The 229,289-nt window shown below is 72.3% G+C and carries 208 protein-coding genes, 1 tRNA gene, 1 pseudogene and 2 riboswitches; of the genes and pseudogenes, 129 read left to right on the forward strand and 81 right to left on the reverse strand.

Going from position 1 to position 229,289, the window contains the following annotated elements:
- The 3 genes from AB0A94_RS14080 to AB0A94_RS14090 form a co-directional block, all read left to right on the forward strand.
- A partial coding sequence (locus AB0A94_RS14080) for a cbb3-type cytochrome c oxidase subunit I (protein WP_361743740.1) occupies positions 1-582 on the forward strand: 582 nt, incomplete at its 5' end.
- Positions 579-977, forward strand: a complete 399-nt coding sequence (locus tag AB0A94_RS14085; protein WP_361743743.1) for a cytochrome c oxidase subunit 4 — start codon at positions 579-581, stop codon at positions 975-977. The genes AB0A94_RS14080 and AB0A94_RS14085, both read left to right, overlap by 4 nt.
- A gap of 116 nt (positions 978-1,093) precedes the next feature.
- Positions 1,094-2,380, forward strand: a complete 1,287-nt coding sequence (locus AB0A94_RS14090; protein WP_361743746.1) for an Ig-like domain-containing protein — start codon at positions 1,094-1,096, stop codon at positions 2,378-2,380.
- Positions 2,381-2,484: 104 nt separating this feature from the next.
- On the opposite strand, the gene AB0A94_RS14095 is transcribed toward AB0A94_RS14090, so the two are convergent.
- Positions 2,485-2,886 carry a hypothetical protein gene (locus AB0A94_RS14095; protein ID WP_361743749.1) on the reverse strand — a complete coding sequence of 134 codons (402 nt, stop codon included), beginning with the start codon at positions 2,884-2,886 and terminating at the stop codon, positions 2,485-2,487.
- Between the two features lie 226 nt (positions 2,887-3,112).
- Between AB0A94_RS14095 and AB0A94_RS14100 the strand changes: the two genes are divergently transcribed.
- From AB0A94_RS14100 to AB0A94_RS14125, 6 genes are all read left to right on the forward strand, one after another.
- Positions 3,113-3,724, forward strand: a complete 612-nt coding sequence (locus AB0A94_RS14100) for a heme-copper oxidase subunit III (protein ID WP_361743751.1) — start codon at positions 3,113-3,115, stop codon at positions 3,722-3,724.
- An 82-nt stretch (positions 3,725-3,806) separates the two neighbouring features.
- Positions 3,807-4,619, forward strand: coding sequence for a c-type cytochrome (locus tag AB0A94_RS14105; RefSeq protein WP_361743754.1), 813 nt, complete (start codon positions 3,807-3,809; stop codon positions 4,617-4,619).
- Entirely contained in the window at positions 4,616-5,674 is a 1,059-nt protein-coding gene (locus AB0A94_RS14110) for a Rieske 2Fe-2S domain-containing protein (RefSeq protein ID WP_361743757.1), read from the forward strand. The genes AB0A94_RS14105 and AB0A94_RS14110 overlap by 4 nt, the downstream gene beginning before the upstream one ends.
- Positions 5,671-7,308, forward strand: a complete 1,638-nt coding sequence (locus AB0A94_RS14115) for a cytochrome bc complex cytochrome b subunit (protein ID WP_361743760.1) — start codon at positions 5,671-5,673, stop codon at positions 7,306-7,308. The genes AB0A94_RS14110 and AB0A94_RS14115 overlap by 4 nt, the downstream gene beginning before the upstream one ends.
- A gap of 154 nt (positions 7,309-7,462) precedes the next feature.
- The gene (trpD, locus tag AB0A94_RS14120) at positions 7,463-8,527 is read left to right on the forward strand and encodes an anthranilate phosphoribosyltransferase (RefSeq protein WP_361743763.1); all 1,065 of its coding nucleotides are present in this window, start codon (positions 7,463-7,465) and stop codon (positions 8,525-8,527) included.
- Positions 8,528-8,603: 76 nt separating this feature from the next.
- Positions 8,604-8,720, forward strand: a riboswitch (SAM riboswitch).
- 161 nt (positions 8,721-8,881) lie between these two features.
- Entirely contained in the window at positions 8,882-10,261 is a 1,380-nt protein-coding gene (locus AB0A94_RS14125; protein WP_361743766.1) for an aminotransferase class V-fold PLP-dependent enzyme, read from the forward strand.
- Between the two features lie 72 nt (positions 10,262-10,333).
- On the opposite strand, the gene AB0A94_RS14130 is transcribed toward AB0A94_RS14125, so the two are convergent.
- From AB0A94_RS14130 to AB0A94_RS14160, 7 genes are all read right to left on the reverse strand, one after another.
- Positions 10,334-11,494, reverse strand: a complete 1,161-nt coding sequence (locus AB0A94_RS14130; protein WP_361743769.1) for a glycerate kinase — start codon at positions 11,492-11,494, stop codon at positions 10,334-10,336.
- Between the two features lie 12 nt (positions 11,495-11,506).
- Entirely contained in the window at positions 11,507-12,922 is a 1,416-nt protein-coding gene (locus AB0A94_RS14135) for an SLC13 family permease (protein ID WP_361743772.1), read from the reverse strand.
- A 90-nt stretch (positions 12,923-13,012) separates the two neighbouring features.
- Complete coding sequence (locus AB0A94_RS14140) at positions 13,013-13,675, reverse strand: response regulator transcription factor (RefSeq protein ID WP_361743775.1); 663 nt, start codon at positions 13,673-13,675, stop codon at positions 13,013-13,015.
- Positions 13,672-15,171, reverse strand: a complete 1,500-nt coding sequence (locus AB0A94_RS14145) for an ATP-binding protein (RefSeq protein ID WP_361743778.1) — start codon at positions 15,169-15,171, stop codon at positions 13,672-13,674. Before AB0A94_RS14145 ends, AB0A94_RS14140 begins: the two co-directional genes overlap by 4 nt.
- A complete protein-coding gene (locus AB0A94_RS14150) occupies positions 15,098-15,412 on the reverse strand; it encodes a small secreted hydrophilic protein (protein WP_217136670.1) in 315 nt (104 codons plus the stop codon). Before AB0A94_RS14150 ends, AB0A94_RS14145 begins: the two co-directional genes overlap by 74 nt.
- A gap of 258 nt (positions 15,413-15,670) precedes the next feature.
- Positions 15,671-15,952 (reverse strand): Lrp/AsnC ligand binding domain-containing protein, encoded by a 282-nt coding sequence (locus tag AB0A94_RS14155; protein ID WP_030820493.1) that lies wholly within the window; start codon positions 15,950-15,952, stop codon positions 15,671-15,673.
- A complete protein-coding gene (locus tag AB0A94_RS14160; RefSeq protein ID WP_361743781.1) occupies positions 15,949-16,683 on the reverse strand; it encodes a rhomboid family intramembrane serine protease in 735 nt (244 codons plus the stop codon). The genes AB0A94_RS14155 and AB0A94_RS14160 overlap by 4 nt, the downstream gene beginning before the upstream one ends.
- A gap of 156 nt (positions 16,684-16,839) precedes the next feature.
- Here AB0A94_RS14160 and AB0A94_RS14165 point away from each other — a divergent pair, with 156 nt between their 5' ends.
- From AB0A94_RS14165 to AB0A94_RS14185, 5 genes are all read left to right on the forward strand, one after another.
- Complete coding sequence (locus AB0A94_RS14165) at positions 16,840-17,079, forward strand: hypothetical protein (RefSeq protein ID WP_004932140.1); 240 nt, start codon at positions 16,840-16,842, stop codon at positions 17,077-17,079.
- Between the two features lie 65 nt (positions 17,080-17,144).
- Positions 17,145-18,488: an NYN domain-containing protein gene (locus AB0A94_RS14170; protein WP_361743784.1), complete on the forward strand. Its 1,344-nt coding sequence runs from the start codon at positions 17,145-17,147 to the stop codon at positions 18,486-18,488.
- Between the two features lie 279 nt (positions 18,489-18,767).
- Positions 18,768-19,808, forward strand: coding sequence for an NlpC/P60 family protein (locus AB0A94_RS14175; RefSeq protein ID WP_361743787.1), 1,041 nt, complete (start codon positions 18,768-18,770; stop codon positions 19,806-19,808).
- A gap of 177 nt (positions 19,809-19,985) precedes the next feature.
- Positions 19,986-20,999 (forward strand): NlpC/P60 family protein, encoded by a 1,014-nt coding sequence (locus AB0A94_RS14180; protein WP_361743790.1) that lies wholly within the window; start codon positions 19,986-19,988, stop codon positions 20,997-20,999.
- Between the two features lie 33 nt (positions 21,000-21,032).
- Complete coding sequence (locus tag AB0A94_RS14185; RefSeq protein WP_361743792.1) at positions 21,033-22,223, forward strand: hypothetical protein; 1,191 nt, start codon at positions 21,033-21,035, stop codon at positions 22,221-22,223.
- 237 nt (positions 22,224-22,460) lie between these two features.
- On the opposite strand, the gene AB0A94_RS14190 is transcribed toward AB0A94_RS14185, so the two are convergent.
- Entirely contained in the window at positions 22,461-23,696 is a 1,236-nt protein-coding gene (locus tag AB0A94_RS14190; RefSeq protein ID WP_361743794.1) for a glycosyltransferase family 87 protein, read from the reverse strand.
- A 121-nt stretch (positions 23,697-23,817) separates the two neighbouring features.
- Here AB0A94_RS14190 and AB0A94_RS14195 point away from each other — a divergent pair, with 121 nt between their 5' ends.
- Positions 23,818-24,960, forward strand: a complete 1,143-nt coding sequence (locus AB0A94_RS14195) for a glycosyltransferase family 4 protein (protein ID WP_361743796.1) — start codon at positions 23,818-23,820, stop codon at positions 24,958-24,960.
- A gap of 136 nt (positions 24,961-25,096) precedes the next feature.
- Here AB0A94_RS14195 and AB0A94_RS14200 read toward each other — a convergent pair whose 3' ends face one another.
- A complete protein-coding gene (locus tag AB0A94_RS14200) occupies positions 25,097-26,893 on the reverse strand; it encodes an AMP-dependent synthetase/ligase (RefSeq protein ID WP_361743799.1) in 1,797 nt (598 codons plus the stop codon).
- A 296-nt stretch (positions 26,894-27,189) separates the two neighbouring features.
- On the opposite strand from AB0A94_RS14200, the gene AB0A94_RS14205 reads away from it, so the two are divergent.
- From AB0A94_RS14205 to AB0A94_RS14230, 6 genes are all read left to right on the forward strand, one after another.
- A complete protein-coding gene (locus AB0A94_RS14205) occupies positions 27,190-27,987 on the forward strand; it encodes a metallophosphoesterase (RefSeq protein ID WP_361743802.1) in 798 nt (265 codons plus the stop codon).
- A 140-nt stretch (positions 27,988-28,127) separates the two neighbouring features.
- On the forward strand, positions 28,128-28,571 hold the full coding sequence (locus AB0A94_RS14210; RefSeq protein WP_361743805.1) for an SRPBCC family protein: 444 nt from the start codon (positions 28,128-28,130) through the stop codon (positions 28,569-28,571).
- Positions 28,572-28,742: 171 nt separating this feature from the next.
- On the forward strand, positions 28,743-29,897 hold the full coding sequence (locus AB0A94_RS14215) for an ArsA-related P-loop ATPase (RefSeq protein WP_361743808.1): 1,155 nt from the start codon (positions 28,743-28,745) through the stop codon (positions 29,895-29,897).
- Positions 29,898-29,954: 57 nt separating this feature from the next.
- A complete protein-coding gene (locus AB0A94_RS14220; protein WP_361743811.1) occupies positions 29,955-30,485 on the forward strand; it encodes a DUF5304 domain-containing protein in 531 nt (176 codons plus the stop codon).
- A 126-nt stretch (positions 30,486-30,611) separates the two neighbouring features.
- The gene (locus AB0A94_RS14225) at positions 30,612-31,565 is read left to right on the forward strand and encodes an ROK family glucokinase (protein ID WP_361743814.1); all 954 of its coding nucleotides are present in this window, start codon (positions 30,612-30,614) and stop codon (positions 31,563-31,565) included.
- Positions 31,566-31,754: 189 nt separating this feature from the next.
- Entirely contained in the window at positions 31,755-32,510 is a 756-nt protein-coding gene (locus AB0A94_RS14230) for an endonuclease/exonuclease/phosphatase family protein (protein WP_361743817.1), read from the forward strand.
- A 6-nt stretch (positions 32,511-32,516) separates the two neighbouring features.
- Here the strand turns inward: AB0A94_RS14230 and AB0A94_RS14235 are convergent, their stop codons facing one another.
- Together AB0A94_RS14235 and AB0A94_RS14240 are read right to left on the reverse strand one after the other, a co-directional pair.
- Positions 32,517-33,140 carry a hypothetical protein gene (locus AB0A94_RS14235; RefSeq protein WP_361743820.1) on the reverse strand — a complete coding sequence of 208 codons (624 nt, stop codon included), beginning with the start codon at positions 33,138-33,140 and terminating at the stop codon, positions 32,517-32,519.
- Complete coding sequence (locus AB0A94_RS14240) at positions 33,133-33,930, reverse strand: alpha/beta fold hydrolase (RefSeq protein ID WP_361743822.1); 798 nt, start codon at positions 33,928-33,930, stop codon at positions 33,133-33,135. The genes AB0A94_RS14235 and AB0A94_RS14240 overlap by 8 nt, the downstream gene beginning before the upstream one ends.
- Positions 33,931-34,119: 189 nt before the next feature.
- Here AB0A94_RS14240 and AB0A94_RS14245 point away from each other — a divergent pair, with 189 nt between their 5' ends.
- The 4 genes from AB0A94_RS14245 (at position 34,120) to AB0A94_RS14260 (ending at position 38,009) form a co-directional block, all read left to right on the forward strand.
- Entirely contained in the window at positions 34,120-34,923 is an 804-nt protein-coding gene (locus AB0A94_RS14245; RefSeq protein ID WP_361744268.1) for a lysophospholipid acyltransferase family protein, read from the forward strand.
- A gap of 34 nt (positions 34,924-34,957) precedes the next feature.
- Complete coding sequence (locus AB0A94_RS14250; RefSeq protein ID WP_361743825.1) at positions 34,958-36,196, forward strand: DUF5931 domain-containing protein; 1,239 nt, start codon at positions 34,958-34,960, stop codon at positions 36,194-36,196.
- Positions 36,193-36,912, forward strand: coding sequence for a response regulator transcription factor (locus tag AB0A94_RS14255; RefSeq protein WP_361743828.1), 720 nt, complete (start codon positions 36,193-36,195; stop codon positions 36,910-36,912). Before AB0A94_RS14250 ends, AB0A94_RS14255 begins: the two co-directional genes overlap by 4 nt.
- 101 nt (positions 36,913-37,013) lie before the next feature.
- Entirely contained in the window at positions 37,014-38,009 is a 996-nt protein-coding gene (locus AB0A94_RS14260; protein WP_361744271.1) for a 2-hydroxyacid dehydrogenase, read from the forward strand.
- Here AB0A94_RS14260 and AB0A94_RS14265 read toward each other — a convergent pair.
- On the reverse strand, positions 37,961-39,922 hold the full coding sequence (locus tag AB0A94_RS14265) for an anthranilate synthase family protein (protein ID WP_361743831.1): 1,962 nt from the start codon (positions 39,920-39,922) through the stop codon (positions 37,961-37,963). The two genes, AB0A94_RS14260 and AB0A94_RS14265, sit on opposite strands and share 49 nt — an antisense overlap.
- A gap of 104 nt (positions 39,923-40,026) precedes the next feature.
- Positions 40,027-40,083: a trp operon leader peptide gene (locus tag AB0A94_RS14270; RefSeq protein WP_107062014.1), complete on the reverse strand. Its 57-nt coding sequence runs from the start codon at positions 40,081-40,083 to the stop codon at positions 40,027-40,029.
- Between the two features lie 96 nt (positions 40,084-40,179).
- Here AB0A94_RS14270 and AB0A94_RS14275 point away from each other — a divergent pair, with 96 nt between their 5' ends.
- Together AB0A94_RS14275 and AB0A94_RS14280 are read left to right on the forward strand one after the other, a co-directional pair.
- Positions 40,180-41,532, forward strand: a complete 1,353-nt coding sequence (locus AB0A94_RS14275) for a class II 3-deoxy-7-phosphoheptulonate synthase (RefSeq protein WP_361743834.1) — start codon at positions 40,180-40,182, stop codon at positions 41,530-41,532.
- A 144-nt stretch (positions 41,533-41,676) separates the two neighbouring features.
- Entirely contained in the window at positions 41,677-41,913 is a 237-nt protein-coding gene (locus AB0A94_RS14280) for a (2Fe-2S)-binding protein (RefSeq protein WP_361743837.1), read from the forward strand.
- A 20-nt stretch (positions 41,914-41,933) separates the two neighbouring features.
- Here AB0A94_RS14280 and bfr read toward each other — a convergent pair whose 3' ends face one another.
- Positions 41,934-42,452 (reverse strand): bacterioferritin, encoded by a 519-nt coding sequence (gene bfr, locus AB0A94_RS14285; protein WP_361743840.1) that lies wholly within the window; start codon positions 42,450-42,452, stop codon positions 41,934-41,936.
- Between the two features lie 183 nt (positions 42,453-42,635).
- On the opposite strand from bfr, the gene AB0A94_RS14290 reads away from it, so the two are divergent.
- Complete coding sequence (locus AB0A94_RS14290; RefSeq protein WP_361743843.1) at positions 42,636-43,283, forward strand: sulfite oxidase-like oxidoreductase; 648 nt, start codon at positions 42,636-42,638, stop codon at positions 43,281-43,283.
- Positions 43,284-43,297: 14 nt separating this feature from the next.
- Here AB0A94_RS14290 and AB0A94_RS14295 read toward each other — a convergent pair whose 3' ends face one another.
- The 5 genes from AB0A94_RS14295 to thiO form a co-directional block, all read right to left on the reverse strand.
- Positions 43,298-44,176, reverse strand: coding sequence for a deoxyribonuclease IV (locus tag AB0A94_RS14295; protein ID WP_361743846.1), 879 nt, complete (start codon positions 44,174-44,176; stop codon positions 43,298-43,300).
- 34 nt (positions 44,177-44,210) lie between these two features.
- On the reverse strand, positions 44,211-46,136 hold the full coding sequence (gene pknB / locus AB0A94_RS14300) for a Stk1 family PASTA domain-containing Ser/Thr kinase (RefSeq protein ID WP_361743849.1): 1,926 nt from the start codon (positions 46,134-46,136) through the stop codon (positions 44,211-44,213).
- A 223-nt stretch (positions 46,137-46,359) separates the two neighbouring features.
- Positions 46,360-47,154: a thiazole synthase gene (locus AB0A94_RS14305; protein ID WP_361743852.1), complete on the reverse strand. Its 795-nt coding sequence runs from the start codon at positions 47,152-47,154 to the stop codon at positions 46,360-46,362.
- A 2-nt stretch (positions 47,155-47,156) separates the two neighbouring features.
- Positions 47,157-47,357, reverse strand: a complete 201-nt coding sequence (thiS, locus tag AB0A94_RS14310) for a sulfur carrier protein ThiS (protein WP_361743854.1) — start codon at positions 47,355-47,357, stop codon at positions 47,157-47,159.
- Entirely contained in the window at positions 47,354-48,520 is a 1,167-nt protein-coding gene (gene thiO / locus AB0A94_RS14315) for a glycine oxidase ThiO (RefSeq protein WP_361743857.1), read from the reverse strand. Before thiO ends, thiS begins: the two co-directional genes overlap by 4 nt.
- A riboswitch (TPP riboswitch) is annotated at positions 48,518-48,629 on the reverse strand. (Overlaps the previous gene by 3 nt.)
- Positions 48,630-48,671: 42 nt before the next feature.
- Here thiO and AB0A94_RS14320 point away from each other — a divergent pair.
- From AB0A94_RS14320 to AB0A94_RS14345, 6 genes are all read left to right on the forward strand, one after another.
- A complete protein-coding gene (locus AB0A94_RS14320) occupies positions 48,672-49,010 on the forward strand; it encodes a hypothetical protein (protein ID WP_361743860.1) in 339 nt (112 codons plus the stop codon).
- Positions 49,011-49,042: 32 nt separating this feature from the next.
- Positions 49,043-50,284, forward strand: coding sequence for an FAD-dependent oxidoreductase (locus AB0A94_RS14325; protein WP_361743863.1), 1,242 nt, complete (start codon positions 49,043-49,045; stop codon positions 50,282-50,284).
- Positions 50,285-50,360: 76 nt separating this feature from the next.
- Positions 50,361-50,726, forward strand: a complete 366-nt coding sequence (locus AB0A94_RS14330) for an Rv2175c family DNA-binding protein (protein ID WP_217136597.1) — start codon at positions 50,361-50,363, stop codon at positions 50,724-50,726.
- Positions 50,727-51,035: 309 nt separating this feature from the next.
- Positions 51,036-51,701 carry a thiamine phosphate synthase gene (gene thiE / locus AB0A94_RS14335; protein WP_361743866.1) on the forward strand — a complete coding sequence of 222 codons (666 nt, stop codon included), beginning with the start codon at positions 51,036-51,038 and terminating at the stop codon, positions 51,699-51,701.
- Between the two features lie 107 nt (positions 51,702-51,808).
- Positions 51,809-52,732, forward strand: coding sequence for a methylenetetrahydrofolate reductase [NAD(P)H] (gene metF / locus AB0A94_RS14340; protein WP_361743869.1), 924 nt, complete (start codon positions 51,809-51,811; stop codon positions 52,730-52,732).
- A gap of 56 nt (positions 52,733-52,788) precedes the next feature.
- Complete coding sequence (locus tag AB0A94_RS14345; RefSeq protein WP_361743872.1) at positions 52,789-53,733, forward strand: hypothetical protein; 945 nt, start codon at positions 52,789-52,791, stop codon at positions 53,731-53,733.
- Positions 53,734-53,739: 6 nt separating this feature from the next.
- Here AB0A94_RS14345 and AB0A94_RS14350 read toward each other — a convergent pair whose 3' ends face one another.
- Together AB0A94_RS14350 and AB0A94_RS14355 are read right to left on the reverse strand one after the other, a co-directional pair.
- On the reverse strand, positions 53,740-55,236 hold the full coding sequence (locus AB0A94_RS14350; protein ID WP_361743875.1) for an NAD(P)/FAD-dependent oxidoreductase: 1,497 nt from the start codon (positions 55,234-55,236) through the stop codon (positions 53,740-53,742).
- 406 nt (positions 55,237-55,642) lie between these two features.
- Positions 55,643-56,272: a TetR/AcrR family transcriptional regulator gene (locus AB0A94_RS14355; RefSeq protein WP_361743878.1), complete on the reverse strand. Its 630-nt coding sequence runs from the start codon at positions 56,270-56,272 to the stop codon at positions 55,643-55,645.
- A gap of 544 nt (positions 56,273-56,816) precedes the next feature.
- On the opposite strand from AB0A94_RS14355, the gene AB0A94_RS14360 reads away from it, so the two are divergent.
- From AB0A94_RS14360 to AB0A94_RS14370, 3 genes are all read left to right on the forward strand, one after another.
- The gene (locus AB0A94_RS14360) at positions 56,817-57,335 is read left to right on the forward strand and encodes an SAV_6107 family HEPN domain-containing protein (RefSeq protein ID WP_361743881.1); all 519 of its coding nucleotides are present in this window, start codon (positions 56,817-56,819) and stop codon (positions 57,333-57,335) included.
- A gap of 222 nt (positions 57,336-57,557) precedes the next feature.
- Positions 57,558-58,328: a methyltransferase gene (locus tag AB0A94_RS14365; RefSeq protein ID WP_361743883.1), complete on the forward strand. Its 771-nt coding sequence runs from the start codon at positions 57,558-57,560 to the stop codon at positions 58,326-58,328.
- A gap of 288 nt (positions 58,329-58,616) precedes the next feature.
- Complete coding sequence (locus tag AB0A94_RS14370; RefSeq protein WP_361743885.1) at positions 58,617-59,018, forward strand: DUF3040 domain-containing protein; 402 nt, start codon at positions 58,617-58,619, stop codon at positions 59,016-59,018.
- 228 nt (positions 59,019-59,246) lie between these two features.
- Here the strand turns inward: AB0A94_RS14370 and AB0A94_RS14375 are convergent, their stop codons facing one another.
- The 4 genes from AB0A94_RS14375 to AB0A94_RS14390 all read right to left on the reverse strand — a co-directional run bounded on the left by AB0A94_RS14375 (position 59,247) and on the right by AB0A94_RS14390 (position 64,858).
- On the reverse strand, positions 59,247-61,637 hold the full coding sequence (locus AB0A94_RS14375) for a DUF3488 and transglutaminase-like domain-containing protein (RefSeq protein WP_361743888.1): 2,391 nt from the start codon (positions 61,635-61,637) through the stop codon (positions 59,247-59,249).
- Positions 61,634-62,995: a DUF58 domain-containing protein gene (locus tag AB0A94_RS14380; RefSeq protein WP_361743891.1), complete on the reverse strand. Its 1,362-nt coding sequence runs from the start codon at positions 62,993-62,995 to the stop codon at positions 61,634-61,636. The genes AB0A94_RS14375 and AB0A94_RS14380 overlap by 4 nt, the downstream gene beginning before the upstream one ends.
- Entirely contained in the window at positions 62,995-64,047 is a 1,053-nt protein-coding gene (locus tag AB0A94_RS14385) for a MoxR family ATPase (RefSeq protein WP_361743894.1), read from the reverse strand. Before AB0A94_RS14385 ends, AB0A94_RS14380 begins: the two co-directional genes overlap by 1 nt.
- Positions 64,048-64,309: 262 nt before the next feature.
- Complete coding sequence (locus AB0A94_RS14390) at positions 64,310-64,858, reverse strand: carbonic anhydrase (protein ID WP_361743897.1); 549 nt, start codon at positions 64,856-64,858, stop codon at positions 64,310-64,312.
- A 417-nt stretch (positions 64,859-65,275) separates the two neighbouring features.
- Here AB0A94_RS14390 and rsmH point away from each other — a divergent pair, with 417 nt between their 5' ends.
- From rsmH to AB0A94_RS14470, 16 genes are all read left to right on the forward strand, one after another.
- A complete protein-coding gene (gene rsmH, locus AB0A94_RS14395; RefSeq protein WP_361743900.1) occupies positions 65,276-66,232 on the forward strand; it encodes a 16S rRNA (cytosine(1402)-N(4))-methyltransferase RsmH in 957 nt (318 codons plus the stop codon).
- 74 nt (positions 66,233-66,306) lie between these two features.
- A complete protein-coding gene (locus AB0A94_RS14400; RefSeq protein ID WP_361743903.1) occupies positions 66,307-66,777 on the forward strand; it encodes a septum formation initiator family protein in 471 nt (156 codons plus the stop codon).
- A gap of 5 nt (positions 66,778-66,782) precedes the next feature.
- Entirely contained in the window at positions 66,783-68,741 is a 1,959-nt protein-coding gene (locus tag AB0A94_RS14405) for a penicillin-binding protein 2 (RefSeq protein ID WP_361743906.1), read from the forward strand.
- A 225-nt stretch (positions 68,742-68,966) separates the two neighbouring features.
- Complete coding sequence (locus AB0A94_RS14410; protein WP_361743909.1) at positions 68,967-70,487, forward strand: UDP-N-acetylmuramoyl-L-alanyl-D-glutamate--2,6-diaminopimelate ligase; 1,521 nt, start codon at positions 68,967-68,969, stop codon at positions 70,485-70,487.
- A gap of 4 nt (positions 70,488-70,491) precedes the next feature.
- Complete coding sequence (murF, locus tag AB0A94_RS14415; RefSeq protein ID WP_361743912.1) at positions 70,492-71,907, forward strand: UDP-N-acetylmuramoyl-tripeptide--D-alanyl-D-alanine ligase; 1,416 nt, start codon at positions 70,492-70,494, stop codon at positions 71,905-71,907.
- Positions 71,904-72,977: a phospho-N-acetylmuramoyl-pentapeptide-transferase gene (gene mraY / locus AB0A94_RS14420; RefSeq protein ID WP_030820598.1), complete on the forward strand. Its 1,074-nt coding sequence runs from the start codon at positions 71,904-71,906 to the stop codon at positions 72,975-72,977. Before murF ends, mraY begins: the two co-directional genes overlap by 4 nt.
- A complete protein-coding gene (murD, locus tag AB0A94_RS14425; RefSeq protein ID WP_361743916.1) occupies positions 72,959-74,377 on the forward strand; it encodes a UDP-N-acetylmuramoyl-L-alanine--D-glutamate ligase in 1,419 nt (472 codons plus the stop codon). Before mraY ends, murD begins: the two co-directional genes overlap by 19 nt.
- Before the next feature lie 73 nt (positions 74,378-74,450).
- Positions 74,451-75,803 (forward strand): putative lipid II flippase FtsW, encoded by a 1,353-nt coding sequence (gene ftsW, locus AB0A94_RS14430; RefSeq protein WP_361743919.1) that lies wholly within the window; start codon positions 74,451-74,453, stop codon positions 75,801-75,803.
- A 6-nt stretch (positions 75,804-75,809) separates the two neighbouring features.
- Positions 75,810-76,904, forward strand: coding sequence for an undecaprenyldiphospho-muramoylpentapeptide beta-N-acetylglucosaminyltransferase (gene murG / locus AB0A94_RS14435; protein WP_217136558.1), 1,095 nt, complete (start codon positions 75,810-75,812; stop codon positions 76,902-76,904).
- Between the two features lie 25 nt (positions 76,905-76,929).
- Positions 76,930-77,727, forward strand: coding sequence for an FtsQ-type POTRA domain-containing protein (locus AB0A94_RS14440; RefSeq protein WP_361743922.1), 798 nt, complete (start codon positions 76,930-76,932; stop codon positions 77,725-77,727).
- A 288-nt stretch (positions 77,728-78,015) separates the two neighbouring features.
- The gene (ftsZ, locus tag AB0A94_RS14445; protein ID WP_361743925.1) at positions 78,016-79,209 is read left to right on the forward strand and encodes a cell division protein FtsZ; all 1,194 of its coding nucleotides are present in this window, start codon (positions 78,016-78,018) and stop codon (positions 79,207-79,209) included.
- Complete coding sequence (gene pgeF / locus AB0A94_RS14450) at positions 79,206-79,934, forward strand: peptidoglycan editing factor PgeF (protein WP_361743928.1); 729 nt, start codon at positions 79,206-79,208, stop codon at positions 79,932-79,934. Before ftsZ ends, pgeF begins: the two co-directional genes overlap by 4 nt.
- 7 nt (positions 79,935-79,941) lie before the next feature.
- Positions 79,942-80,661: a YggS family pyridoxal phosphate-dependent enzyme gene (locus AB0A94_RS14455; protein ID WP_361743931.1), complete on the forward strand. Its 720-nt coding sequence runs from the start codon at positions 79,942-79,944 to the stop codon at positions 80,659-80,661.
- Between the two features lie 129 nt (positions 80,662-80,790).
- Positions 80,791-81,432, forward strand: coding sequence for a cell division protein SepF (sepF, locus tag AB0A94_RS14460; protein ID WP_361743934.1), 642 nt, complete (start codon positions 80,791-80,793; stop codon positions 81,430-81,432).
- A gap of 49 nt (positions 81,433-81,481) precedes the next feature.
- Positions 81,482-81,772, forward strand: coding sequence for a YggT family protein (locus tag AB0A94_RS14465; protein WP_217136548.1), 291 nt, complete (start codon positions 81,482-81,484; stop codon positions 81,770-81,772).
- A gap of 52 nt (positions 81,773-81,824) precedes the next feature.
- Positions 81,825-83,045: a DivIVA domain-containing protein gene (locus AB0A94_RS14470; RefSeq protein WP_361743937.1), complete on the forward strand. Its 1,221-nt coding sequence runs from the start codon at positions 81,825-81,827 to the stop codon at positions 83,043-83,045.
- A gap of 244 nt (positions 83,046-83,289) precedes the next feature.
- Here AB0A94_RS14470 and ileS read toward each other — a convergent pair whose 3' ends face one another.
- Together ileS and AB0A94_RS14480 are read right to left on the reverse strand one after the other, a co-directional pair.
- The gene (gene ileS / locus AB0A94_RS14475; protein ID WP_361743940.1) at positions 83,290-86,433 is read right to left on the reverse strand and encodes an isoleucine--tRNA ligase; all 3,144 of its coding nucleotides are present in this window, start codon (positions 86,431-86,433) and stop codon (positions 83,290-83,292) included.
- Positions 86,434-87,177: 744 nt separating this feature from the next.
- Complete coding sequence (locus AB0A94_RS14480; RefSeq protein WP_361743942.1) at positions 87,178-87,810, reverse strand: hypothetical protein; 633 nt, start codon at positions 87,808-87,810, stop codon at positions 87,178-87,180.
- On the opposite strand from AB0A94_RS14480, the gene AB0A94_RS14485 reads away from it, so the two are divergent.
- From AB0A94_RS14485 to AB0A94_RS14510, 6 genes are all read left to right on the forward strand, one after another.
- Positions 87,779-88,255, forward strand: coding sequence for a TraR/DksA C4-type zinc finger protein (locus tag AB0A94_RS14485; RefSeq protein ID WP_361743945.1), 477 nt, complete (start codon positions 87,779-87,781; stop codon positions 88,253-88,255). The two genes, AB0A94_RS14480 and AB0A94_RS14485, sit on opposite strands and share 32 nt — an antisense overlap.
- A gap of 66 nt (positions 88,256-88,321) precedes the next feature.
- A complete protein-coding gene (gene lspA, locus AB0A94_RS14490) occupies positions 88,322-88,924 on the forward strand; it encodes a signal peptidase II (RefSeq protein ID WP_361743948.1) in 603 nt (200 codons plus the stop codon).
- Positions 88,925-88,967: 43 nt separating this feature from the next.
- Complete coding sequence (locus AB0A94_RS14495) at positions 88,968-89,912, forward strand: RluA family pseudouridine synthase (RefSeq protein ID WP_361743951.1); 945 nt, start codon at positions 88,968-88,970, stop codon at positions 89,910-89,912.
- Positions 89,909-90,376, forward strand: a complete 468-nt coding sequence (locus tag AB0A94_RS14500) for a GNAT family N-acetyltransferase (RefSeq protein ID WP_361743954.1) — start codon at positions 89,909-89,911, stop codon at positions 90,374-90,376. The genes AB0A94_RS14495 and AB0A94_RS14500 overlap by 4 nt, the downstream gene beginning before the upstream one ends.
- An 87-nt stretch (positions 90,377-90,463) precedes the next feature.
- On the forward strand, positions 90,464-92,050 hold the full coding sequence (locus AB0A94_RS14505; RefSeq protein WP_361743957.1) for a Na+/H+ antiporter: 1,587 nt from the start codon (positions 90,464-90,466) through the stop codon (positions 92,048-92,050).
- A gap of 109 nt (positions 92,051-92,159) precedes the next feature.
- Positions 92,160-92,900: an SDR family oxidoreductase gene (locus AB0A94_RS14510; RefSeq protein WP_361743960.1), complete on the forward strand. Its 741-nt coding sequence runs from the start codon at positions 92,160-92,162 to the stop codon at positions 92,898-92,900.
- Positions 92,901-92,907: 7 nt separating this feature from the next.
- Here the strand turns inward: AB0A94_RS14510 and AB0A94_RS14515 are convergent, their stop codons facing one another.
- On the reverse strand, positions 92,908-94,023 hold the full coding sequence (locus tag AB0A94_RS14515; protein ID WP_361743963.1) for a mechanosensitive ion channel domain-containing protein: 1,116 nt from the start codon (positions 94,021-94,023) through the stop codon (positions 92,908-92,910).
- A 107-nt stretch (positions 94,024-94,130) separates the two neighbouring features.
- Here AB0A94_RS14515 and AB0A94_RS14520 point away from each other — a divergent pair, with 107 nt between their 5' ends.
- Entirely contained in the window at positions 94,131-94,703 is a 573-nt protein-coding gene (locus tag AB0A94_RS14520; protein ID WP_361743966.1) for a dienelactone hydrolase family protein, read from the forward strand.
- 303 nt (positions 94,704-95,006) lie between these two features.
- Here AB0A94_RS14520 and AB0A94_RS14525 read toward each other — a convergent pair whose 3' ends face one another.
- The 5 genes from AB0A94_RS14525 to AB0A94_RS14545 form a co-directional block, all read right to left on the reverse strand.
- On the reverse strand, positions 95,007-95,576 hold the full coding sequence (locus AB0A94_RS14525; RefSeq protein WP_361743969.1) for a hypothetical protein: 570 nt from the start codon (positions 95,574-95,576) through the stop codon (positions 95,007-95,009).
- Between the two features lie 268 nt (positions 95,577-95,844).
- Complete coding sequence (locus AB0A94_RS14530) at positions 95,845-97,530, reverse strand: alkaline phosphatase D family protein (protein ID WP_361743972.1); 1,686 nt, start codon at positions 97,528-97,530, stop codon at positions 95,845-95,847.
- A 90-nt stretch (positions 97,531-97,620) separates the two neighbouring features.
- On the reverse strand, positions 97,621-98,433 hold the full coding sequence (locus AB0A94_RS14535; protein ID WP_361743975.1) for a DsbA family protein: 813 nt from the start codon (positions 98,431-98,433) through the stop codon (positions 97,621-97,623).
- A 93-nt stretch (positions 98,434-98,526) separates the two neighbouring features.
- Positions 98,527-99,228 carry a hypothetical protein gene (locus tag AB0A94_RS14540; RefSeq protein ID WP_361743977.1) on the reverse strand — a complete coding sequence of 234 codons (702 nt, stop codon included), beginning with the start codon at positions 99,226-99,228 and terminating at the stop codon, positions 98,527-98,529.
- A 68-nt stretch (positions 99,229-99,296) separates the two neighbouring features.
- Positions 99,297-100,622, reverse strand: coding sequence for a DUF2252 domain-containing protein (locus AB0A94_RS14545; RefSeq protein ID WP_361743980.1), 1,326 nt, complete (start codon positions 100,620-100,622; stop codon positions 99,297-99,299).
- A gap of 205 nt (positions 100,623-100,827) precedes the next feature.
- Between AB0A94_RS14545 and dnaE the strand changes: the two genes are divergently transcribed.
- Positions 100,828-104,367: a DNA polymerase III subunit alpha gene (gene dnaE, locus AB0A94_RS14550; protein WP_361743982.1), complete on the forward strand. Its 3,540-nt coding sequence runs from the start codon at positions 100,828-100,830 to the stop codon at positions 104,365-104,367.
- Positions 104,368-104,458: 91 nt separating this feature from the next.
- On the opposite strand, the gene AB0A94_RS14555 is transcribed toward dnaE, so the two are convergent.
- Complete coding sequence (locus AB0A94_RS14555) at positions 104,459-104,626, reverse strand: hypothetical protein (RefSeq protein WP_217136517.1); 168 nt, start codon at positions 104,624-104,626, stop codon at positions 104,459-104,461.
- A 220-nt stretch (positions 104,627-104,846) separates the two neighbouring features.
- Here AB0A94_RS14555 and AB0A94_RS14560 point away from each other — a divergent pair, with 220 nt between their 5' ends.
- From AB0A94_RS14560 to AB0A94_RS14575, 4 genes are all read left to right on the forward strand, one after another.
- Positions 104,847-106,055 (forward strand): NYN domain-containing protein, encoded by a 1,209-nt coding sequence (locus AB0A94_RS14560; protein ID WP_361743985.1) that lies wholly within the window; start codon positions 104,847-104,849, stop codon positions 106,053-106,055.
- A 342-nt stretch (positions 106,056-106,397) separates the two neighbouring features.
- Entirely contained in the window at positions 106,398-107,372 is a 975-nt protein-coding gene (locus AB0A94_RS14565) for an ABC transporter ATP-binding protein (RefSeq protein ID WP_361744274.1), read from the forward strand.
- 80 nt (positions 107,373-107,452) lie between these two features.
- Entirely contained in the window at positions 107,453-108,274 is an 822-nt protein-coding gene (locus tag AB0A94_RS14570; RefSeq protein ID WP_361743988.1) for an ABC transporter permease, read from the forward strand.
- A 34-nt stretch (positions 108,275-108,308) separates the two neighbouring features.
- Positions 108,309-109,013 (forward strand): AAA family ATPase, encoded by a 705-nt coding sequence (locus tag AB0A94_RS14575; protein WP_361743989.1) that lies wholly within the window; start codon positions 108,309-108,311, stop codon positions 109,011-109,013.
- Positions 109,014-109,171: 158 nt separating this feature from the next.
- On the opposite strand, the gene ybaK is transcribed toward AB0A94_RS14575, so the two are convergent.
- The 4 genes from ybaK to AB0A94_RS14595 form a co-directional block, all read right to left on the reverse strand.
- Positions 109,172-109,675, reverse strand: coding sequence for a Cys-tRNA(Pro) deacylase (ybaK, locus tag AB0A94_RS14580; RefSeq protein WP_361743992.1), 504 nt, complete (start codon positions 109,673-109,675; stop codon positions 109,172-109,174).
- Between the two features lie 29 nt (positions 109,676-109,704).
- A complete protein-coding gene (locus tag AB0A94_RS14585; RefSeq protein ID WP_361743995.1) occupies positions 109,705-110,445 on the reverse strand; it encodes an LON peptidase substrate-binding domain-containing protein in 741 nt (246 codons plus the stop codon).
- An 11-nt stretch (positions 110,446-110,456) separates the two neighbouring features.
- Complete coding sequence (locus AB0A94_RS14590) at positions 110,457-111,533, reverse strand: hypothetical protein (RefSeq protein ID WP_361743998.1); 1,077 nt, start codon at positions 111,531-111,533, stop codon at positions 110,457-110,459.
- A gap of 190 nt (positions 111,534-111,723) precedes the next feature.
- Positions 111,724-113,301, reverse strand: coding sequence for an oxidoreductase (locus AB0A94_RS14595; RefSeq protein ID WP_361744001.1), 1,578 nt, complete (start codon positions 113,299-113,301; stop codon positions 111,724-111,726).
- Between the two features lie 193 nt (positions 113,302-113,494).
- Between AB0A94_RS14595 and hisD the strand changes: the two genes are divergently transcribed.
- From hisD to hisF, 8 genes are read left to right on the forward strand one after another with little or no spacing between them, the layout of a single operon-like run.
- Positions 113,495-114,820 carry a histidinol dehydrogenase gene (hisD, locus tag AB0A94_RS14600; RefSeq protein WP_361744004.1) on the forward strand — a complete coding sequence of 442 codons (1,326 nt, stop codon included), beginning with the start codon at positions 113,495-113,497 and terminating at the stop codon, positions 114,818-114,820.
- Positions 114,817-115,926: a histidinol-phosphate transaminase gene (locus tag AB0A94_RS14605; protein WP_361744007.1), complete on the forward strand. Its 1,110-nt coding sequence runs from the start codon at positions 114,817-114,819 to the stop codon at positions 115,924-115,926. The genes hisD and AB0A94_RS14605 overlap by 4 nt, the downstream gene beginning before the upstream one ends.
- The gene (hisB, locus tag AB0A94_RS14610) at positions 115,923-116,516 is read left to right on the forward strand and encodes an imidazoleglycerol-phosphate dehydratase HisB (protein ID WP_019525453.1); all 594 of its coding nucleotides are present in this window, start codon (positions 115,923-115,925) and stop codon (positions 116,514-116,516) included. The genes AB0A94_RS14605 and hisB overlap by 4 nt, the downstream gene beginning before the upstream one ends.
- 2 nt (positions 116,517-116,518) lie before the next feature.
- Positions 116,519-116,677 (forward strand): hypothetical protein, encoded by a 159-nt coding sequence (locus AB0A94_RS14615; RefSeq protein WP_030858893.1) that lies wholly within the window; start codon positions 116,519-116,521, stop codon positions 116,675-116,677.
- 4 nt (positions 116,678-116,681) lie between these two features.
- Positions 116,682-117,323 (forward strand): imidazole glycerol phosphate synthase subunit HisH, encoded by a 642-nt coding sequence (hisH, locus tag AB0A94_RS14620; RefSeq protein WP_361744010.1) that lies wholly within the window; start codon positions 116,682-116,684, stop codon positions 117,321-117,323.
- A gap of 4 nt (positions 117,324-117,327) precedes the next feature.
- Positions 117,328-118,050 (forward strand): bifunctional 1-(5-phosphoribosyl)-5-((5-phosphoribosylamino)methylideneamino)imidazole-4-carboxamide isomerase/phosphoribosylanthranilate isomerase PriA, encoded by a 723-nt coding sequence (priA, locus tag AB0A94_RS14625; RefSeq protein WP_344555890.1) that lies wholly within the window; start codon positions 117,328-117,330, stop codon positions 118,048-118,050.
- Positions 118,051-118,066: 16 nt separating this feature from the next.
- The gene (locus AB0A94_RS14630; protein WP_073936538.1) at positions 118,067-118,471 is read left to right on the forward strand and encodes a Rid family hydrolase; all 405 of its coding nucleotides are present in this window, start codon (positions 118,067-118,069) and stop codon (positions 118,469-118,471) included.
- The gene (gene hisF / locus AB0A94_RS14635; RefSeq protein ID WP_361744015.1) at positions 118,468-119,223 is read left to right on the forward strand and encodes an imidazole glycerol phosphate synthase subunit HisF; all 756 of its coding nucleotides are present in this window, start codon (positions 118,468-118,470) and stop codon (positions 119,221-119,223) included. Before AB0A94_RS14630 ends, hisF begins: the two co-directional genes overlap by 4 nt.
- A 3-nt stretch (positions 119,224-119,226) precedes the next feature.
- Here the strand turns inward: hisF and AB0A94_RS14640 are convergent, their stop codons facing one another.
- The gene (locus AB0A94_RS14640; RefSeq protein ID WP_361744018.1) at positions 119,227-119,625 is read right to left on the reverse strand and encodes a VOC family protein; all 399 of its coding nucleotides are present in this window, start codon (positions 119,623-119,625) and stop codon (positions 119,227-119,229) included.
- A gap of 23 nt (positions 119,626-119,648) precedes the next feature.
- Complete coding sequence (locus tag AB0A94_RS14645; RefSeq protein WP_361744021.1) at positions 119,649-120,284, reverse strand: TIGR03085 family metal-binding protein; 636 nt, start codon at positions 120,282-120,284, stop codon at positions 119,649-119,651.
- 172 nt (positions 120,285-120,456) lie between these two features.
- Between AB0A94_RS14645 and hisI the strand changes: the two genes are divergently transcribed.
- The 10 genes from hisI (at position 120,457) to lgt (ending at position 129,194) form a co-directional block, all read left to right on the forward strand.
- Positions 120,457-120,840 carry a phosphoribosyl-AMP cyclohydrolase gene (gene hisI, locus AB0A94_RS14650; RefSeq protein WP_361744024.1) on the forward strand — a complete coding sequence of 128 codons (384 nt, stop codon included), beginning with the start codon at positions 120,457-120,459 and terminating at the stop codon, positions 120,838-120,840.
- Between the two features lie 11 nt (positions 120,841-120,851).
- Entirely contained in the window at positions 120,852-122,345 is a 1,494-nt protein-coding gene (locus tag AB0A94_RS14655; protein ID WP_361744027.1) for an anthranilate synthase component I, read from the forward strand.
- Between the two features lie 52 nt (positions 122,346-122,397).
- Positions 122,398-123,039, forward strand: a complete 642-nt coding sequence (locus AB0A94_RS14660) for a TIGR02234 family membrane protein (protein WP_361744030.1) — start codon at positions 122,398-122,400, stop codon at positions 123,037-123,039.
- A 104-nt stretch (positions 123,040-123,143) separates the two neighbouring features.
- Positions 123,144-123,395 (forward strand): HGxxPAAW family protein, encoded by a 252-nt coding sequence (locus tag AB0A94_RS14665; RefSeq protein ID WP_217136480.1) that lies wholly within the window; start codon positions 123,144-123,146, stop codon positions 123,393-123,395.
- Between the two features lie 75 nt (positions 123,396-123,470).
- Entirely contained in the window at positions 123,471-123,908 is a 438-nt protein-coding gene (locus AB0A94_RS14670; RefSeq protein WP_361744033.1) for a DUF2752 domain-containing protein, read from the forward strand.
- Between the two features lie 120 nt (positions 123,909-124,028).
- Positions 124,029-124,838: an indole-3-glycerol phosphate synthase TrpC gene (gene trpC, locus AB0A94_RS14675; protein WP_361744036.1), complete on the forward strand. Its 810-nt coding sequence runs from the start codon at positions 124,029-124,031 to the stop codon at positions 124,836-124,838.
- 332 nt (positions 124,839-125,170) lie between these two features.
- Positions 125,171-126,454, forward strand: a complete 1,284-nt coding sequence (gene trpB, locus AB0A94_RS14680) for a tryptophan synthase subunit beta (protein ID WP_361744039.1) — start codon at positions 125,171-125,173, stop codon at positions 126,452-126,454.
- Positions 126,451-127,266, forward strand: a complete 816-nt coding sequence (gene trpA / locus AB0A94_RS14685; RefSeq protein ID WP_361744042.1) for a tryptophan synthase subunit alpha — start codon at positions 126,451-126,453, stop codon at positions 127,264-127,266. The genes trpB and trpA overlap by 4 nt, the downstream gene beginning before the upstream one ends.
- A 98-nt stretch (positions 127,267-127,364) precedes the next feature.
- Entirely contained in the window at positions 127,365-128,144 is a 780-nt protein-coding gene (locus AB0A94_RS14690; protein ID WP_361744045.1) for a thioredoxin domain-containing protein, read from the forward strand.
- Between the two features lie 93 nt (positions 128,145-128,237).
- Entirely contained in the window at positions 128,238-129,194 is a 957-nt protein-coding gene (gene lgt, locus AB0A94_RS14695; RefSeq protein WP_361744048.1) for a prolipoprotein diacylglyceryl transferase, read from the forward strand.
- Positions 129,195-129,420: 226 nt separating this feature from the next.
- On the opposite strand, the gene AB0A94_RS14700 is transcribed toward lgt, so the two are convergent.
- Genes AB0A94_RS14700 through AB0A94_RS14725 form a run of 6 tightly spaced genes read right to left on the reverse strand, consistent with a single transcriptional unit; the run spans position 129,421 to position 136,425 of the window.
- Positions 129,421-130,251 carry a CoA ester lyase gene (locus AB0A94_RS14700; protein ID WP_361744050.1) on the reverse strand — a complete coding sequence of 277 codons (831 nt, stop codon included), beginning with the start codon at positions 130,249-130,251 and terminating at the stop codon, positions 129,421-129,423.
- Positions 130,248-131,453 (reverse strand): CoA transferase, encoded by a 1,206-nt coding sequence (locus AB0A94_RS14705; RefSeq protein ID WP_361744053.1) that lies wholly within the window; start codon positions 131,451-131,453, stop codon positions 130,248-130,250. Before AB0A94_RS14705 ends, AB0A94_RS14700 begins: the two co-directional genes overlap by 4 nt.
- Positions 131,450-132,937, reverse strand: a complete 1,488-nt coding sequence (locus AB0A94_RS14710) for an ADP-ribosylglycohydrolase family protein (RefSeq protein WP_361744056.1) — start codon at positions 132,935-132,937, stop codon at positions 131,450-131,452. Before AB0A94_RS14710 ends, AB0A94_RS14705 begins: the two co-directional genes overlap by 4 nt.
- A complete protein-coding gene (locus AB0A94_RS14715; protein ID WP_361744059.1) occupies positions 132,925-134,112 on the reverse strand; it encodes an ADP-ribosylglycohydrolase family protein in 1,188 nt (395 codons plus the stop codon). The genes AB0A94_RS14710 and AB0A94_RS14715 overlap by 13 nt, the downstream gene beginning before the upstream one ends.
- Positions 134,113-134,119: 7 nt before the next feature.
- Positions 134,120-135,382 carry an ADP-ribosylglycohydrolase family protein gene (locus AB0A94_RS14720; RefSeq protein WP_361744062.1) on the reverse strand — a complete coding sequence of 421 codons (1,263 nt, stop codon included), beginning with the start codon at positions 135,380-135,382 and terminating at the stop codon, positions 134,120-134,122.
- A complete protein-coding gene (locus tag AB0A94_RS14725; RefSeq protein ID WP_361744065.1) occupies positions 135,379-136,425 on the reverse strand; it encodes an ADP-ribosylglycohydrolase family protein in 1,047 nt (348 codons plus the stop codon). Before AB0A94_RS14725 ends, AB0A94_RS14720 begins: the two co-directional genes overlap by 4 nt.
- A gap of 259 nt (positions 136,426-136,684) precedes the next feature.
- On the opposite strand from AB0A94_RS14725, the gene AB0A94_RS14730 reads away from it, so the two are divergent.
- The 3 genes from AB0A94_RS14730 (at position 136,685) to AB0A94_RS14740 (ending at position 143,845) form a co-directional block, all read left to right on the forward strand.
- Positions 136,685-137,416 (forward strand): VIT1/CCC1 transporter family protein, encoded by a 732-nt coding sequence (locus tag AB0A94_RS14730; protein ID WP_361744068.1) that lies wholly within the window; start codon positions 136,685-136,687, stop codon positions 137,414-137,416.
- Between the two features lie 371 nt (positions 137,417-137,787).
- On the forward strand, positions 137,788-142,389 hold the full coding sequence (gene gltB, locus AB0A94_RS14735; protein ID WP_361744071.1) for a glutamate synthase large subunit: 4,602 nt from the start codon (positions 137,788-137,790) through the stop codon (positions 142,387-142,389).
- The gene (locus tag AB0A94_RS14740) at positions 142,382-143,845 is read left to right on the forward strand and encodes a glutamate synthase subunit beta (RefSeq protein ID WP_361744074.1); all 1,464 of its coding nucleotides are present in this window, start codon (positions 142,382-142,384) and stop codon (positions 143,843-143,845) included. Before gltB ends, AB0A94_RS14740 begins: the two co-directional genes overlap by 8 nt.
- A gap of 129 nt (positions 143,846-143,974) precedes the next feature.
- Here AB0A94_RS14740 and AB0A94_RS14745 read toward each other — a convergent pair whose 3' ends face one another.
- Both AB0A94_RS14745 and AB0A94_RS14750 read right to left on the reverse strand, forming a co-directional pair.
- Entirely contained in the window at positions 143,975-144,880 is a 906-nt protein-coding gene (locus AB0A94_RS14745) for a chitosanase (RefSeq protein ID WP_361744077.1), read from the reverse strand.
- Positions 144,877-145,803, reverse strand: a complete 927-nt coding sequence (locus tag AB0A94_RS14750; RefSeq protein ID WP_361744079.1) for a rhomboid family intramembrane serine protease — start codon at positions 145,801-145,803, stop codon at positions 144,877-144,879. Before AB0A94_RS14750 ends, AB0A94_RS14745 begins: the two co-directional genes overlap by 4 nt.
- A 144-nt stretch (positions 145,804-145,947) precedes the next feature.
- On the opposite strand from AB0A94_RS14750, the gene AB0A94_RS14755 reads away from it, so the two are divergent.
- Positions 145,948-146,667, forward strand: coding sequence for a VWA domain-containing protein (locus AB0A94_RS14755; RefSeq protein WP_361744082.1), 720 nt, complete (start codon positions 145,948-145,950; stop codon positions 146,665-146,667).
- A 94-nt stretch (positions 146,668-146,761) separates the two neighbouring features.
- Here AB0A94_RS14755 and AB0A94_RS14760 read toward each other — a convergent pair whose 3' ends face one another.
- The gene (locus tag AB0A94_RS14760) at positions 146,762-147,658 is read right to left on the reverse strand and encodes a hypothetical protein (protein ID WP_361744085.1); all 897 of its coding nucleotides are present in this window, start codon (positions 147,656-147,658) and stop codon (positions 146,762-146,764) included.
- A 75-nt stretch (positions 147,659-147,733) separates the two neighbouring features.
- Here AB0A94_RS14760 and AB0A94_RS14765 point away from each other — a divergent pair, with 75 nt between their 5' ends.
- From AB0A94_RS14765 to pepN, 3 genes are all read left to right on the forward strand, one after another.
- Positions 147,734-148,111 (forward strand): chorismate mutase, encoded by a 378-nt coding sequence (locus AB0A94_RS14765; RefSeq protein WP_361744088.1) that lies wholly within the window; start codon positions 147,734-147,736, stop codon positions 148,109-148,111.
- A 109-nt stretch (positions 148,112-148,220) separates the two neighbouring features.
- The gene (locus tag AB0A94_RS14770) at positions 148,221-148,781 is read left to right on the forward strand and encodes a response regulator (RefSeq protein ID WP_361744091.1); all 561 of its coding nucleotides are present in this window, start codon (positions 148,221-148,223) and stop codon (positions 148,779-148,781) included.
- A gap of 48 nt (positions 148,782-148,829) precedes the next feature.
- Positions 148,830-151,334 (forward strand): aminopeptidase N, encoded by a 2,505-nt coding sequence (pepN, locus tag AB0A94_RS14775; protein ID WP_361744094.1) that lies wholly within the window; start codon positions 148,830-148,832, stop codon positions 151,332-151,334.
- 56 nt (positions 151,335-151,390) lie between these two features.
- Here the strand turns inward: pepN and AB0A94_RS14780 are convergent, their stop codons facing one another.
- Positions 151,391-152,002 carry a TetR/AcrR family transcriptional regulator C-terminal domain-containing protein gene (locus AB0A94_RS14780; protein WP_361744097.1) on the reverse strand — a complete coding sequence of 204 codons (612 nt, stop codon included), beginning with the start codon at positions 152,000-152,002 and terminating at the stop codon, positions 151,391-151,393.
- A gap of 57 nt (positions 152,003-152,059) precedes the next feature.
- Here AB0A94_RS14780 and AB0A94_RS14785 point away from each other — a divergent pair, with 57 nt between their 5' ends.
- Together AB0A94_RS14785 and AB0A94_RS14790 are read left to right on the forward strand one after the other, a co-directional pair.
- On the forward strand, positions 152,060-153,583 hold the full coding sequence (locus tag AB0A94_RS14785; RefSeq protein ID WP_361744099.1) for an FAD-dependent monooxygenase: 1,524 nt from the start codon (positions 152,060-152,062) through the stop codon (positions 153,581-153,583).
- 220 nt (positions 153,584-153,803) lie between these two features.
- The gene (locus AB0A94_RS14790) at positions 153,804-155,207 is read left to right on the forward strand and encodes a SidA/IucD/PvdA family monooxygenase (RefSeq protein ID WP_361744102.1); all 1,404 of its coding nucleotides are present in this window, start codon (positions 153,804-153,806) and stop codon (positions 155,205-155,207) included.
- Between the two features lie 23 nt (positions 155,208-155,230).
- On the opposite strand, the gene AB0A94_RS14795 is transcribed toward AB0A94_RS14790, so the two are convergent.
- A complete protein-coding gene (locus AB0A94_RS14795) occupies positions 155,231-157,045 on the reverse strand; it encodes a 5'-nucleotidase C-terminal domain-containing protein (protein WP_361744105.1) in 1,815 nt (604 codons plus the stop codon).
- A 153-nt stretch (positions 157,046-157,198) separates the two neighbouring features.
- On the opposite strand from AB0A94_RS14795, the gene AB0A94_RS14800 reads away from it, so the two are divergent.
- Both AB0A94_RS14800 and pyk read left to right on the forward strand, forming a co-directional pair.
- A complete protein-coding gene (locus AB0A94_RS14800) occupies positions 157,199-157,870 on the forward strand; it encodes an SIMPL domain-containing protein (RefSeq protein WP_361744108.1) in 672 nt (223 codons plus the stop codon).
- 133 nt (positions 157,871-158,003) lie between these two features.
- Entirely contained in the window at positions 158,004-159,440 is a 1,437-nt protein-coding gene (gene pyk, locus AB0A94_RS14805) for a pyruvate kinase (RefSeq protein WP_361744111.1), read from the forward strand.
- Between the two features lie 100 nt (positions 159,441-159,540).
- On the opposite strand, the gene AB0A94_RS14810 is transcribed toward pyk, so the two are convergent.
- A tRNA-Leu gene (locus AB0A94_RS14810) sits at positions 159,541-159,613 on the reverse strand.
- Positions 159,614-159,718: 105 nt separating this feature from the next.
- Here AB0A94_RS14810 and AB0A94_RS14815 point away from each other — a divergent pair.
- Positions 159,719-160,375, forward strand: coding sequence for a response regulator (locus AB0A94_RS14815; protein WP_361744114.1), 657 nt, complete (start codon positions 159,719-159,721; stop codon positions 160,373-160,375).
- A gap of 66 nt (positions 160,376-160,441) precedes the next feature.
- On the opposite strand, the gene AB0A94_RS14820 is transcribed toward AB0A94_RS14815, so the two are convergent.
- The 7 genes from AB0A94_RS14820 to AB0A94_RS14850 all read right to left on the reverse strand — a co-directional run bounded on the left by AB0A94_RS14820 (position 160,442) and on the right by AB0A94_RS14850 (position 170,056).
- Entirely contained in the window at positions 160,442-161,158 is a 717-nt protein-coding gene (locus AB0A94_RS14820; protein ID WP_361744117.1) for an ABC transporter ATP-binding protein, read from the reverse strand.
- Positions 161,155-162,015, reverse strand: coding sequence for an ABC transporter ATP-binding protein (locus tag AB0A94_RS14825; RefSeq protein WP_361744120.1), 861 nt, complete (start codon positions 162,013-162,015; stop codon positions 161,155-161,157). Before AB0A94_RS14825 ends, AB0A94_RS14820 begins: the two co-directional genes overlap by 4 nt.
- Before the next feature lie 5 nt (positions 162,016-162,020).
- Positions 162,021-163,844, reverse strand: a complete 1,824-nt coding sequence (locus tag AB0A94_RS14830) for a branched-chain amino acid ABC transporter permease (RefSeq protein WP_361744123.1) — start codon at positions 163,842-163,844, stop codon at positions 162,021-162,023.
- Between the two features lie 5 nt (positions 163,845-163,849).
- Positions 163,850-164,779: a branched-chain amino acid ABC transporter permease gene (locus tag AB0A94_RS14835; RefSeq protein ID WP_361744126.1), complete on the reverse strand. Its 930-nt coding sequence runs from the start codon at positions 164,777-164,779 to the stop codon at positions 163,850-163,852.
- Positions 164,780-164,896: 117 nt separating this feature from the next.
- Entirely contained in the window at positions 164,897-166,132 is a 1,236-nt protein-coding gene (locus AB0A94_RS14840) for a branched-chain amino acid ABC transporter substrate-binding protein (protein WP_361744129.1), read from the reverse strand.
- A gap of 1,109 nt (positions 166,133-167,241) precedes the next feature.
- Positions 167,242-167,724 (reverse strand): hotdog fold thioesterase, encoded by a 483-nt coding sequence (locus AB0A94_RS14845; protein ID WP_217136417.1) that lies wholly within the window; start codon positions 167,722-167,724, stop codon positions 167,242-167,244.
- 52 nt (positions 167,725-167,776) lie between these two features.
- The gene (locus tag AB0A94_RS14850) at positions 167,777-170,056 is read right to left on the reverse strand and encodes an FdhF/YdeP family oxidoreductase (protein WP_361744133.1); all 2,280 of its coding nucleotides are present in this window, start codon (positions 170,054-170,056) and stop codon (positions 167,777-167,779) included.
- 367 nt (positions 170,057-170,423) lie between these two features.
- On the opposite strand from AB0A94_RS14850, the gene polA reads away from it, so the two are divergent.
- Complete coding sequence (gene polA / locus AB0A94_RS14855) at positions 170,424-173,150, forward strand: DNA polymerase I (RefSeq protein ID WP_361744136.1); 2,727 nt, start codon at positions 170,424-170,426, stop codon at positions 173,148-173,150.
- Positions 173,151-173,511: 361 nt separating this feature from the next.
- On the forward strand, positions 173,512-173,931 hold the full coding sequence (locus AB0A94_RS14860) for a hypothetical protein (RefSeq protein ID WP_361744140.1): 420 nt from the start codon (positions 173,512-173,514) through the stop codon (positions 173,929-173,931).
- Here the strand turns inward: AB0A94_RS14860 and AB0A94_RS14865 are convergent.
- The gene (locus AB0A94_RS14865; protein ID WP_361744142.1) at positions 173,855-174,709 is read right to left on the reverse strand and encodes a DUF4184 family protein; all 855 of its coding nucleotides are present in this window, start codon (positions 174,707-174,709) and stop codon (positions 173,855-173,857) included. The genes AB0A94_RS14860 and AB0A94_RS14865 overlap by 77 nt on opposite strands.
- A gap of 287 nt (positions 174,710-174,996) precedes the next feature.
- Here AB0A94_RS14865 and AB0A94_RS14870 point away from each other — a divergent pair, with 287 nt between their 5' ends.
- A complete protein-coding gene (locus AB0A94_RS14870; protein ID WP_361744145.1) occupies positions 174,997-176,742 on the forward strand; it encodes a lytic murein transglycosylase in 1,746 nt (581 codons plus the stop codon).
- 16 nt (positions 176,743-176,758) lie between these two features.
- Here AB0A94_RS14870 and hrpB read toward each other — a convergent pair whose 3' ends face one another.
- Together hrpB and AB0A94_RS14880 are read right to left on the reverse strand one after the other, a co-directional pair.
- Positions 176,759-179,359, reverse strand: a complete 2,601-nt coding sequence (hrpB, locus tag AB0A94_RS14875) for an ATP-dependent helicase HrpB (protein ID WP_361744148.1) — start codon at positions 179,357-179,359, stop codon at positions 176,759-176,761.
- 4 nt (positions 179,360-179,363) lie between these two features.
- Positions 179,364-180,239, reverse strand: coding sequence for a class I SAM-dependent methyltransferase (locus AB0A94_RS14880; protein ID WP_361744150.1), 876 nt, complete (start codon positions 180,237-180,239; stop codon positions 179,364-179,366).
- Positions 180,240-180,542: 303 nt separating this feature from the next.
- Between AB0A94_RS14880 and rpsA the strand changes: the two genes are divergently transcribed.
- From rpsA to AB0A94_RS14900, 4 genes are all read left to right on the forward strand, one after another.
- Complete coding sequence (rpsA, locus tag AB0A94_RS14885; RefSeq protein WP_217136406.1) at positions 180,543-182,036, forward strand: 30S ribosomal protein S1; 1,494 nt, start codon at positions 180,543-180,545, stop codon at positions 182,034-182,036.
- A gap of 258 nt (positions 182,037-182,294) precedes the next feature.
- Positions 182,295-183,233 (forward strand): PAC2 family protein, encoded by a 939-nt coding sequence (locus tag AB0A94_RS14890; protein ID WP_361744153.1) that lies wholly within the window; start codon positions 182,295-182,297, stop codon positions 183,231-183,233.
- Between the two features lie 18 nt (positions 183,234-183,251).
- Complete coding sequence (coaE, locus tag AB0A94_RS14895; RefSeq protein WP_361744156.1) at positions 183,252-183,863, forward strand: dephospho-CoA kinase; 612 nt, start codon at positions 183,252-183,254, stop codon at positions 183,861-183,863.
- Between the two features lie 81 nt (positions 183,864-183,944).
- Positions 183,945-184,325, forward strand: coding sequence for a tetratricopeptide repeat protein (locus tag AB0A94_RS14900; protein ID WP_217136400.1), 381 nt, complete (start codon positions 183,945-183,947; stop codon positions 184,323-184,325).
- A gap of 9 nt (positions 184,326-184,334) precedes the next feature.
- On the opposite strand, the gene AB0A94_RS14905 is transcribed toward AB0A94_RS14900, so the two are convergent.
- Complete coding sequence (locus AB0A94_RS14905) at positions 184,335-184,598, reverse strand: DUF6343 family protein (RefSeq protein WP_217136842.1); 264 nt, start codon at positions 184,596-184,598, stop codon at positions 184,335-184,337.
- 146 nt (positions 184,599-184,744) lie between these two features.
- Between AB0A94_RS14905 and AB0A94_RS14910 the strand changes: the two genes are divergently transcribed.
- Positions 184,745-185,431 carry a class I SAM-dependent methyltransferase gene (locus AB0A94_RS14910; protein WP_361744161.1) on the forward strand — a complete coding sequence of 229 codons (687 nt, stop codon included), beginning with the start codon at positions 184,745-184,747 and terminating at the stop codon, positions 185,429-185,431.
- 15 nt (positions 185,432-185,446) lie between these two features.
- Here AB0A94_RS14910 and AB0A94_RS14915 read toward each other — a convergent pair whose 3' ends face one another.
- Entirely contained in the window at positions 185,447-186,046 is a 600-nt protein-coding gene (locus AB0A94_RS14915; RefSeq protein WP_361744164.1) for an RNA-binding S4 domain-containing protein, read from the reverse strand.
- A 74-nt stretch (positions 186,047-186,120) separates the two neighbouring features.
- Here AB0A94_RS14915 and AB0A94_RS14920 point away from each other — a divergent pair, with 74 nt between their 5' ends.
- From AB0A94_RS14920 to AB0A94_RS14940, 5 genes are all read left to right on the forward strand, one after another.
- Positions 186,121-186,837 carry a uracil-DNA glycosylase gene (locus AB0A94_RS14920; protein WP_361744167.1) on the forward strand — a complete coding sequence of 239 codons (717 nt, stop codon included), beginning with the start codon at positions 186,121-186,123 and terminating at the stop codon, positions 186,835-186,837.
- Positions 186,838-186,873: 36 nt separating this feature from the next.
- Positions 186,874-187,833 carry a prolyl aminopeptidase gene (gene pip / locus AB0A94_RS14925; protein WP_361744170.1) on the forward strand — a complete coding sequence of 320 codons (960 nt, stop codon included), beginning with the start codon at positions 186,874-186,876 and terminating at the stop codon, positions 187,831-187,833.
- Positions 187,834-188,007: 174 nt separating this feature from the next.
- Positions 188,008-188,841, forward strand: a complete 834-nt coding sequence (locus AB0A94_RS14930) for an MIP family channel protein (RefSeq protein WP_361744277.1) — start codon at positions 188,008-188,010, stop codon at positions 188,839-188,841.
- A 293-nt stretch (positions 188,842-189,134) separates the two neighbouring features.
- Positions 189,135-189,971 carry an alpha/beta hydrolase gene (locus AB0A94_RS14935; RefSeq protein ID WP_361744173.1) on the forward strand — a complete coding sequence of 279 codons (837 nt, stop codon included), beginning with the start codon at positions 189,135-189,137 and terminating at the stop codon, positions 189,969-189,971.
- Between the two features lie 22 nt (positions 189,972-189,993).
- Complete coding sequence (locus AB0A94_RS14940; RefSeq protein WP_361744280.1) at positions 189,994-190,527, forward strand: WHG domain-containing protein; 534 nt, start codon at positions 189,994-189,996, stop codon at positions 190,525-190,527.
- A 186-nt stretch (positions 190,528-190,713) separates the two neighbouring features.
- On the opposite strand, the gene AB0A94_RS14945 is transcribed toward AB0A94_RS14940, so the two are convergent.
- A complete protein-coding gene (locus tag AB0A94_RS14945) occupies positions 190,714-191,244 on the reverse strand; it encodes an ATP-binding protein (RefSeq protein ID WP_361744176.1) in 531 nt (176 codons plus the stop codon).
- A gap of 189 nt (positions 191,245-191,433) precedes the next feature.
- Between AB0A94_RS14945 and AB0A94_RS14950 the strand changes: the two genes are divergently transcribed.
- Both AB0A94_RS14950 and AB0A94_RS14955 read left to right on the forward strand, forming a co-directional pair.
- A complete protein-coding gene (locus AB0A94_RS14950) occupies positions 191,434-192,273 on the forward strand; it encodes a helix-turn-helix transcriptional regulator (protein WP_361744179.1) in 840 nt (279 codons plus the stop codon).
- On the forward strand, positions 192,270-192,482 hold the full coding sequence (locus AB0A94_RS14955; RefSeq protein WP_361744182.1) for a DUF397 domain-containing protein: 213 nt from the start codon (positions 192,270-192,272) through the stop codon (positions 192,480-192,482). The genes AB0A94_RS14950 and AB0A94_RS14955 overlap by 4 nt, the downstream gene beginning before the upstream one ends.
- A gap of 100 nt (positions 192,483-192,582) precedes the next feature.
- Here AB0A94_RS14955 and AB0A94_RS14960 read toward each other — a convergent pair whose 3' ends face one another.
- Entirely contained in the window at positions 192,583-192,999 is a 417-nt protein-coding gene (locus AB0A94_RS14960; protein ID WP_361744185.1) for a RidA family protein, read from the reverse strand.
- 86 nt (positions 193,000-193,085) lie between these two features.
- Here AB0A94_RS14960 and AB0A94_RS14965 point away from each other — a divergent pair.
- Positions 193,086-193,172 (forward strand): annotated as a pseudogene (locus AB0A94_RS14965) (nucleotidyltransferase domain-containing protein); the annotation flags it as partial.
- A gap of 47 nt (positions 193,173-193,219) precedes the next feature.
- Here the strand turns inward: AB0A94_RS14965 and AB0A94_RS14970 are convergent.
- Together AB0A94_RS14970 and AB0A94_RS14975 are read right to left on the reverse strand one after the other, a co-directional pair.
- Positions 193,220-193,681 carry a GNAT family N-acetyltransferase gene (locus AB0A94_RS14970; RefSeq protein WP_361744188.1) on the reverse strand — a complete coding sequence of 154 codons (462 nt, stop codon included), beginning with the start codon at positions 193,679-193,681 and terminating at the stop codon, positions 193,220-193,222.
- Between the two features lie 122 nt (positions 193,682-193,803).
- Positions 193,804-196,002 (reverse strand): endonuclease, encoded by a 2,199-nt coding sequence (locus AB0A94_RS14975; RefSeq protein WP_361744191.1) that lies wholly within the window; start codon positions 196,000-196,002, stop codon positions 193,804-193,806.
- A 263-nt stretch (positions 196,003-196,265) separates the two neighbouring features.
- Between AB0A94_RS14975 and AB0A94_RS14980 the strand changes: the two genes are divergently transcribed.
- Positions 196,266-196,997, forward strand: a complete 732-nt coding sequence (locus tag AB0A94_RS14980) for a BTAD domain-containing putative transcriptional regulator (protein WP_361744194.1) — start codon at positions 196,266-196,268, stop codon at positions 196,995-196,997.
- Between the two features lie 34 nt (positions 196,998-197,031).
- Here AB0A94_RS14980 and AB0A94_RS14985 read toward each other — a convergent pair whose 3' ends face one another.
- Positions 197,032-197,994, reverse strand: coding sequence for an expansin EXLX1 family cellulose-binding protein (locus tag AB0A94_RS14985; RefSeq protein WP_361744196.1), 963 nt, complete (start codon positions 197,992-197,994; stop codon positions 197,032-197,034).
- A 606-nt stretch (positions 197,995-198,600) separates the two neighbouring features.
- Between AB0A94_RS14985 and AB0A94_RS14990 the strand changes: the two genes are divergently transcribed.
- From AB0A94_RS14990 to AB0A94_RS15005, 4 genes are all read left to right on the forward strand, one after another.
- Positions 198,601-199,152, forward strand: coding sequence for a hypothetical protein (locus AB0A94_RS14990; protein WP_361744199.1), 552 nt, complete (start codon positions 198,601-198,603; stop codon positions 199,150-199,152).
- 110 nt (positions 199,153-199,262) lie between these two features.
- Positions 199,263-201,119, forward strand: coding sequence for an FUSC family protein (locus tag AB0A94_RS14995; RefSeq protein WP_361744202.1), 1,857 nt, complete (start codon positions 199,263-199,265; stop codon positions 201,117-201,119).
- A gap of 4 nt (positions 201,120-201,123) precedes the next feature.
- Entirely contained in the window at positions 201,124-202,488 is a 1,365-nt protein-coding gene (locus tag AB0A94_RS15000; protein WP_361744205.1) for an amidohydrolase, read from the forward strand.
- A gap of 220 nt (positions 202,489-202,708) precedes the next feature.
- The gene (locus AB0A94_RS15005; protein WP_361744207.1) at positions 202,709-202,894 is read left to right on the forward strand and encodes a hypothetical protein; all 186 of its coding nucleotides are present in this window, start codon (positions 202,709-202,711) and stop codon (positions 202,892-202,894) included.
- A 30-nt stretch (positions 202,895-202,924) separates the two neighbouring features.
- Here the strand turns inward: AB0A94_RS15005 and AB0A94_RS15010 are convergent, their stop codons facing one another.
- Positions 202,925-203,380: a hypothetical protein gene (locus AB0A94_RS15010; RefSeq protein ID WP_361744209.1), complete on the reverse strand. Its 456-nt coding sequence runs from the start codon at positions 203,378-203,380 to the stop codon at positions 202,925-202,927.
- Positions 203,377-204,069, reverse strand: coding sequence for an ATP-binding protein (locus AB0A94_RS15015; RefSeq protein WP_361744212.1), 693 nt, complete (start codon positions 204,067-204,069; stop codon positions 203,377-203,379). The genes AB0A94_RS15010 and AB0A94_RS15015 overlap by 4 nt, the downstream gene beginning before the upstream one ends.
- A 235-nt stretch (positions 204,070-204,304) precedes the next feature.
- Here AB0A94_RS15015 and AB0A94_RS15020 point away from each other — a divergent pair, with 235 nt between their 5' ends.
- The 3 genes from AB0A94_RS15020 to AB0A94_RS15030 all read left to right on the forward strand — a co-directional run bounded on the left by AB0A94_RS15020 (position 204,305) and on the right by AB0A94_RS15030 (position 206,354).
- Positions 204,305-205,165, forward strand: a complete 861-nt coding sequence (locus AB0A94_RS15020) for a helix-turn-helix transcriptional regulator (RefSeq protein WP_361744215.1) — start codon at positions 204,305-204,307, stop codon at positions 205,163-205,165.
- A gap of 9 nt (positions 205,166-205,174) precedes the next feature.
- Entirely contained in the window at positions 205,175-205,459 is a 285-nt protein-coding gene (locus AB0A94_RS15025; RefSeq protein WP_361744283.1) for a DUF397 domain-containing protein, read from the forward strand.
- A 91-nt stretch (positions 205,460-205,550) separates the two neighbouring features.
- The gene (locus tag AB0A94_RS15030; protein WP_361744218.1) at positions 205,551-206,354 is read left to right on the forward strand and encodes an SAM-dependent methyltransferase; all 804 of its coding nucleotides are present in this window, start codon (positions 205,551-205,553) and stop codon (positions 206,352-206,354) included.
- Between the two features lie 329 nt (positions 206,355-206,683).
- Here the strand turns inward: AB0A94_RS15030 and AB0A94_RS15035 are convergent, their stop codons facing one another.
- Positions 206,684-208,174: a glutamate synthase subunit beta gene (locus tag AB0A94_RS15035; protein WP_361744221.1), complete on the reverse strand. Its 1,491-nt coding sequence runs from the start codon at positions 208,172-208,174 to the stop codon at positions 206,684-206,686.
- 134 nt (positions 208,175-208,308) lie between these two features.
- Positions 208,309-208,788 carry an anthrone oxygenase family protein gene (locus AB0A94_RS15040; protein ID WP_217136348.1) on the reverse strand — a complete coding sequence of 160 codons (480 nt, stop codon included), beginning with the start codon at positions 208,786-208,788 and terminating at the stop codon, positions 208,309-208,311.
- A 257-nt stretch (positions 208,789-209,045) separates the two neighbouring features.
- Between AB0A94_RS15040 and AB0A94_RS15045 the strand changes: the two genes are divergently transcribed.
- Positions 209,046-209,678, forward strand: coding sequence for a uridine kinase (locus tag AB0A94_RS15045; RefSeq protein WP_361744224.1), 633 nt, complete (start codon positions 209,046-209,048; stop codon positions 209,676-209,678).
- Positions 209,679-209,757: 79 nt separating this feature from the next.
- Here AB0A94_RS15045 and AB0A94_RS15050 read toward each other — a convergent pair whose 3' ends face one another.
- From AB0A94_RS15050 to AB0A94_RS15060, 3 genes are all read right to left on the reverse strand, one after another.
- Positions 209,758-210,885: a magnesium and cobalt transport protein CorA gene (locus AB0A94_RS15050; RefSeq protein ID WP_361744227.1), complete on the reverse strand. Its 1,128-nt coding sequence runs from the start codon at positions 210,883-210,885 to the stop codon at positions 209,758-209,760.
- Between the two features lie 163 nt (positions 210,886-211,048).
- A complete protein-coding gene (locus AB0A94_RS15055; RefSeq protein ID WP_361744230.1) occupies positions 211,049-211,966 on the reverse strand; it encodes a PfkB family carbohydrate kinase in 918 nt (305 codons plus the stop codon).
- The gene (locus AB0A94_RS15060) at positions 211,963-212,874 is read right to left on the reverse strand and encodes a pseudouridine-5'-phosphate glycosidase (protein ID WP_361744233.1); all 912 of its coding nucleotides are present in this window, start codon (positions 212,872-212,874) and stop codon (positions 211,963-211,965) included. Before AB0A94_RS15060 ends, AB0A94_RS15055 begins: the two co-directional genes overlap by 4 nt.
- Positions 212,875-212,975: 101 nt before the next feature.
- Between AB0A94_RS15060 and AB0A94_RS15065 the strand changes: the two genes are divergently transcribed.
- Positions 212,976-213,404 (forward strand): VOC family protein, encoded by a 429-nt coding sequence (locus AB0A94_RS15065; RefSeq protein ID WP_217136339.1) that lies wholly within the window; start codon positions 212,976-212,978, stop codon positions 213,402-213,404.
- A gap of 126 nt (positions 213,405-213,530) precedes the next feature.
- Here AB0A94_RS15065 and AB0A94_RS15070 read toward each other — a convergent pair whose 3' ends face one another.
- Both AB0A94_RS15070 and AB0A94_RS15075 read right to left on the reverse strand, forming a co-directional pair.
- A complete protein-coding gene (locus AB0A94_RS15070; RefSeq protein ID WP_361744236.1) occupies positions 213,531-214,085 on the reverse strand; it encodes a methylated-DNA--[protein]-cysteine S-methyltransferase in 555 nt (184 codons plus the stop codon).
- A 55-nt stretch (positions 214,086-214,140) separates the two neighbouring features.
- Complete coding sequence (locus AB0A94_RS15075; protein WP_361744239.1) at positions 214,141-215,013, reverse strand: glycerophosphodiester phosphodiesterase family protein; 873 nt, start codon at positions 215,011-215,013, stop codon at positions 214,141-214,143.
- A 278-nt stretch (positions 215,014-215,291) separates the two neighbouring features.
- Here AB0A94_RS15075 and AB0A94_RS15080 point away from each other — a divergent pair, with 278 nt between their 5' ends.
- From AB0A94_RS15080 to aroQ, 7 genes are all read left to right on the forward strand, one after another.
- Positions 215,292-216,155: an MHYT domain-containing protein gene (locus AB0A94_RS15080; protein WP_361744242.1), complete on the forward strand. Its 864-nt coding sequence runs from the start codon at positions 215,292-215,294 to the stop codon at positions 216,153-216,155.
- 41 nt (positions 216,156-216,196) lie between these two features.
- Positions 216,197-218,338, forward strand: coding sequence for an excinuclease ABC subunit UvrB (gene uvrB / locus AB0A94_RS15085; protein WP_361744244.1), 2,142 nt, complete (start codon positions 216,197-216,199; stop codon positions 218,336-218,338).
- A gap of 135 nt (positions 218,339-218,473) precedes the next feature.
- The gene (locus AB0A94_RS15090; protein ID WP_217136334.1) at positions 218,474-219,052 is read left to right on the forward strand and encodes a TerD family protein; all 579 of its coding nucleotides are present in this window, start codon (positions 218,474-218,476) and stop codon (positions 219,050-219,052) included.
- A 70-nt stretch (positions 219,053-219,122) separates the two neighbouring features.
- A complete protein-coding gene (locus AB0A94_RS15095) occupies positions 219,123-221,120 on the forward strand; it encodes a TerD family protein (protein ID WP_361744247.1) in 1,998 nt (665 codons plus the stop codon).
- 287 nt (positions 221,121-221,407) lie between these two features.
- Positions 221,408-222,409 (forward strand): TerC/Alx family metal homeostasis membrane protein, encoded by a 1,002-nt coding sequence (locus AB0A94_RS15100; RefSeq protein ID WP_361744250.1) that lies wholly within the window; start codon positions 221,408-221,410, stop codon positions 222,407-222,409.
- A gap of 284 nt (positions 222,410-222,693) precedes the next feature.
- Positions 222,694-223,797 carry an ionic transporter y4hA gene (locus AB0A94_RS15105; protein WP_361744253.1) on the forward strand — a complete coding sequence of 368 codons (1,104 nt, stop codon included), beginning with the start codon at positions 222,694-222,696 and terminating at the stop codon, positions 223,795-223,797.
- Positions 223,798-224,042: 245 nt separating this feature from the next.
- Complete coding sequence (gene aroQ, locus AB0A94_RS15110; protein ID WP_361744256.1) at positions 224,043-224,516, forward strand: type II 3-dehydroquinate dehydratase; 474 nt, start codon at positions 224,043-224,045, stop codon at positions 224,514-224,516.
- Between the two features lie 42 nt (positions 224,517-224,558).
- Here the strand turns inward: aroQ and AB0A94_RS15115 are convergent, their stop codons facing one another.
- Both AB0A94_RS15115 and AB0A94_RS15120 read right to left on the reverse strand, forming a co-directional pair.
- The gene (locus AB0A94_RS15115; protein ID WP_361744259.1) at positions 224,559-225,215 is read right to left on the reverse strand and encodes an MBL fold metallo-hydrolase; all 657 of its coding nucleotides are present in this window, start codon (positions 225,213-225,215) and stop codon (positions 224,559-224,561) included.
- A 39-nt stretch (positions 225,216-225,254) separates the two neighbouring features.
- Entirely contained in the window at positions 225,255-225,944 is a 690-nt protein-coding gene (locus AB0A94_RS15120; RefSeq protein WP_361744262.1) for a maleylpyruvate isomerase family mycothiol-dependent enzyme, read from the reverse strand.
- 223 nt (positions 225,945-226,167) lie between these two features.
- On the opposite strand from AB0A94_RS15120, the gene uvrA reads away from it, so the two are divergent.
- Positions 226,168-229,197, forward strand: a complete 3,030-nt coding sequence (uvrA, locus tag AB0A94_RS15125; RefSeq protein WP_361744265.1) for an excinuclease ABC subunit UvrA — start codon at positions 226,168-226,170, stop codon at positions 229,195-229,197.
- Positions 229,198-229,289: the final 92 nt, after the last annotated feature.

Genomic DNA, 229,289 nt, shown 5'->3' on the forward strand with positions numbered 1-229,289 from the left:
CCGCCGCTGGACTTCCACGTCTCGGACAGCTACTTCGTGGTGGCGCACTTCCACTACGTCGTCTTCGGCACGGTCGTCTTCGCGATGTTCGCCGGGTTCCACTTCTGGTGGCCGAAGTTCACCGGCAAGCTGCTCGACGAGCGCCTCGGCAAGATCACCTTCTGGACGCTGTTCGTCGGCTTCCACGGCACCTTCCTGGTCCAGCACTGGCTGGGCGTCGAGGGCATGCCGCGCCGGTACGCGGACTACCTGGCCGCCGACGGCTTCACCGCGCTGAACACGATCTCCACGATCGCCTCGTTCCTGCTGGGCATGTCGATGCTGCCGTTCTTCTACAACATCTGGAAGACGGCCAAGTACGGCAAGCCGGTCGGCGTCGACGACCCGTGGGGCTACGGCCGCTCGCTGGAGTGGGCGACCTCCTGCCCGCCGCCGCGGCACAACTTCCTCACCCTGCCGAGGATCCGCAGCGAATCCCCCGCGTTCGACCTGCACCACCCGGAGATCGCCGCACTCGACGAGCTCGAGAACGCCGGTCACGGCGAGAAGGCCCTCTCCGGCAGCAAGGAGGCCGGCAAGTGAAGATCCAGGGCAAGATGTTCATCTGGCTGAGCGTCTTCTTCCTCATCATGGCCGGTGTCTACGGCGTGTGGTCGAAGGAGCCGGTCGGCACCACCGCCCTCTTCCTGGCCTTCGGCCTGAGCATCATGATCGGCTTCTACCTGGGCTTCACGGCCCGGCGGGTCGACGTGGGCGCGCAGGACAACAAGGAGGCGGACGTCGCCGACGACGCCGGCGAGGTCGGGTTCTTCAGCCCGCACAGCTGGCAGCCGCTCTCCCTCGCCGTGGGTGGCGCGCTGGCCTTCATGAGCGTCGCGATCGGCTGGTGGCTGATGTACTTCTCGGCACCGCTGCTCCTGATCGGCATCTGGGGCTGGGTCTTCGAGTACTACCGCGGTGAGAACCGCACCCAGTGACCACGGCGCCGAGGGGCCCGGACACTCCATCAGGAGGGTCCGGGCCCCTCGGCTTTGCCTCACCCGTTCGGGTCTTCCAGTGAGCCGAGGGCGGTGCGGGTTCCTAGCGTGAGGCCATGAGACGCACAGAGCCCCCTCGTGGCGCGGGCGCCGGGCGGAGCCGCGTCGCCGGCCGCACGCTGCTGGTGACCGCCCTCGTCGCGGGCGTCGCGGGCGTCGCGGGCTGTTCCGCCGACGGCGACCCGCTGTCCGCCGAGCCCTACGACGCGGCGGGCCGGATCTCCTTCAGCGGATCCGTGGAGACGGGCGGGAAGGCCGACCCCGACAAGCCCCTGGAGGTCGTCGCCGAGGACCCCGGCGGGCGCATCACGGACGTCACCGTCGTGGACGCCTCGGGACGCCGTGTGGCGGGCGAGCTGGCCGCCGACGGCAGCCGCTGGCACAGCACCTCCCCGCTGGCCGCGGGCGCCCGGTACACGGTCCGGGTGAGCACCGAGGACGAGGACGGGGCGCCCGGCCGCAAGGTCCTCGCCTTCACCACCGCCAAGCCCCCCACCGCCAAGCGCCTGGCCGTCGCCTTCGGCCCCGGGGCGGGCACGTACGGCGTCGGCCAGCCCCTCACCGCCGAGCTGAACGCACCCGTCAAGGACCGGGCCCAGCGGGCCGTCGTGGAGCGCGGCCTGAGGGTCGAGTCCACCCCCGCCGTGTCCGGCGCCTGGCACTGGGTGGACGACAAGAAGCTGCACTACCGCCCCCAGGACTACTGGCCCGCCCACGCCACCGTCAGCGTGCGCAGCACCCTGGAGGGCATCAGGATCAACGACCGGCTGCGGGGCGGCAGGTCCGATCCCTTGACGATCCGCACCGGTGACCGGGTGATAGCCGTCACCGACGCCGCCGCGCACCGGCTGACGGTCTACAAGAACGACGAGGAGATCAGGCAGATCCCCGTCACCACCGGCAAGCCCGGCTTCGAGACCCGCAACGGCGTCAAGGTCGTGCTCGCCAAGGAACGCCTCGTACGTATGCGCAGCACCACCGTCGGCATCGCCGAGGGTTCGGCGGAGTCGTACGACCTGGACGTCCACTTCGCCACCCGGGTGACCTGGAGCGGCGAGTACGTGCACGCCGCACCCTGGTCCGTCGGCTCCCAGGGTTACGACAACGTCAGCCACGGCTGCGTCGGCATGAGCACCGGCGACGCGGAGTGGTTCTTCGACACCGTCCGTGAGGGCGACGTCGTCAAGGTCGAGAACTCGGCCGGGGACACGATGGAACCCTTCGGCAACGGCTACGGCGACTGGAACCTGGACTGGACCACCTGGCAGGCGGGCAGCGCCCTGACCCCCGGCGAGGCCCCGAACACCCAGGAAACGGCACGCCTGCGACCGACGGCCGTGTAGCGCCCCGAAAGGGCCGGTGGGGCCGTGTCGACCGGCGGCTCCGCCGCGTGGGCGCGAACAGCCCCACCGGCCCGGGGCCGCCCGACCACGGACGGGTCCGTCCCTCAGACGCTCTGCAAGTACTTCTGCCGCAGCAGCGAAGCCAGCGCCGAGGCGAACTCCACCGGCTCCACCGGCAAGGTGACCGCGGACTCGGCGCGGCTCCACGTCGCCAGCCACGCGTCCTGCGGCCGCCCGATCAGCAGCAGCACCGGCGGGCAGTCGAACACCTCGTCCTTGAGCTGCCGGCACATCCCCATGCCCCCCATCGGCACGGCCTCACCGTCCAGCACGCACACGTCGATGCCGCCCCGGTCGAGCTCCGCCAGCACGGCCGCCGGGGTCGCGCACTCCACGAACTCCACGACGGGCACGTCCGGCGCCGGCCGCCGCCCGGTGGCGAGCCGCACCTGCTCCCGGGTGTTGGCGTCGTCGCTGTAGACCAGCACCGTGGCGGTCGCCTGCATTGTTCCTCCACGCGTAAGAGAGAGGGCACGGCTCTGTCGGGAACTTCGGGTACCGATGGCGCGGATGCTACCCCTTCGGACCGCTTGTCAACACTGGTTCGGACACGCCTTCGAGACGGCTCCGCCACGGGCCCGGGTGGGCCATCCGGGCAGTCCAGGAGGGCCGAACACACCGAACGGCACCCCCGGGAGTGAGGGCGGGATAAGCGACCGACATAATGTCGGCGTGGCGACAGCAACGACAGTAGATACCGGGCACGCGCACCCGTCGGTCAACCGACCGAACCTCACCAGCGTCGGAACCATCATCTGGCTGAGTTCCGAGCTGATGTTCTTCGCGGCCCTCTTCGCGATGTACTTCACCCTGCGATCGGTGACCGGACCCGACTTCTGGTCGGAGAAGGCCGACCACCTGAACTTCCCGTTCTCGGCGGTGAACACCACGATCCTGGTGCTTTCCTCCCTCACCTGCCAGCTCGGCGTCTTCGCCGCCGAGCGCGGTGACGTGAAGAAGCTCCGGATGTGGTTCATCGTCACCTTCATCATGGGCGCGATCTTCATCGGCGGTCAGGTCCTCGAGTACACCGAGCTGGTCAAGCACTACGGCCTGTCTCTCTCCTCCGACGCGTACGGCTCGGCCTTCTACCTGACCACCGGCTTCCACGGCCTGCACGTGACGGGCGGTCTCATCGCCTTCCTGCTGGTCCTGGGCCGGACCTACGCGGCCAAGAGGTTCACCCACGAGCAGGCGACCGCGGCCATCGTCGTGTCCTACTACTGGCACTTCGTCGATGTCGTCTGGATCGGCCTCTTCGCCACGATCTACATGATCAAGTAGCCGGGCCCACATCCGCGCGCGCTCCTCGAGGGCGCACCAACCAGAAGCATCGACGCAGAAGATCCTGACACCGGGGTAATCCGTGAAAAAGCTCTCCGCACGACGACGCCATCCGCTGGCGGCGCTCGTCGTCCTCCTCCTCGCGCTGGCATGCACCGGGGGGCTCTACGCCGTGTTCGCACCCGCGGACAAGGCGCAGGCCGACGAAACCGCCCAGTCCCTCACCATCGAGGAGGGCAAGAAGCTCTACGCGGTCGGCTGTGCCAGCTGCCACGGCACCGGCGGTCAGGGCACCACCGACGGCCCGACCCTGGTGGGCGTGGGCGCCGCGGCCGTGGACTTCCAGGTGAGCACCGGCCGTATGCCGGCCGCCACCTCGCAGGCCGCACAGATCCCGGACAAGCCGGCCGTCTACACCCAGGCCGAGATCGACCAGCTGGCGGCGTACATCGCCTCCCTGGGCGCCGGCCCGGCCATCCCCACCGCCGAGCAGTACGGCCCCGAGGGCGCCGACATCGCCAAGGGCGGCGAACTGTTCCGCAACAACTGCGCGCAGTGCCACAACTTCACCGGCAAGGGCGGTGCGCTCACGCACGGCAAGTACGCCCCCAGCCTGGAGGACGTCGCTCCCAAGCACATCTACGAGGCCATGCTCACCGGCCCGCAGAACATGCCCTCCTTCCCGGACAGCACGCTGACGGAGCAGAACAAGAAGGACATCATCGCGTACCTGGGCGAGGTCAACAGCGACGACTCCGAGAGCCCGGGCGGCATGGAGCTGGGCGGGCTGGGCCCGGTCAGCGAGGGCCTGTTCGGCTGGATCTTCGGTCTCGGCGGACTGATCGTCGTCGCTGTGTGGGTCGCCGCTCGGACCGCAAAGGCCAAGAAGTCATGAGTAGCCAAGACATCCCCGAAGAGAACCTGCCCGCAGCGCAGGACACCACCCACGGCGCGGTGAAGGTCGCGGACGAGAAGAACCCGTTCGCCGACCCGGGCCTGCCGCCCCACGAGCACCGGATCCAGGACATCGACGAGCGGGCCGCCAAGCGGTCCGAGCGCACGGTCGCCCTGCTGTTCACGCTGTCGATGCTGGCCACCGTCGGCTTCATCGCCTCGTTCGTGGCGATCCCGGTCGAGAAGATCGTCTACATCTTCCCGCTGGGCCACATCAGTGCTCTGAACCTCGCGCTCGGCGTGACGCTCGGCATCTCGCTGTTCGCCATCGGCGCGGGCGCGGTCCACTGGGCCCGCACCCTGATGTCCGACGAGGAGCTGACCGACGACCGGCACCCGATCGAGGCCTCGCCGGAGGTCAAGGCGAAGGTCATGGACGACTTCCGCCAGGGCGCCAAGGAGTCGGTGCTCGGCCGGCGCAAGCTGATCCGCAACACGATGTTCGGCGCCCTCGCCCTGTTCCCGCTCTCCGGCGTCGTGCTGCTGCGCGAGCTCGGCCCGCTGCCCGAGGGCAAGCTGCGCCACACCCTGTGGGGCAAGGGCAAGCTGCTCGTCAACATGAACACGAACGAGCCGCTGCGGCCGTCCGACCTCATCGTGGGCTCGCTGACCTTCGCCAAGCCCGAGGGCCTGGAGGAGCACGACCACGGCTTCCAGAACGAGATCGCCAAGGCCGCCCTGATGCTGGTCCGCATCCAGCCGGACGACATCAAGGACAAGCGGTCCCTCGAGTGGTCGCACGAGGGCATCCTCGCGTACTCGAAGATCTGCACCCACGTCGGTTGCCCGATCTCCCTGTACGAGCAGCAGACGCACCACGCGCTGTGCCCCTGCCACCAGTCCACCTTCGACCTTTCCGACGGAGCCAAGGTCATCTTCGGCCCCGCAGGTCACCCGCTGCCGCAGCTGCGCATCGGCGTGAATGACGAGGGCTACCTCGAAGCGCTCGGCGACTTCGACGAGCCCGTCGGTCCTGCCTTCTGGGAGCGCGGATGAGTACCACGACGACCCCCGAGTCCCGCTCGCGCGGGAAGGCGCCGGCCGGCGAGCGCGTCGCCGACTGGGCCGACGGCCGGCTGGGGATCTACTCCCTGGCCAAGGCCAACATGCGCAAGATCTTCCCGGACCACTGGTCCTTCATGCTGGGCGAGATCTGCCTCTACAGCTTCCTCATCATCATCCTCACGGGTGTGTACCTGACGCTGTTCTTCCACCCGTCGATGAACGAGGTGGAGTACCACGGCTCCTACGTCCCGCTGCAGGGACAGCTGATGAGCGAGGCCTACAAGTCGACGCTGGACATCAGCTTCGACGTCCGTGGCGGTCTGCTGATCCGGCAGATCCACCACTGGGCCGCGGTCATCTTCCTGGCCGGCATGTTCGTGCACATGATGCGCGTCTTCTTCACCGGCGCGTTCCGCAAGCCGCGTGAGATCAACTGGCTGTTCGGCTTCCTGCTGTTCGTCCTCGGCATGTTCACCGGTTTCACCGGTTACTCGCTGCCGGACGACCTGCTCTCCGGAACCGGTGTCCGCTTCACCCAGGGCGCGATCCTGTCCGTGCCGATCGTCGGCACGTACATCTCGATGTTCCTGTTCGGCGGGGAGTTCCCCGGCACCGACTTCGTCGCGCGGTTCTACTCGATCCACATCCTGCTGCTGCCGGGCATCATGCTCGGCCTGGTGGTCGCCCACCTGATCCTGGTCTTCTACCACAAGCACACGCAGTTCGCGGGTGCCGGACGGACCAACAAGAACGTCGTGGGCATGCCGCTGCTGCCGGTCTACATGGCCAAGGCGGGAGGCTTCTTCTTCCTGGTCTTCGGCTTCACCGCGCTGATCGCCGGCATCGCGTCCATCAACCCGATCTGGGCCCTGGGCCCGTACCGTCCGGACATGGTCTCCACGGGCGCCCAGCCCGACTGGTACATGGGCTTCGCCGAGGGCCTGGTCCGCGCGATGCCCGGCTGGGAGATCAACTTCTGGGGCCACACCCTGGTCCTGGGCGTCTTCATCCCGCTGGTGATCTTCGGCCTCTTCCTGGCGATCATCGCGCTCTACCCGTTCATCGAGTCCTGGATCACCGGGGACAAGCGCGAGCACCACATCCTGGACCGGCCGCGCAACGCCCCGACCCGTACGGCCTTCGGCGTCGCCTGGGTCACGGCGTACATGATCATGCTGATCGGCGGTGGCAACGACATCTTCGCCACCCACTTCCACCTCTCGATCAACGCGGTCACCTGGTTCGTCCGCATCGGCTTCTTCGTGGGACCGGTCATCGCGTTCGTCGTCACCAAGCGGATCTGCCTCGGCCTGCAGCGCCGGGACAAGGACAAGGTGCTGCACGGCCGCGAGTCGGGCATCATCAAGCGCCTGCCGCACGGTGAGTTCATCGAGGTGCACGAGCCGCTCAGCCAGGAGCAGATGTACACCCTCACCGCGCACGAGCAGTACAAGCCGCACGAGATCGGCCCCGAGGTCGACGAGAACGGTGTCCGGCGCAAGGTGAAGGCGACCGAGAAGCTGCGCGCCAAGCTGAGCAAGGGCTACTACGGCGAGGACGCCCAGATCCCGAAGCCGACCGTCGAGGAGTACAAGGAGATCACGAGCGGCCACGGCCACCACTGATCGCCTCCGGCACCTCACCCCAGTCGCCACACGACGGCGAAGGGCCCCCGTCCGTTCTGCGGACGGGGGCCCTTCGCCGTCCACGGACCTCGATAGGGTGGAGCCCGGGGCCCCTCTGGTCCCCGCGATCCTTCTACGACCATCAGGAGCGGCCATGAGCGCTGTGACCCCCGCTGGAGGCGACACCGCGGCGGGCCGCTCCTGGCCCGCCCTGCTGAACGGACTGCTGGACGGACGGAACCTGTCCGCCGACGACACCGCCTGGGCGATGGACCTGATCATGCGCGGCGAGGCGACCGACGCGCAGATCGCCGGCTTCGCGGTGTCCCTGCGGGCCAAGGGCGAGACCGTCGAGGAGATCACCGGCTGCGTGCGGGCGCTGTACGACCACGCCAACGTGATCGAGGTGCCGGGCGAGACCGTCGACATCGTCGGCACCGGCGGGGACGGCGCCAAGACGGTGAACATCTCCACGATGTCCTCGATCGTCGTGGCCGGCACCGGCGCGAAGGTCGTCAAGCACGGCAACCGGGCCGCCTCCTCCGCGTCCGGCGCCTCCGACGTCCTGGAGAAGCTCGGCGTCAACCTGGAGCTGACCCCGCGACGGGTCGCCGAGGTCGCCGAGGAGGCCGGGATCACCTTCTGCTTCGCGGTGAAGTTCCACCCGGCGCTGCGCCACGTGGCCGCCGCGCGCGGCCAGCTCGGCATCCGCACGGTGTTCAACTTCCTCGGCCCGCTGGCCAATCCGGCGCGGGTCAAGGCGCAGGCGGTCGGCGTCGCCGACCTCCGGATGGCGCCCATCATGGCCGGGGTCCTCGCCGAGCGCGGCAACTCCACGCTGGTGTTCCGCGGCGACGACGGACTCGACGAGCTGACCACCACCGCCACCTCCAGGGTGTGGGTGGTCCGCGACGGCAAGGTCGACGAGGAGACCTTCGACCCGCGCGACGTGGGCATCGACCTGGTGCCCGTGGAGGCCCTCCGCGGCGCCGACGCCTCCTACAACGCCGAGGTCGCCCGCCGGCTCCTCGACGGCGAACCGGGCCCCGTGCGGGACGCGGTGCTGCTGAACTCGGCGGCGGCGCTGGTGGCCCTGGAGCCGGGCGGCGGCACCCTGACGGAGCAGATCCGCGCCGGTATGGCGAAGGCGGCCGAGGCGATCGACTCGGGGGCCGCCAAGCGGGTCCTGGAGCGCTGGGTGGCCGTCAGCAACGCGTAGCCGCCGGGCGGTGGGACGTCCCGCGATCCGGACACGGGTTGCGGGACGTCGATCACTTCACGTACTTTCCTGTCCAGGTCATGAGTGACAGCCATCAGGCCCCGGCCGGCTGTCCGGCAACCCTCCGTCCGTGGCGGGGTGCCCCGGGTGAAGACCAGGCCGTGAGCAGCAAGGCCCACGGCAAGCGCGGACCCCTCGCACACCAGGGGTCCTGGTCGTCGAGGAGTCTTCCGTGAGCAAGCGAATGCGCTAGGGCTGCCGAGCCCCGCCTCCGCACGTCCCCTTTCCTTTCCTCCGCGCTCGAGCGACGCACGCTCGCGCGGGGATTCCGCCTGCCTCACCGGGAGTTGTGTCATGTCCGTCCCCACCGCCGCCGACCCGTCCGTCCGCGCCCCCCTGCCCGTCCTCGGCCGGGACGTCACCGTCCCCCTCGTCACCGGCGGCGAGGTCACCTACGCCGCCCTCGACTACGCCGCCAGCGCCCCCGCCCTCCAGCGGGTGTGGGACGACGTGGCCGCGTACGCGCCGTACTACGGCAGCGTCCACCGGGGCGCCGGATACCTCTCCCAGCTCTCCACCGACCTGTTCGAGAACGCCCGCCGGACCGTCGCCGGGTTCCTCGGCTGCCGTACCGGGGACCAGGTGGTGTTCACCCGCTCCACCACCGACTCCCTCAACCTGCTCGCCACCGCGCTCCCCGACGGCTGCGAGGTCTTCGTCTTCGAGACCGAGCACCACGCCTCCCTGCTGCCCTGGCGCGGTGCGCGCGTCACCTGCCTGGACGCTCCGCGCAGCCCGCGGCAGGCGGTCGAGACCCTGGAGCGGGCCCTCGCCGACCGTGACCCCCACGGCCCCGCCCTGGTCTGCGTCACCGGCGCCTCCAACGTCACCGGCGAGCTGTGGCCCGTACGGGAACTGGCCGCCGCCGCGCACGCGCACGGTGCCCGGATCGTCCTGGACGCCGCCCAGCTCGCCCCGCACCACCCGGTGAGCGTCCGTGACCTGGACGTCGACTGGGTCGCCTTCTCCGGGCACAAGCTGTACGCCCCCTTCGGCTCCGGCGTGCTGGCCGGCCGCGCCGACTGGCTCCGGGAGGCCGAGCCGTACCTCGCGGGCGGCGGCGCCAGCCGCAAGGTCACCCGGCGCGCGGACGGGGGAGTGGACGTGGAGTGGCACGACGGCGCCGCCCGGCACGAGGCCGGGTCGCCCAACGTCATCGGCGCGTACGCCATCGCCTCCGCCTGCACGGCGCTCACCGAGGCCGGGTTCGACGCGCTGGTCGCCCGCGAGGAGGAGCTGATCGGCGCGGTGCGCGAAGGACTCGCGGACGTGCCCGAGGTGCGCTTCCTGTCCCTGTTCGGGGACGACGCCCCGCGCGTCGGTGTGCTCTCCTTCGTCGTCGAGGGCTGGAACAGCTCCCACTTCGCCGCCGCGCTCTCCGCCGAGTACGGCATCGGCGTACGGGACGGGCTGTTCTGCGCGCACCCGCTGGTGCGCACGCTGCTCGGCGGCGACGCGGGGGACCAGGGCGAGTGCGGCGCCCCCGAGGCGGAGCCCGGGGAGAAGGCGCTCAACGCGATCCGGGTGAGCTTCGGCGCGGGTACGCCGGACGAGCACGTGGAGCGGTTCGTGCGGGCGGTGCGGGAGCTGGTGCGGGACGGCGCTCGCTGGAACTACCGGACGGTGGACGGCCGCTGCGTCCCGGACACCTCCGCCCGAGGGGCTGAAAGCTAGCCCCTCCGGCGTTTGAGGAGCGGGGTCCGGGGCGGAGCCCCAGGTTCGGGAAGGGGCGGCGGGGGCGAGAAACTAATGGGCGGGCACCGGCAGCCGCGTGCCCAGCACGATCATGCGCAGCGCGCGCTCCGTCGCGTCGGTGAGCAGCTCCGCGCCCCGGACCAGCGCCTCCGCCAGGGCCATCGGCGCGGGCAGGATGCCGTGGCAGGCGTCCACGCCCGGCACCTCCCCCGCCCCCTCCCCGAGCGTCCCCGCCAGCGCCAGCACCGGCCTCCCGGACAGCTTGGCGCGGCGCGCCACCTCCGCCGGGACCTTGCCGCGCGGCGTCTGGTGGTCCAGGGCGCCCTCCGCGGTGACGACCAGATCGGCGCGGGCCAGCCGGGCGTCCAGGTCGAGGTGGTCCAGCAGGACCTGGAAGCGGGGCAGGAGGGACCCGCCCAGGGCGGCGAGCCCGGCGCCCAGTCCGCCGGAGGCGCCCGTACCGCGGCCGAGGCGCAGATCGGCGCCGGTGACGGCGAGATCGCGGGTCAGCACCCGCGCCCAGTTCTCCAGCGCCGCCGACAGCTCCTCGACCTGCTCCGGGGTCGCCCCCTTCTGCGGGCCGAACACCCGGGCCACGCCCCGCTCCCCGCACAGCACGTTGAAGGGGTTGCAGGCGACGAGGAGTTCCACGTCGGCGAGGCGGGGATCGAGGCCGGCCGGGTCGATGCGGGCCAGGCGCGTCAACTCGCTCCCGCCGGGCTCCAGTTCAAGTCCGTCTGCGTCCAGCAGCCGGGCGCCGAGCGCCTGGAGCGCGCCCGCGCCGCCGTCGGAGGTGCCCGAGTCGCCGCAGCCCACCAGGATCCGCCGCACGCCCTGGTCGAGGGCGGCGCGGATCAGTTCCCCGACGCCGTACGTGGTGGTGGCGCCCGGGTCGCGCCGGGTGCGGGGGACGAGGGAGAGGCCGGCGACCGCCGCCATCTCCACCACCGCCGTGTCCCCGGAGCCGAGCAGCGCGAAGTGGGTGCCGACCGGTTCGCCGACCGGGCCGGTGGCGGCCAGCGCGACCAGCCGGCCGCCGGTCGCCGAGGCCAGCGCCGAGGCGGTGCCCTCACCGCCGTCCACCAGCGGGATCCGGTCGATCTCGGCGTCCGGCAGCACCCGGCGGACGCCCGCCGCGATGGCGTCGGCGGCGGCCTGGGCGGACAGCGACTCCTTGAAGCCGCTGGGGGCTACGACGACACGGTTCAGCATGAGGGGAACTCCTTAACGGGTCACGGGGACGCCGAGCAGCGGCCACACCGCGACGGCGAACAGCAGGACCAGGGCGGCGGTGAGCGGGGCCAGCACGGCGGACAGCCGCAGCAGGTCGCGCGGGGTGTAGGTGGGGGTGCCGGGGATGTCCGCGAAGAGCGTGACCGGTTTCGCGGAGGCCGGGAGCGTGTGGCAGAAGCCCGCGGCGGCGGTGGAGGCGAGCGCCGCGGCGACCGGGTTCACCCCGGCGCCGACGGCGGCCGCGACCACCAGCGGGACCAGCACGGAGGAACGGGCGGAGCGGGACTGGAGTATCAGATGGGCGGCCGTGCTGACCGCGACGACGACCGCCAGGAACATCACCGGGGTGATCCCCGACGGCATCCCGCCGACCAGCCACTTCGCCGCGCCCGACTCGGCGAGCGCCACGCCCATCGCCATCGTCGCCGCCATGAACAGCAGCAGCGACCAGGGCACCGTCTTCAGCGCGTCCTTCAGCCGTACGGTGCCCAGCGCCGGCGAGGCGGCGACGACCGCGCCGATCAGCGCGACCACCGCGGGGGACACCCGGTGCAGCGGCTCGCTGCACCACAGGGCGACGACCGTGGCCAGCAGCAGGGCGCAGCGCTTCTCGGCCTGGGTCCAGGGGCCGGTGACCGGGCGGTCGCTGTGCCGCTGGATCTCCTCGGCGGTGATGTGCACGCCGCCCCTGCGGTCCGCGCGCCGGGTGGTGGTCAACAGGACCGCCTCGGCGGCGAGGTGGGAGGAGGCCACGGCCAGCGGCAGCCCGAGCAGCAGCCACTCGGTGAAACCGACCCGTTCCCCGGCGGCCTCCCACAGCACCGACACGGTGATCAGATGCGCTCCCGCACCGATCAGGGTCGCCACCGCCGACAGGAGGATCACGGTCGGGAACAGCAGCGCCAGCATCACGACCAGCCGTTTCCGGTCGGCGAGCGCCTTGGCCAGGGCGAGGAACACCGGCAGGGCGAGCGCCGCCCGGCCGGACGTGGCCGGCACCGCGAACGCCGTGACGACCAGCGCGGCCGTCGTCAGGTGCGTCAACTGCCGCACCGTGCGCGCCCCGCCGACCAGGAAGGCCGCCGCCCGCCCCGCGAGCCCCGTCCGGGCGACCGCCGCCGCCAGCACGAACGCGCAGATCAGCAGCCACACCGTCGAGTCGCCCAGGGTGCCGAACAGGGTGTCGCTGCTGATCACCCCGGTCACCGTCAGCGCGAGTCCGGCGCCCAGCGCGATGTACGTGTCGTCGATCGGCGTACCGACCCACGCGCAGGTCGCCAGCGCGAACACGGCGAGGGTGAGGCGCGCGTCCCCGCCGAGGCCGGGGAAGTTGCCGGGGACCGCGAGCAGCGCGCACAGCGACAGCGCCACGCACAGGGCCGCGGTCAAGCGGGGGTTCAAGGTCACGTCATCGACGATTCACCCCGGCGGTGAGCCGTCGATGAGCCGGAGATGAAGGGAACTTCACCCGGCGGGTCCGCCCCGCCGCGGGGGCCGTCACGCGGGGAGCCGGTAGCCCATCCCGCGGACCGTCTCCACCTTCTCCGCGCCGAGCTTCTTGCGCAGCGCCCGCACGTAGACGTCCACGATGTTGGAGCCCGGGTCGAAGTCGTAGCCCCACACGTGGGAGAGGATCTGCTCGCGGGAGAGTACCTGCCCGGGGTGTCTCAGGAACAGTTCGAGGAGCACGAATTCACGGGCCGTCAGGTCGACGGTGCGGTCCCCGGCGCGGGCGCGGCGGGTGCGCAGGTCGAGGCTCAGCGAGCCCGCCTTCAGCACCGTCACCTCCGGCGCCCGGGCCGCCGTGCGCAGCCGCAGCCGTACCCGGGCGAGCAGTTCCTCGAAGCGGAACGGCTTGGTCATCCAGTCGTCGGCGCCGCCCTCAAGACCGGCCACCGTGTCCCGCACCGAGTCCCGCGCGGTCAGCACGATCACCGGGGTCGTCACCCGGGACTCGCGCATCTCGCGCAGCACGGTGAAGCCGTCCCGGCCGGGCAGCCCGATGTCGAGGACGACCAGGTCGAAACCGCCGGTCAGGGCATACTCGTAGCCGGCCTCGCCGTCGGGGACGACGGTGGTGGTGAAGCCGTTGGCGCGCAGGCCCTTCTCCACGAAGGAGGCGATGCGCTCCTCGTCCTCGACGATCAGGATCCGGTTCAATTCGGTGCCTCTTCCAGGGTGAGTACGAAGGTGGCGCCGCCGCCCTCGGTGTCGTCCAGGCGGACCCGGCCGCCGTGGCCCTCGGCGATCGCCTTGACGATCGACAGGCCGAGCCCGGCGCCCGAACCGCGCGCCCCGCGCCGGGAGGTGCCGCGCCGGAAGCGTTCGAAGATCAGCTCCCGGTCCTGCGGTCGGACCCCGGGGCCCGAGTCGGCGACGTACAGCTCGATCCGGGAGCCCTCCGCGCGGGAGCCGATGCGGATGGTCTGGCCGGTGGTGGTGTGCTGCACCGCGTTCTGCGCCAGCTGCACCATCGCCTGGGTGATCCGCTGCGGGTCCAGCTCGGCCTCCCGGTCGGCCGTGCCGGTGAGCTGCCAGTCGCGTTCGCCGAGGGTGCGGGCCTTGACGTAGACGTCGGCGGTGAGTTCGGCGAGCTGGACCGGCTCGGGGCGGACGAAGTCGGGGCGTTCGGCCTTGGCGAGCAGCAGCAGGTCCTCCACGATGCGGCTCATCCGGTCGAGTTCGTCGGTGACGAGGCGGACGGTCTCCTCCCGTTCGGCCGGGTCGTCGCCCATCAGCTCCAGATGACCGCGCACGATGGTGATCGGGGTGCGCAGTTCGTGGCCGGCGTCGTCGACGAACTGGCGCTGGGCGGCGAAGGCCCGCTCCAGCCGGTCGAGCATCGCGTTGAACGTCTCGGCGAGGGCCGCGATGTCGTCGTGGCCGCGCACCGCGATACGGCGGGTGAGGTCCTGCTCGGTGAGCTGCGCGGCGGCGGTGCGCACCAGCCGCACGGGCTGCAGGATCCGCCCGGCGACCGCCCAGCCGATGCCGGTGGTCAGCAGCAGGGCGACCCCGGAGATGGCGAGCAGCACCCGGAACACCTCGTTCACCCGCGCCACTTCGCGCTCGGGGTGGAAGGCGACGACGAACGCCGCCTCCGGGGCGCCGCCGCCGTGCCGGGCCACGGCCACCTTGGCCCAGCGGATCTCGCCCTCGGGCCGGTGCAGCACACCGGAGGCGTCGGGCGAGTCGAAGATGCGGCGCCGGGCGTCGTCGTCCTCGTGCAGGGGCAGGGCGACGGGCAGTTCGCGCGGCTGGGTGAGCTTCGCCGGGCCGCCGCTGCCGCGGGCCACCAGGCCGATCAGCTCCTCGTCCGGGTCGGCGTACTGCCGTTCCAGGAAGACCCGCAGCAGCCGGTCCGGGTCGGTGAAGGACCGGCCCGTCTCCGGATCGAAGCCGCGCTCCTCGAAGTTGGCGAACTCACCGGTCTCCTGGGCGAGCAGCCCGCTGATCCGGTGGTCCACGTCCCGCAGCAGGAAGGAGCGGGTGGTCATGGCGACCGAGGCGAGCGCGACCGCCATGACGAACAGCAGCCACAGCAGGATGCGGACCCGGGCGGAGATCCGCCGGCGGACCCGGTCAGCCGTCGTCGCCCGGTCCGTCGTCCCCGCCGGGGGCGTCGTCCGGGGAGTCCTGGCCTCCGTCGTCGTCATCGTCATCATCCGCTGGGCTGTCGGTCACGGGGGGCCGGGAGACGACCTCGTCGCTCGGTGTCGGTTCGGGCCGCGCGGACGGGGCCGTGGGCGCCGGAGTGGGCGAGCCGCTGTCCAGTTCGACCCGGGGCGGCACCTTGGGCGGTTCGGGGCTGTCGGCGAGGGCGTAACTGGTCGCGGCGACGCCCAGTGGGATCAGTACGACGGCGGCGAGGGCCGCCATCCGGCGAGTGAAGACCATGCCCCGATGCTGCGCACCGCACCGGAGCCTCTGGATGAGCGCCGGATGAAGAACTCTTCATCCGTCCGCTGAACGCCGGCTCCTCCGGCGTTGTGCCGGCCCCTCCGGCGGATGTCAGCCCTTCCGGCGTTTGAGGAGCGGGGTCCGGGGCGGAGCCCCGGGGTCGGGACGGGAAGGGGCGGCGGGGGCGAAAAAGCGGCTGAGGCGCCCCGGACCGGCACCGGCCGGAGGGCGAGCGCCCCGTCCCCCGGCGGACCGCTAGCTGTCCAGCCCGATGGCGAACGCCGCCTCCAGGTCGTGCTGCGAGTACGTACGGAACGCCACGTGCGTGTCGGTGCCCTCCACCCCCGGGATCTTGCTGATCCGGCCGGGAATGACCTCCGCCAGGTCCTCGTGCTCACGCACCCGCACCATGGCGATCAGGTCGTACGTGCCGGTGACGGAGAAGACCTCGCTGACGCTGTCCAGCGCGGCGATCCGTTCCGCGATCTCGGGGATCCGGTCCACGCTGGTCTTGATGAGGACGATCGCGGTGATCACGGCTGGTTCTCTCCCTCGGGGGCCGGAGCAGGGGTGGCCTTCACTGTAGTCGCCCCGCCGAAGCGCACCCACGCGTAGCCGAAGCCCAGCCCGAACCCGATCAGGTGCGCCAGGTACGCCACCCCCGGCCCCTCGCCCGCCCGCCCCGCCGCCGCCCACTGCAGCGCCGCCCAGAACGGCAGCACCACCCACGCCGGCAGGCGTACCGGCAGGAAGAACAGGAACGGCAGGAGACTGGTCACCCGGGCCCGGGGGAACAGGAAGAGGAACGCGCCGAGCACCGCCGAGATCGCCCCGGAGGCACCGACCAGGGACCGCTCGGAGCCCGCGTCGGTGGCGGCGTACCCCAGCAGCGCGAGGGAGCCGCAGCCGACGTAGCAGAGGGTGAACCGCACCCGGCCCATCCGTGCCTCGGTCATCGCTCCGAAGACCTGGAGGAACAGCATGTTGCCGAGCAGATGCACCCAGCTGCCGTGCACGAACAGCGCCGTGGCGGGGGTCAGGAAGGCCGCGGGGGATCCTTCGAACAGGTCTGCGGGAATGACGCCCCAGTGCCGGAAATAGGCTCTTTGCGCGTCGAGCAGCTCCTCCCCGGAGCCGTGGGCCGGATTCAGGCCCGACGCCGGCCCGATCAGGAAGAGCAGGCAGCACAGCGCGATGAGGGTGTGGGTCACCGGCGCGGAGGCGCCCCGGATCGCCCCGGCGGCCGCCGCGCTCCAGTCACGGATCATGAACACAGAGCATGACGTAACCGGACGCAACCGCACAGACCGCCTCGCCGCCGTGGACGGGCGGGCGGCGGGGACCCGCCAGGCCGTAGGGTTACGAGCCACACGCACCGGCGAGCCGGTGCGTCACGGACACTGGAAGGAAGGCGAACAGCCACGATGACGGTTCCTCTGCCGACCGCCTCGACGCGGTGGCGCTGCACCCTCTGCGGCAACCTCACCCGCTTCGACGTGACCCGCTCGTCGAAGGTCGTCGAGTACGTCCACCTCGATCTGGCCGGAGAGCCCAGGGTCGAGGAGCGCGAGGTGCTCGGTGAGACCATCGAGTCGGTGCGGTGCCGCTGGTGCAACGCCGTGGACCAGGTGGAACTCGTGGACAGGCCGGGTGCCGGCTCCTGAGCGGGAGCGGGCCCCGCTGACGTGACCCCGCGCGGGGTCGCAGAACAGACATAGGGGTGTGACGGATGGTGGAGACCACGGGCGGGGGGCCGCAGGACGGCGCCGCCGAGGTGCTCGACCGTCCGCTGCCCGACGGAGTGCGCCGCCGCGTCGTCCAGATCGTCGCCGACGGCTTCGGCGGACTCACGGTCGCCGAGCTGCCCGCCCAGCTGCGGCAGTACGCGCGCTTCGCCCCGAACCGCCGCGCCAAGTTCGCCGGCAACGCCATGGCCGCGGCACTGGAGACCGATCCGCTGTTCCGGCAGCGCATCGGGGAGAAACTCAGAGAGGCCCAGCCGGAACTGACCGGCGCCCTCGACTCCGGCTCCCCGCCCCCGGCCGCGGACCCGCTCGACGTGGCGGCCACGGCCTATGTGCTCCGCCCGGCCGGCTGGGTCAAGCTGGTCACCGCCGCCGGCGAGGAGGCCCAGCGCGCCGACGCCGAGCGCGCCGACGACGAGACCCGGGCCGAGCTGGAGCGGCTGCGCGCCGAACTCGCCCGGGCCCGGGAGCACACCAAGTCCGAGACCGAGCGGCTGCGCACCGAGCTGGAGTCGGCGAAGAAGGAAGCCGAGTCGCTGCACCGCAAGCTGCGCTCCGCCCTCAGCGACGTCAAGCGCGGCGAGGCCGCCGTGCGCAAGCTGCGGGGCGAGATGGAGGCCGTGCGCGCCGAGGGCCACGCCCAGGTGTCGGCCGCCGAGAGCGAGAGCCGGCGCCTCAAGGCCCGGCTGGGGGAGACCGAGGCCGCCCTCGAGGCCGCCCGCCGGGCCGCCCGGGAGGGCCGCAGCGTGGAGGACATGCGGGTCCGGCTGCTCCTCGACACCGTCCTCGACGCCGCCCAGGGGCTCCGCCGGGAGCTGGCGCTGCCCCCGGTGTCCGTCCGGCCCGCCGAGACCGTGGACGCCGTCGAGCCCGGCCGCATGACCCCGAAGGACATCGCCGCCCGCGCGCTGTCCGAGCACGACCCGGCCGTCCTCGACCAGCTGCTGGCGCTGCCGCAGGCGCATCTGGTCGTCGACGGCTACAACGTCACCAAGACCGGCTATCCCCAGATGCCCCTGGAGAAGCAGCGGCTGCGCCTGCTGGGCCAGCTCGCCCAGCTCGCCGCCCAGACCGGCGCCGAGGTGACCTGCGTCTTCGACGGCGCCGAACTGGCCGCGCCGGTGCTGCTCGCGCCGCCGCGCGGGGTGCGGGTGCTGTTCTCCAAGCCGGGCGTCACCGCCGACGAGCTGATCCGCCAGCTGGTGCGCGCCGAGCCGCCGGGGCGGCCCGTCATCGTCGCCTCCACCGACCGCGAGGTCGCCGACGGGGTGGCCCGCGCGGGCGCCCGCCCGGTCGCCTCGGCGGTGCTCCTGAAGCGGCTCGCCTAGCACCTCCGAAGCGGCTCGTGCGGCACCTCGCCCAAAAGGCTTACCTCACACCTCATTCACATCCGTCCCTCGTGCAACGTACGGGATCTATGCCCGAATTGACGGAACCGTCACGCAACGTAGCGTCAAGGGTGCGTCACTGCAGGTGAGTTCGGGTCGAATAAACCCGCTGTAACGGAGATTTTGCGTCCAGGGATTTGAACTGATCACAAGAGAATCACTAGGGTCTCCCTTCGAACCCTCGCTCGCGCGATCACTCTCGAGAAGGAGCTCGTCTCCGTGGCGTCCCACCGTCGTCCCAAGCAGCCGAGCCGCGCACGCGTCACCGTGCTCACCACCGCTGCCGCAGCTGCCGTCGTCATGAGCTCGCAGGCCGCCAACGCCGCCCCGAGCGAGAAGCCGAGCAAGGACGAGGTCAAGGCCAAGGTCGACAAGCTCTACGAGCAGGCGGAGCAGGCCACCGAGAAGTACAACGGCGCCAAGGAGAAGCAGGAGAAGCTCCAGAAGGAGATCTCCACCATCCAGGACAACGTCGCCAAGGGCCAGCAGGAGCTCAACGAGCTGCGCGACGGCCTCGGTTCGATGGCCAGCGCCCAGTACCGCAGCGGCGGCATCGACCCCTCCGTCCAGCTCTTCCTCTCCGCCGACCCGGACGACTACCTCGACAAGGCGTCCACGCTCGACCAGTTGAGCACCCAGCAGGTCGACGCGCTGAAGGAGATCCAGGAGAAGCAGCGCGAGCTCGCCCAGCAGCGCTCCGAGGCGTCCGAGAAGCTCAAGGACCTCTCCGCCACCCGCACCGAACTGGGCAACAAGAAGAAGGAAGTCCAGAGCAAGCTCGCCTCCGCGCAGAAGCTGCTCAACACCCTCACCGCCGCGGAGAAGCAGGAGCTCGCCCAGGAGGAGAGCCGCGCCACCCGCGCCAGCGAGCGCGAGGCGCTCGACGTCAAGGTCCCGGCCGGTTCCGGCCGCGCCGCCGCCGCCTTCGCCGCCGCCCAGAGCAAGCTCGGCACCCCCTACGTCTACGGCGCCACCGGCCCGTCCTCCTTCGACTGCTCCGGCCTGACCTCCTGGGCCTACGCGCAGGCCGGCGTCCACATCTCGCGCACCTCCGAGGCCCAGACCAACGACGGCACCAGGATCTACTCGGTGAGCCAGCTCAAGGTCGGCGACCTCGTCTTCTTCTTCAACGACCTGCACCACGTGGGTCTCTACGCGGGCAACGGACAGATCATCCACGCCCCGCGCACCGGCACCGTCGTGCGCTACGAGTCGATGAACACCATCGGCGGCCCGTTCATGTTCGGCGTCCGCGTCTAGCCGCCGCCGTTCGGGGGATTCCCGGTCGCGCCGTTCGGCTCCACGCCCCGCCTCTGACGCAGGTCACAGGCGGGGCGTCACCGTGTGTGGCGCCCTGGGCCGTTGGTCCGCCCGTGGTCCTGAGGGCTACTGTCTGCCGCGTTTCCCTGTCCGCCAGCGGAAGGAGCGCGGCTTCCCGTGGGGTCCCATCGCCGTATCGCACCCTCGTCCGGATCCGACCGGGGCACCGTCGTCGCCCTCGGTCTGCTGTCCGCGGCGGCCACCGCCCTCGCCGCCGTACCGGCCGCGGCCACGCCGCACGACGTCACCCGGGCCGAGGTGGACCGCCTGTACCGGGAGGCCGAGAAGGCGACCGAGGCGTACAACGAGGCCGACGAGCGCGCCGACGGACTGCGCCGGCGGATCGCCGACGCCCAGGACGGGCTCGCCCGGCAGCAGGCACGCGTCAACACCATGCGGGAGTCGCTGGGTTCGCTCGCCGGCGCCCAGTACCGCTCCGGCGGCCTCGACCCCACTCTCGCCCTGCTGCTCTCCGACGATCCGGAGGACTACCTCGAGAGGGCCTCCGTACTGGACCGGATCACCGTCCACCAGGCCGGTGAGCTGAGGAGGCTGAGGGACGCCCTGCGCTCCCTCGCCCAGGACCGCGCGGAGGCGGCCGGAAAGCTCGGCGCGCTGGAGAAGAGCCGCAGGGCCGTCGCCGCGCACAAGCGGACCGTCGAGCGCAAGCTCGCCGAGGCCCGCCGGCTGCTCGACTCCCTCCCGGCCGGCGAACGCGCCGCCTGGGACCGCGCCACCCGCTCCGCACGCACGGACCTGCTCGGCCCCGGCGAGGCGCCCGCCTCGCGCCGCGCGGCGGCCGCCGTCGCGGCGGCCCGCTCCGCCCTCGGCAGGCCCTACGTCTGGGGCGCCAACGGCCCGTCCTCCTTCGACTGCTCCGGACTGACCCAGTGGTCGTACGCCCAGGCGGGGGTCGCGCTGCCGCGCACCTCGCAGGCCCAGCGGTACGCCGGCCGGCAGGTCCCGCTGTCCGAGGCGCGCCCCGGTGACCTGGTCGTCTACCGCTCCGACGCCTCCCACGTCGGGATGTACATGGGCAACGGCCAGGTGATCCACGCGCCCCATCCCGGCGCCCCGGTGCGCTACGACCCGGTCGGCATGATGCCGGTCTCGTCGGTCACCAGGGTCTGACCGCACCGGCCCGGCACCCGTACCCTCGGGAAGGTGGCTGGTCGAAGGCGGGTGTCGGGTGCGTCGGTGACGGCGCTGTGTCTGCTGCTCGTCTCCCTGGTGGGATGCGGCGGGGGACCGGCCGTCGACACCGTCCGCGCGGAGGTGCAGTCCCTCCTCGACCGCCGCGCGGAGGCCGTCCTCGACCACGACGCCGCCGCGTACGCCCGTACCGGCACCCGCGCCGGGTTCGACAACCTGCGCGCGGTACCGCTCGCCGACTGGTCCTACCGCGTCACCGCACTCGACCACACCGGTGACACCGCCACCGCCGCCGCCAGCCTGAGCTACCGCGTCGAGGGCCACGACCGGTCCCCGGTCACCACCGCCCGCTTTCTGAGCCTGAGCCGGGACCGCGACGGCCACTGGTCCGTCGACTCCGACCGGCCCGCGACGAAGTCCGGCCAGCAGCTGTGGGACCAGGGCCCCGTGCGCGCCGTCCGGGGCGAGCGGAGCCTGGTCCTCGGCGTCGGGCAGCCCGACGGGAAGCTGCGGGACTACGCCGGACTGGCCGACCGCGCGGTGCCCGCGGTGTCCGACGCGTGGCGCCCGGAGTGGAGCCGGCGCGTGGTCGTCCTGGTTCCGGAGACCCTGGAGGGCATGGCGGGCCTGCTGGGCTCGCCCGCCTCCTCCTACCGGGGCATCGCGGCGGTCACCACCGGCGCCACCGGCGCGGACGGGCGGGCGCCGGCGGACCGGGTCATCGTCAACCCGGACGCCTTCGGACTGCTCGGCGACTCGGGCCGGCAGGTCGTCCTCACCCACGAGACCACCCACGTCGCCACCCGCGCCCACACCTCCGCCGCGACCCCGCTGTGGCTGTCCGAGGGGTTCGCCGACTGGGTCGGCTACCGCGGCGGCGACCGCGCCCCCGCGGAGGTCGCACCGGAACTCGCCCACGCGGTGGGCCGGGGCGAGGTGCCCACGGGGCTGCCGGACGACGAGGACTTCGGCTTCTCCGGCGACGCGGACCGCCTCGCCCGTGCCTACGAGAGCGGCTGGCTGGCCTGCCGCCTCATCGCCGACCACTGGGGCGAGGAACGCCTCGGCGAGTTCTACCGCGCCGTGGGCGCACACGAACACCGTGAGGGCGCGGTGGAGGACGCGATGCGACGGATCCTCGACACCACCCGCGAGGACTTCACCGCGCAGTGGCAGGAGTACGTGAGGAACGCACTGGGCTGAACAGCCGTCCCGAAACCGCGGGCAGTCGCCTGCCTCCGCCTCCGCTCCCGCGGGCAGTCACCCGCCGCCTCCGCGGGCAGTGGTGCCTCCCCCAGTGCCTCGAAGGCCTGGGAGGTGCCCCCAGGGCTGCACGGGTGGGCGGTGGGGGACCTCCCGCTCGAGCGCGGCCGGGAGTGGGGGAGGCACCCCGCAAGCGTCGGGCCGCGCGAACACCCCCGCCCCGCACCCACGCGGAGATCAGGACGAGACCGGCGCCTCGGCGGCCCGGGCCGGCCCGGGCACCCTGGGAACAGACCGCCGACGGGGAACCGTCGCACACCACAGCACCCGCGCCGCCACGACCGCCGCCCCCACCAGCAGCCCGTTGCGCACCACCAGCAGCGCGATGCCCAGCGCGTCACTGGCCACCACATGCCCGAACCACACCGGAAACTCCAGCACCGTCACCAGCGAAGCACCCAGCACTAGCCCGACCGGCACCCCCATCCGGCTCTCCCGGAAGCACAGGCACACCGCCCCGAGCCCGACCAGCCACACCATGTACTGCGGACTGATCACCCGACTCGTCGTCGTGAACAGGAGCACCGCCACGAACGCCGCGTCCGCCACGGTGCACGCCTCGAACCGGACGGCCCTCACCCGCCACAGCACCAGCCAGCCCAGCGCGGCCCCGCTCAGGAACAGCGCACCCGTGCTCACCCAGCTCACGTACGGGCCGAGGAACTCCACCGAGCCGTAGTTGAGCAGCACCTCACCCTCCCACCCGTGATGCCGGGCCACATGGAAGACGAGCGCCCCCAGCGACTCCACCTCCGTCCCCCGGTCCCGCTGAAAACCGAGGAACGCGAACGCCCCCGGCATCAGTACGGCGAACAGCGCGGCCACCCCGGCACCGGTCACCGCGGCCCACACCCACGCACCGCGCCGCCGCACCGCGAGGAGCAGCAGCGCCGGCCACACCTTCACCAGCGCCCCGAAACCGGCGAGCGCCCCCGCCGCCCGGGGGTGCCGGCCGGCCGCCAGCAGCGCGGCCACGGCGACCGCGGTCACCATCACGTCGTAGCGCGCGTACACCGTCGGCCCCAGCAGCGGCACGCCGACCACCCACACCCAGGCCCCGCGCGGCGACCGGCCGGAACGGCGGCCGGCGTACCGCAGCAGGGCCAGCGTGACGAGGTCGGCGAGACACGCCAGGACGAAGAAGGCGGTGGCGTACTCCAGGAACGGCAGCAGGCCGGGGGAGAGGATCGCCAGGGCCGCGGCGGGCGGGTACTGCCAGGTCACGTCGTCCAGCGGGAACGTTCCGGTGCGCAGGACGTCGTACCAGCCCCGGTAGATGACCGACACGTCGCTGGTGACGTCAGGGCCGGGGAAGACGATCACCTTCAGGACGCACAGCAGCAGGGCGGCCCGCGTCAGTGCCCACAGGAGGAGCAGCCAGGCGAGGGACCCCCGTGCGGCCGTCGTCTTCATCTGCTCCCTGCCCGTCCGGTGCGCGGTCGTGAGGGGCCATGATGTCCCGGACACCTGTGCACGTGCCACAGAGTGCCGCCGTGGCGGGCGGCGCACCCTCCGTTCGGTAGGGTCTGCGGCGATGCACAAGACCCTGATCGTGACCAATGACTTCCCGCCCCGCCCCGGCGGCATCCAGGCGTTCCTGCACAACATGGCGCTGCGGCTCGACCCGGAGCGGCTCGTCGTCTACGCCTCCACCTGGAAGCGCTCCCGGGAGGGCGTCGAGGCCACCGCCGCCTTCGACGCCGAGCAGCCCTTCACCGTCGTGCGCGACCGTACGACCATGCTGCTGCCGACCCCGGCGGCCACCCGGCGGGCCGTCGGGCTGCTGCGCGAGCACGGGTGCACCTCGGTGTGGTTCGGGGCGGCGGCACCGCTCGGCCTGATGGCACCGGCGCTGCGCCGGGCGGGCGCCGAGCGGATCGTGGCCACCACCCACGGCCACGAGGCCGGCTGGGCCCAGCTGCCCGCCGCGCGGCAGCTCCTGCGCCGCATCGGGGACTCCACGGACACGATCACCTACCTCGGCGAGTACACCCGCTCCCGGATAGCCTCGGCGCTCACCCCCGGGGCCGCCTCCCGGATGGTGCAGCTGCCGCCCGGGGTCGACGAGAAGACCTTCCACCCCGGCTCGGGCGGTGACGAGGTGCGGGCGCGGCTCGGGCTGACCGACCGGCCGGTGGTCGTGTGCGTCTCCCGGCTGGTGCCGCGCAAGGGGCAGGACACGCTGATCCGGGCGATGCCCGCGATCCTGGCCGCCGAACCGGACGCCGTCCTGCTGATCGTCGGCGGCGGCCCCTACGAGAAGGACCTGCGCCGGCTCGCGGCCGACACCGGCGTGGCCGCCTCCGTCCGCTTCACCGGCTCCGTCCCCTGGTCCGAGCTGCCCGCCCACTACGGTGCCGGGGACGTCTTCGCGATGCCCTGCCGCACCCGGCGCGGGGGCCTGGACGTCGAAGGGCTCGGCATCGTCTACCTGGAGGCGTCCGCGACCGGCCTCCCGGTCGTCGCCGGCGACTCCGGCGGCGCCCCCGACGCGGTCCTCGACGGCGAGACGGGCTGGGTCGTGCGGGGCGACTCGGCCGAGCAGACCGCGGACCGCGTCATCACCCTCCTGGGCGACGAGGAACTGCGCCGCAGGATGGGCGAGCGAGGCAGGGAATGGGTCGAACAGAAGTGGCGCTGGGACCTGTTGGCGGAGGAACTGAAGAAGCTGCTCTGAAGAACACCGGCGGGGCAGCCCACCCAGGGGCGCGGAGCCGTGACATCGTGCGGCTCCGCCGCGTGGGCGCGACCGGCCGCGTACGACGGAGAGCCGCCGTCAAAGCGCCCCCGGCACCCCCATGGGCACCGAAGCCCTACTTCGCGTAGATCGCCTCGATCTCGTGGGCGTAGTCCTTCGCCACGACGTTCCGCTTCAGCTTCAGCGAAGGCGTCAAGTGCCCCGACTCCTCGGTGAACTGCGTCGGCAGCACACGGAACTTCCGCACGGACTCCGCCTTCGACACCGCCGAGTTGCCGTCGTCGACGGCGCTCTGGACCGCCGCGAGCAGATCGGGGTCCTCGCTCAGCGACTCCGCCGTCGACCCCGCCGGCTTGCCGTGCTCGGCACACCACCGGCCCAGGAACTCCTCGTCGATGGTGACCAGCGCGCCCACGAACGGCCGCCCGTCGCCCACCACCATGCACTCCGCGACCAGCGCGTGCGCCCGGATCCGGTCCTCGATGACCGCCGGGGCGACGTTCTTGCCGCCCGCCGTCACCAGTATTTCCTTCTTGCGGCCGGTGATCCGCAGATAACCGTCCTCGTCCAGCGTGCCGATGTCCCCCGTGTGGAACCAGCCGTCGGTCAGCGCCTCGGCGGTCGCGCCCTGGTTGTTCCAGTACTCCTTGAACAGGTGCTCGCCGTGCAACAGCACCTCGCCGTCGTCCGCTATCCGGATCACCGAGCCGGGCAGCGGCTGGCCGACCGTGCCGATCTTCTGCCGGTCCCACGGGTTGAACGCGGTGGCGGCGCAGGACTCGGTCAGGCCGTAGCCCTCCAGCACGCTGAAGCCGATGCCGCGGAAGAAGTGGCCCAGGCGCTCGCCCAGCGGGGCGCCGCCCGAGATGGCGTACTCGCCGCGCCCGCCCAGCACCGCGCGCAGCTTGCCGTAGACCAGCTTGTCGAACACCTTGTGCTTGATCCGCAGGCCGAGCGACGGCCCGGACGGCGTGTCCAGCGCCCGGCTGTAGGCGATCGCCGTGTCCGCCGCCTTGTCGAAGATCTTCCCCTTGCCGTCGGCCTGCGCCTTGGCCCGCGCCGAGTTGTAGACCTTCTCGAACACCCGCGGCACGCCCAGGATCAGCGTCGGGCGGAACGTGGCCAGCTCGTCGGTGAGGTTCTTGATGTCGGGCACGCAGCCCAGCTTGATCGGCGCCATCATGGGCGCGATCTGCACCAGCCGGCCGAAGACGTGCGCGAGCGGCAGGAACAGCAGCACCGAGCACTCGCCGGTGCGGAACAGCGGACGCAGCCGCTCCACGATGTTGCCGCACTCGGCGAAGAAGCTGCGGTGGGTCAGCACACAGCCCTTGGGGCGGCCGGTGGTGCCGGAGGTGTAGACGATCGTCGCCGGGTCGTCCGCCTTCGCGGACGAGCCGCGCTCCTCGACCGTCTCGTCGGTGACGTCCCGGCCGAGCCGGCCCAGCTCCTCGATGCCGCCGGACTCGATCCGCCACAGGTTCTCCAGCGCGGGCAGCCGGTCGCGCACCGACTCCACCGTCTCCGCGTGGGCGTCGAGCTCCACGAAGCAGGCGGTGGCGCCGGAGTCGCCGAGGATCCACGCGACCTGCTCCGGCGAGCTGGTCTCGTACACCGGCACGGTCACCGCGCCGGCGCTCCAGATCGCGAAGTCCAGCAGCGTCCACTCGTAACGGGTGCGGGACATCAGGCCGACCCGGTCGCCGGGTCGCACACCGGCGGCGATCATGCCCTTGGCGGCCGCCCGCACCTCCGCCAGGAAGGCGGTCGCCGTCACGTCCTGCCAGGTCCCGCCCACCTTGCGGGCGATGACGGCGACGTCGGGGTGCTGCGCGGCGTTTCTGCGGACGATGTCGGTCAGGTTTCCGTCGGCGGGGACCTCGTACAAAGCCGGAAGGCTGAACTCGCGCAAGACTGCTGCTCCTCTTAGGGCTCCGGCGCCACGACGTTGTGCGATGCGACGGTGCGGTCCAAGGCTCGGGCGGGTGCTCACGGATTCACATGTTGAAATCCCGAGCACGACTGGACTGCCCGGACGTTACCCGCCGGTATGTCGTCTGCGACAGGGGGGCCCGGCGAGATGTTCGCTGCGTCACACAGGTTGGTGTTTCATTGCGCACAGTAGTCCACCCCGTCACCGACGAGCCAGTAACCGCAGGTAGGCCCGCCATTGTTCACGCACGCCGTACACCCTTACCCTTGATCGCCATGGCATCCACACCCGGCGGGAACCGGCGCACACGCGTCCACGTGGTCAGTGACGTGCACGGCAACGCCCGCGACCTGGCCCGGGCGGGCGAGGGCGCCGACGCCCTGATCTGCCTGGGCGACCTGGTGCTCTTCCTGGACTACGCCGACCACTCGCGCGGCATCTTCCCCGACCTGTTCGGCACCGAGAACGCCGACCGCATCGTGGAACTGCGCACCGCCCGCCGCTTCGAGGAGGCGCGCGAGTTCCAGCGCGGGCTGTGGGCGGGCATCGGCATGGACAAGCCCGCCGCGATCGAGAAGGCGGTGCGCAAGCAGTACGCCGAGCTGTTCGCCGCGTTCCCCACGCCGACGTACGCGACGTACGGCAACGTCGACATGCCGCCCCTGTGGCCGGAGTACGCGGGCCCCGGCACGACCGTGCTGGACGGGCAGCGGGTGGAGATCGGCGGCTGGACCTTCGGATTCGTCGGCGGCGGCCTGCGCACGCCGATGCGCACGCCGTACGAGATCGACGACGAGGAGTACGCGGCGAAGATCGAGGCCGTCGGCGAGGTCGACGTGCTGTGCACGCACATCCCGCCGGAGGTGCCCGAGCTGGTCTACGACACCGTCGCGCGCCGCTTCGAACGCGGCAGCCGGGCCCTGCTGGACGCCGTCCGCCGCACCCGGCCCCGCTACTCCCTGTTCGGACACGTCCACCAGCCGCTGGCGCGGCGGATGCGGATCGGCGCCACCGAGTGCGTGAACGTGGGGCACTTCGCCAGCAGCGGGAAGCCCTGGGCGCTCGAGTGGTGAGGCCGGAAGGGCGCGGATGCCCCAGGTCGGGTGAGTTCCGTCGGCCCGCCGCGCGGTAGCCTTCCGCTGCACGCGCGTGCGCTGTGCGACTCGCGCACGGCGACGACGACTACCGGCCCGCATCTGGAGGAGCCACGGCGATGGCGGAACACACCAGCTCGAGCATCACGATCGAGGCGGCACCGGCCGACGTCATGGGGGTGATCGCCGACTTCGCCCGCTACCCGGACTGGACCGGTGAGGTGAAGGAGGCCGAGGTCCTCGCGACCGACGGCGAGGGCCGCGCCGAGCAGGTGCGTCTCGTCATGGACGCCGGCGCGATCAAGGACGACCAGACCCTCGCCTACACCTGGACCGGCGCGCACGAGGTCTCCTGGACCCTGGTGAAGTCCCAGATGCTCCGCTCCCTCGACGGCTCCTACCTCCTCACCCCGGCGGGCCCCGGCACCACCGAGGTCACCTACCGCCTCACCGTCGACGTCAAGATCCCCATGCTCGGCATGATCAAGCGCAAGGCCGAGAAGGTCATCATCGACCGCGCCCTGGCAGGCCTGAAGAAGCGCGTGGAGTCAGGCCCGAAGTAGTCCCGCAACTGCGGACAGCCACGCCGCCGTAGCTGCGGGCAATCGTGCCTCCCCAGTGCCTTGAAGGCCCGGGAGGCACCCCCAGGGCGGCACGGGTGGGCGCGGCGGCGCCCCGCAAGCGCGGGCGAGCGAAACCCACCCCCCGCCCGGCGTCAGTTACCGTTCACCCCCATGCGCACCCTCCTGATCACGGGCTCCGGCGGCAGCGGCCGCACCACCACCGCCGCCGCCACCGCGCTCACCGCAGCCCGTGCGGGTGCCCGCACCCTGCTCCTCGGCACCGACCGCACGGACACCCTCGGACCCGTACTGGGCGACGGGGCCACCCCACGCCTCACCGTGCGGCGCGTCGACCCCGACGCGGACTTCCGCGCGGACCTCGCCGCCCTCCAGGACCGCGCCGCCTCCGCACTGGACCTCCTCGGCGCCTCCCGACTCGACCCCGAGGAGATCGGCCCCCTCCCCGGCGCCGAGGAACTCGCCGTCCTGCGCGCCCTGCGCGACGCCACGCTCTCGGAGGACGCGTACGACCTCGTCGTCGTCGACCTCCCGCCCACCCCCCGCGCCCTCTCCCTCCTCGCCCTCCCCGAGGAACTCCGCCGCTACCTGCGCCGCCTGCTCCCGCCCGAACGGCAGGCCGCCCGCGCCCTGCGCCCCGTGCTCGGCCGCCTCGCCGGCGTCCCCATGCCCGCCGAGTGGCTGTACGGCACGGCAGCCCGCCTGGACCGCCGGCTGGCCGCCGTGGAGGCCGTGCTCGCCGACCCCGGCACCGTCGTACGCCTGGTCGCCGAGCCGGGACCCGCCGGCGCCGACGCCGTACGCGCCGCGGCCCTCGGACTCGCCCTGCGCGGACTGCGCACCGACGCGCTGATCGCGACCCGCGTCCTGCCGGAGGGCGACGCGGACAGCTGGCTCGCCGGCCCCGTCGCCCAGCAGCGCAAGACCCTGGAGGAGTGGCGCGAGTCGTACGACGTCCATCCGGTCGCCCACCTGGGCCGCGACCCGCGCGGCACCGACGACCTCACCGCACTCGCCGTACCCGGTGCCGGGACCGGACCGGGCGGTGCCACCCGGTGGCCGGTGGAGGACCGGCTGGCCGACGACGGCGTCCTCGTCTGGCACATCCCCCTGCCGGGGGCCCGCCGCGACGAACTCGACCTGATCCGGCGCGGCGACGAGATCGTCGTCACCGCCGGACCGTTCCGCCGCATCGTCCCGCTGCCCTCCGCGCTGCGCCGCTGCACCGTCGCCGGCGCCGCCCTGCGCGAGAACGAGCTGCGCGTCCGGTTCCGGCCGGATCCGGAGCTGTGGCCGCGCACCCGCTGAAGCGACGACGGCCGTTCGGGTACCGTCGAAGGTGCCATCCGTAGTCAGGAGTCCGTCATGAGCGAACAGCTCCCCCCGCCCGACGACACCGGGGACGAGATCGTCGGCAAGCCGGTGGACGACGTACGGGCGGCCGAGACCCACGCCGAGACCCACGCCGACGCCTGGGCGACCGCCGCCGCCGAGGACCTCGAGGCGGAGAAGGCCCGCCGCCGGACCCAGTACGGACCGCCCCCCGGTTCCGCCGCCGAGGAGCTGAGGAAGCTCGTCGACGCGGTCGCCGACAAGCTCTCCGGCCTGCAGTCCCCGCTGTTCGGCGCGGTCGCGGGACCGGCCGCCCAGCAGGTGGTGCGGCAGGTCGTCCAGCAGGCCAAGGCCGCCGTCGAACCCGTCATCGAACGCAACCCCGACGTCTTCGACCACCTCGCGGCCGCCGGCAACGAACTCCTCGCCGCCTACCGCTCCGCCGTGCAGGACCAGGAGCGCCGCTGGACGGCCCGCGAGTCCGACCCCCGCGACCTCGACGAGCGCCGGGACCGGGGCGACGACCCCGGCACCGGCCCCGGCGAGCGCATCGACCTGGACTGACGGCGAGGTCCCCGCGGGGTTCCCATGGTCCCCGCCGGGCCGCCCACCGTGCGGACGCCGGGCCCCTCACGGCAGTGCCTCGGGTACCGTTGGCGGTAGCGGGGCTCGACCGGAACTGAGGGATTCATGGGACTCACCATCGGCGTCGACATCGGCGGCACGAAGATCGCGGCCGGCGTGGTCGACGAGGAAGGCAACATCCTCTCGACCCACAAGGTGCCGACCCCGGGCACGCCCGAGGGCATCGTGGACGCCATCGCCTCCGCGGTGGAGGGAGCGCGCGCCGGGCACGACATCGTCGGCGTGGGCATCGGTGCGGCCGGATACGTCAACCGCCAGCGCTCGACGGTGTACTTCGCGCCCAACATCGACTGGCGCAACGAGCCGCTCAAGGAGAAGGTCGAGGCCCGCACGGGCCTCCCGGTCGTCGTGGAGAACGACGCCAACGCCGCCGCCTGGGGCGAGTACAAGTTCGGCGCGGGCGCCGGCCACCGCAACGTCATCTGCATCACGCTCGGCACCGGCCTCGGCGGCGGTGTGATCATCGGCAACAAGCTGCGCCGCGGCCACTTCGGCGTGGCCGCCGAGTTCGGCCACATCCGCATGGTGCCGGACGGCCTGCTGTGCGGCTGCGGCTCGCAGGGCTGCTGGGAGCAGTACGCCTCCGGCCGCGCCCTCGTGCGCTACGCCAAGCAGCGCGCCAACGCCACCCCCGAGAACGCCGAGACCCTGCTCTCCCTCGGCGACGGCACCCCCGAGGGCATCGAGGGCAAGCACGTCTCCATGGCCGCCCGCCAGGGCGACCGGGTGGCCGTCGACTCCTACCGCGAGCTGGCCCGCTGGGTCGGCGCCGGCCTCGCCGACCTGGCCTCCCTCTTCGACCCCTCCGCGTTCATCGTCGGCGGCGGCCTCTCCGACGAGGGCGAACTGGTCCTCGGCCCGATCCGCAAGTCCTACAAGCGCTGGCTGGTCGGCGGCAACTGGCGCCCGGTCGCCGACGTCCTCGGCGCCCAGCTCGGCAACAAGGCGGGCCTGGTCGGCGCGGCGGACCTGGCCCGGGAACCCGACCCGGTCATGTGACACCCCTTCATGTGCACGGCTGCGCCCGCCTGGTCCCTCCGGGGACGGCGGGCGCAGCCGTACCCGGCAGAAGGCGCGCCCGGCGCGGAGCCGAAAGCCGTGGGTTCATCGTCCGCGGGGAGCGGCCTCCTCGGGTACGTGCGGCGCAGAGCCGCACCGCGTCGTGCGCGTGGGCGTATCTTGATCCGCATGGCGACGACTCCGCTGCTGCCCGATTCCCGGACCGAGTCCGACGGTTCGGCCGTCATCCGGGTGCTCAGCTACAACATCCGTTCGATGCGCGACGACACCGGTGCCCTCGCCCGGGTGATCAGCGCCTGCGCTCCCGACCTCGTCCTGCTCCAGGAGGCGCCGCGGTTCTTCCGCTGGCGCAAGAAGCTGGCCCGGCTCGCCTCGGAAACGGGCCTCGTCATCCTCTCCGGAGGTGCCACGGCCGCCGGGCCCGCGATGCTGTGCTCGCTGCGGGCGACCGTCGAGCGCACCGAGGACGTGCTGCTGCCGCTCACGCCCGGGCAGCACCGGCGCGGGTTCGCCACCGCCGTCGTACGGTTCGGGGGCGCCCGGCTCGGCGTGCTGAGCTGTCACCTCTCCCTGGAGAAGGGCGAGCGGTACGAGCAGGGCGGCATGCTCCTCGACCGGCTCGCCGGGATGGGCGTCGAGCACGCGGTCGCGGGCGGGGATCTCAACGAGCGGCCGGGCGGGCGGACCTTCCGGCGGCTGGCCGAGTCCCTGACCGACTGCTGGACCGCGGCCCCCTGGGGCGGTGAGCACACCTGGGTCCGCGACGAACCGCGGCGGCGGATCGACGCCCTCTTCGTGACCAAGGGCGTCGAGGTGCTGGGCTGCGGGGTTCCGCTCGAGCAGCCCGGGGCGAGCGCGGCGGACCTGAGGGCGGCCACGGACCACCTTCCGGTCCTGGCCGCCCTCCGGATCCCGGCCGCGTGACAGCGGTCAGACCACCGCGCCCCGCCCCGGATCGTCGTCGTCCTCGTCGTCCGTGCGCATGCGCATCACCAGTGTGGCGAAGCCACCCAGGAAGCCGCCGATGCACAGGGTGGTCAGCCACCAGGTCATCTCCCAGCCGAGCAGGATCGCCAGCAGCAGCAGGAGCGGGCCGCCGAGCACTCCCAGCCAGGCGAACTTCGACGTGACGTCGGCCTCCGGCAGCGGCGGGGGCTCCGGCGGGACGAAGTGGCCCTCGTCGGTCTCGTCGAGGTCGTCGTCCGACGGCTCCCGCACGCTGTAGTCGCGCGGGCCGCCGACGCCGGGGGCGAAGGAGACGGAGCCGCCCAGCGGCTTGGCCGGCTTGTCCTCGGCCTTGACGGGGGACTCGGCCTTCGCCTCGCCGTCGTTCGTCTCGGGCTCCAGCAGCGCCAGGTCCTCGACGGACTTGAACGGCTTGGCGCCCGGCGGGTCCGGCGGCTCCTCCCCGTACCCGGCGACGATCGCCTCCCACGCGGCGGCCTCGTCGAAGGGGACCCCCTTCTCCTCGGGCTCGCGACCCTCACGGTCCTCGCGACCCTCACGGTCCTCGCGGTCCTCACGATCCTCGCGGTCCGAGTCGTGCTCAGCCACCTGTGGTCGTCCCTTCCGTGCCGAGACCGGGCTCCTTGACGGCGCCGGGTGCGAGCCGGCCGATGAACGCGGTGCTCTCCCGGAAGATCCGCTCCGCGTCGTAGTCCAACGTCGCCACGTGGTAGCTCTGTTCCAGCAGGATCTCCGTGACGTCCGTCGACGACACCCGGCCGAGGATCCGGGCCGAGTCCGCGGGCGGCACCACGTGGTCCTGCGGACTGCGCAGCAGCAGCAGCGGCTGGGTGACCCGGGGCAGCTCGCCGTCGACGAGCCGGAGGAAGGTCCGCAGCGAGTGCGCCGCGTGCAGCGGCACCCGGTCGTACCCGAGCTCCCTGCTCAGCGGCTTCGCGATGTCGCTCGCGATGCCCTTCGTCGCCGGGACGAGATGGCGGAGCACCGGAAGGGCGTGCGCGGCCACCCCGTGCACCTTGTTCGCCGGGTTCACGACCATCACCCCGCTCACCGCGGCACCGTGGAGCGCGGCCAGCCGCAGTGCCAGCGCGCCGCCCATCGACAGACCGGCGACGAACACCCGCTCGTGGCGGTCCAGCAGCAGCCGCAGCTCGCGGTCCACCTCCGCGTACCAGTCCTGCCAGCCGGCGACCCCGAGGTCCTGCCAGCGGGTGCCGTGCCCGGGCAGCAGGGGCAGCGAGACGGTCAGGCCGTGCCCGGCGAGATGCTCGGCCCAGGGGCGCAGCGACTGCGGTGAACCGGTGAAGCCGTGGCAGAGGAGGACGGCGGTCTCCCCGCCCTCGTGGCGGAACGGCTCGGCTCCGGTCAGGAGCGGCACCTTCGGCCTCCTGTTCGTAGGAAGGTCTGGTACGTCACGGTGATCGCGGCAGGCGCCGCACACGGGTTGCAGGACCTTCACCGTACGCGACCGCACTGACACCGACCAGGGCCGTCGGGGCCTTCGACGGCGCTCCGGGATATGGTCTGACCAACACGCACGGGAGGCACTCGGTTGTTGTACGGCACGATGAAGGTCGCCATCGGAGGGCCGCTGAAGCTCGCCTTCAGGCCCTGGGTGGAGGGCCTGGAGAACATCCCCGCCGAGGGCCCCGCCGTCCTGGCCAGCAACCACCTGTCGTTCTCCGACTCCTTCTTCCTCCCGGCCGTGCTGGACCGCAAGGTCACCTTCATCGCCAAGGCCGAGTACTTCACCACCCCGGGTGTGAAGGGCCGGCTGACGGCCGCCTTCTTCAAGGGCGTGGGCCAGCTCCCGGTGGACCGCTCCGGCGCGCGCGGCGCGGGCGAGGCGGCGATCAAGAGCGGCATCGAGGTCATCGAGCGCGGCGAGCTGTTCGGCATCTACCCGGAGGGCACCCGCTCGCCCGACGGCCGCCTCTACCGGGGCAAGCCCGGTGGCCTCGCGCGCGTGGCGCTGGCCACCGGAGCGCCCGTCATCCCGGTCGCCATGATCGACACGGAGAAGATCCAGCCTCCCGGTCAGGTCATGCCCAAGCTGATGCGGCCCGGCATACGGATCGGCAGGCCACTGGACTTCAGCCGTTACCAGGGCATGGAACACGACCGCTTCGTGCTCCGCGCGGTGACCGACGAGGTCATGTACGAGATCATGAAGCTGTCCGGCCAGGAGTACGTCGACATGTACGCCACCGCCATGAAGCGGCAGCTCTCGGAGGCGGCCAAGGCCGAGAAGGAAGCGGAGAAGGCGGCGAAGGCCGCGCTCGCCCGCGCGGAGAAGGAACAGGCCGAGAAGCTGAAGGCCGCCATGGAGCAGGCCGACGGGGAGCAGGACGGGCGACGGCCGGGCCCTTAGGGTCTGGACGCGGGGCTCGGGGGGAGTGGGGGACATGGCCAGGCGCGAGAAAGTCATGCGCATGTCGGTGGAGCAGCCGCTGTGGCGCGCCCTCACCGGCTACCGCGTCCTCACGCTCGTGTACGCGATCGGCCTGTTCGCCACCGCCTACGAGGAGTTCCCCCGCCCCTGGCTCGCCGTCGGCTACTTCACCGTCCTCGCGGTGTGGACCCTGGCCACCCTGCCCAGGACCGCGAGTGAGGCCGCCTGCACCAAGCGCTTCCTCACCGCCGACCTGACCATCGCGGTCGTCGGCATCCTGCTCACGCCCCTCGCCGACGCACCCGAGCGCGTCCACGGGGGCGGCCCGACGCTGCCGTCCATCTGGACCGCCGGATCGGTGCTCGCGTTCGCCGTCAAGGGCGGCTGGCGCTGGGCGGCCCTCGCCTCCACCCTCGTCGCCGCCGCCAACCTCGTCGAACGCGGCAGCCCGGCCCGCGACACCGTCCACAACGTGATCCTCGTGTGGGTCGCCTCCATCGCCATCGGCTACGTCGTCGAGGTCGCCCGCGCCTCCGAGCGCACCCTCGCCCGCGCGCTGGAGATCGAGGCCGCGACCAGGGAGCGGGAGCGCCTGGCGCGGGACATCCACGACAGCGTGCTCCAGGTGCTGGCCATGGTGCAGCGCCGGGGTGCGGTGATCGGCGGCGAGGCCGCCGAACTGGGCCGGCTGGCCGGGGAACAGGAGGTCGCGCTGCGCACCCTGGTCTCCGGCGGGCTCGTCCCCGTCTCCCGGGCCTCGGAGGACGCCGCCGAGGGCGCCGTCGTACGGGCCGTGGACGAGGACGACACCGGGGACGGCGAGCCGGTCGACCTGCGCACCCTGCTCGCCCCCTACGCCGGATCCCTGGTCAGCCTCGCCGAGCCCGGAGCGCCGGTCCGGCTGGCGCCGGCCGCCGCGCGGGAGGTGGCCGCCGCCGTGGGGGCCGCCCTGGACAACGTCCGCAGGCACGCGGGGGAGCGGGCGCGCGCCTGGATCCTGGTCGAGGACGAACCGGACGAGGTGATCGTCACCGTGCGCGACGACGGACCCGGCATCCCCGAGGGCCGGCTCGCCCAGGCCGAGGGCGAGGGCCGGCTCGGCGTGGCCCTGTCCATCCGGGGCCGGCTGCGCGACCTCGGCGGCAGCGCGGAGCTGATCTCGGTGCCGGGGCAGGGCACGGAGGTCGAACTGAAGGTGCCCAAGGACGTGCGGGAAACGAAGGACCCACGGGGGAAGGCGGAACGGCGATGACGGACAGCACCGGAGACAGCAGGGACCACGGGGACAGCAGGGACCACGAGGACCCGATCAAGGTCATGGTGGTCGACGACCACCCCATGTGGCGCGACGCCGTCGCCCGCGACCTGTCCGAGTCCGGCTTCGAGGTCGTCGCCACCGCCGGCGACGGAGAGCAGGCGGTGCGCCGCGCCAAGGCCGCCGTACCCGGTGTCCTCGTCCTCGACCTGAACCTGCCCGGCAAGCCCGGCGTCCAGGTCTGCAAGGAGGTCGTCGCCGCGAACCCCGCCGTCCGCGTGCTCGTGCTCTCGGCGAGCGGCGAGCACGCGGACGTCCTGGAGGCGGTGAAGTCCGGCGCCACCGGCTATCTGCTGAAGTCCGCCTCCACCGAGGAACTGCGGGACGCGGTGCGCCGTACGGCCGTCGGCGACCCGGTGTTCACCCCCGGCCTGGCCGGGCTGGTCCTCGGCGAGTACCGCCGCCTCGCCTCCGAACCGGCGGGGCCCGCCCCCGCCGACGGCGAACCGGGCGCACCCCGGCTGACCGACCGCGAGACCGAGGTGCTGCGCCTGGTCGCCAAGGGCCTCAGCTACAAGCAGATCGCCGAACGGCTCGTCATCTCCCACCGCACCGTGCAGAACCACGTGCAGAACACCCTGGGCAAGCTCCAGTTGCACAACCGCGTCGAACTCGTCCGCTACGCCATAGAGCGCGGCCTCGACGACGAGTAGACCGGCCCCACCGCTGCCCCGTCCGGCCCGAGCGCGCCCTTCCTCACCCCCGTATATTCGCGGGTACGGAAATGAACCCGGTACGAACCCCGGAGGGAACCGTGGAGATCCTGGCGTTCGGTGTGCAGACCGACGAGAAGCCGCTGATCGAGCGGGCCTTCGCGGGCCACCACGAGGTGCGCGGCCTCGACGTCTTCCTCAACGCGGACACCGTCCCCATCGCCGCGGGCCACGAGATCATCTCCACCAGCGTCAACTGCGACCTCGGCGCCGAGGTGCTCTCCGGCCTCGCGGCCGGCGGCACCCGGATGGTCGCCCAGCGCTCCACCGGCTTCAACAACATCGACCTGGAGGTCGCCGAACGGCTCGGCCTGACGGTCGCCCGGGTGTCGTCCTACTCGCCGTACTCGGTCGCCGAGTTCGCCTGGACCCTCGCCATGGCCGTCAACCGCCGGATCGTCCGCGCCTCCACCCGCACCCGCGACTTCGACTTCCGGCTCGACGGACTGATGGGCCGCGACCTGCACGGCCGCACCGCGGGCGTCCTCGGCACCGGCAGGATCGGCGAGGCGTTCGCCCGGATCGCCCACGGCTTCGGCATGCGGCTGCTCGGCTGGGACGTCACCGAGAACCCCGCCTGCCTGGACCTCGGCATGACCTACCTCCCCAAGGAGCAGCTCCTCGCCGAGTCCGACCTGGTCACCCTGCACGTCCCGCTGCTGCCCGCGACCCAGCACCTCATCGACGCCGACGCCCTGAAGACGATGCGGGACGACGCGATCCTGGTGAACTCCAGCCGGGGCGGCCTCATCGACACCGCGGCCCTCGTCACCGAACTGCGCGCCGGCCGCTTCACGGGCGTCGGCCTGGACGTGTACGAGGCGGAGGCGGGACTGTTCTTCCTCGACAAGTCCCTGGAGGCCGTCGACGACGACACCCTGGCCCGCCTCGTCACGTTCCCGAACGTCCTGGTCACCTCGCACCAGGCGTACTACACCGCGGACGCCGTCGGGCAGATCGTCGGGACCACGGTGGACAACGTCCTCGACTACAGCGCCGGCCGCCGCTCCGAGAACGTCCTGGTGCCCCGCGGCTGACCCACCAGCTCCCGGACGATCGCCGCGCCGTTCAGGGTCAGCACCGACTCGGGGTGGAACTGCACCCCGGCGAAGCCCTCCCCGCGCAGCGCGTGCACCTCGCCGTTGGCCGCGCGGCTCACCTCGACGCCGTGCGCGGCCAGCTCCCGCGCGGTGTCCTCGTCGCAGTGCGCCACGAAGCTGTTGTAGAAGCCGACCGTCTCCGGCCGCCCGAACAGGTCGATCTCCGTCTGCGCCCCCTGGTACGGCACCTCCTTGCGTACGATCTCCAGGCCCAGCTCGGCCGCGATCAGCTCGTGGCCGAGGCAGACCCCGAGGACGCCGTGCCGCTTCAGGGGGGTCCCCCCGCGCGAGCGAAGCCGAGCGTGGGGGAGGACGACGTCGGCGGTCAGCGCGCGCAGGAACCGCATCTTCGGGTCGGCCGTGTCGGACGGGTCGCCCGGTCCGGGGCCCAGCACCAGCGGCCCCCCGTGCCCGAGCACCGCCTCCCGCAGCCCCGGCTCGTCGTAGCGCCGGACGGTCACTTCCAGCCCGGCGGCGCGCAGCACGTGGGCGAGCATCGCGGTGAAGGTGTCCTCCCCGTCGACGACCAGGGCGTGACCGGTCAGCGCGTCCGACCGCTCCTGCATCCGCAGCCAGAACGGCGCCAGCGAGGCCCGCCGCCCGTCCAGCGCCGCCCGCACCCGGGGGTCGTCGGCCAGCTTCGGCCGCACGGACTCCTCGCGCGGCCGCCCGGGACGCACCCCCAGCGCGGCCAGCACCCCGGCCGCCTTGGCGTGGGTCTCCGCGACCTCGCCCGCCGGGTTGGAGCCGCGCACCAGCGTGGCCCCGACCGGCACCCGCAGCCGCCCGGCCGCGTCGATGTCGGCGGTGCGGATGAGGATGGGGGAGTCCAGGGTCTGGGCGCCGCCCTCGTCACGGCCGATGAGGGCGAGGGCGCCCGCGTAGTAGCGCCGCCCGCCCACCTCGTGCCGCTCGATCACCCGGCAGGCGTTCTGCACCGGCGACCCGGTGACGGTCGCCGCGAACATGGTCTCCTTCAGCACCTCGCGCACGTCCAGCGAGGACCGGCCGCGCAGCTCGTACTCGGTGTGCGCGAGGTGCGCCATCTCCTTCAGCCGGGGCCCGACCACGACCCCGCCCATGTCGCCGACGGTGCACATCATCTTGAGCTCCTCGTCGACGACCATCGACAGCTCCTCGATCTCCTTGCCGTCGGCGAGGAACTCCAGCAGGTGCTCCGGGGTCGGGCCCTGGGCCGGATAGCGGTAGGTGCCGCTGATCGGATTCATCACGACCGTCCCGCCCGACGCCCGGACGTGCACCTCGGGGCTGGCCCCGACCAGCGTGCGCCCACCCGTCTCCCGCCCCCGCCCTGGCCCTTCGGGCCCCTTCTCGTTTCCCGTGTGGACGACGAACGTCCAGTACGCGCCCCGCTCGCCCTCGAGCAGCCGCCGGAACAGCGCCAGCGCGTCGGCCCGTCCGAACCCGGGGATCTCCCCCTCGTACGTCCGCCGGATCACGAAGTTGGCGCCCTCGCCCCGCCCGATCTCCTCGTCCAGGACGCGCCCGACGATCCGCGCGTACTCCTCGTCGCCGACGTCGAAGCCGCCGCCCGCCACCCGGACGTCGTGCGCGGGGAGCCGGTCGAGGGCCTCGGCGAGCGGGATCTCGTACCGCTCCTCGGGCGTCAGCACCAGCAGCGGGGTGCCGTCGTCGCGGACGTCGAAGCCGCGCTCGCGGATCTGCCGGAAGGGGACGACCGCCAGGCACTCGTCGGGCAGGTCGGCCAGGCGGTCACGGGTGCCGACCGGTCCGACCAGCAGCTCGACCACGTCGTGGTCGTGGCCCGGCGTGCGGCGGCGCAGCAGGGCGAAGGGGCGGTCGTCGTGCGGGAGCTGTGCCAGGTCCATGGGGGGTCCCTCGTCTCGTCGCTGTCATGAGCGTGAGGAACGACCCCGGGAAACACCGAAGGCCGCCCCTCGGGCGGCCTTCGCGAAGTCTTGCGTACGCGCAGTCAGTGGGCCGCCGGAGAAGCGGGCCACCACCAGTTCTGGGTCGAGTGCGCGAACATGCGACGCACCCTACCCCATGTCCACGGAACGTATTACGTGTCTCACTTTCTGGGCACGGCCCGGAGGGCGTGAGAGCACCCCGTAATGTTGAGGGCGTGACCGTGAACGCTAAGTCCAGCGCGAGCGCTGGCAACACCTGGCGAGACCTTCCCGCGGCGCAGCAGCCCGAGTACCCCGATGCCGAGGCTCTGCGCGATGTGATCGCGGACCTCGAGTCGTATCCGCCGCTCGTCTTCGCGGGTGAGTGCGACCAGCTGCGCGCCCGGATGGCGTCCGTCGCCAAGGGAGAGGCGTTCCTCCTCCAGGGCGGCGACTGCGCCGAGGCCTTCGACGCCGTGTCCGCCGACCACATCCGAAACAAGCTGAAGACGCTGCTCCAGATGGGCGCCGTCCTCACGTACGCCGCCTCCGTGCCGGTCGTGAAGGTCGGGCGGATCGCCGGCCAGTACTCCAAGCCGCGCTCCAAGCCGACCGAGACCCGCGACGGCGTGACGCTGCCGACCTACCGGGGCGACTCCGTCAACGGGTTCGACTTCACCGAAGAGGCCCGGATCCCGGACCCCGAGCGGCTGAAGCGCATGTACCACGCGTCGGCGTCCACGCTGAACCTGGTGCGCGCCTTCACCACCGGCGGCTACGCCGACCTGCGCCAGGTGCACGCCTGGAACCAGGACTTCGTGAAGTCGTCCCCGTCCGGCCAGCGCTACGAGCAGCTCGCCCGGGAGATCGACAACGCGCTGAACTTCATGCGGGCCTGCGGCACCGACCCGGAGGAGTTCAAGACCGTCGAGTTCTTCTCCTCGCACGAGGCGCTGCTGCTCGACTACGAGTCCGCCCTCACCCGGGTCGACTCGCGCACCGGGCAGCTGTACGACGTCTCCGGGCACATGGTGTGGATCGGTGAGCGCACCCGGCAGCTGGACCACGCGCACATCGAGTTCGCCTCGCGGATCCGCAACCCGATCGGCATCAAGCTCGGCCCGAGCACCACGGCCGAGGAGGCGCTGCAGTACATCGAGCGCCTCGACCCCGAGCGCGAGCCCGGCCGGCTGACCTTCATCGTCCGGATGGGCGCGGACAAGATCCGCGACAAGCTCCCGGAGCTGGTCGAGAAGGTCACCGCGTCCGGCGCCACCGTGGCCTGGGTGACCGACCCGATGCACGGCAACACCTTCGAGGCGGCCTCGGGTCACAAGACCCGCCGCTTCGACGACGTGCTCGACGAGGTGAAGGGCTTCTTCGAGGTCCACAAGGGGCTCGGCACCCACCCGGGCGGTATCCACGTGGAGCTCACCGGCGACGACGTCACCGAGTGCGTGGGCGGCGGCGACGAGATCTTCGTCGACGATCTGCACCAGCGCTACGAGACGGCCTGCGACCCGCGGCTCAACCGCAGCCAGTCGCTGGACCTGGCGTTCCTCGTCGCGGAGATGTACCGCGACCAGTAGCCGGTGACACCGGTCGAGGGGTGGGGCGCGCATCACATGAGATCGCGTCCCACCCCTCTTCTGTGCGTTTCGGGTGGCGGGTAAGGTTAGGTTAGCCTCACCGATCAGGGGTCGGAGCGGCTCGACCCAGTACCTTCCCGGGAGGTGAACCGCGTGTTCGTCTGCAGTTGCTTCGGTGTGACCGAGGAACAGGTGAGGAGGCACGCGGACGCCGGAGCGTGCACGCCCCGGCAGATCGCCTCCGCCTGCAAGGCCGGCACCGACTGCGGCGGCTGCGTACGGCGCATCCAGGCACTGCTCGGCCGCGGCTCCTGCCCGCGCCGGCAGCTCATCGACCAGGGCGAGCAGCCGCTGGCGGCGAAGGTCCCGGAAGCCGCCTAGTCCCGTCCTCCGGTCCCGCCCTAGTGCGTGGAGAAGCCGCTCGTTCCCGGGCCTGAGGCGTCGGGCTGGGACTGTTCGATGACGGTCGACAGGTACAGCGACTCGCCCAGCTTCTCGATCAGGTCCAGCTGGGTGTCCAGATAGTCGATGTGGTGCTCCTCGTCGGCCAGGATCGCCTCGAAGACGTTGGCCGACGTGATGTCGCCCTTGTTGCGCATGACCTCCACCCCGCGGCGCAGCCGGTCGATCGCCTCGAGCTCGATCTCCCGGTCCGCCTGGAACATCTCGGTCACGGTCTGCCCGACCCGGACGTGGAACAGCCGCTGGTAGTTCGGCAGTCCGTCGAGCAGCAGGATGCGGTCGGTGAGCACCTCGGCGTGACGCATCTCGTCGAAGGACTCGGCGCGCGTGTACTCGGCGAGTTTCGTCCAGCCCTTGTGGTCCTGCAGCTTCGAGTGCAGGAAGTACTGGTTGATCGCCGTGAGCTCGGCGGTCAGCTGCTCGTTGAGGAATTCGATGACCTCGGGGTCGCCCTGCATCGCATGGGCTCCTTCCGCGCGGGGAACTGGCAGGTTGGAGCGCATGATTGCACCGGCGGAGAAGATCGTCCAGTAAGTATTGACTTAGTAAGTAAGTCCATGCTTAGCCAGCTTTGTACCTATTTGACCGAATCTGTCGGGCCCGGTTCGGGGGCATCGCCACCGGTCTGTCAGGATGGGGACATGGGTCAGCCGGCGGAACGCGAATCGAGGGAGCGCGCATCGGGAGGGGCGGCGCGGTCCGAGCTCCCGCCGGGGCAGCGGCTGCAGAAGGGCTGGCCGGTCACGCACTACGGGCCGGTCCCCAAGTTCCGGCCCGAACGCTGGGAGTTCCGGGTCTTCGGCGCCACCGCCGACGGTGAGAAGCACTCCTGGAACCACGAGGAGTTCACGGCCCTGCCGTACACCACCGTCGAGGCCGACCTGCACTGCGTCACCAAGTTCAGCATGGTCGGCGCCGAGTGGGGCGGGATCCCGGCGCGCACCGTCGTGGACATCGCCCCGCCCGCGCCGGACGTCACCCATGTGATGGTCTGGGCGGAGTACGGGTTCAGCTCCAACCTCCGGCTGGCCGACTTCACCTCCGAGCGCACCCTCTTCGCCACCCACAAGGACGGCGAGCTGCTCACCGCCGAGCACGGCTTCCCGCTGCGGCTGATCGTCCCCCATCTGTACGCCTGGAAGGGCCCCAAATGGGTCCGCGGTGTGGAGTACATGACCGCCGACCGCCGGGGCTTCTGGGAGGAGCGCGGCTACCACAACGTCGGCGACCCCTGGCGGGAGCAGCGCTACTCCTACCAGGAGGAGCCCGGGGACGGCCCCGAGATCTGACCCGGGGGAGTCCCTCAGGCGTCCCGGAGCTTCTTCAGCCGCTCCACGTCCGCGGCGTGCCCCTCCTTGCCGCCGGGCGTCTCGATGACCAGCGGTACGCCCTCGGTCGCCGGGTGCGTCATCAGCGCCCGGAAGGGGTCCTCGCCGATGTGTCCGGCGCCGATGTTCGCGTGCCGGTCCTTGTGGGCGCCGACCACGTCCAGGGAGTCGTTGGCGTGGATCAGCTTCAGCCGCCCCTCACCGACCGTGTCCACCAGCAGATCCAGCGTCCGGTGCATCCCGCTCGGCCCGGTCAGGTCGTGGCCGGCCGCGAAGATGTGGCAGGTGTCCAGGCAGACGCCCAGCTTCGGGTGGGCGTCCAGCGCCTCGAAGTACGGTCCGAAGTCCCAGGTCCGTGAGCACAGCGAGGCGCCCTGGCCGGCCGTCGACTCCAGCAGCAGGAACGGGTCGTCGTCATGGGTGAGCTCGTCGAGCAGCGGCAGCATGTGCTCCCGCACCTGCTTCAGCGCCACCGGACGCTCCCGCCCGCCGGTCGCGCTGCCCGTGTGCACCACCACGCCCAGCGCGCCGATCTCCCGGCCGCGCCGCAGCGAGTGCCGCAGCGACTCCACGGACCGCTCGACGGTCGCCTCGGTGTGGGACCCGAAGTTGATCAGATACGGGGCGTGCACGTACGCCGGGATCGAGCCGTCCGCACAGGCCGCGCGGAACGCCTCGTCCTGCTTCGGATTGCCGGCCGGGGTGGCCCAGCCGCGCGGATTGGCGACGAAGACCTGCACGGTCTCGGCGTCCAGCTCACGGGCGTAGGACAGGCCGACGGAGTGCAGTCCGCCGGCCACGGGCACATGGCCGCCGACCGGGTTGCGGGCGGGGCCGGACAGGTGACTCTTCACCCGTCAAGGGTGCCACGCGCACCGGCCCCGTCCGTCAGCGGATCTCGATGGTGATCGTCGACCCCTTGGGCGCGGTGTCCCCGCCGTCCACGGACTGGCCCTTGACGGTGTCGCCGAAGAATCCGAGCAGCCCGCGGTCCTCGTCCACGCCGAACCCGGCGTCCTCCAGCTTCTCCTTGGCCTCGTCCACGCTGTCGCCGATCACGTCCGGCACCTCGATCATCTCGGGGCCCTTGGACAGCGTCAGCGTCACGGTGTCGCCCTCGGCGGCCTGCCGGCCCGCGCCCGGGGTCTGCCGGGCCACCTGTCCGGCGTCGTGCTCGGAGTTGACCCGCTCGGCGGCGACCTTCACCTCGAGGCCGGCCTCCTCCAGCTCCGCGCGGGCGTCCTCCGCGTCGTCGCCGGTCACGTCCGGCACGTCCACCGGGCTGCCCTTGCTCACGGTCAGCGCCACCGCCGAGCCCGCGCGGACCTCGGTGCCCTTGCCCGGCTCCGTGGAGACCACCGAGCCCCGGGCCACGGTCCCGCTGAACGCCCGGGTCACCATGCCCGGCTCCAGACCGTCGTCCTTCAGCAGGTCCCGCGCCTTGTCCAGCGGGTAGCCGTCGAGGTCGGGCACCCGCACGGTCTGCGGACCCTTGGAGAGGGTCAGCGACACCGAGTCGTTGCCGCGGATGCGGGCGCCCGCCTTCGGGTCGGTGCTGATCACCGTGCCCCGCTCCACGGTGTCGCTGTACGCCTCCGTCACCTGGCCGGCCTCCAGCCCGGTGTCCGACAGCCGGTCCCTGGCCTCCTGCTCGGTCTTCCCCAGCAGCGGCGGGACCTTGGTGAACTGGCCGGAGTTGATGTACCAGATTCCCGTGCCGACCCCGAGGACCAGCAGCACGGCCACGACGATCGCCATCGGACCGCGCCGCAGCGCCGTCCGGCGCCGCGGCGGCAGCGGCGGCGGGGAGGAGAACCGGCTGGTGCGGTGCACGGGGTCCGCGGGCTCGTCCTCGTTGACGGGCAGCGGGCGGGGCACCGTCAGGGAGCGCGGGATGACGCTCGTACGGTCCTCCGCGTTGTCGTGCTCCGACGCCAGCGCCTGCGGCGGCACCGTGTCGAGCTGCTCGGCGGTGAGCCGGCCGCGCCCCGCGCGGACCTGCGCGAGCAGCGCCACCGCGTCGCACGGGCGGACCTCGGGGTTGCGGGCGGTCGCCGACGCGACCAGCTCGTCCAGCTCGTACGCCATGCCGGGCACGGCGGCCGACGGGGCCGGCACGTCGTCGTGCAGGTGCTTGTAGAGCACGATCGCGGGGGAGTCGCCGTCGTGCGGCCTCTCGCCGGTCAGCATCTCGTAGAGCAGGATGCCGCAGGCGTAGACGTCCACGCGGGGGTCGGCGACACCGTTCTCGATCTGCTCCGGGGCCAGGTACGAGACCGTGCCCAGCACGGTGCCCGTGGTGTTCGTCACCGAGTCCACGGCCCGGACCAGCCCGAAGTCGGCGACCTTGACCCGGCCGTCGTCCCCGATCAGCACGTTCTCGGGCTTCATGTCGCGGTGCACGAACCCGGCCCGGTGCGCGGCGCCGAGCGCGGCCAGCACCGGCTCCAGGATGTCCAGCGCGGCGCGCGGCTGGAGCGCCCCGCGCTCGCGCAGCACGTCGCGCAGGGTGCAGCCGGCGACGTACTCCATCGCCAGGTAGACGTACGCCCCGTCGGTGCCCTGGTCGAAGACCTGCACCACGTTGGGGTGGGCCAGCCGGGCGACCGACTTCGCCTCGCGGATGAACCGCTCGACGAACGAGCCGTCGGCCGCGAGGGAGGGGTGCATCACCTTGAGCGCGAGGATGCGGTCCAGACGGGTGTCCACGGCCCGGTAGACCGTGGCCATCCCGCCGACCGCGATCCGCGCCTCGACGCGGTACCGGCCGTCGAGCACCTGCCCGACCAGAGGGTCCTGAAGGGTCGTGTCCACGCAGCGAGTCTACGAGGCCCCACCGACACCCCCGCCCCGTTCAACCGCTGTTGGAGCGGACCTGTGACCTGTGTTACCTGGCTGCGGCCGGTCGTGCTCTGCCGGGGGTGAGTTTCGCTCGCCGCGCTTACCGGGTGCCGCTGCGCCCACCCTCCCCCACTCTCGGCTCCGCTCGAGCGGGGGACCCCCATCGCCCCAGCGGCACGACTGTCCGCAGCGGCGCCTAGAAAGCAGGCCGCTCCGGATCCAGCACGGCCAAGCCCTCCGCGGGAGACGACGCCTCGGCGTACCACCGCCGGGGAATCCGCCCCGCCAGTCGGGCCAACCGCCCCGCCTCCACCGCCCCCCGCATCGCGGAAGCCATCAGCACCGGCTCCTGCGCCCGGGTGACGGCGGACGCCAGCATCACCCCCGCACACCCCAGCTCCATCGCCAGCGCCACGTCCGACGCGGTCCCCGCCCCCGCGTCCAGGATCACCGGCACCCCCGCCCGCTCCACGATCAACTCGAAGTTGTGCGGGTTGCGGATCCCCAGCCCCGACCCGATCGGCGACCCCAGCGGCATGACCGCCGCGCACCCCACGTCCTCCAGCTTCCGCGCCAGCACCGGATCGTCGTTCGTGTACGGCAGCACCGTGAACCCGTCGTCGACCAGCGTCTCCGCCGCGTCCAGCAGCTCGACCGGGTCCGGCAGCAGGGTCCGCTCGTCGGCGATGACCTCCAGCTTGACCAGGTCCGTGCCGAGCGCCTCCCGCGCGAGACGCGCGGTGAGCACCGCCTCCCCGGCGGTGAAGCACCCCGCAGTGTTCGGCAGCACCCGGATGCCCAGCCTCTCCAACACCGACAGCACGGACCCGTGCACCGAGGGGTCCACGCGCCGCATCGCGACGGTCGTCAGCTCCGTCCCGGACGCCACCAGCGCCCGCTCCAGCACGTCGAGGCTCGGCGCCCCGCCGGTGCCCATGATCAGGCGGGACGTGAGGGACGTACCGCCGAGGAGGAGCGGATCGTCGGCCATGGTCAACCTCCCTGGACGGCGGTCAGGACTTCCACGCGGTCACCCTCACGGAGGGGCGTGGCGGGCCACTGCGCGCGCGGGACGACGGTTTCGTTGAGGGCGGCGGCCACCCCCGAGGGCGCCGCGGTGAGTGACTTCACGACGAGGTCGAGAGCGGTGCCGGGCGGGAACTCCCGGCGCTCCCCGTTGACCGAGACGTTCATGCGGGCTGCTCCGTGCGGACGGCGGCGCCGAAGCGCCGTGGGGTGAACGGACGGGCCACCTCCGGCAGGGCGCCGGTGGTCAGGACCTCCGCCATGACATCGCCGGTGACCGGCGTCAGCAGGACGCCGTTGCGGTAGTGGCCGGTGGCCAGCAGCAGCCCCTCGAGACCGGTCGGGCCGAGCAGCGGCGCGTTGTCGGGGGAGCCGGGACGCAGTCCGGCCCGGGTCTCGGTCAGCGGCAGCTCGGTGATGCCGGGGACCAGCTCGTGGGCGTCGCGCAGCAGCTCGTACACGCCGCCCGCGGTCACCGTCGTGTCCCAGCCCATCTCCTCGCTGGTCGCCCCGACCACCAGCTCGCCGTTCCCGCGCGGCACCAGGTAGACGTGGCTGCCGCGCACCACGGCCCGCACGGTCCGGCTCAGGAAGGGACCGTGCCGCGCGGGCATCGTCAGCCGTACGACCTGCCCCTTCACGGGGCGCACCGGCGGCAGCACGTCCGTGGGGACGCCCGCGAGCCGCCCGCTGAGGCTGCCCGCGGCGAGCACCACCTGCCCGGCGCCGAGGCCGGTGCCGTCGGCCGTGACCACGCCCGTCGCGCGGTCTCCCGCGACGACGAGCCGCTCGGCCCAGGCACGGTGGACGGTCACGCCCATGCGCTCACAGGCGGTGACCAGCGCGGCCGCCAGCCGCCGCGGATCGATCTGGTGGTCGCCGTCCACCCGCAGGCCGCCGCGCACGCCCGGCGCGAGCATCGGCTCCAGGCGCCGGCATTCCCGCCCGGACAGCCACTGCGAGTCCAGCCCGGAGCGCTGCTGCAGGGCGTGCAGTTCCCGCAGGTGGGCGCGGTCGTCGGCGTCCAGTGCCACGGCGAGCGTGCCGCACGCGCGGTAGCCGAGGTCGTGGCCGGTCAGCTCGGTCAGCTCGGCCGCGAAGCCGGGATAGCGCCGCGCGGAGGCGAGGTTCAGACCGAGCAGGGTCTCCTCGCCGTAGTGCAGTTCCGTGACGGCGGCCAGCATCCCGGCGGCCACCTCGGCGGCGCCGCCGCCCGGCTCGGGGTCCACCACGGTCGTGGCGAGACCGCGCTGCGCGGCCCGCCAGGCCGTGACCAGACCGATGATTCCGCCCCCGACGACGAGGACGTCTGAGGTGCGCGTGGGCGACATGGGCGTCCAGCCCCTCCCTTCGCCGGCATGACCCGGATCAGGTTCGTACGGTCGGAGGCCGCCAGCCTCCCTCTCAGCCCGGTGCGTCCGGGCTCCCGCGAGTGCTTGTACGTTGGCCACCCTAGCAACGCGCTTGTAAGGGAGCCCCCGCGTGGCACCATCGCTCGACGGACTCGTCCTCGCCCCCGTGGCCGACCAGGCCCCCGGCCAGGTCGGCACCCGCACCCGCTTCGTCTACCACGAGCGGGGCGGTGAGATCTGGGCCGAGTACGCGGGCGGCGACGTCGTGCGCGGGCACTTGGTGGGCACCCGCGCGGGGGACCGGCTGGACTTCCGGTACGTGCAGCTGAAGCGGGACGGCACCACCTCCTCGGGGCACTGCGTGTCGACGGTCGTGGAGCTGCCCGACGGACGGGTACGGCTGGAGGAGAGCTGGGCGTGGGAGTCGCAGCCGGGCAGCGGGACGAGCGTGGTGGAGCAGCTCGGCTGATCGATGCCGTGCCGGGTGTCTAAGGTGATCGGGTGAGCGAGCAGACGCAGCAGCCGGGAGGGCCGGAGCCGCGGCGGGTGGTGGTGGCGGGCGCGGGCATGGCCGGCGTGCAGACCGCCCTCGCCCTGCGGGAGCAGGGTTTCACCGGCACCGTGACCCTGATCGGTGCGGAACCCCACCAGCCGTACGACCGGCCGCCGTTGTCCAAGGCGGTGCTGCTGGGCAAGGCCGAGGACTCCGCCTTCGACGTCGACTTCGAGGACGCCGGCATCGAACTGCGGCTCGGCTGCGAGGTGCTCGGCCTGCGCCCCGGCGACCACGAGCTGGACACGGAGGCCGGGCCCGTCCCGTACGACGTCCTGGTGGTCGCCACCGGCGCGGAACCGGTCCGGCTGCCGGGCACGGAGGGCGTGCCCGGCGTGCATCTGCTGCGCACCCTGGACGACGCCGCGCGGCTGCGGCCGGTGCTCGCGCGGCAGCACGACATCGTGGTGGTCGGCGCCGGCTGGATCGGCGCGGAGTTCGCCACGGCGGCCCGCGAGGCGGGCTGCGCGGTCACCGTCGTGGAGGCCGAGGAGCGGCCGCTCACCGGGGTGCTGCCCGCCGGGGTGGCCGCCCCGATGGCCGCCTGGTACGCGGAGGCCGGCGTCACGCTGCGCACGCACGCGCGCGTGGAGCGCGTCGAGCCCGGCACCGTGGTCCTGGACGACGGTACGCGGCTGCCCGCGGGCGCCGTGGTCGTCGGCATCGGGGCCCGGCCCGCCACCGCCTGGCTGGCGGGCTCCGGGATCGAGTTCGGGGCGCACGGGGAGGTCGCCGCCGACCGTCATCTGGCGACCTCCCTGCCGGACGTGTACGCGGTCGGCGACTGCGCGTCCTTCCCGTCCGGGCGCTACGGCGAGCGCCTGCTGGTCCACCACTGGGACAACGCCCTCCAGGGGCCGCGCACGGTCGCCGTGAACGTCCTGGGCGCGCCCACCGGCCGGGAGCCGGCGGTCTACGATCCGGTGCCGTACTTCTGGTCCGAGCAGTTCGGGCGTTTCGTGCAGTACGCGGGGCACCACGCGGGCGCCGACCGGATGGTGTGGCGCGGGGACCCCGCCGAGGCGGCGTGGAGCGTCTGCTGGCTGCGGGAGTCCCGCCTGGTCGCGCTGCTCGCGGTGGGACGGCCCCGGGACCTGGCGCAGGGGCGCAGGCTGATCGAGGCGGGCACGGCGATGGACGCGGAGCTGCTGGCGGACCCGGCGCGGCCCCTGAAGTCGGCGACGGCGTGACACCCCGGCCCGGCGCGTCCGCCCAGGTGGGCGGGGCTGACTTCCGACTGTCAGTGGCAGATGGCAGGCTTGTCCCGTGACCGAGATTGACGCAAAGATCGATGCTCTCGTCCCCGCCTGGCTCACTCTCCCCGACATCGCCGAGATGTTCGGCGTCGAGGTGACGCGCGTCCGGCAGCTGGTCAAGGAGGGCCAGCTCATCGCCGTGCGCCGGGGTGAGAACCGCGCGCTGCACGTGCCCGCCGCCTTCATCGACGGGGACAAGATCGTCAAGGGCCTGACCGGAACCCTGACGCTCCTGCGGGACGACGGCTTCACGGTCGAAGAGATGCTGGAATGGCTCTTCACCCCCGACCCCACCCTGCCGGGCACGCCCGCGCAGGCGCTCAGCGAGAACCGCGGCACGGAGGTGAAGCGCCGGGCCCAGGCGCTCGCGGTCTGACCGCACCCGACCGACCGGACAGAGCGAACGACGACGGCCGGGGCATCAGCCCCGGCCGTGGGGGCGGTCCACGCCGGCGCCACGGCCGGGGCGGCTCCCGGACCGGGCTTCGCGCACCGGTCGAGGACGTCTCGCGGTGTGCGGGGGGCGTGCAGGCAGCCGTGAGGGGTGTCTCGCGGTCGCCGGTGCGGCGGCATAGGGTCCGTTGCGGTGTGTGCCGCCCCGGTCCGTGACCGTCGCGAGCGCCCGCCGCCGACACACCGGGCCCACCGGGTCCGTACGCCGCCGCCACTCCGGGGGGACCCTCCTATGACCGACACCGCTCGCGCCCGGCTCGCCGACGCCCGGCTCTACCTGTGCACCGACGCCCGCAGGCGGCAGGGCGATCTCGCGGAGTTCCTGGACGCGGTCCTGGCCGGCGGGGTCGACATCGTGCAGCTGCGGGACAAGGGCATGGAGGCCGGTGAGGAGCTGGAGCACCTGGCGGTCCTCGCCGACGCCTGCGCCCGGCACGGCAAGCTGCTCGCGGTCAACGACCGCGCGGACGTCGCCCACGCCGCCGGCGCCGACGTCCTCCACCTCGGCCAGGGCGACCTGCCCGTCCCCGCCGCCCGCGCGATCCTCGGCGACGGCGTCCTGGTCGGCCGCTCCACCCACGCCGAGGCCGAGGCCGCCGCGGCGGCCGTCCAGCCCGGCGTGGACTACTTCTGCACCGGGCCCTGCTGGCCCACCCCCACCAAGCCCGGCCGCCACGCCCCCGGTCTCGGTCTGGTCCGGTACACCGCCGCCCTGGGCACCGAGCGCCCCTGGTTCGCCATCGGCGGCATCGACCTCGGCAACCTCGACGAGGTGCTGGACGCCGGTGCCCGCCGGGTCGTCGTCGTGCGAGCCGTCACCGAGGCGGACGACCCGGGCGCGGCGGCGGCCGGGTTCGCGAAGCGGCTGCGGCAGGCGGCACCCGTGGACGCCGGATGACCCCCGCGTGTCTCAGGTTTGTCCAAGGGATGGACAACAAGTCGGCATTCCAGACAAATGTCCCGCATCCGGTTGGGGGACCGCCGACCCCTGGCTAACCTGCCGGTATGGCCCTCGGAACAGCATCCACCAGGACTGATCGCGCACGCACCGTGCGCGACATGCTCGCCTCCGGCAAGACGACGTTCTCGTTCGAGTTCTCGGCGCCGAAGACCCCCAAGGGTGAGCGGAACCTGTGGAGCGCGCTGCGCAGGGTCGAGGCGGTCGCCCCGGACTTCGTCTCCGTGACCTACGGCGCGGGCGGCTCCACGCGCGCGGGCACGGTCAAGGAGACCCAGCAGATCGTCGCCGACACCACCCTCACCCCGGTCGCCCACCTCACCGCGGTCGACCACTCCGTCGCCGAGCTGCGCAACATCATCGGCCAGTACGCCGACGCCGGGATCCGCAACATGCTCGCCGTGCGCGGCGACCCGCCCGGCGACCCGATGGGCGACTGGGTGCCGCACCCGCAGGGGCTCACCTACGCCGCCGAACTCGTCCGGCTCATCAAGGAGTCGGGCGACTTCTGCGTCGGTGTCGCCGCCTTCCCGGAGATGCACCCGCGGTCGGCCGACTGGGACACCGACGTCGCCCGCTTCGTCGACAAGTGCCGGGCGGGCGCCGACTACGCGATCACCCAGATGTTCTTCCAGCCCGAGTCCTATCTGCGACTGCGTGACCGAGTCCACGCGGCGGGCTGCGCGACCCCGGTGATTCCCGAAGTCATGCCGGTGACCAGCGTGAAGATGCTGGAGAGGTTGCCAAAGCTCAGTAACGCCGTGTTCCCGGGGGCCCTTGAAGAGCGGATCCTCGCAGCGAAGGACGATCCGGCGGCGGTACGCTCCATCGGTATCGAGTTCGCCACGGAGTTCTGTGCCCGGCTGCTGGCCGAGGGAGTGCCCGGACTGCACTTCATCACGCTCAACAACTCCACGGCGACCCTGGAAATCTACGAGAACCTGGGCCTGCACCACCCACCGCGGGCCTAGACCGGTCGCACTCATATACGACACACTGAGTAGCGACCACTGGGAGAGGGGCGTACATGGGCTGGACGGTCCTCTACATCGCGTTCGGCATCGTCGCGTTGTGGTTGCTCGGTGAGGTGCTGCTGCAGTACAAGGCGCGCCTGCGCTGGCGGCTGCTCGCCTTCGGCGGCTTCCTCGGCGTCGTGCTCGGTGTGCTGATCCCGTCCGTGGTCGTCATCGGTCTCGGCGCCGCGGCCTTCGCGGTCGGCCAGACCTATGTGACGCTGTCGTTCCGCCGCGGCTTCGCGGCCGGCTGGGCGGTCAACGCGCCGGTGCTGGCCGCCGCCAAGGGCCGCCGCGGCGGTCGCGGACGCCAGGAGCCGACCCTGGAGGTCTCCGACCTGGAGGCGCCCGGCGCCGGTCACGGCGACGAGGACGACGGCCACCGCGACCGGTCCGGCCACCGCGCGGACGACGACTACGACCACGACGACGTGTTCACCCCCGCCGCCCGCCCCGGCCAGCCGGCGGCCGACGGGACCACCGCCGTCTACGAGCCGCAGCCCATGCCCGACGACACCGGCTCCTACGGCGTCTACGGCGACACCGGGTACACGGCCCCGTCCCAGGACCAGTACGCGGCGGCCGCCCAGGGCGCCGACCCGAACCACGCCTACGACTACTCCGGTTACGGCCAGCAGCAGGGCTACGACACCACGGGCCAGCAGCAGTACGCGGCCTACTCCGACCCGTACACCGGCAACCCGGCCTACGGGAACACCTCGTACGACACCGGCTACGCCGACCCGCAGCAGTACCCCCAGCAGGGCTACGGCCAGGACCCGTACGCCCAGCAGGGCTACGGCGGCGAGACCCCGGCCGGCGGCCTGTGGGTCCCGCAGCAGCGCAGCGCCGACGACCCGTACGGCGGTGAACTCCCGCCCGAGCAGCAGTACCCGTACCAGGGCGACGGACAGACGCACGGCAACGGCACCGGGCACGACGAGCAGTACCGCTACTGAGCGCGTTCACTGCGACCCGCGGAACTCCGGCCCCTCCACGATCAGTCCGGCCACCAGCGCCCCCGACATCCCGGCGTGCGGGAGCCCGCCGCCGGGGTGGGACCAGCCCCCGGCCGTGAACAGCCCCGCCAGCCCCGTGCTGTTGGCCGGGTGCAGCAGCCGTCCGCCCGCCGCGGCCAGCGCCGGCACCGGCACCGCGCCGCCCTCCGCGCCGGTCTCCCCGGCGACGTCGGCCGGGGTGCGCACCTCGTGCCACAGCAGCCGGTCGCGCAGGCCGGGTACGGCACGCTCGGCGACGGCGATCAGATTCCCGGCGTACGCGTCCCAGGCCCCCTCGGTCCCGGCGGGCACCACCGACGTCACCGTGACCGCCTCGTGGCCGGCGTCCGGGACCAGCGCCGGGTCGTCCGGCCGCAGCACCGTGACCGTGGGCCGCGGGGGCAGGCCCCCGGGGGCACCGGACAGCGACTCCAGTTCGGCCTCCCGGTCCTCCGTGTGCACGACCGTGCGGTGCGGGGTCCCCTCCGGGCGCCCGCCCCGCAGCGCCAGCGCCAGCGTCACCCGGCTCGCCGTCCCCCGCCGGCCCGGGACCTCGCCGTCACCGCGCACCCGTGTCCCCCCGCTCAGCCGGTCCAGCACCTCGGGAGCCACCCCGGCGACCACGAAGTCCGCCTCGGCCACCGCGCCGCCGGCGAGCTCCAGCCCCGCCGCCCGGCCGTCCTTCTCCAGGATTCCGACGGCCTCCGCACCGAAGTGGAACTCCACCCGGCGGGCCAGGCACCGCTCGTACACCGCACGTGCCAGCTCCCGCATGCCACCGCGCACGTACCACATGCCGAAGGCGTGCTCCATGTACGGCAGCACCGCCGCGCTCGCCGGGGTGGAGCGGGGATCGAGGCCGTACGCCAGCGCATGGCTCTCCAGCAGCGCGATCAGCCGGGGATCGCGCAGCTCCCACGCCCCGACCTCCGCGAGCGTGCCCGCCGTACGCGTGCGCAGGAACTTCTTGTGGGGGACCGCCGGGTACGGCTCACGCTCGGCCAGGACCTGCCAGTTGGGCCACAGCGGTTCCTCCAGCAGCGGCCGGCGCGACCGGTCCCAGGCCTCCCGGGCCCGCACCAGGAAGTCCCCCCAGCGCCTGGCCGCGTCCGCCCCGAGGCTCTCCTCCAGCGCGGAGACGACACCCGCGCGGGAGGCGCCCGCCAGCGACACGCGCGTACCGTCCGCGAACACGTGGTGCGACGACGGGTCGGCCTGGACCAGTTCGACACACGCCTCCAGCGGCTCCCTGCCGGTCTTCACGAACAGGTCCCGGTAGACCGCCGGCAGCGGGAGCAGTCCGGGCCCGGTGTCGAAGGCGAACCCGTCCCGCTCGAGACGGCGCAGCGCACCGCCGTACGTCTCCGTCCGCTCGTACACCGCCACCCGGTGGCCCGCGACGGCCAGCCGGGCGGCGGCCGCCATCGCGCCCATCCCGGCGCCGATCACCGCAATCCGTGCCATGCCAGGGACTTTATCCGCCGCCACCGGCGGTCCGTCCCGAGTACCCGCGCCCCCGTCCCGGACCCCAGCCGGCGGCACCGGGCCGTGGGGGCGCGTGCGCAGCCCTGAGTACCCGTACCTAGCCGCCGAGTTGAGTACGCGCGCGGATGGGGGCCGGCCCCCGGGAACGGGAGAGTGGAGACCACGGAGAGGGGCCCCGCCCCGGAACCGGCGACACGGGGCGCCGGAACGGTACGGGCCCGCGATCCGCTCCTTCCGCCGGAACCGTCGGTGGGGGCGAGGCACGGGGGAACCCGGGGGACGACCGCACGGGGGAACGTACGGGGGAGCAAGGGAGGCGCCGGTCCGACGGTGGCCCGCGGGGGACGCGGCCACCGTCGGGCCGGCGCCTTCGTCCGTCCGGGATTCAGCGGCGGCCGCTGACCCGCCCCTGCAACAGCCGGGACAGGGCGGAGTGCACGTCGTCCAGGGAACGCTCCGGCTGGAAGGACTTCCAGTCCAGTGCCGCCACCAGCACCATGCCGACCAGCGCCGCCGCCGTCAGCGGGACGTCGATCTCGTCGCTGAACTCGCCGTTCGCCACACCCTCGCGCAGCACGCCCTCGACCACCGCCACGGCCTGCTGCCGCACCACCGTCAGCGTGGACTGCCAGGCCCGGTTGGTGCGCCACAGTTCGGCCACGTACAGCTGGGTGAAGGCCGGGTAGCGGTCGATGAAGACGAGCCCCGCGCGGATCATCGCGTCCAGGGCGTCGACCCCGCCGCCGCCCTCCCCGGCCGTCCGTTCGGCCGCCTCCCGCAGCGAGGCGGTCAGCAGACCGACCCCGTGCCGCAGCAACTCCTCGAAGAGGACCGACTTGCTCGCGAAGTTGTAGTAGACCGTGCCCTTCGCGACCCCCGCCCGCTCGGCGATCTCGTCCACGGTGGTGGCGGAGAAGCCTTGTTCGGCGATGAGGGTGACGGCCGCCTCGTAGAGCTTCTGCCGGGTGGCCTCGCGGCGGGCACTGCCGCCCGGCGTGGTGCTGCTGCGTTCCATGGCCCTGATTCTCACAGGAGCCCCGGTGCGCCCGTTCAAACACCCCGAGCGGCCGGGGACGCCCCGCCAGTGCCAGTGCCAGTGCCAGTGCCAGTGCCGGCGCCGGCGCGAGCGACAGCCGCAGCGCCTCCACCCGCTCCGGATCCCGTACGGCGGTCCGTGTCGCCTTGAGGAAGGGCGCAGGCCAAGACCGGCGGTGGTCAGCGCGCCGTCGACGCGCTCCCTCTCCGCACGCATGCGTTCTCCGCGCGGGAGCGGGCGCGGAGCGGGCCGCCGAGCCGGGCTCCGCGTCGGCCGAGACCCCGCGGAACGCCCGTCCCCGCGGCCCCTTCGAGCCGCGGCCGCGGGCCGTGACGGCGAGTCCGAACGGACCGTCCACCAAACCCCCTGCTTATGAACTGACTGGTCAGTTCAAAAACTGGTGCGAACGGTCGAGCGAAGCAAAAGCCCAGGTCGGAACGGATTGTCAGTGCCATACCTCACGATGTGCACATACGGCACCTCTCAGGAGGGGCGCCGTCACCAAGACGACAGGAGGTTCGTCATGGCCAACTCGTCCGCAGCCGCCGCCCGCCGGCGCCGCACCACCGGCCCTGCCCCCTCACTGAACGGCCCGGCGAGCGACATCCACCCCGTGCTGCGCCGCGCCTCGGCCCCGCCCGCCGCCCTCGACCTGCTCGCCCAGGCCCGAGCCGGACTCGACGAGGCCGCCGTCCTCGAGACCCCCAACGAGCGTTACGCGACGGCCCACCTGGCCGCCCTGCGCACCGCCGCCGCCGTGCTCGCCGCCCGCGGCCGGCCCGAGACCTCGCCCCGGGCCCGGGCCAGAATACGGAGCGCCTGGGAAGTGCTCCCCGAGATCGCGCCCGAGCTCACCGAGTGGAGCGCGCTGTTCGCCTCCGGGGCCCGGCGCCGCGCCCGGGCCGAGGCCGGCATCCAGGGGGCGGCGAGCGGCCGGGACGCCGACGACCTGATACGCGACGTGGCGATGTTCCTCCGCCTGGTCGAACGGATGCTGGTCCTCCAGCCGGTCCTGCCGCATCAGGGGCACGGGGCCGTATAGAGGTGCGGCTCCGCCGCGTGGGCGTGAAAGGGGGCCGGGGCGGGACGGGAAGGGGCTGCGGGGGCGAATCACCTCGCGTGGCCCCGTGGGTCCCCGGCCGGGTGGTCGGCCACCACGGCACAGGCCATAGGGTGGACAGCGCCTGAAGCCCTGCCCGCCGGGGGAGGGAGCCCGATTGCTCCGCCGAGGAAGAGGCGGTGCCGCGCCGAGGAGTCAACTACCGTGTCGGATCCGATGCGGCCCCGTGCCGCCCTCCGTACCGCCGTGGTCTGGGAGGTCCTCCAGGACGCCCTGGAACGCCGGGTCAAGGCGACCGGACGGCAGGCGCTGGACATCCTCGACACCGGCGGCGGCAGCGGCAACTTCGCGGTGCCCCTCGCCCGGCTCGGCCACCAGGTGACCGTCGTCGACCCCAGCCCCGACGCGCTGTTCGCCCTGGAGCGCCGCGCCGCCGAGGCCGACGTCGCCGACCGGGTCCGGGGCGTCCAGGGCGACGCCCGGGGCCTCTTCGACGTGGCCGAGCGCGGCGGCTACGACGTCGTGCTGTGCCACGGCGTCCTGGAGTACGTCGACGACCCCGCCGAAGGCGTCCGCAACGCGGTGGCGGCCCTGCGCCCCGACGGCGTCCTCAGCCTGCTCGCCGCGGGCCTCGGCGGCGCCGTGCTCGCCCGCGCCCTCGCCGGTCACTTCACGGAGGCCAAGCAGGCGCTCGACGACCCGGACGGCCGGTGGGGCACCGGCGACCCCGTGCCGCGCCGCTTCACCGTCGACCGGCTCACCGCGCTCGTGGAGGGCGCGGGCCTGAGGGTCGGCGCCGTGCACGGCGTGCGGGTCTTCGCCGACCTCGTCCCCGGCGTGCTCGTCGACACCGAGCCCGGAGCCCTGGACGCGCTGCTGAAGCTGGAGGCCGCGGCGGCCGAGCTCGTCGCCTTCCACTCCGTGGCCACGCAACTTCATGTGCTCGGTGAGACGCGGGGGACCGCGGGGGCCTGAGCGGCTGCCGGGACGCGCCGCTGATCAGCGGCGCGTCCGGTGGCCCCGCCGTGCATGGAGTGCGCCACAGGCCCCCCGAATGGCGGCTTGGCGCCGTATGATCGAGGGAGACCGCCCGGCATGACGGGCCGGCCGCCGGGGAATGAGAAGCCTCAGCGGGCCGGGACGTGATGGCTGGTACCGGTTGGCCAATTGGCGCAGAGGGGCGGGTTTCACGGGGGCGATTCCCTGCCTATCCTGAAGGGACCCCCCGGGTCGCCCCGGCGACTGCACGATGAGGAGGACTCCGTGCCGCTCTCGGAGCACGAGCAGCGCATGCTCGAGCAAATGGAGCGAGCGCTGTACGCCGAAGATCCCAAGTTCGCGACAGCGCTCGAGGGAAGCGGGCTGCGTACGTACACCCGGCGACGGGTCTACCAGGCGGTCGCGGGCTTCCTCGTGGGTATTGCGCTCCTCATGGCCGGTATGGTCGCCCAGCAGGTCTGGCTCAGTGTCGTGGGGTTCCTCGTGATGCTGGGCTGCGCGGTTCTCGCGGTGACCGGCTGGCGCAAGGCGCCCAAGCCGGGAGAGCAGGCCGCCGGTGCGACGGGTACGCCGCAGGCGGGGCGCCAGGGCAGACAGCGCCGCTCGGTGATGGACCGCATCGAGGAACGCTGGCAACGCCGCCGCGACGAGCAGGGCGGCCACTAGGCCGGTTGAAAACTTGCCGAAGGGGGCGACCACCACAAGGTGGTCGCCCCCTTCGGCTTGACGTCGACCGCGGGCGCCCGTGCCGCAGGGCGGCGCGGGTGGGCAGGGGGTACCCCTCCCGGGGAGGCACCCCGTGAACGCGAGGCTGCGCGACCGACCCCCGCCCAGCCCGCACGCCGGGTACCGCACGACCCCGGCGGGCCGGCCCTTCGCGAGGCCCGGCGGGTCTCAGCCCTGCTGTCGCGACGGCCCGCGCCAGGTCGGGCGCAGCGACAGGAGCCGCTGCCGGACCCCGGCCCACCACGCCGACACCACCCACACCACCCGCACAGCGGACCGCGGCGCGAACACCGCGCGCAACCGCGCCCGCCGGCCGCCGGCCGAGGCCCGCAGCCCCGCCACAGCCCCCCGCACGTCATCCGTCAGCCCCACCACCGGCCGCGGCCGCGGCGCGTACAGGACCTGTTCCACCGCATCGGCCACCCGGTGCACCGACGCCGCCGCATCCGGGCCGAGCCGGCCCAGCCGCACGATCCGGTCCGCCGTCCCGCGCGGGGTCAGTGACCCGTCCGGCGCGATGCCGTAGTCCCACGCCGTGTCGGTCAGCTCGTCCCAGACGGCCAGGACGTACGGCACCGCCTCCGCCTCCGAGCGGCCGTGTCCGCCCAGCCGCACCGCCCGGGTCCTCGCCCGCCACAGCATGGGCGACAGCGGCAGCACCAGCACCACGAGACCGGCCAGCGCCCATCCCAGCAGCGCGTACCACTTCGGCCCGTCGTCACCCGTGGGCAGGGCCGCCTGCGGCGACTCGCTCTCGCACGCCCCGAGCCTTCTCCGCTCCGCCGTGCAGCTCTCGCTCTCCGAGGGCTCCGCCGACGGCTCCGCGGACGCGGTCCGTGAGGGCCGGGCGGGATCGGGCACCGTGTTCTCCGCGGTGTCCTGAACGGTGTACGACGGCGTCGAACCACGGGTCGGGGTCGGCTCGAACCGGGTCCAGCCCACCCCCTCGAAGTACAGCTCCGGCCAGGCGTGCGCGTCCCGCAGCCCGACCGAGACCGTGCCGTCCGCCTGCGGGGTGCCGGGCGCGAAGCCCACCGCGACCCGCGCCGGTATGCCCAGCGAACGGGCCATCGACGCCATCGCGAACGAGAAGTGCACGCAGAAGCCCTGCCTGTCCCGCAGGAAACGGGCGATCGCCCTCGAGTCGCTGCCGACGTCGACCTCGGTGTCGTACTCGAAGCCGCCGGTCAGCGTGAAGTACTCCTGGAGCATGACCGCCTGGTCGTAGGCGTTGGCCGCGCCCTCGGTGACCTCGCGGGCGGTGCGGGACACCACGGCGGGCAGCGAGTCCGGCAGCTCGGTGTACTCGCGCTGCAGCGCGGGCACCGGCTCCGGCGCGTCGGCCAGCTGTTCCGCCGTGGGCCGCACGTGGAGGCTGCGCACCTGGTACGTCAGACCGCGCGTGTTCTGCCCGCGGTCGCCGACCAGCGACATGCCGACGGGTTCGTAGAGCCAGTTGCCCCGGACGCTCACCCCGCTCGGCGGGTACGGCATCGGCAGCCAGTCCTGGGCGTACCAGTCGGCGGTCGAGAGCGTCGTGCCGATCTCCGTGCGCTCGATGTCGGTGCCGAGGCCCGGCGGCGTCGGGAACGTGCCGGTGGGGACGGTGGTGAAGGACCGTTTCGACGGCTTCCACGTGGTGCCGTCGAAGTCGTCCAGGGACACGATCCGCAGATACAGGTCGGACACGTCCGTCAGCTCGGAGCGCACCGACATGACCTGGCGGTCGTCGTCCCGGTTCAGCGAGTCCTGCAGCGACACCAGCAGGTTCACCGCAGAGACGTTGCCGCCCCCGCCGGTGCCCGAGCCGCCCCCCGTACCGGCGGGGTCCAGCAGGCCGCCGTTCATCGCGGGCAGGCCGAGCGGCACCACCAGGGCGATGCCCAGCGCGACCGCGCCGATCCGCCGCCCGGTGCGCACCGGTGCGACGGCGCCGGGCGAGTCCCCGCCCGGGCCGGGCGCCCCGCCGAACACGCGCCCCCACTGGGAGAGCCGGTCCCGGCCCTCGGCGAGCAGCAGCATCAGATAGCCGGCCGCCGCCAGCAGGAACCACAGCCAGTCGATGCCGTTGTCGGCCAGCCCCGCGGCCACCGAGTACAGGGCGAGCAGCGGCAGCCCGGCGGGGGCCGCGCTGCGGAAGGTCACCGCGAGGGTGTCCACCAGCAGCCCGATCACCAGCACGCCGCCGACCAGCATCAGCCGGATGCCGTCGGACAGCGGCGCCGGTATCGCGTACCGGCTGACGTCGTTCCCGCCCTGCTCCAGCAGCTCGGCGAAGAACCGGAGGGCGTCGGGGCCGGGTATCAGCCCGGCGAAGGCGTGCTCACGCGCGAACACCAGGGTCAGCAGCACCAGCGTCACCAGGACCTGCGCCGCCACCGTCAGCGGACGCGCCAGCGGTACCCGCCGGGCCGCCGCGCCCACGCCCGACTGCACCGCCAGCAGGAACGCCGCCTGGAGGATCCAGGTCGCCGGGTCGACCAGCGGCAGCAGGGCGCACGCCGCCGCCAGTGTGGCCGCCCACGCGCACAGCGTCAGCCTCGCCCGTCCGCTGATCACGGTCCCTCCCCACCACTCGCCGCGGCCAGGCCCGAACGCTCCCGGTCCGCCTGCCGCCACAACTCGTCCAGCGAGGCGCCCCGTGGCACGTCCAGCGCCGTCCAGCCCGCCTCGCGCAGCATCCGCAGCCACTCCCCGCGCCGGTCCGCCGCACCGGGCACATCGGCCGGTTCCCGCAGCCAGGTCCCGCTGTCCAGCAGGAAGGCGAGTGCGCCTCCGCTGCGCTGCCGCATCCGGGCGAGCACCGCGGCCTGCTCCTCGTCCAGGTCGCCGAGGAAGGCGACCAGCAGCCCCTCGTGCCCGCCGCGCAGCACGTCGTAGGCGCGGGACAGGCCCTCCTCGTCGGAGTGGTCCACCACGGCGAGGGCGTCCATCATCAGCCCGGCCGCGTCCGCGGACTCCTGGTTCACCCCCGCGAACCCGTCGGAACCCTCACCCGGCACCGAGGTGCCGGTGTCGGTCAGCAGCCGCACCGAGAAACCGCGCTCCAGCATGTGCACCAGCACGGAGGCCGCACCGGACACCGCCCACTCGAACGCCGAGTCCGGTCCGGCGCCCGCGTAGGCGACGGCCCGGGTGTCGAGGAGCACCGTGCACCGGGCGCGCTGCGGCTGTTCCTCGCGGCGCACCATCAGCTCGCCGTAGCGGGCGGTGGAGCGCCAGTGCACCCGGCGCAGGTCGTCGCCGTGACGGTAGCCGCGCGGGATCACGTCGTCCTCGCCGGCCAGCGCCAGCGCACGCTGCCGCCCGTCGCCGTACCCCTTCGCCTCGCCGCTCAGCCGCACCGGCGGCAGCGGCTCCACGCGCGGGATCACCGTCAGCGTGTCGTACGTGGAGAAGGCCCGGGTCAGCTCGCACATCCCGAACGGGTCGGACAGCCGCAGCTGCAGCGGGCCCAGCGGATAGCGGCCGCGCAGGTCGGAGCGGACCCGGTAGGACACCTCGCGGCGCCCGCCCGCCTCCACCCGGTCCAGGACGAACCGCGGGCGCGGGCCGAGCACGTAGGGCACCCGGTCCTGGAGCATCAGCAGGCCCGTGGGCAGCCGAGAGACGTTCTCCATCCGCAGGTGCACCCGCGCCTCGGACCCGGCGGGCACCCGCCCGGGGGAGAGCCGGCGGCTGCCGGCGACCCGGTAGCGGGTGCGGTAGAGCACGCCCGAGCACACCAGCGGAAGCACCGCCAGCAGCAGCCCGACCCGCAGCAGATCGCTCTGTCCCAGCACATACGCGCAGATCGCGGCGGCCACACCGGCGGCCAGGAAGGAGCGCCCGCGGGTGGTGAGACCCGCCAGGGCCGTCCTGACGCCGCTCCGGCCGCCCGTGCCGCCGTCCGGGTGGACGGCGCCGGCGGTGGTCATCACAGCCTCCGGGGCGGCTGCTGGCCGAACTCCGGACCGCCGTGGCCGAGGCCGCTCCGCCGCGGATCGTCCGCGGACGCCCGGGGGCGGTCCGCGGGCACCGGGATGCGCTGGAGGATCTCCTGCACCACTTGCTCGGCGGTGCGGCGGTTGAGCTGGGCCTGGGCGGTGGGCAGCAGCCGGTGGGCGAGGACGGCCACGGCGAGTGCCTGCACGTCGTCCGGCAGCGCGTAGTCCCGGCCGCCGAGGGCCGCCGCCGCCTTCGCCGCGCGCAGCAGGTGCAGCGTCGCGCGCGGCGAGGCGCCGAGTCTGAGATCGGGGTGCGTACGGGTGGCGGCGACCAGCTCCACCACGTACCGGCGGATCGGTTCGGCCACGTAGACGTCGCGCACCGCCTCGATGAGCTTGAGGATCTCGTGCGCGTGCGCCACCGGCTGGAGGTCCTCCAGCGGGGAGACGCCGCCGTGCACGTCCAGCATCTGCAGCTCGGCCTCCGCGCTCGGGTAGCCGACCGAGACGCGGGCCATGAAACGGTCGCGCTGGGCCTCCGGCAGCGGGTAGGTGCCCTCCATCTCGACCGGGTTCTGCGTCGCCACGACCATGAACGGGCTGGGCAGTTCGTAGGTCTTGCCGTCGATGGTGACCTGGCGCTCCTCCATCGACTCCAGCAGCGCGGACTGCGTCTTCGGCGACGCGCGGTTGATCTCGTCGCCGATCACCACCTGCGCGAAGATGGCACCCGGCTTGAACTCGAAGTCACGGCGCTGCTGGTCCCAGATGGGCACACCGGTGATGTCCGAGGGCAGCAGGTCCGGAGTGAACTGGATCCGCCGCACCGAGCAGTCGATGGACCGCGCCAGCGCCTTGGCCAGCATCGTCTTGCCGACTCCCGGGACATCCTCGATGAGCAGATGTCCCTCGGCGAGCAGCACGGTCAGCGAGAGCCGTACGACCTCGGGCTTTCCCTCGATCACGCCTTCCACCGAATTCCGCACGCGCTCCACCACGGCGGTCAGATCAGTGAGGCTCGCTCGATCGTCATAGGTCGTCACCCGGCCCTCCTCGGCCTTTCCCCGCGCTCCGGAAAGGAGCGGGGGACCCCAAATGTCCCGGGCCGACGCCTTGCTGTGCGGACCGGCCCACCCCGAATCACGGACACCACGCGGGAAAAGTTCCGCATGGCACCACTCCCGCATTCTTGCCGCCGTTACCGATTCGTGTCACTCGCCTGTGGACAACTGAGAGCGATATGCCAGGTCTTACGGCGTCGAACGGCGTCCGGAGTCCGGGCTCCCTCCGGGGCGGGCGGCCGGGTCAGGCGGGGTCGATCTCGCGCAGCAGGCCCGTCTTCACGTCGAAGACGAAACCGCGCACGTCGTCGGTGTGCAGCAGGAACGGCGAGGTGCGCACGCGCTGCATCGACTGCCGTACGTCCTGGTCGACGTCCCGGAAGGCCTCCACGGCCCAGCCGGGGCGCTGGCCCACCTCCATCTCCAGGTCGTGCCGGAACTCCTCGGTGAGGGACTCCAGACCGCAGCCGGTGTGGTGGATGAGGACCACGCTGCGGGTGCCCAGCGCCCGCTGGCTGATGGTCAGCGAGCGGATCACGTCGTCGGTGACGACGCCGCCCGCGTTGCGGATGGTGTGGCAGTCGCCGAGCGACAGGCCCAGCGCGGCGTGCAGGTCGAGGCGGGCGTCCATGCAGGCCACCACGGCGACGTTGAGCACCGGGCGGGCGTCCATCCCGGGGTCGGTGAAGGCGGCCGCGTACTGCTGGTTGGCGTCGACCAGACGGTCGGTGACCGTGCCGTGGCCGGTGGTGGCGTGCTGGGGGCCGGTGGGAACCGATGCGGAAGTCGTCATACCCATGACGGTACTGGTCACGAGGGCATCGGGCCCGTTGTGAGAGGCGACAAAGGATGTCAGCGTGTCTTGGTGTGAGGTAACCCACAGGGGTGGTGTGAGCCCCCTCCTGCGGGTGATGTGTCCGATGCACCCCTTGACCTGCCGCGCGGACCGCGACGCGCAGGCCGGTTGATTGACCGGGCGGGACCGTGGACTAAAGTGGCGCGAGGCGGGAGGCGAGAGCGCCCGCTGCACTGATTTCCCCGGATCCCCCGGCGACGACCGGGGGATCTCCCCGCGTGCGCGGCGCGCACGTACGGCTCGGCCTCCTCCCGCCGCCGCCCGGCCGACGCCTGACGGCGCCGGTCGCCCCTCACCGGGGGAGGGCGGGAACCCGGCGGTGCGTGAGCGCCGCGCCGGATTTGAGAGGGCCACTTGAGCCAGAGTCGACACGTCCCGGTGATGCTCCAGCGGTGCCTGGACCTGTTGGCGCCCGCCCTGGAGCGGCCGGGAGCGGTGGTGGTCGACTGCACGCTCGGGCTCGGCGGCCACAGCGAAGCCCTGCTCCGGCGGTTCCCCGAGGCCCGGCTCGTCGCCCTGGACCGCGACAAGGAGGCCCTGCGCCTGTCCGGCGAGCGGCTCGCGCCCTTCGGCGACCGGGCCACCCTGGTGCACGCCGTCTACGACGAGCTCCCCGACGTCCTCGACCGGCTCGGCGTCCCGCGCGTGCGGGGCGTCCTGTTCGACCTCGGGGTGTCCTCCATGCAGCTCGACGAGGCCGACCGCGGCTTCGCCTACGCCCAGGACGCCCCCCTCGACATGCGCATGGACCAGACGACCGGCGTCAGCGCCGCCGAGGTCCTCAACACCTACCCGGCCGGCGAACTCGTCCGCATCCTGCGCGCCTACGGCGAGGAGAAGCAGGCCAAGCGCATCGTGTCCGCGATCGTGCGCGAACGCGAGAAGGAGCCGTTCACCAACAGCGCCCGCCTGGTCGAGCTGATCCGCGACGCGCTGCCGCAGGCCGCCAAGCGCACCGGCGGCAACCCGGCCAAGCGCACCTTCCAGGCCCTGCGGATCGAGGTCAACGGCGAGCTGTCGGTGCTGGAGCGGGCGATCCCGGCGGCCGTGAAGGCCCTCGACGTCGGCGGACGGATCGCCGTGCTGTCGTACCACTCCCTGGAGGACCGGCTCGTCAAGCAGGTGTTCGCGGCCGGCGCCGCCACCACCGCCCCGCCCGGGCTCCCGGTCGTCCCCGAGCGCTACCAGCCCCGGCTCAAGCTGCTCACGCGCGGTGCCGAACTTCCCACCGAGGAGGAGATCGCCGAGAACCGGCGCGCGGCCCCCGCGCGGCTGCGCGGCGCCGAGCGGATCCGGGAGGACGTCGATTGAGGCACGGACGGCGCACGAGGCGGGTGACGGGCGGCCGGGCGTACGGGTGGGAAAGCGAACTCAGGGGAGCGTGAGTGAGTAGGAAACCCGAACTGAAGGGGTGGCCCGAGCCGCAGGGGAGGCCCGAGCTGAAGGGAAGGGCGGCCCGGCTCGCCCGGCTCCTGCCCACCGGGCGCGCCCAGGCGGCGCGCACCCCCTTCGTCCTCCTCGTCGTCGTCCTCCTCGGCGGAGGTCTGATCGGCCTCCTGGTGCTGAACTCCGCCCTCAGCGAGGGCGCGTTCCAGCTCGACGACATCCAGCGGGAGACCAAGAACCTCACCGACGAGGAACAGGCCCTGCAACGGGACATCGACGCCTACTCCGCCCCCGACGCCCTCCAGCGCCGCGCCCGCGAGCTCGGCATGGTGCCCGGCGGCGACCCCGCCTTCCTCGGTCCCGACGGCAAGGTCAAGGGCGCACCCGGCGCCGCCCACGCCCCCCTGCTCCTCGCGCCCGGGGCGCCGGCCACCACGCCCACGCCCTCCTCATCGACCCCCGGCAGGTGACGGAAGTGTCCGACAGGGAACCGCCCCGCCGCCGGGTGCCCGGCCCCGCCAGGCCCGCCCGCCCGGCCGCCGGACAGCGTCCGGGACCCGGCGCCCGCCCGGCCCGCAGGCCCGCGGGACCCCGCCCCGCACCCCCGAAGACCATCCGGCTGGGCAGCCCGCGGCCCCGGCTGCGCCTGATCGGCGTGGCCCTGACCCTGGTCCTGCTCGCCTTCGCCGTACGGCTGTTCCAGGTGCAGGCCGTCGACGCGAGCACCTACGCCGCCAAGGCCGACCGGAACCGCTACGTCGGCCAGGTGCTGGAGGCCCAGCGCGGCGGGATCACCGACCGCCACGGCGTGGCCCTGGCGACCACCGAGGACGCCTACGACATCACGGCCGACCCCACGATGTTCGCCCCGGACGAGCTGGAGATCGCCGACGGCCCCGAGCAGGCCGCCGCCCTCCTCGCCCCGATCCTCGGCCAGGACCAGGACGAGCTGGTCGGGAAGCTGCGTCCGGAGAACAAGGCCCTGCGCTACGTCAAACTGGCCGCCCGCCAGACCCCGCAGACCTGGAGGCAGATCAAGGACCTGAAGGCCGCGCTCGCCAAGAAGGCCGGGACCGACGACTCCACCGCCAACGTCCTGGCCGGCGTCTTCTCCGTGCCCACCAGCAAGCGGGTGTACCCCAACAACGAGCTGGCCGCCGGAATACTGGGCTGGGTCAACGCCGAGGGCAAGGGCGGCGGCGGCATCGAGCTCCAGCTCGACGAGCGGCTCGCCGGCCAGGACGGCAAGATCCGCTACGCCCAGTCCGGCGGCCGTCTCGTCCCGACCGCGGGCTCCACCGAGACCCCGGCCGTGCCCGGCAGCGACGTCGAGCTCACCATCGACCGCGACATCCAGTGGGCCGCGCAGAACGCCATCAGCGAGCAGGTGAGGAAGTCCGCGGCCGACCGCGGCTACGTCATCGTCCAGGACACCCGCACCGGCGAGGTCCTCGCGATGGCCAACGCGCCCGGCTTCGACCCCAACGACCTCTCCGAGGCCGACCCGGAGGCGCTCGGCAACGCGGCCGTCCAGGACGCCTTCGAACCCGGCTCCACCGCCAAGGTGCTCTCCATGGCGGCGGTCCTCGAGGAGGACGCCGCCACGCCCGGGACGCACGTCGTCGTGCCCAACCGGCTGCACCGCGGCGACCGCCTCTTCAAGGACGACATCGACCACCCGACCTGGTACCTGACGCTCAACGGCGTCCTCGCCAAGTCCAGCAACATCGGCACCATCCTCGCCACCGGCCAGCTCGGCAGGACCCAGGCCCAGGCCAACAAGGTCCTCTACGAGTACCTGCGCAAGTTCGGCCTGGGCAGCCACACCGGGCTCGGCTTCCCCGGCGAGACCAAGGGCATCCTCGCCCCGCCGGACGAGTGGTCCACCTCGCAGCAGTACACGATTCCGTTCGGCCAGGGCGTCTCCATCAACGCCATGCAGGCCGCGTCCGTCTACTCGACCATCGCCAACGGCGGCGTCCGCGTCGAACCCACCCTCGTACGCGGCTCCAAGGGCCCCGACGGACGCTTCACCCCCGCCCCGGAGCCCGAGAGGACCAGGGTCGTCAGCGAGAAGACGGCGAAGACGCTCGCCCGGATGCTGGAGTCGGTCGTCGACGACGAGGAGGGCACCGGCACCAAGGCGCGCATCCCGGGCTACCGGGTCGCGGGGAAGACGGGTACGGCGAACCGCGTGGATCCGGCCACCGGCAGGTACCACGGCTACACCTCGTCCTTCGCCGGCTTCGCCCCCGCCGACAAGCCCAGGATCACCGTCTACTGCGTCATCCAGAACGCCACCGAGGGCAGCTACTTCGGCGGCCAGATCTGCGGACCCGTGTACAAGCAGGTCATGGAGTTCGCCCTGAAGACCCTCCAGGTGCCGCCGACCGGCGCCGCCCCCGCCGACCTCCCGGTCACCTTCAAGCCCTGACCCCGTACCGAGCACCGAGCCACCAGGAACCACCCCGTGACGACGATCACCCCCGACCCCGGGAACCGGAACGCCTCCCACCCCTCGCCCACCCGTCAGCCGCCGCCGCCCTCGCCGGACCGCGCTGCGCGCGGGCCCCTCTTTGGCCCCCCGGCCGGTACGCCCGGTACGCTCACCGCCGTGCCACACGCTGATCAGTCCCAAACCGCCCAGAAGGGCCACCCCGTGACATATCCGGGACCGCCCCGTCCGGTTCAGGTCTCCGCCACACCCCTCGCGGAACTCGCCGGTCAGCTGGGTGCCCCCACGCCGGAGCGGGCCGCGGAGGTCACGGGCATCACCCATGACTCGCGCGCCGTCCGCCCCGGCGACCTGTACGCCGCCCTCCCGGGCGCCCGCGCCCACGGTGCCGACTTCGTCACCCAGGCCGCCGGCCTCGGCGCGGTCGCCGTGCTGACCGACCCGTCCGGCGCCGAGCGCGTCGCCGCGGCCGGACTGCCGGCGCTGGTGGTCGACGACCCGCGCGCGCGGATGGGCGAGCTGGCGGCCACCATCTACGGGCACCCGGGCCGCGATCTGCTCCAGATCGGCATCACCGGCACTTCGGGCAAGACCACCACCGCCTACCTGGTCGAGGGTGGCCTGAAAACCGCCCACAGCACGGGGCTCATCGGTACGGTCGAGATGCGCATCGGCGACGAGCGGATCAAGTCCGAGCGCACCACCCCCGAGGCCACCGACCTCCAGGCCCTGTTCGCCGTCATGCGCGAGCGCGGCACCGACGCGGTCGCCATGGAGGTCTCCAGCCACGCCCTGGTCCTCGGCCGGGTCGACGGCTGCGTCTTCGACATCGCCGTCTTCACCAACCTCAGCCCGGAACACATGGAGTTCCACTCCGACATGGAGGACTACTTCCGGGCCAAGGCGCAGCTGTTCACGCCGGAACGCAGCAGGCTGGGCGTGGTCAACGTCGACGACGAGTACGGCCGCCGGCTCGCCAAGGAGGCCGGCGTCCCGGTCGTCACCTACTCCGCCGAGGGCCACCCGGACGCCGACTGGCGCGCCGAGGGCGTCGAGGTCGGCCCCCTGGACTCGACGTTCACCGTGATCGGCCCCGAGGGCGAGCGGATCACCGCCCGGTCGCCGCTGCCGGGCCCGTTCAACGTGGCCAACACCCTCGCCGCGATCGTCGCGCTCGCCGCCGCCGGACTCGACCCGCAGGCCGCCGCCGACGGCGTCGCCGCCGTACCGGGCGTGCCGGGCCGGCTGGAGCGCGTGGACGCCGGACAGCCGTACCTCGCGGTGGTGGACTACGCCCACAAGACCGACGCCGTGGAATCGGTGCTGCGCGCCCTGCGCAAGGTCACCGAGGGCCGGGTGCACGTCGTGCTCGGCTGCGGCGGCGACCGCGACACGACCAAGCGGGAGCCCATGGGCGCCGCCGCCGCGCGGCTCGCCGACACCGCCGTACTGACCTCCGACAACCCCCGCTCCGAGGACCCCCTCGCGATCCTCGCCGCCATGCTCCGGGGAGCGGCCTCCGTGCCCGCCCACGAGCGCGGCGAGGTGCAGGTCTTCGAGGACCGGGCCGCCGCGATCGCCGCCGCCGTCGCCCGGGCGCGGTCCGGTGACACGGTGCTGGTCGCCGGCAAGGGCCACGAGCAGGGGCAGGACATCGCCGGGGTGGTGCGTCCCTTCGACGACCGCCAGGTGCTCCGGGAAGCCATCAAGAAAACCCAGGGATGAACTTGTGATCGCCCTCTCCCTCGCCGAGATCGCAGAAGTCGTCGGCGGGCAGACGCACGACATACCGGACCCGTCCGTCCAGGTCACCGGACCGGTCGTCCGGGACTCGCGGGAGGCGGGTCCGGGCAGCCTGTTCGTCGCCTTCGCCGGCGAGCGCGTGGACGGCCACGACTTCGCGGCCCAGGTCGTCGAGGCGGGCGCGGTCGCCGTGCTCGCCTCCCGGCCCGTCGGGGTCCCCGCGATCGTCGTGGCGGACGTCCAGGCGGCCCTCGGCGCCCTCGCCCGGCACGTCGTCGGCCGGCTGGGCACCACCCTCGTCGCGCTCACCGGCTCGGCCGGCAAGACCAGCACCAAGGACCTCATCGCCCAGGTGCTGCGGCGCAAGGCGCCGACCGTCTTCACCCCCGGCTCGCTCAACAACGAGATCGGGCTGCCGCTCACCGCGCTCACCGCCACCGAGGAGACGAAGTTCCTCGTGCTGGAGATGGGAGCGCGCGGAATCGGCCACATCCGGTACCTCACCGGACTGACGCCCCCGAAGGTCGGACTCGTCCTGAACGTCGGCTCCGCCCACATCGGCGAGTTCGGCGGCCGGGAGCAGATCGCCCAGGCCAAGGGCGAGTTGGTGGAGGCCCTGCCCCCGGCCGAGGAGGGCGGCGCCGCGGTCCTCAACGCGGACGACCCCCTCGTACGGGCCATGGCGTCCCGTACGAAGGCGAAGGTGATCCTTTTCGGAGAGTCCGACGAAGCGGACGTTCGGGCCGAGAACGTGCGACTCACGGACAGCGGACAGCCTTCCTTCAGGCTTCACACACCCTCCGGTGCATCCGATGTGACCATGCGCCTGTACGGTGAGCATCACGTGTCGAACGCGCTCGCCGCGGCCGCCGTCGCCCACGAGTTGGGCATGTCCGCAGACGAGATCGCCACCGCGCTCTCCGAAGCGGGCTCCCTCTCCCGCTGGCGGATGGAGGTCACCGAGCGCCCGGACGGCGTGACGGTCGTCAACGACGCCTACAACGCGAACCCCGAGTCCATGAAGGCCGCGCTGCGCGCGCTGGCGGCCATGGGCAAGGGACGCCGTACGTGGGCGGTGCTCGGCAAGATGGCCGAGCTCGGGGACGAGGCGCTCGCCGAGCACGACGCGGTCGGACGGCTTGCCGTCCGGCTCAACGTCAGCAAGCTCGTCGCGGTCGGGGGCAGGGAAGCCGCCTGGCTGCAACTGGGCGCATATAACGAGGGTTCGTGGGGTGAGGAGTCGGTGCACGTGTCCGACGCACAGGCGGCGGTCGACCTGTTGCGCAGCGAGTTGCGCCCGGGAGACGTCGTTCTCGTGAAGGCGTCCCGTTCGGTCGGGCTCGAGAGCGTGGCGCAGGCGCTGCTCGAGACCGGTGCCGAGGGTGAGGTCGCAGTCCGATGATGAATCAGATCCTGTTCGCAGGAGTCATTGGCCTCTTCCTGACGCTGATCGGCACCCCGCTGCTGATCAAACTGCTCGCGCGCAAGGGCTACGGGCAGTACATCCGTGACGACGGCCCGCGCGAGCACGCCAGCAAGCGCGGTACGCCGACCATGGGCGGTATCGCCTTCATCCTGGCGACGGTCGCCGCGTACTTCCTCAGCAAGGTGATCAGCGGCGAGCCGCCGAGGTACTCGGGCGTGCTGGTGCTGGGCCTGATGGTCGGCATGGGTCTGGTCGGCTTCCTGGACGACTACATCAAGATCGTCAAGCGGCGTTCGCTGGGTCTGCGGGCCAAGGCGAAGATGGCCGGCCAGCTGATCGTCGGCATCGCCTTCGCGGTGCTGTCCCTGCAGTTCGCGGACTCCCGCGGGCAGACCCCGGCCTCCACGAAGCTGTCGTTCATCACGGACTTCGGCTGGACCATCGGCCCGGTGCTGTTCGTCGTCTGGGCGCTGTTCATGATCCTCGCGATGTCGAACGGCGTGAACCTGACCGACGGTCTGGACGGCCTCGCCACCGGCGCCTCCGTGCTCGTCTTCGGCGCCTACACCTTCATCGGCGTCTGGCAGTTCCAGGAGTCCTGCGCCAACGGCGAGACGCTGACCAACCCGGGCGCCTGCTACGAGGTGCGCGACCCGCTGGACCTCGCGGTCGTCGCCTCCGCGCTGATGGGTTCCTGCCTGGGCTTCCTGTGGTGGAACACCTCCCCGGCCAAGATCTTCATGGGTGACACCGGTTCGCTGGCGCTCGGCGGTGTGCTCGCGGGTCTCGCGATCTGCTCCCGCACCGAGCTGCTGCTGGCCATCCTGGGCGGTCTGTTCGTCCTCATCACCATGTCGGTGGTCATCCAGGTCGGCTCGTTCAAGCTCACCGGGAAGCGGGTCTTCCGGATGGCGCCACTCCAGCATCACTTCGAACTCAAGGGCTGGTCCGAAGTCCTCGTGGTGGTCCGTTTCTGGATCATCCAGGGAATCTGTGTGATCGTCGGACTGGGCCTCTTCTACGCGGGATGGGCAGCGGACAAGTGACCGACTGGCAGGGTAAGCACGTCACCGTCGCCGGACTCGGCGTCTCCGGCGTCCCGGCGGCCAAGGTGCTGCACGGGCTCGGCGCGCAGGTCACCGTCGTCAACGACGGGGACGACGCACGCGCCCGCGAACAGGCCGCCGAACTGGAGGCGCTCGGCGTCACCGTGCGCCTCGGTGACGGGGCGACCCTGCCGGAGGGCACCGAGCTGATCGTCACGGCCCCCGGCTGGAAGCCGGACAAGCCGCTGTTCGCGGCGGCGGACGAGGCCGGGGTGCCGGTGTGGGGCGACGTCGAACTCGCCTGGCGGCTCAGGAAGCCCGGCGCGGCTCCCTGGCTCGCGGTCACCGGCACCAACGGCAAGACCACGACCGTCCAGATGCTCGCCTCCATCCTGAGGGCGGCGGGCCTGCGCACCGCCGCCGTCGGCAACATCGGCGTCTCCCTCCTCGACGCCGTGCTCGGCGAGGAGGAGTACGACGTGCTCGCCGTGGAGCTGTCCAGCTACCAGCTCCACTGGGCGCCCTCCCTGCGCGCCCACTCGGCGGCCGTGCTGAACCTCGCCCCGGACCACCTCGACTGGCACGGCTCCATGGAGGCGTACGCCAGGGACAAGGGCCGCATCTACGAGGGCAACCGCGTCGCCTGCGTCTACAACACGGCCGACCAGGCCACCGAGGACCTGGTCCGCGAGGCCGACGTCGAAGAGGGCTGCCGCGCCGTCGGTTTCACCCTGGGCACCCCGGGCCCCTCCCAACTCGGCGTCGTGGAGGGCATCCTGGTCGACCGCGCCTTCGTCGAGAACCGGCAGAAGAACGCCCAGGAACTCGCCGAGGTCTCCGACGTCGACCCGCCCGCCCCGCACAACATCGCCAACGCCCTGGCCGCCGCGGCCCTCGCGCGGGCCTACGGGGTGCCCGCCGGCGCCGTACGGGACGGCCTGCGGGCGTTCACCCCGGACGCCCACCGCATCGCGCATGTCGCCGACGTGGCCGGGGTCGCGTACGTCGACGACTCCAAGGCCACCAACACGCACGCGGCACAAGCCTCGTTGGCGGCCTACGAGTCGATCGTGTGGATCGCGGGCGGGCTCGCCAAGGGCGCCACCTTCGACGAGCTGGTCGCCGGCTCGGCGAAGCGGCTGCGCGGCGCCGTGCTGATCGGCCGGGACCGCGCCCTGATCCGCGAAGCCCTCGCGCGACACGCCCCGGAAGTACCCGTCGTCGACCTCGACCGGACCGACACTGGGGCGATGCTCCAGGCAGTCCAGGAGGCGCGGCGGCTCGCCCGGCCCGGCGACACGGTGCTGCTGGCCCCGGCCTGCGCCTCGATGGACATGTTCACCAACTACAACAAGCGCGGTGACGCGTTCGCACAGGCGGTGCGCGAGCTCGGCGCCTGATCCCGGCCGCCTGGCGCCGGGCGACCTCGGGAGGGACGCGTGGGACCGTCGACGGCGTACAGCGGAGGCCCGGATGACCGGTAGCCGTACCGGCCGCCCGCCCGTGCAGCGGGCGGCACGCGGCCCCGTCGTGCCCGGGCCCCCGCGCGAGAACCCCCTGCGCACCCTGATCGTCCGGGCGCGCAGGGCCTGGGACCGGCCGCTGACCGCGTACTACCTGATCCTCGGCGGCAGTCTGCTGATCACCGTGCTGGGCCTGGTGATGGTCTACTCGGCCTCCCAGATCACGGCGCTGCAGATGTCGCTGCCGGGTTCGTACTTCTTCCGCAAGCAGCTGCTGGCCGCCGTGATCGGCGGCGCACTGCTGCTGGCGGCCTCCCGGATGCCGGTGAAGCTGCACCGCGCCCTGGCCTACCCGATCCTCGCGGGCGCCGTCGTCCTGATGGCCCTGGTGCAGGTGCCGGGGGTGGGAGTCGCGGTCAACGGCAACCAGAACTGGATCGCCCTCGGCGGCTCCTTCCAGCTCCAGCCCAGCGAGTTCGGCAAGCTCGCGCTGGTGCTGTGGGGCGCCGACCTGCTCGCCCGCAAGCAGGACAAGCGGCTGCTGTCCCAGTGGAAGCACATGCTGGTGCCGCTCGTTCCGGCCGCCTTCATGCTGCTCGGGCTGATCATGCTCGGCGGTGACATGGGTACGGCGATCATCCTGACAGCGGTCCTCTTCGGCCTGCTGTGGCTGGCGGGGGCACCGACCCGGCTGTTCGTCGGCGTGCTGTCGATCGCCGCACTGCTCGGCGCGATCCTCATCCGCACCAGCCCCAACCGCATGGCCCGGCTCACCTGCCTCGGCGCCACCGAGCCCCGGACGGGACCGGTCGACTGCTGGCAGGCCGTGCACGGGATCTACGCCCTCGCCTCCGGTGGGATCTTCGGTTCCGGACTCGGTGCGAGCGTGGAGAAATGGGGCCAACTCCCCGAAGCGCACACGGACTTCATCTTCGCCGTCACCGGTGAGGAACTGGGCCTGGCGGGGACGCTGTCGGTACTCGCCCTGTTTGCGGCTCTAGGCTATGCGGGTATCCGCGTGGCCGGACGCACGGAGGACCCCTTCGTCAGGTATGCCGCGGGAGGCGTGACCACCTGGATCACGGCCCAGGCCGTGATCAACATCGGTGCGGTGCTCGGTCTGTTGCCGATCGCCGGAGTCCCGCTCCCGCTGTTCTCCTACGGAGGATCCGCCCTGCTGCCGACCATGTTCGCCATCGGGCTGCTGATCGCCTTCGCGCGTGAGGACCCCGCTGCACGGATGGCGCTTGCCATGCGGCAACCCCGCTTTGGTAGAAAGCGGGGCGGGGGTCCACAGCGGCCCCGGAGATGGAACACGATGCGACGGCGTGCCCCGGTGGCGCGTTCGTCCGGAGAGCGGTGAATTTCGGTGCATGTCGTACTCGCCGGCGGAGGAACCGCGGGCCACATCGAGCCCGCGCTCGCCCTCGCGGACGCCCTGCGCAGGCAGGATCCGACCGTGGGCATCACGGCCCTGGGCACGGAGCGTGGCCTGGAGACCCGTCTCGTACCCGAGCGCGGGTACGAGCTGGCGCTGATTCCCGCCGTACCGCTGCCGCGCAAGCCCACCCCCGAGCTGATCACCGTTCCGGGCCGGCTGCGCGGCACCATCAAGGCGGCCGAGCAGGTCCTGGAACGCACCAAGGCGGACGCCGTGGTCGGCTTCGGCGGCTACGTCGCCCTGCCCGGCTACCTCGCGGCCAAGCGGCTCGGCGTGCCGATCGTGATCCACGAGGCCAACGCCCGGCCCGGACTGGCCAACAAGATCGGCTCCCGGTACGCCGCCCAGGTCGCGGTCTCCACGCCCGACAGCAAGCTGCGCAACTCCCGCTACATCGGCATCCCGTTGCGCCGTTCCATCTCCACCCTCGACCGGGCCGCCGTACGCCCCGAGGCCCGCGCCGCGTTCGGCCTCGACCCCAATCTGCCCACGCTGCTGGTCTCCGGCGGCTCGCAGGGCGCCCGCCGGCTCAACGAGGTCGTCCAGCAGGTCGCCCCGTGGCTCCAGCAGGCCGGGATCCAGATCCTGCACGCGGTCGGCCCGAAGAACGAACTGCCGCAGGTGCACCAGATGCCGGGAATGCCCCCTTATATCCCGGTAAGTTACCTGGATCGGATGGACCTCGCGTACGCCGCGGCCGACATGATGCTCTGCCGCGCGGGCGCGATGACCGTCGCCGAACTCTCCGCCGTCGGGCTCCCGGCCGCCTACGTCCCGCTGCCCATCGGCAACGGCGAGCAGCGGCTCAACGCCCAGCCGGTGGTCAAGGCCGGCGGCGGTCTGCTGGTCGACGACGCGGAGCTGACGCCCGAGTGGGTGCAGCAGAACGTCCTGCCCGTGCTCGCCGATCCGCACCGGCTGTACGAGATGTCCCGCGCCGCCGCCGAGTTCGGCCGCAGGGACGCCGACGACCTGCTCGTCGGCATGGTGTACGAGGCGATCGCCGCCCGTGCGCACCGCTAGAGGCGTATGACGGGAGGCAGGCGACATGGCCGGATCGACCACCGCCGAGCGTGGTGAACGCAAGCGGGAGTCGTCCGGCCCGCCGCCGCGTGCCCGGCGGTTCGGACGGCGGCAGGTTCGTCGGATCATCGCATCGGCGGTCGCCCTGGTGTTCTTCGGCAGCGGGGCGTTCTGGCTGCTGTACGGGTCGGACCTGGTGCGCGTGGAGCGCGTATCGGTGTCGGGGACCCGTGTCCTGACTCCCGAGCGGGTGCGCGAGGCCGCCGACGTCCCCCTCGGGGAACAGCTGGTCTCCGTCGACACCGGCGCGATCGAGGCGCGTCTTTCCTCGGCGTTGCCCCGGATCGACACCGTCGAAGCGGTTCGTTCCTGGCCGGACGGAATCACCCTGAAAGTGACGGAACGCACCGCTGTTCTTCTCGTCCACAAAGGCGGGAAGTTCATCGAAGTGGACGATGAGGGTGTCCGGTTCGCCACGGTTTCCAAGGCGACCGAGGGTGTGCCCGCGCTGGAACTGGCCGTCTCCCGGACCGGTTCCGCGGCGGCGAGCCTGCGCCGCTTCGGCGAGGACCGGCTGACCCGGGAGGCGGTGCGGGTGGCCGGTGCGATTCCGGCCTCCGTGGCGCACGCCACCCGCAGCGTCAAGGTCCGTTCCTACGACGACATCTCGCTGGAACTGGCGGACGGCCGTACGGTCGACTGGGGAAGCAGTGAGAAGGGCGCCGAGAAGAGCCGTACTCTCACCGCACTGATGAAAGCGGAGCCCGGTGCGCGGCACTTCGACGTCAGCGTGCCCACGGCCCCCGCGTCAGCGGGGAGTTGACGCACATCAGCGCAGGCCAGCACCCTGGTTGGGCAGCGCTACGGCTGATCACATAGGGTGAAAAGAAAAACGGGAGGTTCGGCGTGTTCGTTGAACGGGCGCCACTTGTCGACTTAGTGTCCTGTTCAGAAGACTCCAGGGAACGGACACACTGGTAACCCTAAACTTCAACGTTAGGGTTCGGGTCGGCGCTACGGACCGTCCCATTCGGCATCAGTCGTCGGATCGCGGGGGCATCAGTGCTCCAGCGGTCGGGCGACACGTAACTCGAGGCGAGAGGCCTTCGACGTGGCAGCACCGCAGAACTACCTCGCAGTCATCAAAGTCATCGGTGTCGGCGGCGGTGGTGTCAATGCCATCAACCGGATGATCGAGGTCGGTCTCAAGGGCGTCGAGTTCATCGCCATCAACACCGACGCGCAAGCCCTGTTGATGAGCGACGCCGACGTCAAGCTCGACGTCGGCCGTGAACTCACCCGCGGACTCGGCGCCGGAGCCAACCCGGCCGTCGGCCGCAAGGCCGCGGAGGACCACCGCGAGGAGATCGAGGAGGTCCTCAAGGGGGCCGACATGGTCTTCGTGACGGCCGGCGAGGGCGGCGGCACCGGCACCGGCGGCGCGCCCGTCGTGGCCAACATCGCCCGCTCGCTGGGGGCCCTCACCATCGGCGTGGTCACGCGCCCGTTCACCTTCGAGGGGCGGCGCCGCGCGAACCAGGCCGAGGACGGCATCGCCGAGCTCCGCGAAGAGGTCGACACCCTCATCGTCATCCCGAACGACCGGCTGCTGTCCATCTCGGACCGCCAGGTGTCGGTTCTCGACGCCTTCAAGTCGGCGGACCAGGTGCTGCTCTCCGGTGTCCAGGGCATCACCGACCTCATCACCACGCCCGGTCTGATCAACCTGGACTTCGCGGACGTCAAGTCGGTCATGTCCGAGGCCGGCTCGGCCCTCATGGGCATCGGCTCGGCCCGCGGCGACGACCGCGCGGTGGCCGCCGCCGAGATGGCCATCTCCTCGCCGCTCCTCGAAGCCTCCATCGACGGCGCCCGCGGTGTGCTGCTCTCCATCTCCGGCGGCTCCGACCTCGGTCTGTTCGAGATCAACGAGGCCGCCCAGCTGGTCAGCGAGGCCGCCCACCCCGAGGCCAACATCATCTTCGGCGCGGTGATCGACGACGCCCTCGGCGACGAGGTCCGGGTCACCGTGATCGCGGCCGGCTTCGACGGCGGCCAGCCGCCGGCCAAGCGGGACAACGTCCTCGGCTCCTCCTCGGTCAAGCGTGAGGAGCCCGCCCCGGCGCGGCAGCCGGAGAGCCGTCCGTCCTTCGGCTCGCTCGGCAGCGTCACGCCCAAGGAGGACCCGGAGCCGCCGGCGCCGGAGCCGGTGCGCGAGATCCCGGCCGTCCAGCCCCCGGTTCCGCCGTCGCGGACCTACGACAGCGCGGCCGAGGAACTGGACGTACCGGACTTCCTGAAGTGATAGGACGGCGCGAGAGCGTGAGCGGCGCGCACTTCGCCTTCACCGACCGGTGGGGCGGGGTGAGCGCCGCTCCGTATGAGGAGCTCAACCTCGGCGGGGCCGTCGGCGACGACCCCGGCGCCGTACGCGCCAACCGCGAACTGGCCGCCAAGTCGCTCGGCGTGGATCCGGCCCGGGTGGTCTGGATGAACCAGGTGCACGGGGCCGACGCGGTCGTGGTCGACGAACCCTGGGGTGACCGTCCGGTCCCCGAGGTGGACGCGATCGTCACCGCGCGGCGCGGACTCGCCCTCGCGGTGCTCACCGCCGACTGCGTGCCGGTGCTGCTCGCCGACCCGGTCGCCGGCGTCGTGGCCGCGGCCCACGCGGGCCGGCCCGGCATGATCGCCGGGATCGTCCCCGCCGCCGTACGGGCCATGACCGGGCTCGGCGCCGACCCCGCGCGGATCGTCGCCCGCACCGGGCCCGCCGTCTGCGGCCGGTGCTACGAGGTGCCGGAGGCGATGCGCGACGAGGTGGCCGCCGTCGAGTCGGCGGCGCACGCCGTCACGAGCTGGGGCACACCGGCGGTCGACGTGGGCGCGGGCGTGCACGCGCAGCTCGAACGGCTCGGGGTGCGCGACCGGGAGCGGTCGTCCGTGTGCACGCTGGAGTCGGACGATCACTTCTCGTACCGCCGCGACCGCACCACCGGGCGGCTCGCGGGCTACGTGTGGCTGGACTGATTGGGACATGACGGACCGTAAGGACGAACTCGCCGCGAATCTGGCGAGAGTGGAAGAGCGGATCGCCGCGGCGTGCGCCGCCGCCGGACGCGGGCGCGACGAGGTGACCCTGATCGTGGTCACCAAGACCTACCCCGCGGACGACGTGCGGATCCTGTCCGGACTCGGGGTGCGCCATGTCGCCGAGAACCGGGACCAGGACGCCGCCCCCAAGGCGGCCGCGTGCGCGGATCTGCCCCTCACCTGGCACTTCGTCGGTCAACTTCAGACCAACAAAGTACGCTCCGTGGTGGGTTATGCCGATTTCGTGCAGTCCGTCGACCGTTCCCGGCTGGTGACGGCCCTCTCCAAGGAGGCCGTGCGGGCCGGGCGCGAGGTCGGCTGCCTCCTCCAGGTGGCGTTCGACGCCGGTGAGGGCGGCCGGGGGGAGCGCGGGGGCGTGGCGCCCGCCGGCATCGCGGAGTTGGCCGAGCTGGTGGCGCGGTCCGAGGGGCTGCGGCTCGACGGGCTGATGACCGTCGCCCCGCTCACCGGGGAGTACGCGGGACGCGAACGGGCGGCCTTCGAGCGGTTGATGGATTTGTCGACCGACCTGCGCCGGACTCATCCGACTGCGAACATGGTCTCGGCAGGGATGAGTGCGGACCTCGAACAGGCCGTGGCCGCCGGGGCGACACATGTGCGCGTCGGCAGTGCGGTACTCGGAGTCCGCCCCGGGCTCGGGTAACGTCGCCAAGAAGTCGGACCACAGCAGAAAATATGGTCAGTTCCGCCGAACAGCGGACGTAAAGACCTAGTGGATCGCGGGCACTCGGCGGTCGTCAGCAGATCCACCACAGAGCGGAGGACTCGGAGCATGGCCGGCGCGATGCGCAAGATGGCGGTCTACCTCGGCCTCGTGGAGGACGATGGGTACGACGGCCGCGGATTCGACCCAGACGACGACTTTGAACCCGAACTCGACCCGGAGCCCGAGCGGGACCACCGGCGGCACGAACCGTCCCACCAGGCACATATCTCACACCAGCCCCAAAGGGACGAAGAGGTGCGAGTCGTCCATCCTCCCGCGCCGCGCGAACCGATCGCCCGATCCGCTTCGCTCCCCGCGGAATCGCCACGCCCGGCGCGGATCGCGCCCGTGGCATCCATCACACAAGAACGCGCAAGCCTGGAGAAGAACGCACCGGTGATCATGCCCAAGGTCGTGTCGGAACGAGAGCCTTACCGGATCACCACACTTCACCCCCGGACCTACAACGAGGCCCGTACCATCGGGGAACACTTCCGTGAAGGTACGCCGGTGATCATGAATCTGACTGAGATGGACGACACAGACGCGAAGCGACTTGTCGACTTTGCGGCCGGTTTGGTGTTTGGTCTTCACGGCAGCATTGAGCGGGTGACGCAGAAGGTGTTCTTGTTGTCGCCTGCTAACGTCGATGTCACGGCGGAGGACAAGGCCCGCATCGCAGAGGGCGGGTTCTTCAACCAGAGCTGAGACGCAGGACCGGACGAAGAGCGGTACAGGGGAGAGGGAAAAGCAGGCCATGAGCGTGTTCGCGCAGGTGATCTACATCGCGCTGATGGTGTTCCTCATCGTGCTGATCTTCCGTTTGGTCATGGATTACGTGTTCCAGTTCGCCCGCTCGTGGCAACCCGGCAAGGCGATGGTGGTCGTCCTGGAGGCCACCTACACTGTCACCGATCCACCGCTGAAGCTTCTGCGGCGGGTCATCCCGCCGCTGCGTCTCGGGGGCGTGGCGCTAGACCTGTCCTTCTTCGTACTGATGATCATCGTCTACATCCTGATCTCAATCGTGGGCAATCTCGCGAGGTGACTGTGGACGATACGGTCTTGCCGACTGCCGATGACTACGTTGAGGTGAAGAGATGCCGTTGACCCCCGAGGACGTGCGGAACAAGCAGTTCACGACCGTCCGCCTCCGAGAAGGCTATGACGAGGACGAGGTCGATGCCTTCCTCGACGAGGTCGAAGCCGAACTGACGCGCCTGCTCCGCGAGAACGAGGACCTGCGCGCCAAGCTGGCCGCGGCCACGCGCGCTGCTGCCCAGAACCAGCAGAACATGCGCAAGCCCCCCGAGCCGCAGGACCAGCAGCAGCAACAGCAGGGACCGCCCCAGGGCATGCCCCAGCAGGGCATGCGAGGTCCCGGCGCTCCGGTGCCCGCCGGCATATCGGGCCCGCCGCAGCAGCAGATGGGTGGCCCCATGGGTGGTCCGCCCCAGCTGCCGAGCGGTGCTCCTCAGCTGCCCGCCGGCCCCGGCGGACAGGGCGGCCCGCAGGGTCCCGGCCCCATGGGTCAGGGTCCCGGGCCGATGGGCCAGGGCGGCCCGATGGGGCAGGGCCCGATGCAGGGGCAGATGGGCCCCGGTGGCCCGATGGGCGGCCCCATGGGCGGTCCCATGGGCGGTCCCGGAATGCCCGGCCAGGGTGGCCCCGGGATGCCCGGCCAGGGCGGTCCCGGGATGCCCGGTCAGGGCGGCCCCGGTGGCGACAGCGCCGCGCGCGTCCTGTCGCTGGCACAGCAGACCGCCGACCAGGCGATCGCGGAGGCCCGTTCCGAGGCCAACAAGATCGTGGGCGAGGCGCGTTCGCGTGCCGAGGGTCTCGAGCGGGACGCCCGCGCCAAGGCGGACGCCCTGGAGCGGGACGCGCAGGAGAAGCACCGCGTCGCGATGGGCTCCCTGGAGTCCGCCCGCGCCACGCTGGAGCGCAAGGTCGAGGACCTGCGCGGCTTCGAGCGCGAGTACCGCACGCGGCTGAAGTCCTACCTGGAGTCGCAGCTGCGCCAGCTGGAGACGCAGGCGGACGACTCGCTCGCCCCGCCGCGTCAGCCCGCGAGTGCCGCGCCGTCGCTGCCGCCGTCCCCGGCGCCCTCGATGGCTCCGGCCGGTGCCGGTGCGCCGTCCTACGGCGGCAACCAGACGATGGGTGGCGGTCAGGGCGGTCCGTCCTACGGCGGCGGTCAGCAGCAGATGCAGCCGGCGATGACCCAGCCCATGGCGCCGGTGCGTCCGCAGGGCCCGTCGCCGATGGGTCAGGCTCCCTCGCCGATGCGCGGCTTCCTGATCGACGAGGACGACAACTGACGGCCCTTCGGTCATGAGTACGGCGTAGCAGTCGGCAGCGTTCAGGGCGGGCCCCGGGTTCACGAACCCGGGGCCCGCCCTCGTGCTACGCGTGTTCACGGGTTTTGTGGTGTTTGTTCGGACTTGCCCGGGGTGTCCGACGCACGCAACGCCGAAGGCCCGGCCCACCAAGATTTTTTGGTGGGCCGGGCCTTCGGCGTCGCTCCGTACCTCCCCGTCCGCGAGGCAGGCCGTGCCGGGAGCCTTACGCCTTCCGCAGGCGGAACGTCAGCGACAGGCCCTCGTCGGTGAAGGCGTCCCCGTACGTGTCGTCCGCCGTGCCCTGGGCGAAGTCCGTGGCGAGGACCTCGTCGGCGATCAGCGTGGAGTGGCCGGTCAGGGCCGCGACGGTCGCGGCGTCCGTGGCCGTCCAGCGCAGGGCGATCCGGTCGGCCACGTCCAGGCCGCTGTTCTTGCGGGCCTCCTGGATCAGGCGGATGGCGTCGCGGGCCAGGCCCGCACGGCGCAGCTCCTCCGTGATCTCCAGGTCCAGGGCGACCGTGGCACCGGCGTCGGACGCCACCGACCAGCCCTCGCGCGGGGTCTCCGTGATGATCACCTCGTCCGGGGCGAGGGTGACCGTCTCACCGTCGACCTCCACCGAGGCCGTCCCCTCGCGCAGCGCCAGGGACAGCGCTGCCGCGTCCGCGTTCGCCACGGCCTTGGCGACGTCCTGGACCCGCTTGCCGAACCGCTTGCCCAGCGCGCGGAAGTTGGCCTTCGCCGTGGTGTCCACCAGCGAGCCACCCACCTCGGACAGGGACGCCAAGGACTCGACGTTCAGCTCCTCGGTGATCTGCGCGTGCAGCTCCGGGTCGAGGGCCGCGAAGCCGCCCGCCGCGATCAGCGCGCGCTTCAGCGGCTGGCGGGTCTTCACGCCGGACTCCGCGCGCGTGGCCCGGCCCAGCTCCACGAGCCGCCGCACCAGCACCATCTGCTTCGACAGCTCCGGGTCGATCGCGGACAGGTCCGCCTCCGGCCACGAGGACAGGTGCACCGACTCCGGGGCGCCCGGGGCGACCGGGACGATCAGGTCCTGCCAGACCCGCTCGGTGATGAACGGGGTCAGCGGCGCCATGAGCTTCGTCACGGTCTCGACGACCTCGTGCAGCGTGCGCAGCGCGGCCTTGTCGCCCTGCCAGAAGCGGCGCCGGGAGCGGCGGACGTACCAGTTCGACAGGTCGTCGACGAACGCGGACAGCAGCTTGCCGGCGCGCTGGGTGTCGTAGCCCTCCAGCGCCTGGGTCACTTGGTCGGTGAGCGCGTGCAGTTCGGAGAGCAGCCAGCGGTCGAGGACCGGGCGGTCGGCCGGGGCCGGGTCGGCCTCGCTCGGCGCCCAGTTCGACGTACGGGCGTACAGGGCCTGGAAGGCGACCGTGTTCCAGTACGTCAGCAGCGTCTTGCGGACGACCTCCTGGATGGTGCCGTGGCCCACCCGGCGGGCCGCCCACGGGGAACCGCCGGCCGCCATGAACCAGCGGACCGCGTCGGCGCCGTGCTGGTCCATCAGCGGGATCGGCTGCAGGATGTTGCCCAGGTGCTTGGACATCTTGCGGCCGTCCTCGGCGAGGATGTGACCGAGGCAGACGACGTTCTCGTACGACGACTTGTCGAAGACCAGGGTGCCGACCGCCATCAGCGTGTAGAACCAGCCGCGGGTCTGGTCGATGGCCTCGGAGATGAACTGCGCCGGGTACCGGCTCTCGAACAGCTCCTTGTTCTTGTACGGGTAGCCCCACTGCGCGAACGGCATCGAGCCCGAGTCGTACCAGGCGTCGATGACCTCCGGCACGCGCGTGGCCGTCTTCCCGCAGCCGTCGTGGCGGCAGCCGAAGGTGACCTCGTCGATGTACGGGCGGTGCGGGTCGAGCCCGGACTGGTCGGTGCCGGTCAGCTCGGTCAGCTCCGCGCGGGAGCCGACGACCGTGAGGTGGTCGTCCTCGCAGCGCCAGATCGGCAGCGGGGTGCCCCAGTAGCGGTTGCGGGACAGCGCCCAGTCGATGTTGTTGTTCAGCCAGTCGCCGAACCGGCCGTGCTTGACGGAGTCCGGGAACCAGTTGGTCTTCTCGTTCTCCTGGAGCAGGCGGTCCTTGACGGCCGTGGTGCGGATGTACCAGGACGGCTGCGCGTAGTAGAGCAGCGCGGTGTGGCAGCGCCAGCAGTGCGGGTAGCTGTGCTCGTACGGGATGTGTTTGAAGAGCAGGCCGCGCTCGTCGAGGTCCGCGGTGAGCTTCTCGTCGGCCTTCTTGAAGAAGACGCCGCCGACCAGGGGGACGTCCTCCTCGAAGGTGCCGTCGGGGCGGACCGGGTTGACCACCGGCAGGCCGTAGGAGCGGCAGACCTTGAGGTCGTCCTCACCGAAGGCGGGGGACTGGTGGACGAGGCCGGTGCCGTCCTCGGTGGTGACGTAGTCGGCGTTCACCACGTAGTGGGCCGGCTCCGGGAAGTCCACGAGCTCGAAGGGGCGCCGGTACGTCCAGCGCTCCATCTCGGCGCCGGTGAAGGACCGGCCGGTGGCCTCCCAGCCCTCGCCGAGGGCCTTGGCGAGCAGCGGTTCGGCGACGACGAGCTTCTCCTCGCCGTTCGTGGCGACGACGTAGGTGACCTCGGGGTGGGCGGCGACCGCCGTGTTGGACACCAGGGTCCACGGCGTGGTCGTCCACACCACCAGCGCCGCCTCGCCGGCCAGCGGGCCGGAGGTGAGCGGGAAGCGGACGTAGACGGACGGGTCGACGACCGTCTCGTAGCCCTGTGCCAGCTCGTGGTCGGACAGGCCGGTGCCGCAGCGGGGGCACCAGGGGGCGACACGGTGGTCCTGGACCAGCAGGCCCTTGTCGAAGATCTCCTTCAGCGACCACCAGACGGACTCGACGTACTCCGGGTCCATGGTGCGGTAGGCGTCGTCGAGGTCGACCCAGTAGCCCATGCGGGTCGTCAGCTCGGTGAAGGCGTCGGTGTGGCGGGTCACCGACTCGCGGCACCTGGCGTTGAACTCGGCGATGCCGTACGCCTCGATGTCCTGCTTGCCGGAGAAGCCGAGCTCCTTCTCGACGGCCAGCTCCACCGGGAGGCCGTGGCAGTCCCAGCCGGCCTTGCGGGCCACGTGGTAGCCGCGCATGGTGCGGAAGCGGGGGAAGACGTCCTTGAAGACGCGGGCCTCGATGTGGTGGGCGCCGGGCATGCCGTTGGCGGTGGGCGGACCCTCGTAGAACACCCATTCGGGGCGTCCCTCGGACTGCTCCAGGCTCTTGGCGAAGATCTTCTGCTCGCGCCAGAAGTCGAGCACCGCGTGCTCGAGGGCGGGCAGGTCGACCTGGGCGGGTACCTGGCGGTACGTCGGCGTTGTCATCAGCGGGCTTCCTCCGGCGGACTTGCTGCCTTCCGTCCGGAGGGACGAGAGCTGTGTCGATCCCTGCGCCGCCGTCGGCGCGCTCCCGCGGTACCACCCTCCTTGGCCCCCCGGTGCGCCGTGTGCGCCGGTGAGCCCGCTCATTGGGTCGCGATGCCGGTTCTACCGCCCCGGGCAGGGGTTTCTTCCGGCGGCTCCGGGGTGATCTTCACGTCGCGCTCGCCCCCGGGCTCACACCGTCCCCGGGTCGCTCTGGGCTGCGTACGCCGCTACTCGTCCCCATCCACGCTTTTCGCTCCGCCCAGTGTACGGCGCGGAGCGGACGGCGGCCGACCGGATTTCCGCTCGCCGTACGACCCGGCGTACCTCGAATGGCGAGGTGCGCCCGTTCGGATCCCGGGGACGTCCATGTCGGCGGCATACCCGGCGGGGAGCTGGGCACAACGCATGCAGGTTCGCCGCGCGGCGCCCGCGGGGCGAGGGAATCGGGCGGTGTGCCCCGTTGCCGCGGGACTCGAGTCGATTTATCGTCCCAGAGCGATTCGCGTGCAAGATCACAATATGTGAAGGGGCCGCGGCCATGGTGGCGAAGAAGACCGCCGTACAGCAGCCGGCACCGTCCGGCAGGCCCGGACCCGCTCATGGCGGCGGGGCCAGGGAGAGGGCGCCTGCCGAGGCGGCGGCGGCGAGGAGGAGGGCGAAGAAGGCGGCGGGCGCCGCCGAGGAGGCGGGGGCGCGCACGGCTCACGACGGCGTGACGGTGGCGACCGGGCTGCCCGCCGGGTCACCCGTGAAGAAGGCGTCGGTCAAGAAGGCCACGGCCAGGAAGGAACCCGCCGACGAGGCCACCGCGCGGGGGACGGCGGCCGGGGCCGCGCCCGCCGAGGAGACGTCGGCGAAGAAGCCGCCCGCGGGGGAGACGTCGGCAGGGAAAGCGTCGGGGCGGAAGACGGTGGCGAAGGACGCGTCGGCGAAGAAGCCGCCGGCGGGGAAGGCGTCGGTGAAGGAGCCGCCGGCGGGGAAGGTGTCGGGGCGGAAGGCGGTGGCGGAGGACGCCTCGGTGAAGGGGGCACCCGCGCGGAAGGCGGCCGGGGAAGCGGCCGCCGAGAAGGCGTCCGCGCCCGGGAAGCCGTCCGTGGCCGGGGAGAGGGGCCGCGGGAAGGCGGCCGGTGAGGCGCCGGGGAAGGGGGCCGCCCCGGGGGCGGTTCCCGCGGGGTCCCCGGAGGCGGGTCGCTCGGGGAGCGGCGCCGCCGGGGCCAGTGGGCCCGTACAGGATGTGGCCGGGCACAGCACGGCCGATGACGCGGGCGCGGCGGATGCCGCGGCGCAGACGGGAGTGACGACGGTGGGTGCGAAGAAGACTCCTGGCACGGCCACGGCGGCGAAGAGCCCCGTACCCAAGGCCCGGATCGGCACGGCGGGCCCGGGCGACCTCGCGGTACGTCCGGGCGAGGAGCCCTGGACTCCGGAGGAGGCCCAGGAGGCGCGGGCCGAGCTGACGTCCGAGGTGCTGCGGCTGCGCGAGGAGATCGCCTCCTCCGAGCAGTCGCTGGCCGGCCTGATGCGGGACTCCGGTGACGGCGCGGGCGACGACGACGCCGACACCGGCACCAAGAACATCACGCGCGAGCACGAACTCGCGCTCGCCGCGAACGCGCGCGAGATGCTCGGCCAGTTCGAGCACGCCCTCCAGCGGCTCGACGCCGGCACCTACGGCCTGTGCGAGAACTGCGGCAATCCCATCGGAAAGGCCCGTATGCAGGCCTTTCCCCGGGCCACCCTGTGCGTCGAGTGCAAGCAGAAGCAGGAGCGCCGGTACTGATCGGCGGCCGCGCGGGGCGTGCCGTACCCTCGTCCTTCAGTCAGGTACCTAGGTTGAGGGACTCACGTGGCAGAGGCGGAGCGCATCATCGGTACGCCGGACACCCCGGACGCGGACCGGGAGGAGCAGGAGCGGGCCGGCACCGAGGGGGCGGCGGCGGAGGCGGAGGCCACGGGGCCCCGCGGCAAGCGGCGGGTCGCCGTGCTGTTCGCCGTCGCCGCGTTCGCGTACGCCCTCGATCTGATCAGCAAGATGATCGTGGTCGCCAAGTTGGAGCACCACGAGCCCATCGAGATCATCGGGGACTGGCTGAGGTTCGAGGCGATCCGCAACGCGGGCGCGGCCTTCGGCTTCGGCGAGGCCTTCACCGTGATCTTCACGGTGATCGCCGCGGCCGTGATCGTGGTGATCATCCGCCTCGCCCGCAAGCTCCACAGCCTGCCGTGGGCGATCGCGCTGGGCCTGCTGCTCGGCGGCGCCCTCGGCAACCTCACCGACCGGATCTTCCGCTCGCCGGGCGTCTTCGAGGGCGCGGTGGTCGACTTCATCGCGCCCAAGCACTTCGCCGTGTTCAACCTGGCGGACTCGGCGATCGTGTGCGGCGGCATCCTGATCGTGCTGCTGTCGTTCCGCGGCCTCGACCCGGACGGCACCGTCCACAAGGACTGAACGCGCCTACGGGGTTGTCGGACCCGTCCGGCATACTCGACGGGTGAGCACGATTCCCGAGATCCGTACCCTGCCCGTGCCCGACGGCCTGGAGGGCGAGCGCGTCGACGCCGCCATCTCCCGCATGTTCGGCTTCTCCCGCACCAAGGCGGCCGAGCTCGCCGCGGCGGGGAAGGTCACGGTCGACGGATCGGTGGTCGGCAAGTCCGAGCGGGTCAGCGGCGGCGCCTGGCTCGAGGTGGAGATGCCGCAGGCGCCCGCACCGGTGCAGGTGGTCGCCGAGCCGGTCGAGGGCATGGAGATCGTGCACGACGACGATGACGTGGTCGTGATCGTCAAGCCCGTCGGCGTCGCCGCCCACCCCTCGCCGGGCTGGTCCGGCCCGACCGTGATCGGCGGCCTCGCCGCCGCCGGGTACCGCATCTCGACCTCCGGCGCCGCCGAGCGCCAGGGCATCGTGCACCGCCTCGACGTCGGCACCTCCGGCCTCATGGTCGTCGCCAAGTCGGAGTACGCGTACACGTCGCTGAAGCGCCAGTTCAAGGAGCGCACGGTCGACAAGCGCTACCACACGCTCGTCCAGGGCCACCCCGACCCCACCAGCGGCACCATCGACGCCCCCATCGGCCGTCACCCGCAGCACGACTACAAGTGGGCGGTCACCGCCGAGGGCAAGCCGTCCGTCACGCACTACGACCTCATCGAGGCCTTCCGCGCCGCCTCCCTCCTCGACGTCAAGCTGGAGACCGGCCGCACCCACCAGATCCGCGTCCACATGGCCGCCCACCGGCACCCCTGCGTCGGCGACCTGACCTACGGCGCCGACCCCACGCTGGCCAAGCGGCTCCGGCTGACCCGCCAGTGGCTGCACGCCGTACGCCTCGGCTTCGAGCACCCCGGTGACGGACAGTGGGTGGAGTTCTCCTGCGACTACCCGGACGACCTGCAGCAGGCGCTGGACCAGGTCCGCGAGGAGACCTACGCATGAGCGCCGCCTTCGTGGTCCGCGTGGCGGAGGAGGCCGCCGACCGCGAGGCGTGCTTCGCGGTCCGCAAGGAGGTCTTCGTCGCCGAGCAGGGCGTCCCCGAGGACATCGAGTACGACGCCTACGACGCCGACGCCGTCCATGTGCTGGCGGTCGCGGAGGACGGCACCCCCCTCGGCACCGGACGCCTGCTGCACGGCGAGGCCGCCGCGGCGAAGAACGGCGGCGACCCGGCGGTCGGCTCGCTCGGCCGGCTCGCGGTGACGCGCCGGGCGCGGGGCCTCGGGGCCGGGGCGGCGCTGGTGCGGGCCATCGAGGAGGCGGCCCGCGCGCGGGGCCTCACCGCCGTCGACCTGCACGCGCAGACGCACGCCCTCGGTTTCTACGAGCGGCTGGGCTACGAGGCGTACGGGCCCGAGTTCCCGGACGCGGGGATACCGCACCGGGCCATGCGGCGCGTCCTGTAGCCGGGGCCGCGAACGGCCTGGTGAGGGCGTCGGCGTGGCAGGGTGGAGATCCGCCCGCCGCTCGTCGATCCGCCGGGAGCCGTGACCGTGGACCAGTTGACCCTGCTGTTCGCCCTGCTGCTCGGGGCCGTGGTGAGCGTCCCGGTCGGGGAGCGGCTGGGGCTGCCGGCACCGGTGCTGATGACGGTCCTCGGGGCCGTGCTGGCGCTGCTGGAGTTCGTGCCGAACGTCGACATCCCGCCCGACCTGATCCTCCCGCTGCTGCTGCCGCCCCTGCTGTACGCCGCCGTACGACGGACCTCCTGGCGGCAGTTTGCGGCGAACGTCAGACCGATCCTGCTGCTCGCGGTGGCGCTGGTCCTCGTCACCATGCTGTGCGTGGCCGCCGTCGCCCATGCGATCGTGCCGGGACTGCCGCTCGCCGCAGCCTTCGCCCTCGGCGCGCTGGTCGCGCCGCCCGACCCGGTCGCGGCGACCGCCGTCGCCGGGAAGCTGGGGCTGCCGCGCCGGCTGGTGTCGATCCTGGAGGGCGAGGGGCTCTTCAACGACGTCACGGCCATCGTCCTCTACAACGTGGCGATCGCCGCCGCCGTGAGCGGCGGCTTCTCGGTCTGGGAGGCCGGGCTCGACCTGGTGCTGTCGGCCGTGGTGGCGGTGGCGGTCGGGCTCGCGCTGGGCTGGGGCGCGAACAAGCTGATGGATCTGCTCGGGGACGCGACCCTGCAGATCGGGCTGAGCCTGCTCGTGCCGTACGCCTCCTACGTCCTGGCCGAGGAACTGCACGGCTCGGGCGTGCTCGCCGTCCTCACCACCGCGCTGTTCCTCGTCGAGTACGCCACCGACGCCGACGACGTCATGACCCGGCTCGCCGGGCACACCTTCTGGGACGTCGTCGACACCCTGGTCACCGGGGTCGCGTTCGGGCTGGTCGGGCTCGAACTGCACAACGCGGTGCGGACCGCGGCCGGCCACTGGGGCGAGCTGCTCGGCTGGGCGGCGGTGATCGTGGGCGTGGTGGTCCTGGTGCGGCTGCTGTGGCTGCTGCCGGCGACCTGGCTGACGAAACGGCTGCACGCCGCGCGGGACACCGCCGAGGAGATCCCGGTGAGCTGGCGCGAGACCGTGGTGATGTGGTGGTCCGGGATGCGCGGGGTGGCCTCCGCCGCGCTGGCGCTGGCGATTCCGTTGGAGACCGACTCCGGAGGTGACTTTCCCGGCCGGGGCGAGATCGTCTTCATCGCGTTCGGCGTGATCATGGCGACCCTGCTGGTGCAAGGACTGAGTCTGCCGTGGCTGGTGGGGCGGCTGGGAGTGCGGGCCGACAGCGGGCGGGAGAAACGGTTCGAGCACGACCTGGCGGTCCGCGCGGCCAGGGCGGCGAAGCGCAGGCTGCGCGAGATCGAGGAGACCGAGGAGCTGCCGGAGGAACTGTCCGAGCAGATGCTGCGCAGCGCCTTCGACATCGGGGTGCGGATCAGCCCCGACCTCGCGGACGACGAGCGGCGGGAGGCGCACCGGCAGCGGGCACGGCGGCTGAAGCGGGTGCGGGCGATCCAGCGGGAGATGCTGAGCGCGGCGCGACACGAGGTGATCGCGGCGCGGAGTGAGCCGGGGGCGGATCCGGCGGTCGTGGACCGGGTGCTGCGGCATCTGGACGTCCGCAGCCTGCGCTGACGCTTCGGGGGCTCCCACCCGCGCACCGTCCGTTTCAGTTGGTCGGGAAGTGGGCGTTTCCCGTGGGCGCTTGGCACCGTTGGTGGCTTTTCGTTCGTAAAGTGCCGTCATGAACCGGAATGTTGTGATCAGTGGGGGCGGTACCGGGATCGGGCTCGCCGCCGCACGGGTGTTCGCCGCCGACGGGGACCGGGTGCTGCTGCTCGGCCGGCGTGGGGATGTGCTGGAGCGGGCGAAGGTGCCGGACGCGCTGACGTACGCCGCCGATCTCGCGGACCCCGGAGCGGTGCGCGGGGTCGCCGGCTTCGTGGGACGGGAGCTCGGCGCGGTGGACGTGCTGATCCACAGCGCCGGGGGCAACGGGCTCCTCGAGCCTCCGGCCGGCGGCGACGACCCGCTCGACGCCGTCGCCCGTTCCTGGACGGTCAACTTCCGGCTCAACCTGCTGACCGCCGCCCTGCTCACCGAGGCCCTGCGGACCCGGCTCGCCGAACCCGGCGGGCGCGTGCTGTTCATCGGCTCCATCGCCGCCTACCGGGGCCACGGACAGGTGGCGTACGCGGCGGCCAAGGCCGGGCTGCACCCGTACGCCCACGACCTGGCCCGGAGACTGGGCCCGCACGGCATCACCGTGAACGTGGTCGCCCCCGGCTACATCGAGGACACCGCCTTCTTCGGCGACGGCATCGACGAGGAACTGCGCGCCCGGCTGGTCGCGGAGACCCTGGACGGGCGCGCCGGAACGCCCGGGGACGTCGCCGCGACCCTGCACTGGCTCGCCTCCCCGGGCGCCGCGCACATCACCTCCCAGATCGTCCAGGTCAACGGCGGGGCCGAACGCGGTCACTGAGCGCCGGTCAGCGCTCTCTCGGATGGCTGTGCGCACGACGGGCCGCCGGCACGCCGTTGGGGGAGCGGCGGCCGTCGCGGCCCGGCGGCAGCACCGCGTCCGCCGTGTTGACCCGGGGCAGCGCGTAGGGGTGCTCGGCGGTCAGCCAGCGGATCATCTGCTCGCGGACCTCGACCCGTACCGTCCATATGTCGTCCGCGTCCTTGGCCGTCACCAGGGCCCGCACCTCCATGGTGCTGGGTGTGCTGTCCGTCACGTTCAGGTTGTAGGCGCGGCCGTCCCAGGCCGGGCACTCCCGCAGGATGTCGCGGAGCTTGTCGCGCATCGCCTCCAGCGGGGCCGAATGGTCGAGGTGCCAGAAGACGATGCCGGTCATCTGCGGCGTGTCGCGCGACCAGTTCTCGAACGGCTTGGACGTGAAGTACGACACCGGCATGGTGATCCGCCGCTCGTCCCAGGTGCGCACGGTGAGGAAGGTCAGCGTGATCTCCTCGACGGTGCCCCACTCGCCGTCCACGACCACCGTGTCCCCGATACGCACCATGTCACCGAAGGCGATCTGCAGCCCGGCGAACATGTTGCTCAGGGTGGACTGGGCGGCCACACCGGCGACGATGCCGAGGATGCCGGCCGAGGCCAGCAGCGAGGCCCCGGCCGCCTGCATCGCGGGGAAGGTCAGCAGCATCGCGGCCGCCGCCACCACACCGACGATCGCGGAGACCACCCGCCGGATCAGCGTCACCTGGGTGCGCACCCGGCGGACCCGCGCCGGGTCGCGCTCGCGGTGGTTGCTGGCGTAGCGCGTGTACGTGGTCTCGACGACCGCGGCCGCGATGCGGATCGCCAACCAGGCGGCCGAGCCGATCAGCACCAGGGTCAGGGTCCGGCCGACGGCGGCCTCGTGGTCCGGCAGCAGGTCCGCCTCGTGGTACGACCCTCTCAGCAGGGCCGCGCACAGCAGGAGCTGGTAGGGGATCCGGCCGCGGCGCAGCAGCCCCCACAGCGGAGTCTCGTGGTGGCGTTCGTCGGCCTTGCGCAGCAGCAGGTCGGTGGCCCAGCCGAGCAGCAGTGTGAGCACGACCGAGCCGCCGACCACGATCAATGGGCGGAGCACGTCATCCATGACCCCGAACCTAACCGGCCCGGGAGGGCATGAACATGTGACTTCCGCGCGATCGCGGGTAGTGCCGCGATCCGGCGCCGTCACACCGGGCTGGCACCATGGACGGCATGAACATCATGCTCTTTCACTCGACCTACGGCCTGCGGCCCGCGGTGCGCCGGGCCGCGGACCGGCTGCGCGCGGCCGGACACGAGGTGTGGACGCCCGACCTCTTCGAGGGCCGCACGTTCGACACGGCCGAGGAGGGCATGGCGCACAAGGAGGAGACCGGCAAGGACGAGCTGCTGAAGCGGGCCGTGCTGGCCGCCGCGCCCTACTCCGAGCGGGGGCTGGTGTACGCGGGGTTCTCCTTCGGCGCCTCCGTCGCCCAGACGCTGGCCCTCGGCGACGACAAGGCCCGCGGACTGCTGCTCCTGCACGGCACGTCGGACATCGCGGAGAACGCCTCGGTGGACGAGCTGCCGGTGCAGCTGCACGTCGCCGAGCCCGACCCGTTCGAGACCGACGACTGGCTCACCGCCTGGTACCTGCGGATGGGCCGGGCCGGGGCCGACGTGGAGGTGTACCGGTACGCGGGGGCGGGTCACCTCTACACCGACCCCGACCTGCCGGACTACGACGAGGAGGCCGCCGAGGCCACCTGGCGGGTGGCGCTCGGCTTCCTCGACAGCCTTCAGTAGGTTCAGCCGACCGCGCGGTAGGACGCCCAGTGTCGCGGGCCGCGTGCGCTCGGCTGATTTCGCGGAAAGCGGGGCGGGGCGTGGCGTGGCGGAAGACGGTAGGGCGACGGCCTTCCTTCGAGCAGCGGTCAGGGCTTGACCGCCGCGAGGCTCAGTGGGCCGAGCGGGAAGCTGCCGCAAGTGGGCGGCGGAGTCACGAAGTTGTGGATGGGGTCTCGACACGACTTGTCGCAGGTGGACGCGGAGTTCTACTGCGTGGGCTGGGTGGCCCGACTTGTGGGGCGCCTCCTCGTGAGGCGCCCTTCACACGTCGGTGGTGCCGGCCTCGCTGGGGAAGGTGGCCCAGCCGAGGAGGCCGTCGCCGATGTTGGCGGTGTAGAAGTTGAGCGCGTTCGCGCCGCCCTGGTGCAGGGTGGTCCTCATCGCTCTCTCCTCCGGCGAGCCGTAGCCGACGGTGTACCAGGCGGCGTTGTCGGTGTAGTCGGTGCCGGCCAGCGTGAACTGGAAGCCCGAGTCGGTGTTGCCGGTGCCCTGGCCGGCGTACGCGGCGTTCAGGACGTCCAGCTGGGCGGTGATGTCCGCGGAGCCGAGCTTGCCGGTCTCGCCGTCGTGGATGACGTGGAAGTAGACCGGGACGGTCGCCGGGGCGGCGGCCGCGGTGCTCCGGCCGGCCGTGCGCAGCTTGTCGAGCCTGTTCCGCAGGTCGGCGTCCATGGCCCGGGCACGCGCCTCGCTGATCTCGTTCGGCTCGGCGGCGTGCTCGTCGTGGCCGGGACGGGCCTTGCGGGCCGCGGCGGGGGCGTCGTCGGCGCATTCGGTGGCCTGGGTCCCGGCCGCGGCGACGGTGGTGGGCGCGGAGAGGGGAGTGAGCATCAGGGTTCCGGCCACGACGGCCGTACCGAGCAGGCGTCTGCGCGAAAGGACGATATCCGGGCAAGCGTACGTATGAGGGCTCCTGGCGGATACCGAAACGTTGCGGCGCCCGGAATCCGAGAGCTCGATGTCATCGATCCGGCCACCGGGCGGGTGGTGTGTCCGGATTCGACTCACGGCCCACACCACCCGCTGTAACGGCGCGATCTGTCCTGGACGGCCCGTCCCGCGGTCGGGGATGGCCGAAAATCGCCCTTCCAGGAGTGGGCTACACGGGGTCGTAGGCGCGCTCGGCCTTCTGCGTGCCGCTGCGGGTGCGGTAGGAGCGGGCCCACGCGGACGTGGCGTCCGCCTCCGTACGGCTCGACAGCACGTAGTAGTCCATCTGCGCCCGCTCGGCGGTGACGTCCAGCACGCCGTAGCCGTGCCGGTCGGTGTCGACCCAGTGGACGTGCCGGTTGGCGGCCCGGATCAGCGGGGCGGCGAGCGCGGTGACGGTGCCCTCGGGGACCTTCACGATGTCGTCGAGGTTGTCGGAGGTGACCGAGGTGACGACGAACTCCGTGGCGGCGGAGGCCGACAGCGGATAGGTGCCGGCGTTCACCGGCACGTCGTTGGCCCACGCCATGTGGATGTCGCCGGTGAGGAAGACCGTGTTGCGGATCGCGTTCGCGCGCAGGTGGGCGAGGAGTTCGCGGCGGTCGTCGGTGTAGCCGTCCCACTGGTCGGTGTTGAGGGCGAGCCCCTCCTGCGGTAGGCCCAGCAGCTTCGCCAGCGGCTTCAGCAGGCTCGCGGGGAGGGAACCGACCGAGAACGGCGAGATCATCACCGAGGTGCCGACCAGCCGCCAGGTGGTGTCGGACGCCGTCAGTCCCGCCTTCAGCCAGTCCAGTTGGGCGCGCCCGGTGAGCGTGCGGTCCGGGTCGTCGACCTCGCCGTCGCCGAGGGAGACCTGCTGGGAACGGAAGGAGCGCAGGTCGAGGAGCGAGAGGTCGGCCAGCTTGCCGAAGCGCAGCCGGCGGTAGGTGGTGCCGGCGATCGCGGGCCGTACCGGCATCCACTCGAAGTAGGCCTGCTTGGCGGCGGCCTGGCGGGCCGCCCAGGTGCCCTCCGCGCCCTCGGTGTGGTTCTCGGCGCCGCCCGACCAGGTGTCGTTGGCGATCTCGTGGTCGTCCCAGATGGCGATGGCCGGCGCCCTGTGGTGCAGGGCCTGGAGGTCGGGGTCGGTCTTGTACTGGCCGTGCCGGGCGCGGTAGTCGGCGAGGGTGACGATCTCGTGCGCGGGCGTGTGCGGGCGGACGGCCCCGCCGCGGGTGCCGTACTCACCGGCGGCGTATTCGTAGAGGTAGTCGCCCAGGTGCAGCCAGGCGTCCAGGTCGGAGCGGGCCGCGAGATGGCGGTACGCCGAGAAGTGGCCGGCCTCCCAGTTGGAGCAGGAGACCACACCGAAGCGCAGGTTGGTCACGGCGGCGTCGGCGGCCGGGGCGGTGCGGGTGCGGGCGACGGGCGAGTCGGCGGTGCCGGCGGAGAAGCGGAACCAGTAGTCGGTGGCCGGCCGCAGGCCGCGGACGTCCGCCTTGACGGTGTGGTCGGAGGCGGCGGTGGCGAGCGTCGAACCCCTCGCCACGACGTCGGTGAACGCCTTGTCCCGGGCGACGGTCCAGCCCACCTCGGTGTCCGGGCCGAGCCCGGAGCCGGGTATCGCCTCCGGCACCGGCGTCACCCGGGTCCACAGCAGGATGCCGTCCGGCAGCGGGTCGCCGGAGGCCACGCCGTGCAGGAAGGCGGGCGCCTGCGCGGTCGCGGCGCGCGCGGGCGGGGCGGCGGCGAGCGGTCCGGCCAGCATCGCGGTGGCGGCGGCTGCCCTGACGACCGTACGACGGCGCGGCGCGAGGGAGTTGGTGTCCGCGGTGGCGGGAACGGCGCTCTCGGATGATCTCTGTCGACTGGTCACAGCCGATCAGGTTACTGACAGGTACACGCGAGAGCGGGCGAACCCGTGAAAGTTCGCCCGCTCTTCAGCGCGCCGTCAGCCGGCCAGGGTTCAGGCCTTGAGGGCCGCGTCGACCGCCGTGTTGAACTCGTCCACCGTCATGGGCGCGTTCTGGCCGTCGGAGCCGGTGAGCTTCTTGCCGTCCATCATCAGCGTCGGCGTGCCCTGGGCCTCGCTGTCGTCGAACACGTCGGACATCTCCAGCGCCCACTTGTCGTAGGTGCCGTCCTTCACGGCCGTCTGGAACTCCTTGTTGTCCTTCAGGGCGTCGACCGAGTTGGCGACCTTGATCAGGTACGCGTCGTCCGCGAACTTGTCGTCCGACTCCTCGGGGTGGTACTCGGCCGAGTAGAGCGCGCCCTTGTAGGCGAGGAACGCCTCGGGGCTGACGTTCAGCGCGGCGCCCAGGGCGCTCAGGGCGTTCTTGGAGCCCTCGCCGGTCAGGTTGCGGTCGAGGAACGAGGCGCCTATGAAGCGGACCTTGTACTTGCCGTCCTCGACGTCCTTCTCGATGGTCTCGCCGACCGTCTGCTCGAAGGAGGCGCAGACCGGGCAGCGCGGGTCCTCGTACAGCTCGAGGGTCTTCTTCGCGTCGGACTCGCCGATGACGACGGTCGTGCCGTTCTTGCCGCTGGTGTTGGCCGGCTTGACGAGCTTGGCGTCCTTCGCGGACTCCCAGTGGTCGGGCTGGTTGGCCTGGACGACCGCGTAGCCGATGCCGCCGGCCGCGGCCAGTACGCCGACGATCGAGGCGGCGACGATGAGCTGCCGCCTGACCTTCGCCTTCTTGGCCTGGCGCTCGCGCTCCACGCGCAGCCGCTCTCGGGCCGCCGACTTCGCCGCCTGGCTGTTCCGCTTGCTCATGGTGATGTCTCCACGGGGGACGCGCACACGGTCGTGTGCGGGATACGTAGGGGGACTGCTGGTGCTCGGGGGATTCGCGGGGGCGGGGTCGCCTCAGGCGAAGGTGCGGGAGCACGGCGGTCCGCGACGCCCCAGGGAGTGCGCGAGGAGCAGGGTCCGGACCGTGGCGGTACGGCGGACCGGGTGGGCCGGACGGAGGACCTCCGGGGCCCGGCGCACGGTCACCGCGGCGACCGCGAGCAGCAGCGGCCGGAACGTCGTGGCCGTCACCGCGCCCAGCAGCTGGGCCAGCGCCCGCTCGCCGCGGCGCAGCCAGGCGGCGGCCAGCAGGCCGACCCCGAGGTGCGCGCCGAGCAGCGCCCAGGCGGTCGCCGGGTCGGCCTGCGCCAGCAGGGCCGCCAGCCGGTCGCCGCCCTCGGCGGCGTGCCCGGTGGCCCGGGCGAGCGGCGCGCCCACACTGGTGCCGTCGCCGCACAGCACGTCGAAGCCGACGGAGCGCAGCGGGCCCGCCACCGGACCGCCCATCCGGCCGTAGCAGACGTGCTGGCCGGTGGTGAAGACGGTGTCGGCGGCCAGCTCCAGCGGGATCAGCAGGGCGGCGATCCGCCCGAAGGAACGCTCCCGCCCCGCCAGGGCGTACGCCAGCCCGAACACGGCGGCGGCGATCGCGGCCACCGTGTTCAGCGGCAGCGGAACCCCGGACAGCAGCACGTGCGACGCGGTGCTGAGCGTCACGACGACGGCCGTGAACAGCGCCGCGCGTACGGCTCTGAGCTGGGTTCCGGATATGTCCATGGCGGTGAAGAGTGTGTCACGTGCTCCGGTAAAGGGTCCCTAAAGGGTCCCTGTGGACGGGCGGATCCTCAGAGTCCCGGAATCCTGCCGTTGCGGAACAGGTCCAGGAAGATCTGGTGGTCGGCGCGGGCGCGGGCGCCGTAGCCGTGCGCGAAGTCGACCAGGAGGGGGGCCAGGGAGTCCTCGTCGGCGGCGATCGCGGCGTCGATGGCGCGCTCGGTGGAGAACGGCACCAGGGACTCGCCGGAGGTGTCGTCCGCCGCCGCGTGCATCGTGGCCGTGGCCCGGCCGAGGTCGGCGACGACCTGGGCGATCTCCTCCGGCTCGTCGATGTCGCCCCAGTCCAGGTCCACGGCGTACGGCGAGACCTCGGCGACCAGCTGGCCCGCGCCGTCCAGCTCGGTCCAGCCCAGCCACGGGTCGGCGTGCGCCTGGAGGGCGCGCTGGGAGATCACCGTGCGGTGCCCCTCGTGCTGGAAGTAGTCCCGGATGGCCTGGTCGGGGATGTGCCGGGAGACGGCCGGGGTCTGGGCCTGCTTGACGTAGATCACCACGTCGTTCTCCAGGGCGTCGCTGTGGCCCTCCAGGAGGATGTTGTACGACGGCAGCCCGGCGGAGCCGATGCCGATGCCGCGGCGGCCCACGACGTCCTTCACCCGGTAGGAGTCCGGGCGGGCCAGGGAGGCGTCCGGCAGCGTCTCCAGATAGCCGTCGAAGGCGGCGAGCACCTTGTAGCGGGTGGCGGCGTCCAGCTCGATCGCGCCGCCGCCGGCGGCGAAGCGGCGCTCGAAGTCGCGGATCTCGGTCATCGAGTCCAGCAGCCCGAACCGGGTCAGCGAGCGGGCGTCGCGCAGCGCGTCGAGCAGCGGGCCCTGGGCGGTGTCCAGGGTGAACGGCGGCACCTCGTCGCTCTTCGCGCCGGTGGCCAGCGCGTGGATCCGCTCCCGGTAGGCGGTCGCGTAGATCGTGACCAGCTCGGTGATCTGCTCGTCGCTGAGCGCCTTCGCGTAGCCGACCAGCGCCACGGAGGCGGCGAAGCGCTTGAGGTCCCAGGTGAAGGGGCCGACGTAGGCCTCGTCGAAGTCGTTGACGTTGAAGACCAGGCGGCCGTTCGAATCCATGTACGTGCCGAAGTTCTCCGCGTGCAGATCGCCGTGGATCCACACCCGGGACGTCCGGTCGTCCAGATACGGGCCGCCCCGCTTCTCCGCGTCCAGATCGTGGTAGAAGAGGCACGCCGTCCCGCGGTAGAAGGCGAACGCCGAGGCCGCCATCTTGCGGAACTTCACCCGGAACGCGGCCGGGTCGGCGGCCAGGAGCTCGCCGAAGGCGGTGTCGAGGACGGCGAGGATCTCCTCACCGCGGTGCTCGTCGTTGAGCTGCGGTACCGACATCGCTTTGTGCCTCCAGGTGCGGGATCTTTCGGGACGGCTGGCCCGTCCCCTGCCTAACGTGTGACGGGTCACGGGAGTGCCCGCGACACCGCCCGAAGGTACGCCGGGACGCGCTCCGCGTGTCAGTGCCGGGGCATAGACTTCGACGCTGTCCCCCGGACTGTCCGCCCGCCCGTCGCCGAGTGTTCTCCTTGGAGGCCGCACCGTGTCAAAGCCGCCGTTCACGCACCTGCACGTCCACACCCAGTACTCGCTGCTGGACGGTGCCGCGCGGCTCAAGGACATGTTCAACGCCTGCAATGAGATGGGCATGACGCACATCGCCATGTCCGACCACGGCAACCTGCACGGGGCGTACGACTTCTTCCACACCGCGCAGAAGGCCGGGGTCACCCCGATCATCGGGATCGAGGCGTACGTCGCGCCCGAGTCCCGGCGCAACAAGCGCAAGATCCAGTGGGGCCAGCCGCACCAGAAGCGGGACGACGTCTCCGGTTCCGGCGGTTACACCCACAAGACGATGTGGGCGGTGAACAGCACCGGCCTGCACAACCTCTTCCGGCTCTCCTCCGACGCGTACGCCGAGGGCTGGCTGCAGAAGTGGCCCCGGATGGACAAGGAGACCATCGCGAAGTGGTCGGAGGGCATCGTCGCCTCCACCGGCTGCCCCTCCGGCGAGGTGCAGACCCGGCTGCGCCTCGGCCACTTCGACGAGGCCCTCAAGGCCGCCGCCGACTACCAGGACATCTTCGGCAAGGACCGCTACTTCCTGGAGCTGATGGACCACGGCATCGAGATCGAGCACCGGGTCCGCGACGGCCTGCTGGAGATCGGCAGGAAGCTCGGCATCCCCCCGCTGGTCACCAACGACTCGCACTACACGTACGCGCACGAGGCGGGCGCCCACGACGCGCTGCTGTGCATCCAGACCGGCAAGAACCTCTCCGACCCCGACCGCTTCAAGTTCGACGGCACCGGCTACTACCTCAAGTCCACCGACGAGATGTACGCCATCGACTCCTCGGACGCCTGGCAGCAGGGCTGCGCCAACACCCGGCTGATCGCCGAGATGGTCGACACCACGGGCATGTTCGTCAAGCGCGACCTGATGCCGAAGTTCGACATCCCGGAGGGGTACACCGAGGTCAGCTGGTTCCGCGAGGAGACCATGCGGGGCATGGAGCGCCGCTTCCCGGACGGCATCCCGGACGACCGCATGAAGCAGGTCGAGTACGAGATGGACACCATCATCTCGATGGGCTTCCCCGGCTACTTCCTCGTCGTCGCCGACTTCATCATGTGGGCGAAGAAGCAGGGCATCGCCGTCGGCCCCGGCCGTGGCTCCGCGGCCGGCTCGATCGTCGCCTACGCCCTCGGCATCACCGACCTCGACCCGATCCCGCACGGCCTGATCTTCGAGCGGTTCCTCAACCCCGAGCGCATCTCGATGCCCGACGTCGACATCGACTTCGACGAGCGCAGGCGCGTCGAGGTGATCAGGTACGTGACGGAGAAGTACGGCGCCGACAAGGTCGCCATGATCGGCACCTACGGCACCATCAAGGCCAAGAACGCCATCAAGGACTCCGCGCGCGTGCTGGGCTACCCGTACGCGATGGGCGACCGGCTCACCAAGGCGATGCCGGCCGACGTCCTGGGCAAGGGCATCCCGCTCTCCGGCATCACGGACCCGAACCACCCCCGGTACTCCGAGGCCGGCGAGATCCGCGGGATGTACGAGAACGAGCCGGACGTGAAGAAGGTCATCGACACCGCCAAGGGCGTCGAGGGCCTGGTCCGGCAGATGGGCGTGCACGCCGCCGGCGTGATCATGTCCAGCGAGACCATCACCGACCACGTGCCCGTCTGGGTCAGGCACACCGACGGCGTGACCATCACGCAGTGGGACTACCCGAGCTGCGAGTCGCTCGGCCTGCTGAAGATGGACTTCCTGGGCCTGCGCAACCTGACCATCATGGACGACGCCGTCAAGATGGTGAAGGCCAACAAGGGCATCGACATCGACCTGCTGTCGCTGCCCCTGGACGACCCCACGACCTTCGAGCTGCTCCAGCGCGGAGACACGCTCGGCGTGTTCCAGTTCGACGGCGGCCCGATGCGCTCCCTGCTCCGGCTGATGAAGCCGGACAACTTCGAGGACATCTCCGCCGTGTCGGCCCTGTACCGGCCGGGCCCGATGGGCATGAACTCGCACACCAACTACGCCCTGCGCAAGAACGGCCAGCAGGACATCACGCCCATCCACCCCGAGCTGGAGGCGCCGCTCAAGGAGGTCCTGGACGTCACCTACGGCCTGATCGTCTACCAGGAGCAGGTGCAGAAGGCCGCCCAGATCATCGCCGGCTACTCGCTCGGCGAGGCCGACATCCTCCGCCGCGTGATGGGCAAGAAGAAGCCCGAGGAGCTGGCGAAGAACTTCACCATCTTCCAGGCCGGCGCCCGCAAGAACGGCTACAGCGACGAGGCCATCCAGGCCCTCTGGGACGTGCTGGTGCCGTTCGCCGGCTACGCCTTCAACAAGGCGCACTCCGCCGCGTACGGACTGGTGTCGTACTGGACCGCCTACCTCAAGGCGAACCACCCCGCCGAGTACATGGCCGCGCTGCTCACCTCGGTGAAGGACGACAAGGACAAGTCGGCGATCTACCTCAACGAGTGCCGCCGCATGGGCATCAAGGTGCTCCCGCCGAACGTCAACGAGTCGGTGCACAACTTCGCCGCCCAGGGCGACGACGTGATCCTCTTCGGCCTGGAGGCCGTGCGGAACGTCGGCACGAACGTGGTCGAGTCGATCATCAAGAGCCGCAAGGCCAAGGGGAAGTACGCCTCCTTCCCCGACTACCTCGACAAGGTCGACGCGGTCGCCTGCAACAAGCGCACCACGGAGTCGCTGATCAAGGCCGGCGCCTTCGACACCCTGGGGCACACCCGCAAGGGCCTCACCGCGCAGTACGAGCCGATGATCGACAACGTGGTCGCGGTCAAGCGCAAGGAGGCCGAGGGACAGTTCGACCTCTTCGGCGGCATGGGCGAGGAGGAGACCAGCGAGCCCGGCTTCGGCCTCGACGTCACCTTCACCGACGACGAGTGGGACAAGACGTACCTGCTCGCCCAGGAGCGCGAGATGCTCGGGCTCTACGTCTCCGACCACCCGCTGTTCGGCCTGGAGCACGTGCTGTCCGACAAGGCCGACGCGGGCATCTCCCAGCTCACCGGCGGTGACTTCGGCGACGGCGCGGTGGTCACCATCGGCGGCATCATCTCGGGCCTGCAGCGCAAGATGACCAAGCAGGGCAACGCCTGGGCGATCGCCACCGTGGAGGACCTCGCGGGCTCCATCGAGTGCATGTTCTTCCCGGCGACGTACCAGCTCGTCTCGACGCAACTCGTCGAGGACGCCGTGGTGTTCGTCAAGGGCCGGCTCGACAAGCGGGAGGACGTGCCGCGGCTGGTCGCGATGGAGCTGATGGTCCCCGACCTGTCCAACGCCGGCACCAACGCGCCCGTGGTGCTCACCATCCCGGCCACCCGCGTGACCCCGCCGATGGTCAGCCGGCTCGGTGAGATCCTCACCCACCACAAGGGCGACAGCGAGGTGCGGATCAAGCTCCAGGGGCCGACGAAGACGACGGTGCTGCGCCTGGACCGGCACCGGGTGAAGCCGGACCCGGCCCTGTTCGGCGATCTGAAGGTCCTCCTCGGACCGTCCTGCCTGGCGGGCTAGCGCCGTCCGGCACACGCGCGTGAGGGGCGCACCCTGCGGTGGGTGCGCCCCTCTTCATGTGCCCGGGCCGTGACGGCCCGCCGTGCGGATGTCAGTTGTGGCCGAAGCGCTTCTGCCGGCCCTTGCCCTGGCCGACCTCGCCGGGTACGACCTGGGTGGTGCGCTGCTCGTCCGGCGTCTCCATCGTGGACGGCTGGGCCGCCCGCTGGGCGCGTTGGGCCTGCGGCTGCTTACGGTCACGGTTCTTGTTCTTGGCCATGGTGGTGCCTCCTGTGGGGGACTAGGGGCCAGGGCCGGGACCAGATTCACATGGCCCGATAACGGGCGCATGTCGGACAATTACCGTGTGTGACCGGGGTGATCGGGGGAGAAGTGTGGAAACGCCACGCCGAAGATCGAGTTCGGGCCGTTAACCCCGGCGTGGTCGGGCAGACTCGAAGCAAGCCCGAAGCAAACCTCCCGGAAAGAGGGTGGACCGCGTGGACCGCTGCATCGTCCTGGTGGACGCCGGGTATCTGCTGGGGGCCGCCGCCAGTCTCCTCGCCGGGGAGCCCTCGCGATCCCGCATCACCGTCGACCACGCGGCCCTCATCCAGGGGCTGCGGGAGCGCGCCGAGTCCGAGACGCGTCAGCCGCTGCTGCGCATCTACTGGTTCGACGGCGCCCCCGACCGCGTCCCGCAGCCCGAGCACCGCAGGCTGCGCGTGATGCCCCGGGTCACCGTCCGGCTGGGGGCGCTGACCCGCAGCGACGGCCGCTGGGCGCAGAAGGGCGTCGACGCCGCGATGCACGCCGAGCTGACCGAACTGGCCCGCAACCGCGCCTGTTCCGACATCGTCCTGGTCACCGGGGACGGCGACCTGCTGCCCGGCATGATGGCCGCCAAGGAACACGGCGTCGCCGTCCACCTGTGGGCCGTGCAGGCCGCCGACGGCGACTACAACCAGTCCGAGGACCTGGTCGCCGAGGCCGACGAGCGCCGGGTGCTGGACCGGGCGTGGATCACCCGGGCCGTACGGGCCAAGGAGCAGACCGGGGTGTGCGCCCCGCCGCCCGTGCCACGGCCCGAGATCGCCGCGATCCTCTCCGCCCCGCTGCCGGAGTCCGCGCTCGGCGCGACGGCCGAGCGGACCGTCCAGGAGCCGCGGCACCCTGCCGCCGCCGGGCACAACGGCACCGCCGAGCGGGCGTCCACGGCCAAGGGCGTACCCACCCCCAAGGACCTGGCCGCACTGCGCGGCCCCGGTCCGCACCCGCCCCAGCAGCCCGCCTCCGCCACCCTGCGCTGGTCCTCCGACAAGGGCTGGGTCGACCGGCCGGCCGCCGAGCCGCCGGAGGCGGCCTCCATGCCGACGCTCGCCCAGCTGACCACGGCGGAGCAGCGGTGGGCCGACCGCGAGGAGGACATCACCACCGTCGGCGGGGACCCCTTCGAGGTGGGGCAGGTCTTCGCCCGGCGCTGGGTGGAGCGGCTCGGCGACCAGGGCCACATCCAGAAGCTGTCCGGCATGTACCCCCGCATCCCGCACCGCGTCGACGGCGAGCTGCTGCGGTACGCGGCCCGTTTCGGTCTGCTCGCCCACAAGGACGACCAGATCGACGAACGTGACCGTTACGCCATCCGGGCGGGCTTCTGGCGGGAGCTGGACCTGCGCACCGGTACGGAACGGGCTCCCGCCGGGGAGTGAGCGGGCGGTGCGCGGCTCCGCACCCCCGGGGCGCCGTCCCCGCGCCCCCGGGGCGCCGTCCCCGCGCCCCCGCCGGGGGGCTCCCGGCCTGCGCCCACCCACCATCCGGCTCGGTGGGCCGGAAGGTGGGACACGGCCCTGGCGCGCGGGGGTGCTGTCCCGGCTCGGGGGGCGAGAGGCGGGCCGTGGCCGCGGCAGGGCCGGCTTGACGGTCCGGTGGGTGGTCGGGGCGGGTTTGTGGGCACCGGGGTGACCCGAGGGCGGGTCGGGGTCGTGGACCCCGTAGGCTCGTCCCTTGTGAGTACGCGCGCGGCACAGGGATTCCGGCACGGTGGTGACGTCGTGTGTGCGGTGCGCGGGCTGACCAAGACCTATCCGGCGGTGCGCGGCCGGCGCGGGGTCCCCGCGGCGCCCGAGGTCCGGGCCACCGACGACGTGGGGCTCGACATCCGGCGCGGCGAGATCTTCGGACTGCTCGGCCCGAACGGCGCCGGCAAGTCCACCCTGGTACGCCAGCTGACCGGCCTGATGCGGCCCGACAGCGGCAGCGTGGACATACTCGGCCACGACATCGTGCGCCACCCCGAGCGCGCCGCGCGCATCCTCGCCTACCTCGGCCAGGAGTCCAGCGCCCTCGACGAGCTGACCGTGTCCCTCGCCGCCGAGACCACCGGCCGGCTGCGCGGGCTCGACGCGCGCCGGGCGCGGGCCGAGCGGGACGACGTCCTGGACGAACTGGGGCTCGCCCCGCTCGCCGGGCGCCCGCTGAAGAAGCTCTCCGGCGGCCAGCGCCGGCTGGCCTGCTTCGCCGCCGCGCTGGTGGGGGCCCGCCCCCTGCTCGTCCTGGACGAGCCCACCACCGGCATGGACCCGGTGGCCCGGCGCGCGGTGTGGTCCGCCGTCGACCGGCGCCGCGCCGAGCACGGCACCACCGTGCTGCTGGTCACCCACAACGTCATCGAGGCCGAGACCGTGCTCGACCGGGTCGCCGTGCTCGACCGGGGCCGGGTCATCGCCTGCGACAGCCCGGCCGGCCTCAAGGAGCGGGTCGCCGGCGAGGTCCGGGTCGATCTGGTGTGGCGCGAGGCGGCACCCCTGCACGTCCCCGAGGTCGCCGCGCTGCGGGACCGGGTCGTCGAGTCGGGCCGCCGCTGGACCCTGCGGCTCGCGCCCGAGGAGGCCCGTACGGTCGTCGCCACCGTCACCGGCGGGGCCGCCTTCGCCGCGCTGGACGACTTCACGCTGGCCACGCCCAGCCTGGAGGACGTCTACCTGGCCCTGGGCGGCGCCGTACGACAGGGACTGGTGAAGGCGTGAGCACACGGGCCGCGGCATCCGTACGGAACAGGGCCGCAGTGGTTCCGGGCGAACCTCCGAACGAAGGGGAGCAGCACGACGTGAGTGTCGTACCCGCCGATGTCCTGCCGGGCGGCGCCCTGGCCGTGGAGGAGGCCGCGCCGGAAGCAGCCGAGCTCGGCCCCCGGGCACGGCTGTGGCCGTCGCTGGCGGCCGTGTACCGGGCGCAGCTGTCCCGGGCCCGGGTCGCGCGGATACCGCTGCTGTTCGTGGCGACCTTCCAGTCGGTCGGGATCATGGTCCTGATGCGCGGGGTCGTGGACGGCGGCGGCGAGGCGCAGGCGGTGGTCGCCGGCTCGGCGGTCCTGGTCGTCGCCTTCGTCGCGCTGAACCTGCTCGCCCAGTACTTCGGGCAGCTGCGGGCCAGCGGCGGGCTCGACCACTACGCGACGCTGCCGGTGCCGCCGGCGGCGGTGGTGCTGGGCGCGGCGGGCGCGTACGCCTCGTTCACCGTGCCGGGGACCGTGGTGACCGCCGTCTTCGGGTGCGTGCTGTTCGGGCTGCCCCTGGCGCACCTGTGGGTGCTGGCCGCCGTGATCCCGCTCGCCGGGGCCGCGCTCGCCGGACTCGGTGCGGCGCTCGGCCTGCTCGCGCCCCGTGCGGAGCTGGCCACGCTGCTGGGCCAGCTCGGCATGTCGGCCGCACTGCTGCTCGGTGTGCTGCCGGCGGAGCGGATGCCGGAAGCGGTGCGTCTCGCCCGGGACCTGCTGCCGTCGACGTACGGCGTCGAGGCCTTCGCACGGACCTTCGGACCGCATCCCGACTGGGCGCGCGTACTCGGTGACCTCGCCGTGTGCGGGGGCGTCGGCGTGATCTCGCTGGCCGTCGCGACCTGGGCGTACCGCAGGGCAGCCGTCCGGTGACGCGCCGCACAGCCGGGCCTGGCACGATGGCAGGGTGAGCGCACCTCTGACACCACCACCCCCTCCGCACGAGCGTTCCGCGCGGGACGTGTGGCAGCCGCCGTCCGACGGGCGGACGGCGGCCACGGCTCCGCACGCGGACGGGACCGGGCACGCCGGGGACCCGCGGCACGGCGGGTGGGACGAACAGGACGGCCCCGGGATGAAGGCGGAGATACGTGAGGCCGCCGTGACCGCGGTGGCGGTGGCGCTCGGCGGGGTGCTGCTCGGGGTGCTGTGGTGGTGGCTGGCGCCGCGCGTGCCGTACGTGGGTGACGTGGTCGGCGACAACTGGGTCGTGTACCTCAAGGACTCCGAGGGTGAGCAGGGCATCGGGGTGGACGGCACGTTCACGCTGCTCGCGCTGGGGTTCGGCGCGGTGAGCGCGCTCGCCGTGTTCCTGGTGCGGAGGCGTGGGGGCGTGCCGTTGGTGGTGGCGCTGGCGGTCGGCGGGCTGCTGGGGTCGGTGCTGGCCTGGCGGCTCGGGGTGTGGCTGGGGCCGGCTTCGGACGTGCTCGCCCAGGCGAGGAGCGTGGGCGAGGGGGTCCCGTTCGACGCGCCGTTGACGCTGAGTGCGAAGGGGGCGCTGCTGGCGTGGCCGTTCGCGGCGCTGGTGCTGCATCTGGGGCTGACGGGGCTGTTCGGGCCGCGGGATCCGGAGCAGTTCCCTGCGGGGGCGTACGGGGTGCCGGGGGCGTAGGTCGCCGGGTGCCCCATGTGGGTGCCGGCCGGGGGGCGGGTCGCGCTGCCCGGCGCTTGCGGGGTGCCGTCGCGCCCGCCCGTGCCGCCCTGCGGCACGATTGCCCGCGGGTACGGCCGAGCGGTGCGGCTGTGCCTGCCCGCGGGTACGGCGGGGCGCTACGGGCGGCCGATGGGGGCCAGGGTGGCCGATGTCAGGGTGGTCAGGTCGTCGGGGGAGAGCTCCACCTCCAGGCCTCGGCGGCCCGCTGAGACGCAGATCGTGGTGTGCGTGGTGGCCGACTCGTCCAGGACCGTGGGGAGTTTCTTGCGCTGGCCCAGGGGGGAGATGCCGCCGCGGACGTAGCCCGTGGTGCGTTCCGCCAGTGCCGGGTCGGCCATCGCGGCCCGCTTGCCGCCCACCGCCGCCGCGAGGGCCTTCAGGTCCAGCTGCCCCGCCACCGGCACCACCGCCACCGTCAACGCGCCGTCGACGTCCGCCACCAGCGTCTTGAAGACCCGGTCCGGTGAGACCCCCATCGCCTCGGCCGCCTCCTCGCCGTAGGACGGGTGGGAGGGGTCGTGGTCGTAGGAGTGCACCGTGAACGGCACCCCGGCCGCGGTGAGCGCCACCGTCGCGGGCGTGCCTCCCGACTGCTGCTGCTTCTTGGACTTCTTCGCCATCCCCGCCTGTACCCCCAGTGATTCGTACGTCAGTTGAGACTCGTCGGACCGCGTGTCAGCTCCGCGGCCGGCAGCGACGGCAGATGACGGATGACGGCCGTCTCCGCGCGCAGCAGCCTCAGCTCGTCACGGAGCCGGGACGCGGTGTCCGGCGCCTGGAGCAGCCGCTGCTTCGTCGGCGTGTCCAGCATCATCGCGGCCGCGACCAGATAGGAGACCACACCCGGCTCGTCCGGCAGGTCCGCGCCGGTCGTCAGCGACCGTTCCCGCGCCCCCGCCAGCCGCTTCTGGTACTGGCGGAAGGACCGCAGCACCCCCTCGGCCAGCGCCCCCGCCCCGTCGCCGGGATCCTCGGCCAGCGGCTCCGACTCGGCCGTCAGATACGGCCCCGAGGCGTCGACGGACAGCAGCCGCACCCGGGTCGTACCGGTCGCCAGCACCTCGAAGGTGCCGTCGGCCCGCTCCCGGATCGTCGCCGCGTCGGCGACACAGGCCACCTTGTGGAAGGCGCGCAGCGGATCGGTGCCGAAGCCCGCCGCCGGGCCGCGTGCGGGCACGGCCGTCGGATCGGGCATGCCGGGCGCGCTCGGCGCCACCTCGTGCCCGTCGCGGATCGCCACGACGGCGAACCGGCGCGGCTCGTCCTCCGGGGTCTTCAGCAGCTCGCGCATCATGGCGCGATAGCGCTCCTCGAAGACGTTGAGCGGAAGCACGAGCCCCGGGAACAGCACCGTGTTCAGGGGGAAGAGCGGGAGCCGGACGGTCGTCACGAGCCAAGAGCCTAATGGTCGCCGAAGCGGAGTCGACCTCCCCGCTCATTCCTCGGCCGGTCGAGGACCGGTGCCGGGGAGCCGGGACCCGGCTCGGGAGAGCCGGACGCGACCGCCGCGCACACGCCCTGACGGACCTCCAGGAACCGGCCGAGCGGGTCGTCCGCGTCCCGGTCCCAGGGGAAGGAGGTCGCGTACGGGCCGGTCAGCCGCAGCTGCTCCAGGGCGTCCCGCCGGCGTCCCAGCCGGACCAGGACGTACGTCAGCAGATTGCGCAGCTCGGCCGGCCAGGGCTGGCCCGCCGGCAGCCGGGCGGACAGGGCCACGGCGCGGTCGGCCGCCGCCTCGAGCCGTTCGCGCGCCACCTCGGGACCGCAGCGGTCGGTCAGGTAGCCGAACGCCGCCCGCAGCGGCAGCGCCTGGGTGAGCGAGTCCTCCGGCGCGTCCTGCGCGGCCAGGTCCGCGAAGGTGAAGCACTCGTGGTGCGAGCCGTGCCACGAGGACGCCAGGTAGCGCAGGGCCGCCACATGACAGCCGTGGTGGTGCGGGGCCCGCCGGACCGCCGCCTCCCACAGCTCCTCGAAGTACGTGTGCCCGGCGCGTGCGCCACGGGCGTGGTCCAGGGCGAGCCGCCAGGGCACCGGATCGCGGTTGTCCGCCCGGGCGGCGGCCGTGATCAGCGGGCTCACCTCGCGCAGCAGCTCGGCCCGGGCCGGTGAGCCCCAGGCGCGGTCCACCGCCCGCTGGGTGTCCACCAGCAGCCCGTCGGGGTCGCGCGGGTCGCGGGCGCGCCAGGTGTCCAGCCACTCGGGGCGCGAGCGCGCGAAGGCGGCCAGCCGCCGCACGTACCGGTCGCGGTGCTCCCAGGCGCCGGTGCGCCGGGTGACGGCGAGCAGTCCGGCGGCGGGCGCGTGGTCACCGCCCGCGGCCCCGACCAGCGCCGGGCCCAGCAGATCGTCGGGTGCGTCGAGCAGCACCTCGTCGTCGGCGGGCAGCACGACGGGGACGGGGGACGTGGCGCCCGTCGTCTTTCCTCGCACCCGGGAGGTACGGGTGAACCCGTGCAGCAGAGCCATGGTGTCGACCATTGAAAGACCGCAGGTCACAGCGGCGCCAGAGGCGACACGGAAGTCGTGGAAGGTTGTACGGGGCTCGGTCAAGGCCCGGCAAAAAGCAGAGTGCTTTTCACCTTGCGCGGGCCTCTCACGCCCCCCGGTCACCGGTGGTCACGGAGGTCGCCGCGTACCCGGCCACGTCCATCGCGACGCACGTCCATCGCTACGTACGCCGCAGGGTCCGCGTCGCCCCCGCTGCCACCGTCGTCGCCAGGATCCAGCCCAGCAGGACGAACGCGGCCGACAGCCACTGCCAGCCGCCGCGCAGCTGCCAGAAGCCGACCTGGCCGAGGTCGATCACCGGCAGCAGCAGGTCCAGGGTGAACAGGGGCGGGTTCCACGCGGGGTGCTCACCGCTCTTGAGGGGCGGAGGATCGGCACGCGCGAAGGCCAGCGAACCGCCCGCCCACAGGACCGCCATCCACACCGCGGCCCGGCCCGGCCGGTATCCGTAGGCGACCGTCCAGTCCTGTACGTGACCCCACAGCTTGGCCGCGATCGGCAGGCTCTCGCGGCGCCGGCGCTGCTTGGCGAGCAGCACCTCGCGGGCGTCCTCGTCCTCCCCGCCCTCCCGCAGCACGGCGGCCAGCCGCTCGTACGGTTCCGGGTTGTACTCGGCGCTCGCCGCGTCCACCCAGCGCAGCCGCAGCGCCAGCGGGAACGGCCCGCGCGGCACCAGGTTCTCGTAGGTGAAGCCGCCCATGTGCAGCCGGCCGGGGCCGGGCCAGCTGTCCGCCCGGTCCATCAGGTTGACCACCCGCGCCCCCGACAGCACGACCCTGCCGCGCACCGGCCGGTCCCCGAGGAAGCGCAGCTCCGGCGTCTGCACCCGGCGCAGCGACAGCTCCTGCTCGTCGGTGAAGGTGAACCGGGCCCCCTCGAAGTCGACCGCGTCCCCGAACCGCCCGTCGTCAAGGCGCACCCCGCCCCGGCACTCGAACCGCTGGATCCGCGTCCCGCGCGCCGGTGTCATCCCGCTGCGCGCCTGGGCGCCCACCCCGGCCGGGGTCAGGTACAGCGAGCGCTCCACGGTCAGCTGCGGCGCGTTCAGCGCGAGCCGGGTGTACGGGTTGTCCAGCCGGGCCCCGCGCAGGCTCAGCGAGACGCCTATCGTCGCGCTGCGCAGGCTCAGCTCGCCGTGCGACTCCAGCATCTCCGCCTGCAGGTCCTGGCCGACGTTCATGCCGTCGGCCGCCATCGAGCGGCCACTGCGGTCCCGGTGCACGATCGCCTGGTTGAGCAGCAGATCCGTACCGATCCGCGCGTCGGTGAGCCGTATGCCGCCCAGGAACCGGCAGCGCGGCAGATGCAGATCGCCCTCGGTGTGCAGCCGGGCCGCCTCCAGGCGCGGTATCGAGCAGTCCACCATCCGCACGGTCGTGAAGCGGGCCTCCGGCAGCAGCACGTCCCGCTCGAAACGGCAGGCCCGCATCTCCAGGTACGGCACCACCGTGCCGCCCGCCAGGTCCAGCGCGCCGCTGATCTGCACCCCGACCAGCTTCAGCGACGAGACCCGGCCGGCCAGCGCGGGCGGCCCGTCCAGCAGCAGCCAGCACACGACACGGGCCCGGACCGTCCGCTCGGGACCCCACGGATGTCCTCCGTGCGGATCGTCGACGACCGTGTCCCCGCTGCTCAGGTCGTACACGCTGCCGTTGCGGAAGGCCTGCCACATCCCGGCCTCCGTGGCGGTCAGGTCCTCCGGTGGCTCTCCGCCGCCCGGTCCCACCCCCTCGGTCACGGAACTCCCCTCCTCCTCACGTACTCGTCGGTTCGTCCCTTCGTACAACCGTTCATGCCCGGTGGGGTGACCGCTTGAACACGGAAAGTGAAGGGGATCTCGGATGTGTGTGCGGACCGTCACCACGGGTGGGTCGTATCAGCCATTGGAACGGCCGGACGGCCCACCGCGCGGGTCTGAGAGAATTGAGCACGTGATCTCCCGAATCGATCTGCGCGGCGACGCCCTCCCCGAGGGCCCCGCCCTGCGCGACCTGCTGCCCCGAGCCGACTTCGACGTCGCGGCCGCCCTGGAAAAGGTGCGGCCCATCTGCGAGGACGTGCATCATCGGGGCGACGCGGCGCTGATCGACTTCGCCGAGCGGTTCGACGGCGTCCGGCTCGACCGGGTACGGGTCCCAGCCGCCGCCCTCGAGCGCGCGCTGGAGGAACTCGACCCGGCCGTGCGCGCGGCCCTGGAGGAGTCCATCCGCCGCGCCCGGCTCGTCCACCGCGCGCAGCGCCGCACCACCCACACCACCCAGGTCGTGCCCGGCGGCACGGTCACCGAGAAGTGGGTCCCGGTCGACCGCGTGGGCCTGTACGCGCCCGGCGGCAGGGCCGTCTACCCGTCCTCCGTGATCATGAACGTGGTGCCCGCCCAGGAGGCCGGCGTCCCGTCCCTCGCGCTCGCCTCCCCGGCCCAGGCCGAGTTCGGCGGCCTGCCGCACCCGACGATCCTCGCCGCCTGCGCCCTGCTCGGCGTCGACGAGGTCTACGCGGCCGGCGGCGCCACCGCCGTCGCGATGTTCGCGTACGGCACCGAGTCCTGCCCGCCCGCGAACATGGTCACCGGCCCCGGCAACATCTGGGTCGCCGCCGCCAAGCGCTACTTCACCGGGAAGATCGGCATCGACGCCGAGGCCGGGCCGACCGAGATCGCGGTCCTCGCGGACTCCACCGCCGACCCGGTGCACGTGGCCGCCGACCTGATCAGCCAGGCCGAGCACGACCCGCTGGCCGCCGCCGTCCTGGTCACCGACTCCGCGGAGCTCGCGGACGCGGTGGAGAAGGAGCTGGAAGCGCAGGTCGAGGTCAGCAAGCACATCGACGAGCGGATCGTCCCGGCCCTGTCCGGCCGCCAGTCCGCGATCGTCCTGGTCGACAGCGTCGAGGAGGGCCTGCGGGTCGTCGACGCCTACGGCGCCGAGCACCTGGAGATCCAGACCGCCGACGCCGCCGCCCTCGCCGACCGGGTGCGCAACGCGGGCGCGATTTTTATCGGTCCCTGGTCCCCGGTCTCCCTCGGCGACTACGCGGCCGGCTCCAACCACGTGCTGCCCACCGGCGGCTGCGCCTGCCACTCCTCGGGCCTGTCCGTGCAGTCCTTCCTGCGCGGCATCCACATCGTCGACTACACCGAGGACGCGCTGGCCGAGGTCGCGCACCACGTGGTCACGCTGGCGGAGGCGGAGGACCTGCCCGCGCACGGCGCGGCGATCAAGGCGAGGTTCGGCTGGAAGGTGCCTGAGAACAAGTGAGCTTCGGAATCGACGACCTCCCCGTACGGGACGAGCTGCGCGGCAAGTCCCCCTACGGCGCGCCCCAGCTGGACGTCCCCGTACGGCTGAACACCAACGAGAACCCCTACCCGCTGCCCGAACCGCTGGTCGAGCGGATCACCGAGCGGGTCCGCGAGGCCGCCCGGCACCTCAACCGCTACCCCGACCGGGACGCGGTCGAACTGCGCACCAGGCTGGCCGAGTACCTGACGAAGACGGCCGGCCACCCGGTCGCCGTCGAGAACGTGTGGGCCGCCAACGGCTCCAACGAGGTCATCCAGCAACTGCTGCAGACCTTCGGCGGACCGGGCCGCACCGCCATCGGCTTCGAACCGTCGTACTCGATGCACGGCCTGATCTCGCGCGGCACCGGCACCGGCTGGATCTCCGGGCCCCGCAACGAGGACTTCACGATCGACCTCGCCGCCGCGGAGAAGGCGATCGCCGAGCACCGGCCCGACGTCGTCTTCGTCACCACCCCCAACAACCCCACCGGCAACGCGGTCCCGCCGGAGACGGTCCTCGCGCTGTACGAGGCCGCCCAGGCGGCCAAGCCGTCGATGGTGGTCGTGGACGAGGCGTACATCGAGTTCAGCCACGGCGACTCGCTGCTCCGGCTGCTCGACGGACGGCCCCACCTGGTCGTCTCCCGCACCATGTCGAAGGCGTTCGGCGCGGCGGGCCTGCGCCTCGGCTACCTCGCCGCGCACCCGGCGGTCGTCGACGCCGTCCAGCTGGTCCGGCTGCCGTACCACCTCTCGGCGGTCACCCAGGCGACCGCGCTGGCGGCCCTCGAACACACCGACACGCTGCTGAAGTACGTCGAGCAGCTGAAGGCCGAGCGCGACCGGCTGGTCGCCGAACTGCGCGCCCTCGGCTACGACGTCACCGAGTCCGACGCGAACTTCGTCCAGTTCGGCAGGTTCGAGGACTCCCACGCGGCCTGGCGCGCGATCCTCGACCGGGGCGTCCTGGTCCGGGACAACGGCGTACCGGGATGGCTGCGGGTCACCGCGGGCACCCCGGCCGAAAACGACGCGTTCCTCGACGCGGTACGTGACTTCAAGAAGGAGCAGAGCGCATGACCCGCGTAGGACGCGTGGAACGCACCACCAAGGAGACGTCCGTCCTCGTCGAGATCGACCTCGACGGCACTGGGAAGACCGAGATCTCCACCGGGGTCGGCTTCTACGACCACATGCTCGACCAGCTCGGCCGGCACGGTCTGTTCGACCTGACCGTGAAGACCGAGGGCGACCTGCACATCGACTCCCACCACACCATCGAGGACACCGCCCTCGCGCTCGGCGCCGCCTTCAAGCAGGCGCTCGGCGACAAGGTGGGCATCTACCGCTTCGGCAACTGCACGGTCCCGCTGGACGAGTCCCTCGCCCAGGTCACCGTCGACCTGTCCGGCCGCCCCTACCTCGTGCACACCGAGCCCGAGAACATGGCGCCGATGATCGGCGAGTACGACGTGACGATGACCCGGCACATCCTGGAGTCCTTCGTCGCCCAGGCCCAGATCGCGCTGCACGTGCACGTGCCCTACGGGCGCAACGCGCACCACATCGTGGAGTGCCAGTTCAAGGCCCTCGCCCGCGCCCTGCGCTACGCCTCCGAGCGCGACCCCCGCGCGGCCGGCATCCTGCCCTCCACGAAGGGCGCGCTGTAGGCATGAACGGTCTGTCCACCGTCCTGATCGTCGTCGGCCTGTTCTTCGTCGGCGGGATCATCTCCTTCGTCAAGCAGAAGATGCCCACGAGCCTCATCGTGCTGCTCTCCATCGGCGCCGTGATGTGTCTCGGCACGGGGCTCCTGAGGCTGGAGGTGTGAACCCTTGAGCACCACCAAGAAGGTCGTGGTCTTCGACTACGGCTTCGGCAACGTCCGCTCCGCCGAGCGCGCCCTCGCCCGCGCGGGGGCCGACGTCGAGATCACCCGCGACTTCGACGCGGCCATGAACGCCGACGGGCTGCTGGTGCCCGGCGTCGGCGCCTTCGCCGCCTGCATGCAGGGCCTGAAGGAGGCGCGCGGCGACTGGATCGTCGACCGCAGGCTGTCCGGCGGCCGCCCGGTGATGGGCATCTGCGTCGGCATGCAGATCCTCTTCGCGCGGGGCATCGAGCACGGCGTGGAGTCCGAGGGCCTCGACGAGTGGCCCGGTTCGGTGGAGCCGCTCCAGGCCGAGATCGTGCCCCACATGGGCTGGAACACCGTGGACGCCCCGGCCGGCTCCGAGCTGTTCGCCGGCCTCGACGCGGACGCCCGCTTCTACTTCGTGCACTCCTACGCCGTCCACGACTGGACGCTGGAGACGACGAACCCGGCGATGCGCGCCCCGCTGGTCACCTGGTCCACGCACGGCAAGCCCTTCGTGGCGGCCGTGGAGAACGGCGCCCTGTGGGCCACCCAGTTCCACCCCGAGAAGTCCGGCGACGCCGGTGCCCAGCTCCTCACCAACTGGATCGGAACCCTGTAGAGACATGGCCAAGCTCGAACTCCTCCCCGCCGTCGACGTCCGCGACGGCCAGGCCGTGCGCCTGGTGCACGGCGAGTCCGGGACGGAAACCTCGTACGGCTCCCCCCTCGAGGCCGCCCTCGCCTGGCAGCGCTCGGGCGCCGAGTGGCTGCACCTGGTCGACCTGGACGCCGCGTTCGGCACCGGCGACAACCGCGCGCTGATCGCCGAGGTCGCCGGGGCCATGGACATCAAGGTGGAGCTGTCCGGCGGCATCCGCGACGACGACACCCTCGCCGCCGCCCTCGCCACCGGCTGCACCCGGGTCAACCTCGGCACCGCCGCCCTGGAGACCCCCGAGTGGGTGGCCCGGGTCATCGCCGAGCACGGCGACAAGATCGCCGTCGGCCTCGACGTACGCGGCACCACCCTGCGCGGACGCGGCTGGACCCGCGACGGCGGCGACCTCTACGAGACGCTGGAGCGCCTGAACAAGGAGGGCTGCGCCCGCTACGTCGTCACCGACATCGCCAAGGACGGCACCCTCCAGGGCCCCAACCTGGAGCTGCTGAAGAACGTCTGCGCCGCCACCGACCGCCCGGTGGTCGCCTCCGGGGGCGTCTCCTCCCTGGACGACCTGCGCGCCATCGCCGGGCTCGTCCCGCTCGGTGTCGAGGGCGCCATCGTCGGGAAGGCCCTGTACGCCAAGGCGTTCACCCTGGAAGAGGCCCTGGAGGCCACCTCTTGAAAAAGGACACAGCCCGATGACATCCGATGCCGTACGGCGCGTGCAGGGCACGAATCCCTGGGAGGAGACCCTCGGCTCCGCACGTGCCGTGGCGGCGGGTGACCGCGTCCTGGTGGCGGGCACGACCGCGTTCCGGGGCGATGTGCTGTACGGGGAGGGCGACCCGTACGAGCAGGCCAAGGTGGCCTTCACCAGCGCGCTGGAGGCGATCGGCGAGTTCGGGCTCGGCATCGAGTCCGTGATCCGCACGCGCCTCCACCTCGCCCACGCGCGGGACGTCGACGCGGCCGGACGCGCCCACAAGGAGCTGTTCGACGCGGTGCGCCCGGTCACCACCCTGCTGGTGGTCGAGGGCTTCGTCGACTCGCGCGTGCTGGTCTCAGTGGAACTCGAAGCATTCAGAGGAGCCGTGACCTCATGACCCTGGCGGTCCGAGTCATCCCCTGCCTGGACGTGGACAACGGCCGGGTCGTCAAGGGCGTCAACTTCCAGAACCTGCGCGACGCGGGCGACCCCGTCGAGATGGCCAAGGTGTACGACGCCGAGGGCGCCGACGAGCTGACGTTCCTGGACATCACCGCCTCGTCCGGCAACCGCGAGACGACGTACGACGTGGTGCGCCGCACCGCCGAGCAGGTGTTCATCCCGCTCACCGTGGGCGGCGGCGTCCGCACCGCCGAGGACGTGGACAAGCTGCTCCGCGCGGGTGCCGACAAGGTGGGCGTCAACACGGCGGCCATCGCCCGGCCCGAGCTCATCCGCGAGATCGCCGAACGCTTCGGACGGCAGGTCCTGGTGCTGTCGGTGGACGCCCGCCGCACCGGGTCCGGGACCTTCGAGGTCACCACGCACGGCGGTCGCCGCGGCACCGGCATGGACGCCGTGGAGTGGGCGCACCGGGCCGCCGAGCTGGGCGCGGGCGAGATCCTGCTCAACTCCATGGACGCCGACGGCACCAAGGACGGCTACGACCTGGAGATGATCACCGCCGTCCGGGAGCACGTCACCGTCCCGGTGATCGCCTCCGGCGGCGCCGGGAAGCTGGCCGACTTCCCGCCCGCGGTCGCGGCGGGCGCGGACGCCGTGCTGGCCGCCTCCGTCTTCCACTTCGGCGACCTGCGCATCGGCCAGGTCAAGGAGACGCTGCGGGGCGCCGGTCACCCGGTGCGGTGAGGCTCAGCCGGTCGGCTGGGCCAGCTGGACGAGATTGCCGACCGTGTCGTCCAGGACGGCGGCGAGCACCGGACCCTGCTCCTGCGGGTCCTGGACGAAGTGGACGCCCTCCCCGCGGAGCCGTTCGAACTCCGCGCGGAGGTCGTCCACGGAGAACACGATCGCGGGCAGCCCCGCCTCGCGCACCGCCCTGCGGTACGGCTCCGCTATGGGCCCCTGCCCCGGCTCCAGCAGTAGCTCCAGGTCCCGCTGGGCGCCCTCCTTCGCGCCCACGGTGACGAACAGCGTGCCGCCGCCCAGATCCATGTGGGTACGGGTCTCGAAGCCGAGGACATCGGTGTAGAAGGCGTGCGCCTTCGCCACGTCGTCGACGTACACGCTGGTCATGGCCACTTTGATCACGGGCTGCGCCTTTCGGGTGCGGATCAGATGCCGAGCTGTTTGGTCTCGCGCAGCTTCGCGATCGCGTTCTCGTCGCCCTCCAGAGCGACCTTGGCGGCGCTCTGCCGGCCGTAGGCGAACAGCACCAGCTCGGACGGCTCCCCGATCACCGTGACCACCGGGGTGCCGCGGTGCGCCACCACCGTCCGGCCGTCCGGACGGCGCAGCACCAGGCCCGTCGGCGCCCCGCGGCCCATCAGCCGGGCGGAGCGCTCGAGCCGCGACCACAGGACGTCCTGGAACACCGGGTCGAGCTCGCGCGGCGTCCAGTCGGGCCGGGCGCGGCGCACGTCCTCCGTGTGGACGTAGAACTCGACGACGTTCGACAGCTCGTCGACCTGCTTGAGCGAGAAGGGCGAGAAGCGCGGCGGACCCGTCCGGATCAGCTGGACCAGCTCCTCGTACGGCTTGGCGGCGAACTCCGCCATCACCCGCTCCAGACGCGCCGCCAGCTGCTTGACCAGCATGCCGCCGGCCGCGTCGGGGCGGCGCTCGCGCACCACCACGTGGGCGGCGAGGTCCCGGGCCGTCCAGCCCTCGCACAGGGTCGGGGCCTCGGGACCCGCGGTCTCCAGCAGATCGGCCAGGAGAAGTCGTTCACGCTTGGCATGGGTCGACATGCGAGCCAGCCTACGGCCAGGCGGAGGGTCCGCCCACCCGTCACCCGACCCCCGTCCCTCAACGAGCCTCCCCCAGTGCCTGAACGGCCTGGGGGCACCCCCAGCGCGCCACTGCTTCCAATCAGTGGACGTCCGCGCGGGGGCACCGGCTCCGCGCGGCACAATGGTCCGCATGACCAGCACGCCCCGGCCCAGCCGCCTCGACCCGGAGATCGCCGCGCGGCTCAAGCGCAGCTCCGACGGCCTCCTGCCCGCCATCGCCCAGCAGTACGACACCGGAGAGGTGCTGATGCTGGGCTGGATGGACGACGAGGCGCTGCACCGCACGCTCACCACCGGCCGCTGCACCTACTGGTCGCGCAGCCGCCGGGAGTACTGGGTCAAGGGCGACACCTCCGGCCACTTCCAGTGGGTCAAGTCGGTCGCCCTCGACTGCGACGCGGACACCGTGCTGGTCAAGGTCGACCAGGTGGGCGCCGCCTGCCACACCGGCGCCCGCACCTGCTTCGACGCCGACGTCCTGGCGGTGGCGGACGCCCCCGGCCCGGATCAGTAAGGTCTGCCGCCATGGACCTCGAGACGTTCCGCAAGCTCGCCACCGACCGCCGGGTCATCCCGGTCACCCGCAAGCTCCTCGCCGACGGCGACACCCCGGTGGCGCTCTACCGCAAACTCGCCGCCGAGCGCCCCGGCACCTTCCTGCTGGAGTCCGCCGAGAACGGCAGGTCCTGGTCCCGGTACTCCTTCGTCGGGGTCCGCAGCGCCGCCGCCCTCACCGAACGCGACGGCCAGGCGCACTGGGAGGGCACCCCGCCCGTCGGCGTCCCCGTGGACGGCGACCCGCTCGCCGCGCTGCGCGCCACCCTGCAGGCCCTGCACACCCCGCGCGACCTCGCCCACGACCTGGGCCTGCCGCCCTTCACGGGCGGTCTGGTCGGCTACCTCGGCTACGACATCGTGCGCCGCCTGGAGAAGGTCGGCCCCGGCGAGCGGGACGACCTGAGGCTCCCCGAGCTGACCATGCTGCTCACCAGCGACCTCGCCGTCATGGACCACTGGGAGGGCGCCGTCTGGCTGATCGCCAACGCGATCAACCACAACGACCTGGAGACCGGCGTCGACGAGGCGTACGCCGACGCCGTGGCCCGGCTCGACGCCATGGAGGCCGACCTCACCCGCGCGGTGGCCCAGCCGCCCGCCGTGCTGCCGCCCTCCGAGCTGCCCGAGTACACCGAGCTGTGGGGCGGCCCCGACTTCCGGCGGGCCGTGGAGGACATCAAGGAACGCATCCGCGCGGGGGAGGCCTTCCAGGTCGTCCCCTCCCAGCGGTTCGAGACGCCGTGCACGGCGAGCGCCCTCGACGTCTACCGGGTGCTGCGGGCCACCAACCCGTCCCCGTACATGTACCTGTTCCGCTTCGACGGCTTCGACGTCGTCGGCTCGTCCCCCGAGGCGCTGGTGAAGGTCGAGGACGGGCGGGCCATGGTCCACCCCATCGCCGGCACCCGGCACCGCGGCGCCACCCCGCAGGAGGACCAGGCCCTCGGCGACGAACTGCTCGCCGATCCCAAGGAGCGCGCGGAGCACCTGATGCTCGTCGACCTCGGGCGCAACGACCTCGGCCGGGTCTGTGACCCCGGATCCGTCGAGGTCGTCGACTTCATGTCCGTCGAGCGGTACTCGCACGTCATGCACATCGTCTCGACGGTCACCGGCCGGGTCGCCGCCGGCCGCACCGCGTTCGACGTGCTCACCGCCTGCTTCCCGGCCGGCACCCTCTCCGGCGCGCCCAAGCCCCGCGCGCTGCAGATCATCGACGAACTCGAGCCGTCCCGGCGCGGGCTGTACGGCGGCTGCGTCGGCTACCTCGACTTCGCGGGCGACTCCGACACCGCGATCGCGATCCGTACCGCGCTGCTGCGGGACGGCACCGCGTACGTGCAGGCCGGAGCGGGGATCGTGGCCGACTCCGACCCGGTCGCGGAGGACACCGAGTGCCGCAACAAGGCGGCGGCGGTGCTGCGCGCGGTGCACACCGCGAACCGGCTGGGAACGGCCTGAGGGGCGTCCGAGGCGAACCCCGGGTGTCGGTTCACCCGGGGTTCAGGCGATAGTGGAGGGCGTGACTGCTGTACCCACCCCCCGTTCCGAGGCCGCCGGCTCCGCCCGCGGCGGCCGCCTCAGCCTTGCCGTCGCCCTGCTGTGCGGCGCCCTGGGCGCGGCCGTGGCCCTGCTCGCCACCCGGCAGCAGTGGTCGGAGGGCACCGCCACGGTGGCCGGCGGCGCGTTCCCCCTGACCGCGAAGGGGAGCGACGTCACGGGCGTGCCCGCCGCCCTGGCCGTCGTGGGGCTGGCCGCGCTGGTCGCGGTGTTCGCCGTGCGCCGGGCCGGCCGCCTCGTCGTCGCGGCGCTGCTGGCGCTGTCCGGAGCGGGCACGGTGGCGGCGGCGCTGCTCGGGGCGTCGGACAGCGGGGCGCTCGACGAGAAGGCGGCCCAGGTGTCGGGGGACACCTCCGCGACCGTGGACGCCCTCAGCCACACCGCGTGGCCGTACGTGGCCGCCGTGGGCGGTGTCCTGCTGCTGCTGGCCGGCCTGCTCGCCCTGCGCTACGGCCGCCTCTGGCCGGCCATGTCCGGCCGCTACGAACGGGGCGGCGCGCCGCGCCCGCGCCGCAGGCCCGTGTCCGTCGACCCCGACCGTCCGGAGGACCTCTGGAAGGCCCTGGACCGGGGCGAGGACCCGACGGGCGCGTGACCGCGCGACCGCGCGCCGCACCCCCGCTCACCGTCGGCGCGCGGGTGCGGGACAATGAGACCGAGCGTCTGCTCAGACACGTACACAGCAACGAGGAGCAAGCAATGGCGGGCAGCAGCCACGGTCACACCCCGGCCGCCTGGACCGGTGTCATCATCGCCTTCATCGGTTTCTGCGCCGGGGGCGCCTTCATGGTGATGGACCAGCCCGTGGGCTTCTGGGCCAGCATGGGCCTCGTCCTCCTCGGCGGTGTCGTCGGCGCCGTCATGCGCGCGATGGGCATGGGCCAGCCGAAGAGCAACCACCCCGTGCACCAGGTCACCGGCGACCGCACGCCGGCCCGCGCCGAGGGCTGAGCACCGCGGAGCACTCCGCACGGGGGCGGGCCCGGCACGGCGCCGGAGCCGCCCCCGAGCCGCGTCCGGGGCACAATGCACGGCGTGAAAGCTCCCATCCCCGGCGCGCCCCCCGGCCGGGCCGCCCGGCTGGCCGTCCCCGCCGGGCTGCTCGCCGCCGCGGCCGGGGCCTTTGCCTACGTCGGGGCCGTGGACCCCAACGAGCCCGGCCACTACCCCGCCTGCCCGCTGCTGCGCCTCACCGGCCTGTACTGCCCCGGCTGCGGCGGACTGCGCAGCGCGCACGCCGTCGTCCACGGCGACCTCCCGGCCGCCCTCCAGGCCAACGCGCCCGCCGTCCTCGGCTACGCCGTCTGCGCCGTGCTGTGGACCGTCTGGGTGGTCCGCGCGGTGCGCGGCGGGCCGCCGCCGCGGATCGATCCGCCGCCGGTGCTCCTGTGGTCCCTGGGAGCGCTGCTGCTGGCTTTCACGGTGGTCCGGAACCTGCCGTTCGGTGGCTGGCTGCATCCCTGACCGGCAGGCGAAAGTCCAGGTGGGAGAAGCGACGCCAACCTGGATGCGGGGCATCCGCCCCGCTGCGGATACCATCGCAGTGACCAGTGAAGACCGTCCGTCAGGAAGGGGGCCGCTCGCGTGAGTGTGCTCGACGAGATCATCGAGGGAGTCCGTGCCGACCTCGCGGAGCGGCAGGCGCGCGTCAGCCTCGACGAGCTCAAGGAGCGTGCGGCGAAGGCTCCCGCGGCCAAGGACGGCGCGGCCGCCCTGCGCGGCGACGGCGTCAAGGTGATCTGCGAGGTCAAGCGCTCCAGCCCGTCCAAGGGCGCGCTGGCCGCGATCGCGGACCCGGCGGGACTCGCCGCCGACTACGAGGCGGGCGGCGCGGCCGTCATCTCCGTCCTCACCGAACAGCGCCGCTTCGGCGGCTCGCTGGCCGACCTGGAGGCCGTCCGCGCGCGCGTGGACATCCCCGTGCTGCGCAAGGACTTCATCGTCACGTCGTACCAGCTCTGGGAGGCCCGCGCGTACGGCGCCGACCTCGCGCTGCTGATCGTCGCGGCCCTCGACCAGCCGGCCCTGGAGTCGCTGATCGAGCGCGCCCACTCCATCGGTCTCACCCCGCTCGTCGAGGTGCACGACGAGGACGAGGTCGAGCGCGCGGTCGACGCGGGCGCCAAGGTCATCGGCGTCAACGCCCGCAACCTCAAGACCCTCGAGGTCGACCGCGGCACCTTCGAGCGGGTCGCCCCCGAGATCCCCGACACCCTGGTCAAGGTCGCCGAGTCCGGCGTCCGCGGGCCGCACGACCTCATCGCCTACGCCAACGCCGGTGCCGACGCCGTCCTGGTCGGCGAGTCCCTGGTCACCGGCAAGGACCCGAAGACGGCCGTCTCCGACCTGGTGGCGGCGGGCGAGCACCCGGCACTGCGGCATGGCCGCGGCTGATCCAGCCCCGGTAGGCTGACCCCGATGACCGTCCCGATCACCCTGGCGTCCAGGGACCCGTACGCGCGCCTGGCGAGAGGCTGCCGTCCACGCGGCTGCCGCGCCCCGGCACGCAGGGTCCACGGCCGCCGAGTCCGGTACGTGATCGGTGACGAACCCGGGCAGGTCAACGGCATGCGATGGCAGCGCCCTGCTCCTTAGGGGCGCGGGGCTGTACCGGATACGCGACTCCGTCGCGTGAGCGCGACGAGCCACGACGGGCCCGCAGCGGCCCGGCAACCCCCGCCCCCACGGCGAAAAGTGCCCCGACACACTTACCGTGAGGTACCCGCATGCCCAGCAACTTCTTCATCCCCGACCCGGAGGGTCACGTCCCCACCGCCGAAGGCTACTTCGGCGCCTTCGGCGGCAAGTTCATCCCCGAGGCCCTCGTCGCGGCGGTCGACGAGGTCGCCGTCGAGTACGACAAGGCCAAGTCCGACCCCGAGTTCGCCCGGGAACTCGACGACCTCCTGGCCGACTACACCGGCCGCCCGAGCGCGCTCACCGAGGTCCCCCGTTTCGCCGAACACGCCGGCGGAGCCCGGATCTTCCTCAAGCGCGAGGACCTGAACCACACCGGCTCACACAAGATCAACAACGTGCTCGGCCAGGCCCTCCTCACCAAGCGCATGGGCAAGACCCGCGTCATCGCCGAGACCGGCGCCGGCCAGCACGGCGTGGCCACCGCCACCGCCTGCGCCCTCTTCGGCCTCGACTGCACGATCTACATGGGCGAGATCGACACGCAGCGCCAGGCCCTCAACGTGGCCCGGATGCGGATGCTCGGCGCCGAGGTCATCGCGGTGAAGTCCGGCAGCCGCACCCTGAAGGACGCCATCAACGAGGCGTTCCGCGACTGGGTCGCCAACGTCGACCGCACCCACTACCTCTTCGGCACGGTCGCCGGCCCGCACCCCTTCCCGGCGATGGTGCGCGACTTCCACCGCGTCATCGGCGTCGAGGCCCGCCGCCAGCTCCTGGAGCGCGCCGGACGCCTGCCCGACGCCGCGATCGCCTGCGTCGGCGGCGGCTCCAACGCCATCGGCCTCTTCCACGCCTTCATCCCGGACACCGGCGTACGCCTCATCGGCTGCGAGCCGGCCGGACACGGCATCGAGAGCGGCGAGCACGCGGCCACCCTCACCACGGGCGAGCCCGGCATCCTGCACGGCTCCCGGTCCTACGTCCTCCAGGACGACGAGGGCCAGATCACCGAGCCGTACTCGATTTCGGCCGGCCTGGACTACCCGGGCATCGGACCCGAGCACTCCTACCTCAAGGACAGCGGCCGCGGCGAGTACCGCGCGGTCACCGACGACGCCGCCATGCAGGCCCTGCGCCTGCTGTCGCGCACCGAGGGCATCATCCCGGCCATCGAGAGCGCCCACGCCCTCGCCGGCGCCCTGGAGGTCGGCCGGGAGCTGGGCACGGACGGGCTGATCGTGGTCAACCTGTCCGGCCGCGGCGACAAGGACATGGACACCGCCGCCCGCTACTTCGGGCTGTACGACACCGACGCCGAGGTCGCCGCCGACGAGGCCGGCACCGCCGAGATCGAGGGGGACGCCAAGTGAGCGGGAACGTGCGGCTGCTGGACGACACCCTCGCCGCGGCGAAGGCCGAGGGCCGCTCCGCCCTCATCGCCTACCTCCCGGCCGGGTTCCCGACCGTGGACGGCGGCATCGAGGCGGTCAAGGCCGCCCTGGACGGCGGCGCCGACGTCGTCGAGGTGGGGCTGCCGCACAGCGACCCCGTCCTGGACGGCCCGGTCATCCAGACCGCCGACGACATCGCCCTGCGCGGCGGCGTGAGGATCGCCGACGTGATGCGCACGGTCCGCGAGGCCCACGCGGCCACCGGCAAGCCGATCCTCGTCATGACCTACTGGAACCCCATCGACCGCTACGGCGTCGAGCGGTTCACCGCCGAGCTCGCCGAGGCGGGCGGCGCCGGGTGCATCCTGCCCGACCTGCCCGTGCAGGAGTCGGCGCTGTGGCGGGAGCACGCGGAGAAGCACGGGCTCGCCACCGTCTTCGTGGTCGCGCCCAGCAGCAAGGACGAGCGGCTCGCCGAGATCACCGCGGCCGGCAGCGGCTTCGTCTACGCCGCCTCCCTGATGGGCGTCACCGGCACCCGCGAGTCGGTCGGCGCGCAGGCCGAGGACCTGGTGCGGCGCACCCGCGCCACCACCGACATCCCGGTCTGCATCGGCCTCGGCGTCTCCAACGCCGCCCAGGCCGCCGAGGTCGCCGGCTTCGCCGACGGCGTGATCGTCGGTTCCGCCTTCGTCAAGCGGATGCTGGACGCCCCCGACGACGCGGCCGGCGTCGAGGCCGTGCGCGCGCTCGCCGGTGACCTGGCCGAGGGGGTACGCCGGCAGGTGTGACCGACCGGGGTGTCCGCAGGTAGTCATACGGGTCCCTCGTACGGGTGGACCTGGGACCGGGGAGGCGCGGTGCGCCTCCCCGGTTCGTTCTGCGGGGTGTGAGCGAGAAGAACCGTGAGGGAAAGCGCACCGCCCGGGAGCGGATGGCGGTCGAGCGTGAGAAGCAGAGGACGGCGGAGAAGCGGCGCCGCGCCCTGATCGTGGGCGCGAGCGTGCTCTGCGTCCTGGGGCTCGCGGCGGTGATCGGCGTCGTCGCCGCCAATTCGGGCGGGGACGACGAGACCGAGGCGGCCGGTCCCGTCGTGGCGCCCTCCGGGGCCCTGGGCAAGGACGGCCTCGCCATCCCGGTCGGCAAGGAGAGCGCCAAGGCCACCCTCGAGGTGTGGGAGGACTTCCGCTGCCCGGCCTGCAAGGTCTTCGAACAGAACTACAGCCCCACCATCCACGAGCTGACCGACTCCGGCCAACTGAAGGTGGAGTACCACCTGGTCACGCTGATCGACAACGGCATGGGAGGCACGGGCTCCCGCAACGCGGCCAACGCCGCCGCCTGTGCCCAGGACGCCGGGAAGTTCGCCGCGTACCACGACGTGCTGTTCGAGAACCAGCCGATGGAGAGCGACGACGCCTTCGCCGACGACGACAGGCTGATCGAGCTGGCCGGCAAGGTCGACGGACTCGACACCCCCGCCTTCCGCACCTGCGTCGAGGACGGCACGCACAACAGCTGGGTCGCCAAGTCCCACGAGGCGTTCCAGAAGGGCGCCTTCACCGGCACGCCGACGGTGATGTACGAGGGCAAGAACATCAACCAGGACCGCTCGATGACCCCCGAGAAGTTCAAGCAGATGGTCCAGGAGGCCGACAAGGGACAGTGACGCCCCGGACCGATCGTCCGGCGGTCCTGTTATGGAGCCGTAGCCGGACCGCCTGCCGTGCGGCCGGTCCGGCACGGTAGCGTCGACCCTGCCATGGAACTTGCCTACATTCCCAGCCCGTCGAGCGGAGTGCTGTACCTCGGCCCCGTTCCGCTGCGCGGCTACGCGTTCTGCATCATCATCGGCGTCTTCGTTGCCGTCTGGCTCGGCAACAAGCGCTGGATCGCCCGGGGCGGGCGGGCCGGCACGGTGGCCGACATCGCTGTCTGGGCCGTGCCCTTCGGCTTGATCGGCGGCCGGCTCTACCACGTGATCACGGACTACCAGCTGTACTTCAGCGAGGGCCGGGACTGGGTGGACGCCTTCAAGATCTGGGAGGGCGGCCTCGGCATCTGGGGCGCGATCGCGTTCGGTGCGCTGGGCGCCTGGATCGGCTGCCGCCGCCGGGGCGTCCCGCTGCCCGCCTACGCCGACGCCGTCGCGCCGGGCATCGCCTTCGCCCAGGCGATCGGACGCTGGGGCAACTGGTTCAACCAGGAGCTGTACGGCCGGGCCACCGATCTGCCGTGGGCCGTGGAGATCACGTCCTCCGCCGACGGGCGGGAGCCGGGCACGTACCACCCGACGTTCCTGTACGAGTCGCTGTGGTGCGTCGGTGTGGCGCTGCTGGTGATCTGGGCGGACCGGCGGTTCCGGCTCGGGCACGGACGGGCGTTCGCGCTGTACGTCGCCGGGTACTGCGCGGGGCGGTTCTGGATCGAGTACATGCGCGTCGACGAGGCGCATCACATCCTCGGGCTGCGGCTGAACAACTGGACGGCGCTCCTGGTGTTCCTGCTGGCGGTGCTGTACATCGTGCTGTCGGTGCGGAAGCGGCCGGGGCGGGAGGACGTGGTGGAGCCGGGTGCGTCCGGTGATGAGGTCGCCTCCGGCGGTGAGGCGGATGAGGCCGAGGGCGACTCCGCCGAGGGCGTGGAGAAGGACGAGGCTGAGTCGTCGGACTCTGCCGAGGGCGCCAAGGACGGGGCCGGGTCGGCGAAGAAGAGCTGACGGTTCGCTGTACGACACCGAGGGCGTCCGGGTTTTCCGGGCGCCCTCGGTGTGTGGGGCGGGGGACGGTCGCGCAGCCCGGCGATTGCGGGGTGCCTCCCCCACTCTCGACTTCGCTCGAGCGGGAGGTACCCCCACCGCCCACCCGTGCCGCCCTGGGGGTACCTCCCAGGCCTTCAAGGCACTGGGGGAGGCACGACTGCCCGCGTGGCGGTGGGGGAGTTGCTCAGGTTCTGTGGGCCAGGGACAGGGTTCTCTGGGCTGCCAGTACCACCGCTGTGTCGATGAAGGTGCCGTCGGGGAGGGCCTGGGCGCCCTGGGTCATGGCCGCTGCCTTGACGACCGTCTCCGCGCGCTCGATCTCCTCCTCCGTGGGGAGGTAGGCGCGCTCGATGACCGGCAGCTGGCGGGGGTGGATCGCGGCGCGGCCCAGGAAGCCCAGGGCGCGGCCGTGGGCGCAGGAGGCCGCCAGGCCGGCCAGGTCGCGGGTGTCGGGGTGGACGGACTGGGTGGGCGGGGCGAGGCCCGCCGCCCGCGCGGCGACGACCACCCGGGAGCGGGACCAGTCGAGGCCCGCGTCGTCGCGTACGCCCAGGTCGGCCCGTAGGTCCGCCTCCCCGATGGCGATCCCGCGCAGGGACGGGTGGGCGGTGGCCACGGCATGGGCGCGCTCGATGCCGAGGGCCGTCTCCAGCAGGGCGTACAGGGGCGGTGCGCCGCCGTGGGCGGACACGGCGCGGCGGGCGACGCGTACGACGTCGGACGGGGACGACACCTTGGGCAGGCGCAGACCGGACAGACCGGGGGCGGTCGCGACGGCCGCGAGGTCGGCGCGGGCCCAGGGACCGGACAGGGCGTTGACGCGGACGTGGACCGGGACCGGCTGGGGGTCGCGCAGCAGCTCGGCGGTGGCGGAGCGGGCGTAGGCCTTGCGGTCGGGGGCGACCGCGTCCTCCAGGTCGATCACCACCACGTCGGCGCCGGAGGCGAGCGCCTTCGCCACTACGGGAGGACGGTCGCCGGGGGCGTACAGCCAGGTCAGCGGGACCCCCGTCACAGGGCGCCCTCCGCGCGGAGCTCCGCGAGGTCGTCGGGCGTGAGGCCCAGCCCGGTCAGGACCTCCTCGGTGTCCGCGCCGTGCGGGCGGCCCGCCCAGCGGATCGCGCCCGGGGTGCCGGAGAGCCGGAAGAGCACGTTCTGCATGCGCAGCGGGCCCAGCTCCGGATCGTCGACCGTGGTGATCGTGTCCAGGGCCTGGTACTGCGGGTCCGCCATGACGTCCCGCACGTCCTGGACGGGGGCGACGGCCGCCTCCGCCTTCTCGAAGGCGGCCAGCACGTCGGTGCGGGTGTGCCGGGCGATCCAGCCGCCGACCGCCTCGTCCAGGACGTCCGCGTGCCGGGCCCGGTCCTCGCCGGTGGCGAACCAGGGCTCGTCGATCAGGTCGGGACGGCCCACCAGGTGCATCACGCGCTCGGCGATCGACTGGGCCGAGGTGGAGACCGCGACCCAGGTGCCGTCGGCGGTGAGGTACGTGCCGCGCGGCGCGTTGTTCTGGGAGCGGTTGCCGGTGCGGGGCTGGACGTGGCCCAGCTGGTCGTACCAGGTCGGCTGGGGTCCGAGCACGGTGAGGATCGGCTCGATCAGCGCCATGTCGACGACCTGGCCCTCTCCCGTGCGGTCCCGGCCGGCGAGCGCGGTCATGACCGCGTACGCCGTGGCCAGGCCCGCGATGGAGTCCGCCAGGCCGAACGGGGGGAGGGTCGGCGGGGCGTCCGGCTCCCCGGTGATCGCGGCGAAGCCGCTCATCGCCTCGGCGAGGGTCCCGAAGCCCGGGCGGTGGGCGTACGGGCCGAACTGGCCGAAGCCGGTGACCCGGGCCAGGATCAGCCGGGGGTTGACGGCGGACAGCTCGGGCCAGCCCAGGTCCCACTTCTCCAGGGTGCCGGGGCGGAAGTTCTCGATGACGACGTCGGCGGTCCCGGCGAGGCGGAGGAGGGTGGTCCGGCCGCCGGGAGTGGACAGGTCGAGGGTGATGGTGCGCTTGTTGCGGCCGAGCACCTTCCACCACAGGCCGATGCCGTCCTTCGACGGGCCGTGGCCGCGGGAGGGGTCGGGTTTCCTCGGATGCTCGACCTTGACGACCTCCGCGCCGAAGTCGCCGAGCAGGGTCGCGGCGAGGGGGCCGGCGAAGAGGGTGGCGAGGTCGAGGACGCGCAGGCCGGTCAGCGGGGGATCGGCGGGGGTGGGACTGGTCATGGGCGGGTGGCCTCCAGGTGGGTCAGTCGGGCCAGGGTGTCGAAGCCGGTGCCGTGGAAGTCGCCGACGGAGGTGGCCAGCCGGTTCTTCAGCGGGGCCGTCCAGCGTTCGGGGAGCGCGCGGGGCGAACCGGCGAGCAGGGCGGCGATGCTGCCGGCCGTCGCGCCGTTGGAGTCGGTGTCCCAGCCGCCGGACACCGCACGGCAGACGGAGCCGGTGAAGTCGCCGTCGGCGTGGGTGAGGGCGGCGGCGATCAGGGCGGTGTTGGGGACGGAGTGCACCCAGTGGTGGGTGGCGGCGTAGGTGTCGTGCAGGACGTCGACGACGGTGTCGAAGTCGGTGTGCTCGTGCGCGAGCCGTACGGCCCGGTGGACGGCCCGGGCGAGCCGGGAGCGGGGCGGGACGACGGTGAGGCCGGTGCGCAGACAGGCGTGGACGTCGTGGTCGCCGGTGGCGGCGGTGGCGATGACGGCGGCCGTGAACATTGCCGCGTAGACGCCGTTGGCGGTGTGGGTGAGGGTGGCGTCGCGGTGCGCCTGCTCGGCGGCGGCGGCCGGGTCGCCGGGATTGGTCCAGCCGTGCACGTCGGCGCGGATCAGGGCGCCGATCCACTCGCGGAAGGGGTTGTGGCGGCGGGCGGTCAGCGGGGGTTCCAGGCCGCTGAGGAGGTTGCGGTAGGCGACGCGTTCGGCGGTGAAGGCGCGGCCGGCGGGGAGTTCGTCGAGCCAGACGCGGGCCACGTCGGTGGGGGTGAAGGCGCGGCCGTGGCGCTGGAGGACGAGGAGGGCGAGGAGGGGGTAGTTGAGGTCGTCGTCCTCGGGCATGCCGTCGATGTTCTCGGCGAGGGAGGTGGCCGCGGAGCGGCGGTTCCAGGGGTACCTGGTCAGGAGGTCCTCGGGGACGCCGTGGGCGGTGAAGTAGGTGGTCAGGGGCCAGTTGCCGGTGGCTCGGGCGAGTTGGCGGATGCCGGTGAGGGGGAGTTTCTCCACCGGTTTGCCCAGGAGGCAGCCGACCGCTCTGCCGAGCCAGGCGGCTTCCAGGCCCGCGGGGTGCGCTGCTCGGGGGCGGGTCGCGCAGCCCGGCGTCTGCGGGGTGCCGTCGCGCCCGCCCTCCCCCACTCTCGGCTTCGCTCGAGCGGGGGGACCCCCATCGCCCCAGCGGCACGACTGCCCGCGTGGAGCGGGGCGGTTGTCCGCGGTTCCGGGCCAGTCGGGGCAGAGGGACTTGATTCTGGTCAGGTCGGTGGGTTCGTCGTCCGCCAAGGTGCTGGGGAGGTCGGCCAGTTCGTCGAGGAGGTCGGTGGCCAGGAGGCGGAGGTAGGGGGAGGCCGGGGTGGGGGAGGCGCCTGCGGTGAGGGGGGCTTCGGGGCCGCCCGCCGCGCGCCAGCGGGCGGCGACGGCCGAGGGCTCGCGCCCGTCCTGGGACGCCTGGCGCAGTTCGTGGCCGATCAGGTCCTCCGGCTGGACCCAGGTCAGGCGGAGCATTCCGGAGCTCCCCCCGCCAGCTCGGCGAACGCCCGTTCGTGGGCGCGGCGGCGGTCCACGTCGCGCGCGAAGACCTCGCGGGTCACGGAGGTGAGGGCGGCCGCCGGTTCCCACAGGTCGAGGCGGCTGGCCTCCGCCACCGTCTTGGCCCAGCCCTCGGGCACCGGCGAGCCGAGCGCACCGGCCACCGCGCCGGCCATCGTGGCGATGGAGTCGCAGTCGCGGCCGTAGTTCACCGCGCCCAGGACCGCGTGCCGGAAGTCGCCGCCGGCCACCACCAGCATGCCCAGCGCGACCGGGAGTTCTTCGACGGCGTGCAGCCGGGACGGGCGGCGGGCGCCCAGGGAGGGAGAACGGTAGTCGGGGCCGACCGTGTCGTACGGCGTCACCGCCTCCCGCAGCGGACGCAGCGCCGACTCGAAGTCCGTGTGCCGCGCGGCGACGTCGCAGACCTTCTCGATCGCCTCCCGCGTGCCGTCCTTCGCCGACGACAGACACGCGGCGACGACCGAGTCCGCCGTCGCGCCCGGCGCGCACGCCGCCGCCACGGCCGCCGCGAAGACACCGGCCGCCTCCCTGCCGTACGACGACTGGTGCGCGCCCGCGACGTCCAGCGCCTCGGCGTAGGCGGCGGCCGGGTGGGCGGCGTTGACCAGGCCGACCGGGGCCATGTACATCGCGGCACCGCAGTTGACGATGTTGCCGGTGCCGGCCTCGCGCGGGTCGACGTGGCCGTAGTGCAGGCGGGCCACGAGCCACTTCTCGGCGAGGAAGATCCGCTGCAGCGGGAGCGCCTCCGCCTCCAGTTCCGGGATCCAGCGGGGGTTCGTCATCAGGTCCGGGACCAGGTGGTCGGCGACGGCGTAGGCGTCCAGGTGGTCGCGGACCGTCGCGTACACCCGGACCAGTGCGTGGGTCATCAGGGTGTCGTCGGTGACGTGGCCGTCGCCCTTGTGGTACGGCGCGATGGGGCGGGCGGTGCGCCACGCGTCGCCGTTCCACGGGCCGACGACGCCGTGCACGCGTCCGCCGTGGCGTTCGACGATCTGCTCGGGGGAGTACCCCTCGACCGGCCCGCCGAGGGCGTCGCCGACGGCCGCTCCGACGAGGGCGCCGGTGATCCGCTCGTCCAGGGGCAGGCCCCGGTCGATGTTTTCTGTGTCTTCGCGCGTCATGCCCGAATCATCCCTCCGTGGGGGCCGGTTGCGCGGCTTCCAGGAGTCCGGCGAGTTCCACCAGGTCCGTGCCGGTGAGCCGGGGAAGCACGCAGCCGGAGAGGGTGCGGCAGCTCTCCCTCCAGGACGCCGGGATCGCCGCGCCGCCGCCCAGCGCGCCGGTGAGGGCGCCGACGAGCGCCGGGGCGGAGTCCGCGACCCGGGACAGGCAGGCCGCCGCGGGGACCGCCTCCGCGATCCGGCCGTGGGCGGCGGTGGTGAGGGCGAGGGCGACGGGGACGGTCTCGGCGGCGGCGACGCCGTAGCTGTAGACGTGGTCGACGATCTGGTGCTCCAGCGGTGGTACGAGGGTGAAGGCGCTGTCGGCGTCCGCCGCGAGCTTCAGGGCGTGCCGGGCGTTGCGGCCGATCTCCGTGTCCTCGGGCAGCTCGGCGCAGGCCGCCGCCACGCAGGCGTGCGGGTCCGCGCCGGTCAGCGCGAGGGAGACGGCGGCGGCCATGGCGCGGGCACCGTGCACGCCGTCGCCGTCCTGGGTGTAGCGGGCGTCGAACTCGGCGAGGTCGGCGGCGGCCCGCGGGTCGCCGGGGTGGGCCACGGCCAGGACGCAGGCGCGGACGCAGGCGGCGTCGTCGAAGTAGTGCGGGTTGTCGTGGCCGGTGGCGGGCGGGCGCAGGCCGGCGGCGAGGTTGCCGAGACCGGCGCGGACGGAGATGCGGGCGCGCAGGGGGAGCACGGCGGACTCCGTCTCGGGGGCGCGGTCCGCCGCCGCGGCGATCTCACCGGCGACCGTGTTCCAGGTCAGGTCGATCGCCGCGCGGGTGCGGCGTTCCCGGCTCAGGTCGCCGAAGGCGGTGTCGTCTCCGGCGCGGAGGACGGCCTCCGCGGCGAAGGCCGCCCATTCCGCGTCGTCGGAGGGGCCCAGGCGCAGGGGTTCGGAGGGCTGGTTGAGGGCGATGGGGACGGGGAGGGTGGTCGTCGCGTTCTGTTCGGCGAAGGTGTCCAGTTCGCGGGTGAGGCGTCTCGTCCACTCGGGCATCCTTGCCGCCCGGTGGCGGGCGGCCGGCCAGCCGGCGGCGTCGCCCGCGGCGAGGCCGAGGAGGAGGCCCTCGATCCTTGCCCGCGGCGCGGTTTCGACGGCCTCGGCTTCGCCTGCGGCCCGGATGTTCCCACTCGCACCACCCGCGCTGCTTTCGCCGTCGGGCGCGGGTGGCCCCTGCGGGGTCTCCTCGCCGTCGGCGGCCGCGGGTCGTGTCCCGGCCAGGGGGATCATGCGGGCGCCTCCGTCTCGTCGGCCGGTGCCGGGGGCGAGGCGTCGGGCTCCTCCGGCGTCAGCAGGTCGGCGATGTCCAGGACGTGGTGGCCCGCCATGGTCGGGAGGCAGGTGCCGCGGGCCGGGGTGATGGCGGACGACCAGGCCGGCGGGATCGCCGCGGCGCCCCGGGTCGCGCCCGCCAGGGCGCCGGCCACCGCCGCCGTGGTGTCGGCGTCGCGGCCCATGTTGACGGCCGTCAGCACCGCCTGTGCGAAGTCGCCGTCGGCCGCCGCGTACGCGCCGAAGGCGAGGGCGACCGCCTCCGGGGCCAGGTCGGTCCACGGGTAGCCGCCGATCACCACCGCCGCGCGGACCGCGCGTTCGCCGAGGTGGGCCGCGGTGACGGCGCGGCGCAGTGAGCGGGCGGTCCAGGAGTCGTCCGGCACCACCGCCAGGGCCGAGGCCACCACCGCGACCACCGGCGCTCCGGCCATCGCCGCCGCGACGCCCGCCGCGACCGCCTGGCCGCCGTAGATGCCCTCGCCGTCGTGGCTGACCGAGCCGTCGATCGCCGCCAGCCGGGCCGCCTCGTCGGGACGGCCGGCCGCGAAGACCCCGTGGGGCGCCGCCCGCATCGCCAGCCCGTCGCTCCAGGCGTGCCGGTGCTGGGCGGAGATCGGCGCTGCCAGTCCCCGGCGCAGGTTCTCCAGCGTGCCGCGCTCGCTGAAGCCGGCGCCCCGGAAGGGGCCCTCCGCGCGGTCCGCGATCCACTCGTGCCAGGCCGCCTCGACATGCGCCGGGGTGAGCGCGGAGCCGTGCCGGGCCAGCAGCAGGCCCGAGAAGATCGCGTACTCGGTGTCGTCCGTGCCCGCCGGGTGCTCCGCCACGTATCCCGTGACGCGGCCCCACCGTGCGCGGATCTCGGAGGGCTTCATGTTCTCGGCCGGGGCGCCCAGCGCGTCACCGACGGCCAGGCCGAGCAGGGCGCCGCGCGCCCGCTCGCGGCGCCCGAGGGCGTCCCCGGGCGCCGGGACGGAGGGGATGCGGGTGGTCGACGCCATGCGCGGCTCTCCTCTCAGGGGCGCCCCGAGAGGCGCGGAGCCCTTTGCGGATCCCTCCCCGGTGCGGTGCCCGGCGCAGCCTCGCGGGGCTCAGCATCACCCGGTCGACATCTGTGCGCCCTTCTACACAAACGAGCGAAATCCGCAAAACCGCAGGTTAGCCCAGCCTTTCCTTGCTGGCGAGAGGGAATCGGAAGGCATATGTTGGGTGTTGTCGAAGAATAGAACTTGTCCAAAGAAGACCCTGGGGGACACCGGCATGGCCATCATCGAGACCGAGGCGACGCTGCACGAGGCGCACCGCGACAACCACACGCACCGGGACGTGAACGGCGGCTGGCTGCGCCCCGCCGTGTTCGGCGCGATGGACGGACTGGTCTCCAACCTCGCCCTGATGACAGGTGTCGCCGGCGGCTCGGTCGGTCAGCAGACCGTCGTGCTCACCGGCCTCGCCGGTCTGGCCGCCGGCGCCTTCTCCATGGCGGCCGGCGAGTACACCTCCGTCGCCTCCCAGCGCGAGCTGGTCGAGGCCGAGCTCGACGTCGAGCGGCGCGAGCTGCGCAGGCACCCCCAGGACGAGGAGGCCGAGCTCGCCGCGCTCTACCAGGCCCGCGGCGTCGAGCCCCACCTGGCCCGTGAGGTCGCCCGGCAGCTGTCCAGGGACCCCGAGCAGGCGCTGGAGATCCACGCCCGCGAGGAACTCGGCATCGACCCCGGCGACCTGCCCTCGCCCGCCGTCGCCGCCGTGTCCAGCTTCGGCTCCTTCGCGCTGGGCGCCCTGCTGCCCGTGCTGCCCTACCTGCTCGGCGCGAGCAGCCTGTGGCCCGCCGTGCTGCTGGCGCTGCTCGGACTCTTCCTGTGCGGCGCGGTGGTGGCCAAGGTGACGGCGCGGAGCTGGTGGTACAGCGGCCTGCGGCAGCTCGCCCTCGGTGGCGCGGCGGCCGGTGTGACGTACGCCCTGGGCGCACTGTTCGGAACGGCCGTAGGATAATGCGACTCGCACTTATGCGTTGGGCCGCATAAGTAGTCGTAACGTGTGGGTTTCGGCCGCATGACCATTGGGCATGAGCCGTAAGCGCTGTGGGCAATGAGGCCGGCGGCGTGCCCCGCGGGTCGGGCGAAGAAGCCCTTTCCCGCCATCGGACCGACGGACACCGATCTGTCCGCCCCGGTCTCCATAGCTTCCACCGCCAGGCGCGGAATCCCGCCGCGACCCATGTGGTGTCCGCATGCTGGAACGGAATATCCCGGTTCCCGAGAACCGCTCCATCATGTAACCTGCACGAAATTTTGCACCACGCAGAGGGCCAGCGTCGTCCCTCGGCACTTCGCACATGCCACATGACGACGACGGGAGAGCCGATGCGTACGCCGCGCCAGCCGTCCCAGCACTCCACGAACGACCGCCTGAACTGGTCGTTCATGGATGCTCGCCCTGCTGCGCAGGGTATGTACGACCCCCGCAACGAGCACGACGCCTGCGGCGTCGGTTTCGTCGCCACCCTCACCGGCGAGGCGTCCCACGCTCTGGTCGAGCAGGCCCTCACGGTCCTGCGCAACCTCGAACACCGTGGTGCCACCGGCTCCGAGCCGGACTCCGGCGACGGTGCCGGGATCCTCTCCCAGGTCCCCGACGCCTTCTTCCGCGAGGTGGCCGGATTCGACCTGCCCGAGGCCGGCGGCTACGCCGTCGGCATCGCCTTCCTGCCGGAGGACGGCGCCGACGCCGCCGTCGCCCGCATCGAGGAGATCGCCGCCGCCGAGGACCTGACTGTCCTCGGCTGGCGCGAGGTGCCGGTCGCGCCCGAACTGCTCGGCGCCACCGCCCGCTCGACGATGCCGGTCTTCCGGCAGATCTTCGTCACCGCCGGTGAGCGCAAGGGCATCGACCTCGACCGCAAGGCGTTCGTGCTGCGCAAGCGCGCCGAGCGCGAGGTGGGCGTCTACTTCCCGTCGCTGTCCGCGCGGACCATCGTCTACAAGGGCATGCTGACCACCGGCCAGCTCGAGCCCTTCTTCCCGGACCTGTCCGACCGCCGCTTCGGCTCCGCGATCGCGCTGGTGCACTCCCGGTTCTCCACGAACACCTTCCCGTCGTGGCCGCTCGCGCACCCCTACCGCTTCGTCGCGCACAACGGTGAGATCAACACCGTCAAGGGCAACCGCAACTGGATGCGCGCCCGCGAGTCCCAGCTCGTCTCCGACCTGTTCGGCGGCGAGGACAAGAACCTCGAGCGGATCTTCCCGGTCTGCACCCCCGACGCCTCCGACTCGGCGTCCTTCGACGAGGTCCTCGAACTGCTGCACCTGGGCGGCCGCTCGCTGCCGCACTCCGTGCTGATGATGATCCCGGAGGCGTGGGAGAACCACGACTCCATGGACCCGGCCCGGCGCGCCTTCTACCAGTACCACTCCACGATGATGGAGCCCTGGGACGGCCCCGCCTGCGTCACCTTCACCGACGGCACCCAGGTCGGCGCCGTGCTCGACCGCAACGGCCTGCGCCCCGGCCGCTACTGGGTCACCGACGACGGCCTGGTCGTCCTCGGCTCCGAGGTCGGCGTCCTCGACATCGACCCGGCGAAGGTCGTCCGCAAGGGCCGCCTGCAGCCCGGCCGCATGTTCCTGGTGGACACCGCCGAGCACCGCATCATCGAGGACGACGAGATCAAGGCCGGCCTCGCCGCCGAGCACCCCTACGCGGAGTGGCTCGAGGCCGGCGAGATCGAGCTGTCCGACCTGCCCGAGCGCGAGCACATCGTGCACACCCACGCCTCGGTCACCCGCCGCCAGCAGACCTTCGGCTACACCGAGGAGGAGCTGCGCGTCCTGATCGCGCCGATGGCCAAGTCCGGCGCCGAGCCGATCGGCTCGATGGGCACCGACTCGCCGATCGCCGCGCTGAGCGAGCGCCCGCGCCTGCTCTTCGACTACTTCACCCAGCTGTTCGCGCAGGTCACCAACCCGCCGCTGGACGCGATCCGCGAGGAACTGGTCACCTCGCTGCGCTCCTCGCTCGGCCCGCAGGGCAACCTGCTGGAGCCGACCGCCGCGACGTGCCGCAGCGTCACCCTGCCCTTCCCGGTGATCGACAACGACGAGCTGGCCAAGCTCATCCACATCAACGCCGACGGCGACATGCCCGGCTTCAAGGCCGCGACCCTGTCCGGCCTGTACCGGGTCTCCGGCGGCGGCGACGCGCTCGCCGAGCGCATCGAGGACATCTGCGCCGAGGCCGACGCCGCCATCGGCAACGGCGCCCGGCTGATCGTCCTGTCCGACCGGCACTCCGACGCCGAGCACGCGCCGATCCCGTCGCTGCTGCTCACCGCGGCCGTCCACCACCACCTCATCCGCACCAAGCAGCGCACCCACGTGGGTCTGCTGGTCGAGGCCGGCGACGTCCGCGAGGTCCACCACGTCGCCCTGCTCATCGGCTACGGCGCCGCCGCCGTCAACCCGTACCTGGCGATGGAATCCGTCGAGGACCTGGTCCGCGCGGGCACCTTCCTGCCGGGCATCGAGCCCGAGCAGGCGATCCGCAACCTCATCTACGCCCTCGGCAAGGGCGTCCTGAAGGTCATGTCCAAGATGGGCATCTCCACGGTCGCCTCCTACCGCGGCGCCCAGGTCTTCGAGGCCGTCGGCCTCGAGGACGCCTTCGTGGAGAAGTACTTCAACGGCACCGCCACCAAGATCGGCGGCGTCGGCATCGACGTCGTCGCCCAGGAGGTCGCCGCCCGCCACGCCAAGGCGTACCCCGCCTCGGGCATCGCCCCCGCGCACCGCGCGCTGGAGATCGGCGGCGAGTACCAGTGGCGCCGCGAGGGCGAGCCGCACCTGTTCGACCCGGAGACGGTCTTCCGCCTCCAGCACTCCACGCGCTCCGGCCGCTACGACATCTTCAAGAAGTACACCGAGCGGGTGAACGAGCAGTCCGAGCGCCTGATGACGCTCCGCGGCCTGTTCGGCTTCACCTCCGACCGGCAGCCGATCCCGATCGACGAGGTCGAGCCGGTCTCCGAGATCGTCAAGCGGTTCTCGACGGGCGCCATGTCGTACGGCTCCATCTCCCAGGAGGCGCACGAGACCCTCGCCATCGCCATGAACCAGCTGGGCGGCAAGTCCAACACCGGTGAGGGCGGCGAGGACCCGGAGCGGCTGTACGACCCGGCCCGCCGGTCGTCCATCAAGCAGGTCGCCTCCGGCCGCTTCGGCGTGACGAGCGAGTACCTCGTCAACTCCGACGACATCCAGATCAAGATGGCCCAGGGCGCCAAGCCCGGCGAGGGCGGCCAGCTGCCCGGCCACAAGGTCTACCCGTGGGTCGCGAAGACCCGGCACTCGACGCCGGGCGTGGGCCTGATCTCCCCGCCGCCGCACCACGACATCTACTCCATCGAGGACCTCGCCCAGCTGATCCACGACCTGAAGAACGCCAACCCCCAGGCGCGCATCCACGTCAAGCTGGTCTCCGAGGTCGGCGTCGGCACCGTCGCCGCGGGTGTCTCCAAGGCGCACGCGGACGTGGTGCTGATCTCCGGTCACGACGGCGGCACGGGCGCCTCCCCGCTGACGTCGCTGAAGCACGCCGGCGGCCCCTGGGAGCTCGGCCTCGCCGAGACCCAGCAGACCCTGCTGCTCAACGGCCTGCGCGACCGGATCGTCGTGCAGACCGACGGCCAGCTGAAGACCGGCCGCGACGTGGTCATCGCCGCGCTGCTCGGCGCCGAGGAGTTCGGCTTCGCCACCGCCCCGCTGGTCGTCTCCGGCTGCGTCATGATGCGCGTCTGCCACCTGGACACCTGCCCGGTCGGCATCGCCACCCAGAACCCCGTCCTGCGGGACCGGTTCTCCGGCAAGGCCGAGTACGTCGTGAACTTCTTCCGGTTCATCGCCGAGGAGGTCCGCGAGCTCCTCGCCGAGCTGGGCTTCCGCTCCATCGAGGAGGCCGTCGGCCACGCCGAGGTGCTCGACGTGACCCGCGCGGTGAACCACTGGAAGGCGCAGGGCCTGGAGCTGGCCCCGCTGTTCCACGTGCCGGAGCTGCCCGAGGGCGCCGTCCGCCACCAGGTCGTCGCCCAGGACCACGGCCTGGAGAAGGCGCTCGACAACGAGCTGATCAAGCTCGCCGCCGACGCGCTCGCCGCGTCCGGCGCCGAGGACGCCCAGCCGGTGCGCGCCCAGGTCGCCATCCGCAACATCAACCGCACGGTCGGCACCATGCTCGGCCACGAGGTGACGAAGAAGTTCGGCGGCGCGGGCCTGCCCGACGACACCATCGACATCACCTTCACCGGCTCCGCGGGCCAGTCCTTCGGCGCCTTCGTCCCGCGCGGTGTCACGCTGCGCCTGGAGGGCGACGCCAACGACTACGTCGGCAAGGGCCTGTCCGGCGGCCGGATCGTGGTCCGCCCGGACCGCGCGGCCGACCACCTCGCCGAGTACTCGACCATCGCGGGCAACACGATCGCGTACGGTGCGACCGGCGGCGAGCTGTTCCTGCGGGGCCGCACCGGCGAGCGGTTCTGCGTCCGCAACTCCGGCGCGCTGGTCGTCTCCGAGGGTGTGGGCGACCACGGCTGCGAGTACATGACCGGCGGTCACGCGGTCGTCCTCGGCGAGACGGGGCGCAACTTCGCGGCCGGCATGTCCGGCGGCATCGCCTACGTCATCGACCTCGACCGCAACAACGTCAACGCCGGCAACCTGGACGCCGTCCAGGAGCTGGACGAGGCCGACGAGCAGTGGCTGCACGACGTGGTCCGCCGCCACCAGGAGGAGACGGGCTCCACCGTCGCCGGGAAGCTGCTCGCCGACTGGGACACCGCCGTGCGGCGCTTCAGCAAGATCATCCCCAGTACGTACAAGGCAGTGCTCGCCGCCAAGGACGCCGCCGAGCGAGCCGGTCTCTCCGAGACCGAGATCACCGAGAAGATGATGGAGGCGGCGATCAATGGCTGACCCGAAGGGCTTTCTGAACCACGGCCGCGAGGTCGCCAGGTCCCGCCCGGTCGAGGAGCGCAAGAAGGACTGGAACGAGGTCTACGTCCCCGGCTCCCTGCTGCCGATCATCAGCAAGCAGGCCAGCCGCTGCATGGACTGCGGCATCCCGTTCTGCCACAACGGCTGTCCGCTGGGGAACCTCATCCCCGAGTGGAACGACTACGCCTACCGCGAGGACTGGGGCGCCGCCTCCGAGCGGCTGCACGCCACCAACAACTTCCCGGAGTTCACCGGCCGCCTGTGCCCCGCTCCGTGCGAGTCGGCGTGTGTGCTCGGCATCAACCAGCCGCCGGTCACCATCAAGAACGTCGAGGTCTCGATCATCGACAAGGCGTGGGAGGCCGGTGACGTCGCCCCGCAGATCCCCGAGCGCCTGTCCGGCAAGACCGTCGCGGTCGTCGGCTCGGGACCCGCGGGTCTGGCCGCCGCCCAGCAGCTGACCCGGGCCGGCCACACGGTCGCGGTGTACGAGCGCGCGGACCGCATCGGCGGTCTGCTGCGCTACGGCATCCCCGAGTTCAAGATGGAGAAGCGGCACATCAACCGCCGCATCGAGCAGATGCGCGCGGAGGGCACCAAGTTCCGTACGGGCGTCGAGATCGGCCGTGACATGCCGGCGACCGCGCTGCGCAAGCGGTACGACGCCGTGGTCCTCGCCGTCGGCGCGACGACCGCGCGCGACCTGCCGGTGCCGGGTCGCGAGCTCAAGGGCATCCACCAGGCCATGGAGTACCTGCCGCTGGCCAACAAGGTGCAGGAGGGCGACTACGTCGCCCCGCCGATCTCGGCCGAGGGCAAGCACGTCGTGGTGATCGGCGGCGGTGACACCGGCGCCGACTGCGTGGGCACCGCCCACCGCCAGGGCGCGGCCTCCGTCACCCAGCTGGAGATCATGCCCCGCCCGAACGAGGAGCGGGACCCGGTCTCGCAGCCGTGGCCGACCTTCCCGATGCTCTACAAGGTCACGTCCGCCCACGAGGAGGGCGGTGAGCGGGTCTACTCCGTCTCCACCACCCACTTCGAGGGCGACGAGGACGGCAACGTCCAGTGGCTGCACATGAGCGAGGTCGAGTTCGTCGACGGCAGGCTCACCCCGAAGCCGGGCACCGAGCGCAAGATCCCGGCCCAGCTGGTCACCCTCGCCATGGGCTTCACCGGCACCGACCGGGACAACGGCCTGGTCGAGCAGTTCGGCCTGGAGCTCGACGAACGCGGTAACATCGCCCGCGACGCCGACTTCCAGACCAACGTGCCCGGCGTGTTCGTCGCCGGTGACGCCGGCCGCGGCCAGTCGCTCATCGTGTGGGCGATCGCCGAGGGCCGCTCGGCCGCCCGCGGCTGCGACCGCCTCCTCACCGGGGCGAGCGAGCTGCCGGCCCCGATCCGCCCGACGGACCGCTCGCTGACGGTCTGACGGCCGGCGCGGCTCACGAGGTGACCTGACGGTCCCTCATATGCGTCCCGTACAACGGCGTACGGAACACACAGGTGGCGCCTGCCCGCCAGTCCCCGACCGGACGACTGGGCAGGCGCCTCCGCATGCTCAGGGAAGCCTGTGGTGCTCCCCGTACATCTCCCACACCAGCGGGGTGTCCAGCCCCAGGTTCCCCGCCGCCAGGAACCGGCGCTGGGCCGTGTCGACGCGGGAGGTGTCCTGGTCCGGGTACCGGGTCAGCATGGCCTCGCGGCGGATGTCGAGGAAGGCGTTCAGGTACTTCTCCTCGGAACCGCCCGCGGCGGGCGTCTTCGCCTGCTTCAGCGTGCGCTCGCGCAGGCCGTAGAAGCCGTCCGGGTCGAGGTCGGGGCCGTGGAAGACCATCGCGTCGAAGTAGACGAACTGGCCCAGCGTGCCCAGGCCGTCCAGCTTGGCGAGCCGCACCGCCGGCTCGAAGTAGACGCGGTCGCGCTCCGCCTCCTGCGCCGCGCGGAAGGCGGGCACCTTCGCCTCCGCCTCCCACGCGGCGGGGAAGCCGGGGTCCAGGCCCTCGTGGGAGTCCGAGCCGTCGACCTCGCGCAGGGCGGGCAGATAGGACGCCAGCCCGTTGTCCGGGTGGTCCTCGGTGTAGCTCTCCACCAGCATGAGCAGATCGTGGGTGCCGGTGCAGAAGCCGATGATGCCCGCCGTGTACCCGCAGCCGTCGTCCTGGTCCTCGATGGAGCCGTAGGTGGTGCGCCAGTCGGTGGTCGAGTGCTCGGCGCTCGCCACCAGCCGCTGGGCCAGCTCCTTCTTCGCGGGGGCGGCCAGCCCGGCCGGCAGACCGGCGATGACCGCGTCGTCCTCCGCCCGCTCCTCCTCGGCCCGGTCCTTGGCGTCCTCACGGGCCGACCGGGCGGTGGCCGCGGGCGGCGCGGCCGCCGGGGCGTCCGCCGAGTCCGTCGGCAGGACGAAGTACACCCCCGTGGCGATCACGGGAACGGCCGCGAGGAGCAGCGCACCGGCACGTTTCACTGGGGGACACCTCCACCCGTCAGTTCGGACACCTTGACCGCCGCCGCCCCCGCCAGCACCACCGCCAGCGCCACGCACGCGCCCACCTGCACCACCGTCCGCCGCCCGTCCCTGGGAGCGTACGCGAACGCCACCGCCACCGCGCCGCCCGCCAGCAGCCCGCCGAGGTGCCCCTCCCAGGACGTGACGAGCGCGGAGACCACCAGCCACAGCAGCAGCCCCGCCATGAACCGGTTGACCTGGCTCATGTCGGCCCCGACGCGCCGGGCCATCACGTAGTACGCGGCCCCCACCCCGAAGATCGCGCCGGACGCGCCGACCACGGCGTCCCCGGGCGCGATCAGCAGCACCAGTACCGAACCGCCGAGCGCCGACAGCAGGTACAGGGCGAGGTAGTGCACCCGGCCCAGCATCGGCTCGACGAGCCGGCCCAGGTTCCACAGCGCCACCATGTTCATCACGACGTGGAAGATCCCGAACGTGCCCTCGGTGGGCGGCAGATGCAGGAACGCACCGGTCAGCAGCCGGTACCACTCCCCGTCCACCAGCCCCTCCGGACTGAAGCCCGCGGGGTACGGGTCGATCCACAGGTAGTGCTCGCCGTCCGGTCCGAGCAGCCCCGCGCCCACCATCGCGAACCGGTCCACGGTCTCCGGCAGCGCCAGCTCCGCCAGGTACACCAGCACGTTGAGGGCGATCAGCACGTACGTCACCACGGGCACCGCCGAGACCCGGCCGCCCACCAGCGTGCGGGCCTGCCGTACCGACCGCGCGCCCTCCCTGACGCACTCGGGGCACTGGTGGCCCACGGCCGCCTCGCGCATGCAGTCCGGGCAGATGTGCCGCTCGCAGCGGACGCAGCGGACGTGGCACTCCACCTTGGGGTGGCGGTAGCAGGTGGTGACGGCGGACTCGGAATCCACGGGCCGGCTCCTCGGGAGGGACGGGACGGAAGTGAGCCGGTGGGGACGGCGGCGAACAAAATATCGAACACCTGTGAACGGAGTGAGGGGTGGGGTGATCGTGCCGTACCCTCGGGGCCAGTTCCATGACCGAGGGGGAGTCGTATGGCCGCGATCAGTCTGCGCAAGATCGAGGAGACGGCGCCCGGGCTGGTCAGCCTCTACAAGACCGCCGGGGTGTCCCTCGCCAAGCACGGACTGGACGGGCTGCGCGCCGCGGTCTACCTGGTGGTCGACTACTCCGGCTCGATGAAGCCGTACTACAAGGACGGCAGCGTGCAGGCGCTCGCCGACCGGGTGCTGAGCCTGTCGGCGCACCTCGACGACGACGGCACCGTGCCGGTCGTCTTCTTCTCCACCGACGTCGACGCCGTCACCGGCATCGCCCTCGCCGACCACCGGGGCCGCATCGAACGGATCGTGTCCGGCCTCGGCCACATGGGCAAGACCAGCTACCACCTGGCGATGGACGCGGTCATCGACCACTACCTGGACAGCGGCTCCACGGCCCCCGCCCTGGTGGTCTTCCAGACCGACGGCGGCCCCATCAACAAACTCGCCGCGGAGAAGTACCTCTGCAAGGCCGCCCGCCTGCCCTTGTTCTGGCAGTTCATCGGCTTCGGCGATCCGAACAGCAAGCAGTTCGACTACCTGCGCAAACTGGACGAACTGGCGGTTCCGGCCAAGCGGGCCGTCGACAACGCGGGCTTCTTCCACGCGGGCGAGAACCCGGGCGAGGTCTCGGACGCGGACCTGTACGACCGACTGGTGGGCGAGTTCCCCCAGTGGCTGGCGGCAGCACGAGCACAGGGAATCGTGGGGTGAGCGCCCCGCGCCCCTTCAGGGGCGCGGGGCGGTGCCGGCCTGCGGCTCCGCCGCGTGGGCGCGACCAGCCACGACGCACCCGCACCCGACGACGCTAGGTGTCACATTCCAGCACCGTCCGGCACAGGCCGCACCGCGCGCGCACGCGCCCCCGCACCGGCACACGGATCCGCTGATGACACGTGGGACAGGGAAACGACACCCGCAGGGAGCCGTGCTCGGCCGGAGTGAAGCTGTACGGGACCTCCGGCCGCCCCGCGGACACGCGATGGTCCTCCGCATGGCGCCGCTCCCGCGCGTACCGCCGCCGTCCGGCCCAGCCGGCTCCCGTCAGCGGCGGCTGCTCCGCGTCCCGGCGGGCCACCGCCAGCCCCTTCGTGTACGCCGTGTACGCCTGCGCGCTGGTGAACCACACCGACGGGTCCTCCCCGAACACCAGCGACCGCTTCGCCAGCACGTACCCGAACTCCTCCGGGGTGAGGTACCCCAGCTTCTGCGACGACGCCCCGTCCTCCCGGAACGCGTCCAGCAGCAGCCACCCCGCACCCAGGTACGTCGCCGTCGTGTCCGTCAGGATCTCGTTCTCCCGCGTCCCCGGGAACGACAGGTCCAGCCGGTGCAGGTACACATGCGCCACCTCGTGCGCCAGGGCCGCCCCGATGTCCCGCCGATGCGTCCGGAACCGGTCGTTCAGCTCGACGAAGTACTCCGGCCCGGACGCCAGCTCCACGTTCGCCGCATGCGTCATCTCACGGAATCCGACGATCAGCCGCGCGTCCGGCAGCCGGTAGTGCCGCACCAGCTCGCGGGCCACCCGCTGCGCCCCCAGATGAAGATCGTCCGTGTCGCAGAACGCCACGTCGGCCGGCGCCACGCTCACCGAGAACGTGCGGACCGTGTCGTACGAAAGACGCCGGTACAGCGCGGTGACGGCCGCCCGCACCGTCTCCAGATGCGGGTAACCGTGCTCGACCGGTCCGCCGTTCGCCACGTCTCACCCCCGGACGCCCTGAACCCGGTTCCACTGTACGGCCCGCCCCGTGCCCGCCCCGTAAGGTGACCCACCATGACCACCAGCAACACCACCACCGGTGACGCCGACCCCGCCGTCCGCGAGGAGCTCGCCCGGCTGCGCGACAGCATCGACAACATCGACGCGGCCGTCGTCCACATGCTCGCCGAACGCTTCAAGGCGACCCAGCAGGTCGGCCGTCTCAAGGCCGCCCACCAGCTGCCGCCCGCCGACCCGGGCCGGGAGGCCCGCCAGATCGCCCGGCTGCGCGCCCTCGCCGAGAACGCCAAACTCGACCCGGCCTTCGCGGAGAAGTTCCTGAACTTCATCATCGCGGAGGTGATCCGCCACCACGAGCGCATCGCCGAGGACGCCCTGAACGGTGCCACGCCCTCGGCGAACCACGTCACGACGTCCTCCCCGGGGGAGTGACACGGCCGCCCGCGCGGAGCATGCTGCGCCGTGCACTCCTTGTCGGCCGGCGAGCACCCCCGCCGGCACCCGGACAGTCGTCCGGTCCCTTGCGAGGAGGGACACGCGCATGCCGCCGAACGCCCGCATCCTCATCGTCGACGACCACGAGGACACCCTGTACGCCCTGGAGAGCGCCCTGGCCCCGCTGGGCCCCCTGCTGGGCCGGGCCACCAGCGGCGACGAGGCCCTCAAACAGCTGCTGCGCGGGAACGTCGGACTGCTGCTCCTCGACGTCCGGCAGCCCGGCACCGGCGGACTCGACGTCGTGCGCCACATGCGTCGCCTGGAACAGACCCGGCTCATCCCCGTCGTCCTGCTCACCGGTTTCGCCCGCGACCCGCAGCTCGGCGCCGCCGCGTACGCCCTCGGCGTGGCCGACCTCGTCACCCCACCGGTCGACCCCTGGGCGCTGCGCACCAAGATCCGTCACCTCTACGACACGCACCAGCGCCGGCTCGCCCTGGAACGCGAGATCCGCGCCCTGCGCGCCCGGCTCGGGGAACGCACCGGCACCCCCGGACACCCCGGCACCCCCGGACACCCCGCCCTGCCCCACCCGCACGCGCACGTGCCGCCCGGAGGGCCCGCAGGGGCGCACACCGGGGAGCTCGAACCAGACCGGACATAGGGCGCGTACCCGATCCGCCCCTGTGGTTCGGCGACCGCATCGGGCAGCATGGCCTGCATGTCCGTACTGACGCGCGACGAAGCGCAGAACCGAGCACAGCTCCTCGACGTCCACCGCTACACGATCGAACTCGATCTGACCACCGGTGACGAGACGTTCGACTCCCGCACCCTGATCAGGTTCAGCGCCCGTACGGACGCGGACACCTTCGTCGAGGTCAAGCCCGCCGAGCTGCGCTCCGTCACCCTCGACGGACAGCCCCTGGACGCCGAGACCCTCGACGGCAACCGGCTGCCGCTGAAGAACCTCACCGCCGGCGAACACGAACTGCGCGTCGACGCGAGCATGCGCTACTCCCGCACCGGCGAGGGCATGCACCGCTTCACCGACCCCACCGACGGCGAGACCTACGTCTACACCCAGCTGTTCCTGGACGACGTGCAGCGCGTCTTCGCCGCCTTCGACCAGCCCGACCTCAAGGCCGTCTTCGAGCTGACCGTCACCGCTCCCGAGGGCTGGACCGTCCTCGCCAACGGCATCACCGAGCACACCGGCGAGGGCGTGTGGCGGGCCGCGCCCACCCCGCTGATCTCCACCTACCTCGTCGCCGTCGCCGCCGGACCCTGGCACTCCGTGCGCACCGAGCACCGCGGACTGCCCTTCGGCATCCACTGCCGCCGCTCGCTCGCCCCCCACCTGGACGCGGACGCCGACGAGCTCCTCGACATCACCCGCGCCTGCTTCGACCGCTACCACGAGAAGTTCGAGGAGCCCTACCCCTTCGACTCCTACGACCAGGCCTTCGTGCCCGAGTTCAACGCGGGAGCCATGGAGAACCCCGGACTGGTCACCTTCCGCGACGAGTTCGTCTACCGCTCCGCCGTCACCGACACCGAGCGCCAGACCCGCGCCATGGTGATCGCCCACGAGATGGCCCACATGTGGTTCGGCGACCTCGTCACCCTCACGTGGTGGGACGACATCTGGCTCAACGAGTCCTTCGCCGAGTACATGGGATACCAGACCCTCACCGAGGCGACCCGCTTCACCGACACCTGGACCGACTTCGGCGTCACCCGCAAGCCCTGGGGCTACGACGCCGACCAGCGCCCCTCCACCCACCCCGTGGCGCCCGAGAACGTCCAGGACACCGCCTCGGCCCTGCTCAACTTCGACGGCATCTCCTACGCCAAGGGCGCCTCCGCCCTGCGCCAGCTCGTCGCCTGGCTCGGCGAGAAGGACTTCCTCGCCGGCATCAACATCCACTTCCGGCGGCACCGGTTCGGCAACGCCGGCCTCGCCGACTTCATCGACTCCCTCGCCGCCGCCACCGAGCGCGACGTCCACGCCTGGGCCGACGCCTGGCTGCGCACCACCGGCGTCGACACGCTCACCGCGTCCGTCGACTCCCGCCCCGGCCAGTGGGACCTCTCCCTGGACCGCGACGGCGAACGCCCCCACCGCGTCACCGTCGGCGTGTACGACCGAGACCTCCACGACGGCCGCCGCCTCCTCCTGCGCGAACGCTACGAGACCGACGTGCCCCCGGACGCCGCCCCCGAGCCGCGCACCGGCACCCACCCCGCCCTCGTCGTCCCCAACGACCTGGACCTGACGTACGCCAAGATCCGCCTCGACGACACCTCCCTGGAGACCGTCCTGCGCGGCCTGTCCGGCATCCCCGACGCGCTCACCCGCGCCGTCGTGTGGAACTCCCTGCGCGACATGGTCCGCGACGGCGAACTCGGCACCGCCGACTACCTGGCGACGGCCGCCGCCCACCTGTCCGAGGAGACCGACCTCGCCCTCGTCCAAGGCGTCCTCGCCTTCGCCTCCGTCCACATCGCCGACCGCTACTCCGTCCCCGACCGGCGGCCCGCCGCCCTCACCACCCTCACCCACCTGTGCCGCGACCTCATCCGCCGCACCGAGGACGGCGACCACCCCGGCCTGCGCCTCACCGCCGTACGCCAGTTCATCGACGTGGCCGCCCACCCCGACACCATCGCCGCCTGGCTCGCCGACGGCACCGTCCCCGGCGGCCCCGAACTCGACCCCGAACTGCGCTGGCGCGTCCTCGCCCGGCTCGCCGTGCTCGGCGCCGTCGACGAGGCCGTCATCGCCGAGGAGCTGCGGCGCGACCCCAGCGCCACCGGCCAGGAGGGCGCCGCCCGCTGCCGCGCCGCCCTGCCCGACGAGGACGCCAAGGCCCGCGCCTGGGAGGCCATGTTCGGCTCCGACGACCGGACCGACCTGTCGAACTACCTGTTCACCGCCACCGCCCAGGGCTTCTGGCAGCCCGAACAGGCCGACCTCGTACGGCCCTACGTGTCCCGCTACTTCAAGGACGCCGTCGCCGTCGCCGCCCGCCGCGGCCCCGCCATCGCCGAGGCCGCCGGCCGCTGGGCCTTCCCCGCCCACGCCGTCGACGCCGAGACCCTGAAGCTCGGCCAGAAGTGCCTGCGCAAGGCCGACCCGATCCCCGCCCTGCGCCGCAAGCTCGTCGACCAGCTCGACGACCTGGCCCGCGCGCTGCGCGTGCGGGAGGCGTAGCCGGACGCGCGGGGCCCGGTCCACGCGGACCGGGCCCCGCGCGCGCCGGTCACCGCTCACCGCCGGGCGAGGACCGCGGCCAGGCCGTGCTCGAAGCGCTCGTCGAAGGCGCCCGGGGCGAGATGGCCGAGCACGCGGTGGAGGGCGGGGTGGGCCGTCTCCGAGACCGCGTCCGCCAGAGCGGCGTCCGGCGCCCGGTGCCCGGCCGCCTGTTCCTCCTGGGCGAGACCGAGGGTGAAGTAGACGGCCGTCCACGAGGTCCAGGCGGCCTCGCGCTCGTCCCGGCCGCCCTCCAGGAGCGCGCCGACCAGGGTGTCGGCGAAACGCAGGGTGTGCGGTTCGGCGGCATAGGTGCCGACGACGAGCGCGGCGCCGTCGCGGTGGGCGAGCAGGGCGCGGCGGTAGCGGCGGAGCAGTTCGCGGGCGCGCTCGTCCGGTGCGGCCGGCAGCCCGTCCAGCGGGATCTCGCCCAGCACGGCGTCCGCCATCAGTTCCAGCATCCGGGCCTTGGTCTTCACGTGCCACAGCACGGTGTTCATCCGTACGCCGAGCCGGTCGGCGACCGCACGCGTGGACAGCGCGTCGAGGCCCTTCTCGTCCAGGAGGCCCAGCGCGGCACGGATCACGGTGCCCGGGTCGAGCCGGCCACCCGCTTGCCTATTGGTCATTGACCTAGTTTACTGCGACCCCAAGGAGTTGGTCACTGACCAAGAAGGGGTGGGTTCATGGAACAGCAGCAGGTGGTCATCGCCGGAGGGGGCCCCGTCGGGCTCTGGCTCGCCGCCGAACTGCGGCTGGGCGGGATCTCCGTGACCGTCGTCGAGGAACGCACCGGGATCGACGGACGCTCCAAGGCACTCACCGTCCACCCGCGCACCATCGAGGTGCTGGCCTCACGCGGGGCGCACCGGCCGTTCCTCGCCGAGGGCCTGCCGATCCCGGGCGGCCACTTCGCGATGCTCGACGACCGGCTCGACTTCCGGGCACTGGACACCCCGTTCCCGTACACCCTCGCCCTGCCCCAGGCCCGTACCGAGGAACTGCTCCAGGAGCGCGCGCTGGGCCTGGGCGCGCGGATCGTGCGGGGACACCGCCTCACCGGGTTCACCGAGCACGCGGACGCGGTGACCGTACGGGTGACGGGCCCCGAGGGGCCGTACGAGATCCGGGCCTCGTACGTCGTCGGCTGCGACGGCACCCGCAGCACCGTGCGCACCACCGCCGGCATCGACTTCCCCGGCACGCCGTCGACCGTCCTCGGCTGGCTCGGCGACGTCACCCTGGACCGCCCGCCGCGGCCCGGCTTCAGCGCCTTCACGCTCCGCGGCGGGGTGATGGTCGCGCCGCTGCCCGGCGACCGGTTCCGCGTCGTCGGCGTCAGCCCCGACAGCCTCACCACCGGGCGGCCCGGCGACCTCACCCTGGACGAACTGCGGGAGAGGACCCTCGCCGTCACCGGGGACGACTTCGGCATGCGCGACGCCTCGTGGCTCTCCCGCTTCGGCAACGCCACCCGGCTGGCCGCCGCGTACCGGCGCGGACGCGTCCTGCTCGCGGGCGACGCCGCCCACCAGCACTTCCCCGCGGGGGGAGTCGGTATGAACGTCGGTATCCAGGACGCGCACAACCTCGGCTGGAAGCTGGCCGCGACGCTGAACGGCTGGGCCCCGGACGGCCTGCTGGACACCTACCACGACGAACGCCACCCGGTCGGCGTCCAGTTGACGACACACAGCCGCGCCCAGACCGCCCTGATGACCGCCTTCACGCCCGAGGGCCTCGACCTGCGCGCCGTACTGAGCGAACTGATCGCCACGCGACCCGAGTTCAACCGCGCGCTGGCCGAACGGCTCACCGCCCTCGCGGTCGCCTTCCCCGGCCCCGACCCGACGGCCCACCCGCTCACCGGAACCCGGGCCGCCGACCTCGCCTTCACCGGCACGGACGACACCCTGTTCACCCTGCTGCCCCCGGACGCCCACCTCCTGCTCGACCTCACGGCCGACCGCGCCCTCGGTGACCGCGTGCCGCGCGGGCTCGCCGTCCGCACCGGGACGCTGGAGGGGCCCCCGGACGCCTGGGCCGGGGTGCGCGCCGCCCTGATCCGCCCCGACGGGCACGTCGCCTGGGCCGGCACCGACCGGGACGACACCGCACTGCGCACGGCCGCGGACAAGGCCATCACCGCCGTGCGCCGAGCCACGCCCCGTCAGCGGACGGCGGGCGGTGCCGCGCCGGACGGCCGGTAGGCGCGGCGGCCCCGCGCCTCGGGAGACTCCCCCCGGCGAAGGGCGGGGAGGCGCCCCGAACACACCTCACCATTCCGGACGTACCCCCTTTCGGGTCTGGTTCCCGGGCCTTCCGGGCGTGGCGTCCTCCCGCGCGTACAAGCTGGGGCCCCGCCACCCGCCCCGGCGGCCTCGCGGGCCTGCCCGCCCCCGTCCACCGGGCCCACGCGGAAGGACCCCGATGACCCCCACGCCCCCCGACGCACCCCACGACCTCGTCGGCATCGGCATCGGCCCCTTCAACCTCTCCCTCGCCGCCCTCGCCCACCCCCTCACCGCGCTGCGCACCGCCTTCTACGACCAGCGCCCCCGCTTCACCTGGCACCCCGGACTGCTCCTCGACGACGCCACCGTCCAGGTCCCCTTCCTCGCCGACCTCGTCACCCTCGCCGACCCCACCAGCCCCTGGACCTTCCTCAACCACCTCAGGGACCGCGAGCGCCTCTACCCCTTCTACTTCGCCGAGCACTTCCACATCCGCCGCACCGAGTACGACGCCTACTGCCGCTGGGTCGCCGGCCGGCTCCCCGCGCTCCACTTCGGCCACCGCGTCGACACCGTCCACTGGGACCCCGGACACGGCCTCTTCGACGTCCGCCTCACCCGCCTAGACGCCGACGGGAACGCCGCCTCCACCGGCCGCGTCCGCACCCGGAACGTCGTCCTCGGCGTGGGCACCGAGCCCTGGGTGCCCGAACCGCTCAGACCCCTCGCCGACGACCCCGCCCTGCCCGTCGTGCACGCCGAGGACTACCTCGCCCACCGCGACGCCCTGCTCGCCGCCGGCCACGTCACCGTCGTCGGCACCGGCCAGTCCGGCGCCGAGGTCTTCCTCGACCTGCTCCGCCGGCGGCCCCCCGGCCGGGAACGGCTGCACTGGCTGGGCCGCACCGAGGCCTTCGCCCCCATGGAGTACTCCAAGCTCGGCCTGGAGCACTTCACCCCCGACCACACCCGCTACTTCCACGCCCTGCCCGAACCCGTCCGCGACCGGCTCGTCCCCGCGCAGTGGCAGCTCCACAAGGGCATCGACGCCGCCACCATCGCCGCCGTCCACGACGAGCTCTACCGGCGCACCCTGCACGGCGGCTGGCCCGACGCCGTCCTCACCCCCGCCGTCCGCGTCCACGCCGCCGCCCGCACCGGCGCCGCCGGCATCGAACTCCACCTGGAACACACCCGGCAGGGCACCCGCACCCGCCTCACCACCGACGCCGTCGTCCTCGCCACCGGCCACCGCGAGCGCCCCCTCGACGCCCTCCTCGCCCCCCTCGGCGCCCACCTGCGCCGCGACCGCGCCGGCCGCCCCCGCGTCGACGAGCACCACCGGCTGGTCCTCGACCCCGCCGTCACCGGCGGCGTGTACGTACAGAACGCCGAACTCCACACCCACGGCGTGGGAACACCCGACCTCGGCCTCGCCGCCTGGCGCAGCGCCACCATCCTCAACCACCTCACCGGACGGGAGACCTACCCGCTGCCCGCCCGCACCGCCTTCACCACGTTCGGCCTCCACCCCCCGACGCGACAGGTCCCGCCCGCCCGGCGAGCCGCACGGCTCACCCCACTGGCGGACGGGACCTGACACCCGTACGGACCGGGAGACGGTCAGAACACCGGCGTACCGTCCCGCGTCAGCCTCCAGTCGACGGACGCGAAGTCCTTCGGGTCCAGCACGCCCTTCGCCGTCACCCATTCGGCGATCCGGGTCCGGATCTCCGTCGACTCCGCCCACAGCTCCTTCGCCGACGCCACGTGCGGGAACGCGCCGCCGCCGTTGGCGCGGTAGTTGTTCACCGCGAACACGAACTGCCGCGCGTCGTCCAGCGGGACACCGTCGTGGGCCAGGTTCCGGATGCGCGAACCCGCCGGCTGCGCGATGTCGATGTCGTAGGTGAGCCCCGAGACGTAGTCGTAGTTGTAGTCCGGGCGGTTGCCCGCGTTCGTCAGCTTCGCCACGTCCACCGGGGCGCCCGCCGCCGTCCGCGCGAAGTACTCCGCCGAGTACTCCAGGTACGCCCGCACCTGCGCGCCCGTCATCAGCTTCGCGACCAGCGTGTTGTCGTACACGTACAGGCTCGACAGGTCCCGGATCGTCACCTCGCCCGCCGGGATCTGGGACGTCCGCGAGAACGGCGAGGCCTGCGACAGCACCGGCAGCGACGCGTACTCGGTGCCCGCGAGGGCCGCCCGCACCACGTCCTCCTGCACCTTGGCGATCAGGTCGATGATCGGCGCGTCCTTGTAGCGCGCCTCCGCCGTGGTCAGGGTCTCCGTCGCCGTGCCCACCACCTGGTTGACGTACGCCACGACCACGGCGTGCTCGTCCGCCAGCAGCTTGGTGATCGCCGGGTCGTCCTGGACCTCCGCCGCGTTCCGCAGCGACGCCTTCACCGACTCCACCCGCCACCGGCCCCGCTCGAAGGCCAGCTCGAAGTCGAACAGCGTCAGCCGCTCCGCGTAGCACAGCGGCTCCGACAGCACGACCTCCCTGCCGGTCTCCTCGTTGACGACCCGCAGCTCCGCGATCTCCTGGTGCGCGTGCCCGACCAGGATCGCGTCGATCCCCGGCACCCGCCGCGCCACGTTCGCCGCCGCGTTCTCCACGTACGGCAGCTGGTCACCGTACGACGACGTGCCCGACGACCCCGAGTGCGCCGACACCACCACCACGTCCGCGCCCATCGACCGCAGCTTCGGCACCCACTTCGCCGCCTGCTCCTCCAGGCCCGGGAACGTCAGCTTCCCCTGCACGTACGCCTTGTCCCAGATCGCGATACCGGGATTGGTCAGCCCCAGCACCGCCACCTTCACCGGCGGGGCGCCCTTCACGTGGAACTTCTTCATGAAGTACGGGGGGAAGGCCGGCTTCAGCGTCTTCGCGTCCAGCGCGTTGGCGCCCAGCAGCGGGAAGTCGCACTGCTCCTCGAACTTCCGCAGCGTCTCGATGCCGTAGTTGAACTCGTGGTTGCCGAGCGCCACCGCGTCGTACCCGATGGCGTTCATCGCCTGCGCCATCGGATGCACCGGACCGCCCTCGGCGGTGATCGGGTCCACCTTCGCGAAGTAGTACGTCAGCGGGGTGCCCTGGATGGTGTCGCCCGCGTCCAGCAGCAGCGTGTTGCGCCGGCCCTTCTCCTCGCGGACCTGGTCCACCAGCGTCGACACCCGGGCCAGGCCCTGCGCGTTGCCGGCCGCGTCCGTGTACTCCGCGTCCTTGAAGTAGTCCCAGTTGAAGACGTGACCGTGCAGATCGGTCGTGCCCATCACGGTCAGCGCGTACCGCTTCACCGGCTTCTTCCCCCGCCCCGCCCCGGCGGCCCCGGCGGCCTCGGCCGAGGGGACCGCCGCCGTACCCGCCAGCGCCACCCCCGCCCCGGTCACGGCGGACCTCTTCAGAAACTTCCGGCGGTTCAACGGCATGTCAGGCTCTCCTCGGACAACGACGAACAACGCGCGTAGATTTCGCCCGACGATTCTGACCTGAACACGCCCGCGCGGAACAGACCCCCCAGGTTGCGATCCGGTGTCCGGCGACCGCCCCGCACCCGCACGACCGGTGACACAGTGGGGCGCATGACCACCCCTCACCCGTACGGCACCCCCGGCGCACCCCATCTCGCCGTCCGCGGCGAGGCCCACCTCGAAACCGCCCCCGACCTCGCCCACATCGCCGTCACGCTCACCGCGCGCGGCCGTGACCGGCGCGCCACCCTCGACGACCTCACCCGCCGCAACACGGCCGCCCTCGACCTGCTCAAGTCCTGCGGCGACGCCGTCGAGCACCTCGAGACCGGCACCCTCACCGTCACCCCGGAACTCACCGCCCACGGCCGCGGCGAACGCGTCCGCGCCCACCGCGGCACCGTCCGCCTCACCGCCGGACTGGGCGACTTCACCACCCTGGGCGCACTCGTCACCCGTCTGGCCGACCTCGACCTCACCCGTGTCGACGGCCCCTGGTGGACCCTCCGCCCGGATTCCCCCGTCCACCGCGAAGCACGGCAGCAAGCGGTCCACGACGCCGTCCGGCGCGCCCGCGAATACGCCGAGGCGCTCGGCACCACCCTCGTCGCCCTCATCGAACTCACCGACACCCGAACGGAGCCCGAACCCTTCGCCCGGCCCCGCGCCATGGCGTTCGCCGCGGCCACCGAGGACGCCCCGCCCCTCGACCTCGAACCCCAGCGGCAGCACGTCCACGCCGAGGTCAGCGCCCGCTTCACACTCCAGCCGCCCCGTCTGTAGAACCGGCATTCGAACGCTCGTCGGAGCAGCCGGGCGCACACTTCAACCCTTGTCAACAACCCTTCATCCAGCGTCCGTTGAGTCGTCATGCGCCACCGAATCACTACCGGCGGGTAAGCCCTAGGCTCGAAACATGCGCCGAGCGAAAATCGTCTGCACACTGGGTCCTGCGACCGACACGTACGACCAGATCAAAGCCCTGGTCGACGCCGGAATGGACGTCGCCCGATTCAACCTCAGCCACGGCGAACACGCCGAGCACGAGGAGCGCTACCGACGGGTGCGGAAGGCCGCCGACGAAACCGGCCGCAGCGTCGGCCTCCTCGCCGACCTTCAAGGCCCGAAAATCCGCCTCGGCCGCTTCACCGAAGGCCCCGTACTCCTCGAACGCGGCGACACCTTCACCATCACCGTCGAGGAAGGGGTCGAAGGCGACGGCCGCACCTGCGGCACCACCTACGCCGGCCTCGCCGCCGACGTCACCACCGGCGAACGCATCCTCGTCGACGACGGCAAGGTCACCCTCGAAGTCACCGCCGTCGACGGTCCCCGCGTCCACACCACCGTCCTCGAAGGCGGCATGGTCTCCGACCACAAGGGCCTCAACCTCCCCGGCGTCGCCGTCTCCGTCCCCGCCCTCTCCAAGAAGGACGAGGACGACCTGCGCTGGGCGCTGCGCACCGGCTTCGACGTCATCGCCCTGTCCTTCGTCCGCAGCGGACGCGACATCAAGGACGTCCACCGCGTCATGGACGAGGAGGGCCGCCGCCTCCCCGTCATCGCCAAGGTCGAGAAACCCCAGGCCGTCGAGAACATCGACGACATCGTCGCCGCCTTCGACGGCATCATGGTCGCCCGCGGCGACCTCGGCGTCGAAATGCCCCTCGAACAGGTGCCCATCGTCCAGAAGCGCGCCATCAAGCTCGCCAAGCGCAACGCCAAGCCGGTCATCGTCGCCACCCAGATGCTCGACTCGATGATCGACAACGCCCGCCCCACCCGCGCGGAGGCCTCCGACGTCGCCAACGCCGTCATCGACGGCACCGACGCCGTCATGCTCTCCGGGGAGACCAGCGTCGGCAAGCACGCCGTCGAGACGGTCCGCACCATGGCCCGCATCGTGGAAGCAGCCGAGGAGGACATCCTCGCCAAGGGCCTTTCGCCCCTCACCGAACGCAACAAGCCCCGCACCCAGGGCGGCGCGGTGGCCCGCGCGGCGGCGGAGATGGGCGACTTCCTCGGCGCCAGGTTCCTCGTCGCCTTCACCCAGTCCGGCGACACCGCCCGCCGTCTCTCCCGCTACCGCAGCCCCATCCCCCTCCTCGCCTTCACCCCCGACCCCGCCACCCGCTCCCAGCTCAGCCTCACCTGGGGCGTGGAGACCTTCCTCGGCCCCCACGTGAACACGACGGACGCGATGGTCGCCCAGGTCGACGAGCTGCTCCTGGAGTACGCCCGCTGCGAGAAGGGCGACACGGTCGTCATCACGGCCGGCTCCCCTCCGGGGGTCTCAGGCTCGACCAACCTGGTCCGGGTCCACCACATCGGCGAGGACGACAGCCCGAAGTGACCGGGCGTCGGCGTGCACGCAGGCTGGCGGCACAAAGCGGATGTTCACCGGAAAGGTGGACATCCGCTCTCAAATGGTGACCTTGGATATTAAGGAAAAGTACCCCGGGTCGGATTCGAACCGACGCTGGATGGTGTTTGAGACCATTGCCTCTACCGCTGGGCTACCGGGGCGCCCTACAAAACGAAGGTCGACGGTCACCCGCCGTGCCCCCACCTTATCGCAGCTGGGTACGCTCTTGTCAGCAGTACCGGCCTGCCCCGCACCAAGGAGCCCACGTGAGCGCCCCCGAGTCGCCCCAGCCCGCAGACGTGCCCGACGACGACAAGTCGCACGTGCCTCCGATGACGACCCGTGTCGTGATCGCCGAGGACGAGGCCCTGATCCGGCTCGATCTCAAGGAGATGCTGGAGGAGGAGGGGTACTCCGTCGTCGGTGAGGCCGGTGACGGTGAGCAGGCCGTGGAGCTGGCGCGCGAGCACCGGCCCGATCTGGTGATCCTCGATGTGAAGATGCCGAAGCTGGACGGCATCTCCGCGGCGGAGAAGATCGCGGAGGAGAGCATCGCCCCGGTGCTGATGCTGACCGCGTTCTCGCAGCGCGACCTGGTGGAGCGGGCGCGGGACGCGGGTGCGATGGCGTATCTGGTGAAGCCGTTCAGCAAGAGTGACGTGGTGCCCGCGATCGAGATGGCGGTGTCGCGGTTCACGGAGCTGAAGGAGCTGGAGCGCGAGGTCGCGGACCTGAGTCTGCGGCTGGAGACGCGGAAGCTGGTGGACCGGGCGAAGTCGGTGCTGCAGACGCAGTACGGGTTGAGCGAGCCGGCGGCGTTCCGGTGGATCCAGAAGACGTCGATGGACCGGCGGATGTCGATGCAGCAGGTGGCGCAGGCGGTCATCGACGACGCCGAGGAGAAGAAGGCGTCGAAGGGCTAGGTCCCGGCGGACGGCGAGAGGCCCGCGCTCCCTGCTCGGCAGGGGGCGCGGGCCTCGTCGTACCGCTCAGTCCTCGCCGAGGTAGGCCTTGCGGACGGACTCGTCGTGGAGGAGGTCCTGCCCGGTGCCGGAGAGGACGATCTTGCCGACCTCCATGACGTGGGCGTGGTCCGCGAGGGAGAGTGCGGCCTGGGCGTTCTGCTCGATGAGCAGGATGGTGGTGCCCTGGGACTTGAGTTCGGCGATGGTCGCCATGATCTTCTGCATCATGATCGGCGAGAGGCCCATGGAGGGTTCGTCGAGCATGAGCAGTTTGGGCTGGGACATCAGTGCCCTGCCCATGGCGAGCATCTGCTGCTCGCCGCCGGAGAGGGTGCCCGCGGCCTGCTTGTGGCGTTCCCCGAGGATGGGGAAGAGGTCGTAGGCGCGTTTGATGTCCTTCTCGATGCCTTCCTTGTCGTTGCGGAGGTAGGCGCCGAGGCGGAGGTTGTCCTCGATGGTCATGCGGGGGAAGATGTGCCGGCCCTCGGGGGAGTGGGCGAGCCCCAGGGACACGATCTTGTGTGCCGGGATCTTCTTCAGCGACCGGCCGTCGAACCTGATCTGGCCGGAGACCGGTTGGAGCAGCCCGGACAGGGTCCGGAGCGTGGTGGTCTTGCCGGCGCCGTTGGTGCCGATGAGGGTGACGACCTCGCCCGCTTCGACCTTGAACGAGATGCCCTTGACGGCCTCGATCTTGCCGTAGGCGACCCTGAGGTCCTCGACCTCCAGCAGTGCGGTCACTTGTCGTCCCCTTCTGTGGTGCTGTGCGCCTCGGCGGCTTCGACCTCGGCGGCTTCCTCCTGGCCGGGGGCGCCTTCGAAGGGGGTGCCGAGGTAGGCGGCGATGACGCGTTCGTCGGCCTGGACCACTTCGGCGGGTCCTTCGACGATCTTCTCGCCCTGGACGAGGACGGCGACCCGGTCGCAGAGGTTCATGATGAACCGGATGTCGTGCTCGATGACCAGGACGGCGATGCCCTGGTCGCGGATGGCGAAGATGAGCTCCTCGGCGGCGCGGGTCTCCTGCGGGTTCATGCCCGCGGTGGGCTCGTCGAGGAGGAGCAGGCCGGGTTCGCTGGCGAGGGCCCGGGCGATCTCGAGCTTGCGCTGTTCGCCGTAGGGCAGGTTGCGGGCGAGGTGGTCGGCCTTGGCGGCGAGGCCGGTGAACTCCAGGAGTTCCATGGCCCGTTCGCGGGAGGCCGCTTCGGCCTTCTTGAAGCCGGGCAGTCGCAGCAGGGCGGACCAGAGGCCCTCCTTGGTGCGGGTGTGCCGGCCGACGAGCACGTTCTCCAGGACGGTCATGTTGGCGAAGAGCCGGATGTTCTGGAAGGTGCGCGCGATGCCGGCCTGGGTGACCAGGTGCGGCTTGGGCGGCAGGACGGCGCCCTTGTAGGAGACCTTGCCCTCGGTGGGGACGTACAGGCCGGTGAGGCAGTTGAAGAAGGTGGTCTTGCCGGCGCCGTTGGGTCCGATGAGGCCGACGATCTCGCCGCTGTTGACGGTGAGGTCGACGGAGCGCACGGCGGTGAGGCCGCCGAAGCGCATGGTGACGTCGGTGGCGTCGAGGACGGTCGTGGTGGTGGGTGCGGTGGTGGTCATGGCGGTCACGCCCCTGCCTTCGCGACGCCGGTCGCGCCGTCGGGGAGCGGCTTGTCGTCCGGTACGTCGAGCTGTCCGGTGTCGTGGAACTCGAGCTGCTTCCTGCGGTCGGCGACCAGTCCTTCGGGGCGGAAGCGCATGAGGAGCATGAGCGCGACGCCGAAGAGGAGCAGCTGGTACTCCGCCATGAACTGGAGCTTGGCCGGGATCAGGTAGAGCAGTGCGGCGCCGATGAGGGGGCCGCTGATGGTGCCCATGCCGCCGAGGATCACGGCGGCGAGCAGGAAGGCCGAGTTCGGCGGCACGGAGCCGGCGAACTGGTACTGCTCGGGGGTGACGCTGTAGGACACGTGGGCCTGCACGGTGCCGGCGAGGCCGGCCAGGCAGGCGCCGAGGGCGAAGGCGAGGAGCTTGAGGCGGAAGCCGTTGATGCCCATGGCGGTGGCGGCGGTCTCGTCCTCGCGGATGGCGACCCAGGCGCGGCCGATGCGGGATTCCGCGGAGCGGCGGAAGACCAGGACGACGACGGCCGTGAACAGCAGCATCAGCAGGTAGTAGTTGCCGGAGCGGGTGAGCTCGTGGCCGAGGACGTCGTGCGGCAGCCCCAGGTTGAAGCCGAAGATCTCCAGGTCGGGGATGTTCGGGATGCCGTTGGAGCCGTTGGTGACGTCGGGTCCGCTGTTGCCGTTGAGGTTGTTCATGGTGATGCGGAAGATCTCACCGAAGCCGAGCGTCACGATGGCGAGGTAGTCGCCGCGCAGTCGCAGGGTCGGTGCGCCGATCACCACGCCGAAGACGAGCGAGGCGACGGCACCGGTGAGGACGGCCGCCCAGAACGGGAAGTGCACGCCGATGCTCGACTGCGGGGAGCCGGAGACCAGGGCGGCGGCGTAGGCGCCGACGCCGAGGAAGGCGACGTATCCGAGGTCGAGGAGGCCGGCGAGGCCGACGACGACGTTGAGGCCCAGGGCGACCGTGGCGAAGATCAGGATGTTCGCGCCGATGAGGGCGAACTGGTCGTTGCTCTGGGTGAAGGGGAAGCAGATCGCGGCGACGAACGCGGCCGCGAGGGTGACGTTGCGGTGCTTGGCGGTGAGTGCCGAGAGCCGCTTGAGGAGCCCCGCGCGGATGACCGCGGTGAAGCCGAACGCGGCGATGATCAGGAAGCCGACGAACAGTTCGGAGTACTCGGTGCCGATGCCGTACGCGAAGACGTACAGGCCGATGCCGAAGCCGGCGGCGATGACGAGGATCTCCGCCCAGGAGGGCAGGTCCTTCGCGCGGGCGGGCTCGGGGGCGGTGAGGGAGTGGCGGACGCGGCCCCACAGGCCCGGGTGCGGTTCGTCGGTGTCGTACGGCTGGTCGGCGGGGAGGCCGAGGGCGCCGACGACGGCGACGAGGGCGCCGATGCCGGAGACCCAGGCGCCGGGTTCGAGGTTGACGAGGCCGCCGAGCTCCTGGCTGATGGCGCCCATGGCGTAGCCGGTGGTGCCGAGGACGCCGAGGGCGCTCAGCAGGACGGGGCTGTTGGTGCCGCCGGGGGTGAGCCAGCCCAGTCCGCGGATGCCGTAGCCGGACAGGGTGAACAGCAGGGTGAGGAGGGCGCCGACGAGGGTGAGGACCTGCAGGCCGCCGGGGTAGCCGGTGACGGTGAGGTTGCCGGGGAACTCGTCGGTCCAGGTCCAGGCGAGGAAGGTGCCGGCGAGGGCGACGGCGGAGCCGGCGGTGGTGATCGCGCGGGCCGCGGCGGGCGGCAGCGGGACGACCGGGCCGGCCGGGGTGGTGGCCGCCTTGGCGGCGGTGTCGGTGGTGGGAGTCTTCGTGGTCATGGGTATCACGCCCGATCCGCGACGCGTTCGCCGAGCAGGCCTTGTGGCCGGAAGAGCAGGACGAGGATGAGCAGGGCGAACGCCCATACGTCCTTCCAGGCGCCGCCGCCGAAGAGGTCCATGCCGGGGACGTTGGCGATGTAGCCGGTGGCGAGGGCCTCGGCGACGCCGAGGACGATGCCGCCGAGCATGGCGCCGTAGATATTGCCGATGCCGCCGAGGACGGCGGCGGTGAAGGCCTTGAGGCCCATCAGGAAGCCCATGCGGAAGCCGACTTGGCCGTTCTTGAGGCCGTAGGCGACGGCGGCGATCGCGGCGAAGGCGGCACCGATGGCGAAGGCCATGACGATGATGCGGTCGGTGTTGACGCCCATCAGCTTGGCGGTGTCGGGGTCCTGGGCGGTGGCCTGCATGCCGCGGCCGGAGCGGGTCTTCGACACGAAGAGGCCGAGGGCGATCATGCACAGCGGGGCGGCGACGATGACGAAGAGGTCACCGCGCTGGACGGTGGCGCCGAGGACGTCGATGGGCTCGCCGTCGAACTGCGGGAAGGAGCGGTCCTTCTTGGCCTCGGGGTACCACATCCACACGATCTGCTGGAGGACGATGGACAGGCCGATGGCGGTGATCAGTGGTGCGAGCCGTGGCGCGGTGCGCAGGGGCCGGTAGGCGAAGCGTTCGGCGGCGGTGGCGAAGGCGACCGAGACGATGACGCCGCCGAGGATCATGAGCGGGATGGCGGCGCCGAGGGCGAAGCCGTCGGGGAGTATGAGGAACACGGTGAGGGCCCCGAAGCCCCCGACCATGAAGATCTCGCCGTGGGCGAAGTTGATGAGCTGGACGATGCCGTAGACCATCGTGTAGCCGATCGCGATGAGTCCGTACATCGCGCCGAGGATGAGTCCATTGGCCAGCTGTTGCGGCAGTTCGTTCACCGCAGGGCCTCCGTGGAGTGGTTCGGATATGGCGCCGCGCGGGAGCGCTGGTGGGCGCTCCCGCGCGGCCTGGGGTCAATGTGTGAGGGGGAGTGTCCTCCGGTGCGGGCCCCTCGCTCAGTCCACCTTGGGCGAGGCGCTGTACTCGGGCGCCCACGCGTTGTTCTTGACCTTGTAGGCGGTCATCAGCGTGTTGGTGGTGTCACCGAACTCGTCGAAGGAGACGGTGCCGGTGACGCCGTCGAACTTGACCTTGCTCATGGCGTCCAGGACGGCCTTGCGGGCGTCGGTCGGGACCTCGCCGTCGTTGCCGTCGACGGCCAGCTTGATGGCCTCGATGATCGACCAGGTGGCGTCGTAGGTGAGGCCGCCGTAGGCCTCGTACGCGTCCTCGAAGCCCTCGGCCTCGTAGTTCGCGATGAACTCCTTGGCGGAGGGGAGCTGCTCGACCGGCTTGCCCACGGAGGTGGCGAGGTCACCCTCGGCCTTCTTGTTGAGCTTCGGGAACTCGCCGGAGTAGATGCCGTCGCCGCCCATCAGCGGGATGTTCTGGCCGCTGTCCTTGAGCTGCTGGCTCAGCGGGGCGGCGGCCGGGTACTCGCCGCCGTAGTAGAGGGCCTCGGCGCCGGTCTTCCTGATCTTGGCGACGACGGCGTTGAAGTCGCGGTCGTCGGGGTTGATGTGGTCGTTGCCGACGATCTTGCCGCCGAGCTTGGTGAAGTTCGTCTTGAAGGAGGCGGCCAGGCCCGCGCCGTAGGTCTTCTGGTCGTCGATCAGGTAGACCTTCTTCTTGCCGGCCTTGGTGTAGAGGTACTCGGCGGCGAAGGCACCCTGGATCTCGTCCGTGGTGGCGGTGCGGAAGAAGGTCTTGAACTGGCGGACGGAGTCGCCGGTCTTCCAGCCGTCGCCCTGGGTCAGCTCGGTGCCGGTGTTGGCCGGGGACACCTGGACCAGGCCGGCGTCGTTGAACGGCTTCTGCATCTGCTGGGAGACGCTGGAGTTCAGCGGGCCGACGACGCCGAGGACGTCCTTGTTGCTGATGAACTTCTGGGCGTTCTGCTGGCCGACGGAGGGCTGCGCCTGGTCGTCGAGGGGCTCGAGCTCGAACTCGACTCCCTTGACGTACTCCTTCTTGTTGGCCGTCTTCACGGCGAGTTCGGCGGAGTTGCGCATGCCGAGGCCGAGGGCCGACAGGTCGCCGGTCAGCGGGGCGTCGATGCCGATCACGACAGTGGTCTTGTCGCCGCCGCCACTGCCGTTGTTGCTGTCGTCGTCGCGCGACCCGCATGCGGTGAGGGTGAGCGATCCCGCCGCGAGTGCCGCGGTGAGGGCGATGAGCGAACGTTGACGCACGATCCAGTCCTTTCCCCTGACGGCCGCTCCCCGATGGAAATGGCCGAGTCGAGCGCTGGGCCGACGTGACAATCGGGCGGCGCGGTGACTGGCGGTGACTCTAAGCGGGTGGGGGGAACGTGGAGGAGGGTCTGGCCAAGGCTGTGACTCTCTTGTTATGACACGACGTATTGCAGAGCGGTACTGCCTGGGGGGAACGGCGGAATTCTCGCCGTTTTGCCCTGTCCGGATGGTGAGAAACCGCAGGACCCGGCGCGATGTGTTCAGGTGTATCGAGGGTTTTGGTGATGACTCGAAATTGTCGCCCGGGGCGGCCGGCGGGGCTCGGCGGAGGGGGTGTGCGCCCCGTGGCCGACGGGGGCGGGACGGGTGGCTTTATTGCGCGCGTATTACACAGAGTTACGTCCGGGAAAGGGGGTCCGGCGTTTCCGGCGCTTTCTCTCATTCCGTCGCCGAGGGGGTGACGGAAGGCTCCGTGTGGGGTATGGGGCGGAGGGCGAATTCTGTGTAATAGCCACCGAAATCTTGGATTCCGCGCCGCGCCGGACGTTGAATCCATTGTTCCGGATTGCCGTCCCATAGGCTTTGGCCTGCGGTTTTTCCTCAACCACCCGGTGAAATCAGGCTCATTGTCGCGATCCGTCGGCCGGCCCACCGCCGCGGTACCGGGCGGTGCGCTCCGCGCACACCTGACGAGCCGTCAAATTCGGTCTGAGTCTGGTGCTTTGACGCTTCCGAGGGGGTGCGTGGCATCCGGGGTCGCGCGCTGGGAGTCGTACTGTCCGTCGGGCGGCCCCTGGACCGGTGGCCGCCGTCGAGGGCTCCACGGGCCGGTCCCCGACGGACTGCGCGCACGGTTTCCCGCCGGAGGCGGCGCGGGGTGACGGCGGCGCGGTGCCGGTCCACTTGCCGGACACGGTGCCCGCCCGCCCCTCGGACGCGTGGCCGGAACCGCACGTGCCCGGCCGGTCACCGCGAGGCCCGTCGGGAGCGCCGCCGGGAGACGCGTCCGCGCGGCCCCCGGCCGTCCCGTGCCCGCACCGCGGGGCGGCCGCCGCCCCGCGGGCGACGGGGGTGCGGGGCGGACGCTCCCCGCACCAGGGCGGCCGTCAGCCCGCCGCCTGCTCCCCGTCGCCGGGCCGGACGTCCCGCAGCAGACAGGTCAGCCGCGCGGTGCACACCCGCTTGTCCGCCTCGTCGGTGATGACGATCTCGTACGTCGCGGTGGACCGCCCCCGGTGCACCGGTGTGGCGACCCCGGTGACCAGGCCGGAGCGGACGCCGCGGTGATGCGTGCAGTTGAGGTCGACACCCACGGCGATCCTGGAGCTGCCGCCGTGCAGCATCGACCCCACCGACCCCAGCGTCTCGGCCAGCACGGCCGAGGCGCCGCCGTGCAGCAGCCCGTACGGCTGGGTGTTGCCCTCCACCGGCATCGTCCCGACGACCCGCTCCGCCGACGCCTCCAGGATCTGCACGCCCATCCGCGTGCCCAGGTGGCCCGCCGAGAACAGCGCCGGCAGGTCCACGCCGAGCGCGGCGTACTCGTCTATGACCTCTTGCGGGAACTTCACCTGCTGCTGCTCTCCCATGGGCCCGGCTCCATTCGTCCTGCGTCGGTACGGCTGTCTGCTGAGCGAACGCTCAGTCGGTCGCCGATTGTTCCAGACGCACCACGACGGACTTGCTGGCCGGGGTGTTGCTGGTGTCCGCGGTGGCGTCCAGCGGCACCAGGACGTTCGTCTCCGGGTAGTACGCCGCCGCGCAGCCCCGCGCCGTCGGATAGTGCACGACGCGGAAACCGGGCGCCCTGCGCTCCACCCCGTCCTTCCACTCGCCGACCAGATCGACGTAAGCGCCGTCCGCGAGCCGCAGCTCCCGCGCGTCCTCGGGGTTGACCAGCACCACGCGGCGGCCGTTCCTGATGCCCCGGTAGCGGTCGTCCAGGCCGTAGATCGTGGTGTTGTACTGGTCGTGCGAGCGCAGCGTCTGCAGCAGCAGCCGGCCCTTCGGCAGCTCGGGGTACTCCACCGGCGCGGCGGTGAAGTTGGCCTTTCCGGTGGCGGTGGGGAAGCGGCGCTCGTCGCGCGGGGCGTGGGGGAGCGCGAAGCCCCCGGGGCGGGCCACGCGCGCGTTGAAGTCCTCGAAGCCGGGGATCACCCGCGCGATGCGGTCGCGGATCGTCGCGTAGTCCTTCTCGAACTCCTCCCACGGCACCGTGTCGTCCTCGCCGAGGACGCGGCGGGCCAGCCGGCACACGATGGCCGGCTCGGACAGCAACTGCCCGCTCGCCGGTTCGAGGCGTCCGCGCGAGGCGTGCACCATGCCCATGGAGTCCTCGACCGTCACGAACTGCTCCCCGCCGCCCTGCAGATCACGCTCCGTGCGGCCGAGCGTCGGCAGGATCAGGGCACGCGCGCCCGTGACGGTGTGCGAGCGGTTCAGCTTCGTCGACACGTGCACCGTCAGCCGGGCCCGGCGCATCGCCGCCTCGGTGACCTCCGTGTCGGGGGAGGCGGAGACGAAGTTGCCGCCCATGGCGAAGAAGACCTTCGCCCGGCCGTCGCGCAGCGCGCGGATGGCCCGTACGACGTCGAAGCCGTGCTCGCGCGGCGGCGCGAAGCCGAACTCCTTCTCCAGGGCGTCCAGGAACGCGGGCGCGGGCCGCTCGAAGATGCCCATGGTGCGGTCGCCCTGCACGTTGGAGTGACCGCGCACCGGGCACACGCCCGCCCCCGGGCGGCCGATGTTGCCGCGCAGCAGGAGGAAGTTGACGACCTCGCGGATCATGGGCACGGAGTGCTTGTGCTGGGTGAGCCCCATCGCCCAGCACACGATGGTGCGCTTCGATTCGAGCACCATCCGCAGGCACCGCTCGATGTCCCCGCGCGTGAGGCCGGTCGCGGTGAGCGTCTCGTCCCAGTCGGCGGCGCGCGCGGCCTCGGCGAACTCCTCGTAGCCGTGCGTGTGTTCGCGCACGAACTCCTCGTCGACCGCGCCGGGGGTGTCGAGGATCAGCTTGTTGAGGAGGCGGAACAGGGCCTGGTCGCCGCCGATGCGGATCTGCAGGAACAGGTCGGTCAGGGCGGCGCCGGTGGTGAGCCCCTTGGGGGTCTGCGGGTTCTTGAAGCGCTCCAGGCCGGCCTCCGGCAGCGGGTTGACGCTGATGATCCGCGCGCCGTTCTCCTTGGCCTTCTCCAGGGCGGACAGCATGCGCGGGTGGTTGGTGCCGGGGTTCTGGCCGGCGACGATGATCAGGTCGGCCTTGTACAGGTCCTCCAGCAGGACGCTGCCCTTGCCGACGCCGATCGTCTCCGACAGGGCCGAGCCGGACGACTCGTGGCACATGTTGGAGCAGTCGGGCAGGTTGTTGGTGCCGAGCCGGCGGGCGAACAGCTGGTAGAGGAAGGCGGCCTCGTTGCTCGTGCGTCCGGAGGTGTAGAAGACGGCCTCGTCCGGGGAGCCGAGGGCGGCGATCTCCTCGGCGACGATGTCGAAGGCCCGCTCCCAGGTGACCGGCTCGTAGTGCTCGCCGCCCTCGGGCAGGTACATGGGGTGCGTCAGCCGGCCCTGCTGCCCCAGCCAGTAGCCGCTGCGGCCGGACAGGTCGGCGACCGGGTGCGCGGCGAAGAACTCCGGGGTGACCCGGCGCAGGGTGGCCTCCTCGGCCACGGCCTTCGCCCCGTTCTCGCAGAACTCCGCGCGGTGCCGGTGTTCCGGCTCCGGCCAGGCGCACCCCGGGCAGTCGAAGCCGTTCTTCTGGTTCACGCTGAGCAGCGTCAGCGCCGTCCGCTTCACGCCCATCTGCTGCTGGGCCATCCGCAGGGTGTGCCCGATCGCCGGCAGCCCCGCGGCCGCGTGCTTCGGCCCGGCGACCTGCGGCGCGTCCTGAACCGGGTCACTCTTGGGCGGCTTCGCTGCCATCGCGCACTCCTGTTCCACATACACGTATGAGGTGGGCCCCCGATCCTGCCACGCCCTTCCAGCCCGCCCAGCGTTCGAGCACGAGGCCTGCCCTTCCAGCCCGTCCGGTGTTCGAGCACGACGCCTGCACTTCCAGTCCGTCCGGCGGTTGAGGACGAGGCGGTCACCCCCAGCCCGTCCGGCGTTCGAGGACGAGGCCCGTTCAGGGCCGAAAGGGGGGTCCGGGGGCACAGCCCCCGGGGACGACGGGGGTCCCTCCCGCTCGAGCGAAGCCGAGAGCGGGGGAGGGAAGGGGCGGAGGGGGCGAATCAACCCCACGACACACGCCCGCCCCCCACTGTCAGTGCCACGTGGCAGGATCGGACACGTGGCAGACACAGCATCGAAGAAGACCGACCAGCCCCCCACCGGCCCCCGCCCCCGCCTGATGCTCATGGACGGGCACTCCCTCGCGTACCGCGCGTTCTTCGCGCTGCCCGCGGAGAACTTCACCACCGCGACGGGCCAGCCGACGAACGCGATCTACGGCTTCGCGTCGATGCTGGCCAACACGCTCCGTGACGAGGCCCCCACCCACTTCGCCGTCGCCTTCGACGTCTCCCGCAAGACATGGCGCTCGGAGGAGTTCACCGAGTACAAGGCGAACCGCTCCAAGACCCCGGACGAGTTCAAGGGCCAGGTCGAGCTCATCGGCGAGCTGCTCGACGCGATGCACGCCGACCGCTTCGCCGTCGAGGGCTTCGAGGCGGACGACATCATCGCCACCCTCGCCACCCAGGCCGAGGCCGAGGGCTTCGAGGTGCTGATCGTCACCGGTGACCGGGACTCCTTCCAGCTGGTCTCCGAGCACACCACGGTGCTGTACCCGACGAAGGGCGTCTCCGAGCTGACCCGGTTCACCCCGGAGAAGGTCTTCGAGAAGTACGGCCTGACGCCCGCGCAGTACCCCGACTTCGCGGCGCTGCGCGGCGACCCGTCGGACAACCTGCCCGGCATCCCCGGCGTCGGCGAGAAGACGGCCGCGAAGTGGATCAACCAGTTCGGTTCCTTCGCCGAGCTGGTCGAGCGCGTCGACGAGGTCAAGGGCAAGGCCGGGCAGAACCTGCGCGACCACCTGGAGGCGGTCAAGCTCAACCGCCGGCTCACCGAGCTGGAGCGCGCGGTCGAGCTGCCCAAGGGCGTCCTCGACCTGGAGCGGACCGCCTACGACCGCAAGACCGTGACGATGATCCTGGACACCCTGGAGATCAGGAACCCGTCGCTGCGGGAGCGGCTGTTCGCCGTCGACCCGGGCGCGGAGGAGGCCGAGCCCGCCCCGGTCGCCGCGGCCGGCGTGGAGCTGGACGGCACGGTGCTGGGCACCGGCGAGCTGACCGGCTGGCTCACCGAGCACGGCACCGGCCCGCTCGGCGTCGCCACGGTCGACACCTGGGCCCTCGGCACCGGCTCGGTCGCCGAGGTCGCGCTGGCCACGTCCGCCGGACCGGCCGCCTGGTTCGACCCCTCCGAGCTGGACGAGGCCGACGAGCGGGCGCTCGCGGCCTGGCTCGCCGACGCGGACCGGCCCAAGGTGTTCCACAAAGCCAAGGGCGCGATGCGGGTCTTCGCCGAGCACGGCTGGACCATCGAGGGCGTCACCATGGACACCGCGCTCGCCGCGTACCTGGTGAAGCCGGGCCGCCGCTCCTTCGACCTGGACGCGCTGTCCCTGGAGTACCTGCACCGCGAGCTGGCGCCCGCCGCCGCGCCCGACGGCCAGCTGGCCTTCGGCGCGGACGACGGCGCTCAGGCCGAGGCGCTGATGGTGCAGGCCCGCGCCGTCCTCGACCTGGGCGAGGCCTTCGGGGACCGTCTGGCGGAAGTGGGCGCGGCGGACCTGCTCCGTGACATGGAGCTGCCCACGTCCGCGCTGCTCGCCCGCATGGAGCGGCACGGCATCGCGGCCGACCGGGAGCACCTCCAGGCGATGGAGCAGATGTTCGCGGGCGCGGTGCAGCAGGCGGTGAAGGAGGCGCACGCGGCGGCGGGGCACGAGTTCAACCTGGGCTCCCCCAAGCAGCTCCAGGAGGTCCTCTTCGGCGAGCTGGCCCTGCCGAAGACGAAGCGGACGAAGACCGGCTACACCACGGACGCCGACGCCCTGGCCTGGCTCGCCACGCAGACCGACAACGAACTACCGGTGATCATGCTCCGCCACCGTGAGCAGGCGAAGCTGCGCGTCACCGTCGAGGGCCTGATCAAGACGATCGCCGCGGACGGCCGTATCCACACCACGTTCAACCAGACCGTCGCCGCGACGGGCCGTCTCTCCTCGACGGACCCCAACCTCCAGAACATCCCGGTCCGCACGGACGAGGGCCGCGCGATCCGCCGCGGCTTCGTGGTCGGCGAGGGCTTCGAGGCGCTCCTGACCGCCGACTACAGCCAGATCGAGCTGCGCGTGATGGCCCACCTCTCCGAGGACGCCGGCCTGATCGAGGCGTTCACCTCGGGCGAGGACCTGCACACCACGGCGGCGGCGCAGGTGTTCTCGGTCGAGCGGTCCGCGGTGGACGCGGAGATGCGCCGCAAGATCAAGGCGATGTCGTACGGGCTGGCGTACGGGCTGTCGGCCTTCGGCCTCTCCCAGCAGCTGAACATCGAGGCCGCGGAGGCACGCGCCCTGATGGACGCGTACTTCGAGCGCTTCGGCGGCGTACGGGACTATCTGCGCCGGGTCGTCGACGAGGCCCGGGCGACCGGCTACACGGCGACGCTCTTCGGCCGCCGCCGCTACCTGCCCGACCTCAACAGCGACAACCGCCAGCGCCGCGAGGCCGCGGAGCGCATGGCGCTGAACGCGCCGATCCAGGGCACGGCGGCGGACATCGTCAAGATCGCCATGCTGAACGTGGACCGGGCGCTGCGCGAGGCCGACCTGCGCTCCCGCATGCTCCTCCAGGTCCACGACGAAATCGTCCTGGAACTGGCCCCCGGCGAACGCGCCACGGTGGAGGACCTGGTCCGCCGGGAAATGTCCACCGCGGTCCAGCTCCGGGTCCCCCTGGGCGTCTCGGTGGGCGCGGGCCCCGACTGGGAGTCGGCGGCCCACTGACCCGCTGGAGCGAGGGCCGGGCCGGGGCGTCCCGCAAGGCGCGCCGGCCCCGCCCGCACCGGAACGAGACCCGGTACCCCCGCTCCCGCCGCAACGGCGAGCACCACAGGCCGTTCCCGCCGCGACGGCGAGCACCGCGACGGCGCGGTCCGGCGGTACCGAGCCGGCCGGACCCCGGTGGGTCACCGCGACGGCGCGTCCGACGGAGCCCGACGGAGCCCGACGGCGTCCCGCCTGCCCGTACCCCGCGGAGCGCCGCGCACGCCCGCCGCGTCACCCTGCCGCGCCCCCGGAGGGAACCTTCACTCGCGTGGCCCCCGCGGAAAAGCCGCCGCCGGGGCGGGCGGACACCATGCCATGCATGGGTATACGCATGCTTCCCCGCAGAGCGGCACCCCCGCGCCCCGGCGGACACACGGTGTTCCCGCCGGTCCTGGTCTTCGCGGCCGCCGCAAGCACCGCCCGCACCCCCGCCACCCTCGCGACCGCGTTGCGGAACGCCACGGCGGACCTCGGCCGCCGTGTCGCCGCCGGCCGCCGGAGAACCGCCCGCACCCCCACCGCCGTATGCCTCGCGGGCGAGCAGCCGTCCTGGCGGCTGTGGGCCGAGCTGGCCCGCGCCCACCTCACCCTCGTGCTCACCCTCCTGCCCCGCCCCCGACCGGTCCGCACCGTCACCGTGTTCGTCGCGGCGGGCGACGTCCTCAGCGCGCGCCCGTACGGCTCGACCGCCGCGCACCGGCGCCCGCAGGGACCCCCGTGGCCGGACGCCACACCCTGACGGCCACCGCGTACAGCGGCAGCGCGAGGACCAGCCCCGCGCCCGCACCGAAGCACACCGTCGGAATCAGTTCCCAGGGCTTCGCGGTCGAGCCCCAGTAGGCCCACCACCGCGAGGCCCGCTGCACCGCCCCCGCCACCGCGCACCCGCCGAGCAGCGCGACGGCCCGCCACCGGTCCCCGGCGGACAGCGGGGGAACCCCCGCCGGCTCGGCCAGGGGGTCCGTCCGGCGCAGCGCCCGCGCCACGAACAGCGCGATGACGACCGCGGCCACCGCCGAACCGCCGTACTGCAGGTACCAGTACAGCGGCGACCCCGCCACCTCCTCGCCCAGCACGGGGAACATCCGCGTCCCCCACCGGTCGAGATGCGTGAACGCGTCCCAGACCACATGCGTCAACGCCCCCACCACGGCCGAGACGTACCAGCGCGCCACCAGCGACGGCCGCGTCCGCGCACGCGGCGCCCCGCAGCGCAGCAGCGCCGCCACCCGCCCCTGCCGGGCCCGCGGCAACAGCGCCACCAGCGGTTCGCGCACCAGCAGCCACAGCCCCACCAGCGTCCAGGCGATGAGCACGTCGACCGTGAACACCCCCCAGAACGCGTGGGTGACGTCACCGAACTCCATCGCCCCGGACAGGACACTCGCCGCGTAATAGGTCATGTCGGGAGCGAAGCTGCCCGCGACGAGCACGGCGGGGACCAGGGGGCCGCGCCCGCTCCCGTCCGTGCGCACGGCGGGCAGCACCGCCGCCGCGTGGCTCAGCGTGAACGGCAACTCGGCTCCTCGTGGCAGTGGTTGACCGGGCCGACGGACCCCGGCGATCAGCAGGGTCCAGTATGCGGGGCGCCCCCGCGGCAACCCCCGTCACGCGGGAACGTGGCCAACCGGTGAATACCGGGCAGGAACGGGTGTCCGAGCAAAGGAAGTTGTCATAGGGTCGCGAGGGTCGCCGTGCCGGATGCCCGCAGGAGGGCAACCTGCGGGGCGGGCAGATCGTCACAACAAGGCGAACACGACACAGGCTGACGGACGCCACGGCGTCCATGGGAGGGGTCCACTCTATGGCGGCGCAATTCGGCAGGAGGATCCGCAAGGGAGTGACGACCACCGCCGTGGCCGCGGCGGCGGTGGCGGCTCTGGCCGCGTCCCAGGCTCCGGGCGTGACGACCGACGGCCAGGGCAGAGAGACCACATCGGACACCACACCCTCGCCCGAGGAGGCCGCCGACGGCGCCGGCGCGACCGGCAACTCCCCGTACTACACGGACCTGCCGCCGCTCAACAGCCCCAACCCCGCCCCGTCCGCGAGCAGCGGAACGGACCTGTCCGGCGTGGCCGAGGCCGGCATCCCCGCGACCGTCCTCGACGCCTACAAGAAGGCCGAGGCCGCGCTGCGCGAGTCGAAGCCCGGCTGCAACCTGCCCTGGCAACTGCTCGCCGCCATCGGCAAGGTGGAGTCCGGCCAGGCCCGCGGCGGACGCGTCGACGCCGACGGCACCACCCTCTCACCCATCCTCGGCCCCCAGCTCGACGGCAACGGCTTCGCCCTCATCAGGGACACCGACGGCGGTGCCTACGACGGCAACAGCTCCTACGACCAGGCCGTCGGCCCCATGCAGTTCATCCCCTCCACCTGGGAGTGGGCGGGCCGCGACGGCAACGGCGACGGCCGCGAGGACCCCAACAACATCTACGACGCCGCGCTCGCCGCCGGCCACTACCTGTGCCGCTTCGACTGGGACCTGTCCGACCAGCGCGACCTCGACAAGGCGATCCTCAGCTACAACAACTCGACGGACTATCTGAACACCGTCATGTCGTGGCTGGAGTACTACCGCAAGGGCACCCACGAGATCCCGGACGGCTCCGGCACGCTGCCCACGGACCGCAGCGACAGCGTCACGGTGCGGCCCTCCCCGACGCCGCCGAGCGTGTCGGCGCCGCCGAAGCCGAGCCCGAAGCCGACCAAGCCGTCCGGCTCCACCCCGAGCAAGCCGCCGGCCGACTCCGGCGGCCCGAGCACGCCGCCCACCGCGCCGCCCACCACCCCGCCCACTCCCACGGACACGGTGGACCACCTGGAGGACGCCGGTACCGCGCAGCTCACCGCGATGGCGGGCGACACGTTCACCGAGCGGATGAGCGCCCGCGCGGAGACGGACACCGGCAAGGCCGTGGCCAAGGTGCGGATCCGTTTCACGATCACCAGCGACACCGACACCACCTTCACCGGCGGCGAGAGCGTCGCCATCGTCGTCACCAACAGCTCGGGCGTCGCCGTGGCCCCCGCGCTCCAGGCGGGCGAGCAGACCGGCCCCGTCGCCGTCCAGGCCACCGTGCTCGGCCGCGCGGTCAAGGGCGTCGCCTACAAGGCGACCGTCACCGAGCGCGCCGCCGACACCCTCGTCCGCACCAACACCGAGGCGCTCACCTGCACCCCGGGCGGCGAGTTCGCGGACGCGGTCGAGCTGAAGGCCACGTACGACGGTGAGGCCGCGGACAAGGTCGCCGCCACCGCGACGATCGTCAAGTCGGTCCTCGACCCGACGCCGAACGACAAGGGCCCCTACTTCAAGGACGCCGACGGCAAGGCCGTCCGCACCCTGAGCGGCCTGAAGACGGACGCGAACGGCCTGCTGACGCTGCCTCAGCTGTACGCGGACGGCACCGAGGGCACGTTCCTGCTCCGCGTCACCACCGCGGGCGGAGCGACCGCCACGGTCACACTGACGGTGAAGGAGGCCGAGGCGACGGCGTCCCCCGGCCCGTCGGTGAGCCCCAGCCCGACGGCGAGCCCCACCGCCTGACGGAACGCGGAACGGATCACCGCCGGAGCCGGGCGTTGGTGTGCCGGGTCGGCTCGGCGGTGGCCGGATCCTCCGGCCAGGGGTGCCTGGGGTAGCGCCCGCGCAGTTCGGCCCGTACGCCCTTGTAGCCGTCCCGCCAGAACGAGGCGAGATCGGCGGTCACGGCGGCGGGCCGCCCGGCCGGGGACAGCAGGTGCACCAGCAGCGGCACCCCGGCCACCCGCGGCGACTCCTGGAGCCCGAACATCTCCTGGAGCTTCACGGCGAGCACCGGCCGCTCCGGGTCGGAGTAGTCGATCCGGATTCCGGACCCACTGGGTACGGTGATCCGCTCGGGGGCGAGCTCGTCGAGCCGTACGGCCTCGCCGGAGGCCCAGGGCAGCAGCCGCGCGAGCGCCTGCCCGGCGTCGATCCGCGCGAGATCGGCCCGCCGCCGGGCACGGCTCAGCTCCGGCTCCAGCCACTCCGCCACGCGCGCGTGCAGCGCCTCGTCGGAGACGTCGGGCCACGGTTCACCGAGCCGGGCGTGCAGGAAGGCCAGCCGCTGCCGCAGTACGGCCGCCCCGGCCGGCCACCGCAGCAGCCCGAACCCCTCCCGCCGCAGCCCCTCCAGCAGCGCGGCCCGGACGAGCGAGGGCTCGGCGTCGGCGTACGCCCGTACGGCCACCTCCACCGCCCCGAGCCGCTCGACCCGCCGTGCGACGACGTCCCCGTCGCCCCAGCCCACTTCCTCCCGGTGTTCCAGCAACGCCCCCGCCGCGATCCGCGCGACCCCTTCGTCGACGACGCCCCCGAGCTGCACGCGCGCGTGCCCCCGCCCCACGGGCCGATCGGCCACGGCGACGGCGATCCACTCGGCCCCCCGCAGCGGGGACCCCGCCCCCACCTCGGCCCGTGTCCCACCCGTCATCAGATACGAACCGCCCTCCGCGCGGGCCACCCGCTCGGGGAACGCCAGTGCCGCCACCAGTCCGGCCCGCCCGTCCTCCGTACCGCCCGGCACCCGCCCGGAGCCCGGTGCGCACACCCCTCGGAGGAGGGCGGCCCCGGCGTCCGGCCCGGCCTCCGGCGCCGGCAGGGAGTCCCGTGCCGTCCCGCCGGCGGTGCCGGCGGTGCCGGGAGCCAGGCGGCGGAGCCGGTCGGTCTCCCTGCGCCAGCGGGTGGCGTACGCGTCGCCGCCGCGCCGGGCGGCCCGCAGGGCGGCGGCGAGATCGTCGCCGTACTCGCGCGGCGGCTCCTCGCCGAGCAGGGCGGTCACCTCGGCCGCGAGGCCGGGGCCCACCACCGGTGCCGCGTCCAGCAGGGCGCGGCCCAGACGCGGGTGCAGGCCCAGGCGGGCCAGCCGCGCCCCGCGCTCGCCGGCCCGTCCGTCGGGGCCCACCGCCCCGATCGCCGTCAGGACGGAGCAGGCCGCCGCCATCGCCCCGGCCGGCGGGGGATCGAGCAGCGCCAGTCCCGAGGCGTCCGGATCGCCCCAGCAGGCCGCCTGGAGCGCGAACGCGGTCAGGTCGGCCACCTTGATCTCGGGGGAGGGGAACCGCGGCAGACGGGCGTCCTCCGCCTCCGCCCAGCACCGGTACACCGTCCCCGGCGCCTCACGCCCGGCCCGCCCCGCCCGCTGCCGCCCCGTCGCGCGGGAGGCCCGTACCGTCGCCAGCGCGCTCAGCCCCCGCGCGTGGTCCACGCGCGGCTCCCGCGCCAGCCCGGAGTCCACGACCACCCGCACGCCCGGAACCGTCAGCGACGACTCCGCGACCGAGGTCGCCAGCACCACCCGGCGCCGCTCCCCGGCGGACAGCACCGCGTCCTGCGCGGCGGCCGGCGCCCGCCCGTGCACCTGGAGCACGTCGACACCGGCGAGGCCCCCGAGCTGCCCGGCCACCCGGGCGATCTCGCCGACCCCCGGCAGGAACGCCAGCACGTCCCCGTCCCGCTCCGCCAGCGCCCGCCGCACCACCGACGCCACGTGCGTCAGCAGCGCCGGGTCGACCCGCGTCCCGTGCGGCGGCCGTACCGCACGCGCGGGAGGCGCCCACACCACGTCCACCGGGAACGCGGCACCACGCGCCTCGACCACCGGCGCGTCCCCCAGCAGCCGGGCCCAGCCCTCCGCGTCCGTCGTCGCCGACGCGGCCACCAGCCGCAGCTCCGGGCGCAGCGCCTGGCGCACGTCCCACAGGAACGCCGCCGCCGTGTCCGCGTCCAGATGCCGCTCGTGGCACTCGTCGAGCACCACCACGTCCACCCCGGACAGCTCCTGGTCGCGCTGGAGACGCTGGAGGAGCACACCGGTGGTGACGACCTCCACGCGCGTGTGCCGTCCCACCGCCCGCTCCCCGCGCACGGTGAAACCGGCCGACTCCCCGACCCGCTCGCCCAGCAGCCACGCCATCCGCCGGGCCGCCGCGCGGGCCGCGATCCGCCGCGGCTCGGCCACCACCACCCGCCGCGCGGGCCCGTCCCCGAGCAGCCCCGCCAGCACCAGGGGCACCAGCGTCGTCTTGCCGGTGCCGGGCGGCGCCACCAGGACGGCGGTGCCGTGCGCGTCGAGCGCGCCGGCCAGCCCCGGCAGGGCCTCGCGCACGGGAAGGGCGTCCAGGGCGTCGTAGCGGATCACGCGCTCAGTCCCGTACGCACACGAAGATCGCCGTCCCCGGGATCAGGTTCCCGCGCAGCGGCGACCAGCCGCCCCACTCGGAGGTGTTCCAGGCGGGCCACTCCGGTTCCACCAGGTCCACCAGCCGGAACCCCGAGGCGACGACGTCACGTACGCGGTCCCCGAGCGTCCTGTGGTGCTCCACGTACACCGCGCGGCCCTTCTCGTCCTGCTCGACGTAGGGCGTGCGGTCGAAGTACGACGAGGACACGCTCAGCCCCTCCGGTCCCGGCTCGTCGGGGAACGCCCAGCGGATCGGGTGCGTGACCGAGAAGACCAGCCGGCCGCCGGGCCGCAGCACCCGCCGCACCTCGCGCAGCACCAGCCGAGGATCGGCGACGAAGGGCAGCGCCCCGTACGCCGAGCAGGCCAGGTCGAAGGAGCCGTCCGCGAACGGCAGCGCGCCCGCGTCGGCGCACACCAGCGGGACCGGCCCGCCGATCCGCAGCGCGTGCTGCAGCTGCCGGTGCGAGATGTCCAGCGCCACCGGCCGGGCCCCCTGCGCGGCCAGCCAGCGCGAGCACTGCGCCGCTCCGGCGCCCAGCTCCAGGACGTCCCGCCCCTTCAGCCCCTCCGGCGGGCCGAGCAGCTCCGCCTCCACCTCGTCCAGGCCCTCGGGCCCCCACACGAAGCGGTCGTCGCCGAGGAAGGTGCCGTGCTCGATCTGGTACTCGTCCGCGTTGCGGTCCCACCAGCCCCGGTTGGCTCGGGAGCTCTCCGTGACACCGGCCTGCCGCCGGGTCGCCTCCGGTTCGGGCGCTTCGGGCTCTTGGATGATGGGCTCCCTCGTCGTACTCTTCCGTCCAGCCGGTCCCCGGCGTGTCGCCGAAGGGGTCTTCATCGCCCCTGCGTGGCCTCGGGAGACCGCAGTTGTGCCGGTTATGCGGCGATCCGCCCCGGGTGGGCGGCTTCGCGCATTGACCATGCCCGGCAGCCCCCGTATGCTACAAGTTGCGCTGCGAGCCTGCGCACCTCAGACGTAGCAGGCTGCGCTCGCATCTGTTGTATGTCCCCTCGGTTCTCGAGGCGTCATCACTGGCAAACGGTGGGACGCTTCCTTGGCTGTCCGGCTTCTGCAGAGCGAAACGGGCTCCGGCGTAGCAGTACCTACGACTTCAATGTCCGTACCGGAGCCCTTTCCCACATGACGAGCAGCACCGAGACCACCGCCACCACCCCGCAGGTTGCGGTCAACGACATCGGTAACGAGGAAGCGTTCCTCGCCGCGATCGACGAGACGATCAAGTACTTCAACGACGGCGACATCGTCGACGGCGTCATCGTGAAGGTCGACCGGGACGAGGTCCTGCTCGACATCGGTTACAAGACCGAAGGTGTCATCCCGAGCCGCGAGCTCTCGATCAAGCACGACGTCGACCCCAACGAGGTCGTCGCCGTCGGCGACGAGATCGAGGCCCTCGTCCTCCAGAAGGAGGACAAGGAAGGCCGCCTGATCCTCTCGAAGAAGCGCGCCCAGTACGAGCGGGCCTGGGGCACCATCGAGAAGATCAAGGAAGAGGACGGCATCGTCACCGGCACCGTCATCGAGGTCGTCAAGGGTGGTCTCATCCTCGACATCGGCCTCCGTGGCTTCCTGCCGGCCTCCCTCGTCGAGATGCGTCGTGTCCGCGACCTCCAGCCCTACGTGGGCAAGGAGCTCGAGGCCAAGATCATCGAGCTGGACAAGAACCGCAACAACGTGGTCCTGTCCCGCCGTGCCTGGCTGGAGCAGACCCAGTCCGAGGTCCGCCAGACGTTCCTCACGACCCTCCAGAAGGGTCAGGTCCGTTCCGGCGTCGTCTCCTCGATCGTCAACTTCGGTGCCTTCGTGGACCTGGGTGGCGTCGACGGTCTGGTGCACGTCTCCGAGCTGTCCTGGAAGCACATCGACCACCCCTCCGAGGTCGTCGAGGTCGGCCAGGAGGTCACGGTCGAGGTCCTCGACGTCGACATGGACCGCGAGCGCGTCTCCCTGTCGCTGAAGGCGACCCAGGAAGACCCGTGGCAGCAGTTCGCCCGCACCCACCAGATCGGCCAGGTCGTGCCCGGCAAGGTCACGAAGCTGGTTCCGTTCGGTGCGTTCGTCCGCGTGGACGAGGGCATCGAGGGTCTGGTCCACATCTCCGAGCTGGCCGAGCGCCACGTGGAGATCCCGGAGCAGGTCGTTCAGGTCAACGACGAGATCTTCGTCAAGGTCATCGACATCGACCTCGAGCGCCGTCGCATCAGCCTCTCGCTGAAGCAGGCCAACGAGGCCTTCGGTGCCGACCCGTCGGCGGTCGAGTTCGACCCGACCCTGTACGGCATGGCCGCGTCCTACGACGACCAGGGCAACTACATCTACCCCGAGGGCTTCGACCCCGAGACCAACGACTGGCTCGAGGGCTACGAGACCCAGCGCGAGGCGTGGGAGACCCAGTACGCCGAGGCGCAGCAGCGCTTCGAGCAGCACCAGGCGCAGGTCATCAAGTCCCGCGAGGCGGACGAGAAGGCCGCTGCCGAGGGTGGCGAGGACGTCGCCCCGGCCGCGTCCGGCGGCGGTTCGTACTCCTCCGAGGGCGGCGACCAGTCCGGTGCGCTGGCTTCGGACGAGGCGCTGGCCGCGCTGCGCGAGAAGCTGGCGGGCGGGCAGAGCTGACGCTCTGCGCTGACGCCTAGCCGTTGACTGAGGGGCCGTACCTTTCGAGGTGCGGCCCCTCGGTGCTGCCCCTCGGGGCAGTGGGTTGCCCGCGGGCCGGTGGGGGCTTGCCGCGCCCACGCGGCGGAGCCGCGTGTCAATACAGCCCCCCGCCCCTCGGGGAGTCGCCGGCGCCCTCGCCGAGGGGCTGCCGTCGCCCGGGAATGTCGGTGCCGTGTGTCACGTTGTGCAGTACGGACACGAGGAGGAGCGGTCACTGTGCTTGATCCGCAGGGTTTGTACGCATGGGAGCCGAAGGGGCTCGGCGTCGTCGACATGGCGCTGGCCCAGGAGTCGGCCGGACTTGTCATGCTCTACCACTTCGACGGATACATCGACGCGGGGGAGACCGGGGACCAGATCGTCGACCGGCTGCTCGACTCGCTGCCCCACCAGGTCGTCGCCCGGTTCGACCACGACCGGCTCGTCGACTACCGCGCCCGGCGCCCGCTGCTGACCTTCACCCGTGACCGGTGGAGCGACTACGAGGTGCCCGCCCTCGAGGTGCGCCTCGTCCAGGACGCCACGGGAGCGCCCTTCCTGCTGCTCTCCGGGCCCGAACCGGACGTGGAGTGGGAGCGCTTCGCCGCCGCCGTCCAGCAGATCGTGGAGCGGCTCGGCGTACGCCTGTCGGTGAACTTCCACGGCATCCCCATGGGCGTCCCGCACACCCGGCCCGTCGGCCTCACCCCGCACGGCAACCGCGCCGACCTCGTCCCGGTGGCCGGCAGCGCCTTCGACGAGGCGCAGGTCCCCGGCAGCGCCGAGGCGCTCGTCGAGTACCGGCTCATGCAGGCCGGGCACGACGTCCTGGGCGTCGCCGCGCACGTGCCGCACTACATCGCCCGTTCCCCGTACCCGGACGCGGCACTGACCGCCCTGGAGGCCATCACGGCCGCGACGGGACTGGTCCTGCCCGGCGTCGCGCACGCGCTGCGCACCGACGCCCACCGCACCCAGACGGAGATCGACCGCCAGATCCGGGAGGGCGACGACGAACTCACCGCCCTCGTCCAGGGCCTCGAGCACCAGTACGACGCGGCGGCGGGCGCGGAGACCCGGGGCAACATGCTCGCCGAGCCGGTGGAGATCCCGTCGGCGGACGAGATCGGCCGCGAGTTCGAACGCTTCCTGGCGGAGCGGGAGGGCGACGGCTGACGCCTTAGGCTTCCTCCCATGCTGAAAGTGGGCCTGACCGGCGGTATCGGCGCCGGCAAGAGCGAGGTGTCGCGGCTGCTCGTCGAGCGCGGGGCTGTGTTGATCGACGCGGACCGGATCGCACGCGAGGTCGTCGAACCGGGGACACCCGGCCTCGCCGCGGTCGTGGACGCCTTCGGCCCGGAGGTCCTCACCGCGGACGGCAGGCTCGACCGGCCCAAGCTGGGCTCCATCGTCTTCGCCGACCCCGAGAGGCTGGCCGTCCTCAACTCGATCGTCCACCCCCTGGTGGGCGCCCGCTCCCGCGAGCTGGAGGGGGCCGCCGCCGAGGACGCCGTCGTGGTCCACGACGTCCCCCTCCTCACGGAGAACGGCCTGGCCCCCCTCTACGACCTCGTGATCGTCGTCGACGCGAGCCCCGAGACCCAGCTCGACCGGCTGGTGGGCCGGCGCGGCATGACAGCGGAGGACGCGCGCGCGCGGATGGCCGCCCAGGCGACCCGCGAGCAGCGCCGGGAGATCGCCGACATCGTCATCGACAACGACGTCCCCCTCGACGAGCTGGAACAGCGCGTCGAGGACGTGTGGTCCGGGCTCGTCCGCTGGGCGCGGACCTCCCACCCGGAATAGCTGTTCCGGGCGCGGACCCCACCCGGAATAGCGGGTGCCGGACGGGGCGTTGAACCCGTTCAGTGAGGGAAGGATCCCGCCGTGCCCGAGACCAGCGGTTCGACCGGACGTACGCCGGAAACGCATGTCATCGACTTCCGTGCCGCCGAGCACCTGCTCGCCTCCCGTGATCCGAGGGGCGCGGTGAAGCTGCTCGACGGTGTCATAGACGTCCATCCGGAGAACACCGCGGCGCGGCTGCTGCGCGCCCGCGCCTTCTTCGCGGCGGCCCAGCTGCGCCCCGCCGAGCTGGAGTTCTCCCTGGTCCTGGAGCGCGAGCCGGACAACGCCTTCGCCCACTTCGCGCTCGCCCGCACCTACCAGCGGCAGGGCCGCCCGCACCCGGCCAAGCGCCACTTCCGGCTGGCGGCCGCGCTGGACCCGAACCCGGAGTACCTGGAGGCGGCCCGCTTCGACGCGTGACGGCCCGCGCTACGGGCGGCTCCTCGGCGGCTGGTACGGGGGCACGTCGCGCCCCGGCTGGTAGTGCGGGCCCTGGCGGATGTGCCGCAGGACGACGACCAGGTCGACCGTGACGACCAGCCACAGCAGCCCGCAGACGAGGGCCCAGCCCGGATGCCCCGCGAGCGCGAACGCCACCGTCCCGGACACCGTCCAGACCACGCCCCACACACTCAGCCAGAACCGCATCCGCAGAGCACTGCGCGCGGTCGTCGGCTCACTGCCCGTACGCATCGCGATCACCACCCCGTCCGCGCCGGCCCCCCGGTCCCGGGTTCCCGTAACCGCCTCCAGGACCACGCGTCACTCGGTCGGGTGAACCGACGGGGAGAGGGAACGGGTGTGCGGACGTGGACCGTTTGACGGGCATGGAACTCAAAATGCGTGAGGGGTACGAGGGGACGGGTCCCGGGGCGATCACCCCGGACGGCTGCGCTGTGGAGCTGTACGCGCGGCTGCCCGTCGGGGACGAGCCGGACGTCATCGCCGCCGCGGTGCCGGAGCGGGCGCGGATCCTGGAGCTGGGCAGCGGAGTGGGGCGGATGACCCACGCGCTGCTGGAGCGCGGCTTCGAGGTCACGGCGGTGGACGAGTCCGCCGAGATGCTGGAGCGGGTGCGCGGGGCGCGGACGATATGCGGTCCCATAGAGCGGCTCGACCTCGGCGAGACGTTCGACGTGGTGCTGCTCGCGTCGTTCCTGGTGCACGCGGGGGACGTGGAGGTGCGGCGGGGCCTGCTGCGCACCTGTGCGCGGCATCTGGCGAAGGGCGGGTGCGTGCTGATCCAGCGGGAGGGCGAGGACTACCACACCGATGTGCCGCGCGAGCGGGTCGACCCGGCCGGCTTCACCGTGCGGATCGTGTCGGCGGAGCCGGTGGGCGACGGCGTCGACTCGGTCCACGCGGAGTACGTGTTCCCGGACGCGACCTGGACCCAGACGTTCCGCTCCCGCCCCCTGACGAGGGAGCAGTTCGAGGAGGCGCTGGCCGAGGCGGGCCTGAAGGTGGACCGGTACCTGACGGAGGACAGGATGTGGGTGAGGGCGGTGCCGATGTCCGGCACCTGAGCGCGCGGCCCGCGGTCACGGCCGGGCCGCACCACCGGCCCCCCTGCCGCGGGTCTTGCGCCCACCACCGGCCGCCCCGCGTCCGGCGGACCCGCCACGCCCGCCGGACGCGGCCCCCGGGTCACCGCCGCCGCCCGGTCCGCCCGGTCCCGCGTACCCACCGAACGGTCCGGGCCCGCCCAGCCCCCGCAGCCGCTCCATCTCCCGGCGGTCGCGCTTGGTCGGGCGGCCCGTGCCGCGGTCGCGGATGCCGGCTGGGGCGACGGCCTCGCGGGGCGGGGGCGGCGGGGAGTTGTCGATGTAGCACTGGACGGCCACGGGGGCACCGACCCGCTTGCGGATCAGCCGCTTGACGACGACGATCCGCTCCCGGGTCTCGGCCCGCAGCCGCACCTCGTCACCGACGCGGAGGGAGTGCGAGGGCTTCACGCGCTCGCCGTTCACCCGGACGTGCCCGCCCTTGCAGGCGGCGGCGCCGAGCGACCGCGTCTTGACCAGCCGCACCGACCAGATCCAGCTGTCGATCCGCACGGACTCACCACTGCCCGGACCGGCCGCCTCGGCGGCGGCCACGGCGGCGGCGACCTTGGGGTCCTCGGCACTCTCAGAAGCCATGGTCCCGACCTTAACTCCCGGGCCCGGCCGACGGTGCGGGGTTTTCGCCCGGCCCGAACACCTACGGTGGAGCCATGGACGCCCGTGGCCTCGACCGTCTCGACCAGCGCATCGCCGGCTGTCGTGCCTGCCCCCGGCTGGTCGACTGGCGTGAGGAGGTCGCCCGCACCAAGCGGGCCGCGTTCGCGGACTGGACGTACTGGGGGAGGCCGGTGCCCGGATTCGGGCCGTCGGACGCCCGGCTGCTGATCGTCGGCCTGGCACCCGCCGCCCACGGCGGCAACCGCACCGGCCGGATGTTCACCGGGGACCGTTCCGGGGACGTGCTGTACCAGGCGCTGTACGACGTGGGGCTCGCCTCGCAGCCGGACTCCACCCACGCCGGGGACGGTCTGGAGCTGTACGGCGTGCGCGTCACCTCGCCCGTGCACTGCGCCCCGCCCGCCAACAAGCCCACCCCCGAGGAGCGGGACGCCTGCCGGCCCTGGCTGGTGCAGGAGCTGCGCCTGCTGCGGCCTACGGTGCGGGCCGCGCTCGTGCTGGGGGCCTTCGGCTGGCAGGCCGCGCTGCCCGCGTTCGCCGAGGCCGGCTGGACAGTGCCCCGGCCCCGGCCCGCCTTCGCGCACGGCGCCCACGTCACCCTCGACGCCCCCGACGGGCCCGGCCTGAACCTTTTCGGCTGCTTCCACGTCAGCCAGCGCAACACCTTCACCGGCCGGCTCACCCCCGGGATGCTCCGCGACGTGCTGCGCACGGCGGCCGGGGCGGCGGGGCTGCCCGCGCAGAAATGAGATGAGCCGCCCCGCCTCCGGCGTTACGTTGTCCCGATGGCCAGGTATCCGGAAATCGAACCGTACGACCACGGCATGCTCGACGTCGGTGACGGCAACCGCGTCTACTGGGAGACCAGCGGCAACCCGCGGGGCAAACCCGCGGTGGTGCTGCACGGCGGACCGGGCTCCAGCGCCGGCCCGAACCTCCGGCGCTACTTCGACCCCGCCGCCTACCGCATCGTGCTGCTCGACCAGCGCGGCGCCGGCCGTTCGACACCACCCGCGAGCGACCACGCCACCGACATGAGCGTCAACACGACCGCCCACCTCATGGCGGACCTGGAGCGCCTGCGCACGCACCTCGACATCGGGCGGTGGCTGGTGTGGGGCGTGTCGTGGGGATCGGTCCTCGGCCTGCGGTACGCGCAGACGCACCCCGGTGTGGTCTCCGAACTGGTGCTGACCGGCGTGGCGACCGGCTCCACCGCCGAAGTCGGCCTCCTCACCCGCGGATTGGGCACCGTCTTCCCCGAGGCCCACGAACGCTTCCTCGCCGCACTGCCCGCCGACGAGCGCGACGGCAACCTGGCCGCCGCCTACAACAGGCTGCTGGAATCGCCCGACCCGCAGGTCCGGGAACGGGCCGCGAAGGCCTGGACCGACTGGGAGACGGCGACGATCCCCGCGCCCCCGGGTTCGGTCGCACGCTTCCAGGATCCGGTGTTCCGCAGGGGCTTCGCCCGTACCGTCACCCACTACTGGGGCAACGACCACTTCCTCGGCGACGGCCAGGAAGTCGTCCTGCGCGACGCCCACCTCCTCAAGGGCATCCCCGGCACCCTCGTCCAGGGCAACCTCGACTTCGGCAACCTCCTCGGCATCGTCTGGCGCCTCCATCACGCCTGGCCGGACAGCGAGTTGACGATCGTGGACGAGGCCGGCCACGACGCGGGTGACGTCGGCGACGACGTACTGGTGGCGGCGACGGACCGGTACGCGCGCCGCGGCGGGTGAACACCGTCCCCCCTTTGCTCCATGGGAGGGAAATCCGGCTCCCCACAGGCATGATCCGCACGCCGGACATACGCTTCCGGCAAGGGAGGGGAGACGCGGAATTCCAGCCGAGGAGGCCCGGTGACCGAACGCACCGTGAAACGACGAGGCTATCGGGAAGGCGTCCTCGGCGACATGCTCGCCGAATTCCTGGGCACGTTCGTCCTGATTCTGCTGGGTACCGGATCCGTGGCCGTGGCCGTCGTGGGACTGCCCGGTTCGGGCCGGCAGGCGGTGGAATTCGGGCCCGCCAACTGGCTCATCATCGCGTGGGCGTGGGGGTTCGCCGTCGTGTTCGGCGTCCATGTGGCCGGCGGTGTCAGCGGCGCCCACCTCAATCCCGCGGTGACCCTGGCCTTCGCCGTCCGGCGGGACCTCCCCTGGCGGAAGGTCCCGCCCTACTGGCTCGCGCAGGTCCTGGGCGCCTTCGTCGCCGCCGCGCTCGTCTACGCCTGCTACCGGTGGGCGATCGACGCGGCCAACGCCAAGGAGGGAATCACCCGGGAGGAATCGCTGGGCACCTATTCCATCTTCGCCACGTTCCCCGCCGAATACTTCGGGGATTCCTGGTGGGGCCCCCTGCTCGACCAGATCGTCGGAACGGGAATCCTGCTCCTGCTGATCTGCGCGCTCATCGACACCCGCAACACGGCTCCGGCGGCGAACCTCCATCCGTTCCTCATCGGTCTGGTGGTCGTCGTCATCGGCATGGCCTTCGGCACCAACGCCGGATACGCGATCAACCCGGCGCGCGATTTCGGGCCCCGGCTGTTCACCTTCTTCGAAGGCTGGGGGGCGATCGCGCTGCCCGGGTCGTTCGGCTGGTTCAGCGGCTACTGGTGGATCCCGATCGTCGGCCCGCTCATCGGCGCGGTCCTCGGGACCCTCGTGTACGACCTGCTCATCGGCCCGGTGCTCAGGGCGAGGGCGGGGGAGGCCGAAAAAGGCCCGGCCACCGAGGAACCCTAGGCGCACCCACCGCCCGGTCACCGCTCGGCACGGGGCCTCCGACGCGAGCAGCGGCACCGGGAACGACTCGGTCCTGCCGGACCCGGTCCCGGTGGTGGTCCGGGACAACCGTGTGGCGCACATCCGACACAGCCCGCCCCGCTGTCAGGCGTCGTCGCCGGAGCCGGGCTCGAAAGCCTTTCAGGCGGAGCGGGAGACGGGCCTCCTCCGCCGTTGACAGCGTTGGCTAACGACACTAGCTTTTAGCTAACGCGCTTAGCTAAGCGCCGGGTCGACCAACCCCGGGAGATGTCATGACCGAGTACCTCGCTGTCGACGGTGGCACGATCGCCTACGAGGTGACGGGGTCCGGCCCGCTGGTCGTGCTCGCGCACGGCATGGGCGACCACCGCGCCGCCTACCGCGCCGTGGTCCCGCAGCTGGTGGCGGCGGGCTACCGGGTCGCCGCGGTCGACCTGCGCGGCTGCGGCGAGTCCAGCACCGACTGGCCGGACTGGAGCCGCGCCGCCATCGCCGGCGACCTGCTCGCCGTGATTCGCCACCTGGGCGGTCCGGCCGTGCTCGTCGGCCACTCGATCTCCGGCGGCGCCGCCACGATCGCCGCGGCGCGGGAGCCCTCGCTGGTCACCGCGGTGATCGAGCTGGCCCCCTTCACCCGCAAGCAGTCCATCGGCCTGGGCGACCTGCGCAGCAAGCGCCTGCGGCAGGGCATGACGCGGCTGCTCGGCGCGACCGTACTGGGCAGCGTGCCGCTGTGGCGCTCCTACCTGGACGTGGCCTACCCGGGCGTGAAGCCGGCCGACTTCGCCGAGCGGCTCGACCGCGTCGAGGCGGTGCTGCGCGAGCCGGGCCGGATGAAGGCGCTGCAGGGCATGGGCCGCACCACCCCGGCCGACGCCGGCGCGCAGCTCGCGGGCGTGCGCTGCCCGGTCCTGGTCGTGATGGGCACGGAGGACCCCGACTGGGCCGACCCGCACGCCGAGGGCGCGGCGATCGTCGAGGAGCTGCCCACCGGTCTCGGCCGCCTCGAAATGATCGAGGGCGCCGGTCACTACCCGCACGACCAGTACCCTGACCAGGTGGTTTCGCTGACGCTCTCCTTCCTCCGCACGGACGCCGCCCGTGCCTAGGGCCGGCCTCGACCCCGCGACCGTGGTCGCGGCCGGTGCCGCCCTCGCCGACGAAGTGGGCCTGGCCCACCTCACGATGGGGCTGCTGGCCGAGCGCCTCGGCGTGCGCACCCCGTCCCTGTACAAGCACGTGGGCGGTCAGGAGGACCTCGTGCGGCGCATCGCGGCGCTGGCCACGGCCCAGGCCGCCGACGCCGTCGGCGCCGCCGTCCAGGGCCTGGCGGGCCGCGACGCCCTGGCCGCCGCGCTGCGCGCCTTCCGCACCTTCGTGATCGCCCACCCGGGCCGCTACGCCGCGACGACCGGCATGGAACCCAACGGCCCCGACGATCCGATGGCCCTCGCCGGCCGGCGGCTGTTCGACGTGTTCCGGGCCGTTCTGCGCGGCTACGAGATCGAGGAGCGCGACGTGAACCACGCCCTGCGCATGTTCCGCAGCCTCTGCCACGGCTTTGCCACGCTGGAAGCGGCGGGCGGCTTCAAGTGGAGCACCGACATCGACGAGAGCTTCGAATGGCTGATCGCCTTCGCCGACCGGGGCCTGCGCGCCGTGTGAAAAGCGCCCCTGCCGCCGTCCGTTCGTCCGCAGGGGGCGGCTCAGACCGGACGGACGGCGTGGCCGACAGGCGTACGGTGCGCCGGCACCGCTGCTGAGACGCCGGACGCGGACCTCGAACCACCTGTGTGGCGTCCGGGTCGGGAGTGGCGGTCGCCGCCCGCATCGGCCGAGGCGGACACGCCTTCACGCTCCTCGACCGGCCTGGTCCGGCCGGAGCGTGAAGGCGGGCTCTCGCGCCCGGCGCGGGGCCGAGGCGGGCGCGGGCGGTCCCGGTGGTGATGCCGACTCCGCCCATACGGTCTTGCCGGGGCCCGTGGGGCGGGGCAGGACGCCCCAGTCGTCGGCGAGCGCGTCGACCAGGAGCAGGCCCCGGCCCGACTCGCCGTCCGGGGCCGGTGTCCCGGCGACCGGTCGTCGCTCCGTGCGGGTGTCCGACACCTCGATGCGCAGCGTGCCGTCCTCGCTCTCGGTGAGGCTCAGGTGGAAGTCGCGGCCCGGTACGTGTCCGTGCCGGACCGCGTTCGCGGTGAGCTCGGCGGCGATCAGCGTGAGCGTCTCGTTCGCCGGTGAGGCGTACGGGTGGCCCCACGCGTCCAGGCGGTGCGAGACCAGCCGGCGGGCGAGACGGGCACCGCGCGGGGTCGAGGTGAACCGCATCGCGAACGTGCGGACGGGGTGGGGCGTACGCCTTTGCGGGGGAGTCGCTGACTTCATGGGGTAACGGTGGCGAACTGTGCGTAGCGTTGAACAGGCGGGACGCGCTGACCGGCGGTGGCTGTACGCCGATGTCGTGGGCCTTGTACACGGGGTGGACCGTGACGGGGGCTTGGCGGGGCGGGTTGGTCGCGTACGCGATGTCTGTGCGGGGTGTTCGGCGGTGAGTACGTACGGGAGGTGCCGGGCGTGGAGGAACAGCGGCAGCAGGTGGACGGGCAGGAGCAGGAGGGGGGCGCGGGCATCCTGCACGTCTTCGGGCGGCAGTTGAAGCTGTGCAGGGAACGGGCGGGGCTGGACCGGGCGACGCTGGGGAGCAGGGTGGGGTACTCCGCGTCGACCATCGCCAGCTTCGAGCAGGGGAGGCGGATCCCGCCGCCCAGGTTCATCGACAGCGCGGATGAACTGCTCGACGCGGGCGGGTTGTTGAAGGCGGGGAAGGAGGAGGTGGCGAGGGCTCAGTATCCGGCGTTCTTCCGGGATGCGGCCAGGTTGGAGGGCGAGGCGGTTGAAATCCACCTGTACGACACCCACCTGGTCAACGGGCTGCTCCAGACGGAGGAGTACGCGCGAGCGGTGTTCGCCATGTGGCAGCCGCTCTTGGACGAGGCGATCATCGAGGAGCGTGTTGCCGCGCGACTGGCACGGCAGGAGATCTTCACCAAGCGTCCCACGCCGCACCTCGGCTTCGTGATCGAGGAGAGTGTCCTGCTCCGCCCGATCGGAGGCAAGGCAGTCTGGCGGGGGCAACTGGAGCATCTCATGCTGATCGCGGAGAAGCGCAATGTGGTGATTCAGGTGATGCCGCTCTCTCGCCAGGAACACGCGGGACTGGCCGGCCCGTTCACCTTGATGGAGACCAGGGATGAGCGGAGGATCGCCTACACGGAGGTCCAAGGTGACAGCCGTGTCCACACGGAGCGTCAGAAGGTACGAGGTCTTGAGCGCACGTACGGGATCCTTCGCGCGCAGGCCCTCACTCCGACAGACTCGCTTGCGTTGATCGAGAAGTTGCTGGGAGAGAGATGAGCGGGGACAAGGCCAGGCCCCACGTCGATGACTTGGCGTGGTTCAAAAGCAGTTACAGCGCTGGCGATGGCGGCCAGTGCGTCGAGGTGGCTTCGGGGAGCGGCGTTCTGCACGTGCGCGACTCGAAGGACGAGGCGGGCCCGATGGTCAGCCTCGCGCCGGAGGCGTGGGCGGAGTTCATCGGGTTCGCCGCCCGGCACACCGCATAGGGCGCAGAGCACCGCAGTGCCCCGTGACCGCTGATCCGGGTCACGGGGCACTGGCGTGCCTACGAGGGGAGCAGCGGTGACCAGCGCCCGGCCACGCTCCTCAGGAGCCCGCGTCGGCGTCCGGCACGACCGCCGTGGCCGTGATCTCCACGAGCTGCCCGGTGTACCCGAGGCAGGCCACACCGAGCAGGGTCGACGAGTGGGGCCCCGCGCTCAGCCCGGACGCCTCGACCACGTCCCACACGGCGGACAGCACCGCGGGCTCACCGCTCACGACGTACACATCCGTCGCGACGACGTGATCCGAGCCGGAGCCCACCGCCCGCAACTGCTCCTCCAGATTGGCGATCACCTGCCGGGCCTGCCGCACCGGATCCCCCTCGCCGACCAGCTTCCCGTCGGCGTCCAACGGGACCGCCCCGGCGAGGAACGCCAGCCTCGTGCCCGCCTCGACGACGGAGGCGTGGGAGTAGGCGGGCGGCGGGAAGAGAGCGGGGACGGTGACGCGCCGGATCACGCGGACTCCGATCTACGGGGAGGACGGACAACTCCCGATCCTGCACGACACACCGAGCCACCGCACCCGTATATCGCTCGCCCCGGCTGACCATCGACGGGCGCCGGGCCGATGTCCACCACCGCGACCCGGACAGCGTCGAGCCCGAACCGGCGGAGGCGGGAGCAGGCCGTGGAACCCGCCCGGACCGGGCCCCGGGACCACCTGAACCGGACGGTGCCTACGGCCGCCACACGTACCGGACGTCCGGCTCCCGCTCCTCGTTCCCGGACCCGTCCGTCCACTCCACGGGCGCGAAACCGTGCCGCTCGTAGAAGCGGTGCGCGGACCTGTTGACCTGGAAGGTCCACAGGGAGAGCCCTTCGGGGCTGCGCTCCTTGGCCAGCGCGACGAACCGGTCACCGATCCCGCGCCCGCGCCACTCGGGGGCGAGGTAGAGCTGTGCCAGCTCCTCGCCGTCCAGCACCATCACGCCGACGACCTCCCCGCCCGCCGCCTCCGCCACCCACGTCTCGCGCAGGGGCACGAGGACGTGACGGAAGTAGCCGTGCACCTCGTCGTCGGACCGGGGCCGGACCACGCCCGGCAGGGCGGCGGCGAAGGAGCGCAGCCAGACGTCGGCCGCGGTACCGGCGTCGGCGGGCAGGGCCCGCCGCACACGCACCGCTCGGTCACCGGTCATCACGCGGACTCCGATCCATGGGCTGCGGGCAACCCACCGATCATGCGGATCCCGTCGCTCGGGCGCACCCGTATTTCCGTCGGACCAGCCGGACCAGCAGGACCAGCAGGACCGGCGGGAGTTCAGGGCCAGACGCCGGTGAAGTCGATCGCGCGAGCCCACTCGGGATGGTCTATCAGCGGATTCCGGTTGCCCTGGATCGCCGCGATGGCCGCGTTGCGGTGCAGTTCGTACTCGCTGACCGCCTCGTCCTCGTGCCACTTCAGCAGGACGGGCAGCCGTTCCGCGGGGAACTCGCGCGCCGCGTCGCCGACCTGGCCCGGATAGCGGAGCAGGAAGTACAGCGTGGCACGGGCGACCGCGCCCCTGCCCTCCTCGGGCTCGAACCCCACGTCCTCGCGCATCCCGCAGTCCTCCCGGACCACTTCGTCGAAGTCGGGGAAGTCGAAGTACGCGAAGTTGCCGCGGAAGCTGTTGCAGCCGACCTCGCACGCGAACAGGTGGTGCAGGTCGCCCCGCATCGGCTCCTTCCTGGCGAACCACGACTGCGGCACCACGTGCTCGCAGTTGAACGGCATGGACGCCTCCAGGGCGTCGAACTCCGCCTCGAACTCGGCCGGTCCCGCCGTGCTCTCCCGCAACAGGAGTTCCTGCACGCGGGCCAGCCGGGCCTCCGCCACGGCCGCGTCGGCCCGTATGAGCTCCTCGGCGGAGAAGTCCTTGCCCGAGTAGATGCTGCGCAGCCGGCCGTCCTTGTGCAGGTCGACCCACGGATAGACCATGCTCATCGGCTTGTACCGGGGCCGGGGTCCATGGGTGTCGGTCAGCAGCCCGGTCAGCGCGCGGCGCAGCGCGCCGCCGCTGCCGGTGTCGACGTCCGCGTAGTACGCGTCGCGTGCGGCGAGGTCCGCGGTCCGGTCGTAGTAGGGGCCCTGCTGCGCGAGCCGGTGGCTGGTCAGGGCCGCGTCGACGTCCTTCTCGACCGCCGACACGATGTCCGGCCGCCCGGCCGGGGGTGGTTGAGGCACGGCCGTCGGCGTCGGCGTGGCCGGCGAGGTGACGAGGGTGACCGGCGAGGACAAGGGCGTGCCGAGACCGAGGCCGAGGGTGATCCGCAGCGGGACGGTGAACTGGGCGACGCCGTCGGCCGCCTGTGCCTGCGCCTGCGCCTGCGAACCGTCGGTCCCCGGCAGGGCGGACGTGCCGAGGGGGGAAGGCATCGGCGGCGCGCTCTCCCCGGGGGACGGGGCGAGCCCGGTGGTGAACACCTCGTCCCGCAGCCGGGCCGCCTCACCGGTCAGGGGCATCGCGTGCAGGGCCCCCAGCACGCGGCTGATGCGCACCCCCTCGTTGGCCCGCCACGCCAGCTGCTGCTCGCCCATCTCCGGCCGCCACACCGTGCCGTCGACGCTCAGGGGCCGGCCCTCGGCGTCCGTCTTCGGAACGGCCGAGTGGTGCAGTGCGACGACCTCCCACTGGTCGTTGAAGACCGCGGAACCCGAGGAACCCTCACGGGTGTCGGACTCGTAGTGCAGGAACCGGTCCAGCAGGTCGATGACCTGGTTCTCGCGCAGCGCGATCTGCTTGGGTTCGCCCCTGGGGTGCTGGATGATGTTGACGTACTCCCCGATGACGACCTTTCCCTGCGCCTCGCTGAGGACCAGCCGGCCGAACGACGCCAGCGCCTCGCCCTGCGCGCCGCGCGGGGCCACCGCGACGAGGCTGAAGTCCAGCGCCCGGTCGGTGACGAAGAACCGGAGCGGCTCCAGCTGGAAGACGGCCGGTACGAGGGGGCCGCCGTCGACGCCGTCCTGGAACGCGAACGCGACCTTGCTGCGGTTGGCCTCCTGCGCGCTGGGCAGCACGTGGTTGTTGGTGAGCAGCAGGGAGGGGGACACCATGAAGCCGGTGCCGTGCCCGCCGCCCGGTCCGCTGATGGTGATCCGGCCGACCGAGCGGGAGACCCGTACGCCCTCCTCCAGGAACGCGATGGGGGCGAGGTTGTTGCGCCCGATGAGGCGCTCCAGCCCCAGCACCTCGCTGGTGACGGTCTCCGGCGGCAACCGCAGGGTGCTCCCCGCGCTGCTGGCGGGTTCCGTCGGCGTCCGCTCGATCGCCCGGGCCATGGCCCAGTCGGTGCCGAGACGTGCCAGCCGCTTCTCGACCCGCTCGGGGGTGTCCGCGTACAGCGGTCCACGCGTCTCGAGGACCGCCCGGTTCCGTTCCCGCCGTTCGGTCCGGTTCTCATAGCGTGTCGCGGCCATCGTCAGTTGCGACAGATAGTCCGACTCTCGTCGGGAAGCGAGTTCCGCCGTGGCCATGATCCGCCTCCTGGCCTGTTGATGGTGCCGGCGATGGGGGGACAGGACTCTTCCGAGCCGTGTCCGAAGCTACGGAACCGCCGTCAGCGCGGCGTCATCGATCCGTTTGCACGGCACGGGCGGGGGGCCGAGACTGGTGACGACCCCTCCTCGTGAGGATGTGGCATCCCGGATCCGCACCAGGCGGACCACGAGCGGCGACGCGCCGGTGGCGAGGTCGGACGGCCCCGGAGGCGGTCGCGCGGGACACGGTGAGCGAGGCGATGAGGCCGGTTTCCCCGCCTCTCCAGTTGCGGTTGCTCGGCCAGTTCCGGCTGGAACTGGGTACCGAGACCGTCGAACTGTGCCACAACGGCCAGCGGCTCCTGGCCTTCATGGGACTGCGGGGACGGGTGTCCCGCACGGTCCTCGCCGGCACGCTGTGGCCCGATGCCACCGAGGAGCACGCCCGGGGCAGTCTGCGCACCACCCTGTGGAAGCTGCCGCGCGGGGAGCCGCCCCTGATCGGGTGCCGCGGAGACACCCTGCTGGTCAGCCCGGCCCTGCGCGTGGACGTCGACGCCCTCACACGGACGGCGCTCGGCGTCGTGGGGGATCGTGGCCCACCGCGCCACGCCCCGCCGCCCCTGGAAGCCCTCACCGGCGAGGACCTGCTGCCCGGCTGGGACGAGGACTGGGTCCTGCTGGAGCGCGAACACCTGCGGCAACTGCGGCTGCACGCGCTCGACGCGCTGGCGGAGACCCTGACCCGGCAGGGCAGACCCGCTCTGGCGATGGAGGCCGCGTGGGCGAGCGTCCGCGCGGAGCCCTTGCGGGAGAGCGCCCACCGGGCCGTCGTGTCGGCGCACCTGGCGGAGGGCAACGTCAGCGAGGCTGTGCGCCACTACCAGGCGTTCTGCCGAATGCTGGAGGAGGAACTGGGCGTCGCGCCCTCACCGCGGTTCGCCCGGCTGCTCCCCGGGCTGCTGCCGGAGCGGGCCGGGCGGACCGGCTGACGCGGTGCCGGGACGAGGGGGAGAGGCACCCGTGTCAGCGCCGTGCGAACTGGACGCGGGTCGGCTGTACGGCGTCCGGGCGTACGGCGATGCCGTCGACGGTCAGCTGCTCCCCGTAGACGTCGGTGAGCCTCAGGGCGCCGCCGCACCCGGTGCCGTCGGGGGAGAGGAAGTAGTTGTACTCGGTACGGGTCAGCCGCTGCCACCCGGAGCCGGTGCCGACCTCCAGCCGGGCCAGCGGGTTGCGGTGGCCGATCGCCTGGATGCCGCACCAGTGGCTGCTGGAGCCGGTCTTGTAGCGGATCGAGACGGTGTCGGACGTGCCGGGGCTGAGCAGGCTCCACGTGACCGGGATCCTCCCGGCGGAGAGACCGGCGAGCTTCGCGAAGGCCTCCCTGCTCAGGTCGAGCTGCCCGGGGGCGCAGGGCGCGGGGCACTCGTTGGTGATCCGGACCGTCACGGAGGCGCCGCCGGCCGCGCGGACCAGGACGTACGCCCCGCACGCCCTGGACGTCTCGTAGTCCGCGGTGTTCATCGCCGCGATCATGAGGTCAGGGCTCGGACCGTACAGGCAGGCGCCGTCGCCGTCCCCGGCGTCGTAGTGGGTGGCCACTCCGCTGTAGGTGGTCCCGGGCTTGATCCGCCCCGCCAGTGGTGCACCGCCGGAAGCCGGGCGCGGGGCGGCCGTGGGGGTGCCGCCGCGCGACGGCCGGGCCGACGCGGTCGTCGCGGAGGGCTTCGGGGCGGCCGGGGACGCGGTGGACGGCCTGGCTTTCGGTGTCCGCCCGGTCGCCGTGGGCGGGACGCTCGGCCGGGAGGTGGTGTCGACACCGGTGGCGGACGCGGCCGGGGCCGTGGCCCGCACGGTGTCGGACCCGCCGTCGGGGATGAGGGCGACGACCAGCGACACGAGGAGCCCGACGGCGGCCACGGCGACGGCCGGGACCAGGACGCCGCGCCGATCGCGACGGGGGCGGCGGTGGGAGGGGGATGCCACGGATGAGTCCTTACGCGGTACGGGAGAACACACGCTTCCGACCCGGTGGTCGTCACAGCCGCCGGAAAGGTTGCCGGGCTCTCAGGTGCGGCCGGTCATCGCGCGGACCGCGGACGCCGACGGCGTCACTCACAGCGAGGATCGGGTTACGGTGGGGGAGTCGTCGCGGAAGTTCGGGGGCTGTGATGGACCCCTATCTGCTCACACTGGCCGGTACCGCGGGCACGTCCCTGGTGGGACTGCTCGTCGCCGAGGGCTGGCAGCAGACGCGGGGCGGGGTGGTGACCGTCTGGCGCCGCTGGCCGAGGCGCAGCGGGAGCCGGCCCGCCGACGCGAGGACGCCGAACAGGACCCGGACGCCTCCCCTTCCCCCGGCCCCGTCGGCCTGGCACGGGACCGACGGGACTCGGAGGAGTTCTCCGAACTCCTGGAACGGGCGGAGACCGAGATCGGCGCGGTGCGCGAGGAACTGCGGCTGCTCGGTGAGGAGGCCGCCGGGTGGGAGAGCGGGCGGGGCGCCGCCCGGGTCGTCGAGGGGCAGTGGACGCGGCAGCCCCGGGCGGGAGGAACCCCGGCCCGTCCGATGCCGCGCCTGCCCTTGTGGCCGTGGGGCATGCCCGGTTCGCCCGCTGGCCGAGGATCGGGCTGGTGTGGGCGCTCTGCGCGCTCCCGACGTGGATCCCGATGCTCACCGTCACGACCGACCGGGCCGCCCATGCGAGGGACACGACCCTCTTCCACACGGTGCCGTTCACCGTCATCACGCTGTTCATGGGCGTGCTGGTGTACGGGGCGGCCGGGGTGCTCGTGGTGAGGGCGGCCGTCGTCCTGCCGGACGGGGAAGCGGAGCAGCAGGCCGGCGGTGCGGGCCTGATCGGCGGGGCGGTGGGCTCCGTGATCCTGTTCGTGGGGGCGTTCTTCACGCCTCTGGACTGGCCGGGACCTGCTGGAGCGTGGGGGCGGGGTCTGGCGTCCGCCATGGGCGTGAGGTGGGCGGGGCCGGTCCCGGGGGTGGCGCGCACTTCGCCCGTACGGTCCTTCCGGGGCCGGTGGGGCGGGGCCTGCTCCTGGTGGACGGCTGGGGTGTCCACCAGGAGCAGGCCCCGGCCCGGCCCGCCGTCCCGCTTCCGCCCGCATCGTCACATCACGGAAACGTGACCGTTCGCTCCCCTTCCACCCCACCGATTACCGTGGAGGGCACCTTTCCTCCCGCCCGGTCACCGTCGCCCGTGAGCCCGCCCCGTTTCCGACGCGACGACTGGAGCTCCGTGACCCGCCCCGCCCGTGCCGTACCCCCGTGGCTGGCCCATGCCCTGCGCGCCCAGCGCGGACCGGTCCCGTGGAGCGCCGTCGTGCGCGGCGCGCTGGGCGGCGGGCCGCTGCTGCTCGCCGCCGTCCTCGCCGGGCGGCCCACGCTCGGGGTCGTCGCCGCCATCGGTGCCATGTTCGCCGGTATCAACGATCGCCCGGGCAGCCGTCGCGCCTCCGTCGGACGCATCGGCGGGCCCGCGCTCGCGGGGGCGACCGGGCTGGTCGTGGGGACGTACGCCGGGGACCACGTCTCCGCCGTCCTGCTGACCCTGCTGCTGACCGGGCTCGGTCTCGTCGCCGGCGCCGTCAGCGCGCTGGGGCCCGTCGGGTCCTCCGTCGGTACGCAACTGCTGGTCGGCGCCGCCGTCGGCGCCGGGATGCCGCTGCCCGAACCGGGCTGGCAGCGGGCGCTCGCCTTCCTCGCCGGCGCGGGGTGGCTGCTCCTGCTGCGGCTCGCGCTGCCCACGCCCGGCTCGCTCGCCGGGGGCTTCCGGTTCGACGGGGAGCGGAACGCCGTCGCCGGGGTGTACGCCGCCATCGCCGACCTGCTCGACGCCGCCGGGACGGACACCGCCACCGCGCGGCGGGCCGCGCTCACCGCCGCGCTCGACCACGCGCAGGACGCGCTCGCCGGACCCCGGCTGCGGCGGTACGCCTCCTCCGCCGCCGAACGCCGGCTGCACGCCCGGTACGCCGCAGCCCTCCCGCTCGCCGAGGCCGCCACCGCGCTGGCCTGGGCCGGGGAGCCCGTACCGGCCCGCGCGTCCGAAGGACCCCGCCGCCTCGCCGCAGCCGTACGGGGCAGCACTCCCACCGGCCCGCTGCCCGCCCCCTCCCGCACCGTCCCCGCCCTGCGCGCCCTCGACGACGCCCTGCTGCGCGCCGCCGAGGCCTTCGACCGGGGCGACGGCGGCGACCTGCACAGCCGCAGGCGCTCCCGGACCGCCGGGGTGCGGACCGTCCTCGGCGCCCGGGGCCGGGAGTACGGGCTGCGGGTCGCCCTCTGCTTCGGGGTGAGCGCCGCCCTCGCCCAGGCCCTCCACCACACCCGCTGGTACGGGCCGCACGAGCACTGGTACTGGCTGCCCGCCACCGCCGTCTTCCTCGTCAAACCCGACCTCGGACCGCTCGCCTCCCGCGTCCTGTCCCGGGCCGCCGGAACCCTCCTCGGGGCGCTCCTGTTCGCCGGGTTCGCCGCCGTGCTGCCCCGCCCGGAGGGACTCGTCGCGCTGGTCGCGGTCAGCGGCGCGCTGATCCCCGTCGCCGCCCGGCACTTCGCCGCGCAGACCGCCGTCGTCACCGTGCTCGTCCTCGCCCTGGTGATGGCCGGCGGCGAACCCCAGGCCTCCCTCGGCCGCATCGCCGAGACCCTGCTGGCCTGCGCCGTCGTACTCCTCGTAGGACACCTCCCGACGCCGGGACGGCGCGGCGACGCCATCCGCGCCCGGCTCACCGAAGCGGCCGGCGCCGCCCAGGCGTACCTCGACCACGTGCTCGGCGAGTCCGACGACCGCGCCGGCCGCTGGGCGCTGCGCCGCGAGGCCTACCGCACCCTCGCCGAGGCCCGCGCCGCCATCGCCCTCGCCTCCGCCGAGCTCCCCCCGCTCGCCCGGCACGCCGACGGCACCGACGAGACCGCCGCCACCCTCGAACTCCTCGTCGACACCGTCACCGCCGGCGCCGTCCACCTCGACGACACCGGCCGCCTCGACCCCCGGCACGTCCGGCGGCTGACCGAGCTCGCGGACCGCCTGGGAAGCCGGGGGGATGTCGCGGTTCGGCTCACACCGGACCACGACCGCGTCGTACGTTGACGGGATGACGCCCGCTGCCACGGAGAGCCCGGCCGACCTCGTCATCACCGGATGCACCGTCCTCACGCACGACGACCGGGAACGGATCGGATTCACGCAGGACGCGGCCGTCGTCGTGCGCGACGGGACCGTGGCGGAGGTGACGAGCGCGGAGGCGGCCGAGGGGCGGGCGGCCCGCGAGCGGATCGACGCGCGGGGGCAGGTCGCCCTGCCCGGACTGATCAACTGCCACACCCACGCCCCGATGGCCGCCCTGCGCGGCCTCGCCGAGGACCTGCCGACCGGGGAGTGGTTCAACGACGTCATCTGGCCGGTCGAGTCCAACCTCACCGGGCGGGACGTCGAACTGGGCGCGCTGCTCGCCTGCGCCGAGATGATCCGCGGCGGCGTCACCTGCTTCGCCGACCACTACTTCGCCATGGACGCGGTCGCCGCCGTGGTCGCCGGGTGCGGGATGCGGGCGCTGCTGGGAGAGACGTACTTCTCCTCGCAGGGGGCCGAGGGGCGGGAGCGGTCGCTGGCGTTCGCGCTGCGGCACCGGGGGGCCGCCGACGGCCGCATCACCACCGCCCTCGCCCCGCACGCCCCCTACACCGTCGACGACACCGACCTCGCCGCCACCGCGCGGCTGGCGCACGAGCACGGCCTGCCCGTGCACCTGCACGCCGCCGAGAACAGCGACCAGACCGAGGTCAGCCTCGCCCGCCACGGCGTCACCCCCGTCGAGGTCCTGCACCGCACCGGCGTCCTCGACACCGACGTGCTCATCGCCCACGGCACCGGCATCGTCGACGGCGACCTGCCCCTGCTGGAGCGCGCGGCCGGCCGTACGGCCGTGGCCACCGCGCCCCGCGGCTACCTCAAGTTCGCCTGGCCCCGCACCACACCCGTACGCGCCCTGCGCGACATCGGCGTCCCGGTCGGACTCGCCACCGACGGCGCCGCCTCCAACAACTCGCTCGACGTGTGGGAGTCGATGGCGCTCACCTCCCTGATCCAGAAGTCCACCGAGGGCGACCCCCGGTGGCTGACCTCCCGGCAGGCCCTCCACCACGCCACCCTGCAGAGCGCCCGCGCGGTCGGCCTCGGCGAGAGCGTCGGGAGCATCGCGCCGGGCCGCCGCGCCGACCTCGTCCTCGTCGACCTCACCGGCCCGCACACCCAGCCCGTGCACGACCTCGCCGCGACCCTGGTGCACAGCGCCCGCGCCGCCGACGTCCGCACGACGGTCGTGGACGGCCGGATCCTCATGCGGGACCGGGAACTGCTCACGATCGACGTGCCCGAGGTGGTGCGGGAGCTGGGGGAGCGGCTGCCCGCGCTGGTCGACCGGAGCCACGGGCGGCGGATCCAGGAGTACGACACCTGACACGGCAGGTATGACACCTGACACGACCGGTGCGGCGGTCGGCACGGCCGGTACGGCGACCGGCACGGAAAGTAGCCGTTTGGTGCGATCGGCCGAGAGTCCGGTCACACTTGGCGGTGAACGGGTGTCAACTACGTCTCAGTACCGTCACCGAGCGAGGCGTTCACCCCATGGTTGGCGTTTAACTCATACGAGTACAACGCAGCATGGAGGTGGCAGGGTGAACGGGCGAACGGTGCTCGAACGCTTTCCCGCAGGTGGACCGCGTGGCTCATGGCCGGCGGAGGAGTTCGCCCACGCGCGCCGCCTGGAGGGTCTGCCCGCCGAGGTTGTCATGGACCTCGCGACCGACATGTTCCTGGTGATCGTCCGGGGGGACGGCGGGAGCGGTGACGTCGTGGCGTAGCGGGGCCGGGGGTCTCCCGGGGGTGTGTGGCTACGCGGTGACGGGGCGTGACCAGGTGGGGGTCGTGCCCGTCAGGCGGCACAGGGCGAGATAGAGGGGTATCGGCGGCGTGTAGGGGAGCGTGCCGTCGGGACGGTGGATCAGACCGGGCAGGTCCGGGGCGCCGGGAGCGCCCGAGGAACCGGGGAGGACCGCGCCGGTGGCGTAGTGGGCGGGGGCCGGCCACTCCAGGGCGTAGTCGGAATCGGACGGGACCAGCCACCACCAGTGCGCGTCATCGGCGTACACGCAGCCCACGCGGGGCAGCCGGGGCATCACCAGCGGGCCGAGGCGTGCCGGTACCGCCACGGCGTCGCAGCCCATGGGCGCGGTCATGCCGTCGGGGACGGGGAGCCTCCGGGGGGTGGCGGCCGGGGCGTGCCGTCCGCGCTGGATCCGCACCAGTGAGTCCAGGCTCAGCACGCGGGTGCCGGATATGCCCGTCACGCCCGGCCCCGGGAGTGGGGGGTGCGCTGGTGCGGGGGGAGCGACGGGTTGGAGGTCCGCTTCTCCGCCGGGCCGTGGGACTGGTCCGGTTCGTTGCCGGTGTCGTCGTCCGGGGTGCCGGGCGGGCCCGGCTTCGGACGGGCGCCCCAGCCCAGGTCGCCGGTGGGCTCCGCGGGACCGTGCCCGGTGTCACCGGTGTCCGCCGTGCGGGGGAGGTCGGCCCAGACCAGCAGTCCGGGGCCGTTCTCGTGCGCGCCCCACGAGTGACACAGGGCGTCGACGAGGAGCAGTCCCCTCCCGTGCTCGTCCTCCGGCCGCTGCCGGGTGTTCGCCCGCGGCTGGCCCGGCGCGCACCCTTCGTCGCGCACGGCTATGCGCACCAGCTCGCCACCGTCGTGCAGCTCGCAGACCACGTGGCTGCTCGCCGTGTGCACGATGGCGTTGGTGACCAGTTCGGAGACGACGAGAGCCGCTGTGTCGCAGGTGTCCTCGCACACCGACCAGCCGGTCAGCCGTGCCCTCGTCAGGCGTCTGGCCTGAGCCGGGGAACCCGGATGAGCGGCCAGTTCGAAACGGAACCGGCGCTCGGCGGCGGACCCCGAGGGGGCGGCTTCCGAGGCGGCGCCGAGGCCGATGGACCCTGCGGCGGCGTCTGTTCCTAAGGGCGCGGACGGAATCACGCTTGCCACTATCGCCCCGCCGTGAACACTTGGCAAGTGTCACTCTGAAAAATGCAGAGTGCGGTGTGACGGTCTGGACGGGCGTGGCACACTGCTCGCAACAGCACCTCGCGCGGCGCCAGTTGGGATTGCCGAAGATTTGTCCGGATGCGAGTTCGGGTGGGACGGGTCTTCGGGCGGATCTTCGAGTGGCGCCGCCGGGCTGTCGGCTTTTGTTCGAGTCGTGTTTCGAGGGAGGTGGAGTGTGAGCGAACCCCGGTCCGCGCCGACGGTGGGGCAGGTCGTCCTCGGTCGGCGCCTGCTGGACCTGCGGGAACGCGCGGGGCTCAAGCGTGAGGAAGCGGCCCGCGTCCTCCGTGTCGCGCCCGCCACCGTCCGCCGCATGGAGATGGCGGAGGTCGCGCTCAAGATCCCGTACCTCCAGCTCCTGCTGAAGGAGTACGGCGTCTCCGACGAGGAGGCCGACGCCTTCGTGCAGCTGGCGGAGGACGCCAACCGGCCCGGCTGGTGGCAGCGCTTCCACGACATCCTGCCCGGCTGGTTCTCGATGTACGTCAGCCTGGAGGGTGCGGCCTCCCTCATCCGCAGCTACGAACCCCACTTCGTCCCCGGCCTGCTCCAGACCGAGGACTACGCGCGCGGTGTGCTGCGCTCCGGGGCCGTCGGGCAGACCCGGCCCGAGGACATGGAGCGCCACGTCGACCTGCGCATGCAACGGCAGGAACTGCTCACCCGCGAGGACGCGCCCCGGTTGTGGGTCGTGATGGACGAGACCGCGCTCCGCCGCCCGGTCGGCGGCCCGGAGGTGATGCGTGCGCAGATCGACAAGTTGCTCGAGGCCACGAAGCTGTCCAATGTGACGCTGCAGATCGCGACGTTCGCTGGCGGGCCCCATCCCGGCACGTACGGGCCGTTCGTGCTGTTCCGATTCGCCATGCCCGAACTGCCGGACATGGTCTACAGCGAGTACCTGACCGGCGCCGTCTACCTGGACGCGCGCGAAGAGGTGGCGACCCACCTCGAGGTCATGGACCGCATGGCGGCGCAGGCCGCTACGGCACATCGCACGAAGGAGATCCTCCGGGATCTCCGCAAGGAGCTGTGAATGGAACTCATGAAGCCCCTGAAGTCCCTGAAGTCCCCGCCCCGCCCGCGGGCGCGCACCGGAAGGATCTACAACGGCATGCCCGCGCGGGAACTGGGCAGCGAGGGCTGGCACAAGCCGTGGAGCGGCGGCAACGGAGGGAACTGCCTGGAGGCGATGAAGCTCGAGGACGGCCGGATCGCCGTACGCCAGTCCACCGACCCGGACGGGCCGGCGCTCATCTACACCTCCGCCGAGATGACGGCCTTCATCGAGGGAGCGAAGGCGGGAGAGGCGGATTTCCTGTTGTCCTGAGCCCTGTTGCCCGCTCCACCTTTTTATTTCCTCCTTCTGAACTTGGCACCGACTTGATCACTAACAGTTGCAGAAACTTATGGAGTCCCTCATGACCGGGCAGCACCCCGTGGAGATCGACACGAGCAGGCCGCACCCCGCGCGGATGTACGACTGGTACCTCGGAGGCAAGGACAACTACCCGGTCGACGAGGCCATGGGCAAGCAGATGCTGGCCCTCGACCCCCGGGTGCCGGTGATGGCGCGGGTGAACCGCGCGTTCATGCAGCGGGCCACGCGCTGGCTGGCCGGGCAGGGGGTACGGCAGTTCCTCGACGTCGGCACCGGCATCCCGACCGAGCCCAACCTGCACCAGGTGGCGCAGGAGATCGTGCCCGACGCCCGCGTCGTGTACTGCGACAACGACCCCATCGTGCTCGCCCACGCGGCGGCCCTGCTGCGCGGCACGGACGAGGGGGTGACCGAGTACCTCCAGGCCGATGTGCGCGAACCGGACACCATCCTGGAGGGCGCGCGGAAGATCCTCGACTTCGACGAGCCGATCGCGCTGTCGCTCATCGCGCTGCTGCACTTCGTCTCCGACGAGGACGGGGCGCACGAGCTGGTCGGACGGCTGCTGGGCGCGCTGCCCTCGGGCAGCTACCTGGTCGTCACCCACGCGACGTCCGACTTCACCCCGGAGGAGTCGAAGGCGGCCACGGACAAGCTCAAGGCGGCGGGCGTCACCCTGGCGCTCCGCTCCCGCGAGGAGTTCACCCGCTTCTTCGACGGCCTGGACCTGATCGACCCCGGCGTCCAGGTCCCCCACCAGTGGCATCCGGAGCTGGGCGATCCGATCCCGGGCCAGGACGACGGCGTCGTCCCGGGCTACGGCGCGGTGGCCCGCAAGCTGTGACCCGGCTGGAGTGGTGGGACCGCGGGTCCTTCGTTCCGGCACCACTCCATCGACGGCGGCCCGCTGCACCCCACGGCGGGCCGCCGTCGCGTCCGCCGCTTCCGTCGCTTCCGCTCACCGCGGGCAGTCGTGCCTTCCCCAGTACCTTGAAGGCCTGGGAGGTACCCCCAGGGCGGCACGGGTGGGCGGTGGGGGTACCTCCCGCTCGAGCGCAGCCGAGAGTGGGGGAGGCACCCCGCAAGCGCCGGGCCGCGCGACCTCACCCCCGGCCCCTACCAACACGGCGCACCCCGCAAGCGCCGGCCTCACCGACACCGGGCACCGCAGGATCACACCCTCATCGGACGATCGTCCGGAGCGATCGGTGCCGGCAGACGACTGGGCGCATCCGTCAGGTAGCGGTCGACCGCCGCCGCGACCGCCCGCCCCTCGGCGATGGCCCACACGATCAAGGACTGACCGCGAGCGGCATCCCCGGCGGCGAAGACACCCGGCACATTCGTGGCGAAGCCCGCATCCCGCGCGACCGTGCCACGAGGCGACAGCTCCACTCCCAGCCGGTCGACGAGCCCGTCCCCCCGGTCCGGCCCGGAGAACCCGAGCGCGAGCAGGACGAGATCCGCCGGCAGCACCCGCTCCGTGCCCGGCACGGTCCGGCGCCCGGCGTCCACCTCGACCAGGTGCAGCGCACTCACCCGTCCGCCCCCGTCACCGGTGAAGCGCAGCGTGGACGCCGCGAACAGCCGCGCGTCCGCGTCCGCCGCCGGCGCCGTCCGCAACTCACCGGCCTCCTCGTGCGCCGCGGACAGCCGGTACAGCCTCGGATACGTCGGCCACGGCTCGGCGTCCTCGTCGCGCTCGGAGCCCGGCCGGGCATAGATGTCGAGCTGGGTGACCGACGCGGCCCCCTCCCGCACCGCCGTACCCAGACAGTCCGCCCCCGTGTCACCGCCACCGACGATGACGACATGCCGGCCCGCGGCCGACAGCGGCGACGCCTCAAGATCCCCCTCGCACACCCGGTTCGCGAGCGGCAGGTACTCCATCGCCTGGTGGATCCCCGCCAGTTCGCGTCCCGGCACGGCGAGCTCCCGCCACGCCGTCGCCCCCGTCGCGATCACCACCGCGTCATACCGCGCCCGCAGCTCCGCCGCGTCCACATCGCGCCCGACCGCCGCGGACGTACGGAACTTCGTCCCCTCGGCCCGCATCTGCTCCACCCGCCGCTCCAGATGCCGCTTCTCCATCTTGAACTCGGGGATGCCGTACCGCATCAGCCCGCCGATCCGGTCGTCCCGCTCGTACACGGCGACCGTGTGCCCCGCACGGGTCAGCTGCTGGGCCGCGGCCAGCCCGGCCGGGCCCGAACCGATGACCGCGACCGTCCGGCCGGAGAGCCGCTCCGGTGGCACCGGTGGTGCGAAACCCTCCTCCCAGGCCCGGTCGGCGATGGCACACTCGACGTTCTTGATGGTGACCGCCGGCTGGTTGATGGCGAGCACACAGCCCGCCTCGCAGGGCGCCGGGCACAACCGGCCGGTGAACTCCGGGAAGTTGTTGGTGGCGTGCAACCGCTCCGCCGCCACCCGCCAGTCCTCCCGTGAGACCAGGTCGTTCCACTCGGGGATGAGATTGCCGAGCGGGCAGGCCTGGTGGCAGAACGGCACACCGCAGTCCATGCAACGGTCGGCCTGCGCGCTGACGATGGGCAGCAGCGCCCCCGGGACGTACACCTCGTTCCAGTCGCGGACCCGTTCCTCGACGGGCCGGCGCGGCCACTCCTCGCGGGGCGTGGTCAGGAAACCCTTGGGATCGGCCATGGCCGTGTTCCTTGCGTGCGCGGGTGACAGGCCGTGCGTCGTCGGGCGGCACTCCTTGGGCCACGATACGTCCGCTCACCCGCCTCCGCAGAGCGCCGGGACAGTGCTCTCCGGGAGCCGGCCGGCTGAGTCCCTCAGACGAGGGCCAGGAGGTACGCCACCGCCGCCCCGGCCGAGGCGAGCGCGCGGACGTGGTTCCACATCGTCCACTCGCGCACGTAGACCGGCCAGTACGCGACCGCCTCCGGGCCGCCCGGTTCGAGCCGGGCCAGCGCCTCGTTGCGCGGTATGTTCGCGACCACGGTCAGCCCGAACGACCCCGCCAGGTACAGGACACCGCCCACCAGCAGCTCGACCGTCCCCTCGTCCGGCCACAGTACGAACGTCACCACCGTGACCACCGCGCACAGCATCGCCGTACCGAGGAACAGCAGCATGAAGGCCGGACGCACCGCAGCCACGTTGACCGCCTGCATCGCGGCCACCCCCTGCGCCGGCGGCAGCGCCGCGAGCCCTCTCATCACGAACGTCGAGAAGGCGCAGAAGACCCCGGCCGTCAGCCCGGTCCCGAGCACCCCCAGCACCGTCAGCACGAAGTACGGCCCGTCGATCACGTCGTCACCCCCGTTTCCCGGCAGGGCTCCTTCCCGGCCACCACCGTCACCATCAGTGAACGCGCCCCTCGGCACCCCGGCCATGGCCCAGGAGCGCGGGCGCATGCGCGAACGTCCAGGGGCGCCGGACGCCCTGGGCACCACCCGGTCCCGCCGGGCGCCGGCCCCGTACAGCCGGGCGCCACCCGGTCCGCCGCGAGGCCCGCGAGGTCGGGAGGCCCGCGCGGACGGACGGGCCGCCGGCGCATCATGGCCGTGTGCGACTCGAAGCGATCACCTGGGACCGGCTCGGCGACCTCCTCGCCGAGCGCCTGCTGGAGCTGAAGACGGCCGACGGCGGACCCTGGCCGCGGGTCGCCCTCGACGGTGCCCCCGCCGCACGTCCGGGGGATCTCGCCGAGCGGGTCGCCGAGGCGCTGCGGCTACGCGGCCGGCCCTCCCTGGTCGTCGGTACCGAGGGCTTCCTGCGGCCCGCCTCCGTCCGGCTCGAGTACGGCCACCAGGACGTGGAGTCCTACTACGGCGGCTGGTACGACACCGGCGCCCTCTGGCGCGAGGTGTTCGGCCCCCTGGAACCCGGCGGGAGCGGACGCGTCCTGCCCGACCTGTGGGACCCCGTCACCGACCGCGCCACCCGCAGCCCTTATGTCCGACTCCCGCCCGGTGGCGTGCTGTTGCTGCACGGCCCCCTTCTGCTGCGCCACTGGTTCCCCTTCGACCTGAGCGTCCACGTCCTCCTCTCCCCGGGCGCCCTGCGCCGCCGTACTCCCGAGGCCGAGCACTGGACCCTGCCCGCCTTCGAGCGCTACGAGCAGGAGACCGACCCCGCCGGCACGGCCGACGTACTGGTACGGGCCGACGACCCGCGTCATCCGGCCTGGCGGGGCTGACACCGCCGGACGCCACCCCCGGGCCGGCCCGGCGGGCCCCGAGGACGCCAGGACCGCGGAAGGAGCCCCGAGGCCGGTCTCAGAGCCAGCGGCTGCGCCGGAACGCCCGGTACAGCAGCAGACACGCCATGGATATCACCCCGATGACCATGCCGTAGCCGTACCGCCAGTGCAACTCCGGCATGTGGTCGAAGTTCATGCCGTACATCCCGCAGACCATCGTCGGCACCGCCACGATCGCCGCCCAGGCGGTGATCTTGCGCATGTCCTCGTTCTGCGCGACGGTGACCTGCGCCAGATGCGCCTGGAGGATGGAGTTCAGCAGCTCGTCGAAGGCCGCTATCTGCTCCTTCGCCCGCAGCAGATGGTCCGAGACGTCACGGAAGTACGCCTGTATCTCCGGGGCGACCACCCGGATCGGCCGGGTGGCGAGCTCCTCCAGCGGCCGGCCCAGCGGCACCACCGCCCGCTTCAGCTCGAGGAGTTCACGCTTGAGCTGGTAGATGCGACCCGGATCGACCCGCGCACCGTGCTCCGCGAACACGTCCGTCTCGACGTGGTCCATGTCGTCCTGGACCGAGTCGATGACGGTGAGGTAATCGTCGACCACATGGTCCGCGATCGCGTGCAGCACCGTGGACGGGCCCTTGGCGAGCTGTTCGGGATCGGATTCCAGCCCTTCGCGCAGCGGTCCCAGCGAGCCGTGCCGGCCGTGCCGCACCGTGACCACGAAGTCCTCACCGAGGAACACCATGATCTCGCCGGTGTCCACCACCTCACTGTTCGCGGTGAGTTCCTCGTGCTCGACGTAGCAGACCGTCTTGAACACGGCGAACAGCGTCTCCCCGTACCGCTCCAGCTTGGGCCGCTGGTGCGCCTCGACCGCGTCCTCCACCGCCAACGGGTGCAGGTCGAACAGCTCCGCGATACCGGCGAACTCCCGGGTGGTCGGCTCGTGCAGTCCCAGCCAGACGAAACCTTCGCCGCTCTTGCGGACCTGCTTCACCGCGTCCACCAGATCGCCGCGCGCGGCGGTGCGGTGACCGTCCTGGTACGTCACGCAGTTCACCACCGAGGAGCCCAGCGGGGACCGGGCCGGATGACTCAGGTCCACACGGGGCCGCCGCCGGGCCAGCCGCGCCACCCGGCGCAGTCCGCCGACCCTGCCGAGGTTCGTGACCTTCCGCAGATTCCCTGCCATGGACATCCGGCTCTCCTTGCGTGGTTCCCCCGCGTCGTTCTGCTTCCCGCGCCTTGCCGCGCCAGTCTGCCAGCACCGGACGAGTTGCGTGCGGGGCTGTGGGCAGGGGTCATTCCGCTTTGTTCCCGCCTGTGGACAGGGGCAGTTCGCCCCTCGTGACACCCGTTCGTCAGGCGGGCGCGGGCGGGCGTCCCCCTATGTGTTCCACCGCCTGTGCGCCCGCCCGGCACCCCTCCTCCGCCGCCTTCTCCGGGCCGGCACCCGCGAGCAGGGCCGCCAGGAACGCGCCCGTGAACGCGTCACCGGCGCCCGTGGTGTCCCGGGGCACCGCCGGTACGGCCGGGACACGGGCGTACACCTCCCCGGACCGGGCGAGCAGCGCGCCCCCGGCGCCCTGCTTGGCCACCACCAGAGGGACGTGCCGGCTCAGCCGCGCCGCGGCGTCCGCGACATCGGACGCCCCCGTGAGCAGGCACGCCTCGTCACGGCTGGGCAGCAGGACGTCCACGCCCTCGACCAGCGACAGGAACCGGTCGGCACCCAGCCGCACGAGGAACCCCGCCGACGCCGGATCCAGACTCACCGGCACCCCACGGGCCCGTGCCGCCTCCAACGCCACCGCGACCAGAGCCCTGCCCGGCTCGGTGAACAGCAGATAACCCGACAGGTGCAGCCGCGCCACACCGTCCAGCAACGCGTCCGACCAGTCACCGGGGTCCAGCCGCAGCGACGCGCCGCTGTCGGTGAGGAACGTCCGCTCCGCCGCCGCGCCCTCGTCGACCAGGCAGATCACCGTCCCCGTCGGCGCCTGTCCGTCCACGACCAGGAGCGGGCGGACCCCGCAGGCGGTCAGTTCCCGTTCGTGCCAGGCCGCCGCGTCCTCGCCCACCCGCCCGAGGAGCCGCACCTCCGTACCGTCCCGACGCGCCGCCCAGCAGGCCACATTGGCGCCCGCGCCGCCCGGCAGCGTCCGGATCGCCGCCGCCGTGTCCGTCCCCGGCGCGAGCGGCTCCCGGTGCCGGGCGACCACATCCGTGATCACATCGCCGGCCACCAGCAGCGCCCCGCCCCGCACGGCGTCCGTCACTCCCGGCCGGCCCAGGCCGCCGCGACCCGCGCGGCCAGACGTACGTTGCCCCGGACCGCCGCCAGGTTCGCGGCGAGGGACGCGCCGTCGGTGCGGCGGACCAGATGGCCGAGCAGGAACGGCGTGACCGCCTGACCGGTGACGCCCTCCGTCTCGCACGTGTGCAGTGCCTCGTCGAGCACGCGCGCGTGCAGCCCGGGATCCAACTGCTCCGCCTCGGGAACGGGGTTGGCCACGATCAGCGCCGATTCGGGTCCGCCCAGCGCGTCCTGTGCCCGCATGACCTCCGCGACCTGCGCCGGAGTGTCCAGCCGCCAGTCCACGGGGTGCCCCGAATCGGACAGGTAGAAGCCGGGGAAGCGGTCCGTGCCGTATCCGGCGACCGCCACCCCCAGTGTCTCCAGCCGCTGCAGGGTCGCGGGCACGTCCAGGATCGACTTCACGCCCGCGCACACCACGGTGATCCGCGTCCGCGCCAGCAGACCGAGATCGGCCGACTCGTCCTGGGTCACCGTCCACTGCCGGTGCACACCGCCGAGACCTCCGGTCGCGAACACCCGTATGCCCGCGAGCGCCGCCAGCATGGCCGTGGCCGACACCGTGGTCGCCCCGCTCGCCCCGGCGGCCACCGCGAGCGGCAGATCACGATGGCCCAGCTTGCGGATGCCGTCCTCGCCCGCGACCCGTTCCACCTGTTCCTTGCCCAGGCCGATCAGGGGCCGCCCGTCCAACACGGCGATCGTCGCCGGTACCGCGCCCTCCTGCCGTACGGCCGCCTCCAGCTCCAGCGCCACCTGGAGATTGCGCGGCCGGGGCAGCCCGTGGGCGATGATCGTGGACTCCAGGGCCACCACCGGGCGGCCCGCGGCGATCGCCTCCCGTACCTCTTCGGACACCATGAGCACCACGCGTCTGCCTCCTGTCTGCCGCTTCTCCCTCATCTCTGGCGGGTCGGGCACGGGGCCAAACCCCTTGCGCGCCGTCACGGACGTCGCGGAGGCTGGGAGCCATGACGGACAACACGACTCGCCTCGACCACATCGTCCTGTGGGTGAACGACCCCATCGCCGCCGCCGGTTTCTACGAGAAGGCCGTGGGCCTGGAGCCCGTCAGGCTCACCGACTACTCCGTCGGTGAGGCGCCGTTCCCCTCGGTGCGGGTGAACGAGGAGACGATCCTCGATCTCATGCCGCGGGCGAAGGCGGAACGCATGGGCATGGTTCCCGGCGCCGCCGAAAGCTCGGGGCATCCCGTCAACCACGTCTGTCTGTCCCTGCCGGCCGACGCCTTCGACGCCCTCCGCGACCGCCTGGAGGAGAGCTCCGTACCGGTGTCGGACGTCTCACGCGACTCCTTCGGGGCGCGCGGCCTGGCCAAGCGCAGCTTCTACTTCCGCGACCCGGACGGCAACGTCTTCGAGGCGCGGCACTACGACTGACCCAAGCCCTCGCGATCCACGGGCAGTCGCGCCTCCCCGGTGCCCCAAGGCCCCGGGAAGCACCCCGGGGCGGCACGGGTGGGCGCGACGGCGCCCGGCGGGCGCCGTGAACGGATCCCCGAGCCGTCAGAACAGCGGCTCGGGGAGGACGCCCTCCAGGGCGAGGAGGTGGCGCTTGGTCTCCAGGCCGCCGCCGAACCCGCCGATGCCCCCGCCGCTCTCCACCACCCGGTGGCACGGCACGACCACCGGCAACGGATTCGCACCCATCGCCATGCCCACGGCCTGGGCCGCGCCGGGCTGGCCGACCCGCCGGGCCAGATCGCCGTACCCGACGACCGAGCCGAACGGCACCCCGGAGGCCAGCTCCCGCAGCACCTCGCGGTTGAAGCCCGAGATCAGCGACCAGTCCAGCGGCAGCTCGAAGCCCCGCCGCTCACCCGCGAAGTACGCCTCGACCTGACGTATCGCCTCGGCCAGCAGCGGGGAGCCGGGCTCCTCGACGGGCTCGGCGCCGAGCCGCGACGCCAGCCGCTCCAGCGCACCGTCGCGCACCTCGTCGGTGGCGTGGAACACGACGTTGACCAGGCCCTCACGGGTCGCGGCCAGCAGCAGCGGGCCGATGCCGGTGCCGACGACGGCCCACACCACCCGCTGCTCGTACTGCCCATGGCTGTCCATGCGCACCACCGTACGGCCCGCCACTGACAACGCCCCGAGAGCGCGGGCGGACACCTCAGCCGCGCACCGCGTCCCGCACCACGTCAGGCGTGTCGGTGATGATCCCGTCGACCCCGAACCCGGCGACCCGCCGGGCGGCGGCCGCGTCGTTCACGGTCCAGGTGCACACCTCCAGCGGCTTGCCGTGCGCCCCCTTGAGGGCGTGCACGGCGGAGACGTAACCGGCGGAGAGGGAACCGTGCGAGGGATTGATCTGGTCGGTGAAGTCCGCGTACGCCGGCAGGTCCGACACGGGCGGCGTCCCGAGGAAGCCCGTCCTCACCGCGGGCCGCAGATCGTGGACCGTCCGTACGCTGTCCGCGCTGAAGCTCTGCACGATCAGCCGGTTCCGCACGTGCGGGCGGTCCAGCCAGCCCTCGTTGCCCAGCACCTTGAGGATCTGCCGCTCCATGCCGGGGTACAGCTGAGGGTTCTTGATCTCCAGCAGCAGCTTCTGGTGGTGCCGCTCGACGCGGTGCAGGAACTGTTCCAGCGTCGGCACGCGCGCGCCCGCGTACGCGGAGCCGAACCAGCTGCCCGCGTCCAGCCGGGCGATCTCCGCGGCGGTGAAGTCCTTCACCTTCCACGGAGCCCGGCCGGGGAAGACCTCCTCGACGTCGGTGGTGCGCCGGAGGCTGTCGTCGTGCAGGACGACGAGTTCACCGTCCCTGGTGCGCTGGACGTCGTTCTCCACCCAGTCGACGCCGAGCTCGGCGGCCTTGTCGACGGCAGCCAGGGTGTTCTCGGGCGCGTACGCGGACGCGCCCCGGTGGGCTATCACCAGGGGCCGCGCGGAGCTTTCCGCGGCCCGCGCGGGGGAGAGCGGGAGCAGGAGGGCGGCGGTGCCCAGGAGCGCGGCGGCCGAGGCGGTGACAGCGCGTGCGTGCATGTGTACTCCTCGCGTCGAGCGATCACGGTCGGCTCAACTGTGACAGCAGAGGGTCGACGCGAGACGAGTGCGGGATGGCCACGGATTGAACGGTGTCGCCCGAATTCCGCACACTGGTGCCACACACCTGGGGCAAGGACGTGTTTCTTTGCCGGAAAGTCGTTCGACCATTCCGGTGGGGTCATACTCTCTGCGTCATCCCTGGCCGCCGTCACGGCGCCGGGAGGGGGGTACATCGGGACGTTGCGGGATACACGGGTCGGGAAGGGCAGCCGCGCATGCAAGGCACGGTCGACGGATTCAGCTACGGCTTGGTCACACCGCTGGTGGCCTTCCTCATGGCCTGTCTCGGCGGCGCCCTGGGTCTGCGCTGCACCACCCGGGCCGTCAGGATGTCCCGTTCCTGGCGCCCCGGCTGGCTCGCGCTGGGGGCCGCGACCATCGGTTCCGGCATATGGACGATGCACTTCGTCGCGATGACGGGCTTCACCGTCGAGGGCACGCCGATCCACTACGACCGGCTGACCACGTTCGCGAGCCTGGCCGTCGCCATCGTCATGGTGGGCATCGGGATCTTCATCGTCGGCTACAAGGGCGCCTCCGGAACGGCTCTGTTCACCGGGGGCACCATCACCGGCCTCGGCATCGCCTCGATGCACTATCTCGGCATGGCCGGCATGAGCCTCGACGGACGCCTGGAGTACAACGTCCTCACGGTCGCCGCGTCCGTGGCCATCGCCATGGTCGCCGCCAGTGCCGCCCTGTGGGCGGCCGGACGGGAGCGGGGCCTCCGGTGGAGCGTGGGCGCCAGCGTCGTCATGGGGCTCGCGGTCACCGGGATGCACTACACCGGCATGGCCGCACTCGAGGTGCACGTCCACGGCACGGCCGAGCCCGCCGCGGGGGAGCCGGCGGCCGCCCTGCTCGGACCGATGATGGTCGGCCCGCTCGCCTTCCTCGTCCTCGCGGGCGTCGTGGTGGTCTTCGACCCGATGATGGTCGCCGGCGGGCCCGCCACGCCCCCCGCCGAGCACAAGCCCGGCGTCCCCGCCCATTCCCCGGCCCACCACTCCCCGGCGCGCTCGCGGCTGCGGGCCCGCGGCCCCGTGGAACACCGCTCCCGGACCCCGCAGCGCCGCTGATTCCGGACCCGTTGTCAGTGGGGAGCCGTACGGTGGATGGCATGCGGCCCGTTTCCCAGATCGAACGCACGGTGGCGCCCTTCGAGGTCGTCAGTCCCTACCAGCCGAGCGGCGACCAGCCGACGGCCATCGCCGACCTCGCCCGGCGCATCGAAGCAGGTGAGAAGGACGTCGTCCTGCTCGGCGCGACCGGCACCGGCAAGTCCGCCACCACCGCGTGGATGATCGAGAAGCTCCAGCGCCCCACCCTGGTCATGGCGCCGAACAAGACCCTGGCCGCCCAGCTGGCCAACGAGTTCCGCGAGCTGCTGCCGAACAACGCCGTCGAATACTTCGTCTCGTACTACGACTACTACCAGCCCGAGGCGTACGTCCCGCAGTCGGACACCTACATCGAGAAGGACTCCTCGGTCAACGAGGAGGTCGAGCGGCTTCGGCACTCCGCGACCAACTCGCTGCTCACCCGCCGCGACGTCGTCGTGGTCGCCTCCGTCTCCTGCATCTACGGCCTGGGCACCCCGCAGGAGTACGTGGACCGCATGGTCCCCCTCCGCGTCGGCGACGAGTTCGACCGGGACGAGCTGCTGCGCCGCTTCGTGGACATCCAGTACACGCGCAACGACATGGCCTTCACCCGCGGCACCTTCCGCGTCCGCGGCGACACCATCGAGATCTTCCCGGTCTACGAGGAGCTCGCCGTCCGCATCGAGATGTTCGGCGACGAGATCGAGGCGCTGTCCACGCTCCACCCGCTCACCGGCGAGATCGTCAGTGACGACCAGCAGCTGTACGTCTTCCCGGCCTCCCACTACGTCGCGGGCCCCGAGCGGCTGGAGCGCGCGGTCAACGACATCGAGAAGGAGCTCGGCGAGCGCCTGACCGAGCTGGAGAAGCAGGGCAAGCTCCTGGAGGCCCAGCGCCTGCGCATGCGCACCACGTACGACATCGAGATGCTCCGCCAGATCGGCTCCTGCTCCGGCGTGGAGAACTACTCGATGCACTTCGACGGCCGCTCCCCCGGCTCCCCGCCGAACACCCTGCTGGACTACTTCCCGGACGACTTCCTCCTCGTCATCGACGAGTCGCACGTCACGGTCCCGCAGATCGGCGCCATGTACGAGGGCGACGCCTCTCGCAAGCGCACCCTCGTCGACCACGGCTTCCGGCTCCCCTCCGCCCTGGACAACCGGCCGCTGAAGTGGGAGGAGTTCCAGGAGCGCATCGGGCAGGCCGTCTACCTGTCGGCCACCCCCGGCCAGTACGAGCTCTCCCGCGCGAACGGCACCGTCGAACAGATCATCCGCCCCACCGGCCTCGTCGACCCCGAGGTCGTGGTCAAGCCCACCGAGGGCCAGATCGACGACCTGGTGCACGAGATCCGCACCCGCGTGGAGAAGGACGAACGCGTCCTGGTCACCACGCTCACCAAGAAGATGGCCGAGGACCTCACCGACTACTTCCTGGAACTCGGCATCCAGGTGCGCTACCTGCACAGCGACGTCGACACCCTGCGCCGGGTCGAGCTGCTGCGGGAGCTGCGCAGCGGCGAGTACGACGTCCTCGTCGGCATCAACCTGCTGCGCGAGGGTCTCGACCTGCCCGAGGTGTCCCTGGTGGCCATCCTCGACGCCGACAAGGAGGGTTTCCTGCGCTCGGGCACCTCCTTGATCCAGACCATCGGCCGCGCGGCGCGCAACGTCTCCGGCCAGGTCCACATGTACGCCGACAAGATCACCCCGGCGATGGAGAAGGCCATCGACGAGACCAACCGCCGCCGGGAGAAGCAGGTCGCGTACAACCAGGCGAACGGCATCGACCCGCAGCCCCTGCGCAAGAAGATCAACGACATCGTCGCCCAGATCGCCCGCGAGGACGTCGACACCGAGCAGCTGCTCGGCTCGGGCTACCGCCAGGCGAAGAAGGACGGCGGCGGCACCAAGGCGCCCGTGCCCTCCCTGGGCACCAAGGCGGCCAAGGGCGCGAAGAGCGCCAAGGGCAAGGCCGCCGAGACCGTCCCGACCGACCGCCCCGCCGCCGAACTCGCCGAGCAGATCGAGGAACTCACCACGCGGATGCGGGCCGCCGCGGCGGACCTCCAGTTCGAGATCGCGGCCCGGCTGCGCGACGAGGTGTCCGAGATGAAGAAGGAACTGCGGCAGATGCAGGAGGCCGGCCTGTCCTGACGGCCGTGTACGCGATGTGTTGCAAGAACGACACAAAGTGCGGACCTGGGTACGTCGCTGTCAGTGCCCCTGCGTAGTGTTCTGGTCAACCGCGATTGCGCGGCAACAGGGGAAGTTCGAGAGGGGAATCAGCGCGTGACCGTCAACATGACCAAGGGTCAGGCCATCAGTCTGCAGAAGAACGACGGCGGCAGCCTGACCGCGGTGCGCATGGGTCTCGGCTGGCAGGCGGCTCCCCGTCGCGGCCTGTTCGGCTCGCGCACCCGTGAGATCGACCTGGACGCCTCGGCCGTCCTGTTCGCGGACAAGCAGCCGGTCGACGTCGTCTTCTTCCGCCACCTGGTGAGCGACGACGGCTCGGTGCGCCACACCGGTGACAACCTCGTCGGCGGTGTCGGCCAGGGCGGCGACGACGAGGCCATCCTCGTCGACCTCTCGCGCGTCCCGGTCCACATCGACCAGATCGTCTTCACCGTGAACTCCTTCACGGGCCAGACCTTCCAGGAGGTGCAGAACGCGTTCTGCCGCCTCGTCGACGAGACCAACGGCCAGGAGCTCGCCCGCTACACGCTGGCCGGCGGTGGCGCCTACACGGCCCAGATCATGGCGAAGGTGCACCGCACGGGCACGAACTGGACGATGACGGCCCTCGGCAACCCGGCCAACGGCCGCACCTTCCAGGACCTGATGCCGGCGATCCTGCCGGTCCTCTAGGCACCGCACCCGAGGCCGGGCCGGAACACGGCACGCGACACACCACACGCGACACAGGGGGACGAAGGCGATGACGGCCGAGCTGGTGCGGGGACAGAACCACCCGCTCTCCCAGTCCCGTCTGGAGATCCGGATCTCGGCCGGCACGCCGGTCGTGGCCGCGGCCGCGCTCGGCGACGAGAACGGCCGGATCCACGGAGTGGAGTGGGTGGCCCACCCGGGCGCACCCACCCACCCCGGTCTGGAGGTGTCGCGGCAGGCGGCCGCCGACCACCGTCTCGCGGTGGACCTGGACGCCATGACGGACGCGGTCCACCGCGTCAGCGTGCTGCTCGCCCTGCCCGCCCCGGGCGGCGGCCCCGTCCGGTTCGGCGCCGTGGCGGCCCCCTTCGTCGCCGTCACCGGCCTGGACGGCAGCGAGATCGCCAGCTACACCATCACGGGCCTGGAGGCCGAGTCGGCCGTCGTCGCGCTGGAGCTCTACCGGCGGCAGGGTGCCTGGAAGGTACGCGCCGTCGGCCAGGGTTACGCGGGCGGTCTGGCCGATCTCCTCACCGACCAGGGTCTGCCCGAGGCCGTACAGCTCGCCGGGATCATCAACGAGGCCGTCGTGCGGGGCCTCGCCCGCTCCGTGCAGGCGCCCCCGCCCCGCCCGGCCGACGGTGACCGCTCCCGTCAGCCGGCCGCTCCCGCGGTCGGCCCCGACCAGGGCGGCACCGCACCGCAGGGTGCCCCCGGCCCCGTACCGCCGTCGTACGGCGGGCAGCCGGCCGGCGGACCGGGACAGACCGGACCGCAGCCGTCGTACGGCGGAACCGGTACCGCGGACCCGTCCGCCACCACCGGCGGCCCGATCGACTACAGCCACCCCGGCCGGCGGAACTCCGCCCCGCCGCCCCCGCCCACCGCGCCGCCGGCGCAGCCCGGACAGCCCGCGCAGCCCGTCGCGGGGGATGCGACCGGCTGGTCCATGGAGGAGCGGCTCTACAACCAGGTCTGGGGCATGTTCGAGGACCTGGCCCGCACCACCGCCGCCTACCGCAGCGCCGTCGACTTCGCCGAGTCCCGCATGGACAAGGAGCTGGAGCAGGCCCTGTCCGATCCGCGCAGCCGGATCGGCGGTCAGGGCGACGCCACGCGCGAGGCCGCCCGGGCCCGGCACGCACACCTCGTCGACCAGGCGCGAGAAGTCCTCGACCGGGACCTCGTCCAGCTCGTCGCTGAGGCCGACGTCGTCGAGCCCGCGCTGCCTCCGGCCTTCGCCCGCTGGGACAATCCCGTCTGGCACGCCTACCGGGTGCCGATGGAGACACCCATGGCGCTGCGCCTGGGCGACCTGCGGCTGCCCGAGGCCGACCGGATCAGCATCCCGATGCTGCTCCGGCTGCCGCTGGAGCGCGGCCTGTGGATCGACAGCGGACGGGCCGACCCGATCGACGGGTCGTTCACCGACTCCCACGACATGCGGCGCCTCGCCATGGAGACGGCGGTGGCGCACGCGGCCCGGCTGCTCGCCGTCCACCCGGCGGGAGAGTTCACCGTGCACGTCATCGACCCGGCCGGATCCGGGGCGCAGCCGCTGGCCCCGCTGACGGGGACCGGTGTGCTGGCGGCTCCGCCCGCCCAGGGCGCCGCGGGGGTGACGGAGGTGCTGGGCCGGCTCACGCAGCGGGTCGACCTGGTGCAGATGGCGCTGCGCGGAGGCGCCCCGGACGCACTGCCGCCCGGCTTCGACACCTCCCAGCAGCTGTTGATCGTCAACGACTTCCCGCACGGCTTCGACGACCGGGCCGTGAACCAGTTGCGCTACCTCGCCGACGAGGGCCCGTCCGTCGGGGTCCATCTGATGATGGTCGCCGACCGCGAGGAGTCCGCGGCCTACGGTCCGCTCCTCGACCCGTTGTGGCGTTCGCTGCTGCGACTGACTCCCGTGCCCGACGATCATCTGGCCGATCCGTGGGTCGGACACGCCTGGACGTACGAGCCGCCGCTCGTGCCGCCGGGCAGCCAGGTCCTCCACCAGGTGCTCACCCAGGTCGCGGCGGCCCGCCGCTCATGGGACAGGTGACGTCCCCGCACCTTTGACCAAGTTCGCGTAAAGCCCCACCACCTGGGTCTTTGTATCTTTCTTTACTCGCCTCTTTACCAATCCTTGGTGGTTGGGTACTGTTGACCGCACGGAGGGGAGTACTCCCTGTCTGTGCGGCGACCCCGTCAATACGGATCAGGCCAGATCCCGGGGCGTCGGCCCGAAGGACCGTCCGGACGCAGCCGAGCGCCGGAGGCCCGGGTGGAAGAGACCTCCGGCAGCGACGACGCTGACATTTGCCGTGTGACGTATCTGCCGGAGGCGCAGTGGATGTTTCCATGACCCTATGGGTCCTGACGATCGTGGGCCTGTGCGCCCTCATCGCGGTCGACTTCTTCATCGGCCGCAAACCGCATGACGTATCCATCAAGGAAGCCGGGATCTGGACCATCGTCTGGATCACCCTGGCCGCGCTCTTCGGGCTCGGCCTGCTGATCTGGGGCGGAGGACAGGCCGGAGGCGAGTTCTTCGCCGGCTACATCACCGAGAAGTCGCTGAGCGTCGACAACCTCTTCGTCTTCGTCCTGATCATGGCGAAGTTCGCGGTGCCGACGCAGTACCAGCAGCGGGTGCTCCTCGTCGGCGTCCTCATAGCCCTGGTGCTGCGTGCGATCTTCATCGCCGCCGGCGCGGCGATCCTCGCCAGCTTCTCGTGGGTGTTCTACATCTTCGGTGCCTTCCTGATCTGGACCGCCTGGAAGCTCATCCAGGAGGCCCGGGCCGACGAGGAGGACGAGGAGTACGAGGAGAACAAGCTGCTCAAGGCCGCCGAGCGCCGCTTCGGCGTGGCCGACCGGTACCACGGCACCAAGCTGTGGATCGAGCAGAACGGCAAGCGGGTCATGACCCCGATGCTCGTCGTCATGCTCGCCATCGGCACCACGGACATCCTGTTCGCGCTCGACTCGATCCCTGCGATCTTCGGCCTGACGCAGGACCCGTACATCGTGTTCACGGCGAACGCGTTCGCGCTGATGGGCCTCAGGCAGCTGTACTTCCTCATCGGCGGCCTGCTGAAGAAGCTGGTCCACCTGTCCTACGGCCTGTCGATCATCCTCGGCTTCATCGGCGTGAAGCTGGTGCTGCACGCACTGCACGAGTCCGGGGTACACGTCCCCGAGATCAGCATCCCGGTCTCGCTGGGTGTGATCTGCGCGGTCCTGATCGTCACCACGATCACCAGCCTGCGGGCCTCCCGCAAGCAGGCGGAGGCCGAGGCGGCAGCGGTCCGGGGCGAGGGCGCCGTGAAGAACGACATCGACGTCTGACCCTGTCGGACACCGGAACGCCGGGACCGGGAGCGGAGGCCAGCACATCGCCGACCACCGCTCCCGGTCCCGTTCGTTCCCACCCGCGCCGCGCGCCGGCGCCGACCGAATGCGACTCGTACGAGGAGGCCATGCGTGACCATGATGACCCCGAGACGATCAGGATCGCGGAGCGGAGGGGTACGCCGTGCGGCGGTGACACCCCCCGCGCCCCCCACGGTCGGCCGGTGGTCGGAGAAGTGCAGTGAGGTGCGCCGCCCGTTCACGTCTGCGACGATCGCCCCATGACCGCTCGGCTCAGGTCACTCGCGGCACAGTGGACGACCCTGGTGCCGGTGTTCGCCGTAGTTCTGCTGATCCTGACCTGGGGACGCGAACTGCCCGGCTGGATCGTCGTACTGGTGACCGCGGTTCTCGCGGGATCCGTGCTGGCGGCCGTGCACCACGCCGAGGTGGTCGCGCACCGGGTCGGTGAGCCCTTCGGCTCCCTGGTTCTCGCGGTCGCCGTCACCGTCATCGAGGTGGCGCTGATCGTCACGCTGATGCTCGACGGCGGGGACAAGAGCGCGACGCTCGCCAGGGACACCGTGTTCGCGGCCGTGATGATCACCGTCAACGGCATTCTCGGACTGAGTCTGCTGGTGGGCTCACTGCGCCACGGCACGGCGGTGTTCAATTCGGAAGGCACCGGCGCGGCCCTCGCCACGGTCGCGACACTGGCGACCCTCAGCCTGGTGCTGCCGACGTTCACCACGAGCAAGCCGGGCCCGGAGTTCTCCACCGTGCAGCTCACGTTCGCGGCGCTCTCCTCACTGACCCTCTACGCCCTGTTCGTGGCGACCCAGACCGTCAGACACCGCGACTACTTCCTGCCGATCGTCAAGCAGAGCGAGACGGCCGCCTCCGAGCAGGAGCACGCCGAGGCGCCCTCCACACGCACCGCCCTGATCAGTCTCGGGCTGCTGGGCCTGGCCCTGGTCGGCGTGGTCGGGCTGGCCAAAGGGGTCTCGCCCACGATCGAGTCCGGAGTGGACGCCGCCGGACTGCCCCACTCCGTCGTCGGTGTGATCATCGCCCTGCTGGTCCTCCTCCCGGAGACCATCGCCGCGGTGCGCGCCTCGCGCCGCAACCAGGTGCAGACCAGCATGAACCTCGCGCTCGGCTCGGCGATGGCCAGTATCGGCCTGACCATCCCCGCCGTCGCGCTGGCCTCCCTCTGGCTCCCCGGTCCGCTCGTCCTCGGGCTCGGCAACACCCACATGGTGCTGCTCGCCCTGACCATGGTGGTGGGTGCGCTGACCGTGGTCCCCGGGCGGGCCACACCACTGCAGGGAGGCGTGCACCTGGTGCTGCTCGCGGCCTACCTGGAGCTGGCGATCAACCCCTAGCGGGGGAGCACGGCCTGAGGCTGTCCGACGGCGTGGGACGCGCCCTCCCCGGGGCTCGTGGGCCGCCCGGAGACCTGGTTCCCCGGGCGGCCCACGAGCAGTGCCGGGAAGCGTCCGAGGCACGCCGCACGGTCGCCCGGTACGGACCGGGGCAGGGCTCAACGGCCGTGCGCCGCACCGTGATAAACCGGGTCCGAGCAGCGGTTCCGGCGAGGACCGCCCCACCCCGACGGACCGGAGGAACCGTGCCCCGCAACCTGGCCAACGCCCCCATCATGATCCTCAACGGCCCCAACCTGAACCTGCTGGGACAGCGCCAGCCGGAGATCTACGGCTCCGACACGCTCGCCGACGTGGAGGCGATGTGCGCCGAGGCGGCGGCGGCGCGGGGCGGCACGGTGGATCTGCGCCAGACCAACCACGAGGGCCGGCTGGTGGACTGGATCCACGAGGCGCGGCTGAACCACTGCGGGATCGTCATCAACCCCGGTGCCTACTCGCACACCTCTATCGCCATCCTGGACGCCCTCAACGCCTGTGACGGCCTGCCCGTGATGGAGGTCCACATCTCCAACATCCACCGGCGCGAGTCCTTCCGGCACCACTCCTATGTCTCCCTGCGCGCCGACGGGGTCATCGCGGGATGCGGGGTGCAGGGGTACGTGTTCGCGGTGGAGCGGATCGCGGCGCTGGCCGGCCCGGGACTGACCGAGGCGTAAGTCCCGTTCGCCGTGGTGAGCGGGGGTCTGCGAGGTGCGCGCTCACCAGCCCCGCGCGTGCCACTCCGGCAGATGCGGGCGTTCCGTGCCCAGGGTGGTGTCGTTGCCGTGCCCGGGATAGACCCAGGTCTCGTCCGGGAGGACGTCGAAGATCTTGGTCTCGACATCATGGATCAGACTGGCGAACGCCTTCGGGTCCTTATGGGTGTTGCCCACACCGCCCGGGAACAGGCAGTCCCCGGTGAACACATGCGGATGCCCGTGGGGGTCGTCGTAGACGAGGGCGATCGAGCCGGGCGTGTGCCCGACCAGGTGGCGGACGGTGAGCTCCACCCGGCCCACGCGGATGACGTCGCCGTCGTCGACCGGCACGTCGGTCGGCACCGGGATGCCCTCGGCGTCCTCCCGGCCCGCGTGGGTGCGGGCGCCGGTGGCCGCGACGACCTCGGCCAGCGCCTGCCAGTGGTCGCCGTGCCGGTGGGTGGTGACGACGGACGCGATGCCGTCGTCACCGATCGTCCCCAGCAGGGTCTCCGCGTCGTTGGCCGCGTCGATCAGCAACTGCTCGTCGGTGGCCCGGCAACGCAGCAGATAGGCGTTGTTGTCCATGGGGCCGACCGCGACCTTGGTGATCATCAGGTCCTTGAGTTCGTGCACGTCGGCTGGGCCGCCGACCGTCACCCGCCCGCTGTACGTCATGACCGTCAGCCTATAGCGGGAACCCGCGCCGGACAGGTGCTACAGCGGGGGAAGCACCGGGAGGCCGCCGCCCTTCACCGTCAGGGCGGCGCCGTCCCGGCGGCCGGCCAGCCAGCCGAGCAGGTCGGCCGCCGTCCCCTCGACCGCGACCGGACCGCCGTCCGCCCCGCCGCCGGTCGTCCAGGTCATGCCGTCCACGGTGGCCAGGGCGGTCGACGGCACCTCCTGGTGACCGGCGAACCGGGCCGCGAGGAAGTCGATCTCCCGCTCCGTGAACCCGGCCGGCAGATCCTCCAGCTCGTAGCCGATCCCCAGGTCCACGTGGTGCAGCTCCACCTCGACCCACCGCCGGAACGGCACCCGCTCCGCCCGGTCCGTGACCCCGTTGCGCAGCTCCACCGTGCGCGACCAGTCCGCCGGGGCCGCGCCCACCGCGCGGAAGCGCTCCCCGCTCTCCCGCAGGTCGGCGAGGTGCACGTCGAGGGGGCGCGGCGCGTCCCGCTCGATGTCGGCGTCCCGGGCCTCGCCGGAGACGTACATGGGGCGGCCCTCGAGGACGTTCACCAGAGCGTCCGCGTTGCGGGCCAGGTGGGCCAGGACATGACCGCGGGTCCAGCCGGGCAGCCGTGACGACTGGGTCACAGCCGCGTTGTCCAGTGCGCTGACCGCGGTGAGCAGCCGTTCGGTCGCTGCTTGTACAGACGCCAGGTCATCAGCGTGATCAATCATGGTGCTGACCCTAGTCCTGTCACCCCATCGGGTGAAGGCGGTGAAGCCGTGCCTTGAATCGAATGTACGTGCTATATGGTCGTGTTCGGCGTCGGGCATGCTGGAGAGCCGGGGTTTGTTGACAACCCGTGAATCCGAACCGGCGTTGTCAGTGGCTCCCCCTAGTCTGAGAAGGACGGGGGCCCCGCCCCTGTCACTTCTCTCAAGAAAGGTGCGGACCGGCGTGGCCGACCGTCTCATCGTCCGTGGAGCGCGCGAGCACAACCTCAAGAACGTCTCGCTCGACCTCCCGCGCGACTCGCTCATCGTCTTCACGGGCCTGTCGGGGTCGGGCAAGTCCTCGCTGGCCTTCGACACGATCTTCGCCGAGGGACAGCGGCGCTACGTGGAGTCGCTCTCCTCGTACGCCCGGCAGTTCCTCGGCCAGATGGACAAGCCGGACGTCGACTTCATCGAGGGCCTGTCCCCGGCGGTCTCCATCGACCAGAAGTCGACCTCCCGCAACCCGCGCTCCACGGTCGGCACCATCACCGAGGTCTACGACTACCTGCGCCTGCTCTTCGCGCGCATCGGCAAGCCGCACTGCCCCGAGTGCTCCCGGCCGATCTCGCGCCAGTCGCCGCAGGCCATCGTCGACAAGGTCCTGGAGCTGCCCGAGGGCAGCCGCTTCCAGGTGCTCTCCCCGCTGGTGCGCGAGCGCAAGGGCGAGTTCGCCGACCTCTTCTCCGACCTCCAGACCAAGGGCTACTCCCGCGCGCGGGTGGACGGCGAGACGGTCCAGCTCTCCAGCCCGCCCACGCTGAAGAAGCAGGAGAAGCACACCATCGAGGTGGTCGTCGACCGCCTCACGGTCAAGGACAGCGCCAAGCGCCGCCTCACCGACTCCGTCGAGACCGCCCTCGGCCTGTCCGGAGGCATGGTCGTGCTCGACTTCGTCGACCTCCCGGAGGACGACCCCGAGCGCGAGCGCATGTACTCCGAGCACCTGTACTGCCCGTACGACGACCTGTCCTTCGAGGAACTGGAGCCGCGCTCCTTCTCCTTCAACTCGCCCTTCGGCGCCTGCCCCGAATGCACCGGCATCGGCACGCGCATGGAGGTCGACCCCGAGCTGATCGTCCCCGACCCGGACAAGAGCCTCGACGAGGGCGCCATCCACCCGTGGTCGCACGGCCACACCAAGGACTACTTCGACCGCCTGATCGGCGCCCTCGCGGACGCGCTGGGCTTCCGCACCGACATCCCGTTCGCGGGCCTGCCGCAGCGCGCCAAGAAGGCCCTGCTGCACGGCCACAAGACCCAGGTCGAGGTCCGCTACCGCAACCGCTACGGCCGCGAGCGCCGGTACACCACGGCCTTCGAGGGCGCTCTCCCCTTCGTCAAGCGCCGGCACAGCGAGGCCGAGAGCGACGCCAGCCGCGAGCGCTTCGAGGGCTACATGCGCGAGGTGCCCTGCCCCGCCTGTGAGGGCACCCGGCTCAAGCCGGTCGTCCTCGCCGTCACGATCATGGGCAAGTCCATCGCCGAGGTCTCCGGGATGTCCATCAGCGACTGCGCGGACTTCCTGGGCGAGCTCAGGCTCACCGCCCGCGACAAGAAGATCGCCGAGCGCGTGCTCAAGGAGGTCAACGAGCGGCTGCGGTTCCTGGTCGACGTCGGCCTGGACTACCTCTCGCTCAACCGCGCGGCGGGCACGCTCTCCGGCGGCGAGGCCCAGCGCATCCGCCTGGCCACCCAGATCGGCTCCGGACTCGTCGGCGTGCTCTACGTCCTCGACGAGCCCTCCATCGGCCTGCACCAGCGGGACAACCACCGGCTGATCGAGACCCTGGTCCGGCTGCGCGACATGGGCAACACGCTCATCGTCGTCGAGCACGACGAGGACACCATCAAGGTCGCCGACTGGATCGTCGACATCGGCCCCGGCGCCGGCGAGCACGGCGGCAAGGTCGTGCACAGCGGCTCCCTCAAGGAGCTCCTCGCCAACGCCGAGTCGCAGACCGGCCAGTACCTGTCCGGCAAGAAGGCCATCCCGCTGCCCGACCTCCGCCGTCCGCACGACCCCTCGCGCCGGCTCACGGTGCACGGCGCCCGCGAGAACAACCTGCGGGACATCGACGTGTCCTTCCCGCTGGGCGTCTTCACCGCGGTCACCGGCGTGTCCGGCTCCGGCAAGTCCACGCTGGTCAACGACATCCTGTACACCCACCTCGCCCGCGAGCTGAACGGCGCGCGCAGCGTCCCCGGCCGGCACACGCGCGTGGACGGCGACGACCTCGTCGACAAGGTCGTCCACGTCGACCAGTCGCCCATCGGCCGCACCCCGCGCTCCAACCCGGCGACGTACACGGGTGTCTTCGACCACGTCCGCAAGCTGTTCGCCGAGACCACCGAGGCGAAGGTCCGCGGCTACCTGCCCGGCCGCTTCTCCTTCAACGTCAAGGGCGGCCGCTGCGAGAACTGCTCGGGCGACGGCACCATCAAGATCGAGATGAACTTCCTCCCGGACGTGTACGTCCCGTGCGAGGTCTGCCACGGCGCCCGCTACAACCGGGAGACCCTGGAGGTCCACTACAAGGGCAAGTCCATCGCCGACGTCCTGAACATGCCGATCGAAGAGGCCATGCACTTCTTCGAGGCCGTCCCGGCCATCGCCCGCCACCTGAGGACGCTCAACGACGTCGGTCTCGGCTACGTCCGGCTCGGCCAGTCCGCGACCACCCTGTCCGGCGGCGAGGCGCAGCGCGTGAAGCTCGCCAGCGAGCTGCAGAAGCGCTCCACCGGCCGCACGGTCTACGTCCTGGACGAACCGACCACCGGTCTGCACTTCGAGGACATCAGCAAGCTGCTGAAGGTCCTGTCCGGCCTGGTCGACAAGGGCAACACGGTCATCGTCATCGAGCACAACCTCGACGTGATCAAGACCGCCGACTGGGTCGTCGACATGGGCCCCGAGGGCGGTTCCGGCGGCGGCCTGGTCGTGGCGGAGGGCACCCCGGAGCAGGTCGCCGGCGTCCCGGCCAGCCACACCGGCAAGTTCCTGCGGGACATCCTGGGGTCGGACCGGATCAGCGACGCCGCCCAGGCACCGGCCCCGCGCAAGACGGCGACGAAGAAGACGGTCGCGGCCAAGGCCACCACCAGGAGGACGGCCACCAAGGCGGTCGACGGTACGGCCGCCAAGAAGACGGCCACCAAGAAGACGGCCACCAAGGCCGCCACGAAGAAGACGACGCGGGCGGCCAAGGCCTGACCGGCCCGCACCCGTACGCGCCGTGCCGCACGGAAACCCCTTGGGGGAGGTGTCCGGCAGGAAGAGCCCGCCGCCGCCCACGACCACCCCGC

This window comes from Streptomyces sp. NPDC044984 (assembly GCF_040646935.1).
In the GTDB taxonomy this organism is placed as follows: domain Bacteria; phylum Actinomycetota; class Actinomycetes; order Streptomycetales; family Streptomycetaceae; genus Streptomyces.

Bases quoted from the DNA above. Each gene is read 5' to 3' on its own strand.
- AB0A94_RS14715 (WP_361744059.1), bottom strand. From the start codon at position 134,112: ATGACGCGCGAAGACACAGAAAACATCGACCGGGGCCTGCCCCTGGAC.
- AB0A94_RS14915 (WP_361744164.1), bottom strand. From the start codon at position 186,046: ATGGCTTCTGAGAGTGCCGAGGACCCCAAGGTCGCCGCCGCCGTGGCC.
- AB0A94_RS14970 (WP_361744188.1), bottom strand. From the start codon at position 193,681: ATGACCGGTGACCGAGCGGTGCGTGTGCGGCGGGCCCTGCCCGCCGAC.
- AB0A94_RS15105 (WP_361744253.1), top strand. From the start codon at position 222,694: ATGACCGCTCGGCTCAGGTCACTCGCGGCACAGTGGACGACCCTGGTG.
- ybaK (WP_361743992.1), bottom strand. From the start codon at position 109,675: ATGGCGAAGAAGTCCAAGAAGCAGCAGCAGTCGGGAGGCACGCCCGCG.
- rpsA (WP_217136406.1), top strand. From the start codon at position 180,543: ATGACGAGCAGCACCGAGACCACCGCCACCACCCCGCAGGTTGCGGTC.
- AB0A94_RS14465 (WP_217136548.1), top strand. From the start codon at position 81,482: ATGAGCGTGTTCGCGCAGGTGATCTACATCGCGCTGATGGTGTTCCTC.
- AB0A94_RS14160 (WP_361743781.1), bottom strand. From the start codon at position 16,683: ATGATCCGTGACTGGAGCGCGGCGGCCGCCGGGGCGATCCGGGGCGCC.
- AB0A94_RS14790 (WP_361744102.1), top strand. From the start codon at position 153,804: ATGACCCCCACGCCCCCCGACGCACCCCACGACCTCGTCGGCATCGGC.
- AB0A94_RS14725 (WP_361744065.1), bottom strand. From the start codon at position 136,425: ATGGCGTCGACCACCCGCATCCCCTCCGTCCCGGCGCCCGGGGACGCC.
- AB0A94_RS14390 (WP_361743897.1), bottom strand. From the start codon at position 64,858: ATGACGACTTCCGCATCGGTTCCCACCGGCCCCCAGCACGCCACCACC.
- bfr (WP_361743840.1), bottom strand. From the start codon at position 42,452: ATGCAGGGCGACCCCGAGGTCATCGAATTCCTCAACGAGCAGCTGACC.
- AB0A94_RS14645 (WP_361744021.1), bottom strand. From the start codon at position 120,284: ATGTCGACCCATGCCAAGCGTGAACGACTTCTCCTGGCCGATCTGCTG.
- AB0A94_RS14905 (WP_217136842.1), bottom strand. From the start codon at position 184,598: ATGCGTACGGGCAGTGAGCCGACGACCGCGCGCAGTGCTCTGCGGATG.
- AB0A94_RS14220 (WP_361743811.1), top strand. From the start codon at position 29,955: ATGAGCGAACAGCTCCCCCCGCCCGACGACACCGGGGACGAGATCGTC.
- AB0A94_RS14860 (WP_361744140.1), top strand. From the start codon at position 173,512: ATGGGTATACGCATGCTTCCCCGCAGAGCGGCACCCCCGCGCCCCGGC.
- trpD (WP_361743763.1), top strand. From the start codon at position 7,463: ATGAGCGCTGTGACCCCCGCTGGAGGCGACACCGCGGCGGGCCGCTCC.
- AB0A94_RS15035 (WP_361744221.1), bottom strand. From the start codon at position 208,174: ATGGCCGATCCCAAGGGTTTCCTGACCACGCCCCGCGAGGAGTGGCCG.
- AB0A94_RS14545 (WP_361743980.1), bottom strand. From the start codon at position 100,622: ATGTCGGTACCGCAGCTCAACGACGAGCACCGCGGTGAGGAGATCCTC.
- AB0A94_RS14360 (WP_361743881.1), top strand. From the start codon at position 56,817: ATGGCCAACTCGTCCGCAGCCGCCGCCCGCCGGCGCCGCACCACCGGC.
- AB0A94_RS14555 (WP_217136517.1), bottom strand. From the start codon at position 104,626: ATGGCCAAGAACAAGAACCGTGACCGTAAGCAGCCGCAGGCCCAACGC.
- mraY (WP_030820598.1), top strand. From the start codon at position 71,904: ATGATGAATCAGATCCTGTTCGCAGGAGTCATTGGCCTCTTCCTGACG.
- AB0A94_RS14225 (WP_361743814.1), top strand. From the start codon at position 30,612: ATGGGACTCACCATCGGCGTCGACATCGGCGGCACGAAGATCGCGGCC.
- AB0A94_RS14145 (WP_361743778.1), bottom strand. From the start codon at position 15,171: ATGACGACGACGGAGGCCAGGACTCCCCGGACGACGCCCCCGGCGGGG.
- AB0A94_RS15050 (WP_361744227.1), bottom strand. From the start codon at position 210,885: ATGTCCATGGCAGGGAATCTGCGGAAGGTCACGAACCTCGGCAGGGTC.
- lgt (WP_361744048.1), top strand. From the start codon at position 128,238: ATGGAACTTGCCTACATTCCCAGCCCGTCGAGCGGAGTGCTGTACCTC.
- AB0A94_RS14250 (WP_361743825.1), top strand. From the start codon at position 34,958: ATGGCCAGGCGCGAGAAAGTCATGCGCATGTCGGTGGAGCAGCCGCTG.
- AB0A94_RS14305 (WP_361743852.1), bottom strand. From the start codon at position 47,154: ATGGCCGACGATCCGCTCCTCCTCGGCGGTACGTCCCTCACGTCCCGC.
- AB0A94_RS14655 (WP_361744027.1), top strand. From the start codon at position 120,852: ATGGACCTCGAGACGTTCCGCAAGCTCGCCACCGACCGCCGGGTCATC.
- AB0A94_RS14205 (WP_361743802.1), top strand. From the start codon at position 27,190: ATGGCATCCACACCCGGCGGGAACCGGCGCACACGCGTCCACGTGGTC.
- AB0A94_RS14355 (WP_361743878.1), bottom strand. From the start codon at position 56,272: ATGGAACGCAGCAGCACCACGCCGGGCGGCAGTGCCCGCCGCGAGGCC.
- AB0A94_RS14540 (WP_361743977.1), bottom strand. From the start codon at position 99,228: ATGGACATATCCGGAACCCAGCTCAGAGCCGTACGCGCGGCGCTGTTC.
- thiS (WP_361743854.1), bottom strand. From the start codon at position 47,357: ATGAACGTCTCGGTCAACGGGGAGCGCCGGGAGTTCCCGCCCGGCACC.
- thiO (WP_361743857.1), bottom strand. From the start codon at position 48,520: ATGTCGCCCACGCGCACCTCAGACGTCCTCGTCGTCGGGGGCGGAATC.
- thiE (WP_361743866.1), top strand. From the start codon at position 51,036: ATGACCGACACCGCTCGCGCCCGGCTCGCCGACGCCCGGCTCTACCTG.
- metF (WP_361743869.1), top strand. From the start codon at position 51,809: ATGGCCCTCGGAACAGCATCCACCAGGACTGATCGCGCACGCACCGTG.
- uvrB (WP_361744244.1), top strand. From the start codon at position 216,197: ATGCGGCCCGTTTCCCAGATCGAACGCACGGTGGCGCCCTTCGAGGTC.
- AB0A94_RS15075 (WP_361744239.1), bottom strand. From the start codon at position 215,013: ATGCACGCACGCGCTGTCACCGCCTCGGCCGCCGCGCTCCTGGGCACC.
- AB0A94_RS14920 (WP_361744167.1), top strand. From the start codon at position 186,121: ATGGACGCCCGTGGCCTCGACCGTCTCGACCAGCGCATCGCCGGCTGT.
- AB0A94_RS14880 (WP_361744150.1), bottom strand. From the start codon at position 180,239: ATGAAGACCCCTTCGGCGACACGCCGGGGACCGGCTGGACGGAAGAGT.
- AB0A94_RS14345 (WP_361743872.1), top strand. From the start codon at position 52,789: ATGGGCTGGACGGTCCTCTACATCGCGTTCGGCATCGTCGCGTTGTGG.
- AB0A94_RS15065 (WP_217136339.1), top strand. From the start codon at position 212,976: ATGACGGACAACACGACTCGCCTCGACCACATCGTCCTGTGGGTGAAC.
- AB0A94_RS14115 (WP_361743760.1), top strand. From the start codon at position 5,671: ATGAGTACCACGACGACCCCCGAGTCCCGCTCGCGCGGGAAGGCGCCG.
- AB0A94_RS15030 (WP_361744218.1), top strand. From the start codon at position 205,551: ATGACCGGGCAGCACCCCGTGGAGATCGACACGAGCAGGCCGCACCCC.
- AB0A94_RS14500 (WP_361743954.1), top strand. From the start codon at position 89,909: ATGAGCGCCGCCTTCGTGGTCCGCGTGGCGGAGGAGGCCGCCGACCGC.
- AB0A94_RS14215 (WP_361743808.1), top strand. From the start codon at position 28,743: ATGCGCACCCTCCTGATCACGGGCTCCGGCGGCAGCGGCCGCACCACC.
- AB0A94_RS14930 (WP_361744277.1), top strand. From the start codon at position 188,008: ATGCTCGCCGAATTCCTGGGCACGTTCGTCCTGATTCTGCTGGGTACC.
- AB0A94_RS15000 (WP_361744205.1), top strand. From the start codon at position 201,124: ATGACGCCCGCTGCCACGGAGAGCCCGGCCGACCTCGTCATCACCGGA.
- AB0A94_RS14515 (WP_361743963.1), bottom strand. From the start codon at position 94,023: ATGGATGACGTGCTCCGCCCATTGATCGTGGTCGGCGGCTCGGTCGTG.
- hisI (WP_361744024.1), top strand. From the start codon at position 120,457: ATGACCAGCACGCCCCGGCCCAGCCGCCTCGACCCGGAGATCGCCGCG.
- AB0A94_RS14095 (WP_361743749.1), bottom strand. From the start codon at position 2,886: ATGCAGGCGACCGCCACGGTGCTGGTCTACAGCGACGACGCCAACACC.
- ftsW (WP_361743919.1), top strand. From the start codon at position 74,451: ATGACCGGTAGCCGTACCGGCCGCCCGCCCGTGCAGCGGGCGGCACGC.
- AB0A94_RS14525 (WP_361743969.1), bottom strand. From the start codon at position 95,576: ATGCTCACTCCCCTCTCCGCGCCCACCACCGTCGCCGCGGCCGGGACC.
- trpB (WP_361744039.1), top strand. From the start codon at position 125,171: ATGCCCAGCAACTTCTTCATCCCCGACCCGGAGGGTCACGTCCCCACC.
- AB0A94_RS14245 (WP_361744268.1), top strand. From the start codon at position 34,120: ATGAAGGTCGCCATCGGAGGGCCGCTGAAGCTCGCCTTCAGGCCCTGG.
- AB0A94_RS14975 (WP_361744191.1), bottom strand. From the start codon at position 196,002: ATGGCCACGGCGGAACTCGCTTCCCGACGAGAGTCGGACTATCTGTCG.
- AB0A94_RS14935 (WP_361744173.1), top strand. From the start codon at position 189,135: ATGACCGAGTACCTCGCTGTCGACGGTGGCACGATCGCCTACGAGGTG.
- AB0A94_RS14125 (WP_361743766.1), top strand. From the start codon at position 8,882: ATGTCCGTCCCCACCGCCGCCGACCCGTCCGTCCGCGCCCCCCTGCCC.
- AB0A94_RS15070 (WP_361744236.1), bottom strand. From the start codon at position 214,085: ATGGACAGCCATGGGCAGTACGAGCAGCGGGTGGTGTGGGCCGTCGTC.
- ileS (WP_361743940.1), bottom strand. From the start codon at position 86,433: ATGACAACGCCGACGTACCGCCAGGTACCCGCCCAGGTCGACCTGCCC.
- AB0A94_RS14630 (WP_073936538.1), top strand. From the start codon at position 118,067: ATGACATCCGATGCCGTACGGCGCGTGCAGGGCACGAATCCCTGGGAG.
- AB0A94_RS14945 (WP_361744176.1), bottom strand. From the start codon at position 191,244: ATGAAGTCAGCGACTCCCCCGCAAAGGCGTACGCCCCACCCCGTCCGC.
- AB0A94_RS14520 (WP_361743966.1), top strand. From the start codon at position 94,131: ATGAACATCATGCTCTTTCACTCGACCTACGGCCTGCGGCCCGCGGTG.
- AB0A94_RS14590 (WP_361743998.1), bottom strand. From the start codon at position 111,533: ATGGTCGACACCATGGCTCTGCTGCACGGGTTCACCCGTACCTCCCGG.
- murD (WP_361743916.1), top strand. From the start codon at position 72,959: ATGGGCAGCGGACAAGTGACCGACTGGCAGGGTAAGCACGTCACCGTC.
- AB0A94_RS14870 (WP_361744145.1), top strand. From the start codon at position 174,997: ATGGCGGCGCAATTCGGCAGGAGGATCCGCAAGGGAGTGACGACCACC.
- AB0A94_RS14110 (WP_361743757.1), top strand. From the start codon at position 4,616: ATGAGTAGCCAAGACATCCCCGAAGAGAACCTGCCCGCAGCGCAGGAC.
- AB0A94_RS14830 (WP_361744123.1), bottom strand. From the start codon at position 163,844: ATGACCACGAAGACTCCCACCACCGACACCGCCGCCAAGGCGGCCACC.
- AB0A94_RS14740 (WP_361744074.1), top strand. From the start codon at position 142,382: ATGGCTGACCCGAAGGGCTTTCTGAACCACGGCCGCGAGGTCGCCAGG.
- AB0A94_RS14755 (WP_361744082.1), top strand. From the start codon at position 145,948: ATGGCCGCGATCAGTCTGCGCAAGATCGAGGAGACGGCGCCCGGGCTG.
- AB0A94_RS14470 (WP_361743937.1), top strand. From the start codon at position 81,825: ATGCCGTTGACCCCCGAGGACGTGCGGAACAAGCAGTTCACGACCGTC.
- AB0A94_RS14380 (WP_361743891.1), bottom strand. From the start codon at position 62,995: ATGACCACCGCCGGCGCCGTCCACCCGGACGGCGGCACGGGCGGCCGG.
- AB0A94_RS14850 (WP_361744133.1), bottom strand. From the start codon at position 170,056: ATGGCAGCGAAGCCGCCCAAGAGTGACCCGGTTCAGGACGCGCCGCAG.
- AB0A94_RS15080 (WP_361744242.1), top strand. From the start codon at position 215,292: ATGCAAGGCACGGTCGACGGATTCAGCTACGGCTTGGTCACACCGCTG.
- priA (WP_344555890.1), top strand. From the start codon at position 117,328: ATGGCCAAGCTCGAACTCCTCCCCGCCGTCGACGTCCGCGACGGCCAG.
- AB0A94_RS14165 (WP_004932140.1), top strand. From the start codon at position 16,840: ATGACGGTTCCTCTGCCGACCGCCTCGACGCGGTGGCGCTGCACCCTC.
- AB0A94_RS14710 (WP_361744056.1), bottom strand. From the start codon at position 132,937: ATGCTCCGCCTGACCTGGGTCCAGCCGGAGGACCTGATCGGCCACGAA.
- sepF (WP_361743934.1), top strand. From the start codon at position 80,791: ATGGCCGGCGCGATGCGCAAGATGGCGGTCTACCTCGGCCTCGTGGAG.
- AB0A94_RS14800 (WP_361744108.1), top strand. From the start codon at position 157,199: ATGACCACCCCTCACCCGTACGGCACCCCCGGCGCACCCCATCTCGCC.
- AB0A94_RS14190 (WP_361743794.1), bottom strand. From the start codon at position 23,696: ATGAAGACGACGGCCGCACGGGGGTCCCTCGCCTGGCTGCTCCTCCTG.
- AB0A94_RS14350 (WP_361743875.1), bottom strand. From the start codon at position 55,236: ATGGCACGGATTGCGGTGATCGGCGCCGGGATGGGCGCGATGGCGGCC.
- AB0A94_RS14210 (WP_361743805.1), top strand. From the start codon at position 28,128: ATGGCGGAACACACCAGCTCGAGCATCACGATCGAGGCGGCACCGGCC.
- AB0A94_RS14705 (WP_361744053.1), bottom strand. From the start codon at position 131,453: ATGACCAGTCCCACCCCCGCCGATCCCCCGCTGACCGGCCTGCGCGTC.
- AB0A94_RS15025 (WP_361744283.1), top strand. From the start codon at position 205,175: ATGAAGCCCCTGAAGTCCCTGAAGTCCCCGCCCCGCCCGCGGGCGCGC.
- AB0A94_RS14255 (WP_361743828.1), top strand. From the start codon at position 36,193: ATGACGGACAGCACCGGAGACAGCAGGGACCACGGGGACAGCAGGGAC.
- AB0A94_RS14265 (WP_361743831.1), bottom strand. From the start codon at position 39,922: ATGGACCTGGCACAGCTCCCGCACGACGACCGCCCCTTCGCCCTGCTG.
- gltB (WP_361744071.1), top strand. From the start codon at position 137,788: ATGCGTACGCCGCGCCAGCCGTCCCAGCACTCCACGAACGACCGCCTG.
- AB0A94_RS14150 (WP_217136670.1), bottom strand. From the start codon at position 15,412: ATGGTCTTCACTCGCCGGATGGCGGCCCTCGCCGCCGTCGTACTGATC.
- AB0A94_RS14615 (WP_030858893.1), top strand. From the start codon at position 116,519: ATGAACGGTCTGTCCACCGTCCTGATCGTCGTCGGCCTGTTCTTCGTC.
- AB0A94_RS14785 (WP_361744099.1), top strand. From the start codon at position 152,060: ATGGAACAGCAGCAGGTGGTCATCGCCGGAGGGGGCCCCGTCGGGCTC.
- AB0A94_RS14230 (WP_361743817.1), top strand. From the start codon at position 31,755: ATGGCGACGACTCCGCTGCTGCCCGATTCCCGGACCGAGTCCGACGGT.
- AB0A94_RS15095 (WP_361744247.1), top strand. From the start codon at position 219,123: ATGACGGCCGAGCTGGTGCGGGGACAGAACCACCCGCTCTCCCAGTCC.
- AB0A94_RS14535 (WP_361743975.1), bottom strand. From the start codon at position 98,433: ATGAGCAAGCGGAACAGCCAGGCGGCGAAGTCGGCGGCCCGAGAGCGG.
- AB0A94_RS14780 (WP_361744097.1), bottom strand. From the start codon at position 152,002: ATGACCAATAGGCAAGCGGGTGGCCGGCTCGACCCGGGCACCGTGATC.
- AB0A94_RS14765 (WP_361744088.1), top strand. From the start codon at position 147,734: ATGACCACCAGCAACACCACCACCGGTGACGCCGACCCCGCCGTCCGC.
- hisB (WP_019525453.1), top strand. From the start codon at position 115,923: ATGACCCGCGTAGGACGCGTGGAACGCACCACCAAGGAGACGTCCGTC.
- pyk (WP_361744111.1), top strand. From the start codon at position 158,004: ATGCGCCGAGCGAAAATCGTCTGCACACTGGGTCCTGCGACCGACACG.
- AB0A94_RS14290 (WP_361743843.1), top strand. From the start codon at position 42,636: ATGGGTCAGCCGGCGGAACGCGAATCGAGGGAGCGCGCATCGGGAGGG.
- AB0A94_RS14825 (WP_361744120.1), bottom strand. From the start codon at position 162,015: ATGACCACCACCGCACCCACCACCACGACCGTCCTCGACGCCACCGAC.
- AB0A94_RS14795 (WP_361744105.1), bottom strand. From the start codon at position 157,045: ATGCCGTTGAACCGCCGGAAGTTTCTGAAGAGGTCCGCCGTGACCGGG.
- AB0A94_RS14770 (WP_361744091.1), top strand. From the start codon at position 148,221: ATGCCGCCGAACGCCCGCATCCTCATCGTCGACGACCACGAGGACACC.
- pepN (WP_361744094.1), top strand. From the start codon at position 148,830: ATGGCCTGCATGTCCGTACTGACGCGCGACGAAGCGCAGAACCGAGCA.
- AB0A94_RS14455 (WP_361743931.1), top strand. From the start codon at position 79,942: ATGACGGACCGTAAGGACGAACTCGCCGCGAATCTGGCGAGAGTGGAA.
- AB0A94_RS14720 (WP_361744062.1), bottom strand. From the start codon at position 135,382: ATGATCCCCCTGGCCGGGACACGACCCGCGGCCGCCGACGGCGAGGAG.
- AB0A94_RS14510 (WP_361743960.1), top strand. From the start codon at position 92,160: ATGAACCGGAATGTTGTGATCAGTGGGGGCGGTACCGGGATCGGGCTC.
- AB0A94_RS14090 (WP_361743746.1), top strand. From the start codon at position 1,094: ATGAGACGCACAGAGCCCCCTCGTGGCGCGGGCGCCGGGCGGAGCCGC.
- AB0A94_RS14730 (WP_361744068.1), top strand. From the start codon at position 136,685: ATGGCCATCATCGAGACCGAGGCGACGCTGCACGAGGCGCACCGCGAC.
- AB0A94_RS14980 (WP_361744194.1), top strand. From the start codon at position 196,266: ATGAGGCCGGTTTCCCCGCCTCTCCAGTTGCGGTTGCTCGGCCAGTTC.
- AB0A94_RS15115 (WP_361744259.1), bottom strand. From the start codon at position 225,215: ATGACGTACAGCGGGCGGGTGACGGTCGGCGGCCCAGCCGACGTGCAC.
- pip (WP_361744170.1), top strand. From the start codon at position 186,874: ATGGCCAGGTATCCGGAAATCGAACCGTACGACCACGGCATGCTCGAC.
- hisF (WP_361744015.1), top strand. From the start codon at position 118,468: ATGACCCTGGCGGTCCGAGTCATCCCCTGCCTGGACGTGGACAACGGC.
- AB0A94_RS14910 (WP_361744161.1), top strand. From the start codon at position 184,745: ATGCGTGAGGGGTACGAGGGGACGGGTCCCGGGGCGATCACCCCGGAC.
- AB0A94_RS15120 (WP_361744262.1), bottom strand. From the start codon at position 225,944: ATGATTGATCACGCTGATGACCTGGCGTCTGTACAAGCAGCGACCGAA.
- AB0A94_RS14195 (WP_361743796.1), top strand. From the start codon at position 23,818: ATGCACAAGACCCTGATCGTGACCAATGACTTCCCGCCCCGCCCCGGC.
- AB0A94_RS14130 (WP_361743769.1), bottom strand. From the start codon at position 11,494: ATGCTGAACCGTGTCGTCGTAGCCCCCAGCGGCTTCAAGGAGTCGCTG.
- AB0A94_RS14670 (WP_361744033.1), top strand. From the start codon at position 123,471: ATGCACGGCGTGAAAGCTCCCATCCCCGGCGCGCCCCCCGGCCGGGCC.
- AB0A94_RS14845 (WP_217136417.1), bottom strand. From the start codon at position 167,724: ATGGGAGAGCAGCAGCAGGTGAAGTTCCCGCAAGAGGTCATAGACGAG.
- AB0A94_RS14440 (WP_361743922.1), top strand. From the start codon at position 76,930: ATGGCCGGATCGACCACCGCCGAGCGTGGTGAACGCAAGCGGGAGTCG.
- AB0A94_RS14665 (WP_217136480.1), top strand. From the start codon at position 123,144: ATGGCGGGCAGCAGCCACGGTCACACCCCGGCCGCCTGGACCGGTGTC.
- AB0A94_RS14170 (WP_361743784.1), top strand. From the start codon at position 17,145: ATGGTGGAGACCACGGGCGGGGGGCCGCAGGACGGCGCCGCCGAGGTG.
- coaE (WP_361744156.1), top strand. From the start codon at position 183,252: ATGCTGAAAGTGGGCCTGACCGGCGGTATCGGCGCCGGCAAGAGCGAG.
- AB0A94_RS14955 (WP_361744182.1), top strand. From the start codon at position 192,270: ATGAGCGGGGACAAGGCCAGGCCCCACGTCGATGACTTGGCGTGGTTC.